The following is a 230,686-nucleotide window of genomic DNA, read 5'->3' as shown; positions in this document are numbered from 1 at the left end:
AATTAAAAAATTCAAACAGAAATTTTAAAGAAAGAGGGGATTGATTAGCTTATGAAAAGGCTTGCGAAATGGCGTCTACTTTCATTATTTGCAATTCTGACGCTCGTGCTTTCTGCTTGCAGTGGTCAACCATATTTATCAGCACTACAGCCTGCGGGTGAAGTAGCAAAAAAACAATATGATTTAATGGTGTTCAGCACAATTATTATGATTGCTGTAATGGCAGTAGTAGCGGTAATTTTCATTATTGTATTAGTGAAATTCCGTCGTAAAGATGACAAAATTCCTAATCAAGTTGAGGGAAACCACGCTATGGAAATTATTTGGACTGTTATTCCGATCTTATTAGTCCTTGTCCTAGCTGTTCCGACTGTGTCAGCGGTTTTCAATTTTGCTGATGTTGATGCAATGGAGAAGAAGAATGAAGATGGAACTTCTGATGCACTTGTTGTCAATGTACGTGCGAATTTATACTGGTGGGAATTTGAATACCCAAATGAAAAAATAGTAACAGGTCAAGAACTGATTGTTCCGACTGATGAAAAGGTTTATTTTAATTTAATTGCTTCAGATGTAAAACATTCATTTTGGATTCCAGCAGCTGGCGGAAAAATGGATAACAACACTGAAAACGTAAATAAATTCTGGTTAGAGTTTGATAGTGAAAAAGCTGATCCTGACAAACTATTCCAAGGACGATGTGCAGAGCTTTGCGGTCCATCACATGCTTTGATGGATTTTAAAGTGAAAGCCCTTCCGCGTGCAGAGTTTGATCAGTGGGTAACTAATATGCAAAATATTAAGGAGCCACAGGAAGCAACAACTGATTTAGCACAGCAAGGTCAAGAAATCTTTAATCAAAGCTGTATTGGCTGTCACGCTGTTACGCCTTCAAATGGTACACCTGCTGATGCTCGTATGGCACCGAACTTAACTAACTTTGGTGATCGTAATATTATCGCAGGATATTTAGAGCATAATGAAGAAAACTTAAAAAATTGGTTGTCTGATCCAGAAACATATAAACCAGGAAATAAAATGACTGGTACTTATGGTGAATTAACACCTGAACAACTAGATGCGCTTACTGCGTACTTAATGGGGTTAAAGGTTCAAGGTGAATAGTGATATGTTTATAAAGGAGGTAAAATTGTGAGTACCAATGCTCAGAAAAGGGGATTTGGGGCAACGTTATGGGACTATTTAACAACAGTAGACCATAAAAAAATTGCACACCTCTATCTAATAGCTGGCGGATTATTCTTCTTAATCGGTGGACTTGAAGCATTATTTATCCGAATTCAGCTTTTAAAACCTAATAATGATTTTGTAAGTGCAGGTTTATTTAATGAACTATTAACAATGCACGGAACAACAATGATTTTCTTGGCTGCGATGCCGCTCGTTTTTGCATTTATGAATGCGGTTATGCCATTGCAAATTGGGGCACGTGATGTAGCTTTTCCATTTCTAAATTCATTAGGATTTTGGCTTTTCCTTTTTGGCGGATTATTTCTAAATCTTTCATGGTTTTTAGACGCAGCGCCAAACGCTGGGTGGACGTCTTATGCATCGCTTTCGATCGCTCAGACAGGTCATGGAATTGATTTCTATGCTCTCGGCTTACAGATCGCAGGGCTAGGAACCTTAATTGGTGGGATAAACTTCCTTGTTACGATCATTAATATGCGTGCACCTGGTATGACTTATATGCGTATGCCGATGTTTACATGGACAACATTTGTAGTATCTGCACTAATTTTATTTGCATTTCCTCCATTAACTGTTGGTTTATTCTTGATGACATTTGACCGTATGTTTGGTGCGAACTTCTTTGATGCAGCAATGGGCGGAAATACAATTATTTGGGAACACTTTTTCTGGATTTTCGGTCACCCTGAGGTTTACATTTTGATTTTACCAGCATTCGGTATATTCTCAGAGATATTTGCAATTTTCTCAAGGAAGCGCCTTTTTGGTTATTCATCAATGGTATTTGCGACCGTGCTTATTGGTTTCTTAGGATTCATGGTCTGGGCTCACCATATGTTTACAACAGGGTTAGGACCAATTGCTAATGCGATCTTTGCTGTTGCAACTATGGCAATTGCTGTACCTACAGGTATTAAAATATTCAACTGGTTATTTACGATGTGGGGCGGAAGTATTCGCTTTACGACACCAATGCTTTGGGCAGTTGCCTTTATCCCTTCCTTCTTAATGGGGGGAGTAACAGGTGTAATGCTTGGGTCAGCTGCACAGGATTATCAGTACCATGATACGTATTTCGTAGTCGCTCACTTCCACTATGTAATTGTTGGTGGGGTTGTGTTTGCTCTATTCGCTGGAGCTCATTTATACTGGCCAAAAATGTTTGGAACAATGTTAAATGAAGTTTTAGGGAAAATTACATTTGTTTTATTCTTTGTTGGCTTCCATATGACGTTCTTTATTCAGCATTTCTTAGGACTATGGGGGATGCCGCGTCGTGTTTTCACTTACCTTCCAGGTCAAGGATTTGAAACATCGAACGTAGTAAGTTCAATCGGTGCCTTTTTAATGGCAGCAGGTGTAATTGTTTTATTGATTAACGTTATTATTACAAGTGTGAAAAATGAAAAGGTTGGAAATGATCCATGGGGTGACGGACGAACATTGGAGTGGGCTTTATCATCACCGCCTCCATATTATAACTTCAAGCAGCTTCCGCTAGTACGTGGACTTGATGCATACTGGATCGAAAAAATGGAAGGCAAAAAAGGAATGACACCAGCTGAACCGCTTGGAGATATTCATATGCCAAATAACTCCTTTATTCCATTCTTAATTTCTTTAGGTCTTTTCATTGCAGCATTTGGTGCAATGTATCATGGGGATGAAGGAAATACTTGGGGAATTCCAGTATTAATTTTCGGGCTTCTATTTACATTAGGTTCAATGTTTGTACGCTCGATTAAAGATGATCATGGTTATCATATTCCAAAAGAAGAATTAATTGATGACAATGATAAGGGGGTTAAGGCATAATGCATGTAGAAGAAAAAATGACTGTTGAAACTTGGCCTGCTGCGCCTGAAAAACAAACCCTCGAGGCAAAAAATAAATTCTTAGGTTTTTGGTTATTCTTAGGGGGAGAGACGGTACTTTTCGCCTCTCTCTTTGCGACATATCTTGCATTGAAAGATTCAGTCCCTAGAAGCGACATGCCATTAGCAAAGGATCTATTCGAAATTCCATTAGTTTTTGCAATGACAATGATCCTTTTAACAAGCTCTTTGACAAGTGTGTATGCAATGTACCATATGAAAAATTTCAGCTTTAAGAAAATGCAAGTTTGGCTAGGAATCACTGTTGTTCTTGGATTAGCATTCTTAGGTCTTGAAATTTATGAATTCAACCATTATGTGCATGAATTCGGTCATACTTTTACTAGCAGTGCTTTTGGTTCAGCCTTCTATACACTTGTAGGCTTCCATGGTGCCCACGTCGCATTTGGATTGCTATGGATTACTACTTTAATCATCCGCAATAGCAAACGTGGATTAAATCTGTATAATGCACCGAAGTATTACGTTGCAAGCCTTTATTGGCACTTTATCGACGTTGTTTGGGTATTTATTTTTACAGTAGTATATTTAATGGGAATGGTGGGATAACTGATGGCAAATCAACAATTAAACTCAGGCAATCCTCGTGTAGACATTGAATATCGCCGTAAAAAGAATGCGGAAGAAATGAAACATCAAGTAATTACGTTCGCCTTAATGATTTTCTTAACGCTGATTGCATTTGTTGCAGTAGCTTATGAAGGATTTACTGGATGGTTTATTGTTCCGTTTATCTTACTACTTGCTGGTGTTCAAGTGATCTTTCAATTATTTTATTTCATGCATATGAGCCATGAGGGGCACGAAGCGCCAAAACTATTTATGTATTCTGGAGTTTTCATCGCGTTTGTGACAATTCTTTGTTATACAACAATAATTTGGTGGTAAATTTACAAGGGGAATCGGCTATTTAGCCGATTCTTTTTATATAAATCGAATATTAGCAATAGTGAAAATGCTTCATTCTTGGAGTTTTTCATGAATGGGAGTATACTATTGGTGTACGTTTTTATTAAAGAGGTGATAACGAAGTGTCGATATCAATATTTGGTTTTCGGGCATTATGGAGTCCAATCTTTTTTGGTGTACTAGTGCTAGTTTTAATTGGTTATTTCCTTATTACTTTGAAATTTAGGAATAAATTTTCGCAAAGTGATCCATTAACAAAGGGACAGGCGATTAATTTCTCACTGGCGATTATTCTTATATATATCATAAAAGGTTCACCTATTGATTTAATGGGCCATCTTATGTTTTATGCGCATATGACTCAAATGGCTATTCTTTGTTTGGTTATTCCGCAGCTAGTCATTCTAGGAATTCCTCCATGGATATGGCGTACGCTTCAAAATAATAAATCTTTCAAAAAAATATTTTATATTTTTTCTAATCCAGTCATAGCCTTGATTTTGTTTAATGGAATCTTTTCAATCTATCATATTCCATTAGTTTTTGATTTTATCAAAACAAATATGTGGCTTCACGCAGGCTATACATCCATATTATTTATTTTGGGTATCTTCTTTTGGTGGCCACTCATAAATCGCTTAGACAATCAGCATACATTAAGCGGCTTAAAAAAGGTAGGGTATATATTTGCTGGCGGGGCATTATTATTACCTGCATGCGGGTTAATTATTTTTGCTGATGTACCGCTTTATGCAACATTTTCTGATCCAAACGCATGGGCAAAAGCATTGGAACTTTGTGTGCCTGGCACTACACTTGCAGGATTAACTTTGAGCGGACCAGAAGTATTCAGTTCAATGTCCTTAATTTATGACCAGCAGCTTGGCGGGATTATTATGAAGATTATCCAAGAGATTGTATATGGCTTTGTCCTGGCAAGAGTTTTCTTTAGCTGGTATAAAAAAGAGCAGGAAGAAACAGAAGTTGAAAAACAGCATAGATTAAATCCACAGCCAATTGAGTAAATAGAACCCCATCCTACTTAGATGGGGTTTTGTAATACGGGATTTTTTTGTTTGTTCTATATAAAAAATCACATTTTATTAAATAAAGTATGAACATTTTTGGAACTTTTAAGAATAGGTGCTTTTGTTAATTGAGAGTTGCTGTATACTTATATACAGCTATTAGTAAAATGTTATTAATTTCATTGAGAGGGAGACATATGAATTATTCATTGCCAATTTTACCTACTATAAGTACCACATTTATTGTTCTTAGCGCAATTTTTGTTGCGATTGGCTGGGGGCAAATACGTAATCGGAAGATTGACGCTCATAAAAGGTCGATGACTCTTGCGGGAATATGCGCAACTATTTTCTTTATTATTTATATGAGCAGAACCGTTTTTATCGGGAATACAGCCTTTGGCGGACCTGATGATATCAAAATTTATTATACGATTTTCTTGATCTTTCATGTAACGTTAGCTACAACAGGTGCTGTATTTGGGCTAATATCGCTGATAAGCGGGTTTAAAAATAAATTAACCCTTCATCGAAAGCTAGGTCCAATCACAAGTATTATTTGGTTTTTTACGGCTATTACCGGTGTAGTCGTGTATCTTCTATTGTATGTGTTTTACCATGGCGGTGAAACAACCTCTACAATTAAAGCGATCTTAGGCTCATAAATAAACAGAAAAGACGCATCTAATATGCGTCTTTTCCTTTTATTGTGCAAACTTTTCGATTTCAGCATTTAAATCATTAAGTATTTTTTCGCATTGGCTAACAAGTGTCTTCGGATAATTTTCATCTGCACCATATTCAACACCATGTGGATAATAGTGTTTTCCTAAAGCTGGTGTCTTTAATTGAATGACTGCTTTATCTGCGCCTACATCGCCTTCAACAGCAACACCGAATACGCGTAAATAATACACGCCTTCTTTTAAATCAAATTTGCGGTCGTATGTAACTCTTTCATAATCCCATTGACCAGCACGAACAAGTCCATAGGTTAACATTAAATCATCTAATCGGTTTAAGTCTGCTTTCTTTTTTTCAAGACCCGTATTTTCAAACTGCATGTTTGTCCCTCCTAAAAACAATCCCTTAATAGCTGTTTGCAGCATATTAGGTGAAATTTAACAAGTTTTATCCCAAATCTAATAATAGTTCAAAAAGAGAGAAGATGCAACGGATTCATAAAATAATCAGTTTAATCATGGATTGAATTCAAGAAATTGTAACGAATTTCATAAAACATCGAGCATTTTCATTTCATTTGGAAAAGATAAGAAAGGATCAGTGAAAGGGGTTAATAGATGAGAATGAAATTACAGTTTACACTGCCTTTTATCTTCTATTTTTCATTTAATACGGCTGCAAATGCCCAATCAAACTATGTTGTGATGGAGGGAGACACGCTTTGGAATATTGCCATACATCATCAAATAAGCCTAGAAAGGATCATACATAGTAATCTGCAGCTTCAAAACCCAAATTTAATTTATCCAGGACAGGTTATCGTCATTCCGAGTGTTGAGTGGAATGATAGACATGAAAAAAATCTAAGTAAGGAAGAGGCAAAACTGGCTGATTTACTGAACGCTAAGAGAATACAATTTGGCATGAAGCCGTTAATCATTGATGATTCCTTAACAAGGGCAGCAAGGATTAAATCAGCTGATATGATTGAACATAGGTATATCTCCCATCATTCCCCTACTTATGGGAGTCCCGCTAGTATGTTAAATAAGTTAAATATTCCTTATCAAATCGTAAAGGAAAGTATTGGAGCAGGCTATCAATCTGCCGAGCTTGTCCTCTCTACTTGGTTACATTCAAGTGTAAACAGAGAGAGCATATTAAATGATCGCGCAACGAAAATAGGGATTGGCTATGCAGAGGGGGGACTTTATAATCATTATTGGACGATTTTGATTACAGGAAATTAAAAGGCTGCGCTCCGCTATTTGCTGAAAGAAAGGAACACCTAAGAGGGTGTTCTTTATTCATTTTCTATATATTAATTAGTTGATATCGGAATTTTCAGTTTGTTTATCTAAATTGAATAGGAATAATGATATACTTAGTAGTAGAAAAGAATATATAATAATAATAATAATAAATGATAGAAAGGAGGAAATCCTTCTGCGTAATCTTGTTCGGATTCTCGTGCTAATTTCAGGTTTATTAGCCGTTGTATTTTTATTTAATACGAATATTAGTCCAAAAGAAGAAATATTGGTAAATGAAGAAGAGCAGCATCCTAAAGTTGACCAAACCTTGGATGAGGTTATCGCTCAGCAAGATTCTTCTAATTTAGAAATTCCTCAAGAAAGCCTGATTAATGTGCTTGGAAAATCAAGCAAGGAATTGATTCGTATTCTTGGAGAGCCCGAAAGAAAAGATCCAACTTTTTATGGATATGATTGGTGGATATATAAAATGGATTTGCATACATATGTGCAAGTTGGTGTTGAGAAAGAAAAGGTTGTAACCATTTATGCAACTGGTTCTGATGTACAAATCCCTCCTTTCAAGATTGGGCAGTCTATCTCTGATATTTATCACTTAACAACAATAGAGGCAAACATTGGTCTGGATTATGGAGATAGTTCCTACATGTTTGAATTATCTGAGGATGACATGAATACTCGTCCACTAATCAAGCTAGGGAATGCTTTTTTACAGCTTTATATTGATAAATTTACTGGAACTTTATCAAGTATTCGAATGCTTAATGCAAAGACATTAATTGAGCAAAGACCATATGAAATGGTCTATCGAGGGGAACTTCTTGAAGTGAATCCACCAGTAAATGTGATCGAAGAGAAAGTTGAAAAAGGCAATGAAAGACAAATTTTTGACATTACGAATATGATTCGTGAACGGCATGATTTAGAACCATTAGAATGGGATGAGGAAACGGCTGAGGTGGCTTTTGCACATAGTAAGGATATGTTTGAAACGAATGATTTTTCTCATACATCTAAGAAATATGGAGAATTATCCGATCGGCTTGATGCTGCAAATATCTTTTATCAAACTGCCGGAGAAAATATCGCTGCAAATTATTTAGACGCACCAGCTGTTGCTGAAGGCTGGCTAAATAGTAAGGGGCATCGGGAAAGTTTACTAAATGAAAAGTTTACACATTTAGGTGTTGGCGTATATAAGAAACATTACACACAAAATTTTATTGAAAAATGGTCTGAATAGCAATTATTTATTATATCATCTTAAAAAAGAGCTTGATTTCAAGCTCTTTTTACAATCCTGCCCACTTGAAAATAATCTTCCTTCCAATTGCCAAATACTTGTACGTAATCTCCCTTTTCTACATTAGGTACTGTAAATCCCTTTTCGATTGGAATAATTTTTTTTACTGCCCACCTTTTATTTTCCATTTGAATGGATAGCTCTAAAATGTATACAAACCGATAATAGGAAAAACGTTGCTTTGACCCAGTTACTTCCATGATTTTGCCATAAATAATTGCTTCTTCAGGGACGTTTTTTAGATCCGTCCAGTCTTGAATACTCTTACGCATTTCTTTTTTAGCAATCCAGTAAAAATAAAGGCAAATAACAGGAATAACAATGGCTGTAACCACTTTTTCACCACCACTCGAAAGATGTCTTTATTTTTTCTTGATAATAAAAAAGCTTCCAGTTGCTTGTGCGATTTTTTTACCATCTGATCGGTGAACATCTGCGGACATAACCATATTCTTTGTCCCTTTATGGTCAATGTATGCCTTGCATTGCAGATAATCCCCCTTTCCAACAGCTAAATAATGGATATTTAATTGAGTTGTAACTGCACCATACCCTTCAGGGAGGATTGAATTAGCCAATGTGCCCATTGCTGAATCAATAATAGTAGCTGTAATGCCCCCATGAACAATCCCTAAAGTATTATTTAATAGGGGGGAGAGTGGAACGGTTAAATGGCATTCTTTATCATCCATTGTTCGCTCCATATGAAGCAAACCGCCAATGTAAGAGCTATTTATATTTTTTTGTTTTTTAGTGAAGCCGCGTAATATGTTATTAAGAGTCTCAAGTTCTTCTGCAGTTGCTTCTTCCATACTATGTTCTAATAGTTCCCTAAGTTGTTCTTTCATTTTGAATTCACCTTTCAGCAATATTTCCGCAATTTTATATTATCATTAATAGATTCATTTTACATTTATCTTTTCACCAATTGTTTAGTTATTCATAAAATATTGTAGGTAATTGTATCAGTTAGAGGTGAATCGGAATGGCGAATAAAAAACTTCATCCTTCTGTCGAACAATTTAAAATGTTTGTAAAAGCAAATCCGAAAATTATGGAAGAAGTCAAGACAGGCAAAAAAACATTGCAGGAATTATATGAAGACTGGTATTTATTAGGGGAAGAAGACTCTAGATGGGATTCATTGCTGACAGGGACAAAGAGTGAAACTGCTCCTGAGGAAAATGGGAAGAAAACAGATTGGCTTGGCACGATCATGGGGACAATCAAAAAAGTGGATCCAAATGAAATGCAAGGCTATGTTAACAATCTTAGTAAAGCATTGGCAGCAGTACAGGGCGTTATTTCTCAATTTCAAGGTGGAGGCACTGTGAATACGAAAGTGACTGAAACAAAACTGAGCAATCCGTTTGTTTTTAAAAAGGATTAGTAAAGGGGAATGAAGATGAGGCAGGAAATTGCAAATTATGTAAGTAAAAATAAACAGCTGCAAAATTTTATGAGAGAACAGCCAATCTGGTACAGAAAACTTTCGAGGAACCCTCAAGAAATTCAAGCACTAGAGGTAGCAGCATTAAATTATTATAAAAATACAATTCCACATAAAGTTGAGAAGTTTTCAAATGGTGTACAAATGGCGTCAATGATGATGGGGATGTTTCAAGCGATGAATTCACAATCATAAAAGAAGTTCTCTTAGGGAGAGAACTTCTTTATTTTGTTTGTGCGCCATTGGATATAGAGTAAAAAGTATTCTCCAGGCACACAATAAATACATAAGAAAACTTTAATTATTTATTCATTAGCGTATGAAATGAAGGAGTGAGAACCAATGAAAATGTTTATTAATGTATATATGGCTTGCTTGCTTGTGATAGTCTCAGGCTGCAAGAAAGATATTCCTGAACCAGAAACAAATAATATTGTAAAACCTATCAGTTTTTATACAGACACTCTTGATATCTCCGTATTTAAAACTTCATTAAGCAGCAGCGAACCATTTTTCGTAAATCATAAAGTTGAAGGAAGGAACGTGTTAATCGAGTGTATCGTTCAAGGGATTACCTTTAGGGAAACGGCGGGGAAAAAGACAGGTAAAATTATTTTATATGTGGATGGGAAAAAGAAGGAAGAGGTTTATTCAGCTGCATTTATTGTAAAAGGCTTATCCTCCGGAACTCACCGACTTAAATTAGAGGTTGTTACAAAGAGAGAATCATCCGTAATAATGAAAAAAGAATTCGATGTTACCATTCGATAGCTTTTACGTTTCCTCTGTTTCATGATAAAATATGAAGCGGAGGTGAGCTTTATTTTGCTTGCTACAATAGAAGGAATAGAGATTTTAGATCAGGCTGAACAATTAGCTGCTATGATTATTGAGTCAGAGGAAGCGGAATACTACCGTCAATGTTTATATAGATTAAAGAATAATAAAGATACACAGGCCAAAATAAGAAGATTCGTAAAGATGAAGGAGCATTATGACGACGTTCAGCGCTTTGGGAAATATCATCCTGACTATAAAACGGTAATGAAATCCGTTAGGGAATTAAAAAGAGAAATGGATATGGATGAAAATGTCGCTGAATTTAGAAAGGCAGAGAATGATCTCCAAGCGATATTAGATGAAGTGAGTGTATTAATTGGTCACTCTGTCTCTAATCAAATTAAAGTTCCTACAGGGAACCCTTTTTTCGACAGCTCATCTAGCTGTGGAGGAGGATGTGGATCTGGAGGAAGCTGTGGCTGTTCATAATTGAAGGATGGCATGGAGTAAATCCATGCTATTTTTTTGTTTTCATAATTTTCTGATGAGTAATTAGCGCATATCATTGAAATGAACTGTTTTTTTATGCTAGACTGTTTAAAAAAGAATTACTCTGAAGGGGAAGAAATTATGCTCGGTCAACGGCAAGGAATTATCGTCTGGCTATATACATTAAAGCAGGCGAAAATGTTAAGAAGGTTCGGGAACGTTCATTACGTATCAAAACGGTTAAAATATGTAGTATTGTATTGTGATATGGATGAAACGGAAGGATTAATTGCCAAAATTAGTTCGTATTCATTTGTGAAAAAAGTCGAACCATCTTATAAGCCATTTCTAAGAATGGAATTTGAAAATTCAAAGCCTGATAAGGCAAAAGAATATGATTATAAAATGGGAATATAAAAAGTTGAGGGCTATGCTCTCAACTTTTTATATTTTACTCCCTTATTGTAGGGGGGGGATATAATGATTTAATCGGAGGATTCCAATCACATATTGATAAAATAGTTCCTTTTCAGCGAAACTTGTGGATGGTTTGATGTCAAGCTGGATTATTTCTTTTTGCAGTTCCTTTGCAGTCTCCGCAAAGAGATCAAAGCGTTTATTTGGTGTAATTTTAGGATTAGGAATTCCCTCTCTGCAAATGTAAAGTGGCTGAAAGCTGCCGGGGTCTGTTGGCTTTAAGACAACAACAATGGATGTAACCTCTCTATTGTTAATAGCAGTATGGAAAGCCATCATATGACAAAGCCGAGAGGGATTGGCTTTTGCAATTTCAATTAATTCATATATATCAGAATAGCCCTCGCCAATTTCAATAAAACGTTGTATCAAGTCAAATTGCCTCCTCAAATGCGAAAAAGTACTTTTCCCCTACTGTATCACTTTCTATGTAAAAATTGAAGTTTTATTAAATATCACAGTATAGAGAATAAGTTTGTGTGTTAAATGCGACAGAATGAAACAAATTTTGCTAATTTGTTTTAAATTTTGTGTGACTGATGTCGAAGGATTTGATATTGTAAATGTAAAGGATATAAAGGTAAGGGGAATACCAATGTGGAGAACAGCTAGTTTATTATTTGTGGCTTTAATAACAGCTATTGGAGCTATGCTGTCCATGCAATGGAAAGCATACTCAAAGCAAGAAAGCCAAATAGATCCTGCTGAAACAGTAACACAAGAGCTTACTGTTCAATCTAGTGAGAAAGACTTGCTTATATCACAGCGTATATCAGGTCTTACAAAAGAAAAAGAATATAAAGTCATTATACCAAATGAACTTTTTCAGTGGACATGTGTAAAAGACAATGGAGATTTATGTGACTCTAAGGATGAAAATCCACAGACATTTTTACCTGATCAGAATTCTCTCGTATTTCAATATACGATACCCATTCAAAAAGAAGATGCATCCTTTTTCCTCAATGAGTGGACAACAAAAATTTCAGAGGTTAAGGTAAGAACGACAGATATAGAGATCATTGATACATTTAGAAGAAAAGGCACCTGGATTGCAGGAGCACCCTTAATGGGATTAAAGGAAATGGATTTAATTGATTATTACTTATTTACTGGTATGGGGGATGCTCCATCCTTGTTTTGGCAGCCAAAAGCTCTTTATAAAAGCCAAGATAGTCATCAAATTGCTTTTTATAAGGACAAGTTGGGAAAGAACAATGAATTTCAATTTGAAGATCTAAAGAACCTGACAGGTTTTCCATATTTATCTGTTGTTTTTACTAATCAATCGGGGGAGAAAACTGGCAGAGGATTGATGATTACTTCACCAATTATTAAAAAAGAAGATTTAAAGCGCAAGCTAGTTGGTCAATACTACGAAACAAAATTGAAAGGAATACCCAATAAAGAGAAATGGCTGTTGGATGTCTTAACTTCTTATACAGCAAAGCTGGAGCCTGAAACGGAGAAGGGAAAGTTCATCCTTAAGGAATTAAATATGAAGTTATCTAAGGAAGAGATGAAGCATTTATTCAATCAAGTAAACAATGAATCAGCTGAAATCACTGCTGCAAAGCTGGATGGATTTATCTATGAAATGAAAGGGCATCACACACGATTTTTTACATTAAATAATAGTAAATCTGTTCCATTTATTCCTTTTTACTATTATGATCCAAGAAGTATTATTATTAATGAAAAAGAAAAAAGTGATGTTGAGGCTATTATTAAAGGAAATTTGATTCTATATCCATTTATAGATACTTTAAAAGGATTGGGCTTTGAGGTAACGATGCTTCCAGATCATGAGACAATATTAGTATTTAAGGACAATAACAGCTATCGTTTCTACTTAAATCGAAATATATTTATTTACAATGAAGAAGATTATGGATTATTAGAAAATCCATTAACGAATTTAAATGGAGAATATTATATTAGTAAGCAATGGCTTCAGCAATTATTTAAAGTTTCCATTGATGAAGGTGCAGAAGACATTAGGATATCCATATAAAAAAGAAAACCCTGCAGAAATTTCTGCAGGGTCCTTCTATATCCTATTCTAGGATAGAAGGCAAAGGGAGAGGAGAAACCGGAGGAAGAACTTATGGGGAAACGTAAGTCTTCTCCGCGGTTGGCAACAACATCCTCGTATAGATGCTGTTAATCACATTATTTCCATAATGGAAACGTATATACACGAGAAACAGATATTTTTCATATCGGACAAATGTTTTCTATTCAAATCATTTGTGATAGGATAGGAAGGAAAAATTGATTAATGAAAATGTGTGTGGTGATAAGATGCGAGTAATCTCTGGGACCCGTAAAGGGAAAATTTTAAAAGCTGTACCTGGCAGTTCAACTAGGCCAACAACAGATAAAGTGAAAGAAGCAATTTTCAATATCATTGGTCCATACTTTGATGGTGGAGTAGGACTTGATTTATTTGCGGGAAGCGGCGGACTAGGGATCGAAGCTTTAAGCAGAGGTGCAGAGAGGGTTATTTTTGTGGATCGGGATGGGAAGGCAATTCAGACTATTCACGAAAATGTGAAAACATGCGAGCTAGAAGACTTCGTTGAAATCTTTCGCAATGATGCTGAAAGGGCACTAAAGGCTGTAATAAAAAGGGAGCTTGCCTTCCAATTTATTTTTTTGGATCCACCTTACAAAAAACAGCAGCTTTTAAAGCTTCTTGAGTGGATCGAAAGGGAGCAGCTGCTTGTTCCAAACGGTACAATCATATGTGAGCATGGTTCAGATATCCAGCTCCCTGAAACAGTTGGGAAATTAGGAGTTCGCAAACATGAGAAATATGGAATCATTGCGATTACTATTTATGAATTTACTAAATGACAAGCTGAGTTTCAGGCTATTTTATAAAAATGAGGGGGATTTTTATGGGGGCTATCGCTGTTTGCCCTGGAAGCTTTGATCCGATTACATATGGACATTTGGATATTATTAAAAGAGGAGCTAAGGTTTTTGATCAGCTGTATGTAGTGGTGTTAAATAACTCTGCTAAGCACCCGCTTTTCTCTGTTAACGAAAGAATTGAATTAATCAAAGAAGTTACCAAAGATATTCCGAATGTCAAAGTTGATTCCTTTCAAGGGCTGCTTGTTGATTATGCAAAAAGTGTAAATGCGAGCGCGATTATTCGAGGACTTCGAGCCGTTTCAGATTTTGAATATGAAATGCAGATTACATCGATGAACCGGGTGTTAAATGATGAAATCGAGACATTCTTTATTATGACGAATAATCAGTATTCTTTTCTAAGCTCCAGTATTGTAAAGGAAGTAGCAAAATATAACGGGAAAATATCAGAGCTAGTTCCGTATTCAGTCGAAATGGCTTTAAAAGAAAAGTTTGAAGGAAAATGACTAACGAGCACTTCATGTGCTCGTTAGTCATTATAAAAGCTTTATGAATGGTTCTTTAATCTTTTTGCCAGAAGTAGAACATAAATAGCTAATGCACAAATGGTAATGATGGGGCCTGTTTCAACAATAAATACATACCATCTTTGTATAAAAGAGCCTTCCTCAAAGATTCCAACTGGGATCGCATTTGAAGGCTGTTCTGTATTGTAGAATCGTTCAAATACGGGCTTCCATAGGATGGCAGCATAAAATGCTGCAAAAAAGCCGTGGAAAATTCGTGCGATAAAAAATGGTTTGAAGTCAATATCTGTCTGTGCAAGTATACTTGCAACCTGAGCTTGAACACTAAAGCCGCTAAAGGCTAAGATAAAGCTTGTGATAACAGCTTGCTGCATGAATGTGGCCTGCTGAACCTGACTGGTCATTTGGCTTCCGAGAGTAATTTCAAATATTCCCGAAATATATGGAATGCTTAATTCAATTGGCAAATGAAGTGCAGTTAATATATACTCTAAAGCTTTAGCTAGAAGACCAGTTATACCGACGTGGAAAAGGAGTTTATTTAAGACTGAAAAGAGGATGATAAATCCTCCAATCATAAGTAATGTTTTTATTGAAGACATGACTGCATCTCCAAGAAGCTTGCCGATCGGCCGGTTATCATTAATTCTTGTTCGATGAAGAGCTGAAAAAGCTGCTCTCAAGGATGGCTTTCTTTTTTTCTCTTTTTGTGTTTCTTCCTTTTTCCTGCCGTAAAATCTCATAAGCAGACCAACAGAGAAATTTCCAAGGTAATGAGCTATTGCGAGGATGATACCAAGCTGTGCGTTATGGAAAAAACCAACAGATACTGCGCCAAATATAAACAGAGGATTTGAGCAGTTTGTAAAAGAAACTAGACGTTCAGCCTCAATTTTTGTCAATTGGCCTTCTTGTCTGAGTCTTGCTGTTAATTTTGCACCTGCAGGATAGCCGCTTGCCATACCCATCGCCCAAGCAAAGCCGCCAACACCAGGAACTCTAAATAATGGTCTCATAAGCGGTTCCAGCAGAACGCCAATAAATTTCACAACCCCAAACCCGATAAGCATTTCGGATACGATGAAAAATGGCAAAAGCGAGGGAAATACAATTTCCCACCACATATTTAGACCCCTTATGGAAGCATCAACAGACTCTTGAGGAAATGAGATGAGCGAAATCGCCATCAATGTAACAGTTAATGCAAGGATGATTGTTTTTAGCTTAGAACGAAACACGGGCAGATCCTCCCTCAAAAGGTGAACTTACAATGAAAATAGATTTTGAAATAAAATGCTACTATAATATAAAAAAATAGTAATTTGCCTGTCATACTTGTCCTCATATAAATCAATATACTCATAGAATGAAAAAAAAGACCATAAGATTGAACATGGTCGTTGATTTGTATATATAAAGGGGGGATTCTTTTGCATCGGCCAAAGATTGGCCTGGCTTTAGGGTCAGGTGGAGCGAGGGGATTTGCCCATTTAGGGGCAATTAAAGTATTAAAGGAAGAAGGGATCCCCATTGATTTAATTGCCGGCAGCAGCATGGGTGCCATGGTTGGCTGTTTTTATGGTGCAGGACTAGACATCGATCGTTTATATAAATTATCGAAAGCTTTTAAAAGAAAATATTATTTGGACTTTACAATCCCACGAATGGGTTTTATTGCAGGAACAAAGGTTAAAGAACTGATTCGGATTTTTACGCACGGAAAAATGCTTGAACAGCTGGATATTCCTGTTCAAGTGGTGGCGACAGACTTAATGACAGGTGAAAAGGTTATATTTAATAAAGGTCCAATAGCTGATGCGGTACGAGCAAGTATCTCTATTCCCGGAATTTTCGTACCTGAGAAATTAAATGGACGTCTATTAGTAGATGGAGCAGTTGTTGATAGGGTACCTGTTTCGGTTGTGAAGGAAATGGGTGCTGATATTGTTATAGCAATAGATGTTTCTCAAGTGAAAACAAATACTGAAATCACTTCAATATATGATGTCATTATGCAAAGCCTTGATATTATGCAGATGGAATTAGTTAATTATAGAGCAGTAGATTCCGATATAATGATCCGACCGAGTGTTGAAATGTATAGTTCAAGAGCTTTCACAAATATTGATGAAATTATCTTAATTGGGGAACAAGAAACAAGGAAGCAAATAAATTCAATAAAAAAAATCATTAAAGAATGGAAGGAGCATAGAGACGTAAATGAGAAATAAATACTTTATACGTTCCTTCATTATCGCAGCAATCATTATCCTAATCACTTCATTTTATTATCTCCCCTTCTACGTTTCAAAGCCGGGAATGGCAAAGGAGCTTGAACCGATCATTGAAGTAGAGAATGGGTTTGATGAACAAGGAAGTTTTATGTTAACTACTGTGAGGATGGGAAGAGCCAATATTTATTCTTACGCGATTGCAAAACTTAGTAAATATCAGGAAATTTTCCCGATAAAGGCTATTCGAAATGAAAATGAGACAGATAAGGAATATAATGTCCGTCAGCTTCATTTAATGGCGACCTCTAAATTAGCAGCTATTGAAACTGCGTATAAAAAAGCTGGTATTCCAATTGAATATGACTATAATGGTGTATTTGTCCTAAATGTGATGCCAGGAATGCCTGCGGAAGGAAAATTAGAAGCAGGTGATCGGATTTTTAAGGTTGACGGGAATGAATTTGAGTCTTCAGAGCAATTTATACAGTATGTTTCAGGAAAAAGTGCTGGAGATGAAGTAACCTTTGCGATTGACCGGAATGAGGAAATTAATGAGGTGAAAATCCCTTTAAAGCTATTGAAAGAAACAGGGAAGGCAGGAGTTGGAATCACTCTTGTTGATGATAAGGAAATTGTTGTAACGCCAAATGTGACAATTAATAGCGAGGATATCGGCGGACCTTCAGCTGGTTTTATGTTTTCATTGGAAATCTATAATCAATTAACAGAAGAAGATTTAACAAGAGGATATCCTATAGCTGGTACTGGTACAATCGATTTAAATGGAAATGTTGGTCCGATTGGCGGAATTGAGCAAAAAATTATTGCTGCAGATAAAGCAGGTGCAGAGATCTTTTTTGCTCCGAATGAAAAAGGTGCTTCCGATTCGAACTATAGAGCAGCAGTAAAAACAGCCAAAGATATAAAAACAAAAATGAAAATTATTCCTATTGATACATTTGATGAAGCAATAACATATCTCATGAATCTTAAAGCAAAATAGCAGGCAATATGCCGCTATTTTGCAACAATAATTGGAGGCTGCTTGAATTCCTTTTCAAGCAGTTTTTTTTGGCTGGATCCAGGAGCACCCATGGCATAAATTCTTGACGCTTTAATATCCAGTAAAAGCTGATTGTTCTTTGCTGCTGAGACTTTGGAGATCATTGGCAGAGAAAAGTCAGTTTTATATTTATTTAAATATTCTCTCCCTGCGGCTGTCATTCCTAATAGCCTTAGATAGGATGCCTTGTCCTCTTTCATAAACATATCTTGTTTTGTAGTATTCGTAAGGATATGGACGCATGTTCGCTGAAGTCTTGTCCACGTATACCGTTTTGTTTTAAGTTTTTCCATAAATTGCTGGAAGCTTTCAGATTCTAGTGAAGAGGAAAGGATTCGATTTTCTAAGCCTTCTTCTACTTCATAAATATTTTTAAGCTGTTCAGGAGTCATTTGGATAAGCCGAAACTTTAAATAGGGCCAGTATAGCTCCCAGTCATGGAAAAGTCCATATTGCTCCTTATATTCCAAAAGGCTAGTATAAGTAGTTTCAGGTACATACTGGCGGACTGACTCAAGCTGTCCATCCATTGAGAAAAGAGCTTTTCTGATGCTTGTTGCACTTGCAATTGTTTCAGATGCAAAATGCGGATCATGGTAATTTGCATTTTTTCTTGTGACAGTGAAAATCTTTATGGATGCATGCAATGTATTCGCTGCTTTTATGTATTGGTAGCCTAAAATATTATTCGGCTTTGATAAATCAATTAGATCATTATCTGGAGAAAGAGTATGATAGGCTAATGATGTCGCTTTCGGGTAACTGTACCCTTTTTCTAAAAAGGTTTTAATTTGCTGCTGGTATATCTCATTATGATTTTGTAAAAATGCAACTGTTTTATTAAAACTATTCATACTGCCTGATTCGCTGCCAAAACATAGGGAATGGCACCCTGCAGCTTCAAGAATAGAAACAGCACCGCTTGCAAATGTATCTGCTTGCTGCGTTGCAAATACATAAGGTAGTTCAAAGACAATATCAACACCTGCCCTCAGCGCCATTTCAGTCCTTTTCCATTTTGACACAATTGCAGGCTCTCCCCGCTGAAGAAAGTTTCCGCTCATTACAGCGATAACAACATCAGCATTTGCGTATTTTCTTGCCTCTTCGATATGAAACGCATGTCCATTATGAAAAGGATTATATTCCACAATTACACCAACAGCATTCATATTCATTTCTCCTTTTCATTCGTTTAAAATTGGGAAGTCATGAGAAAACTAAGCAAATAAGCTAAAAATAGGTTATAATAAGCTGATAATGCTCACATTATACTGTAAAGAAAAAATATTGACAAATAATTATATGAAAGCTATAATTACCTTTGTTGCCTTGGGGTGATTCGTATGAAATGGACTTTAAGTCAGTTACAAAAACATCGAAGCAAGGATTTTCCGTTAGATGAAATAGTCAATGTGGGTGAGATCAAAACGATTGATCCAACGATCAGAGATGCTTCACCAATGCATATAACCGGTCGAGCAGATATTGACTCTGCTAAGGTGACTTTTCATTTGAAAATTAACGGTCACTTAATACTTCCTTGTTCTCGTACTTTAGTTGACGTAAAATTCCCAATTAATGTGGAAACAACAGAAACTTTCCTCTTAAAAGGTTTGGATTATGAAACTGAAGAGGAGGTTCATCAAGTAAAGGGTGAAGTGATTGATCTTATGCCGGTCATTCAGGAGATCCTATTACTCGAGGTTCCCATGCAAGTGTTCTGCACAGATAGCAGTGAAGAAGGGGCTCCGCAATCCGGTAAGGATTGGGAGGTTATTCAAGAGCGAGACAAAGAGGCACGAATTGATCCTCGTCTTGCGGGACTTGCTCAATTTTTTGATCAAAATGATCCTTCTTCTGACTCATAAGAGTGGAAGAAAACAAGTAACTATTTGAAGAATCCAGCATGATCTGGCCTTCATAACTTTTTAAGGAGGTGGGAAGAATGGCTGTACCTTTTAGAAGAACTTCTAAAACTGCAAAGAGAAAGCGTCGTACCCATTTTAAATTACAGGTACCTGGTATGGTATCATGCCCAAACTGTGGTGAAATGAAACTTGCTCACCGCGTATGTAAAGCTTGCGGAACATACAAAGGAAAAGAAGTTGTTAATAACTAATTTTTCGACTGACATAAAAAGCACAAGAACATCATGTTCTTGTGCTTTTGTCATTTTTAATACAATAAATATAAATACATTTTAAAGGAGATTAGTATGAAACCATATTTGTTAGAAGTACATAAAGATGGCTTGTTAGTTTTTACTATTAACAGACCAGAGAAAAGGAACGCAATAAGCTATGAAGTGATGGATGGGTTAGAAGAAGCGCTGGCAGCAGCTGAAGAAGATCGAATTAAGGCACTAGTTATTACTGGTGCGGGTGATAGAGCATTTTGTTCGGGGGGAGATTTATCATCCTTTCACCAATTGAAAACGGAACAAGAGGCATTTGAGATGTTAAACAGAATGTCAGAGCTTCTTATTAAATTGTTTTTCTTGGCAAAACCAACTGTCGCCCTGTTAAATGGCGTCGCGGTTGGAGGGGGCTGTGAGCTAGCTTCGGCTTGTGATTATCGGATTGCGAGGAAGGATGTTAAGGCAGGTTTTATTCAAGGTACACTCGCAATCACTACGGGCTGGGGCGGCGGTACCTTTCTGTCTGAAAAGCTGTCTTCTGCAAATGCGATGAAAATGCTGATGGAGGCTCGTTTGTATAGTAGTGTCGAATTACAAGAAATGGGCTTTTTCCAATCGATTTATACAGGTGACCCGCTAGAAAGCTGCAGAGCTTATTTAAATAAAATGCTAGTACTAGAAGGGGCTGTTTTAAAATCTTATAAAAAGCTGTTTATAAGGAAATGGACAGAAGCAGGTGTCGAGGAGAGAGTAAAGCAGGAAGTAAGAAACTGTGCAGTGCTATGGCAAGGGGAAGCACATCATAAGCAAGTGGAGAAATTTTTAAAAAAGTAAAAAACTACGATAATTGTGGAGTTTCAAACAGGATATCAGTCTATCTTTTCTAGCATAAGCATATTATTAATAAAAAACACTAGGAGGGTGAACTGATGTCATCGACTCGTCAAGATGCGTGGACTCATGATGAAGATTTGCTGCTTGCAGAGATTGTGCTTCGCCATATTAGAGAAGGAGGAACACAGCTGCAAGCATTTGATAAAGTAGGCAAAGAACTAACAAGAACAGCTGCAGCATGCGGTTTCCGATGGAATTCATATGTTAGAAAACAATATAAATCTGGTATTGAGCTTGCTAAAAGACAAAGAAAGGAAAGAAAGCAGAATAATCCGCCAGTAGAGGATATAAAGCAAGATACAGACTATATTTTGGAAGATGAAGTTGTTGCCCATCAAGAAGAGAAAAAGTTGTGGGAATTTGAAGAATTGGTCACTTACTTAAAAAGTTTATATGAAAAGGCTGAACAGTCAAGCTTGCAGGATGAAAATATTAAAACGTATGAAGAGCGGATTCAAAACCTTGAAAAGCAATTGTATTACCTAGCATCTGAAAATGAAAAATTACTTAAAGATTTAAATTCTATTCAAGCAGACTACAAAGCATTAATAAATATAATGGAAAGAGCAAGAAAGCTTGTTGAATTAAAGGATGAGGATCATGAGCAAAAAGTGTAGATGATTAAAGAAAAATTGAGTGTAAATGAAAAAAGCGGACATATATTGTCCGCTTTAACCTTGATGGTGGCCTCTTTCTAATGTGATTGCTCCTTAACTCCCTCTGGATACCAGACAAGAGGATTTTCTCCAAGATCTCTTTCCATTTCATAAGCAACAGAAGAGAATCCCATCTTATCCCAAAAATCTTTAGATTTAACTCTTGGATTCGTTTTAATAGGGAGACCGTAACTTTTTGCGTATTCTACAAGTGCTTTGCCATACCCTTTCTTTTGATAATCGGCAATTACCTCGAGCTTCCAAAGCTCTAAATAATCTTGAGCAGGGTCAAAGTAGCGATCAAATTTTTTCTCTACTTGATATAGGCTCATCCTAGCAACTAATTTGTCTCCAAAATAGATCCCATAGAATGGGGAAACACTATCATCTTCAATAATATTAGCCTCAAGGTCTTCGAGCATTGAAAGCTCCTGTAAACCGTATTCTCTAAATTTTTTAAACTCCTCAAGTGTTTTGTAATTTACTTTTAACTTTTCAACCTTATACATCATCTCTAACCTCTCCTTCATTGCTGCAATAGATGAATAAATTAATTATTTCTATTTAAGTTAAAATTTCAATGAAAATATATCTTCCTATAATTCTTATTATATAACAAAAAAACGAAAAATTCTGCACTTAAATAGTTAGCAATTTAAAGCATAATAAAAAAATTAGGAAGCGTTTTCAAATTTAGCAGGAAAAAGAGAAAAGATTGTAGAAATATATTGTATTGTAGAAAGATTTAGAAAATATCCGAGAATCTTTCTATGCTTTAACTAATTATCTCTTTTTAATTACAGCAGCAATGAAAGAAGGGGGATCTTGGGTGAAGAAAATTCTAATTGCTAACAGGGGAGAAATTGCCTTACGGATTATGAATACTTGTCATCGTATGGGCATTGAAACTGTTGCGGTTTATTCAGATGCTGATTCAGACATGCCATTTGTTAAAGCGGCAACGTATGCATTCAATATTGGTGAACCTGCTGTTAATAAATCGTATTTGCGTTCTGAGGTTATCCTTGAGATTGCAAAGAATGAAGGGGTAGACGGAATTCATCCTGGTTATGGCTTCCTCTCGGAAAATGCAGATTTTGCAAGAGCTGTCCATGAAGCCGGAATTATTTTTATTGGTCCAGATCCAGATACGATCGAGTTAATGGGAGATAAAATTGTTTCGAGAAAAACAATGATGGATGCAGGGATTCCGGTCGTACCAGGAAGTGAGGAAGGGACTTCTACACTTGAAGAAGCGATTAGGCTTGCAGAATCAATGGGTTACCCTGTTATGCTGAAGGCTAGTGGCGGCGGCGGGGGTATTGGAATGGTACGCTGTGAAAATGAGCAAGCGCTCGCTAAGTCGTTTGGGTCAACAAAGGCCCGCGCAAAAGCATATTTTGGCTCTGAGGAAGTATTTGTTGAAAAGTATATAAATAATGCTAGACATGTAGAAGTTCAAGTTTTTGGCGATGATTTTGGAAATATTGTTCATTTATATGAAAGAGATTGTTCGATTCAAAGAAGGCATCAAAAGGTTGTCGAGGAATCGCCATCTCCATCTTTATCAGATTCAGCAAAGCAGGAAATGTATGATACAGCTATTAGGGCAGCTGCAGCAGTAAATTATAAAAATGCAGGCACCATTGAGTTTATTGTAGATGAACAAGAAAATTTCTATTTTCTTGAAATGAACACAAGATTGCAGGTAGAGCATCCTGTAACGGAGCAGATTACTGGTCTTGATTTAGTAAAGTGGCAAATCCTTGTAGCAAGAGGAGAAAAGCTCCCTCAATCACAAAACGATATACAGCAAAAAGGGCATGCGATTGAATTTCGCTTGTATGCAGAAGATCCAAAAAGCTTCCTCCCATCACCAGGTAAATTGGAAGAATTTAACTGGAAGGAATTTCCTGGTGTACGAGTAGATGCGGGTTATTCATCAAACTCAACCGTTTCTCCCTTTTATGATCCAATGATTGCTAAATGTATAATTTATGGAAATACAAGAAAAGAATCAATTGAGAAGGCGGAGCTGTTTTTCAGTGATTTAATCATTAAGGGGATTAAAACAAATGCTCCTTTGTTTAAGGAAATTTTAAAAGATAGTGATTTTATCAGTGGCAATTATTCCACAAGCTTTTTAACAAATAAAACTTTAATCATCGAATAGGAGGAATAGATTGTGAAAGAAATTACATCATCTATGGCAGGAACAGTTTTAAATATTATGGTTGGAAGCGGGGACGAGATAACGGCTGGTCAAGATGTATTAATGATCGAATCCATGAAAATGGAAATTCCTATCGAAAGCCAGGCAGATGGGAAAGTATCCGAAGTGAAAGTAAATATTGGAGATTTTGTAAATGAAGGAGATGTGCTGCTCGTTCTGGAGTAAATCTGATGATTATTCGCTTATAGAAAAGGAGGAGGATTAGAATGACAACTGCAAATACATTAGCTGAAAAACTTAAGGAAAAAAGCAGAGAAATTGAAGCGGGTGGACTTTCGAAATACCATGAAAAGTTGCAAGAACAAAATAAATTATTTGTAAGGAAACGGCTTGAACTCCTTTTTGATAATGGATTTTATGAAGAGGACGGAAAATTTGCGAATTGTGCAGAAAAGGATTTGCCTGCAGATGGAGTCGTTACGGCAATAGGCAAGATACATGGGCAAACTGTTTGCGTCATGGCGAATGATTCTACGGTAAAAGCTGGCTCGTGGGGGGCAAGAACGGTAGAGAAAATCATCCGTATTCAAGAAACGGCTGAAAAATTAAAGGTTCCTCTCCTTTATTTAGTAGATTCTGCAGGTGCAAGAATAACAGACCAGCTTGAGATGTTTCCGAATCGGCGCGGGGCAGGACGTATCTTCTATAATCAGGTGAAACTTTCAGGAATGATTCCGCAAATTTGCTTATTATTCGGTCCTTCTGCTGCAGGGGGAGCCTATATTCCTGCTTTTTGTGACATTGTGATAATGGTTGATAAGAATGCATCTATGTACCTTGGTTCACCAAGGATGGCGGAAAAGGTTATCGGTGAAAAAGTTACCCTTGAAGAAATGGGTGGAGCAAGAATGCATTGCTCAGTAAGCGGTTGTGGTGATATTCTTGCATTAAATGAAGAAGAAGCGATTCAACTTGCAAAAACATACCTTACATATTTTCCTGCGAATTTTAAAGAGAAGCCTAAAAAGCATGATAATGTTCAACCGAAACAAGGTCGTGATTTAGAAGAAATTATTCCTAAGAATCAAAATGCTCCATTTGATATGTATGAATGTATTGATTCTTTAATTGATGAAGGCAGTTTTTTTGAAATCAAAAAGCTTTTTGCTGCTGAATTAATAACGGGGCTTGCACGTATAGGCGGTCGAACGGTAGGGATTATTGCTAATCAGCCGCGTGTAAAAGGCGGAGTTCTCTTTGTTGACTCTGCTGATAAAGCGGCAAAATTTATACAGCTATGTGATGCTTTCCATATCCCATTGCTATTTCTTGCTGATGTACCAGGTTTTATGATTGGTACAAAAGTAGAAAAGGCTGGAATTATCCGTCATGGTGCAAAACTAATCGCCGCAATGAGTTCTGCAACTGTTCCGAAAATATCAGTTATCGTTAGAAAAGCATATGGAGCAGGATTATATGCCATGGCAGGACCTGCGTTTGAACCAGATTGCTGTATTGCTTTGCCTACAGCTCAAATAGCTGTAATGGGACCAGAAGCGGCAGTAAACGCCGTTTATTCAAATAAGATTGAGAAAATAGAGGATCCGAAAGAAAAAATAGCCTATATTCAGGAAAAACAGCGAGAATATAGTGAGCATATTGATATATATAAATTAGCTTCAGAATTAATTGTTGACGATATTGTCTCACCATTTGATTTAAGAAATGTACTTATACAAAGATTTGATTTATATGAAACGAAGGAATTAAATTTTAGTGTGCGTAAACATCCTGTGTATCCAGTGTAATCCTTCATGGCTCCTTCCTTTTTACGTGAGAAGGAGTCTTTTTATTGTTTTAGCCGTTTCTTTAACTTTCTTCCCCATCAGTTTTTATTTTTCTGTTAAAATATGACTAAATACTTAAAAAATAAGAGGTAATTATGAAAATAGGTATCATTGGTGGAGGTTCTATTGGCCTGTTGGTTGCTCATTATTTAATGAAGCAGCATGAAGTTCATGTATATGTACGCTCAAAAAAGCAAATGGACAAATTGTTAAAGGAAGGACTTATTTTTGAAAAAGAAAAAAAGTTAATCAATGAAGCGGTCAATGTTTCGTTATTTTCTGGCTGGAATGATGTTGAAGAGCTAACCATTGTAACTGTAAAGCAGTACCAGCTATTAGATGTTATAGAAAAAATGAAATCCTCGATTACCTCAGAAAACGGTACAATTTTGTTTCTCCAAAATGGGATGGGTCATTTAAAGCTGCTGAATGAGCTAAATGATAAAACGATTGCTGTTGGTACGGTCGAGCATGGTGCAAATAAAATAAAGGAAAATCACATCATACATACGGGAGATGGATTAATTAATATAGCATTATATCAAGGGATGAACGAATCTGAATTAGCAGAATTACTGAGAGTACCCATTCGGAATTTTCCATTTGATTTACAAAAGGATTATAACGAAATGCTTGTTCAAAAGCTGATAGTCAATGCAATTATTAATCCATTAACAGCAGTATTAAATGTAAATAACGGAATGCTCCTTAAGAATCCTCATTATCATTACCTATTCAAGGAATTTTTTAAAGAAGTGAGCACTATTTTGAATATTAAAGACAAGGAGAAAACCTTTCGGCATTTAGAGGGCATCGCCAGGAAAACTGCTGCAAATCGCTCATCCATGCTAAAGGATCTGGATGAACAACGCCAAACAGAAATTGATGCAATTCTTGGATTTGTTCTAGAAGAAGCAAGGGGAAAGCTATTGAATGCTCCGTTTTCAGAAAACTTCTATCATCTGATTAAAGGAAAGGAGTATGAAAGGGGGAAGAATTAAAGATGGGTTCTATTTTTTCATCAATTATTGCTACTTTTGTGACAATCCCGCTATTAGGCTACTTACTAGTCTTTATCATTTGTAAGCAAATAACGAAGAGGCATCGCTGGTCAGTACGTATTGCATTAGATATCACTACATTATTATTTATTTTTTCGGTCCATTATTTAATTTTAACGATCTGGGAACATAATTATTTTTGGCTGATTATTTTGTTTATGCTGATCATAGCCATTATATTTGTCTTTATTTTTTGGAAAGTCAAGAAGGAAATAGATTTCTTGCGTGTTTTCCGAGGTTATTGGCGTTTTAATTTTCTTTTGTTTTTTATGGCATATGTTGTCCTAACCGTCATTGGACTTGTTCAAAGTGTGAATACATTTGTTTCTGTACAATAATCAATTCTTTTTATAACTGCTTGATTACACAGATTTTATCATTTGGGCAAAACAAACTTTTTTCTTTTCATTACGGACAATGATATACTCTTATGGTAATAATGAGATAGAGAAAACCTCTTTTGATTCAAAAGGGAATGGAAAACTATTGATAAGAAAGGAAGTTCTGAAATGGAGATTCTAAATCTCTCATTACCGGCTACGAACCGGTTTGCAACTGAATATCTGGAACAGACGCCAGAAATTCAGCGCTATTTTCATTATCGATTTAATGATCGTTTAGAATATGAAAAAAGATTAACCGAAATACAGCAGCGTTCGTATATGAGGAATGAGCTAGCAGCACATATAGAAGGATACATGGATAAATTTCCTGCATCAGAGAAGGTCATGGAATCAATTAAAAAATTAAAAGAAAAAAATAGCACGGTCATAATAGGTGGTCAGCAGGCAGGGATATTAACTGGCCCATTGTATACGATACATAAGATTATTTCGATCATTGCTCTTGCTAAGCAGAAAGAAAGGGAGCTAAACGTTCCAGTCGTGCCGCTTTTCTGGATAGCAGGAGAGGATCATGATTATCAAGAGGTTAACCATATATTTATTGAAAGAAACAACAAAATAGAAAAAAAGATTTACCCAGAAAAGGTAATTGATAAAAGGATGGTTTCAACGATTGAATTAAATCATGATCTTTGTTATCAATGGGTTGAAGGAATCGTTCAGTCATTTGGGGAAACAGCGCATACAAAGGAATTGCTTCAAGTTTTTGAAAAGGCTATTCATGAATCGAAAACCTTTGTAGACTTCTTTGCATGGATTGTTATGCATCTTTTTAAAGATTCCGGGCTGTTAATCATTGACTCAGGTGATGAGAAAATTCGTAAACTTGAAAAGGAATTTTTTATCAAACAAATTAATAATAGTAGGGAAATCACTAAAAAAGTGAAGGAGCAGCAAGAAGTGCTGAAATCGAGTGGATATGAACACACGATTGACATAAGCGATCAAGCAGCGAATCTTTTTTATTATGATCAAGAAAATAACGAAAGAATTTTGCTTGATTATAATTTTGAAAATAACCTATTTATCGGCAAGGATGGTCAAATTCAATTCACTATTGAGCAGATGCTGGAATTAGCTGGTGAGTTTCCTGAGAACTTAAGCAATAACGTTGTTACGAGACCATTAATGCAAGAGTGGCTTTTTCCGACACTTTCCTTTATTGCTGGACCTGGTGAAATTGCCTACTGGGCTGAGCTTAAACAAGCATTCGAATGGTTTGGTTTAAAGATGCCGCCAATTGTACCGCGTCTAAATATCACACTTTTGGATCGCTCCATTGAAACAGATATGGTTGAACTTGGATTGGATTTGCGAGAAATTTTAATGATTGGTGCGGAAAAGCAAAAAAGAGATTTTCTTCAAACTTTAAAGGATGAAAATCTTGATTCGCTATTTGAAAGTATGAAACAAGGTTTTCTGAGTAATTATGAAAAGCTTGAGACATACATAGCCAAGGGAAATAAAGGGATGCTACCATTGCTAAAAAAGAACGAAGGAAAAGTAATTGATCAAATCGTGTTCTTAGAAAATAAATTGGAGCAGTACGCCCATAGGAAATATGAAGTCGTTATTAATAAATACGATAGGGTAGAAAACGCCCTTTGGCCTTCAGGATCTCCGCAGGAACGAACACTAAACGGTTTTTTCTTTATTAACCAGCATGGACCAGCACTTATTAATGACCTTCTAGATTGCACCTTTACTTTTGACGGGACGCATAAAGTTATTCGTATTTAACGGAAAATTGTTCTTTTAATTTAAAAATAAATATAATAAATATCAACAAAAAAAGACTGCATCTATTAATTGATGCAGTCTTTTTTTGTTGAAGAGACGAAGAGAGACGAAATACATGCATTCTTTTGTTAGGAAAAGACGAACGAAAATATAGTGCATAACTAAGATTTATAAAGGGGATTTCAACTTTACAGTAGAATATAAAAAATATGTGGAGGAAAGTGGGGGAATGTGGTACATTTGAGTAAGAAAGTGGGGTTAGTGGGTATGTTCATGGGTGAATATCATCATAACGTTGATAGCAAAGGCCGTTTAATCGTACCTGCCAAATTCCGTGACAATCTAGGAGAAACCTTTATTCTTACACGAGGCCTGGATCAATGCTTATTTGGCTACCCAAAGGATGAATGGACATTGTTAGAGGAGAAGCTTAAAGGCTTGCCGCTAACGAAAAAGGATGCCCGAGCCTTCACTCGTTTTTTCTTTTCAGGTGCTACTGAATGTGAAATAGATAAACAAGGAAGAATAAATATTGCTTCCCCGCTCCAGCAATATGCAAAAATTGAAAAAGAATGTGTTGTTTTAGGTGTATCGAATCGTATTGAAATATGGAGCAAGGGAATTTGGGAAGATTATTTCTCCGATTCAGAGGAATCTTTTTCCGAGATTGCAGAGAATATGATTGGGTTTGATATTTAATGGCCGAAAAGCCTCCAGAAAGGTGGACAACTATGTTTGAACATACAACAGTGTTATTAGAGGAAACGGTCGATGGTCTGAACATTCATCCTGACGGAATCTATGTGGATTGTACGCTAGGAGGAGCTGGGCATAGTGAATTGATTCTGTCCAAGCTCTCAGATAAAGGGAAGCTTTATGCTTTTGATCAGGATGATACAGCAATCGCACATGCAAAAGAAAAGCTAGCTAAATATGGTGATCGAATAACAATTATTAAAAGTAACTTTCAGTACCTTCAAGAGGAATTAGAACATTTAGGAGTTAAGAAGGTTGATGGAATTTTATATGATTTAGGTGTCTCTTCTCCACAATTAGATACCCCTGAGCGAGGTTTCAGTTATCATCACGATGCCCCTCTAGATATGAGAATGGATACGGAAGCAAGGTTTTCTGCCTATGATGTTGTCAATCATTGGAGTTATTCAGATTTAGTGAAAATCTTTTTTAAATATGGAGAAGAAAAATTCTCGAAGCAAATTGCCAGGAAAATTGAGGCGGCAAGGGAAGCATCACCAATTGAAACAACAGGTGCACTTGTTGAACTAATTAAAGAAGCCATTCCAGCCCCTGCTAGAAGAAAGGGAGGACATCCTGCAAAGCGTATTTTTCAGGCGATTAGAATTGCTGTTAATGATGAATTAGGTGTTTTCGAAAAGTCATTAGAGCAAGCAATTGACATACTAAAGCCTAGTGGGAGAATTAGCGTGATTACCTTCCATTCACTAGAGGATAGAATTTGTAAAGCTGCGTTTAAAAAAGCGAGCGAGACACCTAATCTGCCACCAGGACTGCCAGTCATTCCGGATGAGTATAAGCCCATCCTAAAATTAATAACAAGAAAACCTACTCTTCCATCTGAAGAGGAGCTTACTAATAATAATCGTGCAAGATCTGCAAAGCTGCGTATCGCTGAAAAGCTATGAGGCTTGAGAAAAACAGAATGAAACAGGAGGGAATTTATGGGTAACCTAGCGCGAAAACTCCAACAAGAGCAGCATCATGAGCAGCAAAAACAAATGGTAAGAGCACCAAAAAAAGTAAAGGTAAGAAGTCCATGGCTTTCTCCTGGAGAAAAGATTTTGGGAATTATTTTTACAGGGATTGTTTGTTTTGGCGCTATCCATATTGTTTCTAATCAAGCAGCTATTTATGGAGTGAACAAAGATATCCAAGACACGAAAATGATGATTCAAGAACAGCAAAAAGTAAATGGTGATCTTCAAATGCAGGTAGGGGAGCTGAGTACGTACGAACGTATTTGGGCAAAAGCAAAAGAATTAGGTCTTAAATTAAATGAAAATAATGTTAAGGTTGTGCAAGATTAATGATAAAAAAACAGCCGAATATTAATTTTGGAGCAGCGATATTATTTGTAATATTTGGTCTGCTCTTTTTTGTCTTACTGTATCGCTTTATTTCAATTCAGGTAACTGGAGAGGCCGGAGGAGAAACACTTGCAGTAAAAGCTCAGCAAAAGTATGAAAAGGTAAGAACAATTGAAGCGAAGCGTGGAACAATCTATGATCGCAACGGAGAAGTCATTGCAACCGATACAAACTCATACAAATTAATAGCCATATTAGATGAGAGTATGACAACGAATAAGAAAAATCCACAGCATGTAGTCAATCCAGATAAAACAGCCAGAAAGCTTGCAAAAGTAATTGATATGGAAGAGTCGGAGATTTATAGACTTTTAACGAAATTAAATAAAGATGGTGAGCAGCCTTTCCAAGTAGAGTTTGGGAAAGCAGGGAGAGACTTATCTAATCAAAAGAAACGAGAAATTGAAGAGTTAAAACTGCCTGGCATCACTTTTATTAAGGATACGAAACGATTCTATCCAAATGGTGTTTTTGCGTCCCATTTAGTAGGTTATGTGGAGAAGAAGGAAACAGAAGATAATAAAACAGAAACAGTGGGCATGTTAGGGCTTGAACAAAGTTTGAACGACGTTCTTACTGGGAAAAACGGAAAAGTAAACTATGAGAGTGATATTTGGGGATATTTATTAGCGGACAGCACGGAAAAGATAACACCTGCTGTTAATGGAAAGGATATTTATTTAACACTTGATAAGAAAATCCAGACCTTTCTTGAGGATTCAATGAGTAAGGTTGATGAAAAATACAAGCCTGAAAAGATGATAGCCATTGTTGCTGATCCGAAAACCGGCGAAATTCTTGCAATGTCTCAAAGACCATCTTTTCATCCGAAGACAAAGGAAGGAATTTCAGAGACATGGCATAACGAGGCAGTTGAGAATTCCTTTGAACCAGGTTCAACAATGAAAATTTTCACATTAGCAGCGGCGGTTGAAGAAGGCGTCTTTAATAAGAATGAATTATATAAATCAGGCCAATATGCTGTTGATCCAAAATCAAGACCTGTTGGTGACCATAATAAAGGACAAGGCTGGGGCGTCATTTCCTATTATGAAGGTGTGCTTCGTTCCTCAAACGTTGCCTTTGCGAAAATAGTGAAAGAAAAGCTAGGTTATGAGACTTTCCGAGAATATCTCTCAAAATTTAAATTGGATCAGCCTACCGGCATTGAATTGCCTAATGAGGCAGCAGGGAAAATTCAATATGATTGGCCTCGGGATAAGGCGACAACAGGCTTCGGGCAAGCATCAGCAATTACTCCGATTCAGCAGGTCCAAGCAGCAACAGCTGTTGCAAATGATGGAACGATGATGAAGCCTCATGTCATTAGTAAAATTGTTGATCCAAGTAAAAAGGATTTGATAGAAAAAACGGAACCAGAGGTAACCGGAAATCCAATTTCAGCTAAAACAGCAAAAGAAGTAAGAGATATTTTGGAGGATGTTGTTTCTACTCCCAAAGGGACTGGATATAAATTATTTAATATTGATGGCTATGAAGTTTCAGGAAAGACAGGAACTGCACAAATACCGAAACCAGGTGGAGGCTATTTAACAGGGCGTCAAAACCTGTTTTTCTCCTTTCTTGGAATGGCTCCGACCGATGACCCGAAATTAATCGTATATGTAGCTGTCCAGCAGCCGCAAATCGATCTTCATACGAGCGGTGCACAACCGGTTGCAGATATATTTAAGCCGGTTATGAAGAGCAGTCTTCAGTACTTAAATATCGAGCCTGAGGAACAGGAAAAAGCTCAATATGAAAAAATTCCAAGTGTAATTGGGGCATCTGCTGAGGAAGCCAAAAATATATTAAGCAAGAAGGGTGTAAACCCAATCGTTATGGGCAAGGGCAAGAAGATAATTGGGCAGCTCCCTGGAAAAGGCACAAAACTGATGACAGGAGAAAATGTTGTACTGCTCACTGATAATGAAGGAACGATTCCTGATATGACAGGCTGGTCGTTAAGAGATGTCATGAAGGTTGCGAAATTGGGCAATTTGGAGTTGAATTCTGTTGGCAATGGCTATGTTGTGAAGCAAAATCTAAAACCAGGATCAACATTTAAAGAGGAAGATTATTTAATTGTTGAATTGGAGCTTCCAAGTAAGAAATATATGAAAGCAGAAAAAGAAGAAGAACCCGGTGATGAATCAGAATCACAAGAACAAAATATTGAAGTTCAAGATTAAATATTCTATTCAAAAAGGTACAAGCATATATTGGAACGAGCCATAATCTAAGGAGGTTCGTTCTTTCATGCGTGTTTCCAATGTAACAGTAAGAAAACGGTTGATGATTGCTTTAGTAGTTGGGATTCTTGTATTTTTTATAATTGATTTGCGACTTGGTTATGTTCAGTTTTTTCTGAGTACAACTTTAACAGATGGAGCAAAGGAATTATGGAGCAGGGATATTCCCTTTGAGCCTGAAAGAGGGGAAATTGTTGATCGGAATGGGGTTGCGCTTGCTACAAATGTGAGTGCACCAACAATCTATGTTGTTCCAAGACAAGTAAAGGATCCTGAAAATACGGCAGAAAAATTAGCCTCTATACTAAATGCTTCTAAGAAAAAAATTTATTCTGAAGTGACCAAAAAGGCGAAAGATGTAAGAATTACAGGCGGAAGGAAAATCTCTCATGAAAAGGCAAAGGAAATCAGAGCATTAAATTTAGAAGGAGTCTATATTGGCGAGGATTCTAAACGCCATTATCCTTTTGGGGATTATCTATCACATGTGCTTGGTTTTGCGGGTATTGACAATCAAGGACTGATGGGACTGGAACTTTATTATGATAAGGAATTAAAGGGTAAGAAAGGCTCTGTCCAGTTTTATGCAAATGCAAAAGGAGAGCGAATGAATGATATGGCGGATGATTATCAGCCGCCAGTTGATGGATTAGATTTAAGGCTGACAATTGATTCGAAAGTCCAGACCATTATGGAACGAGAATTAGATATAGCGGAAGCGACTTATAATCCAGATGGAATTATTGCTATCGCAATGAATCCAAATAATGGAGAAATTTTAGGGATGGCTAGCAGACCAGGTTTTGACCCTGCTAATTTCCGAAATGTTTCTCCGGATATATTTAATCGGAATTTGCCTATTTGGAGTACGTATGAACCGGGATCGACATTTAAAATTATTACGCTAGCAGCTGCTTTGGAGGAAGGAAAGGTTGACTTAGATAAAGACCATTTTCATGATCCTGGATATGTAAAAGTCGGTGGGGCACGCTTAAGATGCTGGAAAAAAGGCGGACATGGGAGCCAGTCATTCCTTGAGGTTGTCCAAAATTCCTGTAACCCAGGCTTCGTTGAACTTGGGGAACGCCTGGGGAAAGAAAAACTGTTCAAATATATTAAGGATTTTGGCTTTGGAGAAAAAACAGGGATTGACCTTCAAGGAGAAGGAACAGGAATTCTTTTTAATCTTGATCGTGTAGGACCTGTAGAACAAGCAACGACTGCCTTCGGACAGGGGGTTTCAGTCACTCCGATTCAACAGGTAGCTGCCGTATCTGCCGCAATTAATGGTGGGACCTTGTATACACCCTATATAGCAAAAGAACTGATTGATCCTAAAACGGGTGAAATTGTTATGAGGAAAACACCTACCGCTAAACGAACAGTCATATCCAAAGATACTTCAGATAAAATTAGATATGCATTAGAAAGTGTTGTTGCTCAAGGAACAGGCGGAAATGCCTTTATTGAAGGCTATCGAGTGGGCGGCAAGACAGGGACTGCACAAAAAGCGAAAGATGGAAAATACTTAGAAAATAATCATATTGTTTCATTTATTGGATTTGCTCCAGCAGACAATCCAGAGCTTGTTGTATATGTAGCTGTCGACAATCCGAAAGGAACCGTTCAATTTGGGGGATTAGTTGCAGCACCAATCGTTGGAAATATCATGGAAGATAGTTTAAGAGCGATGGGTGTAAAACCAAGAAAAGATCAAATTGAAAAAAAATATAAGTGGCCAGATGTTCCGATGATTGAAGTTCCGGACTTAGTTGGAATAACTAAACAAGAGTTAGGTGAGTTATTTATCAATTTGAAAATCGATGCAAGCGGATCAGGAAATAAAGTAGTGAAACAAACACCAGAAGCAGGTATAAAATTAAAAGAAGGCTCAACTATTCGACTTTATTTTGATGAGGAATAAATCTTAAAAAAGAGGGGCGGCGCTATAGCCGCCTATATTTACACGCCCTTTTCCAGTTATAAACAAATAGCTAAATAGAAAGTTTTCATGTAAAATGAAAATCGCGATGATTGTGGGGTTGATTGAAATGAAATTAAACACGCTCATTTCTTATTTACAGCCATATAAGACATACAGCGGAGATAACCCAGACATCTCTTCAATAGAAAACGACAGTCGGAACATCCAGAACGGCAGCCTGTTTATTTGCATCAAAGGATTTAATGTTGACGGACATGATTATGCTGAATTAGCTGTTCAAAACGGGGCAGCTGCAATCATAGCTGAAAAGAAAATGAATCTATCTGTTCCTGTTATTGTCGTCCCGGATTCAAAGCGGGCAATGTCTGTGTTAGCTGATGCATTTTTTGGACAGCCAAGCAGGAAACTCCATTTAATTGGCATAACGGGTACGAATGGGAAAACAACCATTAGCCACTTAATTGAAAAGATCATTTCAGATTCAGGTGAAAAAACAGGGCTAATTGGAACCATGTATACAAAAATTGCCGGAAAAAAATATGAAGTGAAAAATACGACACCTGATAGTCTAACCTTGCAGAAAATTTTCAGCCAAATGGTCGACGAGGGGATAAGCACTACGGTGATGGAGGTTTCTTCACACGCCCTTGATGAAGGGCGGATTCATGGGTGTGATTTTAATATTGCTGTTTTTTCAAACTTGACTCAAGACCACTTAGATTATCATAAAACAATGGAAGCCTATAAAAATGCAAAAGGACTGCTATTTTCACAGCTTGGAAGTGGTTTTTCTCAAAATCCTCCAAAATTTGCAGTTTTAAATAATGATGATGAAGCTTCAAAATCGTATATAAGAGCAACAGCAGCACATATTTTAACATATGGAATTGATAACAAGGCCGATCTTCAGGCGAAAAATATTCAAATAACTTCTTCTGGAACGTCCTTTGAATTAATCAGTCCGTTCGGGATACATAATGTATCGATGCAATTGATCGGTAAATTCAGTGTTTACAATGTGCTAGCAAGCATTGGGGCAGGTATCGCAACAGGGATACCTATTGAGCAAATCATTCAATCAATCAAAGAAGTACAAGGAGTTTCGGGACGTTTTGAAACAGTAGATGCAGGGCAGAACTTTTCTGTTATCGTGGATTATTCTCATACGCCAGACAGTTTAAAGAATGCTCTTACTACAGTAAAGCAGTTTGCGAAGAAAAGGGTATTCGTCATTGTTGGCTGTGGTGGGGATAGAGATCGATCGAAACGTCCGCTTATGGCTGAAATTGCTTGCCGCTTTAGCTCTGATCCAATCTTTACATCTGATAATCCAAGAAGTGAAGACCCGAAACAAATCTTAATAGATATGGAAGAGGGAGTTCAGGGATATCAATACAAGACAATTATAGATCGGAAAGAAGCCATACATTACGCTGTCAAAGCGGCAACCGCAGGGGATGTTATTCTAATTGCTGGGAAGGGACATGAAACGTATCAATTAATAGGTAATCAAATGATTCATTTTGATGATCGAGAAGTAGCAAAAGAGGCGATAGAGGGGCGATAAAATGTTTTTAACGTATGGTGATTTAGCGAAACTGTTTCCAAATAAATATGGGATACAGGACTATGAGCTGTATTTTCATACGGTCGCGTCAAATTCAGATGTATCGCAGCCTAAGGGAATATTTATTCCTTTTGAAGAAGGTTCAGGGAAATTGAGCAAGGCAATTGAAAATGGAGCAATTGCTGCATTGTGGGATGAGAAGGAAAGTATTCCCTCGTATACTCCTAATCATTTTCCAATTTTTATTACAAATGACTTATTGAAAGGCTTAATGGACATGATGGAACTATATATTGAAAATATAAGTAATACAAATCAAATACAAAAAGAAGTGACGAATTTTCTTTTTTTAGATGAAGTGCGTCTTAAAGAAACCGAATCAACATATGATATTGTTATAATGGCAGAAAAAATACGTACGGTAAAGGAACGGCTCCAGATCGGAAAGGAGGGAGCGAAATGATGGAGAAGGTTATTATTTTCACAATTATAATGGGCTTTTTAATATCAGCATTGCTTTCTCCGCTTTTTATTCCTTTCTTACGGAGGTTAAAGTTCGGGCAAAGTATTCGAGAGGAAGGTCCCCAGTCTCATCTTAAGAAATCAGGAACGCCTACGATGGGGGGAATTATGATCCTTCTCTCCATTACCATTACAACATTGGTAATGACTAGTAAATTCTCTGAGCCAACAATGAAAATTTATTTACTTCTGCTTGTAACTTTAGGATTTGGCTTACTAGGATTTTTGGATGATTTTATCAAAGTAGTTATGAAGAGAAACTTAGGATTGACTTCCTTGCAAAAATTACTCGGGCAAATTGTCATTTCCGTTATTTTTTACCTTGTTTTAAGACAAAATGAGTTTTCAACGGCGATTCATATCCCGTTAACAGATTACTCCTTTGATTTAGGATGGTTTTATGTATTCTTTATTATTTTCTGGCTTGTTGGGTTTTCAAATGCAGTTAATCTTACCGATGGTTTAGATGGGCTTCTTTCAGGGACTGCAGCAATCGCTTTTGGAGCGTTTGCTGTTTTGGCATGGAATCTGTCCCAGTTTGAAATATCGATCTTTTCTGTGGCAGTTTCTGGAGCTGTCCTAGGCTTTCTAGTATTTAATGCTCACCCGGCAAAGGTTTTTATGGGAGATACTGGCTCGCTTGCATTAGGGGGAGCGATTGCTGCGGTAGCGATTTTAACAAAATTGGAGATTATTTTAATTATTATCGGCGGCGTTTTTGTTATCGAAACGCTTTCCGTCATTCTTCAAGTCATTTCTTTTAAAACAACGGGAAGAAGAATTTTTCGCATGAGTCCATTGCATCATCACTATGAGCTAGTAGGCTGGTCAGAGTGGCGTGTAGTTGTAACATTTTGGACTGTTGGTTTATTGTGTGCGATTCTTGGAATTTATATCGAGGTGTGGATGTAATTGAAACAGGTTAATCACTATCTTCATAGAAAAGTACTAGTCCTTGGACTAGCAAAAAGCGGGGTTGCAGCAGCCTCTCTATTACATAAACTTGGTGCATTTGTAACTGTAAACGATTTTAAACCCTTGTCAGAAAATGTTGAGGCTCAAGGGCTTCTTGAACAGGGCATTACGGTCATATGTGGAGGACACCCAGTAGAATTGCTTGATGAAGGCTTTCAGCTTGTCGTCAAAAATCCAGGTATTCCTTATCATAATCCAATGATTCAAAGGGCGATTGAGATCGGAATTCCTGTCATTACAGAGGTGGAGTTAGCCTATCAAATTTCAGAGGCACCCTTTGTGGCAATCACTGGAACGAACGGGAAGACAACGACAACTACCCTTGTTTTTGACATGCTGAAGGAAGGGGGAAAGCTCCCCCTTATTGCAGGGAATATTGGCACTGTTGCTTCTTCTGTTGCTCAGGAAGCAACGTCTGAAAACACAATAGTTATTGAGCTTTCTTCTTTTCAGCTAATGGGCATTGAAACATTTAATCCGAGGATTGCGATATTAACTAATCTTTACGATGCACATCTCGATTATCATGGGACAAGAAAAGAATACGTACAGGCGAAAGCAAATATTACTAAAAATCAGACTTCGGCTGAATTTTTTATCGTCAATTCTGAGCAAGAAGAAACGATGGCTGTTGCAAAAGAGTCAAATGCCAGCATTATTCCTTTTTCTTCAAAAAGAGTATTGGAGAAAGGGGCGTATATTAGGGAAGGCTGGATTTATTTTAATGATGAACAAGTGCTTGAATTAAAAGATATTCTTTTACCTGGGGCACATAATTTAGAGAATATATTATCTGCAATTGCGGCTGCAAAGCTTTCAGGTGTTGACAATGAAGCGATATTTAAAGTATTAAAATCGTTCTCTGGCGTTAAGCATCGCCTGCAATTTATTACTGAATTTAAGGAAAGAAAGTTTTACAATGACTCAAAGGCAACAAATATGCTAGCAACACAAAATGCAATTGCTGCCTTTAAAGAGCCGATTATTCTGCTTGCTGGCGGATTGGATCGCGGAAATGAATTTGATGAGCTAATTCCATTTTTAAAGAATGTAAAGTCAGTGGTGACCTTCGGACAAACAGCAGAAAAAATCGAGCGGGCAGCGGAAAGTGCAGGAATAAAAACAATTAAGCGTGTCGATAATGTGGAAAAAGCCGTACCCGTAGCCTACCAGTTTTCTGAACCAGGGGATGTGATTCTTCTATCGCCTGCTTGTGCAAGCTGGGATCAATATAAAACTTTTGAGGTCAGGGGAGACATTTTTATACAAGCGGTGCATATGCTTAAGTGAGGGCTTGGACACGATTTATTAGAAATACAGCATGGTGAGTCATCTTATTCGCTTGTATGCGAGTTGAAGCTTTCGTTACAAAGCCCTAAAACTTGCATTCGAGGTGTTTTAGTTGCCAACAAAAAGAACGACTCCCGATCTAATATTAATTATTGTTACACTAACATTGCTTGCTGTAGGGCTGACAATGGTATACAGTGCGAGTGCTGTATGGGCAGAGTATAAATTTAACGATTCGTTTTTTTTCGCAAAAAGACAGATGCTCTTTGCAGCGGTCGGGATTGCGGCCATGTTTTTTATTATGAACATTGATTACTGGACATGGAGAACATGGGCAAAGGTTATAATTGTAATCTGCTTTGTTCTATTAGTTATCGTACTGATACCGGGAATTGGAAATGAACGAAATGGATCAAGGAGCTGGATTGGTGTAGGTGCCTTTTCTATTCAGCCCTCTGAATTTATGAAGCTTGCGATGATTTCGTTTTTAGCTAAATTTTTATCTGAAAAGCAGAAATTGATTACCTCATTTAAAAAAGGATTAGTTCCTTCATTAGGATTAGTATTTTTAGCTTTTGGGCTCATTATGCTTCAGCCTGATTTAGGGACAGGAACGGTTATGGTTGGCACTTGCATCGTGATGATTTTCATTGCTGGTGCAAGAATTCGCCATTTCATCATTCTTGGTCTTATTGGATTATCTGGATTTGTAGGACTTGTCCTTTCTGCTCCATATCGGATGAAGCGGATTACTTCATTCTTAGATCCATGGGAAGATCCGTTAGGAAGCGGTTTTCAAATTATTCAATCCTTATATGCTATTGGTCCAGGGGGATTATTCGGACTAGGGCTTGGACAAAGTAGGCAAAAATTCTTTTATCTTCCTGAACCGCAAACTGATTTTATTTTCGCTATTTTATCGGAGGAGCTTGGTTTTATCGGAGGTTCTTTCGTTATCTTATTGTTTGCTTTGCTTCTATGGAGAGGAATCCGGATTGCGCTAGGAGCGCCGGATTTATATGGAAGTTTCCTAGCTGTAGGAATTGTTGCTATGGTTGCCATTCAGGTTATGATTAATATTGGGGTTGTTATCGGTTTAATGCCAGTTACTGGTATCACTCTTCCGTTTTTAAGTTATGGGGGATCCTCTTTAACCCTAATGCTGATGGCTATCGGCGTATTATTGAATATTAGCCGATACTCAAGATTTTAAGACCTGACCCTGTATGAGCAGGGTTTCTTTTTATTTTTTATAAGAATGACATAAAGCAGGATGATATACCTAAAATTTATTACATTTACATATCAAAACGTTTTCTGTTTTTAATCGCAGGTTTTTATATAGTAGAATAGTGGAAAGTAGAGGATCTGTTTTATTAATTTATTTTACTCGACTTTTGAGGTGAAAAGATGAAGATTGTTGTTAGCGGTGGTGGCACGGGTGGACACATTTACCCGGCTCTAGCCCTTATTCGTGAAATTCAAAAAGAAGAAAAAAACGTAGAGTTTTTATATATTGGTACTGAAAAAGGATTAGAGAGTACGATTGTTCCAAGAGAAAATATTCCTTTCCAATCCATACATATAACAGGGTTTAAGAGAAAACTTTCATTTGAAAATATCAAAACCGTGCTCCGTTTTATAAAGGGTGTGCATGAGAGTAAAAGGATGCTGAAGAAATTTAAGGCAGATGTAGTGATTGGAACAGGGGGCTATGTGTGTGGTCCTGTTGTATATGCTGCGGCTAAGTTAGGCATACCAACAATTATACATGAACAAAACAGCGTCCCTGGTTTAACGAATAAATTTCTTAGCAAATATGTTGACCGCGTGGCTGTTTGTTTTGATGAAGCTAAGCAGTATTTTCCTAAAGAAAAAGTAGTCTTAACAGGAAATCCTCGAGCATCTGAGGTTCTAGGACAGGATGGAATCAGGGGAAGACTTTCAGTTGGTTTAAAAACCAATGTCCCACTCGTATTAATCGTTGGCGGAAGCAGGGGGGCAAAACCAATAAATGAGGCAGTCTTAAAATCTCTAACTGAGCTTGGCGAAAAGCCTTATCAGATATTATATGTGACCGGGGAAGTTCATTATGAAGAAGTGAAGAAGGAAGTTGACTTAATAGGAAATCCAAAAAATGTAATGATTAAACCGTTTGTACATAATATGCCTGAGGTTCTTGCTGGAACTGATTTAACTGTTGCAAGATCAGGGGCAACAACACTTGCTGAATTAACCTCATTGGGAATTCCAAGTATTTTAATTCCCAGCCCGTATGTAACGAATAATCATCAGGAGAAAAACGCTAGAGCATTGAGTGATCATGGGGCAGCAGTCCTTCTATTAGAACAAGAGCTAACAAGCAAAAAGCTTATCGAAGGCATGGATCAAATTTTAATGGATGATAAAAAATTACAAGAAATGAAAAGTTCAGCCAAAAACCTTGGCATACCTGATGCAGCAAAGAGACTCTACGATTTAATGGAAGAACTTGTGAAGAAATAAAGTAAATACCTGCACATATGAAGGCAGTAGCCCTTATTGTGCAGGTGCATAAAATAGTATCAATATTGACTTTTGGAAGGGCAGGGGAGATATTTGTGCATGAGTTAATTACAAAGCTCCATGAATTAAACATTGGCATTGTGAAGGAAAATGAACCTTTAGCCAACCATACAACAATGAAGATAGGAGGTCCGGCTGATTTATTTATCGAACCTTCTTCAATTGATAATATGATAAAAACGATGGAATTAATTAACGAATATAAAATGAAATGGACAGCGATTGGCAGAGGATCGAATCTGCTTGTTTCGGATTTAGGCATAGAGGGAGCAGTGATTAAACTAGGTCGAGGAATGTCCAGTCTTGCGGTAAATGGAACAGAAGTGAAAGCTGGCGGGGGCTATTCTCTAGTTAGTCTATCAACACAGCTAAGCAGGCAAGGATTGAGCGGACTAGAATTTGCAAGTGGAATCCCCGGTTCAGTAGGAGGGGCTGTCTTTATGAATGCAGGGGCACATGGCTCTGATATTTCAAACATCCTAACAAAGGCGCTTATACTTTTTGAAGACGGAAAGGTTGAGTGGTTATCAAATAAAGATATGATGTTTTCCTATCGAACCTCGATCCTTCAAAATAAACGGCCTGGTGTAGTTCTTGAAGCGGTTTTCCAGCTGAAATCAGGAGATAAAGAAATTATTTTCTCAGAAATGCAAAAAAACAAGGAATATCGTAAATTAACACAGCCATGGAATTTCCCATGTGCTGGCAGTATATTTAGAAATCCTCTTCCAAATCATGCTGGGAAGCTTGTCCAAGATGCTGGATTAAAGGGGTATACAATCGGTGGAGCAAAAATTTCTGATATGCATGGAAATTTTATTGTGAATACTGGCAATGCAACTGCTCAGGATGTTTTGTCATTAATTAGTTATATAAAGGAAAAAATCTATGATTTATATCAGATTGAGATGCATACGGAAGTGGAAATAATCGGTCGAAAGTAACGGGAAATAATCCTTACTTATTCCATTTCTTGTGATATAATTATACTCTAAAGATCCTAGAAGGATTTGGGTAAGAGCGGCATGTCTGGACGTGCCGTTATTTTCTCAATTATTGCATCCTAAAGGCTTGTGCTCGCTTTTAGGATGCAATAATTGGACAAGCAATTTTGTTATGTCTTGAGGTGAAATAGAATGGAAAATGGGAAAATTGTCTCTCTTGAAGATCGGATTCCAAAACTAAAACAACAAAGGAGGAAAAAAGCAAATAGAAGGCTTATATTCTTACTGCTTTTATTTTTCTCACTGATTGTTTTTATCGTATATTTCCAATCACCATTAAGCCATGTACATAAAATTGAAGTTTTAGGAAATTCTTTTTATAGTGACCATGAGCTGCTTAAAACAGCTGATCTTTCAAATAATACAAATATTTGGAAGGTTAAGGAAGAAACGATTGAGGAGAAACTAAAGAAGCTGCCTGAGATAAAATCAGCAGCGGTGAAAGTTCAATTGCCGAGTTCGGTTTCAATTACTATAAAGGAATATAAACGGATTGCTTACATAAAAAAAGACAAGCATTATGTACCAGTAAATGAAAATGGGAAAATATTGAAGAATACTGGCGAGAACGAGGAAATTCCAGCCAATGCACCGATACTTATCGGTTTTTCGGAAGGAAATGTTCTTAATGAGATGATTGAAGAACTAGGAACATTGCCAGATGAAGTATTCAATTCAATTTCAGAGATTCATCATTCCCCGAAAGAAACGGATACTTATCATGTCACACTTTTTATGAATGATGGATTTGAGGTAAGTGCAACGATTCGGAGCTTTTCAGAAAAAATGACACATTATCCTTCCATTGTAAGCCAATTAGATCCTGCACAAGAAGGAGTTATTGACATGGAGGTCGGCTCTTATTTTAAAGCTTATGAACAAGAGGGAGCTGATGAAAATGACGATAAAGAAGAAACTGAAAGTGAAGGGTAATCATGTAATATTTTCTTTAGTTTTTCTTGTTCTCGGCTACATTATAGCCTTTTCATACCATGTGACGAAAAGTGAAGGAGAGAATATAGCCATTACTGGAAAACAGTGGGATAGAGATTTAGAGCTTCGTAATCAACTGGTTGATTTGGAGAAAAAAAATCTTACATTACAAAAGGAACTGCACGAAAAACAAGAGAGGGTTCGAGAAATAGAAAATGAATTATCTCAAGAAGCCCAAGTTTATTTCAATCTTGCGGAAGATGCAGAAAAATTAAGAATGTATCTTGGGAAAATTGGAGTAAAGGGTCAAGGTGTAGAAGTGACTCTTTCGGATGGCGCATATAACCCTGATGAAGAGAATATTAACAATTATATTGTACATGAACAGCATGTCTTTAAGGTTATTAATGAACTTTATATTTCTGGAGCTTCAGCTATTGCCATTAATGGGCAAAGGCTTTCTCATAATTCTTATATTATTTGCAATGGTCCTGTAATTGAAATTGACGGTTACCAGCATCCGGCCCCTTTCGTTATTACGGCTATTGGTGATGCCGAAGTTTTATCTTCTGCATTGAATTTAACAGGAGGGGTTAAAGATTCCTTAGTTAATGAAAATATTCAATTTACATTAGAAGAAAAGGCAGAGGTTGTAATGGAGCCATTATTACAGGCTACTTAATTGAAAGGGAACAAATCATATTTACCAGGCTGAAGATTCACTTTAACTCCATTTTTTAGTTAACGTCCACTTTTTAAATAAAGTTTGGAAAGCAAGGTGAAAAACGTGGACAAAAAGAAAAAAAATTTCAGTTTTACTCTCATTGCTATCGTGATAGGTTTTATGATTGCTATTCAGTTTAGAACAGTAAAGGAACCGGAAGTCCGCGATACTCGTGATACATGGCAGCTTCGTGATGACATCTTAAAAGAGAATGAGCTGCAGCTTAAACTTATCCGTGAAGTTCAATCACATGAAGAAAAAATTGCCCAGTATGAAACGGAGCTAAAACATGGCAAGGAGCAAGTCTTAAGGGAAACGCTAGATGAGTTAAAAGAAGAGGCAGGACTTACAGAAGTAACAGGTTATGGCATTATATTATCAATTGAGCCTGTCATGGAAGATATTCTTATTGGCAAAACTGTATCAAATGTATCGCCCGATTTATTAAAAAGACTAGTAAATGAACTGAATATGTATGAAGCATCACATATTGCGATAGACAACCAGCGTATCATCAATACGACAGTTATCCGCGATATAAATAACGAAACTAAAATTGATGGCCATTCAATTAAGAAACTGCCATTTGATATTATGGTTATTGCTGAGGATGCAAAAGGAGCTGAGAAATTATACAACAGGATGCAAGTATCTAAATCAGCTGACGAATTCTTTGTTGACAATTTACGGGTTAAGGTTATTAAACCAGAAGGGAAAATAACTATACCCGCTTATCAAAATTCAATTAGAATTAGGGATATGAAGCCTGAGGATCCTGAAAAAGGAGGCAATTCATAATGTGGCTTCCTGTGCTAGGCCTAATTATTGGTGTGGTTCTTGGACTGTTAACTGAGATAAAAGTTCCTGAGGAATACGCAAATTATTTATCGATTGCTGTCCTTGCGGGTCTCGACACTCTCTTCGGAGGAATAAGGGCTCAATTGCAAAATATCTATGATGAAAAGGTTTTTGTCTCAGGTTTCTTTTTTAATATTATACTTGCTGCAAGTTTGGCTTTTCTAGGTGTCCATCTTGGTGTAGACTTATATTTAGCTGCAGTATTTGCTTTTGGTGTGAGACTATTCCAAAATATTGCGGTTATTAGAAGGATATTATTAACGAAATGGACAGTAAACAGGGAAAAAACAGAAAAAAGTTAAATTTTAAAAAGGGAAATAGGATAGTTTTGACGAATAATTTGATTAATTAAATAAATAAAGTGAAAATGGAGCAAATAAAGTACTTTTATACTTATAATTGAACAGATTTTTGCTCCGACCTTTCCTTTTTATTGTACATTTTTTTCTAAAAGATGATGCAGAGCCCACAGTACAAAGGAATTTGTACAATTATTAATAAAATAAATTAATAATGAATCTAATTAGATTATTGAAATGCAAAAAGGAGGTGCCAGAGAATGAACAACAATGAAATATATGTAAGTCTTGACATCGGTACATCCAGTGTAAAGGTTATCATTGGAGAAATGGTCAATGACTCTTTAAATATTATTGGTGTCGGCAGTGTGAAGTCCGAAGGTTTAAGAAAAGGATCCATTGTTGATATAGATGAAACCGTTCATTCGATAAGGAAAGCAATTGAACAGGCTGAGAGAATGATAGGAATGGAAATTACTAGTGTAATAGTTGGAATTACCGGGAATCATGTCATGCTCCAGCCCTCACATGGTGTAGTTGCAGTATCAAGTGAGAATAGGGAAATAACTGATGAGGATGTTGCAAGAGTTATAGATGCAGCACAAGTCGTTTCCATCCCGCCAGAAAGAGATATTATCGATGTCATTCCAAGACAGTTTATTGTCGATGGATTAGATGAAATCAGCGATCCACGCGGGATGATAGGTGTCCGTCTAGAAATGGAAGGAACGATCATTACCGGATCAAAGACAATCTTACATAATACATTACGCTGTGTTGAACGCGCTGGTCTTGAGATCATTGATATTACACTTCAGCCTCTGGCTGCTGGGGCATATGCTTTATCCAAGGATGAAAAAAATCTTGGGGTTGCCCTCGTTGATATTGGTGGCGGTTCAACAACGATTGCACTATTTGAGCAAGGTATTCTCAGAGCTACAAGTGTCTTACCTGTCGGCGGGGATCACATTACGAAAGATTTATCGATTGGTCTGCGCACGTCTACAGAGGACGCAGAAAAAATTAAAACGAAATATGGATATGCTTTTTATGATCATGCATCAGAAGATGAAGTATTTAGCGTGCCTATTATCGGCAGTGATCAGCATCAGCAATTTAACCAGCTGGAAATCTCCGATATTATTGAAGCAAGAATGGAAGAAATCTTTGATCTCATTCAAAATGAAATAAGACGTTTAGGGACCCATGACTTGCCTGGCGGATATGTTTTGTCAGGCGGGGTAGCAAACACTCAAGGAATACTTGAATTAGCACAGGATGTATTTCAAAACAGGGTTCGTATTGCGATACCTGATTATATTGGTGTGAGAGAACCGCAATATACAACGGCGGTAGGACTAATAAAATTTGCGTATAAAAATGCAAAGCTGCAAGGCAGAAAAATGGGGGGAGCAGCTCCTGTCAATACTCAAGAAATGAAAGAAAAACGCGTACAAAAACAACCGCAACCGAAAGCGAAGCCGGAAAAACAACCGGAAGAAAAAATTACATCTAGAGTGAAGAAGTTCCTTGGATACTTTTTTGAGTAAAAATGGTGTTCTTTAGGAACATCGACGAATTAGGAGGATTTGTCATGTTGGAATTTGATACTAATTTAGATTCATTAGCAACGATAAAAGTCATCGGCGTTGGCGGCGGCGGTAACAACGCGGTTAACCGTATGATTGAACATGGTGTACAAGGGGTAGAATTTATAGCTGTTAATACGGATGCTCAAGCATTAAATCTATCAAAAGCAGAAATAAAAATGCAAATTGGCGGTAAGCTTACCCGCGGTCTTGGTGCCGGTGCTAACCCTGAAGTTGGAAAAAAGGCTGCTGAAGAAAGCAAAGAGCAAATTGAGGAAGCATTAAAAGGAGCAGACATGGTTTTCGTTACTGCTGGAATGGGTGGCGGAACCGGAACTGGTGCAGCTCCAGTTATTGCCCAAATTGCCCGTGATTTAGGTGCGCTGACAGTAGGTGTCGTTACCCGTCCATTCACATTTGAAGGACGAAAGCGTTCTACACAGGCAGCAGGTGGAATTGCTTCTATGAAGGAAGCGGTAGACACACTTATTGTTATACCTAATGATCGATTATTAGAAATTGTTGATAAAAGTACGCCAATGCTTGAGGCATTCCGTGAAGCAGATAATGTCCTGCGTCAAGGGGTACAAGGTATTTCTGATTTAATTGCTACACCAGGATTGATCAATCTGGATTTTGCCGATGTTAAAACTATTATGTCTAACCAGGGATCAGCTTTAATGGGTATTGGGATTGCTGCAGGTGAAAATCGTGCAGCTGAAGCAGCGAAGAAGGCTATTTCCTCTCCATTACTTGAAAAATCAATTGATGGGGCTCAAGGGGTTCTAATGAACATTACTGGAGGTACGAACTTAAGCCTATATGAAGTTCAAGAAGCAGCGGATATTGTGGCTACAGCTTCTGATCAGGATGTTAACATGATCTTTGGGTCTGTTATTAATGAGGATTTAAATGATGAGATTGTTGTAACAGTTATCGCAACAGGATTTAATGAGGACGTAGTACAAGTTAAACAGCCGACAAGACCTTCATTTGGACAACAGCAGAAGCCAAACTCATTGGGAACGGTGAAACGTGAGCAAAAGAGAGAAGAAATTTCACATGAACCAGTGAGAAGTACTCCTTCTCAACAAACTGAAGAAACATTGGATATCCCAACTTTCTTACGAAACAGAAATAGAAGACGCTAATTTTAATAAATTGAAAAAAGACATGCTCCCAATTAGGAGCATGTCTTTTTTATTTTGCGTGTGCAGGTTCTTTTAATTCCATAGCAGGACCAAAGAATTCATAGCGAATATTTTCTCTTTTAAATCCGGCTTCAATTAATGCTTCGAACATGGCTTGCATAAATATAACTGGTCCACACATATACACAATTGAGTCTTTATCTTTTACAATGTTTTTCAGCCAATCTGCTGTAATAAAACCTTCTTTGTCAAATCTTTTATCTTCCTTGTCAAGATCAGTAGGTTTTTCGTAACAGAAAAAACTTGTAATGGCTTCATTATTTTGGGAGATTTGCTTGACCTCATCTGAAAATGCATGGACATTTCCATTGATTGCCGCATGAACAAACACTGATTGTTTATTCTTATCAGCAAGATGATTGAGCATACTAAGCATTGGAGTAATTCCTACACCGCCGCTTAGCAGCAATACGGATTTGCCATTGTTTTCTTCAAATACAAAATCACCAGCAGGTGCACTGATTTCAACAATGTCCCCTGCCTGAACCTCGTTATGCAAGTAGGTAGAGACGACACCCGCCGGTTTATCATTGATTTCATCCTCTCGCTTAACAGAGATACGGTAATACTCTTTATTTGGTGAGGTAGATAAGCTATATTGACGAATATGTGCAAACTGCTGTCCAGGAATGTTTGTAAGTTTCAGGCTAATATATTGCCCTGGTAAATAATCAGTAACTTCTCCTCCATCAGCAGGTTTGAAATAAAATGATTTAATGCAATCGCTCTCTTGAACAATTTTTTCTACTTTAAAGTTCTTGAAGTCCTTCCATCCGCCTGTCTGATTTTCAGCTGCCTCGTACATGCCTTGCTCTACGGTAATAAACGCATCTGCAATGACTGCATATGCCTTAGCCCATGCATCAATAATTTCTTCTGTTGCCGCATCTTGAAGTACTTCCTTAATTGCTAATAACAAATGCTCCCCAACAATCGGATAATGCTCTGGCTTGATGCCTAATGAACGGTGCTTATGAGCAATTTGAGTGACTACTGGGATAATAGCATCGAGCTGATCGATATACTTTGCTGCTGCATAAACTGTGCTGGCAAGAGCCTTTTGCTGACGTCCTTGTTTTTGATTTGCGTGATTAAAGATATTTAATAATTCTGGATGATTTTTGAACATTAATTCATAGAAAGTTTTTGTAATTGCTTCTCCGTGCTGTTCTAAAACGGGTACAGTGCTTTTAATAATATCAATTGTTTTTTGGTCTAACATGCTGCAAAACTCCCTTATTTCTATTTTCCCTGTAATTATAGTGAATTCAAAAAGTGATTACTGTGATTTACATCACACATTTAAGTGAAGAATTCGTTTTTAACGAATGAAAAAGATAAATAATGACAAAATCCGAAGAGAATAGTGAAAATTTCTATCGTTTTCATTACAGAAAGTGACACACTCCATCTAGTGGAGTACGTTATACTTTTTTTAACAGATTAATAGGGTGAAAAATAGAAGACGAATCCATTCTTGCGTAATCCAATTAGTGAAAATAGATAAAGGGAGGAAGAAGATTGGAGGTTTATTTAGATATTATTTGGGCATTGAATTTTTTATTTGATAGCCTCCTCCTTTATTTGACAGCAATTATATTAAAAAGAGATATCCGGCTATGGAGGATTTTTGCTGGGGGATTGATCGGTTCAGTAATTATTCTATTATCAATCACTCCATTACATTCCTATGCTGGTCATCCGCTTACAAAATTGTTTTTTTCGATTGTCATGGTTTTGACCTCATTCGGATTTAAAAGAATTCGCTTTTTTCTAAGAGGTTTAATGACATTTTATTTAATGACCTTTTTAATTGGCGGCTCTTTAATAGGTGTCCATTATTTTGTGAAATTTGATTTAAAGCTTTCGTCCACTGTGTTATTAGCAAGTGTAAAGGGCTTTGGTGATCCAATTAGCTGGCTTTTTGTTCTTTTAGGTTTTCCGGTTGCCTGGCATTTTTCTAAACGCAATATGGAAGCCATTGAAATAACAAAAATTCAATATGATTCATTGATCAAGGTGATTATTCAGATAAATGATGTATCTTATCAATTCAAGGGATTAATTGACAGTGGAAATCAGCTCTATGATCCGATTTCTAAAATGCCAGTTATGTTTATATCTATTAAAGACAGATTAGCGGATTTTCCTGGCTATCTAGTTGAAATGGCGGAAAACCCTGAAAAATTCATTCTTGGAACCGAGGATATAGTACCAGATTGGGAGAATAGAATGCGAATTATCCCATATAGTGTACTTGGACAAGAGCATCAGTTAATCATTGCGATTAAGCCGGATAAGATTCTTATTGAAAAAGATGGAGAGCTCTATCATGTGGACAGGGGATTCGTTTCTTTTTCTGTACAGCAGCTTTCTCCTGATGATGCATTTCAGTGTATCGTTCACCCCAAAATGTTAACAAGCACTAGAAGAGCAGACGCAAAACATGCATAATTCATTTCATCTATCAACAACTTTCTATACAGAGGAGGACATTCCATGAAAAGGTTAAAGCTTCGCATCTCATACTATTGGTATAAATTTTTAATGAAACTCGGTCTGAAAACAGATGAAGTATTTTACATCGGCGGAAGTGAAGCATTGCCTCCTCCTTTAAGCAAAGAAGAAGAGGAAGTATTGTTAGAAAAGCTCCCAAATGGAGATAAGGCAGCAAGGTCTATCCTTATTGAAAGAAATTTACGTTTAGTTGTCTATATTGCGAGGAAATTTGAAAATACGGGAATAAATATAGAAGATTTAATAAGTATCGGGACGATTGGATTAATTAAGGCAGTAAATACCTTCAATCCTGAGAAAAAAATCAAGCTAGCTACATATGCTTCAAGATGTATTGAAAATGAAATTCTTATGTACCTAAGAAGAAATAACAAAATTCGCTCTGAAGTTTCGTTTGATGAGCCGTTAAATATTGATTGGGATGGAAATGAGCTTCTTCTATCAGATGTACTAGGGACAGATGAAGATATTATTACGAAGGATTTGGAGGCAAATGTCGATAAGAAACTGCTTTCTAAAGCATTGCACCAGTTATCTGATCGTGAAAAGCAAATAATGGAGCTGCGTTTTGGTCTTGGAACTGGGGAAGAAAAAACTCAGAAGGATGTGGCGGATATGCTGGGAATATCCCAGTCTTATATTTCCCGATTGGAAAAAAGAATTATAAAAAGGTTGAAGAAGGAATTTAATAAAATGGTATAAGTCATTTTATTTTAAGAAATAAAAAATATTTTTTTAAAATAAAAACGACTGAAAAACTGCTAGTTTTATGAAGTTTTATTCTTTTTGACTATGAATAGTGAAACGAGGCAAGTGCATATTTTTCCTTCTCAAGGAAATACTGTTTTTTGTACAGCAGCTCCTGTGAGGAGGGAAAAGGATTGACTCGAAATAAAGTAGAAATTTGCGGTGTTGATACTTCGAAGCTTCCAGTATTGAAAAACGAAGAAATGAGAGAGCTCTTCAAGCAAATGCATAAGGGGGATATATCCGCGCGGGAAAAACTCGTCAACGGTAATTTACGTCTCGTACTGAGTGTCATTCAGCGTTTTAACAACAGAGGCGAATTTGTTGATGACCTATTCCAGGTCGGCTGTATCGGTCTAATGAAATCTATTGATAATTTTGATTTAGGTCAAAACGTGAAGTTTTCCACCTATGCTGTTCCGATGATAATTGGGGAGATAAGAAGATATTTGCGTGACAATAATCCCATACGCGTCTCTCGTTCTTTAAGAGATATTGCTTATAAGGCACTACAAGTGAGAGAACGATTAATGAGCAAAACATCCAAGGAGCCGACAGCTGCTGAAATTGCGAAAGAGCTTGATGTCCCACATGAGGAAATTGTCTTTGCATTAGATGCAATTCAAGATCCTGTCTCATTATTTGAGCCAATTTATAATGATGGCGGAGACCCGATCTATGTTATGGATCAATTAAGTGATGAAAAAAATAAAGATATCCAATGGATTGAGGAGATCGCTCTAAAGGAAGGGATGAGGAGGCTGAATGATCGAGAAAAAATGATACTTAGAAAGCGATTTTTCCAAGGGAAAACCCAAATGGAGGTTGCTGAGGAAATCGGCATTTCACAAGCACAAGTGTCTAGACTTGAAAAAGCTGCAATTAAACAAATGAATAAAAATATCCAAAGCTAAAGCTGCCAAATTGGCGGCTTTTTTTGTCGGGGCTGACGAGTCGCCTCCGCTTTTCGATTTTCCTTAATAAAAACATGTTTGATAACAATAATTTTACATATGTAATCATATATTTTATATAGAATGAAATACTGGGGGCGTGAGAAATGATTAAAATCTCTGAATTCCAATTAAAAGATGTAGTAAATGTATCAAACGGAAAGAAATTAGGAAATATTGGGGATATTGATATAAATATTCAGACAGGAACTATAAATGCTGTGATCATTGGGGGAGCAGGGAAAGTATTAGGTTTTTTTGGACGTGACGAAGATATTGTCATTCCTTGGAAAAATATATTGAAAATTGGGGAAGATGTCATTTTAGTGAGGCATAAAGATAGTAATATGTTGAATATTGCTGAGGAAGATGCATAAATATGTCTTTTAAAACTGTGAAGTCAATGATTGTTATGGTAAACTAAAGAAAATATGAACAGCAAAAAGTTTCCGATTAATTACTGACAAAATCGTTTTTCTGCGGAAGATGTGCTGGGCTAGAAAATTGAAGCTGAGGGATATAGAATGGAACCATTTGTCTTGAAAGATACTCGATATTTTCTTATAAAAGAATGGATGGATAAATTCCCAAATTTAGTTGCAGGATTCACATCAAAGAATGGCGGCATTAGTAAATCATATTTCTCTACTTTGAATCTTGGCTTACATGTAAATGATACTATCACTAGTGTGAAAGAAAATCGTCAATGTGTGGCGGATGCACTTCATTTCCCAGTTGAAAACTGGATTGGAGCAGAACAAACCCATAAGGTAAACATAGAAATAGTTTCGAAGAAAGATGCGGGTATTGGCTCCCTGAGTTATGAAGAATCCTTCAAGGATACAGACGGTTTTTTTACCTACGATAAAAACATCTTGTTAACACTTTGTTATGCAGATTGTGTCCCATTATTTTTCATACATGAAGAATCAGGGGCAATTGGTTTGGCACATGCAGGATGGAAGGGAACAGTTAACGGGATTGCAGAGGAAATGGTGAAATTATACAAGGGGAGAGGCATGGAAGAAAAAGAAATTCATGTCATTATTGGTCCTTCTATATGCAGAACTTGTTATATTGTAGATGAACCTGTGATCACTCTAGTTAAGAAGAAACTAGGGGATAATATGAATCATCTATTCCATCAAAGACAAGAAAATCAATTTGAATTAGACTTAAAGGAAGTAAATAAAGCGATTCTCTTACATGCAGGTGTATTAGAGGAAAACATTCAAGTATCAGATTTTTGTACCAGCTGCCATGAGGAACATTTTTTCTCCCATCGCAGAGACAAGGGAAGTACGGGGAGAATGATGAGCTTTATCGGCTGGAAGGAGGATTTACACGTTTGAAGGTAGAAGAAAATCTGCAGATAATTCAAGAAAACATCGAGATGGCTTGTAGCAGGTCAAACAGACATCCAAATAATGTTACAATTATTGCAGTCACTAAGTATGCAACAATTGAAAGAGCTGAGGAAGCGGTTGAAGCGGGTGTTATCCATTTAGGAGAGAACCGGGATGAGGGTCTCTTGGCTAAATGGGATACATTGAAGGACAAGCCAACTTGGCATTATATTGGAACATTGCAAACACGCAAAGTAAAAAATATCATTGATAAAGTTGATTATATTCACTCTCTTGACCGAATGTCACTTGCAGAAGAAATAAATAAGAGAGCAAACAAAGTAACGAATTGTTTTGTTCAAGTAAATGTTTCAGGAGAGGAGTCAAAGCAGGGGCTTTCCCCGGATGAAGTAAGTGAGTTTGTATTAAGCTTAAGCAAGTATGATAAAATACGAATTTGTGGTTTGATGACAATGGCGCCATTTACAGAGGATGAGCATTTGCTGCGTACCTGTTTCCGAAAACTTAATAAGCTGCAGAAGGAAATAAAAAACTTAGAACTTATGTATGCGCCTTGCACAGAGCTCTCAATGGGAATGTCTAATGACTATGTGATTGCCATTGAAGAAGGGGCTACTATGGTAAGAATAGGAACCGCTTTAGTAGGCGAAGAAGGAGTAGGAGGTTGATCAAAAATGAGTATAAAATCAAAATTTAAAACATTTTTCTTCTTAGATGATGAATATGACTATAAGGATGAGGAAATCGTCGAAGAAGAATTGGAGCCTATTAAACAATCTCAAAAAGCTCAGCCAGCACAAAAAAATAATATTGTCAGCCTGCAAAGTGTGCAAAAGTCATCTAAAATGGTCCTCGTTGAACCACGAGTTTATGCAGAAGCACAGGATATTGCTGACCATTTGAAGAATAGACGTGCTGTCGTCGTTAATCTACAAAGAATTGAGAAGGATCAAGCAAAAAGAATCGTTGACTTCCTAAGCGGGACAGTATATGCAATTGGTGGAGATATTCAAAAAATCGGTACAGATATTTTCCTATGTACACCTGATAATATTGAAATCTCTGGGAATATTTCGCAAATGATGCAAGAGCAAGATTTCGAAAATACGAGGTGGTAGCACTAAATGGGACTTTTATTCAGCATTATTGCAACAATCATTAACTACTATTCGTGGGCATTAATAATTTATATTCTTTTGTCATGGTTTCCAGGTGCAAGAGAATCTGCAATTGGTCAATTTTTAGCAAGGATTTGTGAGCCTTATTTAGAACCTTTTAGGAAAATTATACCGCCACTCGGCATGATCGACATTTCACCAATCGTTGCGATTTTAGTTCTTAAATTTGCAATGAGCGGGTTAGGGCAATTATTTGTATGGATAAGCTAACTATGCAAGAGGGCTTTTATTCGGCCCTTTTTATTTTTGGCTTTTAAAGGGGTTTATGATTGAATGACAATTTACCAGCATTTCCGTCCAGAAGAAAAAGAATTTATCGATCAAGTTCTTAACTGGACGGATTCAGTAGATGCTGCCTACGCACCGAAATTAACCGATTTTCTTGATCCGAGGGAGCAGGAAATCGTTCGGTCAATTATTGGCAATCAAACGGAAGTGAAATTTGAATTATTTGGCGGTACACAATCTGCGGAACGAAAGCGTGCAATCATTTACCCAGATTATTTTCAACTGGAAGAAAATGATTTTCAAATTAGTTTATTTGAAGTAGTTTACCCTAGTAAATTTATTTCACTTGAACATCCGCAGGTGCTTGGCAGCTTGATGTCTTTAGGCTTAAAAAGAGGCAAATTCGGTGATATTCTTGTTCATGACGGGAGAATTCAGTTTTTTGTTTCTAAAGACGTGGAGGACTATATTTCCATGCAATTAGAATCGGTTGGGAAAACATCTGTCAGTTTGCGTGCACAACCGTTTGAAAATGCCCTGCAGCCAGAAGAGAATTGGCATGAAATTTCTGTCACATCTACTTCACTGAGACTAGATACTGTAATTTCTGCTATTTATAATATATCGAGGCAAAAGTCACAAGGTTTTATCCAGCAAGGTCTGGTAAAATTAAATTGGACCTTAATTGAAAACCCTGCTTTCGAATGCAAAGAATATGATATGATATCTGTCAGGGGCTTTGGACGAGCTAAAGTCATCTCCATTGAAGGAAAAACAAAAAAAGATAAATGGAAAATTACCGCTGGGAAGGCAAAGTAATTCTATAACTAGCAAATTTGAATACATTAAAGTATAGCTTGTTTTGTCATTTCCTTTTATAAAAATTATTTTCAATTTGCAGGAATATGCTGCAAGTTGTCGAATAATAGCTTTATACATAATTGAAGGATTTTGGGAGGTGGCCATGATGCCATTAACACCGTTGGATATTCATAATAAGGAATTTAGCAAAGGATTCCGAGGCTATGATGAAGACGAAGTGAACGAATTTCTTGACCAAGTGATAAAAGATTATGAAATTGTCATTCGGGAGAAAAAGGAATTAGAAGAAAGGCTTAACGATCTCAACGAACGAATTGGCCATTTTACAACGATTGAAGAAACTTTAAACAAATCAATTGTCGTGGCGCAGGAAGCAGCTGAAGAAGTGAGGAGAAATGCGCAAAAAGAAGCAAAGCTCATCATTAAGGAAGCTGAGAAAAATGCTGATCGCATTGTAAATGAATCTTTATCGAAGGCAAGAAAAATTGCTCTAGAAATTGAAGAGCTGAAAAAGCAGTCAAAGGTATTTAGGACTCGCTTTAAAATGCTTATTGAAGCACAATTAGATCTTTTGAATAATGATGATTGGGATCATCTTCTTGAATATGAGCTCGATGCAACGGAATTAAAATCTGCACAAGAAGAGGATTCATTAGCTTGACGAAATTCGAATAAATGCATATAATTTTTAAAACAAAGTAAATTAGAACTATGAACTGTGAGAGGGACAGTACAATATTTAAATGCTTTAATCAGTGCATGAATTTTGCCTGTTAGCGATCCGGGGATGGTGAAAGCCCGGCAGAAGCAAAATATTGGAAAATCACCCTTGAGTTCCTTGCTGAACGTTCCTTGAATTATTAAGCAAAGGCGATTCATTCGCGTTAAGAATGCTTGAGCGGATAGGAAATAAATGCATTTCTATCTACAAGGGTGGTACCGCGGGAGTTAAAACCTTCTCGTCCCTTTTTGGGATGAGAGGGTTTTTTTATATTCTCTTGACAGTAAGTTTTATTGTGCTAAGAAGTGGAAATCATGGAGTTAATGAGCAAAACTGGAGGAATGGACATGGATTACAAAGACACATTATTAATGCCAAAAACTGAATTTCCGATGAGAGGGAATTTACCAAAGCGCGAGCCGGAAATTCAAGCGAAATGGGAAGAGATGGATATTTATAAGAAAGTACAAGATCGAACGAAAGGCCGTCCGATGTTTGTTCTGCATGATGGACCTCCATATGCGAATGGTGATATCCATATGGGGCATGCGTTAAACAAGATCCTTAAAGATATCATTGTTCGTCATAAATCAATGACAGGCTACAATGCACCTTATGTTCCAGGATGGGATACGCATGGCTTGCCAATCGAGCAAGCTCTTACAAATAAAGGCGTGAAACGCAAGGAAATGACGGTTGCTGAATTCCGTAAGCTTTGTGAAGAATATGCTTATGGACAAATTGACAGCCAGCGTACACAATTTAAACGTTTAGGTGTAAGGGGAGATTGGGAAAATCCTTATATCACGTTAAAACCAGAGTATGAAGCACAGCAAATTAAAGTTTTCGGAGATATGGCAAAGAAAGGCTATATCTATAAAGGGAAAAAGCCTGTTTACTGGTCTCCTTCATCTGAATCCGCTTTAGCTGAGGCAGAAATTGAATACAAAGATAAACGGTCTCCTTCTATCTATGTTGGATTTAAAGTGGCAGACGGCAAGAATGTACTTGATGCAGATACGCAAATTGTCATCTGGACGACAACACCTTGGACGATTCCAGCAAACTTAGGAATTTCTGTACACCCTGAACTTACGTATGCTGTCGTTGAAGAAAAAGGGAGCAAGTATCTAGTTGCTGAGGATTTATTAGCTGCAGTAACAAAAGAGATTGAATGGGAAAACCCGCAAGTAGTTAAGACTGTGAAAGGTTCTGAACTTGAACATATTCTTGCCAAGCATCCGCTTTACGATCGAGATTCACTTGTTATGCTTGGTGAACATGTGACAACAGATGCAGGAACTGGGTGTGTTCACACAGCACCGGGACATGGGGAAGATGACTTCTATGTTGGACAAAAATATGGGCTAGATGTATTATGCCCAGTGGATGATCGAGGAGTTATGACGAATGAAGCAACAGGCTTCGAAGGTTTATTCTATGATGAAGCAAATAAGCCGATTACTGAAAAGCTTGAGGCTGTTGGTGCATTGCTAAAGCTTACTTTCATCACACACTCATACCCGCATGACTGGAGAACAAAGAAACCAGTAATCTTCCGTGCAACAGCTCAATGGTTTGCTTCTATTAAAGATTTCCGCAATGAGCTTATGGATGCAGTAAAAGAAACGAAATGGGTACCTGCTTGGGGAGAAACGAGATTATTCAATATGGTTCGTGACCGCGGCGATTGGTGTATTTCCCGTCAGCGAGCATGGGGTGTACCTATTCCAGTATTTTATGCAGAAAACGGAGAAGCTATTATTACTGATGAGACGATTGATTATGTTTCCAATCTTTTCCGCGAACATGGTTCAAATATTTGGTTTGAGCGTGATGCAAAGGACTTGCTTCCTGAAGGATTCACACATGCTGGCAGTCCGAATGGCAAGTTTGAAAAAGAGACAGATATAATGGATGTTTGGTTCGATTCAGGTTCTTCCCACCAAGCTGTTCTTCTAGAGCGAGATGATCTTCAAAGACCGGCTGACTTATATCTTGAAGGCTCGGACCAATATCGCGGATGGTTTAACTCTTCTCTATCAACAGCTGTTGCAGTAACAGGAAAAGCTCCATATAAAGGTGTTTTAAGCCATGGTTTTGCTCTTGACGGAGAAGGAAGAAAAATGAGTAAATCCATTGGAAACGTTGTTGTTCCTGCTAAAGTTATGAACCAGCTTGGAGCAGATATTTTAAGACTATGGGTTGCTTCTGTTGATTACCAAGCAGATGTGCGTGTATCTGACCCAATCTTAAAACAAGTAGCTGAAGTGTATCGGAAAATCCGCAATACATTCCGTTTCTTGCTAGGAAATCTAGATGATTTTGATCCAGCTGTAAATAAAGTTGCTTATGAAAATCTGCGTGAAGTGGATCAGTTTATGCTAGTAAAGCTGAATAAATTAATTAAAACTGTTCGTAATGCTTATGAAAATTATGAGTTTGCAGGTATTTACCATGCAATTAACAATTTCTGTACACTTGATTTGAGTGCTTTCTACCTTGATTTTGCAAAAGATATTTTATATATTGAGGGAACGGATCATAAAGATCGCAGAGCAATCCAAACAGTTCTTTATGAATGCTTACTTGCATTAACGAAATTGGCTGCTCCAATTCTTTCTCATACGGCTGATGAGGTTTGGAGCTTTATTCCATCAGTTAATGAAGAAAGTGTACAATTAACGGATATGCCAGAGTACGAAGAGCTTCCAAAGGCAAAAGCTTTAGAGGAAAAATGGACTTCATTCATGAAGCTTCGTGATGACATTTTAAAGGCTTTAGAAGAAGCCCGTAATGAAAAGGTAATCGGCAAGTCACTGACTGCAAAAATTACGTTGTACGTTAATGAGCAAGTAAAAGAATTGCTTGAGTCGATTGATGAGAATTTGGAGCAGTTATTTATTGTTTCCGCTTTTGAAATTGCTGGAAAATTAGAGGAAGCTCCTGAAAATGCTGTTAAATTTGAAAATACAGCGATTGTTGTTACAAAAGCTGAAGGTGAAACATGTGAGCGCTGCTGGATTGTTACACCAGAGGTAGGAAAGGTTGAAGAATTCAACACTTTATGTCCGCGTTGTGCAGATGTCGTACAAAATCACTATAGCCATCTTGTATAAAAAGTATGAGTCCCTGTTTTTCGCAGGGACTCATTTTTTTATAAATAATACCATCTCCGTTAATTGTTGTTCCCGTTGTAAAAACTTTGCCTGTGTCTAATAAAGACTCTCAAGAGATACTAAGGTAAAATAATTGAACGGAGGAACAGACATGGATGCAAAAGTTGAGAAGCTCTATTCCGAACTCCGTAATACAAGACAGGAATTATTGGAAAAATTAATGGATGATCGCAGTTCAAAACTGATAAGACCTTTCATCTTGGATGAATTATATGATGTGGAAAGTACACTAGAAAGAATTGAAAAAGGAGTATATGGCAAATGTGAAATATCTGGTGAATTACTGCCAGATGATATTCTAGCTGAGGTTCCTACCTTAAAATCACTCGATGATTGTAATCGGCTGGAAAATTATTATCGGAAATCTTTGTATGAATAAGAATAAGCGCTTACTGTCGTTTTTATGCAGAGTGTGCTAAAATGCAAAGGTAAAGATAAGAGATATGGGGGTTGCCTTTGTGTTTTATTACATAATTGCCTTATTTGTTATTGCACTTGATCAATTAACGAAGTATTTAATTGTCAAAAACATGGAGCTTGGAGAAAGTATAAAAGTTATTGAAGACTTCCTTTATATTACTTCCCACAGAAATCGAGGGGCTGCTTGGGGAATTCTTGAAGGACAAATGTGGTTTTTTTATATTATCACGGTCATCGTTATCATTGGAATTGTCTATTACATTCAAAAAGCTGCTAAAGGAAAAATGTTATTTGGGGTATCGTTAGGATTTATGCTAGGGGGAGCGATTGGGAATTTCATAGATCGTGTTTTCCGAAACGAAGTTGTTGATTTTATAAATACCTATATATTTGGGTATGACTTCCCTGTCTTTAATATTGCAGATTCTGCATTAGTTATTGGCGTAGCGATGCTAATGATCCAAATGCTTTTAGAAGAGAGAGCGTTAAAAAAGGAGAAAACACATGGAGAAAATGGAACACACCATTCTTGAAGAGCAAGCAGGAGAGAGAATTGATAAGGTTCTTTCAGCATTAAACAAAGAATGGTCACGAACACAAGCTCAAAGCTGGATTAAAGAGGGGCATGTCCTTGTAAATGGTCAGCAAATAAAAACAAACTATAAATGTTCATTAAATGATCGAATTGAGATCACGATTCCAGAACCTGAGGAATTAGATGTTGTTCCTGAAGAAATGGATTTAGATATATACTACGAGGACCAGGATGTATTGGTAGTGAATAAGCCGAAGGGAATGGTCGTCCATCCTGCTCCTGGTCACTTAACAGGTACATTAGTAAATGGTTTAATGGCTCATTGTAAGGATCTTTCAGGAATTAATGGGGTTATGAGACCTGGAATTGTTCACCGTATCGATAAGGATACATCCGGTTTGTTAATGGTGGCAAAGAATGATCTTGCTCACGAAAGTCTCGTTAATCAATTAGTCGAAAAGACAGTGACTAGGAAATATCGTGCGATCGTCCATGGAGTGATTCCTCATGATTATGGAACAATTGAGGCGCCAATAGCACGTGATCAAAAGGATAGGCAAAGTATGGCTGTAACAGATAATGGCAAACATGCAGTCACCCATTTTCATGTACTTGATCGGTTTAAAGATTTCACATTTGTAGAATGTCAATTAGAAACTGGAAGGACTCACCAAATTCGGGTACATATGAAATATATTGGATACCCGCTCGCAGGCGATCCGAAATACGGTCCAAGAAAGACATTAGATATTGGCGGTCAGGCATTGCATGCTGGAATTTTAGGGTTTGTTCATCCTAGGACAGGTGAATATATAGAGTTCGAAGCCCCGCTTCCTCCTGACTTTCAGCATCTAGTAGACAAGCTGAAAAATAATCGTTGACAACTTCCGATGATTGCAATAAACTAAACCTAGTTAAATAAGAGTCCTTTAATACAGTCCCGTGAGGCTGAGAAGGAAACGGATAAGTGCTAGGGTTTTACCCTAATTCTATGTAATCGTTACCCTCTCGCCAAATCGGTGAGAGGGTTTTTTATATAAAAAAGAAAAGGCGGGGTTATAATAATGTCGCAAAAAGCAATAGTTCTTGATGAACAGGCAATTCGCAGAGCTTTGACAAGGATTGCCCACGAAATCATTGAAAAAAATAAAGGTATTGAAGGCTGTGTTCTTGTCGGTATTCGGACAAGAGGAATTTATTTAGCAAGAAGATTAGCCGAAAGAATCCAGCAAATAGAAGGGGCAAATATACCAGTAGGAGAGATCGACATTACCTTATATCGTGATGATTTATCAAAGGTGACAGTAGATGAAGAACCTTTAGTAAAGGGTTCAGAAATTCCAATTGATATAACTAATCAAAAGGTGATTCTAGTTGATGACGTCCTTTATACGGGAAGAACGGTTAGAGCAGCACTAGATGCACTTGTTGACATTGGCAGACCATCCTCTGTACAGCTGGCAGTTTTAGTTGATCGAGGACATAGAGAATTGCCGATCAGAGCTGACTATGTTGGTAAAAATATCCCTACCTCAAGTTCAGAAAAGATTGTCGTTGAATTAAACGAAGTCGACGAACATGAGCATGTAAGTATTTTTGAAAACTAGTTGGCAAACCCTTTAAATAATAGCTCAGTGAGGCTAAAAAGGAATTGAGGAGAAGAAAACATGAATAAGCCAGTATTAGACATCAATGATTTTCCAAGTAAAACGCAGCTCATTACACTAAGCTTTCAGCATATGTTTGCTATGTTCGGATCAACGATTTTAGTTCCGCAATTAGTAGGTTTAAGCCCGGCAATCGCTCTTTTAACGAGTGGGATTGCAACAATTATCTTTTTATTCATTACACAATTTAAAGTGCCTGCGTACTTAGGCTCATCATTTGCGTTCATTACCCCGATCTTAATTGCTACCAATTTTGGGGAAAACCCTGGAAACGCAATGATCGGTGCGATGGCAGTCGGCATTACCTACTCGCTTGTCTCCCTAGTTATTTGGAAGGCTGGCTATAAATGGCTAATGAGGCTTTTACCTCCAATTGTTGTTGGACCAGTGATTATGGTTATCGGGTTAGGTTTGTCGGGAACAGCTGTTGATATGGCAATGAATGTGAACAAAGAATATAGTTTTGTACACTTTACAGCTGCACTTGTCACACTATTTGCAGCAATTGTATTCACAGTTTATTTCAAAAATATTTTAAGTGCGATGCCGATTTTACTAGGCTTGATTATTGGTTATATCTATTCAGCTATCATTGGTATTATCGATTATACTCCAGTAAAAGAAGCAAAATGGTTCGCGATGCCGGACTTCTTATTTCCAGGTGTTCATTATGAATTTAACATTACCTCTACTGTATTACTCGCCATGGTGCCGATCGTACTTGTCACCATCTCAGAACATATTGGCCATCAATTAGTACTTGGAAAAGTAGTGAATCGCAATTACATTAAGGATCCGGGACTGCACCGCTCGATTTTTGCAGATGGGTTAGGCACATTTGTCAGTGCGTTTCTCGGTGGACCGCCAAAAACAACCTATGGTGAAAACATTGGTGTACTTGCCATTACACGCGTCTACTCTGTATATGTCATTTTTGGAGCGGCTGTACTAGCGATTTTGTTCGCTTTCTTTGGCAAAGCAATGGCATTGATCCAAACCATTCCCACGGCAGTGCTAGGCGGAATTTCGATTTTATTATTCGGAATCATCGCTTCCAGCGGCTTGCGGATGCTTGTTGAAAATAATATTGATTTTGGCAAAAACAGAAATCTTGTGATCTCATCAGTTATTCTGGTAATTGGAATCGGCGGTGCTGCATTAAGATTCTCAGAAACATTTGCAATTGAGGGGATGGCTCTTGCTGCCATCGTTGGGGTTATCCTAAACCTCATTTTACCTGGCAGAGAAATCGTCCAGGATGAGGACGAAATAAATTAATAAGTTACCTTTTAAAGAAGTCCAGAGAGGCTTATAAGGGTGTAAAGTATATGGGTATGGCTAAAGAGCATGCATGTCTCTTTAACTATATCTATGCTTCGAAGTATTTGCACCCTGAATTTGTTCAGGGTGTTTTTTGTTGGAAAAAATAGGAGGGATAAGCTTGAAACACCTACTTCAGACATCAGATCTAACGATTAATGATATTTCTCGAATCCTTTCAGACGCACAATATTTTTTAGATGGCGGCAACTGGTCACCTAAAAAGAATGTATTTATTTCAAACTTATTTTTCGAAAATAGTACTAGGACAAAATGCAGCTTCGAAGTAGCTGAGAGAAGACTAGGTCTAGATATTATCCCTTTTGAAGTGAACACTTCAAGTGTTTCAAAGGGCGAAACATTATATGACACGGTAAAAACATTAGAGGCAATTGGGGTAAATACGGTTGTGATTCGCCATGGTCAAGATCGGTATTTTGATGAACTTGTCGGAAAATCGGATGTTTCGATCATAAATGCTGGGGATGGATGCGGTCATCATCCGACACAGTCACTTCTTGACTTATTAACGATTAAGCAGGAATTTGATAGCTTTAAGGGGCTTAAGGTTGCCATTATTGGGGATATCAGACATAGCCGTGTTGCAAGGTCGAATGCAGATACGTTAGTTCGTTTAGGTGCAAAGGTTGTTTTTTCTGGACCAATGGAATGGTTTGATGAAGACCTTCTTGAAAATGGTTCATATGAAGGCATTGATTCGGCAGTAGAAACATCTGATGTTGTTATGCTGCTGCGAATCCAGCATGAGCGCCATGGGGAAAAGGGAAAGAAAGCTGCGGATGATTACCATCAAGCCTTTGGACTGACAGTAGAAAGAGAAAGAAGAATGAAGCCAGGAAGCATTATCATGCATCCGGCTCCAGTGAATCGAAATGTGGAAATTGCGGATAGCTTAGTAGAATGTGAACGTTCGAGAATCTTTAAACAAATGAAAAATGGTGTATACATCAGAATGGCAGTATTAAAGAGGTCTATCGAACAAATGGAGGGGAGCGGTCAAAATGAACACATTAATCAAAAATGGTCAGTTGCTAACTAATGAAGGGGAACTAAAAGCTGCAGATATTTTCATAGAGGCTGGGAAAATCATCGAAATAGGAGAAGGGCTTACAAGAGAAGCGGAAGAAATCATCGATGCGAAAGGATTGCTGGTTTCCCCGGGTTTTCTTGATCTTCACATCCATTTGCGTGAGCCTGGCGGTGAAAAAAAAGAGACGATTGCAACAGGAACAGCAGCTGCAGCAAGGGGAGGATTTACAACTGTTGCGGCGATGCCAAATACAAGACCTGTTCCAGATACGAAGGAACAATTGGATTGGCTGAATAAACGCATTGAAGAAACGGCTACAGTGAAGGTGCTTCCATATGCATCGATCACCATCCGTGAGTTAGGAGAGGAATTAACTAATTTTCAAGCATTGAAAGCTGCGGGTGCCTTTGCCTTCACAGATGATGGAGTAGGGGTCCAATCTGCTGCAATGATGCTGCAGGCGATGAAGAAAGCAGCTGCAATTGATATGGCGATCGTTGCTCACTGTGAAGAAAATACATTGATTAATAAAGGTTCTGTTCATGAAGGGACTTTTTCAGAAAAAAATGGATTAAATGGAATTCCATCTGTTTGTGAATCTGTTCATATTGCAAGGGATGTACTTTTAGCAGAAGCAGCCAATTGCCATTACCATGTCTGTCATATTAGCACGAAGGAATCGGTGAGAGTTGTTAGAGATGCAAAGCGTGCTGGAATCAATGTAACGGCAGAGGTAACACCGCATCACCTACTTTTATGTGAGGAAGATATCCCAGGAATTGATCCGAATTATAAGATGAATCCTCCACTTAGAGGAGCAGCAGATAGAGAGGCATTAATTGAAGGAATACTTGATGGAACCATTGATTTTATTGCAACAGATCATGCACCGCATACAGCTGAGGAGAAGGCAGAAGGAATGCAGCTCGCACCATTTGGAATCGTTGGATTAGAAACAGCTTTCCCGCTTCTTTATACACATTTTGTAGAAAAGGGAATATTTACAATAAAACAGCTAATTGACTTTCTCACAGTTAAGCCTGCGAAAAGCTTTAACCTTGCATCAGGAAAGCTTGAGATTGGAGCAGAAGCAGATATTGTTTTATTAGACTTGAGCCACTCAGAAAAAATAAACCCAGAGCAATTTTTATCAAAAGGAAAGAATACACCGTTCGCAGGCTGGGAATGTAAAGGCTGGCCTGTGCTGACGATGGTAAATGGAAAAATTGTATGGAGCAAAGGGAGTGTAACAGCATGAAAAAACAGCTAATTTTGGAAGATGGGACTATATTTATCGGAGATGGTTTTGGCGGAGAGGCAAATACAATTGGGGAAGTTGTTTTCAATACAGGAATGACGGGCTATCAGGAAATTATTTCTGACCCTTCCTATTGCGGTCAAATTGTGACCCTTACATATCCTTTAGTTGGAAACTATGGAATAAATCGAGATGATTTTGAATCAATTTCTCCAGCCATTCAAGGTTTCATCGTCAAGGAAGCCGCAGACTTTCCTTCCAACTGGAGAAATGAAAAAACACTTGCCGATTATTTTCAGATAAAAAATATTCCAGGGATTGCTGGGATAGATACGAGAAAATTAACAAGAATTATCAGACAGCATGGAACTTTAAAGGGAGCCATTTGCGGCATTGAGGAAGATGTGACGTCCGTATTAGAAAAGCTTCGGGCAACCAAACTTCGCAATGACCAAGTGAAGCAAGTCTCAACAAAAACACCATATCCTAGCCCTGGTCGCGGAAGAAGAGTGGTTCTTGTCGATTTTGGCATGAAGCACGGAATTTTACGAGAGCTAAATAAACGTGACTGTGACGTGATCGTTGTTCCTTATAATACGACAGCTGAAGAAATTCTCAACTTAAGTCCAGATGGAGTTATGCTCTCAAATGGACCAGGGGATCCGAAAGATGTGCCAGAAGCAATTACAATGATTAATGGTTTATTAGGCCAAGTGCCTCTGTTTGGCATCTGTCTTGGACATCAGCTGTTTGCACTTGCTTGCGGTGCAAATACAGAGAAAATGAAATTTGGCCATCGCGGATCAAATCATCCGGTAAAGGAATTAGTAACAGGAAAAGTTGCGATTACTTCACAAAACCATGGCTACACGGTTGAAGAACACTCCATCATGAATACCAGATTAGAGGTTACACATATTGCTCTAAATGATGGAACAATTGAAGGATTAAAGCATAAAGATTATCCAGCATTTACTGTCCAATATCATCCAGAAGCATCGCCAGGTCCTGAAGATGCCAACGGTCTATTTGAACAATTTTTAACAATGATTGAAATTGAGAAACAGGAAGGTGCGAACAAATGCCAAAGCGTACAGATATAAAAAGCATATTAGTTATTGGATCAGGTCCCATCGTCATCGGTCAGGCAGCAGAATTTGATTATGCTGGAACGCAAGCCTGTATCGCCCTAAAAGAAGAAGGATATAGAGTCATCCTCGTCAATTCAAACCCGGCGACAATCATGACAGATACAGAAATTGCAGATGCTGTATATATCGAGCCGCTTACATTGGAATTCGTGAGCCGAATCATTCGCAAGGAACGCCCAGATGCACTTGTTCCAACTTTAGGGGGGCAAACAGGGCTAAATCTTGCAGTAGAACTGGCAAAATCAGGTGTCCTTGAAGAATGCGGAGTAGAAATTTTAGGAACAAAGCTATCAGCAATTGAACAGGCAGAAGATCGAGACCTTTTCAGAAATCTGATGAATGAGCTTGGTGAGCCAGTGCCTGAAAGTGAAATTATCCATTCGCTGGAAGAAGCATATGAATTTGTGAATAAAATCGGCTACCCTGTCATCGTTCGGCCAGCATTCACACTTGGAGGAACAGGCGGAGGAATCTGTCATGATGAGGAGGAGCTCATCGAGATTGTTACGAGCGGTTTGAAAAATAGTCCAGTGACACAGTGCTTATTAGAAAAAAGTATTGCAGGATATAAAGAAATTGAATATGAAGTTATGAGAGACTCAGGTGATCATGCAATTGTCGTTTGTAACATGGAAAACATTGATCCCGTCGGAGTGCATACTGGAGATTCGATTGTCGTTGCACCAAGCCAAACACTAAGTGACCGTGAGTATCAATTATTAAGAAATGTCTCATTAAAAATTATTCGCGCGTTAGGAATTGAAGGAGGATGCAATGTCCAGCTTGCCCTTGATCCATATAGCTTCAATTACTATATTATTGAAGTGAATCCAAGGGTTAGCCGTTCATCTGCATTGGCATCGAAAGCAACTGGCTACCCAATCGCTAAGCTTGCGGCAAAAATTGCGGTCGGATTAACATTGGATGAAATGATGAACCCAGTTACTGGTAAAACATATGCAAGCTTCGAGCCAGCTCTTGATTACATTGTCACGAAAATTCCTCGCTGGCCGTTTGATAAATTTGAATCAGCGAACCGTTCGTTAGGAACACAAATGAAGGCAACAGGCGAAGTTATGGCAATTGGCCGCACATTTGAGGAATCATTATTAAAAGCTGTGCGTTCGCTAGAAGCGGATGTGTTTCATCTAACGCTTAAAGAGGCAGATACGATTGACAATGAATTAATCGAAAAAAGAATCCGTAAGGCTGGGGATGAACGACTATTCTATATCGGTGAAGCACTTAGAAGAGGCGTTACAATTCAAACGATTCATGAATGGAGCGAGATCGACCTTTTCTTCCTTCATAAAATGGAAAAAATCATATCTTTTGAAAAAGAGCTTGCTGCTAATCATTTTCATAAGGAAATAGGAAAGAAAGCAAAAGAAATGGGCTTTGCTGACTATACCATAGCTAAGGCTTGGGATTCGACTGAGTTAGACGTCTATAATTGGAGAACCGAAAATAGTATAATGCCTGTTTATAAAATGGTAGATACTTGTGCAGCTGAATTCGAATCGGAAACACCGTATTACTATGGCACTTATGAGGATGAAAATGAATCAGTTGTAACAGCACGAAAGAGCGTTGTCGTTCTTGGTTCAGGTCCGATCCGCATCGGGCAAGGGGTTGAGTTCGACTATGCAACGGTTCACTCTGTATGGGCAATTAAAGAGGCAGGTTATGAAGCAATTATCATTAATAACAACCCAGAAACAGTTTCAACAGACTTCAGTATTTCTGATAAGCTCTACTTCGAGCCGCTGACGATTGAAGATGTCATGCATATTATCGACTTAGAAAAGCCTGAAGGTGTTGTCGTACAGTTTGGCGGGCAAACAGCTATTAATCTCGCTGCTAGTCTAGTAGAAAGAGGTGTAAAAATTCTTGGGACTTCCCTTGAAGATCTTGATCGTGCAGAGGATCGAGATAAGTTTGAACAAGCTTTATCAGAACTTCACATACCCCAGCCAAAAGGAAAAACTGCCCTGTCTGTTGAAGAAGCTATCAAAATCGCGAGTAGAATTGGCTACCCTGTTCTAGTCCGCCCATCCTATGTTCTTGGCGGACGTGCTATGGAAATTGTTTATAAAGAAGAAGAGCTTCTCCACTACATGAAAAATGCGGTGAAGATCAATCCAGACCATCCGGTACTAATTGACCGGTATCTCACAGGGAAAGAAATTGAAGTAGATGCAATCTCAGATGGAGAAACAGTCGTGATCCCTGGAATTATGGAACATATCGAGCGAGCAGGCGTTCACTCTGGTGACTCGATTGCAGTCTATCCTCCACAGAGTATATCTGCTGAAGTAAAGGCTAAGCTTGTTGATTATACAGAAAAGCTTGCAAAAGGACTTGGGATCATCGGATTATTAAACATCCAGTACATTGTCGCAAATGAAGAAGTGTTTGTAATTGAAGTCAATCCAAGATCGAGCCGTACTGTACCTTTTTTAAGTAAAATTACTAATGTACCGATGGCAAACATTGCTACAAAAGTCATTCTCGGGCTATCGTTAAAGGAGCAAGGATATCAGACAGGTCTTGTGTCAGAAAAAACAGGGGTATATGTAAAAGTACCTGTCTTCTCTTTTGCAAAATTAAGAAGAGTGGATATTACACTCGGACCAGAAATGAAATCAACAGGAGAAGTAATGGGGAAGGATTCTACACTTGAAAAGGCATTGTATAAGGGATTAGTTGCCTCGGGAATGAAGATTCATCCGTTCGGTTCGGTTCTGATGACCGTTGCAGATAAGGACAAGGAAGAATCACTTCAGCTTGCAAAAAGATTTGCTTCTATTGGTTATCGCTTGATGGCAACGAGTGGAACAGCCAATTTGCTGCACTCTGCGGGTATACCAGTTGAAGTCGTAGATAAAATTGGATCAGAAGGCCCTAACTTACTGGATGTTATTCGAAATGGCAAAGCTCAAATCGTTATTAACACGTTAACAAAAGGAAAACAGCCTGAAAGAGACGGTTTCCGTATTCGTCGTGAAGCAGTAGAAAATGGCATTCCATGTTTAACTTCACTTGATACAGCGGACGCGATTTTAAAGGTAATCGAATCAATGAATTTTTCAGCAGATGCAATGGAAAAGCCAGCTGAAATCCGGGAGGCGGTCTTCGCGTGATTAAAAAAGAATTATGCCAAATCGTCTCTCAAGTTGAAATAGCAGAAAATATATTTAAGCTCACCCTCCAAGGTGAGCTTGTCCGTGAAATGAATGAGCCTGGACAATTTGTGCATTTGAAGGTGTCAAACCAAGTTGACCCACTTTTAAGACGACCGATTAGTATTTCCGATATTAATAAGGATGAGAACCAATTTACAATGATTTATCGTGCAGAAGGTAAAGGTACAGCTTTATTGTCAGAGAAACAGCCGGGAGATGTCATTGATGTACTTGGTCCTTTAGGGCATGGGTTTCCAGTTGAAGAGGCGATGTCTGGTGAGACAGCTCTGCTCGTTGGCGGTGGCATCGGTGTTCCTCCTTTATACGAGCTGTCAAAGCAGCTTGTGAAGCAAGGGGTTAAAGTCATTCATGTACTTGGATTTCAATCAGCAAATGTTGTTTTTTATGATGATGATTTTACTAGGCTTGGGGAGACTTATGTAGCAACTGTCGATGGCAGCTATGGCATGAAAGGCTTTGTCACTACCATCATCCAAGATCGGAAGCTCACATTTGATGTGCTCTATTCATGCGGTCCGACACCGATGCTTAAGGCACTTGAACAAAATTATCCGGATAAGAAAGTATACCTTTCTTTAGAAGAACGGATGGGCTGCGGGATCGGTGCTTGCTTCGCTTGTGTATGCCACACTGGCGATGATCCAACAGGCTGCACCTATAAAAAAGTTTGCAGTGATGGACCTGTATTTAAAGCTGGGGAGGTGCTTCTATGAATTCATTACAAATAAGCTTGCCCGGACTAGATTTGAAAAATCCGATCATGCCAGCATCTGGCTGCTTCGGTTTTGGCCGTGAATTCAGCCAGCTTTTTGATCTCAGTCTTCTTGGTGCGATTATGATTAAAGCAACAACTTATGAACCTCGTTTTGGGAATCCGACTCCTCGAGTAGCTGAAACGTCAGCGGGCATGCTAAATGCAATTGGGCTGCAAAATCCTGGACTCGAAAAAGTAATGAATGAAGAGCTGCCTTGGCTTGATCAATTCGATGTTCCGATTATTGCCAACGTCGCAGGCTCACAAGAGGAAGATTATATTGCTGTAGCGAAAGAAATTGCCAAAGCTCCGAATGTTCACGCCTTAGAATTAAATATTTCCTGCCCGAATGTCAAAACAGGAGGGATCGCCTTCGGAACCATTCCAGAAGTGGCAAAGGATTTAACGAAAAAAGTTAAGGATGTATCAGAGGTTCCTGTTTATGTGAAGCTTTCACCGAATGTGACGAATATAGTCGAAATGGCAAAAGCGGTGGAAGACGGCGGAGCAGACGGATTAACAATGATTAATACACTTGTTGGCATGAGAATTGATTTAAAAACAGGAAAACCTATTCTGGCAAACAAAACAGGCGGACTGTCAGGACCTGCAATTAAGCCTGTTGCGATCCGAATGATTCATGAGGTGAGTCAGCACGTGTCCTTGCCGATTATTGGCATGGGAGGTGTTCAATCAGCTGAAGATATAATTGAATATTATTACGCAGGGGCAAGTGCAGTTGCTGTAGGAACAGCTAACTTTGTTGACCCATTCGTCTGCCCGACAATCATTGAAGAATTACCGGAACTAGTGAAAAGCCTTGGCTTTGACCATATTTCTGAATGTACAGGAAGGAGCTGGAAAAATGGATAAATCACTTATTATCGCACTTGATTTTGCAGGTAAACAGGAGGTCAATCAGTTTATAAATCACTTTAATAATGAAAAGCTGTTTTTGAAGGTTGGTATGGAGCTTTTCTTTCAAGAAGGTCCTGGTATTATTTATGACTTAAAAGAAAAAGGGCATGATATTTTCCTGGATTTAAAGCTCCATGATATTCCGAATACGGTGAAAGGTGCAATGAAGGGGCTGGCACGTCTTGGCTGTGATCTTGTCAATGTCCATGCAGCAGGCGGTAAAGAGATGATGCGTGCAGCACTTGAAGGATTGGAGTCTGGAACACCAGCTGGACAAAATAGACCCGCGTGTATTGCAGTTACACAATTAACAAGTACTTCAGAAGATCAAATGCGAGAGGAACAGCTTGTACAAGCTCCATTGGAGGAATCAGTCCTTCATTATGCTGCTTTAACGAAAAAAGCAGGTCTTGATGGAGTGGTGTGTTCGACATTTGAAGCCAAGTCTATTCGTCAATTGCTTGGCCATACCTTCCTGACAGTAGTTCCAGGCATTCGATTGCAGTCAGATGATGTTCAGGATCAAAAGCGTGTAGCTACTCCTGCTTATGCAAAATCCGAAGGTGCTTCAGCAATTGTTGTCGGACGCCCAATCACAAAGTCAGCTAACCCGCTGGAAAAATACATTGAATTCAAACAATCATGGGAGGGTGTTCATCAATGAAACAACAAATTGCCGAACGTTTACTAGAAATTAAAGCTGTAGCGCTACAGCCCAATGTCCCCTTTACATGGTCATCTGGTCTAAAATCTCCCATTTACTGTGATAATCGATTAACACTCTCTTACCCTTCCGTTCGTAAGGAAATTGCAAATGGGTTGAAGAAAACAATCTTAGCAAAGTTCCCAGAAGCCGAAATAATCGCAGGTACTGCTACCGCAGGAATCCCGCATGCTGCATGGGTCAGCGACTTATTGGAACTGCCCATGTGCTACGTGCGTTCCAAGCCAAAAGGACACGGACAAGGAAATCAAATAGAGGGAAAAACAGAGCCAGGGCAAAAGGTTGTTGTCGTAGAAGATTTAATTTCGACAGGCGGAAGTGTTATAACAGCAGTTGAAGCATTGCGCCAAGCAGGTTGTGAAGTCCTGGGTGTTGTTGCTATCTTTACTTATCAATTAGAAAAAGGGAAAGAATTGCTAGAGAAGGCGGATATTACTGCACACACATTGACTGATTTTGAAACACTTTCTGAAATTGCTAGAGAAAAAGGCTATATTCAGGATGGAGATATGGCGAAGCTTACTGAATGGCGGAAAGACCCAGCTGAGTGGGGAAAAGTGAGTCAATAATTATAGGACATAGGGAAGGATTCTGTCCCTATGTTATTTTGTTTCGATAAGGCAACCTATCATAGAGAATGAAAAAAATCTTGGATATACATAATTATTTAAAATGGGACGAGGTTCCTGTTCCCTCGTCCCACATTATCTATCCCTTTCTTAATGAAAGAACCATTTCCTCATCTGGCGTCACATATACAGTCTGCTGGTTCTCATAAATCACAAATCCTGGTTTGGCCCCGCTAGGCTTCTTTACATGCCGAACCTGTGTGAAGTCTACTGGAACTGAACTAGAATTGCGTGCCTTACTATAATAAGCTGCTAAATTTGCTGCTTCTAATATAGTTTTTTCTGCAGGTACCTTGCTGCGAATCACCACATGCGAACCAGGGATATCCTTCGTGTGTAGCCAAATTTCGTCTCTTGCCGCCAGTTTATTTGTTAAGTAATCATTTTGTTTATTATTTTTTCCGACAAAGATTTCTGTTCCGTCAGTGGATATGTAGCGGTCAAGAATCGGCTTTGCATGTTGATTTTTCTTGTTTTTCTTTTTTTGTCTGTCTCTAATATAACCGCCTTCGATTAATTCCTCTCGTATTTCTTCGATATCCTTCGGTGACGCTGTTTCTACTTGCTGGAGCAAGGCTTCGAAATAAATAAACTCATGCTTAGTCATTTCTATTTGTTCTTTAACAATTGTAATCGCATTTTTAGCCTTCTGATATTTTGTGAAATATTTCTGTGCATTTTCAGAAGGGTTTTTTTGTGGATCGAGTGGAATGGTCACCATTGTTCCATTTTCGTCATAATAATTGCTGACCTCTGCTGTTTTCATTCCTTTTTTTATCGCGTAAATATTAGCTGTGATCAGTTCTCCATAAAGCTGGTGCTGATCAGCATTTTCTGCTTCTTTCAATGTTATTAGCAGTTTTTTTATTTTCTTTTCATTTTTATCTTTTTCATTGTGAATGAAGCGCTCCAAGTCATTTGCATGCTGCTTCACACGATCCCGTTCTGCTTTGCCAAAATAAAAACGATCAAGCATTTCACTTAGTGAATTGAATTCCTTTGACTCTCCTTGTAGATGCTCCAACGGAAAAAGATAGAAACTATCCTTTTGACCACCACTAGTGATTGCAGGGGAGAGTTCGTGATTCTTCATTAAATGAATATAGTGCAAAAATGTTTTTGGAACAGTTGTCCTGTTAGCTAGTCCAGCATGGAAGAGCACCTCTTTTGCTAGCAATGGCGATATTCCCGCAAATGCGGAAACAAGCTGTTTATCGAGCTTCCCGCTATTAAAATCGATTTGCCGTAAGACATCTTCCTCACTAGCCTCAAATGGATTTATCTTATCCTGCTGTGGCGGCAAAACATATTCTTGCCCTGGCAAAATCGCTCGATGACTATTAACGGCAAATGACACATGCTTAATGCTGTCCAAAATAATGTTTCTAGTTTTATCGACTAAGGTAATATTGCTGTGTCTGCCCATTATTTCAACAATCAGCTGCTTGTAGGACGTATCACCCATTTCATTTCTTCCTTTTACTTCGAAAATAATGATTCTATCTAAGCCAATCTGACGTATTTCCTCTAGGAAAAATCCTTCCAGATGCTTTCTTAGCAGCATGCAAAACATTGGGGGCTCAGAAGGGTTATCATGAGCTTCGTTCGTAAGCTGTACTCTAGCATAACTAGGGTGAGCTGAGAGCAGGAGCTTATGATTTTTTCCGTTTGCTCTCACTACTAATATAATTTCATTTTTATAAGGCTGATGAATTTTATTAATTCTTCCCCCTTTTAACTCATGGGTCAGCTCTTCCGTCATAGCCCTTGTAAATAAACCGTCGAATGACATAGGTAACATCCTTTTCTATAGAAGCTTTCTTTGTATAGACTCCAAGTACCATTGGCACTCTTCGCTTTATATATTATATATTAGCATTTTTTCGGACAAGGCTGAATAAGCTTTCTTTAGATGATAAGTATGGCTTGGAGGAGGAAGTGATGTCTGAATGAAATTCCATGAAATGAATGAAACCGAGGTTGAGCAGGCACTTAATACGGATTCGACATCGGGCTTAACTGAAGATGATGTGAAAAAACGCAGAAATCAATTTGGCAAGAATGAATTGGAAGAGGGGGAAAAGCAATCAGCCTTGCTCTTGTTCTTTAGTCAATTTAAGGATTTCATGGTCCTAGTTTTACTTGTGGCAACACTTATTTCTGGATTGCTTGGCGAATACATTGATGCGGTTGCGATCATTGCCATAGTCATCATCAATGGTTTGCTTGGTTTTTTTCAAGAAAGAAAGGCTGAACGATCGCTGCAAGCTTTAAAGGAGCTGTCTGCGCCTCAAGTAAGTGTATTAAGAGATGGTGAATGGATAAAGATTCCTTCAAAAGATGTAGTAGTTGGAGATCTGCTCAAATTTTCGAGCGGTGATCGAGTAGGAGCAGATGTTAGAATTATCGAATCGAATAGTTTAGAAGTTGAGGAATCAGCATTGACTGGTGAATCATTGCCAGTGGCAAAAACAACGGTTGCGATTAAAAAAGAAAATATTGGAATAGGCGATATGGAAAATATGGCTTTTATGAGTACATTAGTTACACGCGGCAGCGGGATGGGAATCGTTGTTGCAACAGGGATGAAAACAGCTATGGGACAAATTGCCGATTTGTTGCAAAATGCGGAAACGATGACAACTCCGTTACAGAGAAGGCTGGAACAGCTCGGGAAAATTCTTATCACTGTTGCATTAATTCTAACTGTGCTTGTCGTTGTAGCTGGTGTCATCCAAGGGCATGATCTTTATACGATGTTTCTTGCAGGTGTATCGCTAGCTGTTGCTGCTATTCCGGAAGGATTACCTGCAATCGTAACAGTAGCCCTTTCGCTTGGTGTCCAGCGAATGATCAAGAAAAAAGCAATTGTTCGAAAGCTGCCTGCAGTAGAAACGCTTGGCTGTGCTTCTGTTATTTGCTCTGATAAAACTGGAACGATGACTCAAAATAAGATGACGGTTACCCATTTATGGAGCGGGGGGAAACAATGGCTTGTAGATGGAGTAGGCTATGAGCCTCAAGGACATTTTTATCGAAATGACAATCAGGTGGAACCAAAGGAAGATAAAGCACTTCAGCAAATGCTTATGTTTGGAATGCTCTGCAATCATGCGGAAATAAAAAGAAAAGAGAATGAGTTCGTCATTGATGGGGATCCAACGGAAGGTGCATTGCTTGTTGCAGCCATGAAGGCTGGATATAACCGTGATACATTGCTAAGCCAGTTTCAAGTCATAAAGGAATTTCCTTTTGATTCTGAAAGAAAAATGATGAGCATTGTTGTGAAAGATCAGCATGGCAAGCAATTTATTGTCACAAAGGGTGCACCGGATGTATTAGCTGGAGTGTGTGAATCGATTCTTTGGGATGGAAAACGTAAATTCCTAAATCGAGAAGTGGCTGGCTATATTCAACAGGCAATTGAGGATTTAGCTTCACAGGCATTAAGGACCATTGCGATCGGGGTTAAAGAAGTATCTTCGAATACAATTATACTCGACGAAAAAGAAGCGGAGAAAGGATTAACCTTTATCGGTCTTCAAGGGATGATTGACCCCCCAAGACCAGAGGTAAAGGATGCGGTAAAAGAGTGTAAAGAAGCTGGTATTAAAACGGTGATGATTACTGGCGATCATGTGATTACAGCGAAGGCGATTGCTAAACAGCTCGGTATTTTAACGAATAAATCAAAGGTACTTGATGGGAAAGCTCTTTCTGAATTGAACGTAGATGAGCTTGAAGAGGTTGTAGATGATGTAGCTGTTTTCGCGCGCGTCTCACCAGAGCATAAGTTAAAAATAGTGAAAGCTTTGCAAAATAAAGGCCATATTGTTGCGATGACAGGGGATGGAGTAAATGATGCCCCAGCAATAAAAGCAGCTGATATTGGTGTCGCTATGGGGATTACAGGTACAGATGTTGCGAAGGAAGCATCGGCACTTGTCCTCCTGGATGATAATTTTGCAACAATCAAGGCGGCAATTAAAGAAGGCAGAAATATTTATGAAAATATTCGAAAGTTCATTCGATATTTGCTTGCTTCCAATGTAGGCGAAATTCTTGTTATGTTATTTGCGATGATATTGGGACTTCCGCTCCCGTTAGTGCCTATTCAAATTCTATGGGTGAACCTTGTGACAGATGGACTTCCTGCAATGGCATTAGGTCTTGATCAGCCTGAGGATGATGTGATGAAACGAAAACCAAGAAATCCAAGAGAAGGTGTTTTTGCGCGAGGGCTTGGATGGAAGGTTGTTTCGAGAGGGTTTTTAATTGGAATAGCAACATTGCTTGCCTTCATATTTGCGTACCATGCAAATCCAGATGACTTAGCCTATGCTCAAACCATTGCGTTTGCGACACTAGTGCTCGCTCAGTTGATCCATGTGTTTGACTGCAGGAGCGAAAAATCAGTGTTCGCGAGGAATCCATTTGGAAATAAGTATTTAGTATGGGCGGTTATTTCTTCCTTGCTGTTGCTGTTTGTCGTTATTTATTACCCGCCTTTACAGCCAATTTTCCATACAGTTCCAATCGAAATGAAAGATTGGCTGATGATTACAGGACTGGCAGCGGTCCCAACATTTTTGCTTGCAGGGTCATTTTTACTGACAAAAAGAAAATAAATTATGTTATACTTAATAAAGTAGTAGAGATTTCTCTACTACTTTTTTCTGTGTTATTGGATCATCTTTTATAAAATGTTGCTGGAGCTATTTATTTTGCATACAATTTCCTTCATTTATGATAAAATACGAACTAATTGCTTGTAGTGATTACATAAAGTGAAACTTCCGTCATTGGGGGACTTTATCCTCCAAGGATGCATAGTTGAACTAATCGGGCATTTACGGGCAGCTGGTCCCCTACTTAGGCTTCTTCATTGCTTTTATTTCCTTATAGTGGGGTCTTACTGCCCGTTAATCTGCGATAAAAATGGCAATCCTTTCAGACAGGATGTGTTACATATGGTCGTTAGCATGACAGGTTTTGGCAGAAGCAAAAAGAGTTCCAGTCAATTTTCCGCAATAGTAGAAATAAAGGCGGTAAACCACCGATTTTCTGAGTACCAAATTAGGATGCCACGACAGCTTTTTCATATAGAAGACAAAATAAAGAAAAAGCTTGGTGAGTGTATTCATCGTGGCAGAATTGAAGTATATGTAACAGTTGAAGGTGATCGGCTAGCAACTCGTCAAGTACAGGTTGATTGGGCTTTATTAGATGAGTATTACCAGTATATAACAAAAATTAAAGATCGATTTGCCCTTGATCAGGGACCTGCAGTTCATGATCTTATTAGGGATGAACTCATTTCAATTGAAGAAAAAGATGCAGGGAATGAGGAAATTGAAAAAGTTGTACTGGATGCTATTGAAGAAGCAAGTCAACATTTACTGCAAATGCGGAAATTGGAAGGTGCTGAACTAGAAAAGGACTTGAAGCTACATCTACATGAAATTGCTGAACGGATAAATCACTTAAAAGATCTTGCACCAAAGGTTGTTCAGCAATATCAAGATCGTTTAACAAAGCGAATGAGCTTATTTTTAGAAGGTCAGCTTGAAGAAGCAAGAATATTAACAGAAGTTGCTCTATTTGCAGATAAAGCAGATATTAGCGAGGAGCTGACAAGGCTGTTAAGCCATATGAATCAATTCGAAACGACCCTTCGAGTAAATGAGCGCGTAGGCAGAAAGTTAGATTTCTTAATTCAAGAAATGAATAGGGAAGTCAATACGATTGGATCGAAGGCCAATGATGCGGCAATTGCTTCAGAGGTCGTTGAGCTGAAGAGCTGTCTCGAAAAAATGAAAGAGCAAGTGCAGAATATTGAATAGGGTTTGTTTAGAAAAGGTATTACGGGGTCAAAATATATAACTGATGCTTGGAGGACGAAAATGTCGATTAAATTAATAAACATCGGTTTTGGCAATATAGTATCAGCCAACCGAATAATCTCAATAGTCAGCCCGGAATCAGCACCAATCAAAAGAATTATACAAGATGCCCGTGACCGTGGGTCATTAATTGATGCAACATACGGCAGAAGAACAAGAGCGGTTATTGTGATGGATAGTGACCATGTCATCCTTTCAGCTGTTCAGCCTGAAACTGTTGCTCATCGTCTAAATGACCGTGATGAAATTATCGATGAAGGGTAGGATGAATGAATGCAGGAAAAGGGTTTATTAATTGTTTTATCCGGCCCTTCTGGCGTCGGCAAGGGAACGGTAAGGAAAGAAATCTTTTCGCAGCCGGATACATCTTTTGAATATTCGATTTCAATGACAACAAGATCTCCTAGAGAAGGGGAAGTTGATGGAGTAGATTATTTCTTCAAGACACGCGAGGAATTTGAAGCGCTGATAAAGCAGGATAAACTGCTTGAGTATGCCGAATTTGTCGGCAACTATTACGGAACTCCAGTTGACTATGTAAGAGAGACTCTGGATCAAGGGAAAGATGTTTTTCTAGAAATCGAGGTCCAAGGAGCGCGCCAAGTACGTGAAAAATTCCCTGATGGGTTGTTTATTTTTCTTGTACCGCCTAGTCTATCTGAGCTTAAAAACCGAATTGTTACTAGAGGTACAGAAACAGAAGATGTGATTAACAATCGTATGACTGTTGCGAAAGAAGAAATTGAAATGATGAATTTATACGACTATGTCGTAGAGAATGATCAAATTGAACGGGCTTGTGATAGAATTAAAGCTATTGTTGTCGCTGAACACTGTCGCAGAGAACGAGTAGAACCAAGATATATTAAAATGCTGGAGGTAGATTAAATGCTTTATCCTTCTATTGATTCATTAATGACAAAAATTGATTCCAAATATTCACTAGTATCTGTTGCTGCAAAGCGAGCTAGAAAAATGCAAGAAAATGCCAAGCCTCAGCTTGATAAATATGTTTCACACAAAAACGTTGGCAAGGCTCTAGAGGAAATAAATGCAGATCAGCTTCATTATCGTCTTTCAGCTAAACTAAAGGACGAATCTTACGAATAAAGACGAAAATAACAACCTCCTTTCAGGTTGTTATTTTTATTTCGCTATTCTAGGAATTTATTATGTTGTAGGTAGCTTTGTGACAAGTTGTCTAGGTCTAGCTCCATCGCCTATCGCCTATCAAACTTAAGGTCCCCTCCCTACGATAAGTCGCTGTCCTTCCAGTTTGTACAGCGATGATCATTGCGCATCAGCTTTTTTTCTACGACATAAAACGTGAAAAAATGCAATTCTTCTTGCATAATAATAGAGAGAAAAGAAATAGATGGGGGTTTTAAAATGCTGCACGGAAGAAAAATACTATTATGTGTTACAGGCGGAATTGCTGTATATAAGGCATCTGCTTTAACAAGCAAGCTTACCCAGGCAGGTGCAGATGTGAAGGTAATCTTAAGTGAATCTGCCTGTAAATTTGTTGCCCCGTTAACATTCCAAGCGTTATCAAGAAATGATGTTTATACAGATACATTTGATGAAAAGGACTCTAAGGTCATTGCTCATATTGACCTTGCAGATTGGGCAGATCTAATTTTAGTAGCACCAGCAACAGCAAATGTTATTGGAAAGCTAGCAAATGGCATCGCTGATAATATGATTACAACAACATTGCTTGCTGCAACAAAACCGGTCTGGATTGCCCCAGCTATGAATGTACATATGTATAGTCATCCAGCGGTTCAGAATAATATTGAAACTTTATATCGCTTTGGGCATCGATTTATTGAGCCTGGAGAAGGGTATCTTGCCTGTGGATATGTTGGGAAAGGGCGTCTAGAGGAACCAGAGAAAATCGTTGAGAATATCGAGCGCTTTTTCCATCCTAGTGTTGCAAAGCTATCTGGAAGAAAGATTGTCATTACAGCTGGCCCTACTCGAGAAAAAATTGATCCTGTCAGATATATTACAAATCATTCCTCAGGAAAAATGGGCTATGCCATTGCAGAAGAGGCGGTACGGACAGGTGCAAAAGTTGTCCTAATTTCTGGACCTGTCAACATAGCGGCACCTGCTGGAGTGGAACTAATTCAAGTTGAAAGTGCAGAGGACATGTACCAGGCAGTGATGAAGGAATATAATGATGCAGACATTGTCATAAAAACAGCAGCTGTAGCTGATTATCGTCCAAAAACGAGCTATGATCATAAGGTTAAGAAAAAGGACGGAGACGAGAACCTAGAGCTTGAAAGAACAACGGACATTCTTTTTGAACTAGGGAGAAACAAGAAAGATCAAATTCTCATTGGCTTTGCTGCAGAAACAGACCATGTCGCGGAATACGCACAGAAGAAGCTATTGAAGAAAAATGCTGATATGATTGTGGCCAATAATGTGAAGACTGCAGGTGCCGGATTCGGTACGGATACGAACATTGTAACGTTGTTTAAACGGGATGGGAGTGCAACAGAGCTTCCTCTCTTATCGAAAAATGAAGTAGCAGTAACGATCCTGAATGAAGCTTCACAATTAATAGGGAATGAAATGAGATGACCATTGCGAGTGTAATTGTAGATGTCCCTGCTAAACAAACGGACAGGCCATTTGATTATGTTATTCCTGATCATTTACTAGAAGTCATCAGGCCCGGAATGAGAGTCATCGTGCCCTTTGGACCTAGAAAAATACAAGGTTTTGTCATTGGATTAAAGCCGGAGTCAGACTTTGGGAAACTAAAAGAATTAATTGAACCGATGGATTTAACACCCATCTTAAATCAAGAACTTCTTACACTTGGAGAATGGCTGACGCATGAAACGCTTTGCTATAAGATATCTGCTTATCAAGTGATGCTTCCTGCCGCATTAAAAGCAAAATATGAAAAAAAACTTAAATTGACAGCAGAAAAAAAGAAGTTAACAGCTGAGATTAGTGCTCTGTTTGGCCAGGATGAGATAATTCCGTGGGAGGAAGCAGTAAAACTGGGCTGTTTAAACCTTTTGCAAAAGGAAGTTGCAAAAGGGACGGTTGAAATTATTTATGAAGTAAAAGAGCGTGTGAGAAAGAAAAAGTTAAAACATATTATGTCTAAGCTAACAAAGAAGCAATTAGCGGCAGAAATGGAAAACTTACCTGTACAGGCAGCAAAGCAGAAGGAAGTCCTTAATTTTTTTCTTCAGACAGAAGCTCCAATCGAGTTGCGCAAGCTCTTATCTGAACTTGGCATTTCTGCTTCTGCAATTAAGGGATTAGTTCAAAAGGGAATTCTTGAAGAAAAAGAGATGGAAGTGTATCGTGATCCATTTGAAGAAAAAGTTTTTTCGCATACAGAACCACTCCCCCTTACTGGTGATCAAGAAAAAGCTATTACACCTATTCTTGCATCCATAAACGATCATATGCATCAAACCTTTCTGTTATATGGGGTGACAGGAAGCGGAAAGACGGAGATTTACCTTCAATCAATCCAAAAAGTACTGAAGGAAGGGAAAGAGGCGATCGTTCTTGTCCCGGAAATTTCATTAACCCCACAAATGGTCAAACGCTTTAAAGGAAGATTCGGGAATGAAGTGGCCGTCCTTCATAGCGGGCTTTCGGCTGGTGAAAAGTATGATGAGTGGCGAAAGATTCAGAAGAAGGAAGTAAAGGTTGTTGTTGGTGCAAGATCTGCCATATTTGCTCCATTCGAAAATTTAGGCATTATTATCATTGATGAGGAACATGAGACTAGCTACAAACAGGAAGATAATCCTAGGTATCATGCGCGAAATGTTGCCATTAAACGAGGGGCTATCCATGAATGCCCAGTTGTGCTAGGGAGTGCTACTCCTTCCCTTGAATCGTTTGCAAGGGCACAAAAGGGTGTATATACACTGCTCTCCATGCCAAATCGGATGAATAATCAAACGTTGCCTCGTGTTGAAATCATTGATATGCGGGAAGAATTACGTGAGGGTAACCGCTCTATGTTTTCACGGCTTCTTTTAGAAAAAATCGAGGACAGGCTAGAGAAAAAAGAGCAAATTGTCCTTTTTCTTAATAAAAGAGGTCATTCATCATTCGTCATGTGCAGAGACTGCGGGTATGTTGTCAATTGTCCGAATTGTGATATCTCCCTTACGTATCACAGGACCAATCAGCGAATGAAATGCCATTATTGCGGATATGAAGCAAATGTACCAAATGCTTGCCCGGAATGTAAAAGTGAGCATATTCGGTACTTCGGTACGGGCACACAAAAAGTAGAAGAAGAGCTAGTTAAAATTTTGCCTCATGCGAAAGTGATTCGAATGGATGTGGACACAACGAGCCGTAAAGGTTCACACGAAAAGCTCCTTGATCAGTTTCAGGAAGGTCATGCAGATATTCTTCTAGGTACGCAAATGATTGCAAAGGGACTTGATTTTCCAAATATCACATTAGTCGGTGTTCTGTCTGCGGATACGATGCTTCATTTACCTGACTTCCGCTCGTCTGAGAAAACCTTCCAGCTATTAACGCAAGTAAGCGGACGAGCGGGCAGGCATGAGAAAGAAGGAGAAGTTGTTATTCAAACTTATACACCTGAGCATTATAGTGTGGAGCTTGCGGGAGAACAGGACTTTGACCGTTTTTATGAAAAAGAAATGATGATGCGGAAAATCCATAAGTACCCTCCTTATTATTATATTTCCCTCATCACAGTCAGCCATGAAGAATTAATGAAAACAGTATCGATAACAGAAAAAATTACCGCATATATTCGATCCAGACTTTCCAATGAAGCAATTTGTCTAGGGCCTGTTGCTTCACCGATTCCTAGAATCAATAATAGATATCGATATCAATGTTTGATAAAATACAAACGGGAACCGGAGCTAAATCTAGCATTAAAGAAAATACTTGATCAATATCAACAAGAAATCTCATTAGGAGGTTTGCAAATTTCAGTGGATGTAAATCCATATATTCTAATGTAGAACCTGACCGTACGGTTATGAATAAGAAGAAAATTGTTGAAAATAGTTGGATAGAGATCATACAGGAGGAAGTAAATTGGCAGTCAGAAAAATAGTAGAATTCCCTGCAGAGATACTGGAGGTTCAGTGCAAGCCTGTAATGCAATTTGATAAAAAACTGGCAAAAATTTTAAATGATATGTACGATACTATGATTGAATTTGACGGGGTTGGGCTTGCTGCTCCCCAAATCGGTCTTGATATGCAGGCTGCAATCGTAGATATTGATGATGAAAATGGAACGATAGAAATGATGAATCCAGAAATTCTTGAAGTGAACGGAGAACAAACAGGACCGGAAGGATGTTTAAGCTTTCCTAATTTATTTGGGGAAGTCACGAGGCCATATTATGTAAAAATAAAAGCACAGGATCGAAAAGGAAAGTTCTATACTTTTGAGGCTGAAGACTTTTTAGCACGAGCAATTTTGCATGAAATTGATCATCTGCACGGTGTATTATTTACTTCAAAGGTAACGAGATATCTGGATGAAGAAGAGTTAGAAGGGTTGGAAGTAGAATGACAAAGATTGTATTTATGGGAACACCAGATTTTTCTGTTCCTGTCCTGCAGCAAATTATTAATGATGGTTATGATGTGATTGGGGTTGTGACACAGCCAGATCGTCCAGTAGGGAGAAAAAGAGTGTTGACACCTCCACCAGTAAAAGTTGAAGCAGAAAAACATGGAATCCCAGTTTTTCAGCCGGAAAAAATCCGCCAGCCTGAAGAACTTGAAAAAATATTGGCATTGGAGCCGGATTTAATCGTAACGGCTGCATTTGGTCAAATTCTGCCAAAGGGGCTGCTAGAAGCACCGAAATATGGCTGCATCAATGTTCACGCTTCCTTGCTGCCTGAGCTTAGAGGAGGTGCGCCGATCCATTATTCAATTATTCAAGGAAAAGACAAAACAGGAATTACGATCATGTATATGGCGGAAAAGCTGGATGCAGGAGATATTTTAACACAAGTGGAAGTGCCGATTGCTGAAACGGATACGATCGGCTCATTGCATGATAAATTAAGTGCTGCCGGATCACAGCTATTATCTGAAACAATGCCAAAATTATTAAAAGGTGAATTGACATCCGTTCCTCAAAATGATGAGGAGGCTACCTTTGCACCAAATATTAAAAGAGATCAAGAAAAGATTGATTGGTCAAAAACAGGGGAAGACATTTATAACCACATTCGCGGGTTAAATCCTTGGCCTGTTGCCTATACATTCTTTAATGGTGCAGTTATTAAAATTTGGTGGGCAGAGAAGACAAATAATGAAGGAAATAAAGCTCCAGGAACAATAATTGGCTTAGAAGAACAGTCTATTATCGTTTCTACCGGAAATGGTACAGCCATAAAAATTCTTGAGCTGCAGCCATCAGGCAAGAAAAAAATGTCTGCTGAGCAATTTTTGCGAGGGGCTGGTTCGCATATTCAGGTTGGCGACTGCTTTGGGGAAGAATGATGAGGAAAGAACGGAAGAAAAATGTCAGAGAAACTGCACTAGATCTGCTGGAATCCATTGAGAAAAATCAGGCATACAGCAATCTGCTTCTAAATTCTGCCATTAAGAAAAATGAAATAAATCAAAAGGACATCGGCTTGCTTACTGAGTTAACGTATGGAACATTGCAGCGGAGAATGAGCTTAGACTTCTATTTACAGCCTTTTTTAAAGGGTAATAAAAAAGTTGAAAGCTGGGTTAAGCAACTATTGCGCCTTACTTTATATCAGATGGTATATTTAGATAAAATTCCAGATCGTGCAGCTATTTTTGAAGCAGTTGAGATTGCTAAGCAAAAGGGCCACAAAGGGATATCTGGAATGGTCAATGGCGTCCTAAGAAATATCCAGAGACAAGGTCTCCCATCTATTGAAACATTGGAGAATCCAATTGAAAGACTGTCTATCGAAACAAGTCATCCGTTATGGCTTGTAAAAAGGTGGGTCGACCAACTTGGAATGGAACAGGCTAAACGAATGTGTGAGATCAATTTAACGGCTCCATTGCAGACGGCAAGAGTGAATTTAACAAAGATCACGAGAGAGGATTGCATCCATAAGCTTGATGAGGAAGGGTTCGAAGTAGAAGCAAGTCCTGTGATACCAGAGGCAATTAAGTGCTACCGAGGAAATCTGGCAAACTCGAATGCTTTTAAAGAAGGGCTTATAACGATTCAAGACGAAAGCTCCATGCTTGCGGCTCATACATTAGGTGCAGCGGAAAATGAAAGAGTCTTAGATGCCTGTGCTGCACCTGGAGGGAAATCCACTCATATTGCAGAGAAAATGCAAAATACCGGACATGTTATTTCACTTGATCTCCATGAACATAAAGTAAAGCTTATTAACGAAAATGCAAATCGTTTAGAGCTTTCTAATATTGAAACAATGGCACTTGACAGCAGAAAGGTTCAAGAACATTTTGAAAAGGAAACCTTTGATCGAATATTGCTTGATGCGCCATGCTCTGGACTTGGTGTCATGAGAAGAAAGCCTGATATGAAGTATACGAAAAAAGAAAAAGATTTAATGCAGCTATCATCGATACAATTAAACTTATTAAAAGCTGTTTCCCCTTTGTTGAAAAAAGGTGGTATTCTAGTTTATAGTACTTGTACAGTTGATAAGGAAGAGAATCAGCTAGTAGTTGAGTCATTTTTAAAGGATAACGTGGACTTTGAAGGAGACCTTTCAATAAAGGACCGAATGCCTGCAGCGATTCGCCCATTAGTCAAAGGATTTGAACTTCAAATTTTGCCACAGGATATTGGTTCGGATGGCTTTTATATAGCCTGTTTAAGAAAGAAGGTGTAAGAATGGAACAAGTAACAGCTAAGAAACAATCAACGATAGATCAAAAACCCTCCATTTATTCTTTACAACTGCAGGAGCTAAAAGACTGGCTCAAAGAGAATAATGAAAAAGCATTTCGTGCAGAGCAAATATTTGATTGGCTTTATACAAAAAGAGTCGCTTCATTTGAAGAGATGACAAATTTATCAAAGCAGTTAAGAGATAGGCTCGAATCTGCGTTTACCTTAACAACATTAAAAACGATTATTCAGCAGCAATCATCGGATGGAACAATCAAATTTCTATTTGAGCTTCATGATGGCTATTCAATTGAAACGGTATTAATGAGGCATGATTATGGAAACTCCGTATGTGTGACAACACAAGTGGGCTGCAGAATTGGCTGTACGTTCTGTGCATCTACATTAGGTGGATTAAAACGTAATTTAGAAGCAGGAGAAATAGTTGCTCAGGTCGTAAAAGTACAGCAAGCGCTTGATGAGACGGATGAGCGGGTTAGTTCCGTAGTAATCATGGGAATTGGCGAGCCATTTGATAATTTTGACCATATGCTTTCGTTTTTGAAAATCATCAATCATGACAAGGGCTTAAATATTGGTGCACGTCATATTACTGTTTCTACAAGCGGTATTATCCCGAAAATCTATAAATTTGCAGATGAAAATATGCAGATTAATTTCGCCATATCGTTGCATGCACCAAATACAGAGCTTCGCAGTCGTCTAATGCCTATTAACCGAGCTTATAAATTGCCTGACTTAATGGAAGCTATTCGCTATTATATTAATAAGACAGGCAGACGCGTCAGCTTTGAATATGGGTTATTTGGCGGTGTAAATGATCAGGTTGAACATGCGGAAGAATTGGCAAGACTGATTAAAGGGTTAAAATGTCATGTGAATTTAATCCCTGTCAACTATGTTCCAGAAAGAGATTATGTAAGAACACCAAAAGAACAAATAATTAAGTTTGAAAAAACGTTAAAAAATCATGGCGTGAATGTAACTGTTCGTAGAGAACAGGGTCATGATATTGATGCAGCATGTGGACAACTTCGTGCAAAGGAGCGAAAAGAGGAGACGAGGTGACAAGATGAAAGCTGTTTATATGACCGACCGAGGCAGAATTCGCCAGCATAATGAAGATAACGGTGGAGTTTTTACTAATAAAAGCGGTCAGCGCCTTGCCATTGTTGCAGATGGCATGGGCGGTCATCGTGCTGGTGATGTAGCAAGTGAAATGGCACTGACAAATTTACAGAATGTATGGAGAGAAACAGAAGAAATCCAAACCGCTGATGAGGCGGAAACTTGGCTGAAATCGAATATTGAAAAAGGGAATACGCTTATATATGAGCATTCAAAAAAGGTTTCTGAATGTGAAGGCATGGGGACCACTATGGTAGCAGCCATTTGTACTGACCGTTTTACAAGTGTTGCAAATATAGGTGATAGCAGATGTTATATTTTAAATGAAACGGGTTTTCAGCAATTAACGGATGACCATTCGCTTGTGAATGAGTTGGTTCGAACAGGACAAATTTCCAAAGAGGATGCAGAACATCATCCGATGAAAAATGTCGTTTTAAGAGCATTGGGGACAGAGGAATCTGTAAGCATCGATATTAAAACAATCATTTTTGAAGAAGGGGATTTGCTCTTACTATGCTCTGATGGTCTATCAAATAAAGTGACTGAAGCTGAAATGGTCGACATTATTGAGAGTAAGACTGACTTGCATGAGATAGCTTCTACTCTTATCGAATTGGCGAATAATAATGGCGGTGAGGATAATATAACCTTAGTGATTGTTGAGTTTTTGGATAGTAGTGAACCTGGTGATGGCTTATGATGATTGGAAAAAGAATTAGCGGAAGATATAAAATTCTCGAAATCATTGGCGGAGGCGGCATGGCTAACGTTTATTTAGCCCATGACATGATTTTGGACCGCGATGTAGCGGTGAAGATGCTGCGTCTCGATTTTGCAAATGATGAGGAGTTTATTCGCCGTTTTCATCGTGAAGCACAATCAGCAACAAGTCTAGCACATCCGAATATTGTTAGTATTTACGATGTTGGGGAAGAAGATTCCATTTACTATATCGTAATGGAATATGTGGATGGACAAACCTTAAAACAATACATACAGCAGAACAGTCCGATTCAGGTAGAGAAAGTGCTTGATATTATGAAGCAATTAACATCAGCTATTTCTCATGCTCATCAAAATCATATTATCCATCGGGACATTAAGCCTCATAATATATTAATTGACCGGCTTGGAAACGTTAAAATTACAGATTTTGGAATAGCTATGGCTTTAAGTGCAACGAGCATTACGCAAACAAACTCTGTTTTGGGATCTGTTCATTATTTATCACCAGAACAAGCAAGAGGCGGCATGGCTAATCGAAAATCAGATATATATTCGCTAGGGATCGTGATGTTTGAATTACTTACAGGCAGATTGCCATTTTCCGGCGAATCCGCAGTATCTATTGCACTTAAACATTTGCAATCTGAAACACCATCCTTACGCAGATGGAATCCATCCATTCCGCAAAGTGTCGAAAATATCGTTTTTAAAGCAACTGCAAAGGACCCATTTCATCGGTATGATAGCGTAGAGGAGATGGAAGAAGATATAAGAACGGCGCTTGAGCCAGAACGAATGCATGAGGAAAAATTTATTGTTCCAATCGATAATGATGCGACAAAGGCTATTCCGATCATAACTGATAGCCAATCCTTTTCGAATATGGATGAAACGGTCATTCGAGATAAGGACATGAACGGGAATCATACAACACAGGATGCAACTCCCAAGAAAGTAAAGAAAGAAAAGAAAAAACGTAAAAAGTGGTCCACCATATTAGTTTCTACATTTTTTACTTTAATAATCCTTGGCATTTTTGTTGTATTTGTTCTTCCTGATTTATTGGCACCAGATGAAATATCTGTTCCTGAAATTTCTGGAGAAAAAGCAGAAGATGCCATAAAGAAGCTTGAAAAAGCTGGGTTTGTTGTAGGTGAGACAATTCCGATTAATGATAACGAAATAGAAGAAGGGTTAATCATTAAAACAGATCCGAAGGCTGGAACAGTTCTGAAAGAAGGAGCAATTGTTGATCTTTATGAAAGTCTTGGGAAGGAAAAATTTGAATTAGACGATTATAAGGGTCAATCGTATGATGATGTATATCGATTATTGAAAAAGAGTAATTTCAAAGATATCAGGAAAGAAGAAGTGAATGACGAAAGTGAAGCTGCTGGAACCATCTTAGAGCAAAACATGCCAGAAGGAGATTTTGTTGTTCCAGAGGAAACTGAATTGGTATTTACTGTTAGTAAAGGGCCACAGCCAATTACTTTAGAGGATTTAAGAGAGTATAATAAAAAAGGTCTTGAAGCATATGAAAAATCTTCAGGGTTAATCATTGAGATCTCAAAAGAAGACTACTCAGAAACAGTTCCAGAAGGACTTGTAATCGACCAAGTACCTAAAGCTGGTTCACAAGTTTCAAAGGGAAGCAAAGTAAAAGTAGTTATTTCTAAAGGAAAGAAAGAAATTCCTCCTAAAACCGTATTTATTGAAGTAACTGTTCCGTATGAGCCTGTATTAGAAGGCCAGCCACAAGAAGTACAAATATATATTAATGATATGAATCGAAGCATTTCAGATCCTTTTATTACAGAATACATTACGGAAACCAGAAAATTTAGATTAGAGCTTGAGATTCAACACGGGCAGAAAGCTTTATATCAAGTTAGAAGAGATAATTCGATTATTGATCAACAAGAAGTGCCATTTCCAGAATAAACAATGAAAAATGTCCAGCTAAGGAGTGTTGCTATGCCTGAGGGCAAAATCATAAAGGCATTAAGCGGTTTTTATTATGTATTAAATGGAAACGATACCGTACAATGCCGTGGTAGAGGGGTTTTTAGAAAGAATAAAATAACCCCGCTTGTCGGAGATGAAGTAGTTTTCCAAGCTGAAAATGATAAAGAGGGATATATTTTAGAAGTGAAAGAGAGAAAGAATGAACTGGTACGGCCGCCAATTGCCAATGTAGATCAGGCGATACTCGTTTTTTCTGCTGTTGAGCCTGACTTTAGCACAGCCCTGCTAGATCGTTTTCTTGTATTAGTTGAGTTTAATCGCATTAAGCCGATTATTTGTGTAACGAAAATGGATTTAACGAACGAGGTGCAAAACAAGGAAATCCATCAATATGCGGATGACTACCGAAAGGCTGGTTATGATGTCCTTCTAACTTCATCTGAAACGGATGAAGGGATTAAGGAATTATACCCGTATTTGGAGGGGGAAATTTCAGTTTTTGCTGGACAGTCAGGTGTTGGCAAATCATCTCTCCTTAATGCACTTAATCCAGATTTAGATTTAAGAACGGATGATATTTCTTCCCACCTTGGGAGAGGAAAGCATACGACAAGACATGTAGAATTAATTAAAGTTGGACAAGGCTTAGTTGCAGATACACCTGGGTTCAGCTCCCTCGAATTTATGGATATAGAGATCCCAGATCTTAACTTTTGTTTTCCTGATATTGAAAAGTTGAGTGAGGAATGTAAATATAGGGGATGTCATCACATGGCAGAACCAAAGTGTGCAGTTAAAGCAGCTATTGAAATTGGGGAACTCCCAGCCTATAGATATGAGCACTATACGACATTTTTGCAAGAAATTAAAGATAGAAAGCCGAGGTACTAACTATGGTTAAGATTGCCCCTTCTATTTTATCTGCTGATTTTTCAAAGCTGGGGGAGGAAATTAAAGACGTTGAAAGAGGAGGAGCGGATTACATTCATGTCGATGTAATGGACGGGCATTTTGTTCCGAATATAACGATTGGTCCTTTAATTGTTGAAGCGATTCGTCCCGTGACAAAGCTCCCTCTTGACGTGCATTTAATGATTGAGAATCCAGACCAATATATTGAGTCTTTCGCGAAAGCTGGAGCAGATTATATTACTGTTCATGTTGAAGCTTGTCGTCATTTGCATCGCACAATCCATTTCATCAAGTCTTTAGGTGTGAAAGCAGGTGTGGTCTTAAATCCTGCAACACCTGTTCAAATGATTGAAGATATTATTGAAGACGTTGATATGGTACTGTTAATGACAGTAAATCCGGGTTTTGGCGGTCAAAAGTTTATTCCATCTGTCCTTCAGAAAATTGCTGCTGTCAAGAAGATGGCAGATGATAGAGGTCTAAAAATAGAAATAGAAGTAGATGGCGGGGTAAATGAAGAGACGGCAAAGCTTTGTGTCGAAGCAGGTGCGAATGTACTTGTAGCTGGATCAGCTGTTTATAATCAAAAGGATCGTGCGAAGGCAATTGCAGCAATTAGAGGCAGTACAATACACAATTAATTCGAAGTCAGCTGTCACAAGCTGACTTCTTTTTAGCTTGTAAGAATAGAGGGAGTCGAAAGAAATGAACATCAATATTTTGGCTGGCGGACCAATTGAACTTCTGCCAAATTTAAAAAGGGATCAAACAGATGAAGATATTTGGGTAGGTGTCGATAGAGGGGTCTTTACACTCTTATCTAATGGAATAAAACCGGCAGTTGCCTTTGGCGATTTTGACTCAGTGACAATTGAGGAAATGACTTTGATCGAACAGAGTGTTAATGAATTAAACCGTTTCATGCCAGAAAAGGATGAAACAGATATGGAATTGGCGTTGGAGTGGGCGATTGAGCAAAAACCAGACTTAATTCGCGTTTTTGGGGCAACGGGAGGAAGGATAGACCATTTTATTGCAAACATTCAATTGCTAATGAAACCATTGCAGCTGGATCATAAAATGCAGGTGGAAATACATGATAAAAAAAATATTGTATATCTTCGTTTGCCTGGAGAGTATTCGATTAAGAAAATTCCAGGCTTTAAATATATTTCCTTCTTGCCAATTACAATGGAGGTTAGCGGCATTACGCTAGAAGGCTTTAAATATCCCCTAGTAGACAGGCGTCTCCCTTTAGGTTCTACATTATGTATAAGTAATGAACTTCTTTGCGATTGTGGTCATTTTTCATTTTCTAAAGGCATATTAATGGTTGTAAGAAGTAATGATTAGGTCTGAAATTGATTAGTACTTATCTATTTATTTTGAATATGATGAATGGTGAAGCTGGAAGTGTGAGATCGTGAGGAGGGACATGAGTAATGAGATTTTATACAATTAAATTGCCAAAGTTTTTAGGCGGTATTGTCCGCGCGATGTTAGGAACCTTCAAGAAAAATTGAACCAAATAAGAGGCAAAGAGCACCTGTAAAAGGGTGCTTTATTTTTTGTAAATGAAAATTGTCTAGCGCAAGCGTCCTAGCGCCTATCAAACTTCAGGTCCCCTCCCTACGATAAGTCAAGTACGAATACGCTATCGCTCTTCGTGTTTCCTATATCGAAAGAACCGGCCCTTCTGCGTTTGTACGGCGATGACCAAGGCGCTTTAAGCTTTTCTATAGAAAAAGGACATCCAACAAGGATGTCCCGGCACGTAATTAAACGCGTTCTACTTTACCAGATCTAAGCGCTCTTGCAGAAACCCAAACACGTTTCGGTTTTCCGTCTACAAGGATACGTACTTTTTGAAGGTTAGCACCCCATGTACGCTTGTTAGCATTCATAGCATGAGAACGTGCATTACCTGTAGTTGTTTTTCTACCAGTTACAACACATTTACGTGGCATATTCATTTCCCTCCTTAACACATAAGCTAAAAGCTTTTTTAAGAATCATTTGCCATGTTAGATGACCAAAGTGATTTAATGTTAAAAAAAGCAAAACTTATTTTTAGACATTAAAAGATACTTTAATAATTTATCATACAACCCCTATTATTGCAATAGTTGACTTTCAAGAAAAAAACCTTGACATACACTATGCTTGGATAAGCTATAATAAAAAGGTAGACTGCGGCTTTCAAAATAAATGTACTTATAGTAAAATATTTTAAGGTGTGTGGATAAGCTACTTCAAAAGCTATAGCTTTAGGAGCGAAAATAGGGGTAGAACAATATTAAAGGGGGAAAGAAACATGTCAATCGAACTTAAAACGAAATTCGGCCAAATTGATATCTCAAATGACGTAATTGCTACGCTTGCAGGTGGAGCGGCTGTTGACTGCTATGGTATAGTAGGTATGGCCTCTAAGCAACAAATAAGAGATGGCTTAACAGAAATTTTGCGTAAAGAGAATTTTACCCGCGGTGTAATTGTTCGCCAAGAAAACGATGAAGTACATATCGACATGTATATTATTGTTAGTTACGGAACAAAAATTTCCGAGATTGCTCATAATGTGCAATCGAAAGTAAAATACACGCTTAATCAAACAGTTGGCCTTGCCATAGAGTCGGTCAATATTTACGTACAGGGTGTTCGTGTAACGAACCTGTAGTGAGGAGGAAAGATTTGTGTCAATTAAAGTTTTAGACGGAAAACGATTTGCTGAAATGGTTATTCAAGGTGCGAACCATTTATCCACTCATGCAAAATTGGTAGATGCACTGAACGTTTTCCCGGTTCCTGATGGTGATACAGGGACAAATATGAATTTATCAATGACTTCAGGTGCTAAAGAAGTAAAAAATAATGTTCAGCCGCATATTGGAAAAGTAGGGTCGGCGCTTTCAAAAGGTCTGCTGATGGGAGCACGTGGGAATTCAGGTGTCATCTTGTCTCAGTTATTTCGCGGATTTTCAAAAGCAATTGAACAAAAAGCTGAAATAAATAGCAAGGAATTTGCTGATGCGCTCCAAAATGGGGTCGATACTGCCTATAAAGCAGTAATGAAGCCTGTTGAAGGGACTATTTTAACCGTTGCGAAGGATGCTGCCAAGAAGGCAGTCCAAGCAGCAAAAAATGAAGAAAATCTCATCGCTGTTATGGATGAGGTAGTGAAAGAGGCAAAGGCTTCATTAAACCGTACACCTGATTTACTGCCTGTTCTTAAGGAAGTAGGAGTGGTTGACAGTGGAGGTCAAGGACTCGTATTCGTATATGAAGGCTTCCTCGCTGAGTTAAAAGGAGAAGAATTGCCTGATGCACCTGCCTCTCTGCCAAAAATGGATGAGCTAGTAAATGCTGAACACCACAAAAATGTCCATAGCTTTATGAATACAGAGGATATTGAGTTTGGTTACTGTACGGAGTTTATGGTGAAATTTGAGAGTGAAAAGCTTAAAAAAAATCCATTCACCGAAGAAAAATTCCGTCAGGATTTAAGTAAATATGGTGATTCTTTATTAGTAATTGCGGATGAAGAACTTGTTAAAGTACATATTCACTCTGAACAGCCAGGAGACTGCTTAACTTACGGGCAGCGTTACGGCAGCCTGATTAATATGAAAATTGAAAACATGCGCCAGCAGCATTCCAATTTAGTTGAGGAAGTGAAGACCCCGCTCGTTTCTGGAAATGAATCGAAAAAGGCAAAACAAGAATATGGGATTGTAACGGTTTCAATGGGAAGCGGAATTGCAGATTTGTTCCGCAGTATTGGTGCACATGCTGTCATTGAGGGCGGTCAAACAATGAACCCTAGTACGGAGGACATTGTTAAAGCTATTAATGAAGTAAATGCTAAGAAAGTGATCATTCTTCCTAATAATAAAAATATTATTATGGCAGCCCAGCAGGCAGCTGAGGTTTCTGATCAAGAAGTGATTGTTATTCCTTCAAAAACAGTTCCGCAGGGCATGTCTGCATTGCTCGCATTTAATCCGGGTGCAAATTTATCACAAAATGAACAAGTGATGAAAGAGGCATTACAGCATGTGAAAACTGGACAAGTTACCTTTGCTGTTAGAGATACGAGCATTGATGGCCTTGAAATTGAAAAGAATGACTTCATGGGAATTAATGAAGGAAAAATTGTCGTAAAGAATAAAGACAAAGTTCAATTAGCAAAAGACTTATTAATGAATATGATTGATGACGATTCAGAAATCTTAACCATTTTAAAAGGGGAAGATGCGACTGATGAAGACATTCAAGCACTAGTTAGCTTCGTAGAAAATGAATATGAAGACGTAGAAATTGAAGTGCATGATGGTAAGCAGCCGCTATATGCATTCATTTTTGCGATCGAATAAGTGATGTGAAAAGAAGGGGAATCCCCTTCTTTTTTGTCATGAAAAAAATGAAAGGGAGGGTATGGCGGATATGGTCTTTTCCGCTAAAGTATCGTGAATGAAATCTTAAATCAGTCCATAACAGCCATTAAAGGAATCGGTGGAGAAACGGAAGAAATTCTAGGTGAACTGAAGATAAGAACCATTAATGATTTGCTTGAATATTTCCCATATCGGTATGAAGATTATCGCCTTCGTGATTTAGCTGATGTAAAGCATGATGAAAGAGTTACAATTGAAGGGAAAGTACATAGTGAGCCTTCTCTTGTCTACTATGGACGAAAGCGTTCAAGATTAACTGTAAGGGTACTTGTCGGAAGATACCTCGTGCAGGTCGTACTTTTTAACCAGCCCTATGTGAAAAATAAGATTGCGATTAATGCTATTGTATCGGTAACGGGAAAATGGGATCAGCATAGACAAACGATAACAGCAAGCGAGATACATATTGGTTCACAGTCGAAATCTAAGGATTTTGAACCGGTGTATACAGTAAAGGGAAAACTGACGGTTAAAGGAATAAGGCGATTTATTAATTTAGCCTTTAATCAATTTGGCGAGTATATTGAAGAAACATTGCCTGAGGAATATATACGAAACTACAAACTTTTAAATAGGAAAACTGCCATAAGGATCATGCATTTTCCGACTGACCAGCAAGAGCTAAAGCATGCAAGACGCCGGATCGTCTATGAAGAGTTTTTCTATTTTCAGCTAAAAATGCAGGCTTTAAGGAAATTTGAAAGAGACCAAACAAAAGGGATTGGACAAAACTATAATTTAGAATTGCTTCAATCATTCCTTAACTCTCTGCCTTTCTCGCTAACAGATGCACAGAAACGGGTAGTAAATGAAATCCTTACAGATATGAAATCTCCATTCAGGATGAATCGGCTTTTACAGGGGGATGTTGGTTCAGGGAAAACAGCTGTTGCAGCGATAGCTCTATATGCAAGTACAACGGCTGGGTTTCAAGGGGCATTGATGGTTCCAACGGAAATTTTAGCGGAACAGCATATGGAATCTCTGAGTGCGATGCTTGAACCTTTCCAGCTGCGATGTGAGTTATTAACCAGCTCTGTAAAAGGAAAACGCAGAAAAGAAATATTACAATTATTAAAGTCAGGAGAAATCGATATTTTAATCGGAACCCATGCGTTAATTCAGGATGAGGTCGAATTTCATAAACTTGGCCTTGTGATAACGGATGAGCAGCACCGATTTGGGGTGGAGCAGCGCAGAGTCCTAAGGGAAAAGGGCGAAAACCCTGATGTCCTATTTATGACTGCTACGCCTATTCCGCGAACACTTTCAATCACAGTTTTCGGTGAAATGGATGTGTCGATTATTGACGAGATGCCTGCAGGAAGAAAGACGATTGAAACGTACTGGGCAAAGCCCGATATGCTTGATCGTGTACTTGCCTTCGTGGAAAAGGAGCTTCGTGCCGGTCATCAAGCGTATGTCATTTGCCCTTTAATCGAGGAATCAGATAAATTAGATGTTCAGAATGCGATTGATGTCCACAGTAACTTAACACATTATTTTAATGGCCGGTATGCAATCGGACTCATGCATGGGAGATTAACTCCAGATGAAAAAGAAGGAGTTATGAAAGCGTTTAGTCAAAATGAAAAACAAGTGCTTGTATCTACAACAGTAGTTGAGGTAGGAGTGAACGTCCCTAATGCAACGATGATGGTCATTTATGATGCGGAAAGATTTGGACTTGCTCAGCTTCACCAGCTTAGGGGAAGAGTGGGACGCGGCAGTGAACAGTCCTACTGTATTTTACTTGCCGACCCTAAATCAGAAGTTGGTAAAGAACGGATGAAAATAATGACGGATACAAATGATGGATTTCTCCTTAGTGAAAAAGATCTTGAGCTAAGAGGCCCAGGAGATTTCTTTGGAAAAAAACAAAGTGGTCTTCCTGAATTTAAAGTAGCAGATATGGTCCACGATTATCGCGCTTTAGAGACTGCGAGAAATGATGCTGCTCTACTAGTACAGTCAGAAGAGTTTTGGCAGTCCTCTGAATATATGTATTTAAGAAATTATTTGAAGGAATCAGGAGTTTTAGAAGGAGAAAAGCTTGATTAAAGCAATTCATAATTATATACTACTATTAGTACCTAGTCTTAATATCGCGGACGGTGTGTTAAATGAAAAGAAATAAAAAGGAACGGCAAGCATTATTAAGTACAACAATAAAGGAAAATCCTTTTGTAACGGATGAAGAACTTGCGGAAAAGTTTACGGTTAGTGTTCAAACCATTCGTTTGGACCGTCTTGAGCTATCGATCCCTGAATTGCGCGAACGTATAAAAAATGTCGCTGAAAAAAGATTTGATGATGAAGTGCGGGCACTGCCGATAGAGGAAATTATCGGAGAAATTATTGACATAGAGCTGGATAAAACAGCGATATCCATATTGGATATTAAAGAAGAGCATGTTTTTAGAAGAAACCAGATTGCCAGAGGGCATCATTTATTTGCCCAGGCAAATTCGCTTGCAGTTGCGTTAATCAATGATGAACTAGCTTTAACTGCCAAAGCAAATATCCAATTTACCCGCTCAGTAAAACAAAATGAAAGGGTAATTGCGAAGGCAAGGGTAGTCAACATAGATACAGAAAAGGGCAGAACGATTGTAGAAGTGACTAGCTTTGTTAATAATGAACTTGTCTTTATGGGTGAATTTGAAATGTTTCGTTCAGAAACAGGACGAAGATCTTAGATTTCTCTTCAAATTAATAACAAAGGAAGTTATAGATATATGAAAATAGCAATTGATGCAATGGGTGGCGATCATGCCCCAAAAGAAATTGTTCTTGGAGCAATGAAAGCGATAAGTGAATATAAAGATATTCACATTACCTTAGTTGGAGACGAAATAAAAATAAAACAATATTTAACGTCCAATGAACGAATTGAAATATTACATACCGATGAAGTCATTTTGCCTACGGACGAGCCTGTTAGAGCTGTTCGGCGAAAGAAGACAGCTTCTATGGTCCTTGCCGCACAGCAGGTAGCAGATGGAAAAGCAGATGCTTGTATATCTGCTGGGAATACAGGAGCTTTAATGGCTGCAGGTCTTTTTGTTGTAGGCCGAATTGAAGGCATTGAACGCCCTGCCTTATCACCAACATTACCAACAATCGGCGGAGAAGGATTCCTGCTTCTTGATGTAGGTGCCAATGTGGATGCAAAACCAGAACATCTGCTGCAATACGCCATTATGGGCTCTATTTACGCTGAAAAGGTACGCGGAATATCTAAACCGAGAATAGGCCTTTTGAACATAGGAACAGAAGAGAAAAAAGGGAATGAACTAGCTAAGAATACCTTTGAACTTCTACAGCAAGCAAATATTCATTTTATTGGCAATGTAGAAGCACGAGATTTACTGGATGGAGTGGCAGATGTTGTAGTGACCGATGGCTTTACTGGCAATATGGTCCTTAAAACGATTGAAGGGACAGCACTTTCTGTTTTTAAAATGATGAAAACTGCACTTACTAGCAGCTTTAAAAGTAAAATGGCTGCAGCTGTTCTGAAACCAGATCTTGCTCAATTAAAATCAAAAATGGATTACTCAGAATATGGCGGTGCTGGATTGTTTGGCTTGAAGGCACCAGTTATTAAAGCGCATGGTTCATCCGATGCGAATGCATTATTTAGTGCCGTCAGACAAACAAGAAACATGGTTGAAAACGCAGTTTCACAAACGATAAAAGAAGCAGTGGAAAAGGAAGCATCAAAATAAACTTGAAAAAGGAGAATTGAAATGGGAAAAATAGCATTTCTATTTCCGGGGCAAGGTTCACAAACAGTAGGAATGGGCAAATCTTTAGCTGAATCGGATGCAACAGTTAAGTCTATATTTGATAAAGCAGATGAGAGACTGAAATTTCCGCTCTCTACCCTTATTTTTGAAGGTCCACAGGAAGAGCTGACGTTAACAACAAATGCACAGCCTGCCCTTTTAACAACTAGTATTGCGATCTTGGAGTATTTTAAACAATTTGGAATTCAACCAGATTTTGTTGCTGGACATAGTCTTGGTGAATATACTGCACTTGTTGCTTCTGGGGCATTTTCCTTTGAGGATGGCGTATACGCTGTACGAAAAAGAGGCGAATTTATGGAAGAAGCTGTCCCGAATGGAGAAGGATCAATGGCGGCAATTTTAGGTCTTGATCGAGATAAACTTGCTGCTGTTACAACAGAAATTACAAATCAGGGACACCCAGTCCAGTTAGCTAATTTAAATTGTCCTGGTCAGATTGTAATCTCTGGTTCCAAAAAAGGGGTTGAGCTTGCGTCAGTAAAAGCAAAGGAAGCAGGTGCCAAGAGGGCAATGCCTTTAGTTGTAAGTGGTCCATTTCATTCTACGCTTATGAAACCTGCTGCAGAAAAATTTAAAGGCATACTCAACGAAATTTCTGTAAATGATGCTGAAGTTCCTGTGATTGCAAACGTTACAGCTATGGAAATGTCTTCATCAGATGAAATTAAGAGCCGATTAATTGAACAATTATATTACCCTGTTTTATGGGAGGATTCTATTCAAAAAATGATTTCTTTAGGTGTAGATACATTTATCGAAATCGGACCAGGCAAAGTTCTTTCTGGTTTAGTAAAGAAAATTGATAAAACGGTACGAATTCATGCTGTTTCAGACAAAGATACTTGTCTTGAAGTTATTGAGTCTCTAAAGGAGGAAAGTCAATGAAGCTAGAGGGAAAAGCTGCTCTTGTAACAGGTGCTTCTCGCGGTATTGGAAGAGAGATTGCATTAGGTCTTGCTAAGCAAGGTGCAGACGTTGTGGTTAATTATTCAGGGAGCGAAGAGAGAGCAAATCAAGTAGTTGCTGAGATTAAGGAACTTGGAAGAAATGCTGTCGCAATTCAATGTGATGTTTCAAATAGCGAGTCTGTTGCCCATATGGTGAAAGAAACGATTGACATCTTTGGAAAGCTTGATATTCTCGTAAACAATGCTGGAATTACAAAAGACAACCTTCTTATGAGAATGAAAGAGGAAGAATGGGATGATGTAATTAATATCAATCTTAAAGGGGTCTTCCTTTGTACAAAGGCAGTTACAAGACAAATGATGAAACAGCGCAGCGGACGAATTATTAATATTTCGTCTATTGTAGGTGTGAGCGGAAACCCAGGACAAGCTAACTATGTTGCAGCTAAATCTGGCGTTATCGGTCTTACGAAGTCAACGGCAAAGGAGCTTTCATCACGCGGAATCACTGTTAATGCGATTGCACCTGGATTTATTACGACTGATATGACGGACAAGCTAACTGAAGACGTAAAGGATCAAATGTTAAAACAAATTCCTTTAGCGCGTTTCGGTGAGCCTTCAGATATTGCGAATGTTGCTGTGTTTTTAGCATCTGAGGACAGCCGATATATGACAGGACAAACTCTTCATGTAGATGGCGGAATGGTGATGTAAGTGCTGCACATCTGATGATATGCAAGGTGTTAAACATTTGCTTAATAAAATTGATTATGGAGCATTTATTATTTGTGAAAAATACTCTATAATGTCTTGAGGGGAGGTGAATAAGTATGGCAGATGTATTAGAACGCGTAACGAAGATTATCGTAGACCGTCTTGGTGTTGAAGAATCAGAGGTTAAGCTTGAGGCTTCATTTAAAGATGATCTTGGCGCTGATTCCCTTGATGTAGTAGAATTAGTAATGGAATTAGAAGATGAGTTTGATATGGAAATCTCTGATGATGACGCTGAAAAGATTGCAACAGTTGGTGATGCTGTTAACTACATACAAGCGAAACAATAATCTAAGGGATACGATTAAACTTTTCAGTGAGGGTACAAATTACCCTCACTGCACTAAAAATTCGTATTTCCTGTCCATTATTACCTGGGTTATATTTTTAGGTAATTGTGGACAGTAAATACGGTATTCTTAAAGCTCCGTTCGTAAAACGGGGCTTTATTCTGTGAAAACGGGAATAGCTATTGATAGATGACAATTTTATAACTAACAAGGGTGAACAATATGCACAATAATGGGAAAGACAAAGAAAAACGTATGATTCGTTCAATTGATAAGCAATTTAAAGAATTTCAGAATAAGCTGGGAATTCAGTTTCAAAACGAAAAACTGCTAAAGCAAGCATTCACCCATTCATCGTATGTAAATGAACATCGACGTAAACCGCATGAAGATAATGAAAGACTAGAATTTTTAGGAGATGCGGTTCTTGAATTAACTGTCTCTCATTTTCTATTTCTTAAATATCCGATGATGAGTGAAGGAGAATTAACGAAATTAAGGGCTGCCGTCGTATGTGAGCCTTCATTAGTGGCATTTGCACATGATCTGTCATTTGGGAAATTGATTCTTTTAGGAAAAGGTGAAGAGATGACTGGGGGGAGGGAAAGACCTGCCCTGCTTGCAGATGTATTTGAAGCATTTATTGGTGCTCTATATTTAGATCAAGGGCTGCAAACTGTCATTCGTTTTCTGGAGAAGATTGTTTTTCCGAAAATCGACTCGGGCGCATTTGCGCATGTAATGGATTTTAAGAGTCAGCTTCAAGAGCTCATTCAACGGGATGGAGCTGGTTTAATTGAATATAAAATATTACAAGAAAAAGGACCTGCACATAATCGGGAATTTGTTTCGAGAGTATCAATGAACGGCAAAGAATTAGGGATCGGAACAGGACGGTCGAAGAAAGAAGCAGAGCAGCATGCTGCCCAGATGGCACTTGAGGTGTTAAAAAGTCACACGTAAAGACAAAAGAACTAGGGAAGCAATGCCCTGGGGTGAGGGGGAGCAGCAATTGTTTTTAAAACGGTTAGATGTTGTTGGATTTAAATCGTTTGCTGAAAGAATCATGGTTGATTTTGTTCCTGGGGTCACAGCGGTAGTTGGACCTAATGGCAGCGGGAAGAGCAATATTACCGATGCAATCCGCTGGGTGCTGGGGGAACAATCAGCAAAATCATTACGCGGCGCAAAAATGGAAGATATAATTTTTTCTGGGAGCGATTCCCGAAAAGCATTAAACTTTGCAGAGGTTACGCTCACTTTAGATAACGAGGATCAGCGTTTACCGATTGATTATAATGAAGTGAGTGTGACAAGAAGGGTATATCGCTCTGGTGAAAGTGAATTTTTAATAAATAAGCAGTCATGCCGGTTAAAAGATATTATTGATTTATTTATGGACTCAGGTTTAGGAAGAGAAGCTTTTTCCATCATTAGTCAGGGAAGAGTGGAAGAAATTCTGAACAGTAAGGCTGAAGAACGCAGAACCATTTTTGAAGAGGCTGCTGGAGTTCTTAAATATAAGACGAGAAAGAAAAAAGCAGAGGGAAAGCTTTCTGAAACGCAAGAAAATTTAAACCGTGTGAATGACATAGTATATGAATTAGAAACTCAAGTAGAACCATTAAAAATCCAGGCATCCATTGCGAAGGATTATTTAGAGCATAAGGATGAACTTGAGAAAATTGAAGTGGCACTAACTGTTTTCGAAATCGAGGATTTACATTCGAAATGGGAGAAACTTTCACAGGAATTAGAATTTCATAAGCAAAATGAGATAAAGCATTCAGCAGCACTTCATAGTAAAGAAGCAAAAATTGAGGAATTAAGAGATCATGCACAAGCGATTGATGAATCAATTAATGATTTGCAGAATGTCCTGCTCCATGCGAGTGAAGAGCTTGAAAAGCTTGAAGGTAGAAAAGAAGTTTTAAAAGAGCGAAAGAAAAATGCTTCTCAGAATAAAGAACAGCTTCATAGAAGTTTAGAAGAGTTAACAGAAAAAGATTTGGAATTGACAAGAGAAAAAGAAAAACAATCACAACTATTAATAGAAATTGAACAAGCAGCTAATGTACTGCAAAAGGATTTAAAGAAAAAACAAGAACAGCTTAAGCTATTTAGCGAGAATACAGAGGAAAAGATTGAAACACTTAAAAGTGACTACATTGAAGTTCTAAGTAAACAAGCGGCAGCTAAAAATGAACTGCAAAACATTGAACAGCAGGAGAGCCAACTGGGCTATCGAACTTCTAGGCTTGAAAAAGACAATGAAGGGTTTATCCAAACGCGCAAAACAATTATTGAAAAGAAAGAAACCGTTCAATCTCTCCTTCAAAGCGTTCAAAATGAGTTGGACGAGCAGGTAAAGAAATTTAGAGATGAGCAAAGAAGACTGGAAACAGCAAAAAATAATTACCAAAAACAAGAAACAACACTTTATCAAGCTTATCAATATTTGCAGAAGGCAAAATCCAGACAAGAAATGCTTACGGAAATGGAAGATGACTATTCAGGCTTCTTTCAAGGTGTAAAAGAGGTTTTGAAGGCACGAGGAAATAAGCTAAACGGGATAGAGGGTGCTGTTGCTGAATTAATTCAAGTGCCTAAGGATTATGAGATAGCCATTGAAACAGCCTTAGGCGGAGCAACGCAGCACATCGTTGTTGAATCTGAAAAGGACGGCAGGGATGCAATCCAATACTTGAAGAAAAATTCTTATGGCAGAGCAACCTTCCTTCCTCTTAATGTTATTAAAGGAAAATTCATAAATTCTGGTCAGCTTCAGTCTATTCAGCATCATCCTTCATTCGTTGGTGTTGCTGCAAAATTAATTGAAGCGGATGAAAAGTACAAAGAAACAATTAATAATTTGCTTGGGAATGTAGTAATTACAAAAGATTTACAAGGTGCAAATGAATTGGCTAAGATTCTGCAGTATCGGGTCCGTCTCGTTACTCTTGATGGAGATGTAGTTAATCCTGGCGGTTCAATGACTGGGGGCGCACTAAAGCAAAAAACCTCCTCCCTTTTAAGCAGAAAAAGTGAGCTTGAGGAATTAAAGACAAGAATTAATGACATGGAAACGAAAACACTTAGCATGGAAGCGCAAGTGAAAATGCTAAAGTCAGATATTCAAAAGCTTGAAGAAAGTCTTGAAATGCATAGAAAAGCTGGGGAAGACCTTCGGCTGAAGGAGCAAGCTGTAAAGGGTGATCTGCGGGAAGTAGAATTTGAAGAAAAAAGCTTAAATGAAAGATTATCTCTATATGATCTTGATAAGGCACAGTTTTCAGAAGACGAGGCAAGATTGATAACGCGAAAGTCGGAGTTAAATTCAGTGCTGTCGGAAATAGAAAATCAGATTCAATCCTATGACATAGAAATTAATAGGCTAACTGATCAGAAAAACCTGCAGCAAACCTCAAAGGAAACACTTCATTCTGAGATCAATGAATTAAAAGTAAAATTTGCTTCAAAAAATGAGCAGCTGAACCATGTGAAGGATAGGTTTGATTCACTTTCTTCAGAATTGTCTACAAACAAAGAGAAGCTTCAGATGATAAAAGAGGATTTAGAATTACTATCTTCAGAAATGACAAACAGCTTCTCGGGTGAACAGCAGCTTGAAGATGCAGCCCAAAGAAAGCTTCAGGATAAAACTGAAACAATTGCATTAATCTCATCAAGAAGAGAAGAACGTTTAAAGCTGCAATCAGCACTTGAGGATTTAGAGCTTGAAACAAAAGAACTGAAGAGACAGCATAAAGGAATGACTGAGGCATTAAAGGATGAAGAGGTAAAGCTGAACAGACTTGATGTTGAATTGGAAAATAGATTAAACCATTTGCGCGAAGAATATTTATTATCTTTCGATGCTGCAAAGGAAGAATATCCATTGACGATTTCAGCAGAAGAAGCAAGGAAAAAAGTAAAGCTGATTAAATTGGCAATTGAAGAGCTTGGTACTGTGAATCTCGGTGCAATTGAAGAGTATGACCGTGTGTCTGAACGATATGAATTTCTTCTTGAACAGAAAAATGATCTTCAGGAAGCAAAAGATACACTATTCCAAGTAATTGATGAAATGGATACAGAAATGAAAAAACGTTTTCAAGAAACTTTTGAGGGAATACGCGATCATTTTGAATCCGTTTTCCGCTCATTATTTGGCGGAGGACGAGCAGATCTTAAATTAACAAATCCTGAAGATTTATTAAATACGGGTGTAGAGATAGTCGCACAGCCACCCGGAAAAAAACTGCAAAACCTCGGACTTTTATCGGGTGGGGAACGAGCATTAACTGCTATTGCCCTTTTATTCTCCATTTTGAAGGTCCGTCCTGTCCCATTCTGTATATTAGATGAGGTGGAAGCAGCTCTTGATGAAGCGAATGTATCCCGTTTTAGCCAATATTTAAAAAGATTCAGCACGGAAACACAGTTTATTGTCATTACCCATCGGAAAGGAACGATGGAAGAGGCGGATGTATTATATGGAGTCACGATGCAGGAATCAGGTGTTTCTAAATTAGTATCCGTTCGTTTGGAAGAAACGAAGGAATTAGTTACCCAATAAAAGGAAGTGAAAACATGAGTTTTTTTAAAAAGTTAAAGGAAAAAATTACGAAGCAAACAGATAGTGTAACAGAAAAGTTTAAAGATGGGTTAGCAAAAACTCGAGATAACTTTTCCGGAAAAGTGAATGACCTTGTTGCTAGATATCGAAAGGTAGATGAAGATTTCTTTGAAGAGCTTGAAGAAATTTTGATCCAAGCTGATGTCGGCTTCGATACAGTTATGGAGCTTGTTGAAGAATTAAAAATGGAAGTAAAGCGCAAAAATATTCAAGATCCGCAAGAGGTTCAAAGTGTAATATCAGAAAAGCTTGTTGAAATATACGAAGCAGGCGGAGATGGTTCTGCTGAATTAAACATGCAAGACGACTCCTTAACTGTTATTCTATTTGTTGGTGTGAATGGTGTAGGAAAAACAACAACAATCGGAAAACTAGCACATAAATTCAAAAATGAAGGAAAAAAGGTTTTGCTGGCTGCTGGTGATACCTTCCGTGCCGGTGCGATTGAACAGCTAGAGGTATGGGGAGAAAGAGTAGGTGTAGAGGTCATTAAACAAGGTGCTGGCTCTGATCCTGCAGCTGTTATGTTTGATGCTGTACAAGCAGCTAAATCCCGTAAAGCCGATATCCTTATTTGTGATACAGCTGGAAGACTGCAAAACAAAGTAAATCTGATGAAAGAACTTGAAAAAGTAAAGCGCGTGATTGAACGAGAAATTCCAGGAGCGCCGCATGAAGTATTATTGGTTCTTGATGCAACAACAGGTCAAAATGCAATGATCCAAGCTAAAACATTTAAGGAAGCAACTGATGTGAGCGGAATTGTATTAACGAAGCTAGATGGAACAGCAAAGGGAGGAATTGTTCTTGCAATAAGAAATGAGCTGAACATTCCAGTGAAATTTGTTGGTCTTGGTGAAAAAATGGATGATCTTCAAGAGTTTAATGCAGAACAGTATGTATATGGTTTGTTTGCAGACTTAGTTGAAGAGGAAGCATAAAAAATAATATTTGAATGTATGTAAAGCATCTGGAGAAAGTGGTCCAGATGCTTTTTTTATTATTATGTAGGGGTATTCTGAAAATTTTCGTCTATTATATGGATCCAATTAGCGGAGAACGGTAAAAAGGATGAAAAGCGAGAACTTTTCTCTATTTTTATCGTCAATTAAATATGGAATTTTATTACTGGAGGAGATTTTGATGCATAGAAGCCGAAAAGTTGCCATTATGTTACTAATCAGTATTTTCTTGTCTTTTAATTTATTTGACCAAACAGCCAAGGCTGAGGATTCTCAAATGAAAGTAACGATTGATGAAGGCTTAAATGGGAAAGTGAAAATTGGGAAGGGTTTCCCGCTTTTGATAAGTGTAGAAAATTCAGGAGAAGCATTTAGTGGAGACTTAATCATCCAGTTTAATCCTTCATGGAATATGGGAGGATCTATTGCGTTACATGTTGATATTTCAAAGAATAGTACAAAGACATATCAAATTTCTTTACCGGGATTAACTGATGATCAGCCTTCAAACTATCAAAATCAATCAACTGTTCACCTATTTAAAGGGGATTGGCGGAAAGGGGAAAATATCAAATTTAAAGGGGACAATCGACTAAAGCCAAAATTTATTGATCCGAGTGAGACAGTTATTGGTGTACTGAGTGAAAACTATGATCGTTTGAAGGAGTTAAGAATCCTTCCCTCAACACAAGCTGAAATGATTCAGCTAAAAAAGGAAGAATTGCCTGAGCAAGGTTTAGGATTAGAGCTGATTGATTATTTGGTCATTGATGAGTATGCAATTTCCCAATTGGAACAATCACAGCAGGAAGCAATAAAAGAATGGGTTGAATCAGGCGGAATTCTAATTGCTGGCGGAGCGCCGAATGGTCTCCAATCATATGGGCAGTTATATTCGCTTCTTCCGATGGAAATGGACAAAGAATTAATTGTTCCATCTAATGATATATTTGGTTCAAAAGATGATAAGAAGTCTTTTGAAAGCTTGACCACTTTTACCGGTGCAATAGCGGATGGGGCAGAGGTTCTTCAAAAAAGCGGAGGTGTCCCAGTAACTGTAAAGAAACCATATGGGAATGGGGTCATTTTACAAACCGGTTTTTCTTTGGGGGATGAACCGCTTTCTTCATGGAAAGGCTATGCCGCGTGGTTTGATAGATATCTTCATAATGGTTATAAAGTGAATGCAGCACCTTCAAATTATGGACCGAATATATATGATTCCTTGTATTGGGAGTTCGCGGAGACGAACGAATATTTTAATGCAAATAAATTCTCTATTGGTCAGTTAATCGGATTACTAGTTGGCTATATTGTAATTATTGTACCCGTTCTTTATTTTATATTACGGAAGATAGACAAAAGGGAACATTCTTGGTGGATCATTCCATCTCTCGCCTTTGTTATGGCTGCGATTGTATTTGGTTTGGGGGCAAAAGATCGAATAGCCAGGCCGCAGCTGAATCAAATGGGTGTTTACAAGGTATCTGATCATCAATTAACAGGGCTGCAGGCATCGAGTTTACTCTCTAACAAAAGCGGCGAATACACTTTATCGATCCCAATTGGAGAATTTAATGCTATTTCTAGTTCAAACAATACTTCAAATTATGATCCGCTCAGCGGTGCCATACATGTAAATGAACGAAAAACAACCGATATTGTATTTTCGGATGTTGGCTATTGGTCTTCGAAAACAATCTACGGAAATGCACGTAAAAAAATGGAGGGCGGTTTCCATGCAGATATTACCGTACAGAACAAACGCCTCACCGGTACAATCGAGAATACCTTCGACTACGACTTTGATGAAATATTTATATGGTCAGGTTCGGAAAAAATTAAGCTTGGTGCCATTCGGAAAGGTGAAACAATCAAGGTAGATAAAGAGGTAAAACAATCCTTGTTAACAAAACCATACGTGTCCGGTCATGGGAATATGCATCCTAATCAAAATCCTGACCTAAATAAAATGAAGAAAGATAGATTAACTTATGTTGCATCTTCATTTTTATTAAATGAGCGTGGGTCAGAAAATAATCCTGTTGTTGCCGGCTTTACGAATGATGCAATTATCAATGTAAAAATGAAAGGGAAAAAAACTAAAACGGACAATATCAATCTTATTATGGATTCATTTCGTCCTAAGAATGAGTTTGCCGGTTCGTTTACTCTGAAAAATGAAATGCTAAGTACTAAATTCAATGTGATTACTGGACAAATATTTGATATGGGTCCAAATGGTTCAGGCAGAGAGATAGGGATTGAAGATGGAGAATATGAATATATGATCCAGCTACCTCAGCAGTTAGTAAATAAACCGATCAAAGTAGAAGAACTAGCTTTTAAGTTTAATAATCAATTCATCAAATATTCGCTGCTGAACAACGTAACCGGAGAGTGGCTGCCCATTGATCAAACAAATCTAAAGCTAAATCAAGGGAAGGAAGTAGGGCAATATCTTTCAGAAGAAGGACAAATCATTCTAAAGCTGGTAAAAAACTCAAATGGTGAACCATATGTTCAATTGCCAGCGATTACTATAAAAGGGGAAGTGTCACAGTGATTGAAATTATTGACCTGACAAAAAGATACGGAAATTTTACTGCACTGGATTCTCTTCATTTACAAATAGAGAAAGGAACTGTTTTTGGCTTTGTCGGGCAAAACGGTGCTGGTAAATCAACAACGTTTTCAATATTAGCCACACTGCTTGCACCGACATCAGGAACTGCTTTTATTAATGGGTACAATATTTTAAACGAACCGAAAATGGTTAGAAGGCAGCTTGGTTATATGCCTGACTTCTTTGGCGTATACGATCAGCTGAAGGCGAATGAATATTTACATTTTTATGGAGCGAGCTATGGAATACCTTTCTCTGAGAGACAAAACCTAATACCGCAGTTATTAGATCTTGTAAATTTAACCCATAAACAAGATTCCTATGTTGATTTACTCTCAAGAGGTATGAAGCAGCGCCTTTGCTTAGCAAGAAGTTTAATTCATGACCCAGAAGTGTTAATTCTTGATGAGCCTGCCTCAGGGCTTGACCCGCGTGCACGTGTTGAAATGCGGGAAATATTAAAAGAGTTAAAACATATGGGTAAAACGATTCTCATTTCCTCGCATATTTTGCCTGAGCTTGCAGAAATGTGTGATTGCTTAGGCATTATTGATCAGGGAAGGCTTGTTGCAGAAGGATCAGTTTCAGATATTCAAGATAAACTGAAAGGTGAAAGGGTAATTATTGTAAAAATAATAGGGGAAATAGAGAAGGCGGCTCAATTTTTTGAAGATGATCCGAATGTTTCCAAATTAAGCATCGGAGAAGCAGAAAACACAATGCAATTTACTTATAAAGGTACTGATTATGAGCAAACTGAATTGCTTAAGAGAGCGATCAATCATAAAATTGCGATTTCAAGCTTTTCAGAAGTTGAAACAGATCTTGAGGATGTCTTTATGGAAATTACAAGGGGGGTTGAACTTTCATGAAAAACTTCGTAATAAACCCGGTGCTAAATAAAGAATTCAAGCTGCGGTTTCGATCGTTTAAAAGTTTTTTAGGGATTCTCTTTTATTTGCTCACACTCGGCATTATTATTGTCGGTTTTGTATTTATTGAATCCTTGTCAAATACTCAAGGTTTTTTTAAGCCAGACCAGAGCCGAATGATGTTTATGATGTTATCATTTCTGCAGCTCGCTCTAATCCTTTTTATAACCCCAGGGCTGACAGCTGGGGTAATCAGCAGTGAGAGGGAGAGACAAACATTAAATATAATGCTGACTACAACACAAAGTTCTGCAAGTATTGTTCTTAGCAAGCTTCTCTCTTCCGTTTCTTATTTGCTGCTATTAATTGTTGCCAGCTTGCCTTTATATAGTTTTGTATTTTTATTCGGCGGGATTTCTCCAGGGCAAGTATTGACGACGTTGGGCTTTTATATTTTTACAATGATTGCTTATGGAAGCCTGGGTGTTCTTTTTTCTACGCTCATTAGAAAAACAATTGTTTCGATGGTAACAACCTATGGAGTGACATTATTTTTAGTAGGCGGAACTGCTTTTCTGATGATTATTTTCATGCAGTTTTCACAAGGATATGGAATGTCAGGAACACCTTCACCAAATCCACTCGCTTATTTTGCTGCCATGATAAATCCAGTCATAATCCTTTTAGGCACTTTTGAACCAGAATTAATTAGAGAAATATCGAATAATTCGGGTATAGAGTTTCCGCTTTGGATAGCTTACGTAATATCTTATTCGGTGATCTTTATAGGGGCGATCCTGCTTAGTATTAAAAAACTTCGTCCAAATATGAAAAAGGGTTGAAATAAATGGACAATCGTACGCAGTATGAAAAGCTGATAAAGCCTGTTCAAAGACAGCTATTTTTGCAGATGGTTTTAAAGGAGGCACAGCTCTTGTTACTTCTGGCAGGAGCTGGGACATTTCTGCTTTTATTCATTGCTCGTTTAATAGTATTGCCGTTTTTCTATTTCTATTGGCTTGCCTTAGTTTTAATAACAGTAATCTTATTTATTTTCCGGAGCTGGAGAAACCGCCCGAGTCTTTATGATTCGGCTTTTATCTATAATCAATTTGTACCAGATGACCGTGTGCTTTCAGCTTATCACTTTATGAAAGATGAGCGCATTATTGCTGCCCTTTTAGTTGGCGATGCGATCCAATATATGAAAAATGTCCAGGAAGCCGTCCTAAAAAGGAAGAAGCAGTATTTTCTGCCGAAATGGCTGCTTCTTTTTCTAGTATTCACTTGCGGATCAGTCCTGCTTTTCCTGACACCTAATAACAAAATGGAAATGGCAAAGCAGTATGAAAAAGAAATAAAACTTGTCGAAATTGCTGAGAAACAGCTAGATGAACAAATAAAAAATGAAAAAGAACCTGCAGTAAAAAAGACATTGGAGGAAATGAAGGATAAGCTGGCAGACAAGAAAACAGCTGAAGAGGCCTTGAAAGAACTTGCAAAACAAACAAAGAACATTGAGCTGAAGGCAATAAAGGAAAAGGAAGAACAAAAAGCTTTTGAAAACTGGAAAACTGAATTAAAAAATAACGGGTTAACAAACCTTGAAAGGCTGATTAATCAAAAAAATTTAGCTTCAATTGAAAAAGAGCTTGCGAAATTAAATGAAAAGTGGAATGAACTTTCTAAGGAACAGAAAAAGACATTGTCTCAACTCTCACAAAACGAGGACCAGCTGACGGAAGAGCAGCTATTACGGCTTATGGAACAAATTGATCGTGCACTTGAATCGGAGGAATTACTTAAAGCGCTATCTGCAGCTGGAGAAGCCTTAAAAAATACAGGAATGGCACTGCAAAACCAAATGAAGGCAAATGGCAAGCCGCCTAGTCAGCTTGCATTTGCTCCTCCAGGGCAAACGGCTGCCCAGGGAACAAATCCGGCTGGGCAGTCTGGCGCTAGCAGCGGAACTGCACAGAATCCTGGTCAGGGTAAACAAGGCTCATCTGGAGGGAATGGTGCAGAAGGAAATGGCAACGGATCAGGAAATGGCTCAGGGAACGGTTCGGGATCAAGTTCTGGTGGATCAGGCTCAGGGACCGGATTAGGTTCAGGTGCAGGTACTGGTCAAGGCTCAAGAGAAATGCTTACCATTCCAGATCAATTGGCAGGCATGGAAAATGTGGAAATCGATCATGGAACCATGGGAGAAGGTCAGTCTGGACAGCAATCAGATGGAACAGGTCCCATTTTGAAAGGAACCATAAGGCCTTATAGCGAGGTATATGGAGAATATGAAAAAGCATCCAGACAAAGTACAGATCGCTATAAGCTGCCAGCTGATTTAGAGGAAATCGTCAAAAATTACTTTACGAATATCGATCCAAACAAGGAGTGACGTGAATGTCAGCGACAACGGAAAAGGAACTGCAATTTACGAATGCAGCTGAAATGATAACGAAGGTAAAGGAAGAAATCCAATTATTTATTGTTGGACAGGATGAAGTGATAGATCAAGTTTTATGGAGCATTATAGCTGGTGGGCATGTGCTCCTGGAAGGCTTGCCGGGTCTTGGAAAAACAATGCTCATTAAAACAATCGCTGAATGCTTGGATTTAGGATTTTCAAGAATTCAATTTACACCTGATATTATGCCTTCTGATATTACAGGGACGATGCTCCTGCAGCCAGATGAGTCAGGAAAACAAAACTTTGTTTTTCATGAAGGTCCATTATTTTCCAATATCATTCTAGCAGATGAAATTAATCGTGCCACCCCGAAAACTCAAAGCGCACTGCTTGAAGCAATGGGTGAAAAAACAGTGACCATTATGGGTGAAACGAAACAAATGGAAAAGCCGTTTTTTGTTCTTGCCACCCAAAACCCAATTGATATGGAAGGGACCTACCCGCTGCCAGAAGCCCAAACAGATCGCTTTATTTGCAAGGTTCATGTGCAATATCCTTCGAAGGAAGAATTACGGGAAATTGTACGGAGGACAACAGGCATAGAGACACACAATTTAAATAATATCGCGTCGCTTGAAGAGGTAATAACCTTGCAAATGCTTGCAAAGGAAATTTTAGTTTCTGATGAGATCATCGATTATGCAATAAATATTATTTCGTCTACACATCCACATTCAGAGGAGGCAGATGAAGTGGTAAAGCAATATATACAATATGGAAGCGGCCCTAGGGGACTGCAAAGCTTAATCAGCATGGCAAAAGCAAGAGCACTCTGTTTTGGAAGATATCATGTATCGATAGGAGATATTAAACAAGTGGCAAAACCTGTTTTAAGACATCGTATGATCTTGAATTTTGAAGGGGAGGCAAATGGTGTTCAAGCAGACAACATTATTGATCATCTTATAAATAATCTTGTCCAAGGAGCAAGGAGTTAATGGATAAGCTGCAAGCATTGATTAGCAAATTGCAAAAAAAGCGCTTAAAAGTGAAAACAAGAAAAAGAGGCATGCATAAAGGCTCAAGACAATCACATAAATTCGGTTCCTCTATGGAATTCTCTGACTTTCGGATGTATCAGCCTGGAGATGATGTAAGGCAAATTGACTGGAATGTCTATGGACGTACAGGGAAACATTATATAAAGAGATTTTTGGATGAGCAGGAGCTTTCGATTGCTATTTATCTTGATCAGTCTTCATCAATGAGAAAAATAGATGAAAAGTGGGAGCTAGCCAAACAAGTAGCTGCTGCACTTAGCTATATTGTTTTGAATAATGAAGATCGCCTGTTTTTTTCTCCTGTCTCTTCAGCAGTCGTTGAGCCAGTCAGAAGAAAAGGATCAGTCTATGCCAAAAAGACTTTTTTAGAAATTATGCAGCTTGAAGAAGCCAGAATGACTGGAGATTTTTTTAAGAATTTAGCGATGACCATTTCTAAAAAGCAACAGCTTTCAATCATCATAACAGATGGGCTTGAGCCATTGGAGGGAATAGAAGACTTACTGAAAAAAATGGCCTCATTCAAACAGGAGATTTGGTTTATTCAAGTGTTGAGTATGGAAGAATATACACCTCCATATGAGGGGGATATGAGATTAATAGATAGCGAGACAGAATCTGCAGTAAATGTAAGCATGAATAAAGCAATTGTAGCATCATATATAAAACGATTGAAGGAGCATAATCAGCAGCTTGAAACAATGACTACTAAATATGGCGGTCAATACGTGCTAGTGACTGATCAATCTGATGCGCAATCTGTCTTATTTCGTGATTTTTCTGGGAATGGCTTAATCATTTGAGGTGAAGTGATGCAATTTTTAAATCCCATATATTTCACATTGAGTATTTTTATAGCGGCAGTTATTTTGTTTTACTTTTTCCGAAAGCAATATGTTGAAAAACCGATATCGTCAAATTTTTTATGGAAACAAGTATTAAATGAATGGCAGGCATCTCCATGGTTAAAAAAGCTTCAGCAAAATCTTTTATTCTGGCTGCAGTTACTTGCCTTGCTGTTTCTCCTATTTTCCCTTGTTAGACCATTTTGGCTTGAGGAAGCTGAGCTGGGGGAGCATTTGATATTAATTGCTGATCCTTCAGCATCGATGTCTGCAAAATATAAGGGGAACACACGTTTTGAAGAGGGGAAAAAAGAGATGCTCGATCTCGTTGACAGTCTTGGGGGACAGGAAGTGACATTAATAAAAGCTGGTGAAAAGCCAGAAATCCTTTTAAGTCAAGAAACGGATCATGCTGTTATTCGACAACAGGTAAGTAGCCTAGAAATGTCCTATGATCATGAACAAATAGAAAAAGCGATACATTTGGCAGCCTCTCTCTCTTCTGGGAAGGATACATCTGTTCATATTTTTTCAGATGAAGTGACAGAAAAACAAGTTGAACATATTTTGGAGGATCAATATGTAGAAGTACATAATGTTGGTGATCACATTGAAAACCTTTCTCTTGCATCATTTGGGGTATCACCTGTTAATGATCAAGCAACAGGCATAGCTGTGATTGAAAATCAATCAGATAAGGAAAAAGACGTTCATTTTATCGTGAAGAGTGAAGAAGACGTTCTCTTTAAGCAGAATATCTCTATTCAGGGCAATGCTCAATCTGTGGTTCAGATCCCAAAATTAAAGGAGAAGCCCTATTATGAAGGAGTGATCACGAACGAAGATGGCTATACATTAGATAATATTTCTGCTTCTATTCAAACAGAGATGAACCCAAAGGTATATACGGTTGGCAATGTAAATTCGTTTGCAATTAAAGGATTTCAAACAATAGGGGCAGATTTGCTGCAAACAAATGCAGAAATCATGAATGATCTTGCTGTGAGCGGAATTTTTGTATCGGAAGGAAGCCGATTGTTAGAGCTGCCAAAACAGCCGGTCCTGTTTTTTAATAAACAGGGGGAAAAAGTGAAACTGACGAAAGAGATAACGACAGAAGAAGATTCTTTGCTGCAGTATGTGGATTTCGAAAAAGTGTATATCGAGTCTGCCATGACAGCACCAGAGGGCGACTGGTCAACGATTGTTAGCAGTGGAGATGTTCCATTAATTCAAAAAGGGAAAGTAAATGGACAGCCAATCGTTATTATAAATTTTTCATTGGCTGATTCAGACTGGCCTCTCCAGCCTGGATTTCCTATATTTTTATATAATACTTTTCAATGGCTTTCACAGCAAACAACTTTTTTGGGCTATTTTGGACCAGGGGAAGAAAAGTGGCTTAATACAAGTGAAGATGGTCAGAGCTGGGAAATCTTCAATGATGAAGACGAAAATTTGTATTCCCTCAATCTTAAAAAAGAAAGCTTTCGAGCACCTATTTATCCAGGTACGTATCAAGCTGTATCTGGGGAATATGTATACTACTTTTCTGTTCTTCTTGATGATAGAGAAAAGCATGCAAACACAGAGCCTTCTTTCGTAATAAATGAAAATAAGCTCCAAGCAGACGGGCAGCACGAAAGAGCAAATGATCAGCTATGGTTTTGGCTAGCTCTCATTGCTTTTGTTTTAATTGTTTTAGAATGGGAGGTATATCGCCGTGGGTATAGAGTTTAAATTTCCTATTCTATTTATATTTCTATTTCCAGTTGTTTATATTCTTTTTCTCTATTTAAAAAACGAAAGAAAAGAGAGAAAAATGGAAGCGAGATGGATTGCAGGTATTCGATTGATAGTGTTTACAATGCTTATTCTCGCCTTGACTGTTCCCCAAGTCGTAATGCCTATAAATGGGGAGACTGTTATTTTTCTGATTGACCGTTCTGCAAGTGTGAAAACGACCGAAAATGAAGCGATAGAATGGATAGAAAACAGCGTGAACATAAAACAGAAAAAAGATGCCTTCGGGGTTGCGGTATTCGGAGAAAATGTCTCATTAGAGCAACAAGTGCGTAATCAAAAGACCGCTATTAATGAAATTAACAGTAAGATAATGGAAACGGAGACAAATTTAGAAGCCGGAATCCAATTTGCCGCATCTTTAATTCCAAGAGATACAAGCGGAAGAATAGTCCTTCTTACAGATGGAAATGAAACAACAGGTGACAGCAGTGAAGCTGCGAAACTATTAAAAAATAGAAAAATCGAGCTTGATTACGTACTTTTAAAAAATCAGGTAAATGAAGATATATCGTTGACTGAACTGAATGTTCCTCCTTCACTATATAAAGGGGAGAAAGCACCTGTTTCATTTACGATCAACAGCAATGCGAATAAGAAGGCAATCATTCGGCTTTCGGCCAATAATCATGAAATTCTAAAGGAAACGGTTGATGTGAAAGAAGGAAAAAATGTTTATACCTTTTCACATCATGCAGATACATCAGGCTTGTCCGTTTATAAAGGTGAGGTTTCTGCGGAAAATGATAGCTTTATTGAAAATAACATTCTTCATGCTATCACAAATGTAAAAGGAACTCCGAAAGTCCTTATCGTTCAAGGGATGAATGGGGGGAACCTTGAATCAATCCTTAGTGGTTCTGGGGTTGAAACGGAAACCATTCCTCCTGAAAAGCTACCAACTGAACTGTCTAGTTTTATCCAATATCAATCGATTGTGTTTAATAATATTCCAGCTACTTTAATCTCTGAGAAGCAAATGAATCTTATTGAAAAAGCAGTAAAGGAATTTGGAACAGGATTTGTCATGGCTGGCGGAGAAGAGAGCTTTGGACTTGGAGGATATTTTAAGACACCGATTGAAAAGCTTCTGCCCGTTGATATGGATATTAAAGGGAAAAAAGAGATGCCTTCTCTTGGATTAGTCATTGTGATGGACCGATCTGGAAGTATGTCCGGAAATAAGCTTGCGCTTGCAAAAGAAGCAGCAGCAAGGTCTGTTGAATTGCTGCGAGAGGAAGATACGCTAGGATTTATCGCTTTTGATGACCGGCCATGGGTAATTGTTGAAACTAATGCTTTGAAAGATAAAAAGAAAGCCGCGGATAAAATTCGCTCTGTAACACCTGGGGGAGGGACAGAAATTTATTCCTCACTTGAAATGGCCTATGAAGAGTTGGAGGAACGAAGCCTGCAGCGAAAGCATATTATCTTATTGACTGATGGTCAATCATCGTCAGGCGGGGATTATGAATCACTGATTGAAGAAGGAAAAGAAAAAAATATTACCTTATCGACGGTAGCCCTTGGGCAGGATGCGGATAGAGGTCTGCTGGAAGACTTGGCGTCCATGGGTACAGGTCGTTTTTATGATGTCACAGATTCATCGGTTATCCCAAGTATTCTTTCACGCGAAACAGTAATGGCAACAAGGACGTATATAGAAGATCATCCATTCTTCCCAAAGATCCAAGGCAATCCCGATTTGTCCCCTTTATTCAAGCAAGGGGTTCCAAAGATGAATGCGTATATTGCAACAACACCCAAGTCACGAGCACAAGTTCCAATTAGCAGTGAAAAAGATGATCCAGTGCTTGCTGAATGGCAGTATGGGATGGGACATACAATTGCTTTTACTTCTGACTTTTCTGGAAAATGGTCTGGGGATTGGGCTCATTGGGAAAACTGGGCATCATTTATTAATCAAATGGTAACGAAAACTTTGCCCCAATATGAAAGTGAACCATATCGAATTTCTATTGATAAGAAAAATGGAAATCCGATAATAGACCTGGAATCAGTAAATAACCAAACACTCCCAATTGAAGCTGCGATTGTTTCGGAAGATGGAGAAGAAATAGATTCAAATACAAAGCTAGTCGCACCAGGTAAATATGAGTTAGCTATACCAAACCGCACTGGAATGTTTTTTCTTAGTGTGAAGCAAACCGATCAAAACGGGGCTGTTCATACGTATCAAACTGGCTTTACACTTCCATATTCAGATGAATATTTATTAAATGGACCTAATGAAAAGCTGCTCAAAGAATTATCGAACCTCACTGGTGGAAAAGAGCTAATTTCTGAAAAGGATACATTCAGGCCGCTTAATCAGCAAAGTCATCAAAAACAGCCCATTAGCCAATGGCTCATTTTAACTGCATTTCTGCTATTTTTTATCGAAATAGCCGTCCGTCGTTTTGGGTTAGTTCGTATTATCAGCCACTCTGTAAATAATAAAATACCAAAATTAAAAGAAAAGGAAGGCAGTGTTCAATTAAAAAGTAAATCGCATAATAGAAAGCAAATTACAGCGAACAGAGCTGAGGACAACCAGGAAAAACAGGATAGGCAATCCGAGGAGAAGCAGTTAGCTGCAAGCAAAAGAAAAAAACGGAAAAAGCCAGAGGAGATTGTTACACCTGAAGAACGTGCAGAACGAATGAATAGACTGCTGGAAGCGAAAAAGCGGAAGAACTAGTCGCCTCCGCTTTTCTATTGACATGTAATGTTCTTCTAGGTAAACTAACTATTGTAAAGGCTTTTCACTTAACAAGGGGGAGTAGGGATGTTAGAAAAGACAACGAGAATGAATTATCTTTACGATTTTTATCAATCGTTGTTGACTCCTAAGCAGCGAAGCTATATGTCCCTTTATTACCTGGATGATTTTTCACTTGGAGAGATTGCAGAGGAATACGATGTTAGTAGACAAGCGGTTTACGACAATATTAAACGAACTGAAGCAATGCTTGAAGAGTATGAAGAGAAGCTGTTATTATTTCAGAAATTTCAAGAGCGAAGTAAGCTGCTTGTCAAAATAAAGGAAATGATCGAGAAAGACAATCCTGAAAACAAAGCAATAATCAATGCAGTAGCTGAGCTTGAGAAATTAGATTAGGAGGCGGCAAGATGGCATTTGAAGGATTAGCCGACCGACTGCAGAATACAATCCAGAAGATCCGCGGCAAAGGGAAGATTAATGAAGCGGATGTAAAAGACATGATGCGTGAAGTTCGTCTTGCCCTATTAGAGGCGGATGTTAACTTTAAGGTCGTCAAAGAGTTTGTTAAAAAGGTAAGTGAACGAGCTGTTGGTCAGGAAGTTCTAAAGAGCTTAACGCCTGGACAGCAGGTTATTAAGGTTGTTAAGGAAGAGCTTACTGAGTTAATGGGTGGAGAACAAAGCAAAATTGCCGTCTCTAACCGACCGCCAACCGTGATTATGATGGTTGGTTTACAAGGTGCAGGTAAAACAACAACAACTGGTAAGCTAGCTAATTTACTCCGCAAGAAATACAACCGTAATCCTATGCTTGTTGCAGCAGATATTTATCGTCCAGCTGCGATTAAACAGCTTGAAACACTTGGGAAGCAATTAAATATGCCTGTATTTTCACTCGGTGACCAAGTAAGTCCAGTTGAAATAGCAAAGCAGGCAATTGCAAACGCGAAAGAAGATCATAATGATTATGTTCTTATCGACACAGCTGGCCGTTTGCATGTGGATGAAGCTTTAATGGATGAGCTTAAAGAAATTAAAGAGCTCTCTAAACCGGATGAGATCTTCCTAGTCGTTGATGCGATGACTGGACAAGATGCTGTTAATGTGGCCAAAAGCTTCAATGAACAGCTGGGACTAACAGGTGTTGTGCTGACAAAGCTAGATGGAGATACTCGCGGAGGAGCAGCTTTATCAATCCGTGCAGTTACTGAAACACCAATTAAATTTGTTGGTCTAGGAGAAAAATTAGACGCTCTCGAGCCTTTTCATCCGGAACGTATGGCTTCACGGATACTAGGAATGGGTGATGTTCTTACCCTTATTGAGAAAGCCCAGGCAAATGTAGATGAAGAAAAAGCCAAGGAAATGCAGCAAAAATTTCGAAATGCATCATTTACATTCGATGATTTCCTGGAACAATTAGGTCAGGTTCGCAGTATGGGACCGCTGGACGAACTTCTGAAAATGATGCCAGGCGCTAACAAAATAAAAGGCTTAAATAATCTTCAAGTGGATGAAAAACAGATCAACCATGTAGAAGCAATCATTCAATCGATGACAAAGGATGAAAAGATTCATCCTGAAACGATTAATGCAAGCCGTCGCAAACGAATAGCTAAGGGAAGCGGTACAACCGTACCTGAAGTGAATCGTTTGCTTAAGCAGTTTGAAGATATGAAAAAGATGATGAAACAAATGACAGGCGGCTCACCAAAAGGAAAGAAAAAAGGTGGATTTAAGCTGCCATTCAATCCTTTTTAGGTGAAAGATGAAAAAAATTTTAACTGTAAAGAAAAAAACCTTTACAAACTATTTAGGAATCTGATAATATACTATCTTGTGTGAAACTATTCGGAGGTGCTTATTAAAATGGCAGTAAAAATTCGTTTAAAACGTATGGGAGCAAAAAAATCTCCTTTTTATCGTATCGTAGTAGCTGATTCTCGTTCACCACGTGATGGACGTTTCATTGAAACAGTAGGAACTTACAATCCAGTTGCAGAGCCTGCAATCGTTGATATTAATGAAGAGTTAGCTCTTAAATGGCTTCAAACTGGTGCGAAGCCATCAGATACAGTTCGAAACCTTTTCTCTAAACAAGGCATTATGGAAAAATTCCATAACGCAAAAAACGGTAAGTAATTCATAAACAAATGAAAGAACTTATCGAAACGATTGTGAAGCCCCTTGTTGATTTTCCGGAAGATGTTCAAGTAAATGTTCTTGAAGAAGAAAATCGCGTGACCTATCAGCTTTCTGTCAACAAGACTGACATGGGGAAAGTAATTGGGAAGCAGGGGCGCGTTGCGAAAGCAATACGAACTGTTGTTTATGCAGCAGGATCATCACAACAGAAGAAAATCTTCTTAGAGATTAGTGAATAAGAAAAGCGAAAGCGGCTTGGTCAGCCCCGACAAGCATAGGACGAGCTGGCGAGAAGGTTGTACTTTAACCTTCTTGGCAGATTGGCTTATGACCTCGAGGGGCTAGGCGCTGCAGCTGGACAATAAGAAAAGCGAAAGCGGCTTGGTCAGCCCCGACAAGCATAAGACGAGCTGGTGAGAAGGTTGTACTTTAACCTTCTTGGCAGATTGGCTTATGACCTCGAGGGGCTAGGCGCTGCAGCTGGACAATAAGAAAAGTGGAAAAAGGAGGGTTTCTAACCCTCCTTTTTTTCAAATTATGAATTAAAGCTATTATGTAGAACAAATGTAAGCTAGACACGATTACAGCCCTTAGGAGGCGTTGTCTGTTGAAAATACTTCAAACTGTCGCAGTAAGGCAAGTTCTTACGGAGAAAAGTAAATTGGTCCTGCTAGAGGGCTATGAGAAAAATAAACAGCAGCTAACAAAAGAGCGTGAACAGCTTCAATTTGAATTCAAAAAACTAGAAAAAACGAAAAGGTTTCAACCAAGCAATATAAAAGTCCATTTCGAGAGAGAGATCGAAAAGCGCCAAGAGAAAATAAAACTGCTCGATTTTCAAATTGAACAATTACATATACTACCACTAGGCAGCGAGTTGAAAGAAAAAGAAGTAAATGCCATTATCGATATTGAAGTGGGAGATCGCTGGGAAACGGTGCAAAAAGAAAAGACGATCATAATAAAAGATGGCATCATTGATGAAATACGTTAGAGGTGAAATATGGGATGGAAAAATGGTTTAATGTCGGTAAGATCGTAAACACCCATGGAATAAAAGGAGAGGCAAGGGTTATTTCAAAAACAGATTTTGCTGACGAACGATACAAACCTGGGAACAAATTAACTTTATTTATGCCTGACTCGAATGCCCCCATCGAACTAAAAATCAAATCACACCGTACACATAAGTCATTTGATTTGCTTACTTTTGAAGGGTATGAAAATATAAATGATATCGAAAAGATGAAGGGCGGCATTTTAAAAATATCTGAAGACCAGCTCGGTCAGCTTGAAGAGGATGAATTTTATTATCATGAAATCATTGGATGCGCTGTTACTACCTTAGAAGGGGAGGAAATTGGAAAAATCCGTGAGATCCTTTCACCAGGGGCAAATGATGTATGGGTGATCAAAGGTAAAGGCGGGAAAGATATTTTGATTCCCTATATAGAAGATGTAGTGAAACAAGTAGATGTAAAGGGAAAAAGTGTGGTCATTGATCCGATTGAAGGGCTGCTTTCATGATGAAAATAGATGTTTTGACTCTTTTTCCAGAAATGTTTGAGGGAGTTTTCGGCCACTCAATCTTAAAAAGAGCGGCAGAAAATAATGCGGTGGAATACAATGTTGTGAATTTTAGAGCGTATGCTGATAATAAGCATCAAACGGTTGATGATTACCCGTATGGGGGAGGAGCTGGAATGGTATTAAAGCCTCAGCCTATTTTTGATGCAGTTGCTGATTTACGTGAAAAAAGCGCTTCAGTCCCTCGAGTGATTCTCCTTTGTCCGCAAGGGGAGAAATATACTCAAAAAAAAGCAGAAGAACTAGCCAATTTAGATCACCTTATTTTTGTTTGCGGCCATTATGAGGGCTACGATGAAAGGATTCGGGAGCATGTGGTGACTGATGAAATTTCCATTGGTGATTTTGTTCTCACAGGAGGAGAGCTCGGTGCAATGGTTGTCATCGATAGTGTTGTTCGTCTCCTTCCTGGTGTGCTGGGAAAAGAAGAATCTCATTTAAGTGACTCGTTTAGTACGGGTTTATTAGAACACCCTCATTATACACGTCCAGCAGACTTCAGAGGAATGAAGGTACCTGACGTTCTTATTTCTGGCAACCATCGCCTTATTGATGAATGGCGGTCGAAAGAATCATTAAGAAGGACAATACTTAGAAGACCGGATTTACTCGAGTATGTGGAATTAACCGATATTCAGAAAAAATGGCTGGAAGAAATCAAAAAAGAGAGTAAATAGCATTGAAGTTGTTTTCTATGTGTGTTACAATACTTTTTGTGACTTAGGCTGGAAGAAAAGCGAAGTGGATTAGACCCAAGTGGGGATAGATGCTGCCTCTACACGACTTCAGTTTTTGTCTTATAAAGATGTTCCGCTGCAATTGAAAGAAATGATGTGCAAGAGCATCTGCTGGAAGGAGTTGAAAACGATGCATAAATTAATCGAAGAGATCACAAAAGAACAACTTCGTACGGACCTTCCTGCTTTCCGTCCTGGTGATACTGTACGTGTACACGTAAGTATTGTTGAGGGAACACGTGAGCGTATTCAGGTGTATGAAGGAGTTGTGATTAAGCGTCGTGGTGGTGGAATCAGCGAAACTTTCACAGTTCGTAAGATTTCTTACGGTGTAGGCGTTGAGCGTACATTCCCTGTACACACACCAAAGATTGCGAAGCTTGAAGTTATCCGCCGCGGTAAAGTACGCCGTGCGAAACTTTATTACCTACGTAACCTACGTGGTAAAAAAGCTCGTATTAAAGAAATTCGATAATAAGAAGAGCAGAAAGGAGCTTGTTCATCAAGCTCCTTTTTCTTAGCAAATAAATTTACATAATTGATAAATAATAAATATTATAAGGCTCCTATCCTGATTTTTTAGTGAGATTTTTGTAATATATAATAGAGGTATTAACGATCCCATTTAAAGCGAATTGTTTTTAAATGGATATTTTTTACAAGAGATTGGTGGGGAATTCATGGCTAAGAAGAAAAATGAACTGTGGGAATGGACAAAGGCACTTGTTATTGCGGTATTGTTAGCGGCAGTTATCCGATATTTTTTATTTGCACCAATAGTAGTCGATGGACTGTCGATGATGCCAACATTGCATGATCAGGATCGGATGATTGTTAACAAGTTCAGTTATAAAATTGGCAAGCCTGAGCGATTCGATATCATTGTTTTTCATGCACCTGAAAATAAAGATTACATAAAGAGAGTCATTGGTCTACCAGGTGATCGAATCGAATATAAAGATGACACGCTTTATGTGAATGGAAAAGCTTATGAAGAACCATATCTTGATGAGTACAAGAAACAAGTGATTGATGGTCCATTAACTGAGCCATTTACTCTTGAAGAAAAAATAGGATCGGAAACGGTTCCTGAAGGTCATCTTTTTGTTATGGGTGATAATCGCAGATACAGTAAGGATAGCCGTCATATAGGGGCAGTTCCAATGGAAAAAGTACTCGGGAATACAGGGATTATTTATTGGCCAATAGAAGATATTCGTATTGTAAAATAAACGATGAGAAGCAACTAGTTCAAGACTGTTTGCTTCTCATCAGCCTCTCATCTCTCTCCTCAAAAAGTACCATTATTCAAAGTTTAAAACTTCAAATTTAATAAATGGAGGTGGCAGCCTTGACCATTCAATGGTTTCCAGGTCACATGGCGAAAGCCCGCAGGCAGGTAACAGAAAAACTAAAACTAGTAGACATCATCTTTGAACTTGTCGATGCTAGAATCCCATATTCCTCTCGAAATCCAATGATCGATGAAATCATTCAGCATAAACCAAGATTAGTTCTTCTAAATAAAGCGGACATGGCAGATAAAGAAGCGACAAAGAAATGGATTAAATATTTTCAAGCGAAAGGGATAAAAGCTCTAGCAATAAACTCTCAAGCAGGACAAGGGATGAAGGAAATTGTTGCTGCATCTGAAGAGATATTGCAAGAGAAATTTGATCGCATGAGAGCAAAGGGTGTGAGACCTAGAGCGATACGTGCTATGATTGTGGGAATTCCGAATGCTGGAAAATCTACGCTAATTAACAGACTTGCTAAGAAAAATATTGCTAAAACAGGAAACACTCCTGGAGTAACGAAAGCGCAGCAGTGGATTAAGGTAGGGAAGGAATTAGAATTGCTTGATACACCGGGGATTTTATGGCCGAAGTTTGAAGATCAAGAGGTTGGTCTAAAACTGGCGCTGACTGGAGCAATAAAGGATACAATTTTAAACTTACAGGACATTGCCGTATATGCCCTGCGTTTTCTTGAAAAAAATTATCCTGACCGATTGAAAGAGAGATTTCAAATAGAAGGTATTCCTGAAGATATTGTTGATTTGTTTGATGAAATTGGAAAGGTCAGGGGATGCCTCATGGGACGAGGCGAGATTGATTATGACAAGGTAACAGAATTAGTCATTAGAGAATTTCGGACAGAGAAATTAGGAGCAATTACTTTGGAACGCCCAGAGGACTTATTAGAAATATCCAGTGAGCAATAATTGTAATGTAGCACTTAAGGCCTTCTCCTTTTAGAAGGCCTTCATTTTTTTGATGAATTGCCGATACATAGGATATAGAAATCGAAGGGAAAAAATTATGGGGAAAATTAGCATTCGTGAAATTGAAGAAAAATTAATAGCAAAGAATGGCTTAGATGATTCATTTATTGAATTACTAGCCAATGATGAACGGAAGGGTGTTCAGCAGTTATTAAAAAAGTGGCATCGACAGATGGAAGAAGAAAAAAAATCGCATGAAAAACATGTGCTAATGACGAAGTATGAAAAGAAATACAGAAATCTTGGGCATCAGCATATTGCAGGGGTCGATGAAGTAGGAAGAGGTCCGCTCGCAGGACCTGTTGTAACAGCTGCCGTTATTCTTCCAGCTGATTTTTATTTACCTGGTCTTGATGACTCAAAAAAACTTTCAGAGCAAAAGCGTGAAGAATATTTTGAAATCATTCAATCCCGAGCAACGGCTATTAGTGTTGGAATGATTGATGTCGATGAGATTGATCGCATAAATATATATGAAGCAACGAAGAAGGCAATGACAGCAGCAATTGTCCATTTAAATGTTCAGCCTGATTTTCTTCTAATAGATGCAGTAAAACTCAACACACCCTATCCATCCGAAGCAATTATTAAAGGTGATGCAAAAAGTATATCCATTGCAGCTGCATCAATCATTGCTAAGGTCACTCGCGACCGGTTAATGATTAATATAGGCAAGGAATATCCTGAATATGGGTTTGGTAAACATATGGGCTACGGTACGAAAGAACATCTTGCTGCCATTCGGAAATTTGGCATTACCCCCTATCATCGAAAAAGCTTTTCTCCAATAAAGGAGTATGTGGGAAAATAAAAAGAAGGATTGGAAATAGGAAGAAGGTGACAGCGTGCGAACTTCGAATATCGTTCAGGATATAATCATGCAAGAAAAAATAACGGCTAATAAAAACCTTACCTTTCGGCCAGGGCAGATAATTAGCGGCAAGGTTTTAAAACTCTTTCCGAATCAGATGGCTGAAGTGCAGGTTGGCTCTCAAAAGATTATTGCTCAATTAGAAGTAGGTCTCTCAGTTAATGACCGCCATTTTTTTCAGGTTCAATCCGTTGAAGGACAGGTACAGCTTAAAGTATTGGAATCACCTGGTTTAAATGGGAAGCAGCCGGGGATAGAGAATCTATTAAAGCAGTTGAATCTTCCAGTTACAAAAGAAAATATCTCCTTGCTCCAATTCTTCTTAAAAGAACAGCTTCCTATTACAAAGGATACAATACATATGGCAGCTGATTGGCTGCAAAGCAGCGACTCTTTTCAGGAAGGATTAGAGGGCATTAGATTATTGCTGGCAAAGCAGCTCCCTTTTACAAAGGATGTTTATCAATCTCTGACTTCTATTCTGAAAAATGAACCAATGACCTTGTTAATGGAGAATCTATTAACTCAATTAAAGGGTGAAATGCCAACTGAATCTGTTATTAAGCTATCAGCATTATTAACAGAAATGACGATGACGGAAAAAGAAAAGATGAGCAATATTGCACTAATGAAGCTTGTAAAAGAGTGGCTTAGTTCAGCGGATTCGCAAAAATCTAAAACAGCCTTTCATTTCTTGCAAAATACTGGATTCATCTCTCCGAATGCGAGCGAAGAAAGTATGGTTCAGCAGGCTCTTGAAAAATGGGCAAAAGCAGAAACAGAGCAAACGAAGAGCAATCCGGCATCGAATATTATTGCTGAACTAGCCAAGAACATGCGTATAGGCAGCAGGGAGGAACTTATTTTATCATTAACAAAGCTTCAAAATTTACTAAAAAATGATGTGAACGAAGGAATGGCATCGAGAGCACTTAGTGAGATCCAGAAAGTCCTGTCGGATATAAGGAGCTCAAATTTTGCTCCACCTTTAAATGAAATGGATACGAAGGCGATTGCAAAAAACATTTTTCTAGTGCTAGCACAAGAAACGGACAGGATGGAAGCATCGAATCGTCCCACAGGATGGAAGCAGATTCTTTCCATTTTAAACCAATCGCCTTCGTCATTTTCAAAGCTGGATAACATGCTTTACATGGATCAGGATAAATTGCCTAAAAGTCTATCGAATGAAGAACAAACACTCATAAATCAAATGAAAAATGAGGTAAAAATAGCAGGCATGCAGTGGGATAATTCTCACGCAGTAAAGGATCAAATCAAACATTTAATCCATTCAATCGGTCTTTCTTATGAACATGAACTATTAAGTGTGCTGAAAAGCCCAGAAGGGGATGCTGTCAGCAAAGCAGAAACGCTTAAACCGCTTCTAATGCGGTTATTGTCCGAGGAAGTCTCACCAGCAATAAAAGATGCAGCAGAGAAGCTTTTATTCAAAATAACAGGGTTTCAGGTGCTCTCACAAGAGGTAGGACCGCTTCAGCAATATGTATTTCAAGTTCCAATGTCTTTTTGGGAGATGAAATCTGACTTAACGATGCAATGGAGTGGGAGGAAAATGGAAAATGGCAAGATTGATCCGAATTTTTGCCGTGTACTTTTCTATCTTAATCTGAATCAATTAAAAGAAACAGTCGTTGATTTACAGGTGCAGAACAGGGTAATGAATATTTCAATAATTAATGAGCGGGCTGATTTGCGACTGCTCTCCGCTCCTTTCATCACTCATTTAAAGGAAAATTTAGCAAAAATCAATTACCATCTATCATCTATAGTTTTTGAAAAACCAAAAGATGAGAATGTGAAAAAATTGAAGACGAACATTTCTGTACCTTCTCAAATGAGTCATGTAAATGGGGTTGATTTTCGAATATGAAGCAGGAAAAGCATTTGCGGAAAGAGGCAGTGGCATTATCATATAATAAATTTGGACATGATATCCCCCGAGTGATTGCAAAGGGGAAGGGCTTGGTTGCTGAAAACATCCTTGGACAAGCAAAGGAACATCACATTCCAATTCAAGAGGATCCTTCCTTAGTGGAACTTCTTAGCAAGCTAGAAATAAATGAGCAAATTCCAGAGGAGCTTTATCAAGCTGTAGCCGAGATCTTTGCCTTTATTTATCGTACTGACCAAGCTGCAAAAAAATAGCTAGATGATTATATATATGATCTATAATAATGTTCATTCTGTGGGATTCGTTTTAAACGATATCCCTTCCTTTTTATATATTAAAAAAATAATTTCTCTGCTTTAACAAGTGAATATTGTAATAAAGAGAGGATTATTTGGTTTCTAAATTTTAGAAATTTTAAAAGAAATATAATATTTCCCTAATAAAGGTGGACAAGGTTTGTGTAGTTTTATAAAATGAAAGCGCAGTCTATTTTTTGTAAAGAGTTTATAGGAGGATGGGAAATGAATATCCATGAGTACCAAGGTAAAGAAATCCTCAGAAAATACGGGGTAGCAGTACCAAACGGAAAAGTTGCATTCACGGTTGAAGAAGCTGTTGAAGCGGCTAAAGAATTAGGCACAGAGGTTTGTGTAGTAAAAGCACAAATTCATGCTGGCGGCCGCGGGAAGGCTGGCGGTGTTAAAGTTGCGAAAAATTTAGATGAAGTTCGTACATATGCTAATGAAATTCTTGGCAAAACACTTGTTACGCACCAAACAGGTCCAGAAGGTAAAGAAGTTAAGCGCCTGCTAATAGAAGAGGGCTGCGATATTAAAAAAGAATACTATATTGGTTTAGTACTAGACCGTGCAACTTCACGAGTTGTGCTTATGGCTTCTGAAGAAGGCGGAACAGAAATTGAAGAAGTAGCAGAAAAGACACCTGAGAAAATTTTCAAAGAAGAAATTGACCCAGTTGTTGGATTAAGCGCGTATCAAGCACGCCGAATCGCATTCAATATCAATATTCCGAAAGAGCTAGTTGGACAGGCTGTTAAGTTCATGATGAGCTTATATACGGCTTACATTGAAAAGGATTGCTCAATTGCTGAAATTAATCCTTTAGTTGTCACTGGTGACGGAAAAGTCATGGCATTGGATGCAAAATTAAACTTTGATTCAAATGCATTATACCGACAAAAAGATGTTCTTGAATATCGTGATCTTGAAGAAGAAGATGCGAAAGAAATCGAAGCGTCTAAATATGACCTAAGCTATATTTCATTAGATGGTAATATTGGCTGTATGGTTAACGGTGCAGGCTTAGCGATGTCAACAATGGATATCATTAAGCATTATGGCGGTGATCCGGCTAACTTCCTTGATGTTGGGGGCGGTGCGACTGCAGAAAAGGTTACAGAAGCATTCAAAATTATTCTTTCTGATCCAAATGTAAAAGGTATTTTCGTAAATATCTTTGGCGGAATCATGAAATGCGACGTTATCGCAACAGGTGTTGTTGAAGCTGCTAAGCAAGTAGGCTTACAAGTACCATTAGTCGTACGTTTAGAAGGTACGAATGTAGACTTAGGGAAGAAAATTCTAGCAGAATCTGATATTGAGATTGTTGCGGCAGAGTCTATGGCTGACGGCGCACAAAAAATTGTTTCCTTAGTTGGCTAAGCGATTTGCGATAAGAAAGGGGAATTGACGTGAGCGTTTTTATTAATAAAGATACAAAGGTTATTGTACAAGGGATTACGGGTTCAACAGCCCTTTTTCATACAAAACAAATGCTTGAATACGGTACAAAAATTGTCGGAGGAACATCACCAGGAAAAGGCGGTTCTGAAGTAGAGGGAGTGCCTGTATTCAATACAGTACAAGAAGCAGTAAAAGCTACTGGCGCAACCGCTTCTGTTATTTACGTTCCAGCTCCATTTGCTGCTGACGCGATTTTGGAAGCTGTGGATGCAGAATTGGATTTAGCCATCTGTATTACGGAGCATATTCCTGTACTAGATATGGTTAAAGTGAAACGATATATGGAAGGCAAGAAAACTCGCTTAGTAGGACCAAACTGTCCAGGTGTGATTACTCCTGATGAATGTAAGATTGGCATTATGCCAGGCTACATTCATACAAAAGGACATGTAGGTGTAGTTTCTCGATCTGGAACATTAACTTACGAAGCGGTTCATCAATTAACTGAAGCTGGATTAGGACAAACTACAGCTGTTGGTATTGGTGGCGATCCGGTTAACGGAACAAACTTTATCGATGTTTTAAAAGCATTCAATGAAGATCCGGAAACATATGCTGTGATCATGATTGGTGAAATTGGCGGAACAGCTGAAGAAGAAGCAGCTGAGTGGGTCAAAGCCAATATGACGAAGCCTGTAGTTGGCTTTATTGGCGGACGCACTGCACCTCCTGGAAAGCGTATGGGGCATGCTGGTGCAATCATTTCAGGCGGAAAAGGTACTGCTGATGAGAAAATCCGTGTGATGAACGAATGCGGCATTGAAGTGGCAGATACGCCATCTGTAATGGGTGAAACACTAATTAAGGTTCTTAAAGAAAAGGGCCTTTATGACAAATGTAAAACACATTAATTATCGAATTATTACTTAAAGTGTTTAGTCCCCCTTTAAAAGGGGGACTATTTATGCATCTTTCTCCTTGATATTCCCCTCAAATTCAATCCATTCAATTATATAGGAGGACCCAATGGACAATTTTACAAAAAGGCTAGTTCATTTGCATCATTGCAGAGGTATAGGCTGGAAAACGATTTATCATATTTTAAAAATTGATCCACAGCTCAAATCTCTCTATCACCATTCATTCAGTGATTTAATCCTTCAAAAATCCGCCACCTTAACAACTCTTAATGACCTTCATTCTGATCTTATCCATGAACAAATTCAGCAGTATTCACAAAATGACATTCGAATAATTACTATTTATGATGATGAATATCCATTATTATTAAAAGAAACTTATCAGCCTCCATGGGTTATTTATGCAAAAGGGGATATAAGTTTATTAAAAAAAGACAATCTGTTAGCTGTTGTTGGTTCAAGAGAGTACACTGAGTACGGTGAAAATGCAATAAATTACTTATTGCCAAAATTAATAGAGAAAGGAATTGTCATTGTCAGTGGTCTAGCAATGGGAATTGATGCGATTGCTCATCATACAGCTATTCGAAATGATGGGCGTACGATCGGTGTAATTGCTGGAGGTTTATTTAATATTTATCCAAAAACAAATAAAGACCTAGCTGAAGAAATGATGAAAAATCAGTTAATTATATCAGAATACCCCCCACATACTAAACCAGACAAATGGCAATTTCCGATGAGAAATCGAATTATAAGTGGAATAAGCAGGGGAACACTTGTTGTTCAGGCTAAAAGGAAGAGTGGGTCATTGATTACTGCCAACTTTGCTGTACAGGAGGGGAGAGAGGTGTTCGCCTTGCCTGGGAGTATATTTAGTGCGTTTTCGGCTGGCACAAATGAGCTCATTCAGCTCGGAGCGAAATTGATCAATGTGCCGGAAGATATTTTAGACGAATTCATATATTAATCTTTATGTATTATTTTTAATAAATTGCTGTATAATTTCTAAAAAACCTATTCTTTAGATTTATACTTAGATATGTGTTAAAGTATAAAAGCGCTTTCGAAACATTACGATTATGTTTGACAAATATGTAATATATGTACAATAATAATGGAGAATTTCATGCTGTTAATTAAATGATTATACATTTCTATACAAAATTGGTTACAGCTAAGTTTAAATGGGTAAATTTGCTATTATCATTTGTGAATATATAGAAACAAATGTTGATCTGAAATTTCATAAAATTAGAGAGAATACAAAGAGAATTTTGAATGTTAAATTTATTAAAAATCCCTCTTAAGGAGGACTATTGATGTCAGAGTTTCTTGTAATCGTTGAGTCGCCAGCGAAGGCGAAAACGATTGAGCGTTACCTAGGAAAAAAATATAAAGTAAAAGCTTCTATGGGGCATATTAGAGACCTACCTAAAAGCCAAATGGGTGTCGATGTTGAAAAACAATTTGAGCCAAAGTATATAACTATTCGAGGGAAAGGCCCAATCTTAAAAGAATTAAAGACTGCTGCAAAAAAAGCTAAGAAAATCTATCTTGCAGCCGACCCGGATCGTGAAGGAGAGGCTATTGCTTGGCATTTAGCCCACAGCTTGAATATGGATGTTACCTCTGATTGCCGTGTAGTATTTAATGAAATCACGAAGGATGCCATTAAAGAATCCTTTAAGCATCCCCGTCCAATAAATATGGATCTTGTTGATGCACAGCAGGCAAGAAGGCTGCTTGACCGCCTAGTTGGCTATAATATTAGTCCGTTATTATGGAAGAAGGTAAAGAAAGGTTTAAGTGCTGGGAGAGTTCAATCAGTTGCCGTTCGATTAATCATTGACAGGGAGAAGGAAATTAAAGCGTTTGTTCCTGAAGAATATTGGTCCATTGATGGTGACTTTTTAAAAGGCAAAGAAAACTTTGAAGCTAGCTTTTATGGGATTGGGAATGAAAAGCTTGACCTGCATTCAAAGGAAGAAGTAGATCGCGTCCTAAGCAAGATGAAGGGGAACGAATTCCAAGTTTCATCTGTTACAAAAAAAGAACGAAAACGAAACCCGGCTGCACCGTTTACTACCTCATCCTTGCAGCAGGAAGCAGCACGGAAATTAAACTTTCGTGCAAAGAAAACGATGATGCTTGCGCAGCAGCTCTATGAAGGCATTGACCTTGGCAAGGAAGGAACAGTCGGTTTAATCACTTATATGCGAACGGATTCCACCCGTATTTCTGAAATCGCCCAGACTGAGGCATCCCAATATATTGAACAGTCATACGGAAAAGAGTTCTTGCCAACGGAAAAGAAGAAGGAAAAGAAAAAATCGAATACTCAGGATGCACATGAGGCAATTCGTCCAACTAGTATTTTGAAAGAACCGAATAGCTTAAAAGAATATTTATCAAGAGATCAGCTTCGGCTTTACCGGCTTATTTGGGAACGTTTCACTGCAAGTCAAATGTCAGCTGCGATTATGGATACAATGAGCGTTGATTTGAAAAATGAAGAGGTTCTTTTCAGAGCGACAGGTTCAAAAGTTAAGTTTCCTGGATTTATGAAGGTATATATAGAAGGTACAGATGATACGTCTGAAGAAAAGGATAAAATGCTCCCTGATCTCCAAGAAGGGGATACTATTTTAAAGAAAGATATTGAACCGAAGCAGCATTTTACTCAGCCGCCGCCAAGGTATACGGAGGCAAGGCTTGTAAAGACGTTAGAAGAGCTTGGAATTGGGCGTCCGTCTACATTTGCGCCAACGTTGGATACAATCCAAAAGCGCGGCTATGTTGCTTTGGATAATAAAAGGTTCGTACCTACAGAACTTGGAGAAATTGTATTAGAATTAATTCTAGAGTTTTTTCCTGATATACTTGATGTAGAGTTTACAGCAAAAATGGAAAAAGATCTTGACCATATCGAAGAAGGAAAAGTCAATTGGGTGCAGATTATCGATGACTTTTACGGAGATTTTGAAAAGCATTTAAAAATAGCAGAAAAAGAAATGCAAGAAGTAGAAATTAAGGATGAACCAGCTGGGGAAGATTGTGAGCAGTGTGGAAATCCAATGGTATTTAAAATGGGCCGGTACGGGAAATTTATGGCCTGCAGTAATTTTCCGGATTGCAGAAATACGAAAGCCATTGTTAAAGAGGTTGGTGTAAAGTGCCCAAGCTGTAAAGAAGGAAATATAATAGAAAGAAAAAGTAAAAAACGCAGGATTTTTTATGGGTGTGATCGATTCCCTGAATGTGATTTTATTTCTTGGGACAAACCGTTGCCGCGCAGCTGTCCGAAATGTGAGAATCTTCTTGTTGAGAAGAAGCTTAAAAAGGGTGTCCAGGTGCAATGCGTCGAATGTGACTACAAGGAAGAGAAGCAAGGTTAAGGGTGGGCCAAATGGCTCACTCTTTTCTATTGTGATGTCTTTAGTTGAACAAAATAGTTTGTTGACGTACATTTAAAACTTTATTATTTTACTAACGTAGTATATAATGCAAGATGGTTTGAAATTTGGGAAAGTTAAGATTGGAGTTTCATTTACATAGTTGGAGGTTCATATCAAATGAAGGAAACAGTTAATGTCATAGGTGCTGGTTTGGCTGGGAGTGAGGCTGCTTGGCAAATTGCCAACCGTGGAATCCAAGTCCGCCTGTATGAAATGAGGCCAGTAAGACAAACACCGGCTCACCATACAGATAAATTTGCCGAGCTTGTATGCAGCAATTCATTGAGAGCAAATACGCTAACAAATGCAGTTGGGGTTTTAAAAGAAGAAATGAGAAAGTTAAACTCTGTTATTATCTCATCTGCTGATGCATGTTCCGTGCCGGCTGGAGGTGCCTTAGCTGTAGATAGGCACGAGTTTGCGGCATTAGTGACAGATAAGGTTAGGAATCATCCAAATGTAACTGTCATTACAGAGGAGGCAACAGAAATTCCTGAAGGACCAACTGTTATTGCAACAGGTCCGCTTACGAGTGAAGCACTTTCTTCAAAACTTAAGGAATTATCCGGAGAAGAATATTTATATTTCTATGATGCGGCTGCGCCTATCATTGAAAAGGAATCTATAAATATGGATAAGGTTTATTTAAAGTCACGCTATGATAAAGGAGAAGCTGCTTACTTAAACTGTCCAATGACGGAAGAAGAATTCAATACATTCTACGAAGCGTTAATCTCTGCTGAAACGGTACCTTTAAAAGAATTTGAAAAAGAAATCTTCTTTGAAGGATGTATGCCAATTGAAGTAATGGCTGGCAGAGGAAAGAAAACGATGCTGTTTGGACCGATGAAGCCAGTTGGTTTAGAAGATCCGAAAACTGGGAAAAGACCGTTTGCAGTAGTACAGCTTCGCCAGGATGATGCGGCAGGAACGTTATTTAATATTGTAGGATTCCAAACACATTTGAAATGGGGTCCGCAAAAAGAAGTGATTCAATTAATTCCTGGGCTAGAAAATGCAGAAATCGTGCGTTTTGGGGTAATGCACCGAAATACATTTATAAATTCGCCGAAAGTGCTCCGTCCTACCTATCAATTTATCAATCGAAATGATTTATTTTTTGCTGGGCAAATGACGGGTGTTGAAGGGTATGTTGAGTCAGCAGCAAGCGGCATGGTTGCAGGAATCAATGCCGCACGTCTAGTGAAAGGTGAAGAGCTTCTAGAATTTCCGCATGAAACAACTATAGGAAGTATGGCAAGATATATTACCTCTGCGAATGAAAAGAGCTTTCAGCCGATGAATGCAAACTTTGGATTGCTTCCAGAACTCCCTGTTAAAATAAAAGGGAAAAAAGAAAGAAATGAACAGCATGCTGCTCGAGCATTGGAAACAATTCAGAACTTTGCGAAAAATAAGGAGATTTAATTGCAAGGGCTTCTAAAATATGATACGCTTTAGAAGCCCTTGTGAGGTGTTAGAATGGATCCAAATGTGAACAATTCGTTAACTTTGTTTATTGAATATTTACAAATTGAGAAAAATTATTCACAATATACTATTGAACATTATCACCATGACATCAGTGAATTCTTTATGTTCATGACTGAACAATCAATAGGTGGTCTTGAGGATGTTAAGTATTTAGATGTTCGTATTTACTTAACAAAGTTATATGATGAGAAACTTGCCAGAAGGACCGTTGCAAGGAAGATTTCTTGCCTTCGCAGCTTTTTTAAGTTTTTGGTTAGAGAAAGACGCGTACAAGATAACCCATTCGCACTTGCATTTATTCCAAAGGCAGAAAAAAAGCTTCCGGAATTTTTTTATGAAGAGGAAATGGAAGCATTATTTCATGCTTGTGAAACCGAAACCCCTTCAGGTCAGCGAAATAAAGCGTTACTCGAATTGCTATATGCAACTGGTATGCGTGTTAGTGAATGCAGTCAGATTCGCATGAAGGATCTGGATATGTATCTTTCAACAGTGCTAGTACATGGAAAAGGGAATAAACAACGTTATATTCCGTTTGGAAGCTTTGCCCATGATGCACTCCAGGATTACATAGACAATGGCCGTAAAAGCCTGCTTTCAAAAAGAGATACTCCAAATGATTATTTATTTCTAAATTTTCGAGGAGGTCAGTTAACATCTCGAGGAATAAGAATGATCCTTGATAAACTGATTGAACAATCTACCTTAACAGGTAAAATACATCCACATATGCTTAGACATACGTTCGCTACTCATTTACTTGCGAACGGAGCTGATATGAGAACGGTTCAGGAATTACTAGGTCATGCTTTTTTATCATCCACTCAGGTGTATACACATGTTTCGAATGAATACTTAAGAAAAACATATAATACTCATCATCCTAGAGCTTAAACAATCGATCATTTGTTTAGGTAAGGTAGTGGCTAGTAAGAGGACAATGGATTTTAAGTAAAAGGAGGATTAATCATGTCTCAATTTCACGCGACAACAATTTTCGCTGTACAGCACAATGGGAATTGCGCAATGGCTGGAGATGGCCAGGTAACTTTTGGGAATGCAGTTGTGATGAAACACACTGCGAGAAAAGTTCGAAAGCTGTTTAATGGAAAGGTAATTGCTGGATTTGCCGGCTCTGTTGCTGATGCATTTACATTATTTGAAATGTTTGAAGGGAAACTTGAGGAATATAATGGGAATTTGCAGCGTGCGGCAGTTGAACTTGCAAAACAATGGAGAAGTGACAAAGTTTTACGAAAGTTAGAAGCAATGCTTATTGTAATGAACGCTGAAAACCTGCTTCTTATTTCAGGAACAGGGGAAGTTATTGAGCCGGATGATGGCGTGTTAGCAATCGGTTCAGGAGGGAATTATGCACTAGCTGCTGGAAGATCATTAAAGCGTTATGCTGGAGATCATTTGTCGGCTAAAGAAATTGCAAGAGCATCCCTTGAAATGGCAGCTGAAATATGCGTATATACAAATACCAATATCATTGTGGAAGAACTTTAAGGGAAGGTGTGTGCGATCAATGGTTAAAGGAACAAACTTAACGCCCCGCCAAATTGTTGAAAAGCTTGATCAATTTATTATTGGCCAAAAGGATGCAAAGAAGGCTGTTGCTGTCGCATTAAGGAACAGATACCGCCGCGGTTTGCTCGATGATCAAATGCGTGATGAAATCAGTCCCAAAAATATTTTAATGATCGGTCCTACAGGTGTCGGTAAAACTGAAATTGCCCGCAGGATGGCAAAGTTAGTTGGGGCTCCATTCGTTAAGGTTGAAGCGACCAAATTTACTGAAGTAGGCTACGTAGGCAGAGATGTTGAATCAATGGTGAGAGATTTAGTTGAAACATCCGTCCGTCTTGTCAAAGAGGAAAAAATGGCAAGTGTAAAGGAACGTGCAGAAGATAGTGCAAATCGAATTATCGTTGAACTACTTGTACCTTCCAGTAAAAAATCAGTTAATTACAAGAACCCGCTTGAAATGTTATTTGGCGGTGGAAACACTCAATCTGAGCAAGATAATCACACAACAGATGATTTGGATCTTCAAGGGAAACGCAAAGTTGTGAAAGAAAAGCTAGCTTTAGGGGAACTTGAAAATGAGGTTATTACGGTAGAGCTAGAGGAGCAGCAGCCTTCTATGTTTGATATGCTTCAAGGTTCCGGAATGGAACAAATGGGAATGAGCATGCAGGATGCACTTGGCAGCATGATGCCAAAACGCCGTAAAAAGAGAAAGCTGACTGTAAGCGAGGCAAGAAAAGTTCTAACTAATGAAGAAGCACAAAAACTCATTGACATGGATGAAGTAACACAAGAGGCTGTTTTCCGTGCAGAACAATCAGGTATTATCTTTATCGATGAAATTGACAAGATCGCCAGCAAAAATAGTGGTGGATCGACTGCTGATGTTTCTCGTGAGGGTGTGCAGCGAGATATATTACCTGTTGTTGAGGGATCAACGGTTGTGACGAAATATGGATCCGTGAAAACAGATCATGTCCTGTTTATGGCAGCAGGTGCCTTCCATATGGCAAAACCATCAGATTTAATCCCAGAATTACAAGGCCGTTTTCCAATTCGGGTGGAGCTGACAAAGCTGACGGTTGATGATTTCTTCAATATACTAGTTGAGCCTGATAATGCATTAATTAAACAATATGAAGCTTTATTGGAAACGGAAGGTATACAAATTGAATTTTCTGACGATGCTATTCGTAGGATCGCTGAATTTGCCTTTGAAGTGAATCAAAACACAGATAATATTGGGGCAAGACGACTCCATACAATTATGGAAAAGCTGCTTGAAGATTTATCTTTTGAAGCACCAGAAATTACACTAGAAAAAATTACAATTACTCCGCAATACGTGGAGGAGAAATTAGGAGCTATCTCAAGAAACAAAGATTTAAGCCAATTCATTTTGTAGGTTTTGTTTTAAATTGTTTGTGAAAGGGTAGACAAATAAATAAAAATAGGAATTGTGTTTAGCATTTAGGAGGAAGAAAGAATGGATTTATTAACAAGAACAAGAAAAATTAATGCAATGTTACAAAGAGCAGCGGGTAAACCAGTAAACTTTAAAGAAATGGCTGAAATTTTAAGCGATGTAATTGAAGCAAATATTTATGTTGTGAGCAGAAGAGGAAAACTTTTAGGCTATGCTGCTAACCAGCAAATTGAAAATGAACGAATGAAAAAAATGCTTGAGGATCGTCAATTTCCTGAAGAATATACAAATAGCCTTTTCAACATTCAGGAAACATCTTCAAACCTTGATGTAAACAGTGAATATACTGCATTCCCTATCGAAAATAAGGAACTTTTCAGCAATGGTTTAACAACAATTGTTCCAATTATTGGCGGAGGAGATCGTCTTGGTACGCTTATTCTAGCAAGATTGAAGGAACAGTTCCACGATGATGATTTAATCCTAGCTGAGTATGGTGCAACAGTAGTAGGAATGGAAATTCTTCGTGAAAAAGCAGAAGAGATCGAGGAAGAAGCTCGCAGTAAAGCGGTTGTACAAATGGCTATTAGTTCACTATCTTACAGTGAGCTAGAAGCAATTGAACATATTTTTGAAGAATTAAACGGCAAAGAAGGCTTGCTTGTTGCTTCAAAGATCGCTGATCGTGTAGGAATTACGAGATCTGTTATAGTAAATGCCCTTAGAAAATTAGAAAGTGCCGGTGTTATTGAATCACGTTCCTTAGGTATGAAGGGAACTTACATTAAGGTTCTTAATGACAAGTTTTTATTTGAACTTGAAAAATTAAAATCTAACTAATTTTATTAATATACATTGAAAAACGCCAACTTTCGACAAGTTGGCGTTTTTTTATTACAAGACCATTACAATACGCAAACCAAATATAGTAAATAATGCTCGATACAAAAGAACCAATAAAAAGGAAAAAGAATCGTGTAAACATATGTAAAATCCGTTTGTACAGAATAATATGTTCGAAAAATCGCAATTATTTACAATGATTTCCTGTACAAGAAATCGTTCTAGCAATTTATAATAAAAATGGGTCGAATGTCCTGTTAAAAGTATTCTATTGTGCATGGACATATTATTTCATTTTCTTTACAATGTACTATAGGTCGACAAAATATGCGGATAATCATCAAAAAATACATTATTAATTAATATACTTACAATCAATTGAATAAAAATGAGGTGCATATATGAAGTTGTTTTCTAATACAATAACAACCCTTGAAAACGGGTTAAACTATTCTTCTCTTAAACAAAAAGTAATCTCGCAAAATATCGCAAATGAAGCTACTCCTGGATATAAAGCGAAGGATGTTAGTTTTAAAGAAACACTTCAGACGGCTGTTAATCAAGGAGTGTCAGCTTACCGTACAGATAGCAGACATTATGAATTTAATATTAGTGAACCGTCTAGTAAGGGTATTGTAACGAAGAAGAATGTTTCATTTAATGAAAATGGGAACAGTGTAGATGTAGATAATGAAATGGCTGATTTAGCTACAAACCAAATTTATTACAATGCATTGATTGAAAGAATCAGCGGAAAGTTCTCTAGCTTACAAAATGTCATCAGAGGAGGTAAATAAAGATGTCGATTTTTCATAGCATGAATAATACTGCCTCAGCACTTTCTGCACAACGCTTACGTATGGATGTCATCTCCTCTAATATGGCCAATGTTGATTCAACTAGAGCGAATTATGTAAATGGAGAATGGCAGCCATATAAACGGAAGTCCGTTGTCCTTCAGCCAAAAGAAGGTCAATTTTCGAACTTTTTAAACGTAGCCATGAATAAGCATTCGGATGGTTCTGTTGGCAATGGTGTGAAAGTAACAAAGATAGTCGAAGATGAAACACCATTCAAGCTTGTTTATAATCCAGAACATCCTGATGCGAATGATGAAGGGTATGTTGAACTTCCAAACGTTGATCCTTTACGGGAAATGGTAGATTTAATTAGTGCTACAAGATCATATGAAGCGAACGTAACCGTATTTAATGCATCTAAAGGCATGATGATGAAGGCACTTGAAATCGGCAAGTAAAGGGGAAAAGATAAATGATTAATATCGGATCAGTCACATCTGCAGCTCACGTGTTGAAACCTCAAACTGAAAATAAAATTCATGCTAGTACACCATACGAAGCACAAAAGAGCTTTTCGTCCGTTTTAAAGGAATCTATTGATAAAGTAAATGAACTGCAGGTCCAATCTGACAAAACAACGGAAAAGCTTGCTAATGGCGAAAATATTGATTTGCACCAAGTGATGATTGCTTCTCAAAAGGCAAGTGTAGCCATGCAAGCCACATTAGAGATTCGCAATAAAGTGATTGAAGCATACCAAGAAACAATGAGAATGCAAGTTTAATTGAGTAACTCTAGTTCTTTGTTGAGTTGTTGGGACTTAATGGAGAAATGAGCAATGATAGGTTTCTTGAATATGCGTAAAACTAATAATTTGCGGTTATTAGAAAGCCTAATATGAGACAGAATAACCGGGGGATTAAGATGAAAGAATCGTTTCGAAAATATTTTGATAAAGTGAAAGAATATTTTAGCAGCCGAACCAAAAAGCAAAAAATAATGCTTTTTGGTTCCACTCTTTTATTAATTGTATTAATCGCATTAATATCCTTTTTTTCTACAAGAACAACGTTAGTTCCACTTTATAGCAATCTGTCTCCATCTGAAACAGGCACAATTAAAGAAAATCTGGACGGCAGGGGGATACAATCTGAAATCACAGATGGCGGGTCTACGATAAAAGTACCAGAAGAAGTAGTGGATACACTTAAAGTAGAATTAGCGGCCGAAGGAATTCCGAAATCAGGAAGCATTGATTACTCGTTTTTTAGCCAAAATGCTGGAATTGGTATGACAGAAAATGAATTTAACGTATTAAAACTTGATGCGATGCAATCAGAATTATCCAATCTTATGAAGGGGATTGACGGCGTCCAGGATGCGAAAGTAATGATTAATTTACCTGAGAAAGGTATTTTTGTCAGTGACCCTTCTGAAGCAGCCTCTGCATCTATCGTTTTAAACACTAAGCCTGGCTATCAATTTGAAGAATCTCAAATTCAGGCATTATATCATTTAGTATCCAAAAGCATTCCTAATTTACCCACTGATAATATCGTCATAACAAATCAGAATTTTGAGTATTTTGATCTGAAAAATACAGAAAATTCCACACCGGGTTCCCAATTTGCTTCACAGCATGAAATTAAGAAGCAAATCGAGAAGGATGTTCAGCGCCAAGTACAAAATATGCTTGGAACGTTAATGGGTCCTGGAAATGTTGTTGTATCTGTTTCAACAGATATTGATTTTACACAAGAAAATCGAGAAGAGAATCTTGTTACTCCTGTTAATGAAGAGGATATGGAAGGCATTGCAATCAGTGCACATAAAATTACCGAAACCTTTACCGGAAATGGAGATGCTGCAGGCGGCATTCCACAGGGGGAGGACCCAGGTGATGCCCTTGGTTCTAGTTATCTTGAAGGCAATGGTGCAAATGGGGATTACGAGAGAATTGAAGAAACAATTAATAATGAAGTAAATAAAATCCGCAAGGAAATTGTTGAAAGTCCATATAAAGTTAGAGATTTAGGAATTCAGGTGATGGTAAATCCTCCTGAGGATGGAGAGCTTCCACAGGAAAGAATAGATGATATTACGAAAATTCTTGGAACAATTGTACGGACAACTATTGATAAGCAAGCAAATAATGGAGAACTTACAGATGAGGAGATCAATGAAAAAGTTGTTGTATCTGTTCAGCCTTTCAATGGAAAAGTTGAGTTCCCAGATGAATCAAAACCGCTGCTTCCATTATGGGCATACATTGTAGGCGGAATTCTATTAGTTATTATTGCACTGCTTATTTTCCTATTTATTAGAGCGAAAAAGAAACGTGTCCAAGAGGAAGAAGAAATGGCTATTCAGGAAGAACTGCTGCATGTTCCAGACGTAAATGAAGAACATGAAACTGAAAGCACAATGAGAAAGAAACAGTTAGAGAAAATGGCTAAGGAAAAACCAGAGGACTTTGCAAAACTGTTGCGTACATGGATTGCTGAAGATTAGGGGGAATGAATTGTGGCAAAAAGAGATGAGAAAGAATTAACTGGCAAGCAAAAAGCAGCCATCCTTTTAATTTCCCTTGGTCCTGAGGTAGCCTCTTCTGTTTATAAACATTTAAGTGAAGAAGAGATTGAAAAACTAACTTTAGAGATTTCTGGTGTTCGAAAGGTTGATTCACAGGCTAAGGAAGAAATTCTTGAGGAGTTCCATAATATTGCATTAGCACAGGATTATATTTCTCAAGGCGGGATTGGCTATGCAAAAACAGTCCTAGAAAAAGCGCTAGGAAATGAACAGGCAGCCATTATTATTAATCGATTGACCTCATCCTTACAGGTTAGGCCATTTGATTTTGCGAGGAAAGCGGATCCAGCTCAAATATTAAACTTTATTCAGAATGAGCATCCTCAAACAATCGCACTAATCTTATCTTATTTAGATGCGGCACAGGCAGGGCAAATTTTATCAGAGCTTCCACAGGAAATGCAGGCAGATATCGCCCGCAGGATTGCTGTGATGGATAGTACTTCTCCAGAAATTATTAATGAAGTAGAACAAATATTAGAAAGAAAGCTTTCTGCAACGGTTACGCAGGATTACACACAAACTGGTGGGATTGAAGCAGTTGTGGATGTTCTTAATGGTGTTGATCGTTCGACGGAGCGTACAATTTTGGATGCATTAGAAATACAAGATCCAGAACTGGCAGAGGAAATTAAAAAGAGAATGTTTGTATTTGAAGATATTGTAACGCTTGATAACCGTGCAATCCAAAGAGTTATTCGTGATTGTGAGAGCGAAGACTTAATGCTTTCACTTAAAGTTTCTAGTGATGAAGTGAAGGATATTCTATTTAAAAATATGTCTACTCGAATGGCTGATACCTTTAAAGAAGAAATGGAGTTTATGGGTCCTGTCAGACTTAGAGATGTTGAAGAGGCACAATCAAGAATTGTTGCGATTATCCGTCGTCTAGAGGAAGCCGGAGAAATTGTTGTTGCCCGTGGCGGAGGAGATGATATTATTGTCTAGGCTCATCAAAGGTAATGGATGGGCTCCTTCCGTACAGAATGAAAAGAAGGTTATTTCGATTAAGGTTTTGGAGCCATTGAATCTGAAAGAGGAACCAGAATTTACACCGATCGATACAGAAAAACAGATACGAATGATGCTAAATGAAGCAGAAAAGCAGGCAGAATCTATTATTGTCAACGCTCAGTTTGAAGCAGATTCCCTTCGTGAACAATTAGAGGAAGAGAGACAAGCCTTTGAAATGGAAAAGGCAGAAATAGCTGAACTAGCACGCAATTCTGGTTTTACCCAAGGCATAGAGGAAGGGCGCCAGTCAGGCTACGATGAGTTTCACGAAGTAATCCAATCGGCACAGGCAGTAGTGGATTCAGCTAAAAGGGATTACCGAATGCACGTGGATTCGTCAGAGAGAACCATCCTGGAGCTTGGATTAAAAGTTGCTAGTAAAATTCTTGGGAAGACATTGCAGGAAAATGAAGAGGAATTTTTATCTATTGTTAGACGAGCATTGAAAGAAGCGAGAGATAATAAAGAAGTTCAGCTTCATGTTCACCCAGTTCACTATGATTTTCTATTGGCAAATAAAGAAGAGATTATGGCATTGTTTCCAAAAGATATTGATTTCTATATCTATCCAGACGATGATTTATTCGAAACAAGCTGTTTAATAGAGTCTGAAAATGGAAGAATTGACGCAAGCATTGATAGTCAGCTAGAAGAAATAAAGCAAAAGCTTATCGATTTGCTAGAGGGTGAATAAGAAATGGAGCTTGCTGATTTAATTGAAGAAATTGACCAATTGGATACATTTAAACGATATGGGCGAGTGAAGCGAGTTATCGGATTGATGATTGAATCTCAAGGTCCGGAAAGCTCCATTGGAGATGTTTGTTATATCCATGTTGGACATAAAAGGAAAAGAATCATAAAGGCTGAAGTAGTAGGGTTCAAGGATGAAGATGTCATTTTAATGCCTTATACAACCATCAATGATATTTCTCCTGGCAGCTTAGTAGAGGCTACTTCAAAGCCCTTAGAAATAAAAATTGGTGCAGGGTTAATTGGTTCAGTTCTTGATTCAGTTGGGCAGCCACTAGATGGTTCAGCGCTGCCGAAAGGACTTTCGTCTGTTCCAACAGACCAGGATCCGCCAAATCCACTTCAAAGACCGCCTATTTCTTCACCAATTGAAGTAGGTGTTCGTATGATTGATAGTCTGCTAACAATTGGAATTGGTCAGCGCGTGGGGATATTTGCTGGAAGCGGTGTTGGGAAAAGTACGTTGCTCGGAATGATCGCTCGGAATACGACGGCAGATTTGAATGTTATCGCACTAATTGGAGAACGTGGAAGAGAAGTACGGGAATTTATAGAAAAAGATCTTGGGCCAGAAGGTTTGAGCCGATCAATAGTTATTGTTGCCACATCAGATCAGCCTGCATTAATGCGAATAAAAGGGGCATTTACTGCTACAGCAATTGCCGAATATTTTCGAGATAAAGGCTTGAATGTCATGATGATGATGGACTCGGTGACAAGGGTGGCAATGGCACAAAGGGAAGTTGGTCTGGCGATTGGTGAACCGCCAACAACAAAGGGATATACACCTTCTGTATTTGCCATTCTCCCGAAGCTCTTGGAGAGAACTGGAACAAATGAAAAGGGTTCGATTACTGCCATTTATACTGTTTTAGTTGATGGCGATGATATGAATGAGCCTATTGCGGATACAGTTCGCGGGATTTTAGACGGTCACTTTGTTCTAGATCGTACTTTAGCAAATAAAGGACAGTATCCGGCTGTTAATGTGCTTAAAAGTGTCAGCAGGGTCATGAATAATATCGTAGATTCAAATCATGTGAAATCTGCGGAAAAGCTGCGGGAAGTACTAAGCACGTATATAAATTCTGAGGATTTAATTAATATTGGTGCATACAAAAAAGGCTCCTCAATGGATATTGATGAAGCAATCAGACTCTATCCGACAATTATTTCGTTCTTGAAACAGGCGACACATGAAAAGATCTCATTTCAGGAAAGTATACAGCAGTTATATAGTCTAGTAGGGAAAGGAGAGTAACTTTCGTGCAGTATCAGTATAAATTCGCAAAAATTCTTTCTATTAAAGAAAGAGAAAAAGATGAAGCCTTTAATGTGTATAGTCAGGCAGTCAAAAAATTCGAAGAGGCTGCAGAAAAGTTATATGGACTTCTAAAGAAAAAAGAAGATCTTGAAAGCTTCCAATCCGAAAGACTTGTGAATGGAATACCTGTTCAGGAAATGAGACACCATCAGCATTTTATATTTAATCTTGAAAAAACAATTATTCATTATCAGCAAATTGTTATGAATGCAAGAAACCATATGAATTTTTATCAAGAAAAGCTGATGGAAAAGAATATCGAAGTAAAGAAATATGAAAAGATTAAAGAAAAAGATTTTATGAATTTTACTGAAAATATGAAGCAGCTGGAAGGAAAACAAATGGATGATATCTCGATCCAGCAATATATGAGCCGGGGAAGTTAGGTGAAAGCGTGGACAAAGTTACAGAAGAATTAGAATCGAAAAAAACTTCAAAATTTCAAACCTTCATATATGTTGTCTTAATTCCGCTGTTAGCTGCTATAACGGTTGCCCTAATTGCAATGACTTATCTTGGTTACAATGTTTTTGAACTAACAAAGGAATACGGACAAAAAATTCCATTTATTTCATCAGCTATTTCAGATGATGCTTCCGAATCAGCGAAGGATATTGAAACAAAAATGATTGAGCTTGAAGCGGAAATTAAAGACCGTGAAGCGAAGATTATAAAGCTAGAAACGGATTTAGAGAGCAAGGATCAGGAAATTTCCCGTGTTGAACTTGAAAAGGAACGACTCCAGGAAGAAATAGATGAGCTGACTGCAATAAAAGAAGAAAATAAACGGGCCTTCAAAGATATTGTCAAAACATACGAGACGATTTCGGCAAAAAAGGCAGCTCCTATCCTTTCACAAATGAGTGAGACGGAAGCGTTAGAAATATTAACAAATCTAAAGTCGGATACACTTGCAGAAATTATGGAGAAAATGGAACCTGAGGAAGCTGCAAGATACACGAAGCTTTTGACAGCAGACATCGCAGAAAGTGAGTAGGTAATCTATTATTGAAGGGGGGTGAAAAAGTGGAAATAGCAAGCTTAGGAACAATCAATTCCCTCATACAGACGTCAGGAGCGAACGTAACTTCGGAAAAAAGTACGAAAAGTTTTTCAGCAGTAATTGCAAATATGATGGCTGGAGCTTCACATTCTTCAGAAAGACTAACAGTGACTGAGGAAGTTAATGAACTTACGGGTGAAGAGCTTGCTGGACTCGTTCAGTATTTGCAAATAAATGACATTCTTGATCTTGATAATGGCAGTGAATTATTAGGGGAAACTATGCTTCAAAATGATGTTGATGTCGTTTCTCTTATTGAAGGGCAATTAAATTTGTCTGCTGAAGAGCTTTTTCAGGTTCTAACGAAGCTTTATTATCAATTAACTAGTGGAGAGAATAGTTTAAAGTCTGAGAATCCTGAAGAAAATATAACTGAAGCAATACTATCCCTATTTCAAACCATCACATCGCTACCAATTAAAAATGTTAATCTTGTACCTGATAAAGAATTTGGCCAAGCAATGAAATTTATAAAGCTGTTTGATTTATTGGCCTCCCAACAAGATTCATTCGGTAATGATATGAGATTAAAAGATTTAATAAAAAGTATCCAAGATAAGCTTGAATTAAAATTAACAGCTCAAGCTAGCAGAGAAGAATATTTACAAAAAACGTTCGGTAATCTTGTACAAGAATTAAACAGCAAAAATGCTTCCTCTGAAGGTAATGTTGAGAGCATGATGAAAGTCTTAAATAAAGCGGATTCGATTCATCATGGATTTCTTTCATTTCAACAACTTTCAAAACCAGAACAATTGATGCTGACGACAAGTACACAAAGACCTGTTTCAGCCGAACAGTTAATCGAACAGTTTGAATCGATTCTTTCGAAAAGTAAATTTATCAATAATGGTGGGACACAAAAGCTTTTTATTAAATTAAATCCGGAACACTTAGGTTCCCTTCGAATTGAATTGATTCAAAAGGATTCGATGATCATTGCCAAAATCCTAACATCTACCTCTGTTGCAAAGGATATGATGGAATCACAGCTTAATGGTTTAAAGCAGGTGTTTAGTTCACAAAACATCCAAATTGAAAGAGTGGAAATCTCTCAACAGTTTACTGGACAGGAACGTACGTTTCACCGTGAGCAGCAGCAAGGACAGGAAAGGCAGCAGCCAAGAGAAGAACACAAGGAACAACAGGCAAACGATGAATTTACCCACACATTTGAAGAGGCACTTCTTAATACTGAAGCATAGGTGTGATATTAAATGACAAATACGATTGATCCATCATTATACCTTTCAAATTACCAAAAAGAACAACGTAAAACGGGTTCTGACATTCTAGGAAAAGATGATTTTTTAAAAATATTAATGGTTCAGCTTCAAAATCAAGATCCTACAAGTCCTTTGCAGGATAAAGACTTTATTGCACAAATGGCCACCTTCTCTACACTAGAGCAGATTACAAATATGGGAAAAACAATGGAAAATTTCGTGAAGGTTCAAGAACAGAGTCAAATCATTGCCTATAACCAATTTGTTGGTAAAGAAGTAACATGGCATAAGTTGACCGAATCCAAGGAATTAGGCAAGGAGCCAATTATTGAAGAAGGAACGGGTCGAGTAGCTTCGGTGCAATTTAAGGACAATACAGTTCATTTCATCCTTGATGATGGAACAAAGCTAGAACCAGCTAATATTTCACAAATCAATGAAACATCAAAAGAAAATGCGATAGTTCAAGCAAGTATGATGATTGGAAAGACAGTAACTTTCTTAGATGAAAACAAAGTGGAAAAGTCTGCAATCGTTGAATCAGTTTCATTCAAAGATGGAAAAACGATGTTTGAATTGGATGCTGGTGAAACGATAACAGCTTCACAAATAACAAAAATAGAATAACACTGGGAAGTGATTGGATGGATAAGATGATGTTTCATCCGATTCAATCAAAGGCCGTTATTAACCCTAAAGCAACATCGGTCAATCGAGAACTTAAATCAAGAGGTTCCTTTTCTGTTCATTTACAGAATGCATTACAGGCAAATAGTAAATTAACTGTCAGTAAACATGCAAAAGAGCGGTTGCTTCAAAGAGGGATCCATATTAATGAAGCACGTTGGAATCAGATTGAAGAAATGGTTCATGAAGCAAAAAACAGGGGTGTAAAAGAATCGCTTGTATTGCTAAAAGATGCTGCATTAATTGTCAGCGCGAAAAACAATACGGTGATCACGGCAATGGATCGGGAGGAAGCCCGAACTCAAATATTTACGAATATAAATGGCACGATACTTTTAGAACAATAAAATGAAGGCTGGACCTGCAAAGGAAGCCAAGGCTTGCCGAATGATTGAAGCAGGCCAAATGAGAGGAGTAACTTATAAATGCTACGTTCAATGTACTCAGGAATAAGCGGAATGAAAAACTTCCAAACAAAGCTAGACGTAATTGGGAATAATATTGCTAACGTTAATACTTTTGGCTTTAAAAAAGGTCGTGTAACTTTTCAGGACATGATGAACCAACAAATATCTGGTGCAACCGCACCTGGGCAAGGCCGAGGAGGAGTAAATCCAAAACAAGTAGGCTTAGGTTCAACGATAGCAACGATTGACACGATCCATACTCAAGGTTCTTTGCAGACAACAGCAAGAAGTTTGGACCTTGCATTATCTGGAGATGGCTTCTTTATGGTAGGTGCTATTAGTGATCTATCAAAAGTTGGCATTGACCAGCTTGGAGCAGCAGGTAATAACAAAATAAATGGACCGATCAATAATTCGATTGCCTTAAATTATACGCGTGCTGGTAATTTCTATATGGATGAAGATGGTTATATTGTAAATGCGAATGGTCTTTATGCGATTGGACAAACAGGTGAGAAAAGCATTCCGACTAATCAAAATATTAAAGATGCTGATACAGCTTTGGGTGCTGCAGGGAAATTTGAAGATGATATGAAAAAGTTTATAGATAATACTAAAAAGTTTTATAATGCTATTGACAATCTTTTACAGGCTCGACAAGCATATGATGCTGCATTAGCATCTAGTAATAATAATACTGCCGATCCAGAGGTAGTTACAGCTGATAAAATTTTGGATGCTGCAATAACTGAACTAGGAAAAATCACGTATGATGTCACTACAATAAATAGTTCTATTACTACGCTTAATAAAGCTATTGAAGCTTTTAATACGGCTTCTCAAGATACATCCACAAAGACTTTACCAGAAGGTATATTAGCGGCGGTTAATGCTCCCACAAAAACAAATACAGCTGGTGAAATAAAAGATACTTTAAGTAAAATTCAAAGTGCATTGAATTATATGGGTAAAGCTCAATCTACTCATAAAAGCTTTGTAACTGCTGCTGAAATGTTCAAGGAACCTAGCTGGACAGATTCTCTAAGTGATTCAGCTGGAATTATCCAATTACCAAAGACAGCAAAAAGTTTTAGTATTGGTGCAGATGGAACAGTAACATTTGTGGATCAGAGAGGCGACCTTAGAGTTGCTGGTAAACTAATGGTAGCAAAATTCGAAAATAGTGGCGGTTTGCAAAAAGTTGGCGATAATTTATTTCAGGAGACAACAAACTCAGGTTCATTAGACAAAGATGGAAATGGAATCACTTTGGATGAATTATATAGCCCAGGTGAAAAAGGTGCAGCAGTAGTTGCTTCTGGTTCACTTGAAATGTCTAACGTTGACTTGTCCGAAGAATTCACTGAAATGATTACTGCACAACGCGGGTTCCAAGCAAATACACGGATCATCACAACATCTGATGAAATCCTGCAAGAGTTAGTTAACTTAAAACGATAGGCTAAGGGAGGGACAGGGTCAATAGTCAAATGGCTATCTGGCCCTGAACATAACATTGATTAACGTAACGCGTTTAAATGGGAAGGCATTTGTATTAAATGCTGTTTTTATCGAAGTAGTCGAGACTTTTCCTGATACGACGATCACGCTGACAAATGGGCGGAAATATGTTGTGAAGGAATCAGAGGATATAGTTATGCAGCGGGTAAAAGAATTCTATCAATCTGTAAGCCTTCTAGGGCATCAGCATATGGGGGAAGATGAAGATGAAGAATAATAAGCTTGTAATGATTATGATAATTATGCTTGTTGCCATTACCCTAGTTGGTGCTGTTGCAGTTATTGTTGTCAAGCAGCTTAATAATGAGAGTTCAGGATCAAAAGAACCTTCGATTGATGAAGTTTTGGAAGCGTCTGTTGATGTTCCACAGCTAACAACCAACTTAGCAAGCAATGATTTTATTCGTATTTCTTTCAAGATTCAAACGGATAACAAAAAAGCAAAAGAAGAATTAGAGAAAAGAGATTTTCAAGTAAAGGATATTATTATCCAAGAGCTTTCTGAAATGACTGCTGAAAATATCCAAGGCAAAGAAGGTCAGACTAAGCTGAAAGAGGCATTAAAAGAAAAAATAAACGGCCTCATGCAAAAGGGCAAGGTAGAAGAGGTCTATATCACCGAATCTCTCCTCCAATAGCAAATAGTACCGATATAAGTGAATGCTTTTTTCTGATATGATGTTGCATGACGTTACGAATTAAACAAAATGATAAACGGCACAGCATTAGTGAAATGAGCCATAGTTTTTTACTGGAGGTGAGGGACCATGTCTGGGGAAGTTTTATCACAAAACGAAATAGATGCCCTGTTGTCTGCATTATCTACGGGTGAGATGGATGCAGACGAATTGAAGAAAGAACAAACAGAGAAAAAAGTAAAAGTATATGATTTTAAACGAGCGCTAAGATTTTCTAAAGATCAAATTAGAAGTTTAACAAGGATTCATGATAATTTTGCCCGGCTTTTGACGACTTTCTTTTCTGCTCAATTAAGAACGTATGTGCAAATTACCGTTGCATCTGCCGATCAAATTCCATATGAAGAGTTTATTCGCTCCATTCCAAAAATGACCATTTTAAATGTTTTTGAAGTGCCGCCTTTGGATGGCAGAATTCTTATGGAGGTCAATCCAAACATTGCCTATGCATTGATGGATCGTATGATGGGCGGAAAAGGGACAAGCGTAAATAATGTTGAAAATTTAACTGAAATTGAAACGAAAATTATGTCCAATACGTTTGAACGTGCCTTTGAAAATTATTTAGAAGCTTGGAGCACAATCGTTGAAATGGAACCTCAGCTAACGGATTTTGAGGTGAATCCTCAATTTTTATCAATGGTTTCACCGAATGAGACGGTTGTTGTCATTTCTTTAAATACAACAATTGGTGAAACAAGCGGAATGATGAATATTTGTATCCCGCATGTTGTATTAGAGCCAATTATTCCAAGACTATCTGCACATTATTATATGCAGACAGACAAAAAGGATCGTGTGCCTGAAGAAATAGAGAGATTAGAAAAACATGTTCAAAGTGCAGAAGTTTTAGTTGTTAGTGAACTTGGAAAATCAGAAATTAGTATTCAGGACTTTTTAATGCTTGATATTGGAGATGTTATCGAGCTGAACAAGCAAATTGAACAACCGCTCATTGTTAAAGTAGGGAATATTCCGAAATTTATTGGACAACCAGGAAAAGTAAATAAAAAACTAGCCATTCAAGTATTAGATATAGTGAAAGGGGGAGACAACGATGATGAGCGGTGATATGCTTTCACAAGACGAAATCGATGCTCTATTACGTGGTGGAGATGATGAGGACACTGAAGAAATAATGGATGACTCCTTTGTTGTTGAAGATTATCTTTCAAGTATGGAGGAAGATGCTCTAGGAGAAATCGGAAACATTTCATTTGGTAGCTCTGCTACAGCTTTATCCACCTTGCTTAATCAAAAAGTGGATATAACAACACCGACAGTATCTGTCATCACACAAAAAAAATTACCAGAGGAATTCCCACATCCATATGTTGCGATCCAAGTTAGTTATACAGAAGGATTTCATGGAAGTAATTTATTAGTTATTAAACAAGAGGATGCTGCCATTATCGCTGATTTAATGCTAGGCGGGGATGGACAAAACCCTTCTGAATTAATGGGTGAAATTCAGTTAAGTGCTGTACAGGAAGCAATGAACCAAATGATGGGATCAGCAGCAACATCAATGTCTACGATTTTTAGCAAGAAGGTAGATATTTCTCCTCCAATGATTGATATGTTAGATGTACAAGAAGGGGAAGGAACCGATAAAATACCTGATGATGATATTTTGGTGAAAATATCTTTCCGATTAAAAATTGGAAACTTAATTGATTCAAATATCATGCAGCTGTTACCGCTGCATTTTGCAAAAGGCTTAGTTAAAGAATTGCTGAATCCAAGTGGTAGTGATTCGGCTGACAGTGTTGTGGATGAAATGAACCCGCCAGCATCAATGCAGCAAGAACAGCCAGTTATTTCTTTTGATAAACAGCCTGCTGGACAGGAATACGGCTTAAATGAGCCACAAAACATGCAAAGTGAACCTGTTTATCCTCAGGGAGGCTACCAACAGCAGCCTATGCCTGGTTATCAGCAAGTACAGTATGGCTATAAGCAGCCATATCAGCAACCTGGTCATCAAAGTGGACCACAGCATTTTGGCTCGGCTTTTCCAGAAGGTCCAAAAGCGAATGTACATCCAGCTGTCTTTTCAAATTTTGAACCTGTTCATCTTCAAGAGTCTGAATCAAAGAATTTAAATATGCTTCTCGACATTCCACTGCAGGTAACTGTTGAACTTGGCAGAACAAAACGATCTGTGAAGGAAATTCTTGAGCTTTCAGCGGGATCCATTATTGAACTTGATAAACTTGCGGGTGAGCCGGTAGATATTCTTGTAAATAACCGTCTAATTGCTCAAGGTGAGGTAGTTGTTATTGATGAAAACTTTGGAGTAAGGGTTACGGATATTATTAGTCAAAGTGATCGATTAAAAAAACTTAGATAATGCATGGGGGTTATGAGAAATGGCACAAAAGATTTTAATTGTTGATGATGCAGCATTTATGAGAATGATGATAAAGGATATTCTTATAAAAAATGGGTATGAAGTAGTTGGGGAAGCTGCTGATGGTGTACAGGCTGTGGAGAAATATAAAGAATTTCAACCAGATTTAGTAACAATGGATATTACGATGCCTGAAATGGACGGAATTACAGCGTTAAAAGAAATTAAGAAAATTAATCCAAATGCAAAAGTCCTTATGTGCTCTGCAATGGGTCAGCAAGCCATGGTAATTGATGCAATTCAGGCTGGAGCAAAGGATTTTATCGTAAAACCTTTCCAAGCTGATCGTGTTATTGAAGCAATCTCGAAAACATTAGGATAATAATCTATTGATTAGAGGGTGCAATAAATTGCAATATATGAAACGAACTATTCTTTTGCTGCTTATGATAGGAATTGCTCTGCTGGGCTTGGAAGCACCAGCCTATGCAGAGCAATTGAACAATAGTGTAAAAGACTGCATAGAGCATCCTGATGCTTGTGGAGACAAACAATCTCCCCAAAAACAGGAGGAGCAAGGAATTGCTGAGCCTGCAAAAGTCGGTATTAATGCGTGGGATATTATTAAAATGATCCTTGCCACTGCTTTTGTTGTTGGTTTACTTTACTTCTTACTTAAGTTTCTTAATAAAAGAAGTAGAATGTATAAAAGCAGCAGGCTCATAGAAAACTTGGGTGGCACAGCACTTGGCGGCAATCGATCTGTGCAGATTATTAAGGTGGGCAATCGTATCTTAGTCGTAGGTGTTGGCGAAAACATACAGCTGTTAAAGGAACTTACAGACTCAGAGGAATGCAGTCAGATTATCTCAGAATACAATGATAAAATGGAACAGCTTGTACAACCAAGCGATATTGTGACAAAGGTACTTCAAAGAAGAAAAATGCATCAATCATATGATAACAAAGGGAACCATTTTCAATCATTGCTTAAACAGCAGCTAGATAAAATAACAACAGATAGGCAGAAATTATTTGATGAAATGGAGAAGAAAGGATCAGACGAGCGATGAATGAATTTATGGAGTTTTTTAATAATAGTTCGCCTGAAAATGTATCGACCTCCGTTAAATTGGTTTTAATGCTGACTGTTCTGTCATTAGCACCGAGTATTCTCATATTAATGACTTGTTTTACAAGAATTGTCATTGTTCTCTCCTTTGTCAGAACGGCGCTTGCTACACAGCAAATGCCTCCAAACCAAGTAATAATCGGATTATCTTTATTCTTAACTTTTTTTATTATGGCTCCAACTATGCAACAGGTGAATGAAGAAGCCTTAACACCGCTTTTTAATGAAGAAATTAATCTTGAACAAGCTTATGAGAAAGCTTCTGTTCCTTTTAAAGAATTCATGAGTGCCCATACAAGACAAAAGGATTTAGCGTTATTTTTGGAGTATTCCAAGGCAGATCCTCCGAAATCAGTCGAAGATATTCCATTAACTTCACTAGTACCAGCTTTTGCTATTAGTGAAATAAAAACAGCTTTCCAAATTGGATTTATGATATTTATTCCATTTCTAGTTATCGACATGGTTGTGGCAAGTATCCTTATGTCAATGGGAATGATGATGCTCCCGCCAGTAATGATATCATTGCCATTTAAAATTTTGTTATTTGTCCTTGTTGATGGATGGTATCTCGTCGTAAAATCTCTTTTACAAAGCTTTTAAGCAGGTGAATGTATAAAATGACTCCTGAAACAGTTATTTCAATTGCAGAACGCGGCATTATGACTGTACTACTAATTAGTGGACCGTTACTGCTGCTTGCACTTGTTGTCGGGTTAATTGTCAGTATTTTTCAGGCAACAACGCAAATTCAAGAGCAAACATTAGCATTCATCCCTAAAATTGTCGCTGTGCTAGCGGGACTTGTATTTTTTGGACCGTGGATGTTAAGTCATATGCTTTCTTATGCAGGTGAAATTTTTTCAAACTTAACGAGGTTTGTGGGTTGATGATATGGTAGATTTAATCCCCGCTTTTCCGGCTTTTTTACTAGTATTTGTGAGGGTAACATCTTTTTTTCTGATGATGCCCCTTTTTTCTTACCGTTCCATTCCGGCAGCTGCCAAAATCGGGTTAGGCTTTTTTATGGCACTAATTATGGTAGTTACACTTGATGCACCAACGCTGGAAATTGATCATAATTATTTTTTATTAATTATCAAAGAAGCACTTGTTGGTTTATTCATTGGATTTATCGCTTATTTAATATTATCTGCTATCCAAATTGCCGGGGGTTTTATTGATTTCCAAATGGGGTTTGCCATTGCGAATGTGATCGATCCGCAAACGGGTGCGCAAAGTCCTCTAATGGGTCAATATTTATATACAATAAGCTTGTTTTTTTTACTGACAGTAAACGGTCATCATCTTATGCTTGATGGTATCTTTTACAGTTATGAGTTTATTCCATTAGATCAGCCATGGATTCCTTTCGGGAATGAAAACATGGTTGAATATGTAATTAAAGCCTTTAATTCGATGTTTATCATTGCTTTTCAAATGTCAATACCTGTTGTCGGAAGTCTATTCTTAGTTGATATTGCTTTAGGTATTGTAGCGAGAACGGTTCCGCAGCTTAATGTTTTTGTAGTTGGGCTTCCTTTGAAAATTGGAGTGAGTTTCCTCGTACTTATTGCTGTAATGAGTGTGATGCTGTTTGCTGTTTCACACTTATTTGAAACGATGTTAAATACGATGCGCGGTCTCATGGACATTATTGGGGGAGCATAGCAGATGAAACTATTGTTAAAACTAGATTTGCAATTTTTTTCAGGCGAAAAAACAGAAAAAGCAACCCCAAAGAAGAGGCAGGATTCTCGTAAAAAAGGACAAGTTGCCAAAAGCCAAGATGTAAATACGGCGATAAGTTTGCTTGCTGTTTTTCTCTTTTTCTTATTTGCTGGCTCCTATATGAAAGATATCGTTTTGTATGTGATGAAGCATAGCTTTCAGGATATCATGCTTACAGAGTTAACAGAAGCAAATGTTCAGTCGGTTTTTCTTGCGATTTTGAAAGAACTTGTTTTCCTATTAGGACCGATTATGTTTGTTGCTTTAATTGCAGGTGTAGCGTCAAATTATATGCAAGTTGGAATTTTATTCTCGACGGAAGTTATTCAGCCGAAGCTTGAAAAGCTTGATCCAATCAAAGGCTTTAAACGTATTTTTGCACTTAGAGCACTTGTTGAGCTTTTAAAATCCATGCTAAAAATAGGCTTTGTCGGTTTTGTTACCTTTATAGTTTTATGGAGCAGTATTGATGAAATTTTAATTTTGTCGCAAAAATCTGTAGGCGCAGCATTGGAGACGATAGGAAACTTGACAATAAAGATGGGATTATTTGCATCTGGTGCGTTATTATTTCTATCTCTATTAGATTACCTTTATCAAAAGTATGATTTTGAAAAGAATATCAGAATGTCAAAGCAGGATATAAAGGATGAGTATAAAAATATTGAAGGGGATCCCCTCATTAAATCTAAAATAAAGCAAAGGCAGCGGGAAATGGCGATGAGACGGATGATGCAGGAAGTTCCCAATGCGGATGTTGTCATTACAAATCCAACGCATTATGCAGTTGCTTTAAAATACGATGAAACAAAATCGGATGCACCATATGTTGTCGCAAAAGGGGTAGATTTTGTTGCCCAAAAAATTAAACTAATTGCGAAAGAAAAAGATATTATTACAGTTGAAAATAGGCCTCTTGCGAGAGCTTTATATAGCCAGGCAGAAATTGGCGATTCGATTCCTGAAGAGTTTTTCAAAGCAGTTGCTGAAATTCTTGCCTATGTATATAGAACAAAGAAGAAGATTTAAGTATATTATAGTTTAATAGTGTCTAGCTCCAGTGCCTACCCCCTCGAGGTCACAAGCCAATCCTCCCAGAAAGGTAAAGAACACCTTTCCGTGAGGCTCGTCTTGTGCTTGTCGGGGGTGATCAGGGCACTTACGCTTTTCTAATAGGAGAGGAAATATATGTCAGCAAGAGACTTATCGGTTTTGGTAAGTGTAATCTTAATAGTAGCCATGTTAATTATCCCGTTTCCAACTTGGCTGCTAAGTATACTCATTCTAATTAATATTACTTTGGCTCTTCTAGTTTTACTAACGACAATGAATATGCGAGAGCCGCTTGAATTTTCGATTTTTCCGTCATTATTGCTATTATTGACATTATTTAGACTTGGCTTGAATGTTTCTACAACACGTTCAATTCTTTCAACAGGTGATGCTGGAGGAGTCGTTCACACATTTGGCACCTTCGTCGTTGGGGGAAATATTATTGTTGGACTTGTTGTGTTTTTAATTCTCATTATTATTCAGTTTATCGTAATTACAAAAGGGGCAGAACGTGTTTCAGAGGTTGCTGCAAGATTCACGCTTGATGCGATGCCAGGAAAGCAAATGAGTATTGACGCTGATTTAAATGCTGGTATGATATCAGAGCAGCAAGCACGTGAGCGCCGTGAGAAAGTAAGTAGAGAAGCTGATTTCTACGGTTCGATGGATGGTGCGAGTAAATTTGTTAAAGGGGACGCGATTGCAGGGATCATTATCGTCCTCATCAATTTAATTTTCGGAATCGTCATCGGGATGATGCAGCTTGGATTGTCATTTGCTGATGCAGCTACAAAGTTTTCGCTTATGACTGTAGGGGATGGTCTTGTCAGCCAAATCCCAGCACTTCTGATCTCTACTGCAACTGGTATTGTTGTAACAAGAGCAGCATCTGATGGAAATCTCGGTTCAGATATTACTGCTCAATTATTTGCTTTTCCAAAGATGCTTTATGTTACTGGAGGGACAATCTTCTTACTCGGATTGTTTACGCCAATCAGTGATTATTTAACGATTCCGATTGCAGCTCTGCTTGTATTTGGCGGATATATGATTTCTCGAACACCAGAACCTGATAAAGAACAGCTGCAGGAATTAGAGGAAGAGATCGAAACTGGAGAAATGAAAAGTCCAGAAAGTGTTGTTAGTTTATTAAATGTGGACCCGATCGAATTTGAATTCGGCTATGGGCTTATTCCGCTTGCCGATACAAATCAGGGCGGTGATCTTCTTGATCGAATTGTTATGATTCGAAGACAGCTTGCAATCGAGCTTGGACTTGTTATCCCGGTTGTTAGAATAAGGGATAATATTCAGCTCCAGCCGAACGAATATCGATTGAAAATTAAAGGGAATGAAATGGCTCGGGGAGAGCTATTGCTTGATCATTACTTAGCAATGAGCCCTGGTATTGAAGATGATTCTATCGAGGGAATTGATACGGTGGAACCGTCATTTGGACTCCCGGCAAAGTGGATAACAGAAGATATGAAGGAACAGGCCGAAATTTTTGGCTATACGGTAGTTGACCCGCCATCTGTTGTGTCTACTCATATTACAGAGGTTATCAAAGGAAATGCACATGAGCTGCTTGGACGACAAGAAACAAAACAGCTGATAGACCATTTAAATGAAAGCTATCCAATTTTAGTAGAGGAGGTCACACCAAACCCTCTATCTGTTGGAGAGGTCCAAAAGGTGCTTGCAAAGCTGTTAAAAGAAAATGTTTCTGTTCGAAATCTGCCGATTATTTTTGAAACACTAGCTGATTTTGGAAAAGTGACAAGTGATACCGATGTGCTTACGGAGTATGTTCGTCAAGCATTGGCGAGGCAAATAACGAATCAATTCTCCCATGCAGGTGATTCGTTAAAAGTAGTAACACTTTCAGGAAAAGTGGAGAAGCTAATTGCAGACGGAATTCAGCAGACTGAGCATGGTAATTATTTATCCATTGATCCGACCGTATCACAGGGAATACTTGAATCAATCGCATCACAAGTGGAACAATTATCACTCATCGAACAAACACCAATTGTCTTATGTTCGCCTGCTGTCAGAATGTATGTAAGACAATTAACAGAGCGTTATTTTCCGCAAATACCAATTTTATCTTATAACGAGCTTGAGGCAAACGTAGAGGTACAAAGTGTTGGGGTGGTGAATGTAGATTGAAAGTAAAAAAATATGTGGCTGCTAATATGTCAGAAGCGATGAAGCAAATCCGATCTGAACTAGGAAATGACGCAGTTATATTAAATTCGAAAATTGCTCACACAGGAGGAATTTTTGGTTTATTTAAAAAGCGTACAATCGAGGTAATTGCAGCGGTAGATCCGAAACCAAAATATCAGCAAACGCCAATGGTAAAGCAAAAACAAATGAATCCTCCTAAAATAGAGCAAAATAACGAAACACGGAAGCAGGTTCTGCAGAATATTGGTTCTGCAGAACAAAAACCCTCTGGAGAAATAGTCAAAGAATTAAATGAGCTGAAAACATTATTAAAGAGTCTTCCCGCGGGTTCATTTAATGCTGCACCATCTTATCCAGTTCCCCTTCAACTGGTAGACAAGCTGTTAAAGGAACAAGAAATTGATCCATCCATTCAGGAATCAATTCTAAGTTCATTGCTTGAGAAATGGTATGTAGAAGGTACAAATGCATCAATCGAACAAGTATATTCTTGGCTGGGAAAAGAAATGATTAAACGTATTTCGACTATTCCATTTGGCGGGATTTCTTTTTTTAAGAAATACATCAATGTTGTTGGACCTACTGGTGTTGGAAAAACAACAACACTTGCGAAGATTGCGGCTGAATGCGTCATCACACATAAGAAAAAAGTTGCTTTTATTACGACTGACACATATAGAATTGCAGCGATTGATCAGCTTAAAACATATGCAAAAATATTAAATGTCCCATTAGAGGTTTGTTATACAATTGATGATTTTAAAAAGGCGGTACAAACCTTTAATGATTTTGATCTTGTACTTATAGATACAGCAGGCAGGAATTTCAGAAACAAGCAATATGTGGAAGATTTAAAACAGGTGATTGATTTTGATCATGACATTGAAACATATTTGGTTCTTTCGTTAACGTCAAAGCAAAGAGATATGGAAGATATATTTACCCAATTTTCGAGTATAGAAATTGATAAGTTTATTTTTACAAAAGCAGATGAAACATCAACCTATGGAGCTATGTACAACATGATTAATAAATACAACAAGGGTGTAGCATATATGACAAACGGTCAAAATGTTCCAGATGATATGATAGCTGTAAGTCCAAATAATATTGCGAAATCGATTATCGGGGTCGAATAGGATGAAAGATCAAGCTGAAGAATTAAGAATAAAACTTAAGTTGGCAGAAGAGAATTCAGCTCCAAAAACAATCGCTGTTGTTAGTGGTAAGGGTGGAGTTGGGAAATCCAATCTTTCATTAAGTTTTTCCATTTCACTAGCCTTAAAAGGGAATAAAGTATTATTGTTTGATATGGATATGGGAATGGGGAATCTTGACATATTAATGGGGAATACATCTGAAATTTCCATTGTTGATTTTTTAGAAGGCTCTATCTCCTTGAAAGATGCAGTTATGGATGGTCCTAAGGGGCTTAAATATATTGCAGGCGGATCTGGGCTTTCTCATTTAGTCGGACTTGATGCTGGATTAGTTGATAAATTTGTTAAAGAACTAACCGTCATTTTCAAAGAATATGACTATGTCATTTTTGACATGGGTGCCGGGATTACGGATGGGACTTTGAAATTTATTCTGTCTGTTCAAGAAATCGTTGTAATTACAACTCCGGAACCAACAGCAATGACAGATGCTTATGCTATGATGAAACATATACATTTAATGGATTCTGCTATTCCTTTCTATGTAGTCATAAATCGGGCGCAGTCTGACAAGGAAGGGTTGCAGACATTTTCCCGTCTTTCAAAGGTAGTAAAAAGTTTTCTTGATCGAGAGATTATTTGTCTTGGCTCAGTACCAGATGACCATGTTATTCAGCAAGCGGTAAGACAGCAAATCCCATTTATTCTTTACAATGAAAAGGCGCAAGCTTCAAAAGCTTTAAAGGGAATATCGGATAAATATATTCGAAGACAATTTTCACAGGAGCCGATTTCAAAAAATTCACTTCATTTTGTATCAAAACTAAAGCAATTTCTCTTTGAAAGGTAGGGGATTAGCATGTCTAAGATTAATGTGCTAGTAGTAGATGATTCAGCCTTTATGAGAAAACTAATCTCTGACTTTTTATCTGAGGATCCGCGAATTCAAGTAGTTGGGTCAGCAAGAAATGGGAAAGATGGCATTGAAAAGCTAAAAGAATTAAAACCAGATGTTATCACAATGGATGTGGAAATGCCTGTTTTAAATGGGATTGAGGCATTAAAAATAATTATGAAAGAATGTCCTGTTCCGGTCATCATGCTATCAAGTACAACGAAAGAGGGAGCGGAAAATACGATAGCGGCAATTCAATCGGGTGCGATTGATTTTATTGCCAAGCCTTCAGGTGCTATATCCCTTGATTTACATAAAATTAAGGAAGAACTAGTTCGAAAGGTACTGTCAGCAAGTAAAGTAAATCATAAGCAACTGATAAAAATATCATCAGACAAATATTTATCTACTACTAAGGCTGAAAGTTATAGTAAAATAGAACCAAAGGAAGAGCCTCATGTAAATAAACCTGTAGTAAAAGGGCTAGGCTCTTTGCAGAAAATAATATGTATAGGCACTTCTACTGGCGGTCCAAGGGCTCTTCAAAATGTTTTAACGAGATTACCTGCCAGTCTTGATTCTGCTGTTCTTATTGTCCAGCACATGCCAGCCGGGTTTACAAATTCCTTAGCGACGAGATTGGATTCGTTATGTGCGATTTCTGTTAAGGAAGCAAACGATGGGGATGTTGTACAGAAGGGGACTGCATATATAGCACCAGGCGGTTATCATATGAGAACGAAACAAGTAGGGGCAAATTTGGTCATAAGCCTAGATCAATCAGAAGCAAGAAATGGGCATAGACCTGCCGTTGATGTATTGTTTGAATCCATAAGCGAGATTAATCAATATATGAAGGTTGCAGTGATCATGACTGGCATGGGAACAGATGGCTCAAAAGGGTTAGTCGCTTTAAAGGAAAATGGTTCAGTGAAAGCAATTGCTGAGTCTGAGGCTTCCTCGATCGTTTTTGGGATGCCAAAAGCTGCAATAGCCACTAATTTAATTGACGAAATTCAAGACGTAGAGAATATAGCACAAACTATTTTGAAATATGTTTAATGCTTAAGGGGTGTGGGCCACATGGATATGAATCAATATTTAGAAGTATTTATCGAAGAAAGTAAAGAACATTTGCAGGCATGTAATGAACAGCTTCTTGAATTGGAAAAAAATCCTGAGGATATTACGATTGTAAATGAAATTTTCCGTTCTGCCCATACATTAAAAGGGATGTCCGCAACAATGGGATATGAGGATTTAGCAAAACTTACCCATCAAATGGAGAATGTCCTTGATGCTATTCGCAATCATAAGATCAAATTCAATCCTGAAATACTGGATGTTGTTTTTCTGGCAGTGGATGACCTTGAAGCAATGGTGCAATCAATTGCAGATGGTGGAGATGGAAAAAGAGATGTTTCTGATGTTGTAGGGAAATTATTGCTTATTGAAAAAGGAGAAAGTCCTGTACAAGCTGAGGCAGAATTAGAAATTGCTGTATCAGTGGCAGAACCTGTACATGCGGCAAAAAGCCAATATGATGAGTTTGAATACACTGTACTTCAGCAGTCAAAGGAACAAGGATTTGATACATTTGAAATTACTGTTGCTTTAAGAGAAGATTGCTTATTAAAAGCAGCAAGAGTATTTATGATTTTTGAAATCTTAGAAAAGATTGGTGAAGTTATTAAATCCAATCCTTCCGTTGATCAGCTTGAAGAAGAACAGTTTGATCATGAATTTACGGTAACAATCGTTTCGAAGGAAATGAAGGACGATATACAAAAGAAATTAATGAAGGTTTCTGAGGTTGAAAAAGCAGATGTATTTTCAATCTCTTTAGATGATCTTCGCCATTATGAGGAAGAAGTGGAATCTGTTAAATCGACGGATAATGAAATACCGGCAAATGAAATGGTTAAAAGCGTAGATACAGCAAATAAGCAAGAGGATAAGAAGACAGCTTCATCTTCTAAACATGCAAGCAGTAAAACCATTCGAGTAAATATTGAAAGACTGGATATTTTAATGAATTTGTTCGAAGAATTGGTCATTGATAGAGGTCGATTAGAACAAATTTCAAGAGATTTAAATAATCAAGAATTGCATGAAACGGTTGAACGTATGTCAAGAGTAACGGGTGATTTACAGAATATTATCCTTAATATGCGCATGGTTCCAGTTGAAACGGTCTTTAATCGCTTCCCTCGGATGGTTCGACAATTGGCACGGGATTTAAATAAGAAAATCAATCTAGAAATCATCGGTGCAGAAACTGAGCTGGACCGTACAGTTATTGATGAAATTGGTGATCCGCTTGTGCATTTAATTAGAAATGCTCTTGACCATGGTGTGGAAACGCCTGAGGTGAGAAAAACAAATGGGAAACCTGAAGAAGGAACTGTTGTACTTAAAGCTTACCACAGCGGAAATCATGTATTTATAGAGATCGAGGATGATGGAGCAGGGATTAGCAGAGATAAAGTTCTAGCTAAAGCGTTAAGTAAAGGGATTGTAACTGAACAAGCTGCAGCAACTATGACAGATAATCAAGTTTATGAATTGATTTTAGCATCAGGATTTTCCACTGCTGAAAAAATATCAGATGTTTCTGGCCGTGGTGTGGGATTAGATGTTGTGAAAAGTACGATTGAATCTTTAGGCGGAACAATTTCAATTGAATCGCGTCTTGGGCAAGGGTCAATATTCTCAATCCAGCTGCCACTGACTCTATCAATAATTTCAGTCATGTTAACAGAAATTCAAAATGAAAAGTTTGCTATTCCGCTATCGTCCATTATAGAAACAGCGATTGTGAATAAAGCAGAGATACTAAATGCACATAATCAGAGAGTAATTGATTTTAGAGGGAAGGTCGTACCGCTTCTGTTCTTAAAAGATATTTTTGAAGTACCTGTTGTTACAGAAGATGATGAGTTTTACTCAGTTGTAATTGTTCGAAAAGGTGATAAAATGGCTGGTCTAGTTGTTGATTCGTTTATTGGACAGCAGGAAGTTGTTTTAAAATCTTTAGGAAATTATTTAACAAATGTATTTGCCATTTCAGGTGCTACGATTCTAGGGAATGGTCAAGTTGCCTTGATTGTTGATTGCAATGCATTAATTAAATAACCTTAATGCTGATTTTTCAGGTGATTTGCAGAGAGTTTTTTGACAGTCTAGTTATGGGGTGAATACGAATGGCTGATACTTTAGCGGCTGATATAAAATTAATCGTTTTCCAATTAAAAGATAAGGAATATGCGATTCCAGTTAATCATGTTCAAGGAATTGAAAAGGTTGAACATATAACTAGGGTTCCACGTACGGAGAAATTTATTAAAGGTGTTATTAATCTTCGTGGGGTGATTACTCCAATCATCGATCTTCGAAGCAGATTTGGAATTGAAGAAGAGAATTTTACTGATAGTACTCGTGTAATTATTGTATCTGTTAATGATTTAGAGGTTGGATTTATTGTAGATTTGGCTAACGATGTTATCGATATTCCTGTTGCTTCGATTGAGCCACCGCCCGAAGTGGTTGGGGTAAAAGAAGTTGAATATATTAATGGTGTTGCGAAAATTGGTAAGAGATTGCTGATTCTTATTGATTTGGAAATGATATTGGATACTGAATCATTTAGCTCCTCTAGAAACGAAGGATAACCAAATGGGGTTTATTGAAAAAATCTCATCCATCCACCTTGATATATTAANATGATGAGTTTGAATACACTGTACTTCAGCAGTCAAAGGAACAAGGATTTGATACATTTGAAATTACTGTTGCTTTAAGAGAAGATTGCTTATTAAAAGCAGCAAGAGTATTTATGATTTTTGAAATCTTAGAAAAGATTGGTGAAGTTATTAAATCCAATCCTTCCGTTGATCAGCTTGAAGAAGAACAGTTTGATCATGAATTTACGGTAACAATCGTTTCGAAGGAAATGAAGGACGATATACAAAAGAAATTAATGAAGGTTTCTGAGGTTGAAAAAGCAGATGTATTTTCAATCTCTTTAGATGATCTTCGCCATTATGAGGAAGAAGTGGAATCTGTTAAATCGACGGATAATGAAATACCGGCAAATGAAATGGTTAAAAGCGTAGATACAGCAAATAAGCAAGAGGATAAGAAGACAGCTTCATCTTCTAAACATGCAAGCAGTAAAACCATTCGAGTAAATATTGAAAGACTGGATATTTTAATGAATTTGTTCGAAGAATTGGTCATTGATAGAGGTCGATTAGAACAAATTTCAAGAGATTTAAATAATCAAGAATTGCATGAAACGGTTGAACGTATGTCAAGAGTAACGGGTGATTTACAGAATATTATCCTTAATATGCGCATGGTTCCAGTTGAAACGGTCTTTAATCGCTTCCCTCGGATGGTTCGACAATTGGCACGGGATTTAAATAAGAAAATCAATCTAGAAATCATCGGTGCAGAAACTGAGCTGGACCGTACAGTTATTGATGAAATTGGTGATCCGCTTGTGCATTTAATTAGAAATGCTCTTGACCATGGTGTGGAAACGCCTGAGGTGAGAAAAACAAATGGGAAACCTGAAGAAGGAACTGTTGTACTTAAAGCTTACCACAGCGGAAATCATGTATTTATAGAGATCGAGGATGATGGAGCAGGGATTAGCAGAGATAAAGTTCTAGCTAAAGCGTTAAGTAAAGGGATTGTAACTGAACAAGCTGCAGCAACTATGACAGATAATCAAGTTTATGAATTGATTTTAGCATCAGGATTTTCCACTGCTGAAAAAATATCAGATGTTTCTGGCCGTGGTGTGGGATTAGATGTTGTGAAAAGTACGATTGAATCTTTAGGCGGAACAATTTCAATTGAATCGCGTCTTGGGCAAGGGTCAATATTCTCAATCCAGCTGCCACTGACTCTATCAATAATTTCAGTCATGTTAACAGAAATTCAAAATGAAAAGTTTGCTATTCCGCTATCGTCCATTATAGAAACAGCGATTGTGAATAAAGCAGAGATACTAAATGCACATAATCAGAGAGTAATTGATTTTAGAGGGAAGGTCGTACCGCTTCTGTTCTTAAAAGATATTTTTGAAGTACCTGTTGTTACAGAAGATGATGAGTTTTACTCAGTTGTAATTGTTCGAAAAGGTGATAAAATGGCTGGTCTAGTTGTTGATTCGTTTATTGGACAGCAGGAAGTTGTTTTAAAATCTTTAGGAAATTATTTAACAAATGTATTTGCCATTTCAGGTGCTACGATTCTAGGGAATGGTCAAGTTGCCTTGATTGTTGATTGCAATGCATTAATTAAATAACCTTAATGCTGATTTTTCAGGTGATTTGCAGAGAGTTTTTTGACAGTCTAGTTATGGGGTGAATACGAATGGCTGATACTTTAGCGGCTGATATAAAATTAATCGTTTTCCAATTAAAAGATAAGGAATATGCGATTCCAGTTAATCATGTTCAAGGAATTGAAAAGGTTGAACATATAACTAGGGTTCCACGTACGGAGAAATTTATTAAAGGTGTTATTAATCTTCGTGGGGTGATTACTCCAATCATCGATCTTCGAAGCAGATTTGGAATTGAAGAAGAGAATTTTACTGATAGTACTCGTGTAATTATTGTATCTGTTAATGATTTAGAGGTTGGATTTATTGTAGATTTGGCTAACGATGTTATCGATATTCCTGTTGCTTCGATTGAGCCACCGCCCGAAGTGGTTGGGGTAAAAGAAGTTGAATATATTAATGGTGTTGCGAAAATTGGTAAGAGATTGCTGATTCTTATTGATTTGGAAATGATATTGGATACTGAATCATTTAGCTCCTCTAGAAACGAAGGATAACCAAATGGGGTTTATTGAAAAAATCTCATCCATCCACCTTGATATATTAAAGGAAATTGGAAATATTGGTGCAGGTCATGCAGCGACAGCTTTATCAAAATTATTAAATAAAAAAATTGATATGAAAGTTCCTAACGTACAAATTGTTTCATTTGATGAGATGATGAATATGGCGGGCGGAGCTGAAAATGTTGTCGCTGGTGTTTTTTTAAGAATTGAGGGGGAAGCTCCGGGGAGTATGTTTTTTGTATTGCCGGTTGAACAGGCGACTAGCTTCATTAGGGAAATGATCGGAGATGAAAGTTTTTCCCTTGAATCTCCTCCATATAGTGAAATAGGTTTATCAGCTTTACAGGAATTAGGGAATATTCTTTCAGGTTCCTATTTAACATCTCTATCAGATTTTACGAATCTATCCTTATACCCTTCTGTTCCAGCATTAAGTATTGATATGGTTGGAGCGATAATAAGCTACGGCCTGATAGAATTATCTCATGTAAGTGACTATGCAATTGTCATAGATACAGCCCTGAATGAAGATGAGGATGAAAGCGCAGAATATGTGAAGGGACATTTTTTCCTCTTGCCTGATCCAGATTCTTTTCAAATAATATTTAAATCTTTAGGAGTTCCGCATAATGATTGAAAGTAAAACCATTATAAAAGTCGGAATTGCTGATATGAATATAGTTAAAACACCAGATATCATTCGCACATCGGGTTTAGGCTCCTGTGTAGGGGTTGTTATTTATGATCAAACAAGAGAAATTGCTGGACTTGCCCATGTGATGCTTCCAGACTCTTCTCTTGCTAAGTCAGGTGTCTTAAATATCGCTAAGTATGCTGATACAGCTGTAAAGGATCTTGTTTCAAAATTAATTTGTCACGGGGCACGAGCAAATTTTTTAAAGGCGAAAATTGCTGGTGGAGCACAAATGTTTCAATTTTCAGGCGGTAGTGATATGATGCGTATCGGTCCTAGGAATGTGGAAGCTGTCAAGTTAGAGCTAGCATCATTAAATATTAAAATTGTTGCTGAGGATGTAGGCGGAAATAGCGGAAGAACCATCGAGTTTAATCCGCAAAACTGCATCTTACATATCCGAACAGTGAATAAAGGCATTCAGGAATTATAAGGACAAGAAACGAATTCAGCTTCTTTCTGAATGAAAGGGCTGTTTTCCTTTTTTGTACTTTATTAAGAGAATCATTGTCTATTTTGTTCATAATTTTTTTGATATACTATTAGGTAGTAACGAAAAATGTAAACGTTTGAGGAGGATGACCATATGGCACATCAAATGACGGAAGAACAAACATATTGGCAAAGTTGGGTCACTTCTCGTGATGCTCAAGCGGGAAATTTTCTCGTTCAAAAATATATACCTCTTGTGAGTTACCATGTCCAGCGTATTTCCGTAAACCTGCCGAGAAATATTTCAAGGGATGATTTGAGAAGTCTTGGCTTAATGGGTTTATATGATGCTTTGGAGAAGTTTGAACCAGATCGTGATTTGAAGTTCGATACGTATGCTTCTTTTAGAATTCGCGGTGCAATTTTAGATGGTCTACGAAAAGAGGATTGGCTGCCTCGAAATACAAGAGAAAAAGCAAAAAAAATTGAAGCAGCAATTGAAAAGCTAGAACAGCGGTTAGCACGGAAGGCAACCATCCAAGAAATTGCCTTAGAGGTGAATATGATGGAGGAAGAGGTCCATTCAGTCATGAATGAACACTTTTTTGCGAATATTCTTTCGATTGATGAAAAGCCAAATGATCAAGACGATAAAGATGTCCACTCTTTTATCATTAAAGATGAAGGCACAAAAACGCCTGAAGAGAAAATAATAAAAGATGAAATGATTGCTGAAATGGTACAATTAATTTCCCAATTAAATGATAAAGAACAGCTAGTAATTAGTTTGTTTTATAAAGAGGAGCTGACCCTCACCGAGATTGGACAAGTCATGAATCTTTCTACATCCAGAATTTCTCAAATTCATTCCAAGGCGATTTTTAAATTACGGCATGCATTGGAAAAAGTATTCTAAATTCTAAGGGGAAAGTGGTGATAACGAATGGAAAAGCATTTCCGTGTTTTGATTGAAAAGAATCGGTTATCAGCAAAAATTGAATTAATTGAAAAATCTGAAGGGGATCTGTTGCTAACATACGAAGAACTTATTCACTTCCTAAATAAAGAAAAAATTGTTTTTGGCATAAAAGAGGATGCGGTTAGAGAGATTAGCATTCGGCCATTATCGATTTCTTATCCTATCATTATAGCTGAGGGAATCCCTCCTAAAGAGGGAATGGATGCTTATTTGCTGGATGAAGTCCAAAGTGAAAAATGTGAGAAAAGAGAAAAATTTAATTTCCGCAATGTTATTAATATTCCATCAGTTAAGGCAGGCCAAACGCTTGCGACGGTTATCCCCCCAACACCTGGGTCAACTGGAACGGATGTAACAGGCCGGATCATACCTGCAAAAAATGGAAAACCGCTTATAATACGACCTGGAAAAAATGTCATATTGAATGGTTCAAAATTCTACTCAACTTCTGATGGACAAATAAGCGTTACAAATAAAATGATTTCGGTTAATCCTGTATTTGAAGTGAATGGGGATCTAGACCTGAAAACAGGTAATATAGATTTTATAGGGAATGTTGTTATTAAAGGAAACGTTCCTAGCGGATATGAGGTGAAGGCTGGGGGAGATGTTAAAATATTTGGTTTAGTGGAAGCTGCTACTATTTTTGCAGAAGGAAATATCGTTATTTCCGGTGGTGTTTCAGGCAGTCATAAAGGATGTTTAATTGCCAATGGCAATATTCAAGCAGCTTATCTGAACCAAGCAAATGTGCAGGCAGAACAAGATGTTTTTGTGGAAAATTCCATATTGCATAGCGATGTCCAAGCTGGGGGTTCATTATTCTGCAGAAAAGCACTTGTTATAGGAGGCATTTTATCTGTAGGAAAGGACCTTCATGTAAAGGAAGTTGGAAATAAGTTATTTACGAAAACAGAAGTTCGTGCAGGTGCTGATTATAAGTTAGCTGAAAAAGAAAATGATCTTGTTAAAGAAAAGAATGAATTAAATGAGAATCTCAAAAAATTAGTAAATATTGAACAAAAATTGTTGCAAATTGGTAAAGTAAAAGGTTTTCTTTCAGAAGAACAAAAGGCGATCATTTTTAAACAAAGAGTAACTAAAGAACATATTGTCCAACAATTAAAAGATTTGGATGAAGAAATTGACAGGCTAGAAATAGAAATGAACGAGAAATACGATTCATCTGTATACATATACGAAAATATTTTCCCTAATACTACATTGCACTTTGGAAAATATGCCATACAAATTCAGAAAAAATATTCAAATTGCCGTTATTATTTTTCAAATGGTGAAATCGTTTCTGAATCATGTATATCGAATAGCTTACTATTACAAAGTACATAACAAGGGTGAATATGTATGAGCTTAAAATCTGTAGAAATGCAAATCGCCTTGCCTAGAACAATTGAAGCAAGTAAAATTCAAGAGCAGCTGCAGCAGCGCGGACAAAATATGAATGAAATAGCCGCTCAACAAACTTTAAAGGAAGAGGAGAAAAAAAGAAAAACTGTCGTAAAGCAAGAGCAGAAGGGAAATGTTCAACTTTCGCAAAAGAAAAAGGATCAACATCATGATTTAAGCCATCAACAAGAAAATGAAGATCAGAATGAAGAAAAGCAAGGGAAGAAAAAAGAATATCACCCTTATAAAGGGACTGTAATTGATTTTAGTGGATAGAGGGATTATATGACCACTTTTTTATTAATCTTTAGTTTATTTTTAAATGTTATAGCTATTTTTTCTATTATCATTTTATTTCTTCGCCAAAATCGCCTATTTCAAGTTGAGAGAAAGCAAGAGAATATGATTTCTGAAATGGAAGAAGTTATATCTGCTTATTTGCTGCAAATGAAAGAAGAAAACGAAGCATTTATTCATCGGGTAAAGAATATAGAGATTCGATCAGCACCAATAAATGAAATCGATTCCAAAAAAAATAGTACGATCAAAAAGGCGAAAGAAAAAGACACTGACGCAGTTCAAGTGAATGAATCTAAAGAAAACCTTCTTCAGAGCCGAATTGGAAAGGCATCTGCTTATAAAGCGGCAAATGTGTATAAACAAAATGCAAAAGCGGTTTTTAATAGTGGAAATTCTAAGAATCATGAATCAATAGATGATCATTTAGTCAAATTGCCCTCACTTGAGAATAGCAATGATGTAATTGTAGAAAATGAGAATTCAGCAAATAACTCAACAAGCCATTTAAACGAGGATTCGTTTTTAAAGCAAGTGCTTGCCCTGAAAGACCAAGGTTTTACAGAAGAAAAAATTGCACAGAAGCTAAATAAAGGGAAAACAGAGATTGAGCTGCTGTTAAAATTCCAAAGCAATCAATAGAAAAAACTTGAATGTATATTATTATTATGATATATTAACAAATGGTGTTAATACACACGCTTATTGATTTAATCGGATGGTGCTGGCAAAGTCAGTTCCCGATTAAAAATGATCTAAGCGGAGGAAAACAAACCATTAGGAGGAAATACACATGTCAGTAATTTCAATGAAGCAATTGCTTGAAGCTGGTGTACATTTTGGACACCAAACTCGCCGTTGGAACCCTAAGATGAAAAAATATATTTTCACAGAGCGTAACGGCATTTATATCATCGACCTTCAAAAAACAGTTAAAAAGGTTGAAGAAGCTTACAACTTCGTAAAGGAACTTGCTGGAAACGGCGGTACAATCCTTTTCGTAGGAACTAAGAAACAAGCTCAAGACTCAGTTAAAGAAGAAGCAATCCGTTCAGGTCAGTACTATGTTAACCAACGCTGGTTAGGTGGTACATTAACAAACTTTGAAACAATTCAAAAGCGTATTTCACGTCTTAAAGATATCGAAAGAATGTCTGAAGACGGCACTTTCGAAGTACTTCCTAAAAAAGAAGTTGTTCAATTGAAAAAAGAGCAAGAGCGCTTAGAAAAGTTCTTAGGCGGAATCAAAGATATGAAGGGTCTTCCGGACGCTTTATTTATCATCGATCCTCGTAAAGAACGCATTGCTGTTGCAGAAGCACATAAATTAAACATTCCGATCGTTGGTATCGTTGATACAAACTGTGATCCAGATGAAATCGATGTTGTTATCCCTGCAAACGATGATGCTATTCGTGCTGTTAAACTTTTAACAGGAAAAATGGCTGATGCGATTCTTGAAGCTAAACAAGGTGAAGAAGTTACAACTGCTTAATCTTAAAGCGGAAGCGCCTTGATCATCGCCGTAAAAACTGGAAGGACCGCGACTGAGATATAGGAAACACGAAGAGCGATAGCGATTCGATGTTGACTTATCGTAGGGAGTGGACCTGAAGTTTGATAGGCGATAGGCGCTGGAGCTAGATATCTATCTAACTCCAAAGACGCTAACAAATTTAGGCTACAATAAAAAGGTGATAAGAGGGAGCCCCTTTATCACCTTTTTTTAAAGAATAAGCTAAAGATAGCTTTTGGGTAACGTAAATTTGGTAATGATATAACTACATAACTAATTCTAAGGAGGATTTCATAATGGCAATTACTGCACAAATGGTTAAAGAACTACGTGAAAAAACAGGCGCGGGTATGATGGATTGTAAAAAAGCGCTTCAAGAAACAGACGGTGATATGGAAAAAGCAATCGATTTCCTTCGTGAAAAAGGAATTGCTAAAGCTGCTAAAAAAGGTGACCGTATTGCTGCAGAAGGTTTAACTTCTGTAAAAGTAGATGGAAACGCTGCAGTTATTCTTGAAGTAAACTCTGAAACAGATTTCGTTTCTAAAAACGAAGGATTCCAAACATTAGTTAAGGAATTAGCAGATCACTTACTAGCAAACAAGCCTGCATCTGTTGAAGAAGCTGCTGCTCAAACAATGGCAAACGGAGCTACTGTTGAAGCTCACATTAATGCTGCTATTGCAAAAATTGGTGAAAAGCTAAGCTTGCGCCGTTTTGAAGTGAAAACAAAAACTGATAACGATGCATTTGGTGCTTACTTACACATGGGTGGACGTATCGGTGTATTAACAGTACTTGAAGGAACAACTGATGAGGAAGCTGCGAAAGACGTATCTATGCATATCGCTGCTCTTAACCCTAAGTATGTTTCTCGTGACGAAGTATCTCAAGAAGAAGTTGAGCGTGAGCGTGAAGTATTAACACAGCAAGCTCTTAACGAAGGAAAGCCTGAAAATATCGTTGCGAAAATGGTTGAAGGCCGTTTAAGCAAGTATTTTGAAGAAGTATGTGTTAACGATCAAGCATTCGTTAAGAATTCTGATCAAAAGGTTGGGAAATTCGTTGAATCTAAAGGCGGAAAAATCCGTGAGTTTGTACGCTTTGAAGTAGGAGAAGGTATTGAAAAGCGTGAAGATAACTTTGCTGAAGAAGTTATGAGTCAAGTTAAAAAATAATTTCTGCTCATACATTTATAAGAATAATTCACAACTAGAAATTGTCATCTCAGGGAACACATTGTGTTCCCTGTTTTTCAAGACTAAATACATTCAATAAATGTTTAGCTACAGTACTACATGTGCTTAGCATTCCTATATTACATATGGAGGTTCTTATGAGCAGCCCAAAATATAAACGAGTTGTTTTAAAGTTAAGCGGAGAAGCTTTAGCAGGAGAGCAAGGATTTGGAATCAATCCTGCAGTAATCAAGTCAGTAGCATCACAGGTCAAAGATTTAGCCCAATTAGGTGTTGAAGTAGCTGTCGTTGTAGGCGGAGGCAATATCTGGCGCGGGAAAATTGGAGAAGAAATGGGTATGGATAGAGCAAATGCAGATTATATGGGGATGCTTGCAACAGTCATGAACTCATTAGCTCTTCAAGATAGCCTGGAACAATTAGGCGTAGAGACAAGAGTTCAAACATCTATTGAAATGAGACAAGTGGCAGAACCATATATTCGCAGAAAGGCGATTCGCCATCTAGAGAAAAAACGCGTCGTCATTTTTGCTGCTGGAACAGGAAATCCTTATTTTTCAACAGATACAACAGCTGCACTTAGAGCTGCTGAGATTGAAGCAGAAGTCATTTTAATGGCAAAAAATAATGTCGACGGTGTATATTCAGCAGACCCGCGCATCGATAAAAATGCGAAGAAATATGATCAGCTCTCTTATCTTGATGTGATTAAAGAAGGTTTAGCTGTCATGGATTCAACAGCATCTTCTTTATGTATGGATAATGATATTCCATTAATTGTGTTTTCAATCATGGAGCAGGGTAATATTAATCGTGCAGTAATGGGTGAACCAATTGGAACTATTGTAAGGGGGAAAAAATAATGCCAAAACAAGTTATTGCCAATGCAAAGGAAAGAATGACGAAAGCAATTCAAGCATATACTCGTGAGCTTGCAAGTATTCGTGCAGGCAGAGCCAATGCATCATTGCTTGATAGAATAACGGTTGATTATTATGGTGCACCTACACCAGTTAATCAATTAGCAGGTATTTCAGTTCCTGAGGCACGCCTGCTTGTAATTCAGCCATACGATAAATCAATTCTTGGCGACATTGAAAAAGCTATTTTAAAATCAGATATCGGTTTAACTCCTTCAAATGATGGAAATATTATACGACTTACTATCCCTCAGCTAACAGAAGAACGAAGAAAAGATCTCGTAAAACTTGTGAAAAAAGAATCAGAAGAGGCAAAGATTGCTATTCGTAATGTTCGCCGTGATGCAAATGATGATTTAAAGAAACTCGAGAAGAACGGTGAAATCACGGAAGATGATTTACGCGGTTACTCTGATGACATCCAAAAGCTAACAGATGAGCAAATCAGCAAAATTGATTCGATCACGAAAGATAAGGAAAAAGAAATTCTAGAAGTTTAAAATTTTGATCGTGAATAGAAATTGTGACCCTCTATTTATAGGGGGTTTTTTTACTCTTACCTTGAAATATGAGGATCGTTAATTAAATCTTGATATAGATGAGATGAATTATTCTTATTTATTACAAATGTACATATTCTTTTTATAGAGATATCTTTCTTTATTTTTGGTATGATATTATCATGCAGAAATAGGGTTGATTTTTTTATCGGAGGGTAAGATTAACCTACCTTAAAGGAGCAGTCTTATGTTAAATAAAATAAAACGATGGAAGAATCAAAGCAGCTCTTCCGAACTCCGAGAAAGAATGTTGAAAATACAAGAGCACCAAATTCCTTCCCATATAGCAATTATTATGGATGGCAATGGCAGATGGGCAAAAAAGAGAGCTTTGCCAAGAATAGCTGGACACCATGAAGGAATGAAGGTAGTTCGGAAAATTACGAGAGTAGCTAATCATGTTGGCGTAAAAGCGTTGACTCTTTATGCATTCTCTACAGAAAATTGGAAACGGCCAAAACTAGAAGTGGATTATCTTATGAAGCTGCCTGAGGAGTTTCTAGGTTCGTTTCTTCCAGAGCTGGTTGAAGAAAATGTGAAAGTAGTCATGATGGGTGACAAAGAAATGCTGCCTGCTCATACAAGAAATGCAATAGAGAAAGCAATGGAAGATACGAAGGACAATACTGGTTTAATATTAAATTTTGCTCTAAACTATGGAAGCCGATCTGAAATAATTGAAGGAATTAAGGAAGTCTTAAAAGATTGCAAAAATGGTATAATAGATGAGAATGAGTTAAATGAGGATATTTTTTCTTCTTATTTAATGACAAACGGACTAAATGATCCGGATCTTTTAATTCGTACGAGTGGTGAAATCCGCCTAAGCAACTTTATGCTCTGGCAGCTAGCTTATACGGAGTTTTGGTTTACTGATGTGCTTTGGCCTGATTTTGCAGAGGACCATTTTATCGAAGCGATTGAGGTTTTCCAAAATAGACAAAGGCGTTTTGGAGGAGTTTAACAAAGGTGTTGAAAATTAAATGAAGCAAAGAATTATATCAGCGATTGTATTTGGTGCAATTTTCCTCCCAGTTGTAATTATTGGAGGAATGCCAGTTGTCATATTAGCCTACTTATTGGCATCAATTGCACTCTATGAACTACTAAAAATGCGCAAACTAAGTATTATCTCTGTTCCAGGGATCATATCCTTATTGTTATTATGGATATTTCTTCTTCCAAATCAATTTCAGACTCTGCTGAATTTCATCCATTTTACAAAAATTGAGTTTGCTTTGCTTGCTGTATTGCTATTCTTAACTTATACAGTAGTAACGAAAAATAAATTTACTTTTGATGATGTAGCATTTTCAATATTATCTACATTATACGTTGGGATTGGTTTTTATTATTTTATTGAAACTAGGGAAGAAGGTTTAATTTTTATTTTCTTCTCGTTGTTTATCATTTGGGCAACAGATTCAGGAGCCTATTTTATTGGCCGAGCTATTGGGAAGAAGAAGCTATGGCCTGAGATCAGCCCGAACAAAACAATAGAGGGATCTGTCGGAGGAGTTTTCTGTGCGCTAATTGTAGCCGTCCTATTTCTCCTATTCACAGATATTCCGGCTTCATTATTTCAATTGCTAATCATCACTGTCGTATTATCTGTTTTTGGACAAATTGGTGATCTAGTTGAATCAGCATTAAAGCGGCATTATGATGTGAAGGATTCTGGAAAAATTATGCCAGGTCATGGCGGGATATTAGATCGCTTTGACAGTTTATTATTTGTATGGCCGCTCATCCATTTTATTTATTTATTTTAGAAAAGCGGAAGCGCTTTGATCATCGCCATACAAATGGGAGGGCCGGTTCTTTCGATAAAGGAGACACTATGAGAGGAACGAAATGATGTCGACTTATCGGAGGGTGGGGACCTGAAGTTTGATAGGTGATAGGGCGCTTGCGCAAGACATTCGCAAACTTCAAAGATGTACTTACTCTAAAAAATGATGTGTCTTTCTTTTTCCAACAGGAGATGAATTAAATTGAAGTATATTAGTTTAATGGGGGCAACCGGATCAATCGGTACCCAAACTTTGGACGTTATTAAAGAACATCCATCTGAATTTAAGCTTGCTGCTATTTCAGCGGGAAGAAATATTGAGCTGACGAGAAAAATTATTAAGGAATTCAAGCCGGAGCTTGTTTCGGTTGCGGAAGAATCATTAGTAAACAACCTAAAAGCGGAATTTCCAGGAACCCACTTTACCTATGGAAAAGATGGACTTATTGAAGTGGCTGTTTATCATAAAGCTGATGTTCTTGTTAATGCAGTTTCTGGGAGTGTTGGACTAACTCCGACTCTAGAAGCTATTAAGGAGAAAAAAACAATTGCCATAGCAAACAAGGAGACACTTGTCACAGCTGGTCATCTTGTTATGGAAGAAGCTAAGCGCAATAATGTCTCCTTGCTTCCAGTAGATAGTGAGCATTCTGCCATTTTTCAAGCATTACAAGGAGAGAAAGAAAAAAACATAGAAAAATTAATCATAACAGCATCTGGTGGAAGCTTCAGAGATCGCACGAGAGAAGAATTACGAAATGTTACGCTGGAGGATGCATTAAATCATCCTAACTGGTCTATGGGGGCGAAAATTACTATTGATTCAGCCACAATGATGAATAAAGGATTAGAAGTAATTGAAGCACACTGGTTATTTTCAATACCCTATAACAAAATTGATGTATTATTGCATAAGGAAAGTATCATACATTCAATGGTAGAGTTCCATGATAGCAGCATTATTGCTCAGCTTGGAACACCGGATATGAGAGTTCCTATTCAGTATGCACTTACATATCCTGATAGATTGATCCTTCCAACTGCTAAACGTCTTAATTTAGCAGAGATTGGTAAGCTGCATTTTAGCAAAATGGATTTGGACCGTTTCCGCTGCTTACATTTTAGCTTTGAAGCTGGCAGGGCGGGCGGAACCATGCCTGCTGTACTAAATGCTGCTAATGAAGCAGCAGTTGCCGCATTTCTAGATGGAAAAATATCTTTCCTGCAAATTGAAGATCTTATTGAAAAAGCTTTGAGCAAGCATAATAACATCTCAAACCCTGGACTCATTGAAATTCAGGAAGTAGACGCAGAAACAAGAAAATATGTAAACTCACTTTTATAAAGATAAGTTTCAGCATCTAAGAGGGAAAACTACCTCTTTTGCTGTTGAAGCTAGATTGCTCTCTAACTCAGAAAAGATAAATTTCTTATCTTTTAAAAAGGTGGTTATAAATTGAGTACAGTTATAGCTTTTATTGTTATATTTGGGGCCCTAGTATTTTTTCATGAATTAGGCCATTTTATCTTTGCAAAACGGGCTGGAATTCTATGCAGGGAATTTGCCATCGGCTTCGGTCCTAAAATCTTTTCTCATAAAAAAGGGGAAACAATTTATACGCTTAGGCTGCTTCCTATTGGCGGGTTTGTTCGAATGGCTGGGGAAGATCCTGAAATGGTCGAGATTAAACCGGGCTACCGGATTGGATTGCTGTTTAATGAGAAAGAAGAAGCGGAGAAAGTTATTTTAACAAACAAAGAAAAATATCCGGATGCAAGAGTTGTCGAGGTAGAACATGCGGATATTGAGCATAAGCTAGTAATAAAGGGTTATGTTGAAGGGGACGAAGAGGAGAGACTGCAATCTTTTCCAATAAGTCCAAAAGCCGTATTAGTAGAAAATGGAACAGAAACACTGATTGCTCCGTACGATAGACAATTTGCCTCAAAAACACTTTGGCAAAGAACAATGGCAATTTTTGCCGGACCGATGATGAATTTTATCCTTGCCTTCGTCGTATTTGTTTTGATTGGGATTCTGCAGGGGATCCCAACGAATGATCCCGTTCTTGGTAAGCTGACAGAGGATGGCGCTGCAATGGAAGCAGGTCTGAAAGAGGGAGATTATATTCAAAGTGTTGATGGTGCAGAAATATCTGGATGGTCAGATGTTGTTGAAATCATACGCAAACATCCAAACAAAGAATTACAATTCTCTCTTGAACGAGATGGAAAAGAACTTCAATTGCCTGTAACACCAAAAGTTCAAGAAGCCGATGGAGAAAAAATTGGCATCATAGGTGTATTCCAGCCTATGGAGAAATCACCTTTTAAAGCAATTTCACATGGCGCGAAAGAAACGTACCTTTGGACAAAAGAAATTTTTGTTATGCTAGGAAAGCTAGTGACTGGACAGTTTTCTATTGATGCCCTTTCAGGCCCTGTAGGTATTTATGTTTCTACTGATACAGTGGCGAAATCAGGTATATTCTATTTAATGAAATGGGCAGCAATTTTGAGTATTAACCTTGGAATCATGAACTTATTGCCAATTCCAGCATTAGACGGTGGAAGACTTATGTTCTTTGCTGTTGAAGCGGTAAGAGGAAAGCCAATTGATCGTCACAAAGAGGGAATGGTCCATTTTATTGGTTTCGCTCTTTTAATGCTGTTAATGCTTGTTGTAACATGGAATGATATTCAAAGATTTTTCTTATAATATTATTCCTTTAGGGTCTTACTCCATTAGGATTTGACCCTATATTTATTATTAATTCATAATAGAGGTGCTATTAAATGAAACAAAGTATGACGCTTATTCCTACCTTAAGAGAAGTGCCAGCCGATGCAGAGATAAAGAGCCATCAATTATTATTAAGAGCGGGCTATATCCGCCAAAATGCTAGTGGGATCTATAGTTATTTGCCGCTAGCTCAAAAGGTATTGAAAAAAATTGAAACGATTGTCCGAGAGGAAATGGATCAAGCAGGTGCGGTCGAGTTATTGATGCCAGCTATGCAGGCTGCAGAGCTATGGCAGGAATCAGGAAGATGGTATACATATGGTCCAGAACTTATGAGACTTAAGGATCGTCATGAGCGTGATTTTGCTCTAGGAGCTACTCATGAGGAAGTCATCACTAGCCTTGTTCGTGATGAAATTAAGTCATATAAAAAATTGCCGCTTGCTTTATATCAAATTCAAACAAAGTTCAGGGATGAAAAACGTCCTCGTTTTGGTATTCTGCGTGGTAGAGAATTCATCATGAAGGATGCATACTCTTTTCATACATCTCATGCCAGTCTTGATGAGATGTATGAGAAGCTGTATCAAGCGTATACAAATATTTTCACTCGCTGCGGACTAAATTTTCGTGCGGTTATTGCTGATTCTGGTGCAATGGGCGGGAAAGATACTCATGAGTTTATGGTATTATCTGAAATTGGTGAAGATACGATTGCCTATTCTGACACATCAAATTATGCTGCAAATATTGAAATGGCACCGGTCATTAATACGTATGAGAAAAGCGATGAGCCACAAAAAGAATTACAAAAGGTGAAGACTGAAGGTCAAAAAACGATTGAAGAAGTTTCTGCATTTCTTCATGTTAAGAAGGATCAATGTATTAAATCATTGCTTTTTAAAGTGGATGACAAACATGTATTAGTATTAGTTCGTGGGGATCACGAAGTAAACGATATTAAGCTGAAAAACTTGTTAGAAGCATCTGAGGTTGAGCTTGCGGATGCAGTGGAAGCAAATAAAATTCTTGGCTGTTCAGTTGGCTCTCTTGGACCAGTTGGCGCAAATTCAGTTGAAATTATTGCTGACCATGCCATTGCGGGGTTAGTGAATGCTGTTTGTGGGGCAAATGAAGAAGATGTCCATTATATGAATGTTAACCTAGAACGTGATTTTAAGGTTGCTCAATATGCTGATCTTCGTTTTATTCAAGAAGGAGATCTCTCACCAGATGGAGAGGGAACCATTCTTTTTGCAAAGGGAATTGAAGTCGGACATATCTTTAAACTAGGAACTCGTTACAGTGAAGCCATGGGTGCTACCTATTTGGATGAAAACGGAAGAAACCAGCCGATGATTATGGGCTGCTATGGAATTGGAGTATCTCGTGTGATGGCAGCAATTGTTGAACAGTATAATGATGAGAATGGGCTATTATGGCCTGCGGATATTTCTCCATTTGATATCCATTTGATTCCTATAAATACAAAAGATGAATCCCAAGTAGCTCTTGCAGAGGAACTGTATGGGCAATTAAAAAAGAACAAACTAGATGTATTAATGGATGATCGCCAAGAACGTCCTGGTGTAAAATTTGCTGATTCCGACTTAATTGGTTTGCCAATTCGTATTACGATTGGAAAAAAAGCTGGAGAAGGAATAGTAGAAGTGAAAGTTCGAAAATCAGGTGAGATGCAAGAAGTTCATAAAGATCAGCTAGTGGAAACAATTATGCAGCTAATAGAAATACATTAATTTTTTATTGGATTCTCTTTATGGGAATCCAAATTTTTTTTAGCGAAATATTCCTCGCTTTCAAAGGTTATAACCCCTGAAAGGTTATGTTATAATTATCAAAGTCTAAAGAAGTCTTATGGAAAAATGATAGATAGAAATATATATAGATGGGAGAGAGAAAGATGGAGAATGCCCTAGGCAATAAAGAGCGTTTCCAACTCTTGCTCCAACAGCTGAATTTAACTGATGATTTGATTGTACAGCAATTTCAACAGGCTGAAATTAACAAAGTAGTGATAGAAAAAAAGGCGAAAAAGTGGCATTTTTATTTTGGCTTTGAAACCATTCTTCCGTTTCAATATTTTAGCCTTTTTTCAACACAGCTGGAAAAGACCTTTTCACACATAGCTAATGTTTCTTTTACGATTCTAGTGAAAAATCAGCAATTTAATGAACAATTAGTTTTAGAATACTGGCAATATTGTATTCAAGAAATGGAGGGAATGGCTCCTCCTTTAATTAAACTATTAAATGAACAAATTCCGGCAATACATGGAAATAAAATCGTCATCAATGTGAGAAATGAAGCGGAAGGTTTATCCATTAAACGAAAATATGCAAGTCTAATTAGTCAAGTGTTTGAGGCGGTTGGATTTCCTCCATTAGTCATTGATACGGATATTTCAGCTGAAACTGCAAATGAAGAGTACCAAAGGTTTATTGAAGCGAAGGAAAAAGAGGATCAAGAGCGAGGATTGCAAGCGTTAATCGATATGCAAAAGAAAGAAGCGGAAGCTGATTCTGGGGATGCTGCAGTTCTTCAAGGACCGCTTATGATTGGTTTAACAATTAAAGATGATGCAGATTACAGAAAGCTCATTGATATCGTTGATGAAGAAAGACGTGTAGCGGTTGAAGGATATGTTTTTTCAGCAGAAACGCGAGAGCTTCGCAGTGGAAGAACGCTCCTAACCTTTAAAATTACGGATTATACAAGCTCCATTCTTGTTAAAATGTTTTCCCGCGACAAGGAAGATGCAGCTTTATACCAGCATGTTCAAAAAGGAATGTGGCTAAAGGTCCGCGGCAGTGTTCAAAATGACACCTTTGTCCGCGACCTCGTTATGATCGGGAATGATATTAACGAAATCAAGCCAATCCAAAGAAAAGACACGGCTCCAGAAAATGAAAAACGTGTGGAGTTGCATCTGCATACGCCAATGAGTCAGATGGATGCAGTATCATCTGTCAGTGCACTAGTTGGACAAGCGAAAAAATGGGGACATAAGGCAGTTGCAATCACAGACCATGCTGTAGTTCAATCATTTCCAGAGGCATTTGGTGCTGGAAAGAAAAATGATATTAAGATCTTATATGGGGTTGAAGTGAATCTAGTGGATGATGGGGTTCCAATCGCATATAACAGCTCACATCGGCAATTAAGTGAGGATACGTATGTTGTTTTCGACGTAGAAACTACTGGCTTATCAGCAGTGTATGATACGATCATTGAACTTGCAGCCGTAAAAATCCGCGATGGGGAAATAATTGACCGTTTTGAATCGTTTGCGAATCCACACCATCGGCTTTCTGCAACAACCATCAATTTAACTGGAATTACAGATGACCTTGTTGAAAATGCACCAGAGATAGAGGATGTCCTGAAAGATTTCCATGAATGGACGGGTGACGCGATATTAGTAGCCCATAATGCATCTTTCGATATGGGTTTTCTAAATGTCGGCTATAAGAAAATCAATCTAGGCAAAGCTGCAAATCCAGTCATTGATACACTTGAGCTTGCACGCTTTCTTTATTCAGATATGAAGAACCATCGATTGAACACACTTGCAAAGAAATTTGATATTGAATTAACACAGCATCACCGAGCAATCTATGATGCTGAAGCAACCGGTTACCTCCTTTTGAAAATGCTGAAGGATGCAACTGAAAAGGGAATCGAGTATCACGATCAATTTAATGATAATATGGGTCAGGGTAATGCATATCAACGTGCAAGACCTTATCATTGTACATTGCTTGCACAAACAGAGGCAGGCTTGAAAAATCTTTTTAAGCTTGTGTCTATTTCTCACCTGAATTATTTCTATCGAGTGCCAAGAATACCTAGGTCCCAGCTTGAAAAATATCGTGAAGGACTTCTAATAGGGTCTGGTTGTGATAAAGGTGAAGTGTTCGAGGGGATGATGCAGAAATCACCTGAAGAGGTAGAAGAGACTGCGCAATTCTATGATTATATTGAGGTACATCCCAAGGAAGTATATGCACATCTTTTGGAGCTAGAATTAGTTCGAGATGAAAAAGCGCTGGAGGATATTATTGGGAAGGTTGTCCAGCTTGGTGACAAGTTAGGACTTCCGGTCGTAGCGACTGGAAATGTTCATTATTTAAATCCCAATGATAAAATCTACAGGAAAATTCTTATTAATTCACAGGGTGGAGCGAATCCATTAAATCGTCATAAGCTCCCGGATGTCCATTTTCGAACCACGAATGAAATGCTCGATGCTTTCAAGTTTTTAGGAAAGGAGAAAGCACGAGAAATTGTTGTTGAAAATACGAATAAAATTGCGGATATGATCGATGAAATAAAACCGATTAAAGATGATCTGTATACACCTAAAATTGAGGGTGCAGACGATGAAATGCGCAACATGAGCTATGAAATGGCTAGAAGCATTTATGGGGAAAATTTACCTGAAATTGTCGAAGCGCGTTTGGAAAAGGAATTGAAAAGTATTATTGGTCATGGGTTTGCTGTTATCTATTTGATCTCGCATAAGCTAGTTAAAAAATCGTTAGATGATGGCTATCTTGTTGGTTCACGTGGCTCTGTAGGCTCCTCTTTAGTTGCAACGATGACAGAAATCACAGAGGTTAACCCACTTCCTCCACACTATGTTTGCCCAGACTGCAAGCATTCAGAATTTTTTAATGATGGTTCTGTCGGTTCTGGCTATGACTTGCCTGACAAGGACTGTCCAGAATGCGGGGCAACATATAGAAAGGATGGACACGACATTCCTTTCGAAACATTCCTTGGATTTAAAGGGGATAAGGTTCCTGATATTGATTTAAATTTCTCAGGTGAATATCAGCCGCGTGCACACAACTATACAAAGGTCCTTTTCGGTGAAGAATACGTTTACCGTGCGGGGACGATCGGTACTGTAGCGGATAAAACAGCCTTTGGCTATGTCAAAGCTTATCAGCAAGATAACAATCTTCAATTAAGAGGAGCGGAAATTGATCGTCTTGCTTCAGGATGCACTGGGGTAAAGAGAACGACTGGTCAGCATCCAGGAGGAATTATCGTTGTTCCTGATTATATGGATATTTATGATTTCTCGCCGATTCAATTTCCGGCAGATGATAAAAATTCAGAATGGAAAACGACCCATTTCGATTTTCATTCCATTCATGACAATTTATTAAAGCTTGATATACTCGGACACGACGATCCAACAGTCATTCGGATGCTTCAGGATTTAAGCGGAATTGATCCGAAAACGATCCCAACGGATGATCCTGAAGTAATGAAAATATTTAGCGGAACGGAGTCTTTAGGCGTAACAGCAGAGCAAATCATGTGTAAAACAGGAACGCTTGGCATTCCGGAATTTGGAACAAGATTCGTACGGCAAATGTTAGAGGATACGAAACCTACTACTTTCTCTGAGCTGGTTCAAATCTCTGGTCTGTCACACGGTACGGATGTTTGGCTGGGAAACGCACAGGAGCTTATTCATAATAGAATATGTACACTGAGTGAAGTAATTGGCTGTCGTGATGACATAATGGTGTATTTAATCTATCAAGGATTGGAGCCAGCATTCGCTTTTAAAATTATGGAATCCGTACGTAAAGGTAAAGGTTTAAGCGATGAAATGGAAGAAGAAATGAGAAAGAATAAAGTACCGGAATGGTATATTGATTCCTGCAAAAAAATCAAATACATGTTCCCTAAAGCGCATGCGGCTGCATATGTGTTAATGGCCGTTCGGATTGCTTATTTTAAAGTTCATCATCCGCTTCTATATTATGCAGCTTATTTTACTGTTCGTGCAGAGGACTTTGATGTCGATGCGATGGCAAAAGGATCACAGGCGATACGATCATTAATTGACGATATTAATGCGAAGGGCTTGGATGCTTCTAATAAGGAGAAAAACTTATTAACTGTGATGGAGCTTGCCCTTGAAATGAGCGAGCGAGGATTTAAATTTAAGAAGGTTGATCTCTATCGCTCAAGTGCAAATGAATTTATTATTGATGACGGAGCGCTGATTCCTCCATTTAATGCGATTCCAGGTCTCGGAACAAATGCAGCTATTAATATTGTAAAGGCAAGGGAGGAAGGAGAATTCCTTTCGAAGGAAGATCTTCAGCAGCGAGGCAAGTTATCCAAGACGATCATTGAGTATTTGGATAACCACGGCTGCCTGGAATCATTGCCAGAGCAAAACCAGCTTTCTTTATTTTAAGGAGAATAAAGCAATAGATATCGTTTCAAAACCTTGAATTGACAGCAATTCCATTTGCATAAAAAAATTGGTTATGGTATAGTTTTAATGGAAATACTATTTATAACTCTCGTAAAAGAAGAGTGGGGCAACCCACTCTTTCGTGTTGTGTACGCTTTTTTCGGTCAAGACAGGTGGATACTCTAATAACGGGAAAAACAACGCGAGGTTAAGATTGTTGATAAAGGAGGGATATTATGAGCAAAGTGACTGAAAAGGTTGAAGAATTAGTCACCCCTATTTTAGATGAGCTTAAATTAGAATTAGTTGATATTGAATATGTAAAAGAAGGAAGAGATTGGTTCCTTCGCATATTTATTGATAAGGAAACGGGTGTCGATATAGAAGAATGCGGACTTGTCAGTGAACAATTAAGCGTCAAGCTTGATGAGGTTGACCCCATTCCTTATAACTATTTCTTAGAGGTATCATCACCGGGAGCTGAACGCCCTCTTAAAAACGAAAAGGATTTTGAAAAAGCAATCGGCAAAAATGTTTTTATTAAGACGTATGAGCCCATAGATGGGGAAAAAACATTTGAAGGAATATTAACACAGTTTGATGGCCAAATCGTATCAGTTGAAATTAAAATTAAAACGAGAAAAAAAATTGTGGATATTCCATATGGAAAAGTGGCCAATGCTCGTTTAGCAGTGGTTTTTTCATAATTTATAATTATTTCTAGAAGAAAAATAATGTCTAGCGCTTACGCTTTTCTAATAAGGGGGATATATGTTTCATGAGCAGTGAATTGTTGGATGCTCTGACCTTGCTTGAGAAAGAAAAAGGAATTTCACGAGAAGTGATTATTGAGGCAATTGAGGCTGCACTTGTTTCTGCCTACAGAAGAAATTTTAATCAAGCTCAGAATGTTCGGATCGATTTAAATCTTGGTAGTGGATTGATGAGGGTTTTTGCACGTAAAGAAGTGGTTGATGAGGTATTTGATCCTAGACTTGAAATTTCCATTGAAGACGCACGTAAATTGAATCCTAATTACCAAATTGAAGATATCGTAGAGTTAGAAGTTACACCGAAGGATTTTGGCCGAATTGCGGCTCAAACAGCAAAACAGGTTGTTACACAGCGTGTGAGAGAGGCAGAAAGAGGAATCATCTATTCTGAATTCATTGACCGCGAAGAAGATATTATGACAGGAATCGTTCAACGGCAGGATTCTAAATTCATTTATGTCAGCCTTGGGAAAATCGAAGCGATTCTTCCTGCTAATGAACAAATGCCTAATGAGCATTATAAACCTCATGATCGTATAAAAGTTTTTATTACGAAAGTTGAGAAGACAACAAAGGGTCCGCAAATATTTGTTTCAAGAACACATCCAGGGCTTTTAAAAAGACTTTTTGAAATTGAAGTGCCTGAAATTTATGATGGAACAGTTGAAATAAAATCTGTTGCACGTGAAGCAGGCGATCGTTCAAAGATATCAGTTCATTCTGATAATGAAGAAGTTGATCCAGTGGGTTCATGTGTTGGACCAAAAGGAACAAGGGTTCAGGCAGTTGTTAATGAGCTTAAAGGGGAAAAAATTGACATAGTCAAATGGTCACAGGATCCAGTTGTTTTCGTAGCTAATGCGTTAAGTCCTTCAAAAGTATTAGATGTGATTGTGAATGAGGAAGATAAAGCAACAACCGTTATCGTCCCAGATTATCAGCTTTCACTTGCAATTGGGAAACGCGGTCAAAATGCACGCTTAGCAGCAAAATTGACTGGCTGGAAAATTGATATTAAATCAGAGACAGAAGCGAGAGAATCTGGTATTTATCCAAGAGAAGAAACGTTATTAAATTATGATGATAGTGATTTTGAGGATGAAAATTTTGATCTTTCGGATGACATGGAATAATAGAGGTGAATGAGCGTGAACAATCGTAAAAAAGTTCCTATGCGTAAATGTGTCGCAACCGGTGAAATGAGACCGAAAAAAGAACTCGTTCGCATCGTTCGCTCAAAAGAAGGAGAAGTATCGGTTGATCTTACCGGAAAAAAATCCGGACGTGGTGCTTATCTTTCAAAGGAGAAAGAAGCAGTGATGCTTGCAAAAAAGAAAAATATATTAGCCAATCATTTAGAAGTTAAAATAGAAGATTCTATTTATGAAGAACTTCTTGAGCTAATTGAGAAGGAGAAACGACAATCCAAATGAGCGTAAATCAATGGATGTCATTGCTTGGCTTAGCAAATCGGGCACGAAAAGTTACTTCGGGCGAAGAACTTACTATCAAAGAAATTAGAAACGGTAAAGCGAAGCTCATATTGCTATCAGCAGACGCTTCTATTAACACAGCAAAAAAAGTGACAGATAAGTGTAAATCCTATCATGTACCATACAAGCTTGTCCCGAACAGGGAGATGCTTGGTCAAGCGATCGGAAAAGAAGCCCGTGTTGTCGTTGCGGTATTAGATGTTGGATTTGCCAAAAAGCTGAAGTCGTTGCTCGATTAATTCCAGCGGGGGTGAAAGTATGAGTAAAATGCGCGTTTACGAATATGCAAAAAAACAAAATGTTTCAAGTAAAGATGTCATAACGAAATTGAAAGATATGAATATTGAGGTTTCTAATCATATGACAACAATTGAAGCGGCTGCTGTTCAAAAATTGGACGGAATCTATGGCAAGAAAGAAGAGAAGCAACCTCAAATGCAGAATAAACAAACGAACACTCAAAAACAAGATCAAACAAAGACAAAAAATAGTTCTCCTTCAGATAATGGGAATCAACAGGCTACAAACAGAAACTCTTCCTCAAAGCCAGTTCATAAAACTGCTGAAGGAAGAAGCCAAGGTCAAGGCAACCTATCAAATAAGCCTTTCAATAAAAACAATAATAGCCAAAAAGGCAACAATAAAAATAAAAACAAAAATAATAAGGGCAAACAGCAGCAGACACCTGTTGCACCTGCTCCTAAGAAAGTTAAAGAATTACCAGCAAAAATTACATTTACTGAATCTTTGACTGTTGCTGAGCTGGCAAAAAAGCTGTATCGTGAGCCATCAGAAATAATTAAAAAATTATTCATGCTCGGTGTTATGGCAACAATCAATCAGGATCTAGACAAAGATGCGATTGAATTAATTGCAAGTGAATACGGCGTTGAGGTTGAAGAGGAAGTAATCATTGATACAACCGATTTAGAAGTGTATTTCACTAATGATAATGATGAGGATTTAGTAGAACGCCCTGCTGTTGTTACAATCATGGGGCACGTAGACCATGGGAAAACAACAACATTGGACTCCATCCGTAATACAAAGGTAACAGCTGGAGAAGCTGGAGGAATTACACAGCATATCGGTGCGTATCAAGTTGAAGAAAATGGAAAGAAAATCACATTTTTGGATACACCAGGACATGCTGCATTCACAACGATGCGTGCTCGCGGTGCTCAAGTAACTGATATTACGATACTTGTAGTTGCAGCGGATGACGGAGTTATGCCTCAGACAATTGAAGCGATAAACCACGCCAAAGCTGCAGAAGTACCAATCATTGTGGCCGTTAATAAGATGGATAAAGAAGCAGCAAATCCCGATCGTGTGATGCAGGAATTGACTGAATATGGATTAGTTCCTGAAGCTTGGGGCGGAGATACTATTTTTGTACCAATTGCTGCCTTAAAAGGAGAAGGGATTGACAATCTTCTTGAAATGATTCTTCTTGTAAGTGAAGTAGAAGAGTACAAAGCAAACCCAAATCGCAATGCAGTCGGCACGGTGATTGAAGCACAATTAGACAAAGGCCGTGGCTCAGTTGCTACACTTCTTGTTCAAAATGGAACATTAAAAGTAGGAGATCCAATCGTTGTTGGGAACACTTTTGGCCGTGTTCGTGCAATGGTGAATGATTTAGGACGCCGTGTGAAGACAGCTGGTCCTTCAACTCCTGTTGAAATTACAGGATTAAATGATGTCCCACAAGCTGGTGACCGCTTTGTCGTATTAGATGACGAAAAGACAGCTCGCCAAGTTGGTGAGGCGCGTGCACAGCAAGCGTTACAAGCACAAAGAAGCGAAAAAACTCGGGTAAGCTTAGATAATCTTTTTGAACATATGAAGCAAGGTGAAATGAAGGAGCTAAATATTGTTGTTAAAGCTGACGTACAAGGTTCAGCTGAAGCTCTTACAACCGCTTTACAAAAAATTGATGTTGAAGGTGTAAATGTTCGTATTCTTCATACGGGTGCCGGTGCAATTAATGAGTCTGATATTACTCTTGCAGCTGCATTTAATGCAATCGTCATTGGTTTTAATGTACGTCCTGATATTAATGCGAAGCGTGCTGCCGATGCAGAAGGTGTGGAAATCCGTTTACACCGCATTATCTATAAGGTCATTGAGGAAATTGAATTGGCAATGAAAGGATTGCTTGATCCAGAATTTGAAGAAAAAATTATTGGTCAGGCAGAAGTACGCCAAACTTTCAAGGTTTCCAAGGTTGGCACAATTGCAGGTTCTTATGTTACAGACGGGAAAATTACCCGAGATAGCGGCATCCGTTTAATCAGGGACGGCATTGTTGTCTTTGAAGGAGAAATTGATGCATTAAAGCGATTTAAAGATGACGCTAAAGAAGTAAACCAAGGCTATGAATGTGGTATTACAATTAAAAACTTTAATGATGTAAAAGAAGGAGACGTCATTGAAGCGTACATTATGCAGGAGATTGAGCGTAAATGATTATTGGGCTTAGCAGCCTGTGTATGTATTATATATGATGCACATTCTTTAAAAGAAAAACGAGCAGTTTTGCTTCGTATTCTTACCCGGTTAAAGCAGAAATTTAATATCTCTGCAGCAGAGGTGGATTTCCAGGATGTATGGCAAAGGACAAAGATAGCCATCGTTGCTGTCTCCTCCTCTAAGGTAACAACGGAACATGAATTGCAGAACGCTCTTGCGTTCATTGATTTTTTTCCTGAAATCGAGCGAACAATAACTGATATTGAGTGGCTTTAAGAAGAGGTGAATATAAATGAGCCTTCGAGCAAATAAAGTTGGAGAACAAATGAAAAAGGAATTAGGCGAAATTATTGGCCGGAAAATTAAAGACCCTCGGGTAGGGTTTGTGACAGTAACAGATGTACAAGTTACTGGTGATCTCCAACAAGCAACTGTATTTATTTCAGTTCTCGGTGATGATGAGCAAAAAGAAAATACGCTAAAAGGTCTAGCGAAAGCAAAGGGTTTTATTCGTTCAGAAATTGGGCAGCGTATCCGCTTGCGAAAGACACCTGAAATTTTCTTTGAATTTGATGAGTCTATTGATTATGGCAATCGAATTGATACATTGCTTCATCAAATCCATGATGAAGAGCGTTCGAAAGAGAATGAGGATTGAAAGTGAACAATTACTTTTAATGGATAGACATTCGTCTATCCATTTTTTTGAATAAAGGATGTATAACTTTAGAGTTAGAGAATTGTCTAGCTACAGCGCCTATCGCCTATCAAACTTCGGGTCTTCTCCTTACGATAAGTCAACATCGGTTCGCTCACGCTCACCGTGTTTCCTTTATCGCTGTCGTTGTCCCCTCCAGTTTGTACGGCGGTGACCAAGGCGCTTCCGCTTTTATAGAAATGGAGGTAGCAGTTTGGAAGGAATATTGCCTTTACTTAAACCAAAAGGGTTGACCTCACATGATTGTGTATTTAAATTGCGCAAAATCTTAAAGATGAAACGAATTGGTCATACAGGAACACTTGACCCAGATGTGACAGGTGTTCTTCCCATTTGTTTAGGAAGAGCGACAAAAGTGGCTGAATACATAACGGATGCAGGGAAGTCATATGAGGGAGAGGTTACGATTGGCTATTCAACTACGACTGAGGATGTCTCAGGTGATATCGTAGAAAAAAGAAAGGTGGAAGAGTCTTTTTCGCGGGATGAAATTTTAGCCGTTCTGGAAAGATTGACTGGAGAAATTACGCAAACACCTCCCATGTACTCGGCTGTTAAAGTAAACGGAAAGAGGCTTTATGAATATGCAAGACAAGGAATAGAAGTCGAGCGGCCATCAAGAAATGTTATGATCTATTCCATAGAACTCCTGGATGATCGAACAACTTTTAGCGGGGATCCGATACGCTTTCGCTTTCGTGTTTCTTGCAGCAAAGGAACATATATCCGTACATTAGCAGTGATGATTGGCAATGAACTTGGTTTTCCTGCACATATGTCCGAGCTTGTTCGGATTCAATCCGCATCTTTTAATATTTCTGATTGTTTATCATTAGAAGAAATTGAAAAGGAAGTGGAATCTGGTACTCTTTCCCAAAAAATTTATCCGTTAGAAACAGCTCTTTCTCATTTGCCGAAATATAGGATAAATGATACAGTAGCAAAGAAAGTAAAAAATGGGGCTGTCTTAAATACCCCTGAGCAATTAAACGACATAAAGGGCCCGATTGTACTTGAAACAGAAGATGGCATGGCATTAGCAATATACGAACATCATCCAAATAAGCAAGGTTTGATAAAGCCTGCTAAAGTGTTGAGAAATGAATCACAAGAATAAGGCTCTAAAAGAAAAAAGGTGAACGATCAATGGAAGTTATATCTATCGAACATCCGCTTCAACTAGAAAAAATTGATTTTCCTGAATTAGTCATGGCACTTGGATATTTTGATGGTGTCCACTTAGGTCATCAAGAAGTGATAGAACAGGCAAAGATAATGGCGGTAGAAAAAGGAATGAAGAGTGCGGTTATGACCTTTGATCCCCATCCGTCCGTTGTTCTAGGGAAAAGCGTCAAGCATATTGAATATATTACCCCCCTTAAAGACAAAACGCAGTTTATTTTAGAATTAGGAATTGATTACTTATTTATTGTTCAATTTTCTAAGGATTTTGCTCATTTACTGCCACAGGAGTTTGTTGATCAATATATAATTGGTCTCAATGTTCAGCATGTAGTTGCCGGGTTTGACTATTCTTATGGCCGAATGGGAAAGGGGACAATGGAAACATTGCCATTTCATTCACGTGATCAGTTTAGCTATACAGTTGTTCCTAAACTGACAAATAATAATGAAAAGGTTAGTTCCACATTAATCCGTTCCTTGCTTCGTGAAGGAAAAATGGAAGAGCTGCCGCTGCTGCTGGGCAGATATTATCAAACAACAGGCACAGTTATTCATGGAGACAAGCGTGGGCGTACAATTGGTTTTCCAACAGCAAATATTCAATTAGCAGGGGATTATATCATTCCTCCGCTCGGTGTTTATTGTGTTCGTTTCTTTGTTAGTGGCAAGTGGTATGAAGGGGTATGCAATGTTGGTCATAAACCGACATTTAAGAGCCAGACAGCTATTCTGCCATCAATTGAAGTTCATATATTTGACTTCGACAAGGAAATATACGGGCAAGAGGCTACAATTGAATGGCATTTGCATTTAAGAAAAGAGCAAAAATTCTCAGGTGTAGATGAACTAGTGGCACAAATTGAGAAAGATAAACAAAATACTCTGCATTACTTTGAAAAAATCAAGGTTTAGCCTTGCTTTTTGTCATAAAAAGTTGTATTCTTATAAACGTATTAAATGAACCTTTGCTTGGCATGTCGAGTCACCGACGCTTGCTCAGTAAATGGGGATTGATAAATTAGGAGGTGAAACGGATGGCAATCACTAAAGAACGTAAAAATGAACTAATCAATGAGTTTAAAACTCATGAGAGCGATACAGGTTCTCCAGAAGTTCAAATCGCTGTCCTTACAGAAGAAATTAACACATTGAATGAGCATTTACGTACTCATAAGAAAGATCACCACTCACGTCGCGGTCTTTTGAAAATGGTAGGTAAACGTCGTAACCTTTTAACTTACCTACGTAACAAAGATGTTCAACGTTACCGTGAGTTAATCAATAAACTAGGCTTACGTCGATAAAAAGAAAAGCGGAGAGTGCACGCTTATCGGCGACAAGCATAAGACAAGCCTGCGGAAAGGTTGTATTTACCTTCTTGACGGATTGGCTTATGACATTGTGCCGATGGCACTCGTAGCTAGACAGTGTAGAAAAGCGGGATTTATCCCGCTTTTTTATTAGCTTTAAAAAGAACACATGTTTACATACATAAACGAGCATTTTAACTAGTGAAAAAAGTGTACATACTATGAATGCGTATGATTTCATACTTAACATGTTTATTATCATTTTATAAAAGTAAAGGTGTTTAACCTTAAAGTATACAATAGAGAGGGGTTACGAAAATGGGGCAAGATAAGCATACCTATTCCATAGATTGGGCTGGACGCAATTTAACCGTAGAAATCGGCCAATTAGCGAAGCAGGCAAATGGAGCGGTGCTAGTCCGCTATGGAGATACAGCTGTCCTAAGTACAGCTACGGCATCAAAAGAACCAAAAAATTTAGATTTCTTTCCTTTAACAGTGAATTACGAGGAACGTCTTTATGCAGTTGGTAAAATACCAGGAGGCTTCATTAAAAGAGAAGGCCGTCCGAGTGAAAAAGCTATTTTAGCAAGCCGCTTAATCGATAGACCAATCCGCCCGTTATTTGCAGATGGCTTCCGTAATGATGTCCAAGTTGTGAGCATGGTTATGAGTGTTGATCAGGATTGCTCTTCAGAAATGGCAGCTATGTTCGGCTCTTCCTTAGCATTATGTGTTTCAGATATTCCTTTCGAGGGTCCAATTGCAGGTGTAACGGTAGGTCGAATAGATGGGAAGTTCATTATCAATCCATCTGTTGAACAAGCTGAAAAAAGTGATATCCATTTAGTCGTTGCAGGTACAAAAGATGCCATTAACATGGTTGAAGCTGGAGCGATGGAAGTACCTGAGGAAATCATGCTTGAAGCAATTATGTTTGGTCATGAAGAGATTAAACGATTAATTGCTTTCCAAGAAGAGATTGCTGCAGAAATTGGCAAAGAAAAAATGGAAATTGTTTTATATCAGGTTGATTCGGAATTAGAAGCTGAAGTACGCGATATTTGTGAAAAGGATATGATTGTTGCTATCCAAGTGCAGGAAAAACATGCACGCGAAGCAGCCATTAAAGTTGTAAAAGATGGAATCCTTGCAAAATATGAGGAACAAGAAGCAGATGAAGACAAGCTAAAACAAGTAAAGCAAATTCTTGATAAAATTGTAAAAGGCGAAGTACGCCGTTTGATTACAGAAGATAAAGTTCGTCCTGATGGCCGTGGCCTAGATGTGATTCGTCCATTGTCTTCAGAAGTTGGATTGCTGCCTCGTACTCATGGTTCAGGTCTATTCACACGCGGACAAACACAGGCACTCAGCATTTGTACATTAGGAGCGCTTGGTGATGTGCAAATTCTTGATGGTCTTGGGATTGAAGAAGAGAAGCGTTTCATGCACCACTATAATTTCCCTAACTTTAGCGTAGGGGAAACAGGTCCAATCAGAGGTCCAGGCCGCCGTGAAATTGGTCATGGTGCTCTAGGGGAGCGCGCATTAGAGCCTGTTATTCCATCGGAAAAGGACTTTCCATATACGGTGCGCCTTGTTTCAGAAGTTTTAGAATCAAATGGCTCTACTTCTCAAGCAAGTATATGTGCAAGCACATTAGCGATGATGGATGCTGGTGTTCCTATTAAAGCACCTGTAGCTGGAATTGCAATGGGTCTTATAAAGTCTGGTGAACATTATTCCATTTTAACGGATATTCAAGGAATGGAAGATCATTTAGGTGATATGGACTTTAAAGTTGCTGGAACTGCTAAAGGGGTAACAGCATTGCAAATGGATATTAAGATTGAAGGACTTTCTCGTGAAATATTAGAGGAAGCACTGCAGCAGGCCAAAAAGGGGCGTATGCAGATCTTAGATTCCATGCTTGCTACGCTAGAACAGCCGCGTGTAGAGCTTTCTAAGTATGCACCAAAAATCCTGACAATGGCAATCAATCCAGACAAGATTCGTGATGTTATTGGACCAAGCGGCAAGCAAATTAATAAGATCATTGAAGAAACTGGTGTAAAAATTGACATTGAGCAAGACGGAACGGTTTTCATATCTTCAACTAATGAAGAAATGAATCAAAAAGCGAAGAAAATCATTGAGGATATTGTTCGTGAAGTGGAAGTTGGACAAATGTATTTAGGTAAAGTAAAACGAATTGAAAAGTTCGGTGCCTTTGTTGAAATTTTCAATGGAAAAGATGGTCTTGTACATATTTCTGAGCTTGCTGAGGAGCGCGTAGGGAAAGTTGAAGACGTCGTATCCATAGGTGACGAATTACTTGTCAAAGTCACAGAAATTGATAAACAGGGACGTGTGAATTTATCGCGCAAAGCAGTTCTTCGAGAACAGCGTGAGCAAGCGGAAAAGGCAGAAAAGTAATGGAAGATTTTAAGAGCCAGGAGGTCACTCCTGGCTTTTGGTATGTCTCCCAATAATCATATTCTTGTTTTAAAAATAAGCAAATATTGCATACTAGTTAGTGAGGACTTAGGCGTTCTACCTTGTCCCTTCAAAACATACTGTTAAGTGAAGGAGGCTGTAAGGATGAGAAAGGTGGCTCATTTTGCATTTATTTGTTTATTTGCTCTATTGCTCGTGAATAATCCATTTACAACACAATATGTTTTTGGTCTAAAGTCAGAATCTGAAAGCGTGATTAAGCAGAAGGATTCATTATATACTGAAATTACAAGTAAATCAGCTGACTATTACATTCCTCCACAGAATGCGGTCATTGACCGAGTTTGGAAAGCAATTCCTGGATTGAATGGAGTGGAAGTGGATGTAGAAGCATCTTACAAAAAAATGAAGCCTAAAGGAAAATATGATAAGGATAAAATCGTATTAAAGCAAATTAAACCGAAAATAAATTTAAGTGATTTGCCGCCAAGCCCGATATATAAGGGACATTCAGATAAAGAAATGGTCAGTTTTATCATTAATGTGGCATGGGGAAATGAATATTTACCTGATATTCTTGCGACCCTTAAAAAGCATCATGTATCAGCGAGTTTTTTTTTAGAAGGCAGATGGGTACAGAATAATCCAGATTTAGCAAAAATGATAAATGCAGCGGGTCATGAAGTTGGCAATCACTCTTATACCCATCCGGAAATGGCAAAGACCTCTGCTGAAAAGACAAGGGAAGAAATCATAAAAACAAATGAGGTAATTGAAGCAATCACTGAAAAACCTGTCCAATGGTTTGCACCTCCTAGCGGAAGCTATAGAGAGGAAACAGTTCAAATAGCTGCACAAGAAAAACTTGGAACAGTTATGTGGACAGTTGATACGGTTGACTGGAAAAAGCCTTCTCCAGAACAATTAATTCAGCGCGTAATGAGCAAAGTGCATAACGGTGCTCTAATACTAATGCATCCGACTGATTCAACAGCAAAGTCTCTCGATCGTTTAATTACACAAATTAAACAAAAAAAATTGCAGATAGGGACGGTATCTGATCTTTTAAATACGGAACGGACAACGGAAAAAAAGATCAGTAATTGATTTATCTAGGACCAACTATTTTTTCTGGCTTTATGAAAATGGGAAAAGACAAATAGTTTGGAAATTTTTACGAAGATAGTATAAACTAGAGGGATGCAGCAGAGTACTGGAACAGGAGGAATTTTTTTGATAAAGAAGTATACATGCAAAAATGGAGTAAGAGTTGTATTAGAAAATATACCAACGGTTCGTTCCGTTGCCATCGGAGTTTGGATCGGAACGGGTTCAAGAGATGAAAATCCAGAGAATAATGGGATATCTCACTTCCTTGAACATATGTTTTTCAAAGGAACGAAAACGCGGACAGCTAGAGAGATTGCTGAGTCCTTTGATAGTATTGGCGGACAAGTAAATGCTTTTACATCAAAAGAATATACATGCTACTATGCAAAAGTATTAGATACACATGCAAAGTTTGCACTTGAAGTGTTAGCAGATATGTTTTTTAACTCTACCTTTGTTGAAGAAGAATTAGACAAAGAAAAGAAAGTAGTATATGAAGAAATAAAAATGTATGAGGATACGCCTGATGATATTGTACATGACTTGCTTAGTAAAGCTATTTATGAAAATCATCCGCTAGGCTATCCGATTCTTGGAACAGAAGAAACTTTAGCCACTTTTAATGGCGATACATTAAAGCAGTACGTACATAATATGTATACACCAGATAATGTTGTTATTTCTATAGCTGGGAATATTTCAGAGTCATTTATCCGTGAGGTTGAACAATTTTTTGGGTCATATGAAGGTGGAAATCGGGAAAAAACAGAACTAAAGCCGGCTTTTCACTCAAATAAAATAGCAAGAAAGAAAGATACAGAACAAGCACATTTATGTATTGGATTTAACGGTCTGCAGGTTGGTCATGATGATATGTATGATCTGATTATTTTAAATAATATACTTGGCGGCAGCATGAGCAGCCGATTATTTCAGGATGTAAGGGAACAAAAAGGGCTTGCTTACTCTGTATTCTCCTATCATTCTGCTTTCCAGGACAGCGGTATTGTCACTCTTTATGGGGGAACAGGGGCAGCGCAGCTGGATGTTCTCTTTGAAACAATGCAAGAAACTTTAAGCAAGCTGAAACAAGAAGGCATAACAGAAAAAGAATTAAATAATAGCAAAGAGCAATTAAAGGGCAGTTTAATGTTAAGCTTAGAGAGTACGAACAGCCGAATGAGCAGAAACGGAAAAAATGAGCTTCTATTAGGACGTCATCGATCATTAGATGAAATCATTGAACAGATTGATGCAGTTTCGAAGCAAGGTGTAGATAATATGGCAAATGACATATTTACCGATAATTATTCAATTGCATTGATCAGTCCGGACGGAGAAATGCCCAAGAATATTTAATTGAAAGAACAGCCTGTTGCTTGCAGCAGGCTGTTTTATATAGTCTATTTTTTTAATCCAAGCGATAAGTTAGTAAGGAGGAAATGAAATGGAGGGCTGAGGAATGAGATTAAGTGAATTAAGCGGAAAAGAAATTGTAGACGTGAAAAAAGCAGAAAGATTAGGAGTTCTTGGCCAAACAGATTTAGAAATAAATGAGAAAAATGGACAAATACAAGCATTGGTCATTCCCTCATTGAAATGGTTTGGTCTTAAAAGACAGGGGGAAGAAATACGGGTTCCGTGGAGCCATGTAAAAAAGATCGGCAATGACATGATTATTCTCGATATATCTGAGGAAGAGGAATAAATACTGAAATTGATGCAGACTAGCGCATAGCTAGTCTGTTTTTTTATACTTAATTGAAAATCACTTCTCAAAACTTTCTCAAGCGGAAGGAACAGGTTTTTCTTTCGTGGAAAACTCACCGATTTTCATTTCGATACATAAGATGTTGAAGTAGTTCTAATATAAAATTCCTGTACGAATCTTTAGAAGAAGGTGAGGGTTTCATGCTGACAGGGATACAGATAGCAGTAATCGGCGGTGATGCAAGGCAACTTGAAATCATTCGCAAACTTACAGATCTTGATGCAAAGCTTTCATTGATTGGCTTCGAGCAATTGGATCATGCTTTTACTGGAGCAGTCAAGGAAAAAATAGATGAAGTGGAGTTTTCAAATAAGGATGTCATAATATTACCAGTACCTGGAACAAGTTCAGATGGCCAAATTGAAACAATTTTTTCAAATGAAAAAGTTTATTTACGAAAAGAAATGCTAAATGAAACACCTGAACATTGTACTGTTTATTCAGGAATCAGCAACTCTTATTTAGATGGTATTACGAAACAGGCAAATCGGCGTCTTGTTCAATTATTTGAACGGGATGATGTCGCAATTTATAATTCCATTCCGACTGTTGAAGGAACGATTATGATGGCAATCCAGCATACGGATACTACAATTCACGGCTCCACCATTGCAGTATTAGGGCTAGGAAGAGTAGGAATGAGTGTTGCAAGAACATTCCAAGCGCTAGGAGCGAAAGTTAAGGTAGGGGCAAGAAAAAGTGAACATATTGCAAGGATTACAGAAATGGGACTCACTCCATTTTATTTAAGTGATTTGGAAAATGAAGTAAAGGACGCCGATATTTGTATAAATACAATCCCATATATGATTGTTACTGCGTCTGTTATTTCTAAAATGCCTGTTCATACATTGATTATCGACCTTGCCTCTAAGCCAGGAGGAACAGATTTCAGATATGCAGAGAAAAGAGGGGTAAAAGCATTGCTTGCACCAGGTCTTCCAGGAATTGTTGCTCCAAAAACAGCTGGAAAAATCTTAGCGAATGTCCTGTCCCAATTAATAAAAGAAGATGTAAAAAAGTGAAAGGGGTATCGAAACAAATGAGTTTAAAAGGTAGTCGGATCGGTTTTGGACTGACAGGTTCACATTGTACGTATGATGCAGTATTTCCAGAAATCGAAAGGCTTGTAAACGCGGGAGCCGAGGTTCTGCCTGTTGTCACTTTTACAGTTCAAAATACAGAAACAAGGTTTGGAAAAGGCGAGGATTGGATTCAGCGAATAGAGGAACTGACAGGAAATAAAGTAATTGATTCCATCGTTAAAGCAGAGCCACTTGGTCCGAAAATTCCATTAGATTGCATGGTCATTGCACCATTAACAGGAAGTTCAATGAGTAAATTTGCTAATGCTATGACAGACTCCCCAGTTTTAATGGCCGCTAAGGCAACGTTAAGAAACCAAAAGCCGGTTGTATTAGGGATTTCAACAAATGATGCGCTTGGACTGAACGGTGTCAATTTAATGCGATTGATGGCAACGAAAAATATATATTTTATTCCGTATGGCCAAGATGACCCAGTAAAAAAGCCGAATTCGATGGTAGCGAGGATGTCGCAATTATCAGATACAGTCGAGATGGCTATGGAAGGAAAACAGCTGCAGCCAGTCATTGTTGAGAGGTTTAAAGACTAAAAATAAACCCCTGCTTTTTTCTAGCAAAAAGTTTATTACATTAAAGAATGAATATGTTAGAATGAATGATATTATAAGAAAATTCTTTCATATAAAGCCGGTATATCTTTTTGCTAGAAAAATAGATTTGAAAAGGAAGGGGATATGAAATGGAAAAGAAAAAAGGATTTCATGTAGCAATATTAGGAGCAACAGGAGCTGTAGGGCAGCAAATGTTAAAAACGCTAGAGCAAAAAAACTTCCCTATATCTAAACTTACTTTGCTCTCTTCTCCACGATCAGCGGGAAAGAAGATTCAATTTAATGGGGTGGAGCATACCATTAAAGAAGTGAATCCAGAAAGCTTTTCCGGTGTGGATATAGCATTGTTTAGTGCAGGAGGCAGTGTTTCAAAAGAGTATGCGGAGCATGCTGTTAGGCATGGAGCTGTTGTTATAGATAACACGAGTGCCTTTCGAATGGAGGAAAATGTTCCATTGGTCGTTCCAGAGGTGAATGAACAAGCTTTATCTATACACCAAGGAATTATTGCGAACCCTAACTGTTCAACCATTCAAATGGTTGTTGCGCTAGAACCTATTAGGAAAAAATATGGGCTGAATAAAGTTATTGTTTCAACATATCAGGCTGTTTCTGGTTCAGGAGCAGCTGCTGTTGAAGAGCTATACAGCCAGACAAAAGCAATTATTCATAACGAATCGCATGAACCTGCAATTCTTCCTGTTAAGGGAGATAAGAAGCATTACCAAATTGCCTTTAATGCGATTCCGCAAATTGATAAATTTATGGAAAATGGATTCACATTTGAAGAAATGAAAATGGTGAATGAAACGAAGAAAATTATGAGTCTTCCTGATCTTCATGTTGCGGCTACATGTGTAAGGCTGCCTGTTGCAACAGGTCATTCGGAATCAGTATATTTTGAAGTGGAAGAAGAAGGTGTAAGCGTTCAAGAAGTTAAAGATCTACTGGCAGCTGCACCTGGAATTGTTCTGCAAGATGATCCAGAAAATCAAATCTATCCAATGCCTGCAGATTGTGTAGGAAAAAGTGATGTCTTCATTGGAAGAATTCGCAAGGATTTAGATGAATCAAAAGGTTTCCATATGTGGGTTGTTTCTGATAATCTACTAAAAGGAGCTGCATGGAATTCAGTCCAAATAGCGGAGAGTTTAATAAATCTAGGTATAGTGAAATAATTACATGAAATGCAACTTTGGAGTTTAAGAATTGTCTAGCGCAGGCGTCCTATTACCTATCAAACCTCCCTACGATATGCTGACATCAATTTGCTATCGCTCATTGTGTCCCTTTTATCGTACAATCTGGCCGTTTCCGTTTGTAAGGTGATAACCAAGGCGCTTCCGCTTTTCTTTTGAATAAGCCTAAGCTTTGTTTTCTTTGTACAATTGACCTCTATATATTCTAATTCGTTGCACTTGCTAAGTTAGGCGTTTTTTGCATTTAACTTTAAATGAAGAGATATCCAGAGGTGTAACAATGAAAATAATTGTGCAAAAATATGGGGGCACATCTGTCCGTGATAGTAACAGTCGAGAACATGCATTAAAACATATTAAGAAGGCAATATCTGATGGATATAAACTGGTTGTTGTCGTCTCAGCAATGGGGAGAAAAGGGGATCCTTATGCAACGGATACATTGCTCTCACTTATAGAAACAAAAAAAATGATGATTAATAAAAGAGAAAATGACCTCTTATTGTCTTGCGGTGAAATTATATCGAGTGTTGTCTTTACGAATATGCTTTTAGAGCATGGCATTCAGGCGACAGCCTTAACAGGTGCCCAGGCAGGATTTCGAACAAATAATGATCATACAAATGCAAAAATCATTGATATGAGATGTGAGAGGCTGCTTAAAGAATTAGAAGTGAACGATTGTATTGTTGTTGCAGGATTTCAAGGAGCTTCAAAAAATGGAGATGTCACAACAATAGGCAGAGGTGGAAGCGATACGTCAGCAGCCGCATTAGGTGTAGCATTGAATGCGGAATGGATTGAGATCTTTACAGATGTGGACGGTATAATGACAGCGGACCCGCGCATCGCTGAAAATGCCCGTCCACTATCTGTTGTTACTTATACAGAAGTGTGTAATATGGCTTATCAAGGTGCAAAAGTCATACATCCAAGAGCTGTAGAAATAGCTATGCAAGCAAAAATTCCTATACGCATCCGTTCCAATTATTCAGATGGTCTAGGGACATTAGTCACTGCAATAAACAAGGAAGGCAGGGGCACTGACATAAAGGAACGATTAGTAACTGGCATCGCTCATCTATCACACGTCACACAAATTAAAGTTATTGCTAAGAAGAACCAGTACAATTTACAAGCCGAAGTTTTTCAAGCGATGGCAAATGAAGAAATAAGTGTGGATTTTATCAATATTTATCCAAATGGGGTTACCTATACTGTAACGGAAGAAATGTCAGAAAAAGCGATAAGCATACTAAGAAGCCTAGGACACAATCCCATTGTGGAATTCGATTGTGCAAAGGTTTCTGTAGTCGGTGCAGGTATGCAAGGTGTTCCAGGTGTTGCCGCTAAAATTGTAACAGCTCTATCTGAACAAGGCATTCGTATCTTGCAATCTGCTGATAGTCATACAACGATATGGGTACTTGTCAAACAGCTAGATTTAGGAAAAGCTGTCAATGCCCTGCATGATGCTTTCCAATTAGAGAAAGAAAATGTTCTGCATAATAAATAAAGATAAAGATTTTTAAGTTTTAAAAGGGAGTGTAGCAATGATTCAATTTGGCCGAGTTTCAACAGCAATGGTTACACCTTTCGATAGGAAAGGTCATATCGATTTTTCGAAAACAACTCAGCTTATCAATCATCTCATTGAGAATGGTACAGAATCACTTGTTGTAGCAGGTACAACAGGGGAGTCACCAACTCTATCAAAGGAAGAAAAAATTGCATTATTTCAGCATGTAGTAAAAGTGGTTGATAAAAGGATTCCTGTTGTTGCAGGGACTGGTAGCAATAATACGTATGCATCCATCGAATTAACAAAAAAGGCAGAGCAAATTGGGGTAGAGGGCATTATGGCTGTAGCCCCATATTATAATAAGCCGAATCAAGAAGGACTTTATCAGCATTTTAAGAGCATTGCTGAAAATACAAAGCTGCCTGTCATGGTTTACAATATACCTGGCAGAGCTGCGGTTAATATTCTTCCGGATACGATTATCCGACTTTCTAAAATTCAAAATATCGTTGCTGTTAAGGAAGCTAGCGGAGATTTGAATGCAATGGCTAAAATTATTGCCGGTACGGATGAAGAATTTCTTCTCTACAGCGGAGATGATGCATTGACAATCCCTGTCTTAGCAATTGGCGGAGATGGCATTGTTTCTGTTGCATCACATGTGATTGGAAATGAAATGCAGGCGATGATCCAGGCATTTTTGAATGGAGATAATCAAAAGGCAGCTTCCATTCATAGAGAGCTTCTGCCAATTATGGAAGGTCTTTTTGCTGCTCCTAGCCCTGCCCCTGTAAAAACAGCCCTCCAGCTCAAAGGACTTAGTGTCGGATCTGTTCGGCTGCCATTAGTTCCTCTATCAGAGCAAGAAAGAAGTGCTTTAGTTTCATTATTTATGAAAAATGAATAAAGAATCAATACAAAACCAATCAGAGATCATTTTCTGATTGGTTTTTTAAATATTTTATTTATTTCCTCCTTCAAGTATAATATTGGTAACTGATCTATGGTCGGACAAACATATTGTAGGAGGAAGTTTACATTGAACAATCAACAGAAGCAAAGCATCAAGGTAATGGCATTAGGAGGAGTAGGGGAATTCGGAAAAAATATGTACCTTGTGGAAGTGGATGAGGACATATTTGTTTTGGATGCTGGATTGATGATTCCTGAAAATGAAATGCTCGGAATTGATATTGTTATCCCTGATATCACTTATCTGATACAAAATCAAGAACGGGTACAAGGAATATTTCTGACACATGGACACGAAGATCATATTGGTGCCCTCTCCTATATTCTAAGTGAGATTGATGTTCCTGTGTATGGGACAAGACTTACACTTGAACTTGCAAAACAAAAAGTAAAGGAACAGGAATTTAAAGGAAATCTGAATTTTATCGAGGTACGTACAGATACAAAAATTAAGTTTAACTCTGCAAAGGTCTCATTCTATCATACGACCCACAGCATACCAGATAGTGTTGGTATTTGCATCCATACATTGGAAGGAAATATTGTCTATACAGGAGATTTTAAATTTGACCAGGCAGCAGCAAATGGGTATAAAACAGAAATTGGAAAAATGGCACAAATTGGTGATGAAGGTGTTCTCTGTCTCCTATCTGATAGTACAGAGGCAGAAAAGCCTGGATATACTTTATCAGAATCAAAAGTGGTTAAACAAGTAACGGATGCATTTCATCGCGCAGAAGGAAGAATTATTGCTGCTTCATTTGCTTCAGATATAATAAGAATTCAGCACATATTTGATGCTGCTTTAGATAGTCGAAGAAAAGTAGCGATCGTGGGCAGATTCACGCAAACGGCAGTTGATATTGCGATCCAGCAAGAATATTTACATATAACTGAAGACACGATGATTCCACTAACAGAAATATCTGCTTATGCTGATAATGAACTTGTTATATTAACGACTGGTTCGCAAGGTGAACCAATTGAAGTGCTTCAGAAAATGGCAAAGCAAATTCATAAGCAAGTGAATATAAAAAAAGGAGATACTGTGCTCCTTGCAGGTTCGCCAATAAGAGGAAGCGAGGTATTCATTGCTAAGACGATTGATATGCTGTATCGTGCAGGTGCAAGTGTGATTTCTGGAAAGGGAACTTTCAATACGTCAAGTCATGGAAGCCAAGAAGAATTAAAGTTTATGATTAACTTAATGAATCCGAAATTTTTCATCCCTGTTCATGGAGAATACCGGATGTTAAAGGCACATGCAAATATAGCGAAGGAATGTGGCTTAACAGATGAACAAATATTTATACCTGAAAAAGGCGAAGTGGCAGAACTGGCAGATGGGAACATTCGTCCTGCAGGCCGTATCCCTGCAGGAAATGTACTCATCGATGGCAGCGGGATTGGAGATGTTGGGAATATTGTCCTGAGAGATCGTAAACTCCTTTCACAAGATGGAATTTTACTAGTGGTTGTTACCTTAAATAAAAAAGAGAAAAAATTATCAGCGGGACCGGAGATCATTTCTAGAGGGTTTGTTTATGTAAGGGAGTCAGAAGAGCTGCTAGTGGAAGCGGCAAAAAGAGTTCGTGACATCGTAGAGAGAAGCATTTCAAAAGATTCGTTCGATTGGACAGGCATTAAACAAGATATGAGAGAAGAATTGAACCAATTTTTATTCGAGAAAACAAAACGACGACCAATGATACTCCCAATTATTATGGAAGTATAGTCAAAACATGAAGGCACAGCTATTCGCTGTGCTTTCTTTCGTATATTGATTTCCCGCATTAAATCCTCACCAACGACCATACTAAACCTATATGGATTGAAATTTACAGTCTTATATGGCTTGAAGGGAGAAGAAATGATGGGAAATGATAAAAAACAAAATGATTCTATTCATGATCAGCAGGATCAAACAAAGGAAGAACAACCGCCAAGTCTCATTGATAAAATACAGCAGCTAGGTCAAACCAATGTCCCTCAGCTTTCGCAAGATTCAAAAATCCATTGTTTAACGATTGTTGGACAAATTGAAGGCCATCTCCAGCTGCCGCCTCAAAATAAAACGACGAAATACGAGCATCTTATCCCGCAAATTGTGGCAATCGAGCAAAATCCGAAAATTGAAGGATTGCTTGTCATATTGAATACAGTAGGTGGAGATGTGGAAGCAGGCTTGGCTATTTCAGAAATGCTCGCTTCATTATCAAAACCAACTGTCTCGATTGTACTGGGAGGGGGGCATTCGATTGGCGTGCCAATTGCCGTTTCCTGTGATTATTCCTTTATTGCTGAAACAGCGACAATGACGATACATCCGATCCGTTTAACAGGCCTTGTGATCGGAGTCCCGCAAACATTTGAATACTTGGATAAAATGCAAGATCGGGTAATTAATTTTGTTACGAAGCATTCGAATATTTCTGAGGAATGTTTTAAGGATTTAATGTTTGCGAAAGGCAACCTAACAAGGGATATTGGAACAAATGTTGTTGGTTCGGATGCAGTTAAATATGGGCTAATTGATGATATGGGCGGGATTGGTCCTGCTCTGAAAAAATTAGAAGAATTGATAGAGAATAATAAACAAGGGAATGAAGGGATTGTCCAATGATTTTATATACTTCAATGCCCGGGGAGCTTGTTTTTCCAACCGATGCTGCCGAATTTGGCAAGCAAAAAATGGTTACCCATAATGGAATTCCGCTCCTTGTAGAAATGGAAGGCGGTCAGGATTGTACAGTGATCAGGATTATGAGCAGTGACCCTAATCATTTTATGGATGAAAAATATACACCAGGCACGAAAATAACATTAGCTTAACAGTGTATAGATGCAATATGATATAATTAAGGGAAACTTCAGAGCAGCCATCGATTGGCTGCTTTCTTTCATACATTAGTTCATTACTGAAAGTTGGATGGCAAATGATATTTTTGTATAAACTGGGGAAAAGAAGAAATTGAATTAGGTGATCAAATGGCAAAAAAAAAGCGAAGAAGAACAAGGAAAAAAGAAAATTTAAAGAAAACAATCCAGTATGAGCTCCTAGCTTTAGGACTAATTGCATTATCTGCTATTGCAATGGCAAAGCTTGGGGCGGTAGGAAAAGCAACAGTCATGTTTTTCCGTTTCTTTATGGGTGAATGGTATATAGTAAGTCTATTATGTTTAGTTGTTTTTGCAGGCTATCTCATGTGGAAAAGATCACTCCCATATTTATTACATACGAAGTTAATCGGCATTTACTTAATTCTATCCTCCCTCCTTTTATTAAGCCATGTTAAGCTATTTCAACTGTTATCGAATGGCGGGAAATTCGAGGACCCGAGTGTCATTGCGAATACATGGGAATTGTTCTGGATGGAAGTAAATGGGGAGACAAGTACAACAGATTTAGGTGGAGGTATGATTGGTGCAACTCTTTTTGCCCTCTTCTATTTTCTGTTTGATGAAGCGGGATCTAAAATAATTGCCTTTGTCCTTATTATTATCGGCTGTATTCTTTTAACGGGAAAAACACTAGGGGATGCACTCAACAAACTAGGATCATCTATTTTGAATATTGCGAAACGACAATGGGAAGCTTTTATTAACGATATGAAAGAGTTAAAAGGATCGCAAAAGGAAAAAAAAATAGCTAGACAAGCCCAATTAAAAGAGGCAAAAGACAAAGCGAAGGAACGGGAAGCAGAACCAATAATAATGATTAATAATGGAAAAGAATCTTATGAAGACTCTAACCCTGAACCTATTATCTCAAGTTTTACCCAAAAGGCAGAGTATAGTAAAAAAGAAGATTCTATACCGAAAAAGGAGAAAGAACCATCCACTTCTGAGACAGAAATTGATTCATCGCCACAAATCACTTTTACAGAGGTTGAAAATAAAGATTATGAATTGCCGCCAATGAGATTATTAAAGCTCCCGCGGCAGACTGACCAAAGCGGGGAATATGAATTAATCCATGCAAATGCGGCCAAGCTCGAAAGGACTTTCCAAAGCTTTGGAGTTAAGGCACGGGTTACACAAGTTCATTTGGGACCAGCTGTTACAAAGTATGAGGTACATCCAGATGTTGGGGTGAAGGTGAGCAAAATTGTCAGCTTAAATGATGATTTAGCGCTAGCGCTGGCTGCAAAGGATATTCGGATAGAGGCGCCAATCCCAGGGAAGTCAGCTATTGGCATTGAAGTTCCAAATTCGGAAGTAGCCATGGTGTCATTAAGAGAAGTCATTGAATCAAGACAAAATGATAAGCCGAATTCGAAACTGTTAATTGGACTTGGACGTGATATTACAGGTGAATCTGTATTAGCAGAATTAAATAAAATGCCCCATTTACTAGTAGCAGGTGCTACAGGAAGCGGAAAAAGTGTATGTATTAATGGCATTATTACGAGTATCTTAATGAGAGCAAAACCGCATGAAGTGAAAATGATGATGATTGACCCGAAAATGGTCGAGTTAAATGTTTATAACGGTGTTCCGCATTTGCTTGCTCCAGTGGTAACCGATGCAAAAAAGGCTTCTCAAGCATTAAAAAAAGTTGTCAGCGAGATGGAGAGACGCTACGAGTTATTCTCCCATTCTGGCACAAGAAATATTGAAGGATATAATGAATATGTAAAGAAACATAATGCTGAAGAAGAAGGTCAGCAGCCGCTCTTGCCATATATTGTAGTGATAGTAGATGAACTTGCTGATTTAATGATGGTTGCTTCTTCAGATGTTGAGGATGCAATTACAAGGCTAGCACAAATGGCTCGTGCGGCTGGAATCCATTTAATCATAGCAACACAGCGGCCATCTGTTGATGTCATCACAGGAGTTATTAAAGCGAATATTCCTTCCCGAATTGCGTTTGCCGTTTCGTCTGCAACTGATTCACGTACAATTCTTGACATGGGAGGTGCCGAAAAGCTGCTTGGCAGAGGAGATATGCTTTTCCTGCCAGTCGGCGCATCCAAGCCTGTTCGAGTTCAAGGCGCATTTTTATCTGATGAAGAAGTTGAGGAAGTTGTAAGTTTTGTTATTGAACAGCAAAAGGCTCAATATCAGGAGGAAATGATTCCAGATGATATACCAGAAACAACTACAGAAGTCGATGATGATCTATATGATGTAGCAGTTGAGCTAATTCTTGAAATGCAAACAGCCTCAGTTTCTATGCTGCAGCGGCGCTTTCGAATTGGCTATTCACGGGCAGCAAGACTAATTGATGAAATGGAAGCTAGGGGGATTGTTGGTCCATATGAAGGCAGTAAGCCAAGAACAGTTCTCCTTGGCAAGCCTTCTGACGAAGCAAGTTCATAAATAAGATACGCAAAAGCAATGTAGCTGGTCAATAGTTAAAAAGGATCCATCAATAGATGGATCCTTTTTTATGCTATACTAATAAACACAATTAATAAATGGGGTAATTTCAATGAAACCAGCTATAAAAAAAGGTGGGGATCTAGTCATTTAATAAATATGTTCAATATAGTGAAAAATACGAAGTAATCCCGATGACACCGTTTTCAAAAACATTAGCATTTTTCGTTCAATTAAGTGAAAATGGGAGTGAAAATATATTCACCTTTTTAAGTCATTTTTGAAAATACTATTTCATTATTGGGTAAAAAGTGTTATAGTATTTTCGATTAGTAGGAATGATTGAACATCAGAGGTCTGATGTCCTTTACGAAAATTGGTTGGAGGAACACTGAATGTCTATTAAGTCAGATAACCGGCATTTATATTTACAAGTGATTGACCATTTGAAGCAAGATATTGAGAACGGAATTTATAAGGAAAGAGAGAAACTTCCTTCTGAATTCGATCTTGCTAAGCAGCTTGGGGTAAGCCGAGCAACACTCCGCGAAGCTCTTCGTATTCTCGAAGAAGAAAACGTTATCATTCGACGTCATGGAGTTGGTACATTTGTAAATGCAAAGCCATTGTTTACTTCGGGTATTGAACAGCTAAGCAGCGTTACTGACATGATTTTGCAAGCAGGGATGAAGCCCGGAACCATTTTCTTAAGTTCATCAACAATAGGACCAACAGAAGAGGATATTCGCCGTTTCTCATGTGCGATGGATGCAGATATTGTGGTAATTGAAAGGGTTAGAACCGCAAACGGTGAACCAGTTGTGTATTGTATTGATAAGGTACCTGCAAAAATACTAACTGGCACGTTTTCTCATGAGCAGGAATCCATTTTCAATATGCTTGAAAATGGAACGAGCCGGAAGATTACATATGCGGTTGCTTCAATTGAACCGATAGGCTACCACGAAAAAGTATCGCCAATCCTTGAATGTGATCCCGAAACTGCATTGCTTGTACTTAAACAAATGCATTTCGATGAAATGGACGAACCGATTCTGTATTCAGTCAATTACTTTAGAGCCGATAAATTTAGCTTCCAAGTCCTTAGAAAAAGAATTTAAAAGGTAAGGTATTTAAGGCTTATATAAGTCGCTGCTCTAATAGATTCTACTATCGGGTAAAAAAACAATAGGGGGTACAAACCTTGAAAAAACGCAAATTTGGTCTAGTTTTGTCACTTGCACTAGCTGCTGGAACAATTTTAGGTGCTTGTGGAAATGGTGACAAAAAGGACGAAGGTACAGCTAAGGACGGCGGAGACAAAGAAAGCAAGTTCTCAGTTGCAATGGTAACAGATGTTGGCGGTGTTGATGATAAGTCATTTAACCAATCCGCTTGGGAAGGTCTTAAAGCATTCGGTTCTGAAAATGGACTTGAAAAAGGAAAAGGCGGTTATGACTACCTTCAGTCTAAATCAGATGCAGACTATGCTACGAACTTGAATAAGCTTGCTCGTGAAGATTTCTCTTTAATTTTCGGAATTGGTTTTAAATTAAAAGCTGATATTGAAACAATTGCGAAGCAGCAAAAAGACGTTCACTTTGGAATCATTGATGATGAAGTTCAACTGCCAAACGTTGTAAGCGTATTATTTAAAGAGCAGGAAGCAGCATTCCTTGCAGGAGTTGCTGCTGCAAAAACTACTAAGACCAATCATATTGGTTTTATCGGCGGAATGGAAAGCCCAGTTATTGAGCGTTTCGAAGTTGGTTTCTTAGCGGGTATCCAAGCTGTAAATCCAGACATTAAAGTGGATGTTCATTATACTGGAGCCTTCGATAAAGCTGACTTAGGTAAAGCAACTGCTGCACAAATGTATTCTTCAGGTGCTGATGTAATTTTCCACGCTGCTGGCGGTACTGGTAACGGATTATTTACAGAAGCAAAAGATCTAAAGAAAAAAGATCCAACAAGAGAAATTTGGGCAATTGGTGTTGACTCTGACCAATCTGGTGAAGGTGTAGTTGAAATCGACGGCAAAAAACATAATGTGATCATCACATCTGCAATGAAGGGCGTTTCACATGCAGTACAAGATATTTCTAAAAAGTCAATGGAAGGAAACTTCCCTGGCGGAGAAAAAATTGTATATGGTCTAGCTGAAGATGGAGTTAGCTTAGCTCCAATTAATGAAGAAGTAACAACTAAAGCAGATATTGAAGCTGCTGTAAAAGAATGGACAGACAAAATCAAGAATGGTGATATTACTGTTCCTGGTAAAAAAGATGAACTAGCTAATTTCAAAGCAGAATAATTTTTATTACTAGTAAAAATGGAATAAGCGGGTTGCATGACTGACCCCTTATTCCTTTTTTAAGCAATTATATAAAGACTTTCAATTTTGGTAATTTAAATGAAGAGTTGATGTGATTCAACTTTTCACTTAGATTCACCAACTAAAGTCTAGTAAAGATGTACACTTTATAGAAATATTTTCTATAGTTTATTTTTTCAGTTTTAAAAGTCTGACCTCTTACTACTAAAAATTTCCTTATTATAAAAGGAGTGAAGAAATGGAATACGTAATTGAAATGCTAGGTATCCGCAAGGAGTTTCCTGGGATTGTAGCAAATGATAACATAACACTGCAGTTGGAAAAGGGTGAAATCCACGCTTTGCTTGGTGAAAACGGAGCAGGGAAGTCTACACTAATGAACGTCCTCTTCGGCTTATATCAGCCGGAAAAGGGTGAAATTCGTGTGAAAGGCAAGTCTGTTAAAATTACAAATCCGAATATTGCCAATGATTTAGGAATTGGAATGGTGCATCAGCACTTTATGCTTGTTGATCCTTTTACCGTTACAGAAAATATCATCCTTGGCAGTGAAATTACAAAGGGCGGAAAAATCGATATTAAAACAGCGGAAAAAAAGGTTAGTGAAATTTCTGAGAAATACGGTTTAGCTGTTGATCCGCGCGCGAAAATTCAGGATATATCTGTTGGTATGCAGCAGCGTGTGGAGATTTTGAAAACGCTATACCGCGGTGCAGAAATCTTAATTTTTGATGAACCAACAGCCGTTCTCACTCCGCAAGAAATTCATGAGCTGATTCAAATTATGAAAACCTTGATTAAAGAAGGAAAATCGATCATATTAATCACACACAAGTTGAAAGAAATAATGGAAGTATGTGATCGAGTAACAGTTATTCGAAAAGGTGTAGGGATCGGGACGGTTAATGTTAGTGAAACGAATCCTAATGATTTAGCTAGCCTAATGGTTGGCCGTGAAGTGACGTTTAAAACAGAGAAAATAGAAGCAAGCCCGAAACAGGAAGTGCTTCAAATAAAAGAATTAAGAGTAAAGGATGCCCGCGGCCTGCCAGCAATTAATGGCTTAGATCTCACAATCAGGGCTGGAGAGATTGTAGGTATTGCGGGGGTAGATGGCAACGGACAAACTGAATTGCTTGAAGCAATCACAGGGCTTAGAAAGTCTGAAAACGGCTCAATCCTGTTAAATGGGAAGGAAATTCGCAATTTATCACCAAGAAAAGTAACTGAATCTGGTGTAGGGCATATTCCGCAAGACCGTCACAAACATGGACTTGTACTTGATTTTCCAATTGGCGAGAATATGGTTTTGCAAACGTATTACCAAAAGCCATATTCAAAAGGGGGAATACTGAACTATAAAGAAATCTACAAAAAAGCTAAAGGCTTAATAGCTGAGTTTGATGTCCGTACTCCAAGTGAATTTACACCCGCACGGGCTTTATCGGGCGGTAATCAGCAAAAGGCCATTATCGGCCGTGAAGTTGATCGAAATCCAGACCTGCTTATTGCAGCACAGCCTACTCGCGGTCTTGATGTCGGGGCGATTGAATTTATTCATAAGCGACTGATTGAACAGCGTGATAATGGAAAAGCGGTTCTATTACTATCATTTGAACTTGATGAAGTAATGAATGTAAGTGATCGCATTGCCGTAATCTATGAAGGACAAATCGTTGCGATTGTTGATCCGAAGGAAACGACAGAACAAGAATTAGGGTTATTAATGGCCGGTTCTAAACGGAAGGAAGCAGGTGAAAAAGCAGATGTCTAGTCGCATGAAAACTATTATTGTGCCGATTCTTGCCGTCCTATTAGGGATAATTGTCGGTACGATTATCATGTTAATAACAGGCTATGATGCTGGTGCAGCATTTATTGCTCTTTGGGATGGAGCGTTTGGTGATATTTATTATACTGGAGAGACGATTCGTCAGGTGACTCCATATATTCTTGCAGGACTTGCAGTTGGATTTGCCTTTAAAACAGGACTTTTCAATATTGGTGTTGAGGGTCAATTAATTGTTGGATGGCTTGCGGCAGTATGGGTTGGAGTCGCGTTTGAATTACCTAAAGTTATCCACCTTCCATTAGCTGTGTTAGCAGCTGCCGCAGCTGGTGCACTATGGGCATTTATACCTGGTCTTTTAAAAGCGAAGTTTCGCGTTCATGAAGTAATTGTTACGATTATGATGAACTATATTGCATTACATGTGGCAAACTATATTATCCGCATGGTACTTTCAGAAAAGAGTGACCGGACAGCAGATGTTTTCCCGTCAGCTTCTCTTCGCTCCCCATTTCTTGAAGGTCTGACAGACTATTCCCGTCTGCATTGGGGAATTATTGTTGCACTTATATGTGTATTTATTATGTGGTTTATTTTAGAAAAAACTTCTAGAGGCTATGAATTAAAAGCAGTTGGCTTTAACCAGCATGCATCAGAATATGCAGGCATGAGTGTAAAATCAAACATTATTCTATCAATGGTTATTTCTGGAGCTTTCGCTGGTCTTGCTGGTGCAATGGAAGGTTTAGGAACATTTGGCTATGCATCTATCAGAGGCGGCTTCACAGGTGTTGGCTTTGATGGAATTGCTGTAGCATTGCTTGGCGGAAATACACCAATCGGCATCATATTAGCTGCAGTTCTTTTTGGTTCCTTAAAAGTAGGGGCGCTGAACATGCCGCTTGAAGCAGGTGTACCAAATGAGCTTGTCGATATCATTATTGCATTAATCGTTTTCTTTGTAGCTGCAAGTTATATGATCCGCATCTTTATTGATCGTATCGGCAAAAAGGGGGCGAAGTAAGTGAGCTTAATGGATATACTATCAATTGTTATCCCTTCAACTATGCTATGGGCTGCGCCGCTTATTTTTACAGCACTTGGCGGTACCTTTTCTGAGCGTTCCGGTGTTGTTAACATCGGTCTTGAAGGTTTAATGGTTATTGGCGCATTCACCGCAATTGTCTTTAATTTAACATTTGCTGATGTGTTTGGAGATATGACTCCTTGGGTTTCCCTATTGGCAGCAATGGTTGTAGGCGGTCTTTTCGCTGTTATTCATGCAGTTGCCTCTATTACATTTAGAGCAGACCAAACGGTTTCTGGGGTTGCGATTAACTTATTGGCAGTAGGGGTATCATTGTTTCTTGTGAAATTTATGTATGATAAAGGTCAAACAGATATCATTCAAAAAGGTTTCAGTAAAGTAGATATTCCAATCCTGAGTGATATACCGATTTTAGGAAGAATATTTTTCTCAAACACATACTATACTTCCTATGTTGCAATTATTATTGCTTTTATAGCATGGTATGTTATTTTCAAAACACCATTTGGCTTAAGACTGCGTTCTGTCGGTGAACACCCGATGGCAGCTGATACAATGGGAATCAATGTAACAAAAATTCGATATATTGCTGTTATTTTGTCCGGTGCGCTTGGCGGAATCGGCGGCGGAATTTATGCACAATCGATTACATCTGATTTTAGCCATGCAACGATTAGCGGGCAAGGATTCATGGCACTTGCTGCAATGATCTTCGGTAAATGGCATCCGCTTGGTGCGATGGGCGCAGCATTATTCTTTGGTTTCGCCCAAAGCTTAAGTATTATTGGCTCAAGCTTGCCGTTCCTCGAGAACATTCCAAATGTGTATTTATTAATTGCTCCATATGTCCTGACAATCCTTGCGTTAACAGGATTTATCGGCCGTGCAGACGCACCAAAAGCATCTGGAGTACCATATATTAAAGGAAACAGATAAATAATTGAAAGGCCTTACTCATATAAGGAGAGTAAGGTCTTTTCTATGTATTTAATAATTGTTCAGCTGCAGCGCCTACTCCGACGTAAAGGACGTACTACTCCGACGTAAAGGACGTACTACTGTTCCGTGATGCTCGTTTAGTGCTATGCCTGAGGCTAACCAAGGGGCTTTCGCTTTTCTAATAACTTGAATTTTAGAAATAGGGCAAGTTATAGTTAGAATATGATTTAATTTAAAGGAGTTTGCAGAAAATAAATCTTGGACGAGATACATAATACGATTAGGAGGACGTCAGATGAATATTATTTCAGAAACGGTGAAATCAATGGCTGGCTTTAAAGTTCATATAGTAAAGACCGAAAAGTATAAAACTAATACGATCGTTTGGAAAATGAAAGCACCGTTAAATAAAGAAGAAGTTACCTTACGGGCACTTTTGCCTTATGTGCTGCAAAGCAGCAGTGAGGAATTTCCATCAACAGGAAAGCTGCGATCTTATTTAGATGAACTATATGGAGCTAGTTTATATGTGGATTTAGCTAAAAAAGGCGAGTTCCATATCATTAGTTTTTCATTGGAAGTTGCTAATGAAAAATTTTTATCCGATCCGACGCCCCTTTTGAAAAAAGCAATTGAGTTTTTAGCAGGTTTATTAATGAAACCAAATAGCATAGACGGTGCTTTTCATAAAGAAACAGTCGATAATGAAAAACGAACGTTGAAACAAAGAATTCAATCTGTATATGACGATAAAATGCGTTATTCAAATTATCGATTAGTTCAAGAAATGTGTAAAGAGGAGCCATATTCACTTCATGTTCATGGGGAAATGGATGCGGTGGATTCAATTACCGCTGAAAGTTTATATGAATATTATCAAAGTGCTATCAAGCGGGATGAGCTTGATCTATATATTGTTGGAGATGTAACCGAGGAAGAAGTATTTGGTGTAGCTGGCGAGCGATTGCAATTAACAGATCGTACGTCTCAACTCATTGATTCGACTAAATATACAGCGAAAAATGATGTACATGAAGTAATCGAAGAACAGGATGTAAAACAAGGAAAATTAAACATTGGGTATCGGACAAATATCAAATATGGGGATGAGGATTATTATGCACTTCAAGTGTTTAATGGAATTTTCGGAGGATTTTCTCATTCCAAGCTATTTATTAATGTTAGAGAAAAAGCCAGCCTTGCTTATTATGTAACAAGCAGACTTGAAAGTCATAAAGGATTAATGATGGTCATGTCAGGAATTGATAATAAAAATTATGATCAGGCCATCCGTATTATCAATGAACAAATGGATGCGATGAAAAAAGGAGAGTTCTCAGAAGAGGAAATCGTGCAAACGAAAGCAGTGATTAAAAATCAGCTGCTTGAAACGGTTGATACCTCAAGAGGAATGGTTGAAATTCTTTATCATAATGTAGTTTCAAAGAAAGAAATCTCCCTCGATGAATGGATGGAGAAAATGGATCTTGTGACAAAGGAAGATATTATTGCTGTTGCAAATAAGATAAAATTAGATACAGTTTATTTTTTGACAGGAAAGGGGGATACGAAATAATGGAAAAAATTACGTTTGATCAGCTGCAGGAAGAATTATATTATGAAAAACTAAATAATGGACTTGATGTGTATATTCTTCCAAAACAAGGTTTCAATAAAACATATGCAACATTCACTACGAAGTATGGGTCGATAGATAATCATTTCCTTCCTCCGGGGAAAGAAGATTTTGTTAAGGTGCCAGATGGAATCGCTCACTTTTTAGAACATAAGCTTTTTGAAAAAGAAGATGGCGATGTTTTCCAGCAATTTAGCAAACAGGGAGCATCTGCAAATGCATTTACATCTTTTACTAGAACCGCTTATTTATTCTCTAGTACATCAAATGTGGAAAAGAATCTTGAAACATTAATTGATTTTGTTCAAGCCCCATATTTCACAGAAAAAACGGTTGAAAAGGAAAAAGGAATTATCGGACAGGAAATCACAATGTATGATGACAATCCAGATTGGCGCCTGTATTTTGGTTTAATTCAAAATATGTATAAGAATCACCCAGTGAAAATTGATATTGCCGGAACGATTGAGTCGATTTCTCATATAACAAAAGATATGCTTTATGAATGCTATGAAACGTTTTACCATCCAAGCAATATGCTTTTATTTATTGTTGGTCCTGTTGATCAGGAACAAATTATGAAGATGGTAAAGGATAATCAAGCGCGAAAAGAATACAATGAGCTGCCAGCAATTAAACGTCAATTCGAAGAGGAGCCTCTTGCAGTTGCTGAGAAAAAACAGGTACTTGAGATGAATGTGCAGACACCAAAATGTTTAGTAGGGATAAAAGCACGAAATGTAAAGCAATCAGGAAAAGAAATGTTGAAGAAGGAATTGAGCTTAAATGTAATGCTTGATATATTATTTGGCAAAAGTTCAGAGCATTATAGCTCCCTATATAATGAAGGGTTAATTGACGAAACATTTTCCTTTGATTACACGGAAGAGAATGGATTTGGTTTTGCAATGATTGGAGGGGATACGAGCAATCCGGACCAACTTGCTGATGCCATTAAAAAAATTCTTTTTGAAGCTAAGGGAACGATAACAGATGAAAGTATAGAACGGACGAAAAAGAAAAAAATCGGCGCATTCTTACGAGCGGTCAATTCACCTGAATATATTGCCAATCAATTTACTAGATATGCGTTTAATGACATGGATTTATTTGATGTGGTGCCAACACTTGAAAGCATTACATTGACAGAGATTGAGCATGCTGCAGATGATCTTATTTCGGAAGAACAATTTACGGTTTGTCAAGTGGTTCCTAAAAAGTAAATAAGTAGATAAAAAGGAAGAAGCGCTAATCTAATGGCGCTTTCTTCTGTTCGTGGAAATGGGTGTAATTAAAATGAAAAAGTTCGCATTAATAACGGGAGCTAGCGGAGGAATTGGTGGAGCAATTGCTATGAAATTAGCTGAACAAGGTTATTCTTTATATTTGCACTACAATGAAAATAAGAAGTCAGTCCAACAGCTTTTAGAGCAACTGCAGTTTTTTGGCGGAGAATATATTCCAATACAAGCTGATCTTTCGACAAATAAAGGGTATAAAAAGGTTGTGAAAAATATTTTTTCCCTTGATGCTGTCATTCATAATAGCGGCAATAGCCATTATGGTCTCCTTAATGAATTGGAAGAAGAACAGGCGGATACATTAATTAATATTCATGTGAGAACACCGCTTTTACTTACAAAAGAACTATTGCCTAAATTTCTTTCAAAGGGGGGAGGCAATATTGTTGTCATATCCTCCATTTGGGGGCAGACGGGTGCAGCATGTGAAGTTGCCTATTCTACTGTTAAGGGTGCGCAAATCTCGTTTGTAAAAGCGTTGAGCAAGGAAGTAGCGTTTAATGGGATTCGAGTGAATGCGGTAGCTCCTGGGGCTGTTCAGACTGCCATGCTTGATGGCTTTTCTTTTGATGAGCTTGAGGAAATAAAGAATGACATACCTATGGGAAGGCTTGCTTCTCCAGAAAACATTGCAGATTCTGTCTCATTTCTGCTTTCCGATCAAGCTTCCTATATAACTGGACAAGTTCTTGCTGTAAATGGAGGATGGCATACATAAATTGTTCAATGAAAAGTCAATAAATAACATGCATATTTTGTCTTTCCGATATCCAAAATAACAATGTACAATGGTGTACAACATTGTTTATGAAGGAGGATAATATCATGTCTGTACTTGATAATTGGCAGCAGTGGAAAGATTTCCTTGGTGATCGTCTTGATCAGGGACAGCAGCAAGGGATGAATAAAGACACGGTTAATAACCTTGCCTATCAAATTGGCGACTACTTAGCAAAGCAAGTGGAGCCAAAAAATGAACAAGAAAAAATCCTCGCTGATCTTTGGTCAGTTGCAAGTAAGGATGAACAGCAAGCGATTGCGAGTATGATGGTAAAGCTTGTAGAAGATAATGGCACACAAAAATAATCGTTTAAAAAAGAGAGGCATGCTCCTCTCTTTTTTAATTTTTTGAAAAATGATCAATGGCAATTTTTGCATAGGTTTATCCTTTCATCTTTTAATGAAATCATTTATGATATAGAAGGTAAGAAAAATCGATTGGCAACGGATAAAGGAGGTCTTTTATGAATAAAACAGAATGGTATTTAGAATATGAAATAACAAAGAACCGTCCGGGGTTGCTTGGTGATATTTCTTCCCTTCTCGGAATGCTTTCGATTAATATTGTAACGATTAATGGTGTGGAACAGGGTCGAAGAGGCCTGTTAATTTTAGCGGAAAACTATGAACAAATTGTTCGGTTAGAGTCAATTTTACATACGATGGATACAATAAAACTAATAAAACTGCGTGTTCCGAAATTAAGGGACCGGTTAGCCGTCCGTCATGGGAGATACATACAACAGGATGCTGATGATAAGAAAACTTTTAGGTTTGTAAGGGACGAGCTTGGATTATTAGTTGATTTTATGGCAGAATTATTTAAGCAAGAAGGGCACAAGCTAATAGGAATACGTGGTATGCCGCGAGTTGGAAAAACAGAATCAATTGTTGCTTCAAGTGTTTGCGCAAATAAGCGATGGTTATTTGTTTCTTCAACTCTTTTAAAACAAACGATTCGCAATCAGCTTATTCATGATGAATACAATGAAAACAATCTATTTATTATCGATGGGATTGTTTCATCGAGAAGAGCGAATGAGAAGCATTGGCAGCTAGTCCGTGAAATTATGAGTCTCCCCGCAATAAAAGTGGTTGAGCATCCAGATATTTTTGTGGAAAATACTCAATATTCAATCGATGACTTCGATTATATTATTGAGCTTCGTCATGATCCAGAAGAAGAAATAAAATATGACATCGTTAATAAAAGCAAGATGTTTTCTGATTCTGAATTTGGCGGATTTGATTTTTAAGTGAGTTGGAAGGTGTTGTAAATTGACAGAACTCGGAAATCGACTGAAAGAAGCTCGATTGGCAAAGGACATGAGTCTTGATGATCTGCAAGCAGTAACTAAGATTCAAAAGCGATATTTAATTGGTATTGAAGAAGGAAATTACAGTATGATGCCTGGGAAATTTTATGTAAGGGCGTTTATTAAACAGTATGCTGAAGCAGTTGGAATTGAACCGGAAGAACTCTTTGAACAATTTAAAAGTGATATCCCTTCTACGATCAATGAAGATATTCCAGAAAAGCTTTCACGAGTCCAAACAAGGCAAAATGTATCTACAGGAAGGTCAAAAGTTTTTGATATGCTTCCAAAAATTTTAATTACTATTTTTGTTATCGGGGCTCTGGCTGTCGCGTATACTTTTTTTCAAAAGTCGAATGATGGGGGAAATTCGAAAGAACCCGTTGATAGCGGCGGAAAGGAACCTGTTCGTATAGAGGAATCAGATGATTTTGCTAAAGATACTGAAAAAGATACGGAACAGGATTCCAATGAAGATTCAACAAAGCCGGAAGATCAGACGACTGAAGACGATACCGTTGAGGAGGAGACTGAAGCTCCAAAACAAGAGGTCACTGCTGTCGAATCTAGCGGCAAAAAAACTGTATATGAATTGAAAAATACTGACCGGTTTGAATTAAAGGTAGTTTCTACTGGAGAAACATGGGTCAATATTTTAAATGGGAAAGGAACATCCTTTTTTTCTGGGACGCTGAAAAAGGGCGAAAATGAAAGTCAGGTAATAGATTTTTCTAAGGAAATTGAAGCTGTTTTAGTCATTGGTAAATCAACTGAAACAGAAATCTATGTAAATGATGAAAAAGTTGAGTATGCTATTCCTCCGACTCAATCGGTTACGCAGAATATAACCATTCGCTACTTGCCGACCAACGAATAGTCATCGTCTGATGACTATTTTTCGCGTTATTACTATATTGGAGGTACAATCATGAATTTGCCTAATAAAATTACTATATCTCGAATTTTTTTAATCCCGTTATTTTTAATTGTTATGCTTGTTCCATTTTCATGGGGAGAGCTTTCATTACTAGGAGCTACGCTTCCTGTTACTCATTTAGTAGGTGCGCTTATTTTTATAGTTGCATCAGCAACCGATTGGGTGGATGGACATTTTGCAAGGAAGTATAATCTAGTCACGAACTTAGGGAAGTTTCTTGACCCGCTTGCTGACAAACTGCTGGTTTCTGCGGCCTTAATTGTTTTAGTTGAGCTTGGCTACGCTCCTTCTTGGATTGTTATCATTATTATTAGCCGAGAATTTGCTGTTACTGGTTTACGGCTTATACTTGCTGGCGGAGGAGAAGTTGTTGCAGCTAATCAATTAGGGAAAATTAAAACATGGACGCAAATTGTCGCTATATCTGCTTTATTGCTGCATAATATTATTTTTGAAATGATTTCGATTCCTTTTGACGACATTGCTCTTTGGATAGCGCTAGTCTTTACGATCTGGTCTGGCTGGGACTATTTTGCCAAGAATAAAGGAGCCTTTATCAATTCTAAATAATCATTTTCTTCTATCATCCTATATAAACAAGGTGGCGTTTACATGAATGCAGAAATAATTGCAGTCGGTTCCGAACTATTGCTTGGGCAAATTGTTAATACAAATGCGCGTTTTTTGTCTAGGCAGCTTGCCGATTTGGGAATTAATGTTTATTATCATACATGTGTTGGTGATAACCCAGATCGCCTTAAAGCAGTGATTAAAATTGCAGAAGAACGTTCAGATCTTCTTATTTTCACAGGAGGATTGGGACCTACAAAAGATGATTTAACGAAGGAAACGATCGCAAAGCATGTTAATAAAAGGCTGATTATGAATAATGAGGCTCTCCAGTCGATTGAACTTTTTTTTGAACGAACGAACCGAACAATGACAGAAAATAATAAAAAACAGGCAATTGTTTTGGAAGATTCACATATCTTGCCGAATGATCATGGGATGGCTCCAGGTATGCTACTTGACGGAAAAAAACATATCTATATGCTTCTTCCTGGACCGCCGAAAGAAATGGAGCCAATGTTTTTGAAATATGGCTACCCAGCATTAAGATCCTTACTTCAAGAGGAAGATGTGATTCTTTCGCGTGTATTAAGATTTTTCGGGATTGGAGAAGCGATGCTCGAAACAGAAATAGAAGATTTAATTGATGCCCAGACGAATCCAACGATTGCACCGCTCGCATCTGATGGAGAAGTAACCCTTCGTTTAACAGCAAAACATAAACAAATGGATACGGCTTTAAGACTTTTGGATGTGACTGAAAATGAAATCCTTTCCCGAGTCAGTGAATATTTCTATGGATATGATGAAACATCCTTAATGCATGAGTTAATTAAACGAATTAAGGAAAAGAGGCTGACAATTGCATGCGCCGAGAGTTTAACAGGAGGAATGTTCCAGCAGGAGTTTACAACGGTCCCTGGCGCTGGTGAGCTTCTTAAAGGCGGAGTTGTTTGTTATACAAGTGAAGTAAAAGAAAATGTGCTAAACGTACAGAAACAAACTATTGCTGAAAATGGGGTTGTGAGCGAGCAATGTGCTCGTGAGTTAGCTAAAAACGTTGCTTCCTTAATGAATGCAGATATTGGCATTAGTTTTACAGGTGTTGCGGGTCCGGATGAATTAGAAGGAAAGCCGGTCGGAACTGTATACATCGGTATTTCGATAAAAGATCAGCCCGTTCAAGTTGAAAAGCTAAACTTGGGCGGAACAAGAGAGGGCATCCGTGTAAGAAGTGTTAAATACGCATGTCATTTTTTAATAAAAAAATTAAATGGAAATCAGAATGCCAACTAATGCATTCTGATTTTTTTATTATAAAATTGCATTACGTATTTTTTAATAGGGAAATTCTATGAAATTATCATTTCTCTCCTGCAATTCTATTATTATAAGTATAAAACAGGCAATGAAAAAAGAAGAATAGATGTTCGCGTTTTTGCTCGACAAAAGGCAAGAAAACGGTTATAGTAGAGTTAGGTTTTGAACGAGAGCAAAACTTAAACTTTTTGAATGTTGAAGAGGAGGAAGTATGAATGAGTGATCGTCAAGCTGCACTGGAGATGGCGTTAAAACAAATAGAAAAGCAATTTGGTAAAGGTTCAATTATGAAGCTTGGAGAGCAAACAGACCGGAAAATTTCCACAATTCCAAGCGGATCACTTGCCCTAGATATAGCACTTGGAGTAGGCGGATATCCAAGAGGACGTATTATTGAAACATACGGACCAGAAAGCTCAGGTAAAACAACTGTTGCACTTCACGCAATTGCGGAGGTGCAGGCAGCTGGAGGACAGGCTGCATTTATCGATGCTGAACACGCACTCGATCCAGTATATGCACAGAAGCTGGGAGTAAATATTGATGAATTATTGCTTTCACAGCCAGATACAGGAGAGCAGGCATTAGAAATTGCTGAAGCGCTTGTGAGAAGCGGTGCAGTCGATATTCTAGTCATTGACTCTGTTGCAGCCCTCGTGCCTAAAGCAGAAATTGAAGGAGAAATGGGAGACTCGCATGTTGGATTACAAGCACGCCTAATGTCCCAAGCCCTTCGTAAACTATCAGGTGCAATCAACAAATCAAAAACAATTGCTATTTTCATAAACCAAATTCGTGAAAAGGTTGGAGTTATGTTCGGAAATCCCGAGACAACTCCAGGCGGACGTGCGTTGAAGTTCTATTCAACGATCCGTCTTGAAGTGCGCCGTGCTGAAGCGATAAAGCAGGGTCAAGATATTGTTGGTAACAAAACAAAAATTAAAGTTGTTAAAAATAAAGTTGCACCTCCATTCCGTGTAGCGGAGGTTGACATTATGTATGGTGAAGGGATTTCAAGAGAAGGCGAGATTATTGATATAGGCTCTGAACTGGACATTGTTCAAAAAAGTGGTTCATGGTATTCCTTCAATGATGAGCGCGTTGGTCAAGGACGGGAAAATGCTAAGCTGTTCTTGAAAGAAAATCCTGAAGTCCGCAAGCAAATTCAAACGCAAATCCGTGATCATTATGGTCTTGATGGAGATCATGTTGTAAGCGGTGATGATGAACAAGAGGAATTTCAACTAATTGATTAATAGTGTGGCGAAAAAAGCAAAGCTGTGAGCTTTGCTTTTTTTACATAATGAAGGTAAATAACATGTGTGTCTATCAGAGTAAGCCTTGACAATGAAATACCACAGCTTTACAATTAAAAATGTATATTTTACATTTTATGATGATATGAAAACGTTGAAAAGCCTTAGTGCTGTATGTTGTTTTTCAATGTACATGCCAACACTTTAAAGACGTAACACAAAAAGTTCATAGCAAGAGGAGGTGAAATGATGGAACTTTTAACAGCAATCATCATCTCCAGTTTGCTTGGCCTATTCGTTGGTGCGGTTGTTAGCTATTTTGTTTGTAAGTCCATTGCTCAGGCAAAAGTTGCAGGAGCTAAAGATGCTGCAGAGCAGATTTTAGAAGAGTCAAAGCGAGAAGCGGATGCAATAAAGAAAGAAGCTCTGATTGAAGCAAAGGATGAGATTCATAAGCTTCGAACAGAGGCAGAGCGTGAGATTCGTGATCGAAGAAATGAATTGCAAAAACAAGAAAATCGTTTACTGCAAAAGGAAGAAAATCTAGATCGCAAAGATGAAACGTTAGATAAACGTGAAACACTTTTAGAGAAGAGGGACGATTCTCTTAACAAAAGACAACAGCATATTGAAGAGATGGAAAGCAAAGTGGACGAGATGGTACGTGCACAAAAAGCTGAGCTGGAACGCATCTCGGGCTTAACTCGTGAAGAGGCGAAGTCCATCATTTTGGAGCGTGTCGAGCAGGAAGTGGCTCATGATGTCGCGATAATGATAAAAGAGGGCGAAATTCGTGCGAAAGAAGAAGCAGATAAGAAGGCAAAGGATATCTTGTCACTGGCAATCCAACGTTGTGCTGCCGATCATGTGGCTGAAACAACAGTATCTGTAGTGAACCTTCCGAATGATGAGATGAAGGGTCGAATTATTGGACGTGAGGGCCGAAACATTCGAACGCTTGAAACCTTAACAGGTATTGATCTCATTATTGATGATACACCAGAGGCTGTCATATTATCTGGTTTTGATCCAATTCGCCGTGAAACTGCTCGTTTAGCTTTAGATAAACTTGTACAGGATGGCCGAATTCATCCTGCACGGATTGAAGAAATGGTTGATAAAGCACGCCGTGAAGTGGATGAGCATATCCGCGAAATAGGAGAACAGACAACTTTTGAAGTTGGTGTTCATGGTCTCCATCCAGATCTAATTAAAATTCTTGGACGCCTTAAATTCCGGACAAGCTATGGTCAAAATGTACTTAAGCACTCAATGGAAGTTGCACAGCTGTCAGGATTACTAGCAGCGGAACTTGGTCAAGATGAAGTATTAGCCCGCCGTGCAGGCTTGCTGCATGATATCGGTAAGGCGATTGACCATGAGGTGGAAGGCAGTCATGTTGAAATTGGGGTAGAGCTAGCTACGAAGTATAAAGAACACCCAATTGTAATTAACAGCATCGCTTCCCATCATGGAGATACTGAACCTACATCAATTATTGCTGTTCTTGTTGCTGCAGCAGATGCATTATCAGCAGCACGCCCTGGAGCGAGAAGAGAGACACTTGAAAATTACATTCGCCGTCTTGAGAAGCTTGAAGAGATTTCTGAATCTTATGATGGTGTTGAAAAGTCTTTTGCTATTCAAGCAGGACGTGAAATTCGAATTTTAGTAAAACCTGAGCAAATCGACGATCTAGAGGCACATCGACTAGCAAGAGATATTCGTAAAAAGATTGAAGAAGAGCTTGATTATCCAGGACATATTAAAGTAACGGTTATTCGTGAAACAAGGGCCGTGGAATATGCGAAGTAAGGCGATGCGTAATGCATCGCTTTATTTTTTTTTGAGATGAGTGGAATGCTAGAGAGTGTGATAAAATGAATAGAAGAAATACATATAAAGAAAGGGCAGTACAATGAATATTATGTTTGTAGGGGATGTTGTCGGTTCACAAGGCCGTGAGATGATTACCGAATATGTCCCAAAGCTTAAAGAGAAATACCGGCCGCAAATTACGATAATTAATGGTGAAAATGCGGCTGGCGGTAAAGGGATAACGGAAAAGATCTATCGTGGATTTTTAGAAGCAGGGGCACAGGCAGTGACTCTAGGAAACCACACATGGGATAATAAGGAAATTTTTGAATTTATTGATCAGGCTAAATACTTAGTAAGACCAGCCAACTTTCCTGAGGAGAATCCAGGAAAGGGAATTGTTTATCTTAAATTTAATACAGAGGAAATTGCGGTTATTAGTCTGCAAGGAAGAACGTTCATGCCTTCTATCG

Annotated in this window: 223 protein-coding genes, 2 pseudogenes and 1 other annotated feature (1 of these 226 running past the window's edge); of the genes and pseudogenes, 215 read left to right on the top strand and 10 right to left on the bottom strand. The window is 38.0% G+C overall.

Annotated elements, in window-relative coordinates:
• The first annotated feature begins 51 nt into the window (after positions 1 to 51).
• From coxB to C1726_RS01755, 6 genes are all read left to right on the top strand, one after another.
• On the top strand, positions 52 to 1,125 hold the full coding sequence (coxB, locus tag C1726_RS01780) for a cytochrome c oxidase subunit II (RefSeq protein ID WP_102271584.1): 1,074 nt from the start codon (positions 52 to 54) through the stop codon (positions 1,123 to 1,125).
• Positions 1,126 to 1,152: 27 nt separating this feature from the next.
• A complete protein-coding gene (gene ctaD / locus C1726_RS01775) occupies positions 1,153 to 3,027 on the top strand; it encodes a cytochrome c oxidase subunit I (protein WP_102271583.1) in 1,875 nt (624 codons plus the stop codon).
• Positions 3,027 to 3,656, top strand: a complete 630-nt coding sequence (locus C1726_RS01770; protein ID WP_056684004.1) for a cytochrome (ubi)quinol oxidase subunit III — start codon at positions 3,027 to 3,029, stop codon at positions 3,654 to 3,656. The genes ctaD and C1726_RS01770 overlap by 1 nt, the downstream gene beginning before the upstream one ends.
• A 3-nt stretch (positions 3,657 to 3,659) precedes the next feature.
• Complete coding sequence (gene ctaF / locus C1726_RS01765) at positions 3,660 to 3,995, top strand: cytochrome c oxidase subunit IVB (RefSeq protein WP_102271582.1); 336 nt, start codon at positions 3,660 to 3,662, stop codon at positions 3,993 to 3,995.
• 143 nt (positions 3,996 to 4,138) lie between these two features.
• On the top strand, positions 4,139 to 5,041 hold the full coding sequence (gene ctaG / locus C1726_RS01760) for a cytochrome c oxidase assembly factor CtaG (RefSeq protein ID WP_102271581.1): 903 nt from the start codon (positions 4,139 to 4,141) through the stop codon (positions 5,039 to 5,041).
• Between the two features lie 200 nt (positions 5,042 to 5,241).
• The gene (locus C1726_RS01755) at positions 5,242 to 5,709 is read left to right on the top strand and encodes a DUF420 domain-containing protein (RefSeq protein ID WP_102271580.1); all 468 of its coding nucleotides are present in this window, start codon (positions 5,242 to 5,244) and stop codon (positions 5,707 to 5,709) included.
• Positions 5,710 to 5,748: 39 nt separating this feature from the next.
• On the opposite strand, the gene C1726_RS01750 is transcribed toward C1726_RS01755, so the two are convergent.
• Complete coding sequence (locus C1726_RS01750) at positions 5,749 to 6,108, bottom strand: YugN family protein (protein ID WP_102271579.1); 360 nt, start codon at positions 6,106 to 6,108, stop codon at positions 5,749 to 5,751.
• Between the two features lie 237 nt (positions 6,109 to 6,345).
• Here C1726_RS01750 and C1726_RS01745 point away from each other — a divergent pair, with 237 nt between their 5' ends.
• Entirely contained in the window at positions 6,346 to 6,978 is a 633-nt protein-coding gene (locus tag C1726_RS01745) for a LysM peptidoglycan-binding domain-containing protein (RefSeq protein ID WP_102271578.1), read from the top strand.
• 112 nt (positions 6,979 to 7,090) lie between these two features.
• Positions 7,091 to 8,245 carry a CAP domain-containing protein gene (locus tag C1726_RS01740; RefSeq protein ID WP_235822680.1) on the top strand — a complete coding sequence of 385 codons (1,155 nt, stop codon included), beginning with the start codon at positions 7,091 to 7,093 and terminating at the stop codon, positions 8,243 to 8,245.
• A 38-nt stretch (positions 8,246 to 8,283) separates the two neighbouring features.
• Here C1726_RS01740 and C1726_RS01735 read toward each other — a convergent pair whose 3' ends face one another.
• Positions 8,284 to 8,640 carry a hypothetical protein gene (locus C1726_RS01735; RefSeq protein WP_102271577.1) on the bottom strand — a complete coding sequence of 119 codons (357 nt, stop codon included), beginning with the start codon at positions 8,638 to 8,640 and terminating at the stop codon, positions 8,284 to 8,286.
• Between the two features lie 27 nt (positions 8,641 to 8,667).
• On the bottom strand, positions 8,668 to 9,153 hold the full coding sequence (locus tag C1726_RS01730; protein ID WP_102271576.1) for a PaaI family thioesterase: 486 nt from the start codon (positions 9,151 to 9,153) through the stop codon (positions 8,668 to 8,670).
• 137 nt (positions 9,154 to 9,290) lie between these two features.
• Here C1726_RS01730 and C1726_RS01725 point away from each other — a divergent pair, with 137 nt between their 5' ends.
• The 5 genes from C1726_RS01725 (at position 9,291) to C1726_RS01705 (ending at position 11,441) form a co-directional block, all read left to right on the top strand.
• Entirely contained in the window at positions 9,291 to 9,695 is a 405-nt protein-coding gene (locus C1726_RS01725) for a YlbD family protein (RefSeq protein ID WP_102271575.1), read from the top strand.
• Between the two features lie 15 nt (positions 9,696 to 9,710).
• Positions 9,711 to 9,950, top strand: coding sequence for a YlbE-like family protein (locus C1726_RS01720; protein ID WP_102271574.1), 240 nt, complete (start codon positions 9,711 to 9,713; stop codon positions 9,948 to 9,950).
• A gap of 147 nt (positions 9,951 to 10,097) precedes the next feature.
• Positions 10,098 to 10,526, top strand: a complete 429-nt coding sequence (locus C1726_RS01715) for a hypothetical protein (protein WP_102271573.1) — start codon at positions 10,098 to 10,100, stop codon at positions 10,524 to 10,526.
• 54 nt (positions 10,527 to 10,580) lie between these two features.
• On the top strand, positions 10,581 to 11,024 hold the full coding sequence (locus C1726_RS01710) for a YlbF family regulator (protein ID WP_102271572.1): 444 nt from the start codon (positions 10,581 to 10,583) through the stop codon (positions 11,022 to 11,024).
• Between the two features lie 141 nt (positions 11,025 to 11,165).
• Positions 11,166 to 11,441, top strand: coding sequence for a YlbG family protein (locus C1726_RS01705; RefSeq protein WP_057768164.1), 276 nt, complete (start codon positions 11,166 to 11,168; stop codon positions 11,439 to 11,441).
• A gap of 42 nt (positions 11,442 to 11,483) precedes the next feature.
• Here C1726_RS01705 and C1726_RS01700 read toward each other — a convergent pair whose 3' ends face one another.
• Complete coding sequence (locus tag C1726_RS01700) at positions 11,484 to 11,873, bottom strand: DUF7147 family protein (protein WP_102271571.1); 390 nt, start codon at positions 11,871 to 11,873, stop codon at positions 11,484 to 11,486.
• A gap of 223 nt (positions 11,874 to 12,096) precedes the next feature.
• Between C1726_RS01700 and C1726_RS01695 the strand changes: the two genes are divergently transcribed.
• The 3 genes from C1726_RS01695 (at position 12,097) to coaD (ending at position 14,890) form a co-directional block, all read left to right on the top strand.
• Positions 12,097 to 13,515, top strand: coding sequence for a stalk domain-containing protein (locus C1726_RS01695; protein WP_102271570.1), 1,419 nt, complete (start codon positions 12,097 to 12,099; stop codon positions 13,513 to 13,515).
• 290 nt (positions 13,516 to 13,805) lie between these two features.
• Complete coding sequence (gene rsmD, locus C1726_RS01690; protein ID WP_102272332.1) at positions 13,806 to 14,360, top strand: 16S rRNA (guanine(966)-N(2))-methyltransferase RsmD; 555 nt, start codon at positions 13,806 to 13,808, stop codon at positions 14,358 to 14,360.
• A gap of 44 nt (positions 14,361 to 14,404) precedes the next feature.
• Positions 14,405 to 14,890: a pantetheine-phosphate adenylyltransferase gene (coaD, locus tag C1726_RS01685; protein WP_102271569.1), complete on the top strand. Its 486-nt coding sequence runs from the start codon at positions 14,405 to 14,407 to the stop codon at positions 14,888 to 14,890.
• A 41-nt stretch (positions 14,891 to 14,931) separates the two neighbouring features.
• On the opposite strand, the gene ylbJ is transcribed toward coaD, so the two are convergent.
• Positions 14,932 to 16,149, bottom strand: a complete 1,218-nt coding sequence (ylbJ, locus tag C1726_RS01680; RefSeq protein WP_102271568.1) for a sporulation integral membrane protein YlbJ — start codon at positions 16,147 to 16,149, stop codon at positions 14,932 to 14,934.
• Positions 16,150 to 16,341: 192 nt separating this feature from the next.
• Here ylbJ and C1726_RS01675 point away from each other — a divergent pair, with 192 nt between their 5' ends.
• Both C1726_RS01675 and C1726_RS01670 read left to right on the top strand, forming a co-directional pair.
• Positions 16,342 to 17,142: a patatin-like phospholipase family protein gene (locus C1726_RS01675; protein ID WP_102271567.1), complete on the top strand. Its 801-nt coding sequence runs from the start codon at positions 16,342 to 16,344 to the stop codon at positions 17,140 to 17,142.
• Positions 17,132 to 18,148: a SepM family pheromone-processing serine protease gene (locus tag C1726_RS01670; RefSeq protein ID WP_102271566.1), complete on the top strand. Its 1,017-nt coding sequence runs from the start codon at positions 17,132 to 17,134 to the stop codon at positions 18,146 to 18,148. The genes C1726_RS01675 and C1726_RS01670 overlap by 11 nt, the downstream gene beginning before the upstream one ends.
• 14 nt (positions 18,149 to 18,162) lie before the next feature.
• Here C1726_RS01670 and C1726_RS01665 read toward each other — a convergent pair whose 3' ends face one another.
• Positions 18,163 to 19,380: a nucleotidyltransferase gene (locus tag C1726_RS01665; RefSeq protein WP_102271565.1), complete on the bottom strand. Its 1,218-nt coding sequence runs from the start codon at positions 19,378 to 19,380 to the stop codon at positions 18,163 to 18,165.
• 174 nt (positions 19,381 to 19,554) lie between these two features.
• Between C1726_RS01665 and C1726_RS01660 the strand changes: the two genes are divergently transcribed.
• The 4 genes from C1726_RS01660 (at position 19,555) to C1726_RS01645 (ending at position 21,859) form a co-directional block, all read left to right on the top strand.
• Positions 19,555 to 20,079: a YceD family protein gene (locus C1726_RS01660; RefSeq protein WP_102271564.1), complete on the top strand. Its 525-nt coding sequence runs from the start codon at positions 19,555 to 19,557 to the stop codon at positions 20,077 to 20,079.
• Positions 20,080 to 20,156: 77 nt separating this feature from the next.
• Positions 20,157 to 20,330 carry a 50S ribosomal protein L32 gene (rpmF, locus tag C1726_RS01655; protein ID WP_053475556.1) on the top strand — a complete coding sequence of 58 codons (174 nt, stop codon included), beginning with the start codon at positions 20,157 to 20,159 and terminating at the stop codon, positions 20,328 to 20,330.
• Positions 20,331 to 20,426: 96 nt separating this feature from the next.
• Complete coding sequence (locus C1726_RS01650; protein WP_102271563.1) at positions 20,427 to 21,182, top strand: enoyl-CoA hydratase/isomerase family protein; 756 nt, start codon at positions 20,427 to 20,429, stop codon at positions 21,180 to 21,182.
• A gap of 95 nt (positions 21,183 to 21,277) precedes the next feature.
• Complete coding sequence (locus C1726_RS01645) at positions 21,278 to 21,859, top strand: RsfA family transcriptional regulator (RefSeq protein WP_102271562.1); 582 nt, start codon at positions 21,278 to 21,280, stop codon at positions 21,857 to 21,859.
• A 77-nt stretch (positions 21,860 to 21,936) separates the two neighbouring features.
• On the opposite strand, the gene C1726_RS01640 is transcribed toward C1726_RS01645, so the two are convergent.
• A complete protein-coding gene (locus tag C1726_RS01640) occupies positions 21,937 to 22,410 on the bottom strand; it encodes an N-acetyltransferase (RefSeq protein ID WP_102271561.1) in 474 nt (157 codons plus the stop codon).
• A 317-nt stretch (positions 22,411 to 22,727) separates the two neighbouring features.
• Here C1726_RS01640 and C1726_RS01635 point away from each other — a divergent pair, with 317 nt between their 5' ends.
• The 24 genes from C1726_RS01635 (at position 22,728) to ftsZ (ending at position 48,923) form a co-directional block, all read left to right on the top strand.
• Positions 22,728 to 24,071, top strand: coding sequence for an acetyl-CoA carboxylase biotin carboxylase subunit (locus tag C1726_RS01635; protein WP_102271560.1), 1,344 nt, complete (start codon positions 22,728 to 22,730; stop codon positions 24,069 to 24,071).
• 12 nt (positions 24,072 to 24,083) lie between these two features.
• Entirely contained in the window at positions 24,084 to 24,296 is a 213-nt protein-coding gene (locus tag C1726_RS01630; RefSeq protein WP_102271559.1) for an acetyl-CoA carboxylase biotin carboxyl carrier protein subunit, read from the top strand.
• A 41-nt stretch (positions 24,297 to 24,337) separates the two neighbouring features.
• Complete coding sequence (locus C1726_RS01625; protein WP_102271558.1) at positions 24,338 to 25,879, top strand: acyl-CoA carboxylase subunit beta; 1,542 nt, start codon at positions 24,338 to 24,340, stop codon at positions 25,877 to 25,879.
• Between the two features lie 134 nt (positions 25,880 to 26,013).
• Positions 26,014 to 26,919 carry a 2-dehydropantoate 2-reductase gene (locus C1726_RS01620; protein WP_102271557.1) on the top strand — a complete coding sequence of 302 codons (906 nt, stop codon included), beginning with the start codon at positions 26,014 to 26,016 and terminating at the stop codon, positions 26,917 to 26,919.
• 2 nt (positions 26,920 to 26,921) lie between these two features.
• Positions 26,922 to 27,317 carry a DUF3397 domain-containing protein gene (locus C1726_RS01615; protein WP_102271556.1) on the top strand — a complete coding sequence of 132 codons (396 nt, stop codon included), beginning with the start codon at positions 26,922 to 26,924 and terminating at the stop codon, positions 27,315 to 27,317.
• A gap of 171 nt (positions 27,318 to 27,488) precedes the next feature.
• Positions 27,489 to 29,123: a bacillithiol biosynthesis cysteine-adding enzyme BshC gene (bshC, locus tag C1726_RS01610; protein ID WP_102271555.1), complete on the top strand. Its 1,635-nt coding sequence runs from the start codon at positions 27,489 to 27,491 to the stop codon at positions 29,121 to 29,123.
• A 267-nt stretch (positions 29,124 to 29,390) separates the two neighbouring features.
• The gene (gene mraZ / locus C1726_RS01605) at positions 29,391 to 29,822 is read left to right on the top strand and encodes a division/cell wall cluster transcriptional repressor MraZ (protein ID WP_102271554.1); all 432 of its coding nucleotides are present in this window, start codon (positions 29,391 to 29,393) and stop codon (positions 29,820 to 29,822) included.
• Between the two features lie 32 nt (positions 29,823 to 29,854).
• Positions 29,855 to 30,787, top strand: coding sequence for a 16S rRNA (cytosine(1402)-N(4))-methyltransferase RsmH (rsmH, locus tag C1726_RS01600; protein WP_102271553.1), 933 nt, complete (start codon positions 29,855 to 29,857; stop codon positions 30,785 to 30,787).
• Between the two features lie 36 nt (positions 30,788 to 30,823).
• Positions 30,824 to 31,189 (top strand): cell division protein FtsL, encoded by a 366-nt coding sequence (gene ftsL, locus C1726_RS01595; protein ID WP_102271552.1) that lies wholly within the window; start codon positions 30,824 to 30,826, stop codon positions 31,187 to 31,189.
• On the top strand, positions 31,189 to 33,441 hold the full coding sequence (locus tag C1726_RS01590) for a penicillin-binding protein (RefSeq protein ID WP_102271551.1): 2,253 nt from the start codon (positions 31,189 to 31,191) through the stop codon (positions 33,439 to 33,441). The genes ftsL and C1726_RS01590 overlap by 1 nt, the downstream gene beginning before the upstream one ends.
• Before the next feature lie 67 nt (positions 33,442 to 33,508).
• Positions 33,509 to 35,425 (top strand): stage V sporulation protein D, encoded by a 1,917-nt coding sequence (locus C1726_RS01585; RefSeq protein ID WP_102271550.1) that lies wholly within the window; start codon positions 33,509 to 33,511, stop codon positions 35,423 to 35,425.
• Between the two features lie 127 nt (positions 35,426 to 35,552).
• On the top strand, positions 35,553 to 37,013 hold the full coding sequence (locus C1726_RS01580) for a UDP-N-acetylmuramoyl-L-alanyl-D-glutamate--2,6-diaminopimelate ligase (protein WP_102271549.1): 1,461 nt from the start codon (positions 35,553 to 35,555) through the stop codon (positions 37,011 to 37,013).
• Between the two features lies 1 nt (position 37,014).
• On the top strand, positions 37,015 to 37,476 hold the full coding sequence (locus C1726_RS01575) for a hypothetical protein (protein ID WP_102271548.1): 462 nt from the start codon (positions 37,015 to 37,017) through the stop codon (positions 37,474 to 37,476).
• Positions 37,473 to 38,447: a phospho-N-acetylmuramoyl-pentapeptide-transferase gene (gene mraY / locus C1726_RS01570; RefSeq protein ID WP_057766634.1), complete on the top strand. Its 975-nt coding sequence runs from the start codon at positions 37,473 to 37,475 to the stop codon at positions 38,445 to 38,447. Before C1726_RS01575 ends, mraY begins: the two co-directional genes overlap by 4 nt.
• Positions 38,448 to 39,800: a UDP-N-acetylmuramoyl-L-alanine--D-glutamate ligase gene (gene murD / locus C1726_RS01565; RefSeq protein ID WP_102271547.1), complete on the top strand. Its 1,353-nt coding sequence runs from the start codon at positions 38,448 to 38,450 to the stop codon at positions 39,798 to 39,800.
• A 112-nt stretch (positions 39,801 to 39,912) separates the two neighbouring features.
• Positions 39,913 to 41,013, top strand: a complete 1,101-nt coding sequence (spoVE, locus tag C1726_RS01560; protein ID WP_102271546.1) for a stage V sporulation protein E — start codon at positions 39,913 to 39,915, stop codon at positions 41,011 to 41,013.
• A 197-nt stretch (positions 41,014 to 41,210) separates the two neighbouring features.
• Positions 41,211 to 42,305 (top strand): undecaprenyldiphospho-muramoylpentapeptide beta-N-acetylglucosaminyltransferase, encoded by a 1,095-nt coding sequence (gene murG / locus C1726_RS01555; protein WP_102271545.1) that lies wholly within the window; start codon positions 41,211 to 41,213, stop codon positions 42,303 to 42,305.
• A 95-nt stretch (positions 42,306 to 42,400) separates the two neighbouring features.
• Complete coding sequence (gene murB, locus C1726_RS01550) at positions 42,401 to 43,309, top strand: UDP-N-acetylmuramate dehydrogenase (RefSeq protein ID WP_102272331.1); 909 nt, start codon at positions 42,401 to 42,403, stop codon at positions 43,307 to 43,309.
• Positions 43,310 to 43,501: 192 nt separating this feature from the next.
• Positions 43,502 to 44,302: a cell division protein FtsQ/DivIB gene (locus C1726_RS01545; protein WP_102271544.1), complete on the top strand. Its 801-nt coding sequence runs from the start codon at positions 43,502 to 43,504 to the stop codon at positions 44,300 to 44,302.
• Positions 44,268 to 44,984, top strand: coding sequence for a DUF881 domain-containing protein (locus C1726_RS01540; RefSeq protein ID WP_180968063.1), 717 nt, complete (start codon positions 44,268 to 44,270; stop codon positions 44,982 to 44,984). The genes C1726_RS01545 and C1726_RS01540 overlap by 35 nt, the downstream gene beginning before the upstream one ends.
• 105 nt (positions 44,985 to 45,089) lie before the next feature.
• Positions 45,090 to 45,824 carry a DUF881 domain-containing protein gene (locus C1726_RS01535; RefSeq protein ID WP_102271542.1) on the top strand — a complete coding sequence of 245 codons (735 nt, stop codon included), beginning with the start codon at positions 45,090 to 45,092 and terminating at the stop codon, positions 45,822 to 45,824.
• A complete protein-coding gene (locus C1726_RS01530) occupies positions 45,824 to 46,186 on the top strand; it encodes a small basic family protein (protein ID WP_102271541.1) in 363 nt (120 codons plus the stop codon). Before C1726_RS01535 ends, C1726_RS01530 begins: the two co-directional genes overlap by 1 nt.
• A 257-nt stretch (positions 46,187 to 46,443) precedes the next feature.
• Positions 46,444 to 47,733 (top strand): cell division protein FtsA, encoded by a 1,290-nt coding sequence (ftsA, locus tag C1726_RS01525; protein WP_102271540.1) that lies wholly within the window; start codon positions 46,444 to 46,446, stop codon positions 47,731 to 47,733.
• A gap of 44 nt (positions 47,734 to 47,777) precedes the next feature.
• Positions 47,778 to 48,923, top strand: a complete 1,146-nt coding sequence (gene ftsZ / locus C1726_RS01520; protein ID WP_102271539.1) for a cell division protein FtsZ — start codon at positions 47,778 to 47,780, stop codon at positions 48,921 to 48,923.
• Between the two features lie 49 nt (positions 48,924 to 48,972).
• On the opposite strand, the gene hmpA is transcribed toward ftsZ, so the two are convergent.
• Positions 48,973 to 50,205 (bottom strand): NO-inducible flavohemoprotein, encoded by a 1,233-nt coding sequence (hmpA, locus tag C1726_RS01515; protein ID WP_102271538.1) that lies wholly within the window; start codon positions 50,203 to 50,205, stop codon positions 48,973 to 48,975.
• A gap of 299 nt (positions 50,206 to 50,504) precedes the next feature.
• On the opposite strand from hmpA, the gene spoIIGA reads away from it, so the two are divergent.
• The 24 genes from spoIIGA (at position 50,505) to pyrE (ending at position 74,268) form a co-directional block, all read left to right on the top strand.
• Positions 50,505 to 51,437, top strand: a complete 933-nt coding sequence (spoIIGA, locus tag C1726_RS01510) for a sigma-E processing peptidase SpoIIGA (protein WP_102271537.1) — start codon at positions 50,505 to 50,507, stop codon at positions 51,435 to 51,437.
• Between the two features lie 45 nt (positions 51,438 to 51,482).
• Positions 51,483 to 52,202, top strand: coding sequence for an RNA polymerase sporulation sigma factor SigE (gene sigE / locus C1726_RS01505; protein ID WP_057766608.1), 720 nt, complete (start codon positions 51,483 to 51,485; stop codon positions 52,200 to 52,202).
• 179 nt (positions 52,203 to 52,381) lie between these two features.
• Complete coding sequence (gene sigG / locus C1726_RS01500; RefSeq protein WP_053475586.1) at positions 52,382 to 53,161, top strand: RNA polymerase sporulation sigma factor SigG; 780 nt, start codon at positions 52,382 to 52,384, stop codon at positions 53,159 to 53,161.
• A gap of 146 nt (positions 53,162 to 53,307) precedes the next feature.
• Positions 53,308 to 53,577, top strand: a complete 270-nt coding sequence (locus tag C1726_RS01495) for a YlmC/YmxH family sporulation protein (RefSeq protein ID WP_102271536.1) — start codon at positions 53,308 to 53,310, stop codon at positions 53,575 to 53,577.
• Positions 53,578 to 53,724: 147 nt separating this feature from the next.
• Complete coding sequence (pgeF, locus tag C1726_RS01490) at positions 53,725 to 54,552, top strand: peptidoglycan editing factor PgeF (RefSeq protein ID WP_102271535.1); 828 nt, start codon at positions 53,725 to 53,727, stop codon at positions 54,550 to 54,552.
• The gene (locus C1726_RS01485; RefSeq protein WP_102271534.1) at positions 54,549 to 55,235 is read left to right on the top strand and encodes a YggS family pyridoxal phosphate-dependent enzyme; all 687 of its coding nucleotides are present in this window, start codon (positions 54,549 to 54,551) and stop codon (positions 55,233 to 55,235) included. Before pgeF ends, C1726_RS01485 begins: the two co-directional genes overlap by 4 nt.
• Positions 55,236 to 55,241: 6 nt before the next feature.
• Positions 55,242 to 55,685 (top strand): cell division protein SepF, encoded by a 444-nt coding sequence (locus C1726_RS01480; protein WP_102271533.1) that lies wholly within the window; start codon positions 55,242 to 55,244, stop codon positions 55,683 to 55,685.
• Positions 55,686 to 55,691: 6 nt separating this feature from the next.
• Positions 55,692 to 55,955, top strand: a complete 264-nt coding sequence (locus C1726_RS01475; RefSeq protein ID WP_102271532.1) for a YggT family protein — start codon at positions 55,692 to 55,694, stop codon at positions 55,953 to 55,955.
• Between the two features lie 63 nt (positions 55,956 to 56,018).
• On the top strand, positions 56,019 to 56,792 hold the full coding sequence (locus C1726_RS01470) for a YlmH family RNA-binding protein (RefSeq protein WP_102271531.1): 774 nt from the start codon (positions 56,019 to 56,021) through the stop codon (positions 56,790 to 56,792).
• Positions 56,793 to 56,940: 148 nt separating this feature from the next.
• The gene (locus C1726_RS01465; protein ID WP_053475593.1) at positions 56,941 to 57,456 is read left to right on the top strand and encodes a DivIVA domain-containing protein; all 516 of its coding nucleotides are present in this window, start codon (positions 56,941 to 56,943) and stop codon (positions 57,454 to 57,456) included.
• Between the two features lie 48 nt (positions 57,457 to 57,504).
• Positions 57,505 to 57,765 (top strand) — a binding site (T-box leader).
• 98 nt (positions 57,766 to 57,863) lie between these two features.
• Positions 57,864 to 60,635, top strand: a complete 2,772-nt coding sequence (gene ileS, locus C1726_RS01460; protein WP_102271530.1) for an isoleucine--tRNA ligase — start codon at positions 57,864 to 57,866, stop codon at positions 60,633 to 60,635.
• 151 nt (positions 60,636 to 60,786) lie between these two features.
• On the top strand, positions 60,787 to 61,074 hold the full coding sequence (locus tag C1726_RS01455; protein ID WP_102271529.1) for a hypothetical protein: 288 nt from the start codon (positions 60,787 to 60,789) through the stop codon (positions 61,072 to 61,074).
• A 79-nt stretch (positions 61,075 to 61,153) separates the two neighbouring features.
• Positions 61,154 to 61,648 (top strand): signal peptidase II, encoded by a 495-nt coding sequence (lspA, locus tag C1726_RS01450; RefSeq protein WP_102271528.1) that lies wholly within the window; start codon positions 61,154 to 61,156, stop codon positions 61,646 to 61,648.
• Positions 61,620 to 62,531, top strand: a complete 912-nt coding sequence (locus C1726_RS01445) for an RluA family pseudouridine synthase (protein WP_102271527.1) — start codon at positions 61,620 to 61,622, stop codon at positions 62,529 to 62,531. The genes lspA and C1726_RS01445 overlap by 29 nt, the downstream gene beginning before the upstream one ends.
• Before the next feature lie 183 nt (positions 62,532 to 62,714).
• On the top strand, positions 62,715 to 63,257 hold the full coding sequence (gene pyrR / locus C1726_RS01440) for a bifunctional pyr operon transcriptional regulator/uracil phosphoribosyltransferase PyrR (protein ID WP_102271526.1): 543 nt from the start codon (positions 62,715 to 62,717) through the stop codon (positions 63,255 to 63,257).
• A 60-nt stretch (positions 63,258 to 63,317) separates the two neighbouring features.
• Positions 63,318 to 64,595, top strand: coding sequence for a solute carrier family 23 protein (locus tag C1726_RS01435; protein ID WP_102271525.1), 1,278 nt, complete (start codon positions 63,318 to 63,320; stop codon positions 64,593 to 64,595).
• A 163-nt stretch (positions 64,596 to 64,758) separates the two neighbouring features.
• Positions 64,759 to 65,697 carry an aspartate carbamoyltransferase catalytic subunit gene (locus C1726_RS01430; RefSeq protein WP_102271524.1) on the top strand — a complete coding sequence of 313 codons (939 nt, stop codon included), beginning with the start codon at positions 64,759 to 64,761 and terminating at the stop codon, positions 65,695 to 65,697.
• Complete coding sequence (locus C1726_RS01425) at positions 65,660 to 66,946, top strand: dihydroorotase (protein WP_102271523.1); 1,287 nt, start codon at positions 65,660 to 65,662, stop codon at positions 66,944 to 66,946. The genes C1726_RS01430 and C1726_RS01425 overlap by 38 nt, the downstream gene beginning before the upstream one ends.
• Entirely contained in the window at positions 66,943 to 68,049 is a 1,107-nt protein-coding gene (locus C1726_RS01420) for a carbamoyl phosphate synthase small subunit (protein ID WP_102271522.1), read from the top strand. The genes C1726_RS01425 and C1726_RS01420 overlap by 4 nt, the downstream gene beginning before the upstream one ends.
• Complete coding sequence (gene carB, locus C1726_RS01415) at positions 68,028 to 71,240, top strand: carbamoyl-phosphate synthase large subunit (protein ID WP_102271521.1); 3,213 nt, start codon at positions 68,028 to 68,030, stop codon at positions 71,238 to 71,240. Before C1726_RS01420 ends, carB begins: the two co-directional genes overlap by 22 nt.
• Positions 71,237 to 72,016: a dihydroorotate dehydrogenase electron transfer subunit gene (locus tag C1726_RS01410; protein ID WP_102271520.1), complete on the top strand. Its 780-nt coding sequence runs from the start codon at positions 71,237 to 71,239 to the stop codon at positions 72,014 to 72,016. Before carB ends, C1726_RS01410 begins: the two co-directional genes overlap by 4 nt.
• Complete coding sequence (locus C1726_RS01405; RefSeq protein ID WP_102271519.1) at positions 72,013 to 72,930, top strand: dihydroorotate dehydrogenase; 918 nt, start codon at positions 72,013 to 72,015, stop codon at positions 72,928 to 72,930. The genes C1726_RS01410 and C1726_RS01405 overlap by 4 nt, the downstream gene beginning before the upstream one ends.
• Positions 72,923 to 73,639: an orotidine-5'-phosphate decarboxylase gene (gene pyrF, locus C1726_RS01400; protein WP_102271518.1), complete on the top strand. Its 717-nt coding sequence runs from the start codon at positions 72,923 to 72,925 to the stop codon at positions 73,637 to 73,639. Before C1726_RS01405 ends, pyrF begins: the two co-directional genes overlap by 8 nt.
• Positions 73,636 to 74,268, top strand: coding sequence for an orotate phosphoribosyltransferase (pyrE, locus tag C1726_RS01395; protein ID WP_102271517.1), 633 nt, complete (start codon positions 73,636 to 73,638; stop codon positions 74,266 to 74,268). Before pyrF ends, pyrE begins: the two co-directional genes overlap by 4 nt.
• Positions 74,269 to 74,407: 139 nt before the next feature.
• Here the strand turns inward: pyrE and C1726_RS01390 are convergent, their stop codons facing one another.
• A complete protein-coding gene (locus C1726_RS01390) occupies positions 74,408 to 76,120 on the bottom strand; it encodes an Rqc2 family fibronectin-binding protein (RefSeq protein ID WP_102271516.1) in 1,713 nt (570 codons plus the stop codon).
• A 157-nt stretch (positions 76,121 to 76,277) separates the two neighbouring features.
• Here C1726_RS01390 and C1726_RS01385 point away from each other — a divergent pair, with 157 nt between their 5' ends.
• The 17 genes from C1726_RS01385 (at position 76,278) to spoVM (ending at position 94,372) form a co-directional block, all read left to right on the top strand.
• Positions 76,278 to 78,956 carry a calcium-translocating P-type ATPase, SERCA-type gene (locus C1726_RS01385; protein ID WP_102271515.1) on the top strand — a complete coding sequence of 893 codons (2,679 nt, stop codon included), beginning with the start codon at positions 76,278 to 76,280 and terminating at the stop codon, positions 78,954 to 78,956.
• Between the two features lie 342 nt (positions 78,957 to 79,298).
• Positions 79,299 to 80,171 carry a YicC/YloC family endoribonuclease gene (locus tag C1726_RS01380; RefSeq protein ID WP_102271514.1) on the top strand — a complete coding sequence of 291 codons (873 nt, stop codon included), beginning with the start codon at positions 79,299 to 79,301 and terminating at the stop codon, positions 80,169 to 80,171.
• Positions 80,172 to 80,231: 60 nt separating this feature from the next.
• A complete protein-coding gene (gene remA / locus C1726_RS01375; protein ID WP_003350261.1) occupies positions 80,232 to 80,495 on the top strand; it encodes an extracellular matrix/biofilm regulator RemA in 264 nt (87 codons plus the stop codon).
• Between the two features lie 9 nt (positions 80,496 to 80,504).
• Positions 80,505 to 81,119, top strand: coding sequence for a guanylate kinase (gene gmk / locus C1726_RS01370; protein WP_102271513.1), 615 nt, complete (start codon positions 80,505 to 80,507; stop codon positions 81,117 to 81,119).
• A complete protein-coding gene (rpoZ, locus tag C1726_RS01365) occupies positions 81,120 to 81,341 on the top strand; it encodes a DNA-directed RNA polymerase subunit omega (protein WP_053475612.1) in 222 nt (73 codons plus the stop codon).
• A gap of 279 nt (positions 81,342 to 81,620) precedes the next feature.
• The gene (gene coaBC / locus C1726_RS01360) at positions 81,621 to 82,829 is read left to right on the top strand and encodes a bifunctional phosphopantothenoylcysteine decarboxylase/phosphopantothenate--cysteine ligase CoaBC (RefSeq protein ID WP_102271512.1); all 1,209 of its coding nucleotides are present in this window, start codon (positions 81,621 to 81,623) and stop codon (positions 82,827 to 82,829) included.
• On the top strand, positions 82,826 to 85,234 hold the full coding sequence (gene priA, locus C1726_RS01355) for a primosomal protein N' (RefSeq protein ID WP_102271511.1): 2,409 nt from the start codon (positions 82,826 to 82,828) through the stop codon (positions 85,232 to 85,234). Before coaBC ends, priA begins: the two co-directional genes overlap by 4 nt.
• Before the next feature lie 76 nt (positions 85,235 to 85,310).
• Positions 85,311 to 85,796 (top strand): peptide deformylase, encoded by a 486-nt coding sequence (gene def / locus C1726_RS01350; RefSeq protein WP_102271510.1) that lies wholly within the window; start codon positions 85,311 to 85,313, stop codon positions 85,794 to 85,796.
• On the top strand, positions 85,793 to 86,740 hold the full coding sequence (fmt, locus tag C1726_RS01345) for a methionyl-tRNA formyltransferase (protein WP_102271509.1): 948 nt from the start codon (positions 85,793 to 85,795) through the stop codon (positions 86,738 to 86,740). The genes def and fmt overlap by 4 nt, the downstream gene beginning before the upstream one ends.
• A complete protein-coding gene (gene rsmB, locus C1726_RS01340; protein WP_102271508.1) occupies positions 86,740 to 88,092 on the top strand; it encodes a 16S rRNA (cytosine(967)-C(5))-methyltransferase RsmB in 1,353 nt (450 codons plus the stop codon). The genes fmt and rsmB overlap by 1 nt, the downstream gene beginning before the upstream one ends.
• A 2-nt stretch (positions 88,093 to 88,094) precedes the next feature.
• Positions 88,095 to 89,180: a 23S rRNA (adenine(2503)-C(2))-methyltransferase RlmN gene (gene rlmN / locus C1726_RS01335; protein ID WP_102271507.1), complete on the top strand. Its 1,086-nt coding sequence runs from the start codon at positions 88,095 to 88,097 to the stop codon at positions 89,178 to 89,180.
• A 4-nt stretch (positions 89,181 to 89,184) separates the two neighbouring features.
• Positions 89,185 to 89,943: a Stp1/IreP family PP2C-type Ser/Thr phosphatase gene (locus tag C1726_RS01330; RefSeq protein ID WP_102271506.1), complete on the top strand. Its 759-nt coding sequence runs from the start codon at positions 89,185 to 89,187 to the stop codon at positions 89,941 to 89,943.
• The gene (gene pknB / locus C1726_RS01325; RefSeq protein ID WP_102271505.1) at positions 89,940 to 91,913 is read left to right on the top strand and encodes a Stk1 family PASTA domain-containing Ser/Thr kinase; all 1,974 of its coding nucleotides are present in this window, start codon (positions 89,940 to 89,942) and stop codon (positions 91,911 to 91,913) included. Before C1726_RS01330 ends, pknB begins: the two co-directional genes overlap by 4 nt.
• Positions 91,914 to 91,946: 33 nt before the next feature.
• Complete coding sequence (gene rsgA / locus C1726_RS01320; RefSeq protein WP_102271504.1) at positions 91,947 to 92,828, top strand: ribosome small subunit-dependent GTPase A; 882 nt, start codon at positions 91,947 to 91,949, stop codon at positions 92,826 to 92,828.
• 2 nt (positions 92,829 to 92,830) lie between these two features.
• On the top strand, positions 92,831 to 93,490 hold the full coding sequence (gene rpe / locus C1726_RS01315; RefSeq protein ID WP_102271503.1) for a ribulose-phosphate 3-epimerase: 660 nt from the start codon (positions 92,831 to 92,833) through the stop codon (positions 93,488 to 93,490).
• Positions 93,491 to 93,554: 64 nt separating this feature from the next.
• Positions 93,555 to 94,202 (top strand): thiamine diphosphokinase, encoded by a 648-nt coding sequence (locus C1726_RS01310; RefSeq protein ID WP_102271502.1) that lies wholly within the window; start codon positions 93,555 to 93,557, stop codon positions 94,200 to 94,202.
• An 89-nt stretch (positions 94,203 to 94,291) separates the two neighbouring features.
• Positions 94,292 to 94,372, top strand: a complete 81-nt coding sequence (spoVM, locus tag C1726_RS01305; protein WP_053475624.1) for a stage V sporulation protein SpoVM — start codon at positions 94,292 to 94,294, stop codon at positions 94,370 to 94,372.
• A 255-nt stretch (positions 94,373 to 94,627) separates the two neighbouring features.
• Here spoVM and rpmB read toward each other — a convergent pair whose 3' ends face one another.
• Positions 94,628 to 94,816, bottom strand: coding sequence for a 50S ribosomal protein L28 (gene rpmB, locus C1726_RS01300; protein WP_053475625.1), 189 nt, complete (start codon positions 94,814 to 94,816; stop codon positions 94,628 to 94,630).
• Between the two features lie 347 nt (positions 94,817 to 95,163).
• Between rpmB and C1726_RS01295 the strand changes: the two genes are divergently transcribed.
• The 128 genes and pseudogenes from C1726_RS01295 to C1726_RS00665 all read left to right on the top strand — a co-directional run.
• Complete coding sequence (locus C1726_RS01295) at positions 95,164 to 95,526, top strand: Asp23/Gls24 family envelope stress response protein (protein WP_102271501.1); 363 nt, start codon at positions 95,164 to 95,166, stop codon at positions 95,524 to 95,526.
• Between the two features lie 16 nt (positions 95,527 to 95,542).
• Positions 95,543 to 97,222, top strand: coding sequence for a DAK2 domain-containing protein (locus tag C1726_RS01290; protein WP_102271500.1), 1,680 nt, complete (start codon positions 95,543 to 95,545; stop codon positions 97,220 to 97,222).
• Between the two features lie 93 nt (positions 97,223 to 97,315).
• Positions 97,316 to 99,364 (top strand): ATP-dependent DNA helicase RecG, encoded by a 2,049-nt coding sequence (recG, locus tag C1726_RS01285; protein WP_102271499.1) that lies wholly within the window; start codon positions 97,316 to 97,318, stop codon positions 99,362 to 99,364.
• A gap of 62 nt (positions 99,365 to 99,426) precedes the next feature.
• Positions 99,427 to 100,002 (top strand): transcription factor FapR, encoded by a 576-nt coding sequence (gene fapR, locus C1726_RS01280; protein WP_102271498.1) that lies wholly within the window; start codon positions 99,427 to 99,429, stop codon positions 100,000 to 100,002.
• A 39-nt stretch (positions 100,003 to 100,041) separates the two neighbouring features.
• A complete protein-coding gene (gene plsX, locus C1726_RS01275; RefSeq protein ID WP_102271497.1) occupies positions 100,042 to 101,034 on the top strand; it encodes a phosphate acyltransferase PlsX in 993 nt (330 codons plus the stop codon).
• A 21-nt stretch (positions 101,035 to 101,055) separates the two neighbouring features.
• The gene (gene fabD, locus C1726_RS01270; protein ID WP_102271496.1) at positions 101,056 to 102,003 is read left to right on the top strand and encodes an ACP S-malonyltransferase; all 948 of its coding nucleotides are present in this window, start codon (positions 101,056 to 101,058) and stop codon (positions 102,001 to 102,003) included.
• Positions 102,000 to 102,743 (top strand): 3-oxoacyl-[acyl-carrier-protein] reductase, encoded by a 744-nt coding sequence (gene fabG / locus C1726_RS01265; protein WP_102271495.1) that lies wholly within the window; start codon positions 102,000 to 102,002, stop codon positions 102,741 to 102,743. The genes fabD and fabG overlap by 4 nt, the downstream gene beginning before the upstream one ends.
• A gap of 116 nt (positions 102,744 to 102,859) precedes the next feature.
• Entirely contained in the window at positions 102,860 to 103,093 is a 234-nt protein-coding gene (locus tag C1726_RS01260; protein WP_053475633.1) for an acyl carrier protein, read from the top strand.
• A 222-nt stretch (positions 103,094 to 103,315) separates the two neighbouring features.
• Positions 103,316 to 104,056 carry a ribonuclease III gene (gene rnc, locus C1726_RS01255; RefSeq protein WP_102271494.1) on the top strand — a complete coding sequence of 247 codons (741 nt, stop codon included), beginning with the start codon at positions 103,316 to 103,318 and terminating at the stop codon, positions 104,054 to 104,056.
• 49 nt (positions 104,057 to 104,105) lie between these two features.
• Positions 104,106 to 107,672, top strand: a complete 3,567-nt coding sequence (smc, locus tag C1726_RS01250; RefSeq protein ID WP_102271493.1) for a chromosome segregation protein SMC — start codon at positions 104,106 to 104,108, stop codon at positions 107,670 to 107,672.
• Between the two features lie 14 nt (positions 107,673 to 107,686).
• Positions 107,687 to 108,673 carry a signal recognition particle-docking protein FtsY gene (gene ftsY, locus C1726_RS01245; protein ID WP_102271492.1) on the top strand — a complete coding sequence of 329 codons (987 nt, stop codon included), beginning with the start codon at positions 107,687 to 107,689 and terminating at the stop codon, positions 108,671 to 108,673.
• A 202-nt stretch (positions 108,674 to 108,875) separates the two neighbouring features.
• Positions 108,876 to 111,260, top strand: coding sequence for a hypothetical protein (locus C1726_RS01240; protein ID WP_102271491.1), 2,385 nt, complete (start codon positions 108,876 to 108,878; stop codon positions 111,258 to 111,260).
• Positions 111,257 to 112,192 carry an ABC transporter ATP-binding protein gene (locus tag C1726_RS01235; RefSeq protein WP_102271490.1) on the top strand — a complete coding sequence of 312 codons (936 nt, stop codon included), beginning with the start codon at positions 111,257 to 111,259 and terminating at the stop codon, positions 112,190 to 112,192. Before C1726_RS01240 ends, C1726_RS01235 begins: the two co-directional genes overlap by 4 nt.
• On the top strand, positions 112,189 to 113,034 hold the full coding sequence (locus C1726_RS01230; RefSeq protein WP_102271489.1) for an ABC transporter permease: 846 nt from the start codon (positions 112,189 to 112,191) through the stop codon (positions 113,032 to 113,034). The genes C1726_RS01235 and C1726_RS01230 overlap by 4 nt, the downstream gene beginning before the upstream one ends.
• Before the next feature lie 5 nt (positions 113,035 to 113,039).
• Positions 113,040 to 114,590: a hypothetical protein gene (locus C1726_RS01225; protein ID WP_102271488.1), complete on the top strand. Its 1,551-nt coding sequence runs from the start codon at positions 113,040 to 113,042 to the stop codon at positions 114,588 to 114,590.
• 5 nt (positions 114,591 to 114,595) lie between these two features.
• The gene (locus tag C1726_RS01220; RefSeq protein WP_102271487.1) at positions 114,596 to 115,600 is read left to right on the top strand and encodes an AAA family ATPase; all 1,005 of its coding nucleotides are present in this window, start codon (positions 114,596 to 114,598) and stop codon (positions 115,598 to 115,600) included.
• Positions 115,600 to 116,466 carry a DUF58 domain-containing protein gene (locus C1726_RS01215; RefSeq protein ID WP_102271486.1) on the top strand — a complete coding sequence of 289 codons (867 nt, stop codon included), beginning with the start codon at positions 115,600 to 115,602 and terminating at the stop codon, positions 116,464 to 116,466. Before C1726_RS01220 ends, C1726_RS01215 begins: the two co-directional genes overlap by 1 nt.
• A 9-nt stretch (positions 116,467 to 116,475) precedes the next feature.
• Positions 116,476 to 118,248, top strand: a complete 1,773-nt coding sequence (locus tag C1726_RS01210; RefSeq protein WP_102271485.1) for a vWA domain-containing protein — start codon at positions 116,476 to 116,478, stop codon at positions 118,246 to 118,248.
• Positions 118,232 to 121,012 (top strand): VWA domain-containing protein, encoded by a 2,781-nt coding sequence (locus tag C1726_RS01205; protein WP_102271484.1) that lies wholly within the window; start codon positions 118,232 to 118,234, stop codon positions 121,010 to 121,012. The genes C1726_RS01210 and C1726_RS01205 overlap by 17 nt, the downstream gene beginning before the upstream one ends.
• Positions 121,013 to 121,099: 87 nt before the next feature.
• The gene (locus C1726_RS01200) at positions 121,100 to 121,432 is read left to right on the top strand and encodes a putative DNA-binding protein (protein WP_102271483.1); all 333 of its coding nucleotides are present in this window, start codon (positions 121,100 to 121,102) and stop codon (positions 121,430 to 121,432) included.
• Positions 121,433 to 121,443: 11 nt separating this feature from the next.
• Positions 121,444 to 122,796, top strand: a complete 1,353-nt coding sequence (ffh, locus tag C1726_RS01195; RefSeq protein ID WP_102271482.1) for a signal recognition particle protein — start codon at positions 121,444 to 121,446, stop codon at positions 122,794 to 122,796.
• A gap of 108 nt (positions 122,797 to 122,904) precedes the next feature.
• Positions 122,905 to 123,177, top strand: a complete 273-nt coding sequence (gene rpsP / locus C1726_RS01190; RefSeq protein ID WP_066289128.1) for a 30S ribosomal protein S16 — start codon at positions 122,905 to 122,907, stop codon at positions 123,175 to 123,177.
• A gap of 11 nt (positions 123,178 to 123,188) precedes the next feature.
• Complete coding sequence (locus C1726_RS01185; RefSeq protein WP_102271481.1) at positions 123,189 to 123,419, top strand: KH domain-containing protein; 231 nt, start codon at positions 123,189 to 123,191, stop codon at positions 123,417 to 123,419.
• 368 nt (positions 123,420 to 123,787) lie between these two features.
• Positions 123,788 to 124,174, top strand: coding sequence for a YlqD family protein (locus tag C1726_RS01180; RefSeq protein ID WP_102271480.1), 387 nt, complete (start codon positions 123,788 to 123,790; stop codon positions 124,172 to 124,174).
• 14 nt (positions 124,175 to 124,188) lie between these two features.
• Positions 124,189 to 124,707, top strand: coding sequence for a ribosome maturation factor RimM (rimM, locus tag C1726_RS01175; RefSeq protein ID WP_102271479.1), 519 nt, complete (start codon positions 124,189 to 124,191; stop codon positions 124,705 to 124,707).
• On the top strand, positions 124,707 to 125,444 hold the full coding sequence (trmD, locus tag C1726_RS01170) for a tRNA (guanosine(37)-N1)-methyltransferase TrmD (RefSeq protein ID WP_180968113.1): 738 nt from the start codon (positions 124,707 to 124,709) through the stop codon (positions 125,442 to 125,444). The genes rimM and trmD overlap by 1 nt, the downstream gene beginning before the upstream one ends.
• Before the next feature lie 190 nt (positions 125,445 to 125,634).
• Positions 125,635 to 125,979: a 50S ribosomal protein L19 gene (rplS, locus tag C1726_RS01165; RefSeq protein WP_053475644.1), complete on the top strand. Its 345-nt coding sequence runs from the start codon at positions 125,635 to 125,637 to the stop codon at positions 125,977 to 125,979.
• Between the two features lie 205 nt (positions 125,980 to 126,184).
• Positions 126,185 to 126,736 carry a signal peptidase I gene (lepB, locus tag C1726_RS01160; RefSeq protein WP_102271477.1) on the top strand — a complete coding sequence of 184 codons (552 nt, stop codon included), beginning with the start codon at positions 126,185 to 126,187 and terminating at the stop codon, positions 126,734 to 126,736.
• Between the two features lie 119 nt (positions 126,737 to 126,855).
• The gene (gene ylqF / locus C1726_RS01155) at positions 126,856 to 127,728 is read left to right on the top strand and encodes a ribosome biogenesis GTPase YlqF (protein WP_102271476.1); all 873 of its coding nucleotides are present in this window, start codon (positions 126,856 to 126,858) and stop codon (positions 127,726 to 127,728) included.
• Positions 127,729 to 127,825: 97 nt separating this feature from the next.
• Positions 127,826 to 128,599 (top strand): ribonuclease HII, encoded by a 774-nt coding sequence (locus C1726_RS01150; protein WP_102271475.1) that lies wholly within the window; start codon positions 127,826 to 127,828, stop codon positions 128,597 to 128,599.
• Between the two features lie 34 nt (positions 128,600 to 128,633).
• On the top strand, positions 128,634 to 130,553 hold the full coding sequence (locus tag C1726_RS01145; protein ID WP_102271474.1) for a hypothetical protein: 1,920 nt from the start codon (positions 128,634 to 128,636) through the stop codon (positions 130,551 to 130,553).
• Positions 130,550 to 130,828 carry an EscU/YscU/HrcU family type III secretion system export apparatus switch protein gene (locus C1726_RS01140; protein WP_102271473.1) on the top strand — a complete coding sequence of 93 codons (279 nt, stop codon included), beginning with the start codon at positions 130,550 to 130,552 and terminating at the stop codon, positions 130,826 to 130,828. Before C1726_RS01145 ends, C1726_RS01140 begins: the two co-directional genes overlap by 4 nt.
• A gap of 267 nt (positions 130,829 to 131,095) precedes the next feature.
• Positions 131,096 to 132,256, top strand: a complete 1,161-nt coding sequence (gene sucC, locus C1726_RS01135) for an ADP-forming succinate--CoA ligase subunit beta (RefSeq protein WP_102271472.1) — start codon at positions 131,096 to 131,098, stop codon at positions 132,254 to 132,256.
• A gap of 29 nt (positions 132,257 to 132,285) precedes the next feature.
• Positions 132,286 to 133,188, top strand: a complete 903-nt coding sequence (sucD, locus tag C1726_RS01130) for a succinate--CoA ligase subunit alpha (protein ID WP_102271471.1) — start codon at positions 132,286 to 132,288, stop codon at positions 133,186 to 133,188.
• 115 nt (positions 133,189 to 133,303) lie between these two features.
• Positions 133,304 to 134,167: a DNA-processing protein DprA gene (gene dprA, locus C1726_RS01125; protein ID WP_102271470.1), complete on the top strand. Its 864-nt coding sequence runs from the start codon at positions 133,304 to 133,306 to the stop codon at positions 134,165 to 134,167.
• 352 nt (positions 134,168 to 134,519) lie between these two features.
• Positions 134,520 to 136,595 carry a type I DNA topoisomerase gene (gene topA, locus C1726_RS01120; protein WP_102271469.1) on the top strand — a complete coding sequence of 692 codons (2,076 nt, stop codon included), beginning with the start codon at positions 134,520 to 134,522 and terminating at the stop codon, positions 136,593 to 136,595.
• A gap of 177 nt (positions 136,596 to 136,772) precedes the next feature.
• Positions 136,773 to 138,083, top strand: a complete 1,311-nt coding sequence (trmFO, locus tag C1726_RS01115) for an FADH(2)-oxidizing methylenetetrahydrofolate--tRNA-(uracil(54)-C(5))-methyltransferase TrmFO (RefSeq protein WP_102271468.1) — start codon at positions 136,773 to 136,775, stop codon at positions 138,081 to 138,083.
• Positions 138,084 to 138,137: 54 nt separating this feature from the next.
• A complete protein-coding gene (gene xerC / locus C1726_RS01110; protein WP_102271467.1) occupies positions 138,138 to 139,043 on the top strand; it encodes a tyrosine recombinase XerC in 906 nt (301 codons plus the stop codon).
• 75 nt (positions 139,044 to 139,118) lie between these two features.
• Entirely contained in the window at positions 139,119 to 139,661 is a 543-nt protein-coding gene (gene hslV, locus C1726_RS01105; protein ID WP_057763200.1) for an ATP-dependent protease subunit HslV, read from the top strand.
• 19 nt (positions 139,662 to 139,680) lie between these two features.
• Positions 139,681 to 141,087, top strand: a complete 1,407-nt coding sequence (gene hslU, locus C1726_RS01100; RefSeq protein ID WP_102271466.1) for an HslU--HslV peptidase ATPase subunit — start codon at positions 139,681 to 139,683, stop codon at positions 141,085 to 141,087.
• A gap of 81 nt (positions 141,088 to 141,168) precedes the next feature.
• The gene (codY, locus tag C1726_RS01095) at positions 141,169 to 141,948 is read left to right on the top strand and encodes a GTP-sensing pleiotropic transcriptional regulator CodY (protein ID WP_057763202.1); all 780 of its coding nucleotides are present in this window, start codon (positions 141,169 to 141,171) and stop codon (positions 141,946 to 141,948) included.
• A gap of 404 nt (positions 141,949 to 142,352) precedes the next feature.
• Complete coding sequence (gene flgB, locus C1726_RS01090; RefSeq protein ID WP_102271465.1) at positions 142,353 to 142,748, top strand: flagellar basal body rod protein FlgB; 396 nt, start codon at positions 142,353 to 142,355, stop codon at positions 142,746 to 142,748.
• Positions 142,749 to 142,750: 2 nt separating this feature from the next.
• Positions 142,751 to 143,209 (top strand): flagellar basal body rod protein FlgC, encoded by a 459-nt coding sequence (flgC, locus tag C1726_RS01085; protein ID WP_102271464.1) that lies wholly within the window; start codon positions 142,751 to 142,753, stop codon positions 143,207 to 143,209.
• Positions 143,210 to 143,223: 14 nt separating this feature from the next.
• Complete coding sequence (fliE, locus tag C1726_RS01080; RefSeq protein ID WP_102271463.1) at positions 143,224 to 143,535, top strand: flagellar hook-basal body complex protein FliE; 312 nt, start codon at positions 143,224 to 143,226, stop codon at positions 143,533 to 143,535.
• Positions 143,536 to 143,675: 140 nt separating this feature from the next.
• Positions 143,676 to 145,262: a flagellar basal-body MS-ring/collar protein FliF gene (gene fliF / locus C1726_RS01075; RefSeq protein WP_102271462.1), complete on the top strand. Its 1,587-nt coding sequence runs from the start codon at positions 143,676 to 143,678 to the stop codon at positions 145,260 to 145,262.
• Between the two features lie 12 nt (positions 145,263 to 145,274).
• A complete protein-coding gene (gene fliG, locus C1726_RS01070) occupies positions 145,275 to 146,291 on the top strand; it encodes a flagellar motor switch protein FliG (protein ID WP_102271461.1) in 1,017 nt (338 codons plus the stop codon).
• Complete coding sequence (gene fliH / locus C1726_RS01065) at positions 146,275 to 147,051, top strand: flagellar assembly protein FliH (RefSeq protein ID WP_102271460.1); 777 nt, start codon at positions 146,275 to 146,277, stop codon at positions 147,049 to 147,051. The genes fliG and fliH overlap by 17 nt, the downstream gene beginning before the upstream one ends.
• Positions 147,052 to 147,054: 3 nt before the next feature.
• Positions 147,055 to 148,371 carry a flagellar protein export ATPase FliI gene (fliI, locus tag C1726_RS01060; protein WP_102271459.1) on the top strand — a complete coding sequence of 439 codons (1,317 nt, stop codon included), beginning with the start codon at positions 147,055 to 147,057 and terminating at the stop codon, positions 148,369 to 148,371.
• A 5-nt stretch (positions 148,372 to 148,376) separates the two neighbouring features.
• Positions 148,377 to 148,820 carry a flagellar export protein FliJ gene (gene fliJ / locus C1726_RS01055; protein ID WP_102271458.1) on the top strand — a complete coding sequence of 148 codons (444 nt, stop codon included), beginning with the start codon at positions 148,377 to 148,379 and terminating at the stop codon, positions 148,818 to 148,820.
• 8 nt (positions 148,821 to 148,828) lie between these two features.
• On the top strand, positions 148,829 to 149,431 hold the full coding sequence (locus tag C1726_RS01050) for a MotE family protein (RefSeq protein WP_102271457.1): 603 nt from the start codon (positions 148,829 to 148,831) through the stop codon (positions 149,429 to 149,431).
• A gap of 29 nt (positions 149,432 to 149,460) precedes the next feature.
• Entirely contained in the window at positions 149,461 to 150,702 is a 1,242-nt protein-coding gene (locus C1726_RS01045) for a flagellar hook-length control protein FliK (RefSeq protein WP_102271456.1), read from the top strand.
• A gap of 12 nt (positions 150,703 to 150,714) precedes the next feature.
• On the top strand, positions 150,715 to 151,350 hold the full coding sequence (flgD, locus tag C1726_RS01040; RefSeq protein ID WP_102271455.1) for a flagellar hook assembly protein FlgD: 636 nt from the start codon (positions 150,715 to 150,717) through the stop codon (positions 151,348 to 151,350).
• A gap of 17 nt (positions 151,351 to 151,367) precedes the next feature.
• Positions 151,368 to 151,757: a TIGR02530 family flagellar biosynthesis protein gene (locus C1726_RS01035; protein WP_102271454.1), complete on the top strand. Its 390-nt coding sequence runs from the start codon at positions 151,368 to 151,370 to the stop codon at positions 151,755 to 151,757.
• Between the two features lie 78 nt (positions 151,758 to 151,835).
• The gene (locus C1726_RS01030) at positions 151,836 to 153,278 is read left to right on the top strand and encodes a flagellar hook-basal body complex protein (protein ID WP_102271453.1); all 1,443 of its coding nucleotides are present in this window, start codon (positions 151,836 to 151,838) and stop codon (positions 153,276 to 153,278) included.
• Positions 153,279 to 153,333: 55 nt separating this feature from the next.
• Entirely contained in the window at positions 153,334 to 153,555 is a 222-nt protein-coding gene (locus tag C1726_RS01025) for a flagellar FlbD family protein (RefSeq protein WP_102271452.1), read from the top strand.
• Positions 153,545 to 153,976 carry a flagellar basal body-associated protein FliL gene (fliL, locus tag C1726_RS01020; protein WP_102271451.1) on the top strand — a complete coding sequence of 144 codons (432 nt, stop codon included), beginning with the start codon at positions 153,545 to 153,547 and terminating at the stop codon, positions 153,974 to 153,976. Before C1726_RS01025 ends, fliL begins: the two co-directional genes overlap by 11 nt.
• Before the next feature lie 129 nt (positions 153,977 to 154,105).
• The gene (fliM, locus tag C1726_RS01015; protein WP_102271450.1) at positions 154,106 to 155,107 is read left to right on the top strand and encodes a flagellar motor switch protein FliM; all 1,002 of its coding nucleotides are present in this window, start codon (positions 154,106 to 154,108) and stop codon (positions 155,105 to 155,107) included.
• Positions 155,094 to 156,389, top strand: a complete 1,296-nt coding sequence (gene fliY / locus C1726_RS01010; protein ID WP_102271449.1) for a flagellar motor switch phosphatase FliY — start codon at positions 155,094 to 155,096, stop codon at positions 156,387 to 156,389. Before fliM ends, fliY begins: the two co-directional genes overlap by 14 nt.
• A gap of 19 nt (positions 156,390 to 156,408) precedes the next feature.
• Entirely contained in the window at positions 156,409 to 156,771 is a 363-nt protein-coding gene (locus tag C1726_RS01005) for a response regulator (RefSeq protein ID WP_102271448.1), read from the top strand.
• 37 nt (positions 156,772 to 156,808) lie between these two features.
• A complete protein-coding gene (locus C1726_RS01000) occupies positions 156,809 to 157,462 on the top strand; it encodes a flagellar biosynthetic protein FliO (protein WP_102272330.1) in 654 nt (217 codons plus the stop codon).
• Complete coding sequence (gene fliP / locus C1726_RS00995; RefSeq protein ID WP_102271447.1) at positions 157,459 to 158,124, top strand: flagellar type III secretion system pore protein FliP; 666 nt, start codon at positions 157,459 to 157,461, stop codon at positions 158,122 to 158,124. The genes C1726_RS01000 and fliP overlap by 4 nt, the downstream gene beginning before the upstream one ends.
• Before the next feature lie 17 nt (positions 158,125 to 158,141).
• On the top strand, positions 158,142 to 158,411 hold the full coding sequence (fliQ, locus tag C1726_RS00990; RefSeq protein ID WP_102271446.1) for a flagellar biosynthesis protein FliQ: 270 nt from the start codon (positions 158,142 to 158,144) through the stop codon (positions 158,409 to 158,411).
• A 4-nt stretch (positions 158,412 to 158,415) separates the two neighbouring features.
• Positions 158,416 to 159,192: a flagellar biosynthetic protein FliR gene (gene fliR, locus C1726_RS00985; RefSeq protein WP_102272329.1), complete on the top strand. Its 777-nt coding sequence runs from the start codon at positions 158,416 to 158,418 to the stop codon at positions 159,190 to 159,192.
• A gap of 3 nt (positions 159,193 to 159,195) precedes the next feature.
• Positions 159,196 to 160,281 (top strand): flagellar biosynthesis protein FlhB, encoded by a 1,086-nt coding sequence (gene flhB, locus C1726_RS00980; protein WP_102271445.1) that lies wholly within the window; start codon positions 159,196 to 159,198, stop codon positions 160,279 to 160,281.
• Positions 160,282 to 160,440: 159 nt separating this feature from the next.
• Positions 160,441 to 162,477 carry a flagellar biosynthesis protein FlhA gene (gene flhA / locus C1726_RS00975; protein WP_102271444.1) on the top strand — a complete coding sequence of 679 codons (2,037 nt, stop codon included), beginning with the start codon at positions 160,441 to 160,443 and terminating at the stop codon, positions 162,475 to 162,477.
• Positions 162,474 to 163,637: a flagellar biosynthesis protein FlhF gene (flhF, locus tag C1726_RS00970; RefSeq protein ID WP_102271443.1), complete on the top strand. Its 1,164-nt coding sequence runs from the start codon at positions 162,474 to 162,476 to the stop codon at positions 163,635 to 163,637. The genes flhA and flhF overlap by 4 nt, the downstream gene beginning before the upstream one ends.
• A 1-nt stretch (position 163,638) precedes the next feature.
• Positions 163,639 to 164,508, top strand: coding sequence for a MinD/ParA family protein (locus C1726_RS00965; RefSeq protein ID WP_102271442.1), 870 nt, complete (start codon positions 163,639 to 163,641; stop codon positions 164,506 to 164,508).
• Between the two features lie 9 nt (positions 164,509 to 164,517).
• Complete coding sequence (locus C1726_RS00960; RefSeq protein ID WP_102271441.1) at positions 164,518 to 165,615, top strand: protein-glutamate methylesterase/protein-glutamine glutaminase; 1,098 nt, start codon at positions 164,518 to 164,520, stop codon at positions 165,613 to 165,615.
• A 21-nt stretch (positions 165,616 to 165,636) separates the two neighbouring features.
• On the top strand, positions 165,637 to 167,688 hold the full coding sequence (locus tag C1726_RS00955) for a chemotaxis protein CheA (RefSeq protein ID WP_102271440.1): 2,052 nt from the start codon (positions 165,637 to 165,639) through the stop codon (positions 167,686 to 167,688).
• Positions 167,689 to 167,756: 68 nt separating this feature from the next.
• Positions 167,757 to 168,224: a chemotaxis protein CheW gene (locus C1726_RS00950; RefSeq protein WP_102271438.1), complete on the top strand. Its 468-nt coding sequence runs from the start codon at positions 167,757 to 167,759 to the stop codon at positions 168,222 to 168,224.
• A gap of 53 nt (positions 168,225 to 168,277) precedes the next feature.
• A pseudogene (locus C1726_RS26915) lies at positions 168,278 to 168,560 on the top strand (chemotaxis protein CheA); the annotation flags it as partial.
• Between the two features lie 158 nt (positions 168,561 to 168,718).
• Positions 168,719 to 169,870, top strand: a pseudogene (locus tag C1726_RS00945) (chemotaxis protein CheA); the annotation flags it as partial.
• Positions 169,871 to 169,938: 68 nt separating this feature from the next.
• Positions 169,939 to 170,406 (top strand): chemotaxis protein CheW, encoded by a 468-nt coding sequence (locus tag C1726_RS00940; RefSeq protein WP_102271438.1) that lies wholly within the window; start codon positions 169,939 to 169,941, stop codon positions 170,404 to 170,406.
• A 4-nt stretch (positions 170,407 to 170,410) separates the two neighbouring features.
• A complete protein-coding gene (locus C1726_RS00935) occupies positions 170,411 to 171,052 on the top strand; it encodes a chemotaxis protein CheC (RefSeq protein ID WP_102271437.1) in 642 nt (213 codons plus the stop codon).
• Complete coding sequence (locus C1726_RS00930; protein WP_102271436.1) at positions 171,045 to 171,542, top strand: chemotaxis protein CheD; 498 nt, start codon at positions 171,045 to 171,047, stop codon at positions 171,540 to 171,542. Before C1726_RS00935 ends, C1726_RS00930 begins: the two co-directional genes overlap by 8 nt.
• 153 nt (positions 171,543 to 171,695) lie before the next feature.
• Complete coding sequence (locus C1726_RS00925) at positions 171,696 to 172,457, top strand: FliA/WhiG family RNA polymerase sigma factor (RefSeq protein ID WP_102271435.1); 762 nt, start codon at positions 171,696 to 171,698, stop codon at positions 172,455 to 172,457.
• A 27-nt stretch (positions 172,458 to 172,484) separates the two neighbouring features.
• Positions 172,485 to 173,870: a DUF342 domain-containing protein gene (locus C1726_RS00920; RefSeq protein ID WP_102271434.1), complete on the top strand. Its 1,386-nt coding sequence runs from the start codon at positions 172,485 to 172,487 to the stop codon at positions 173,868 to 173,870.
• A 15-nt stretch (positions 173,871 to 173,885) separates the two neighbouring features.
• On the top strand, positions 173,886 to 174,203 hold the full coding sequence (locus tag C1726_RS00915) for a hypothetical protein (protein WP_102271433.1): 318 nt from the start codon (positions 173,886 to 173,888) through the stop codon (positions 174,201 to 174,203).
• Between the two features lie 9 nt (positions 174,204 to 174,212).
• Complete coding sequence (locus C1726_RS00910) at positions 174,213 to 174,866, top strand: hypothetical protein (protein ID WP_102271432.1); 654 nt, start codon at positions 174,213 to 174,215, stop codon at positions 174,864 to 174,866.
• Positions 174,867 to 175,017: 151 nt separating this feature from the next.
• Positions 175,018 to 175,719 carry a 30S ribosomal protein S2 gene (rpsB, locus tag C1726_RS00905; RefSeq protein WP_053475690.1) on the top strand — a complete coding sequence of 234 codons (702 nt, stop codon included), beginning with the start codon at positions 175,018 to 175,020 and terminating at the stop codon, positions 175,717 to 175,719.
• A 317-nt stretch (positions 175,720 to 176,036) separates the two neighbouring features.
• Positions 176,037 to 176,918 (top strand): translation elongation factor Ts, encoded by an 882-nt coding sequence (gene tsf / locus C1726_RS00900; RefSeq protein WP_102271431.1) that lies wholly within the window; start codon positions 176,037 to 176,039, stop codon positions 176,916 to 176,918.
• Between the two features lie 158 nt (positions 176,919 to 177,076).
• Positions 177,077 to 177,802, top strand: a complete 726-nt coding sequence (pyrH, locus tag C1726_RS00895) for a UMP kinase (protein ID WP_102271430.1) — start codon at positions 177,077 to 177,079, stop codon at positions 177,800 to 177,802.
• A complete protein-coding gene (frr, locus tag C1726_RS00890; protein WP_102271429.1) occupies positions 177,802 to 178,359 on the top strand; it encodes a ribosome recycling factor in 558 nt (185 codons plus the stop codon). Before pyrH ends, frr begins: the two co-directional genes overlap by 1 nt.
• A gap of 247 nt (positions 178,360 to 178,606) precedes the next feature.
• Entirely contained in the window at positions 178,607 to 179,383 is a 777-nt protein-coding gene (locus C1726_RS00885; protein WP_102271428.1) for an isoprenyl transferase, read from the top strand.
• Positions 179,384 to 179,402: 19 nt separating this feature from the next.
• Positions 179,403 to 180,191 (top strand): phosphatidate cytidylyltransferase, encoded by a 789-nt coding sequence (locus C1726_RS00880; RefSeq protein WP_102271427.1) that lies wholly within the window; start codon positions 179,403 to 179,405, stop codon positions 180,189 to 180,191.
• Positions 180,192 to 180,413: 222 nt separating this feature from the next.
• Positions 180,414 to 181,556, top strand: coding sequence for a 1-deoxy-D-xylulose-5-phosphate reductoisomerase (locus tag C1726_RS00875; protein ID WP_102271426.1), 1,143 nt, complete (start codon positions 180,414 to 180,416; stop codon positions 181,554 to 181,556).
• Between the two features lie 111 nt (positions 181,557 to 181,667).
• Positions 181,668 to 182,930 (top strand): RIP metalloprotease RseP, encoded by a 1,263-nt coding sequence (gene rseP, locus C1726_RS00870; protein WP_102271425.1) that lies wholly within the window; start codon positions 181,668 to 181,670, stop codon positions 182,928 to 182,930.
• A 77-nt stretch (positions 182,931 to 183,007) separates the two neighbouring features.
• The gene (locus C1726_RS00865) at positions 183,008 to 184,711 is read left to right on the top strand and encodes a proline--tRNA ligase (RefSeq protein WP_102271424.1); all 1,704 of its coding nucleotides are present in this window, start codon (positions 183,008 to 183,010) and stop codon (positions 184,709 to 184,711) included.
• Positions 184,712 to 184,875: 164 nt separating this feature from the next.
• The gene (locus C1726_RS00860; protein WP_102271423.1) at positions 184,876 to 189,198 is read left to right on the top strand and encodes a PolC-type DNA polymerase III; all 4,323 of its coding nucleotides are present in this window, start codon (positions 184,876 to 184,878) and stop codon (positions 189,196 to 189,198) included.
• A 236-nt stretch (positions 189,199 to 189,434) separates the two neighbouring features.
• Positions 189,435 to 189,905 (top strand): ribosome maturation factor RimP, encoded by a 471-nt coding sequence (rimP, locus tag C1726_RS00855; protein ID WP_102271422.1) that lies wholly within the window; start codon positions 189,435 to 189,437, stop codon positions 189,903 to 189,905.
• 71 nt (positions 189,906 to 189,976) lie between these two features.
• Positions 189,977 to 191,104: a transcription termination factor NusA gene (gene nusA / locus C1726_RS00850; RefSeq protein ID WP_102271421.1), complete on the top strand. Its 1,128-nt coding sequence runs from the start codon at positions 189,977 to 189,979 to the stop codon at positions 191,102 to 191,104.
• A 15-nt stretch (positions 191,105 to 191,119) separates the two neighbouring features.
• Entirely contained in the window at positions 191,120 to 191,404 is a 285-nt protein-coding gene (gene rnpM / locus C1726_RS00845; RefSeq protein WP_102271420.1) for an RNase P modulator RnpM, read from the top strand.
• Positions 191,401 to 191,703 carry a YlxQ family RNA-binding protein gene (locus tag C1726_RS00840; protein ID WP_102271419.1) on the top strand — a complete coding sequence of 101 codons (303 nt, stop codon included), beginning with the start codon at positions 191,401 to 191,403 and terminating at the stop codon, positions 191,701 to 191,703. Before rnpM ends, C1726_RS00840 begins: the two co-directional genes overlap by 4 nt.
• Before the next feature lie 19 nt (positions 191,704 to 191,722).
• Complete coding sequence (gene infB, locus C1726_RS00835) at positions 191,723 to 193,936, top strand: translation initiation factor IF-2 (RefSeq protein WP_102271418.1); 2,214 nt, start codon at positions 191,723 to 191,725, stop codon at positions 193,934 to 193,936.
• 3 nt (positions 193,937 to 193,939) lie between these two features.
• The gene (locus C1726_RS00830; protein WP_102271417.1) at positions 193,940 to 194,215 is read left to right on the top strand and encodes a DUF503 domain-containing protein; all 276 of its coding nucleotides are present in this window, start codon (positions 193,940 to 193,942) and stop codon (positions 194,213 to 194,215) included.
• Positions 194,216 to 194,231: 16 nt separating this feature from the next.
• A complete protein-coding gene (gene rbfA / locus C1726_RS00825) occupies positions 194,232 to 194,597 on the top strand; it encodes a 30S ribosome-binding factor RbfA (protein WP_053475706.1) in 366 nt (121 codons plus the stop codon).
• Positions 194,598 to 194,850: 253 nt separating this feature from the next.
• Positions 194,851 to 195,774, top strand: coding sequence for a tRNA pseudouridine(55) synthase TruB (truB, locus tag C1726_RS00820; protein WP_102271416.1), 924 nt, complete (start codon positions 194,851 to 194,853; stop codon positions 195,772 to 195,774).
• Positions 195,775 to 195,803: 29 nt separating this feature from the next.
• Positions 195,804 to 196,754, top strand: a complete 951-nt coding sequence (gene ribF, locus C1726_RS00815; RefSeq protein WP_102271415.1) for a bifunctional riboflavin kinase/FAD synthetase — start codon at positions 195,804 to 195,806, stop codon at positions 196,752 to 196,754.
• 122 nt (positions 196,755 to 196,876) lie between these two features.
• On the top strand, positions 196,877 to 197,146 hold the full coding sequence (gene rpsO, locus C1726_RS00810; protein WP_053475709.1) for a 30S ribosomal protein S15: 270 nt from the start codon (positions 196,877 to 196,879) through the stop codon (positions 197,144 to 197,146).
• A 324-nt stretch (positions 197,147 to 197,470) separates the two neighbouring features.
• Positions 197,471 to 199,591, top strand: coding sequence for a polyribonucleotide nucleotidyltransferase (gene pnp / locus C1726_RS00805; RefSeq protein ID WP_102271414.1), 2,121 nt, complete (start codon positions 197,471 to 197,473; stop codon positions 199,589 to 199,591).
• A 165-nt stretch (positions 199,592 to 199,756) separates the two neighbouring features.
• On the top strand, positions 199,757 to 200,719 hold the full coding sequence (locus tag C1726_RS00800) for a polysaccharide deacetylase family protein (protein ID WP_102271413.1): 963 nt from the start codon (positions 199,757 to 199,759) through the stop codon (positions 200,717 to 200,719).
• Between the two features lie 126 nt (positions 200,720 to 200,845).
• Complete coding sequence (locus C1726_RS00795) at positions 200,846 to 202,081, top strand: M16 family metallopeptidase (protein WP_102271412.1); 1,236 nt, start codon at positions 200,846 to 200,848, stop codon at positions 202,079 to 202,081.
• 103 nt (positions 202,082 to 202,184) lie between these two features.
• On the top strand, positions 202,185 to 202,430 hold the full coding sequence (locus C1726_RS00790; RefSeq protein WP_102271411.1) for a YlmC/YmxH family sporulation protein: 246 nt from the start codon (positions 202,185 to 202,187) through the stop codon (positions 202,428 to 202,430).
• A gap of 203 nt (positions 202,431 to 202,633) precedes the next feature.
• Positions 202,634 to 203,518, top strand: coding sequence for a dipicolinic acid synthetase subunit A (gene dpaA, locus C1726_RS00785; RefSeq protein ID WP_102271410.1), 885 nt, complete (start codon positions 202,634 to 202,636; stop codon positions 203,516 to 203,518).
• A 17-nt stretch (positions 203,519 to 203,535) separates the two neighbouring features.
• A complete protein-coding gene (gene dpaB, locus C1726_RS00780) occupies positions 203,536 to 204,129 on the top strand; it encodes a dipicolinate synthase subunit B (protein ID WP_102271409.1) in 594 nt (197 codons plus the stop codon).
• A gap of 149 nt (positions 204,130 to 204,278) precedes the next feature.
• Complete coding sequence (gene asd, locus C1726_RS00775) at positions 204,279 to 205,328, top strand: aspartate-semialdehyde dehydrogenase (protein WP_102271408.1); 1,050 nt, start codon at positions 204,279 to 204,281, stop codon at positions 205,326 to 205,328.
• 301 nt (positions 205,329 to 205,629) lie between these two features.
• Entirely contained in the window at positions 205,630 to 206,865 is a 1,236-nt protein-coding gene (dapG, locus tag C1726_RS00770) for an aspartate kinase (RefSeq protein WP_102271407.1), read from the top strand.
• A 37-nt stretch (positions 206,866 to 206,902) separates the two neighbouring features.
• Positions 206,903 to 207,778 carry a 4-hydroxy-tetrahydrodipicolinate synthase gene (gene dapA, locus C1726_RS00765; RefSeq protein ID WP_102271406.1) on the top strand — a complete coding sequence of 292 codons (876 nt, stop codon included), beginning with the start codon at positions 206,903 to 206,905 and terminating at the stop codon, positions 207,776 to 207,778.
• A 132-nt stretch (positions 207,779 to 207,910) separates the two neighbouring features.
• Positions 207,911 to 209,578 (top strand): ribonuclease J, encoded by a 1,668-nt coding sequence (locus C1726_RS00760; protein WP_102271405.1) that lies wholly within the window; start codon positions 207,911 to 207,913, stop codon positions 209,576 to 209,578.
• A gap of 138 nt (positions 209,579 to 209,716) precedes the next feature.
• Positions 209,717 to 210,466: a ClpP family protease gene (locus C1726_RS00755; RefSeq protein WP_102271404.1), complete on the top strand. Its 750-nt coding sequence runs from the start codon at positions 209,717 to 209,719 to the stop codon at positions 210,464 to 210,466.
• Positions 210,463 to 210,675: a YlzJ-like family protein gene (locus C1726_RS00750; protein ID WP_102271403.1), complete on the top strand. Its 213-nt coding sequence runs from the start codon at positions 210,463 to 210,465 to the stop codon at positions 210,673 to 210,675. Before C1726_RS00755 ends, C1726_RS00750 begins: the two co-directional genes overlap by 4 nt.
• A 156-nt stretch (positions 210,676 to 210,831) precedes the next feature.
• A complete protein-coding gene (locus C1726_RS00745) occupies positions 210,832 to 213,168 on the top strand; it encodes a DNA translocase FtsK (protein WP_102271402.1) in 2,337 nt (778 codons plus the stop codon).
• A 395-nt stretch (positions 213,169 to 213,563) separates the two neighbouring features.
• Positions 213,564 to 214,289, top strand: coding sequence for a GntR family transcriptional regulator (locus tag C1726_RS00740; RefSeq protein WP_102271401.1), 726 nt, complete (start codon positions 213,564 to 213,566; stop codon positions 214,287 to 214,289).
• A gap of 83 nt (positions 214,290 to 214,372) precedes the next feature.
• Positions 214,373 to 215,482, top strand: a complete 1,110-nt coding sequence (locus C1726_RS00735; protein WP_102271400.1) for a BMP family lipoprotein — start codon at positions 214,373 to 214,375, stop codon at positions 215,480 to 215,482.
• Between the two features lie 259 nt (positions 215,483 to 215,741).
• Positions 215,742 to 217,277, top strand: a complete 1,536-nt coding sequence (locus C1726_RS00730) for an ABC transporter ATP-binding protein (RefSeq protein ID WP_102271399.1) — start codon at positions 215,742 to 215,744, stop codon at positions 217,275 to 217,277.
• Positions 217,270 to 218,316: an ABC transporter permease gene (locus C1726_RS00725; protein ID WP_102271398.1), complete on the top strand. Its 1,047-nt coding sequence runs from the start codon at positions 217,270 to 217,272 to the stop codon at positions 218,314 to 218,316. Before C1726_RS00730 ends, C1726_RS00725 begins: the two co-directional genes overlap by 8 nt.
• On the top strand, positions 218,317 to 219,276 hold the full coding sequence (locus C1726_RS00720; RefSeq protein WP_102271397.1) for an ABC transporter permease: 960 nt from the start codon (positions 218,317 to 218,319) through the stop codon (positions 219,274 to 219,276).
• Positions 219,277 to 219,574: 298 nt separating this feature from the next.
• Positions 219,575 to 220,855, top strand: coding sequence for an EF-P 5-aminopentanol modification-associated protein YfmF (gene yfmF, locus C1726_RS00715; RefSeq protein WP_102271396.1), 1,281 nt, complete (start codon positions 219,575 to 219,577; stop codon positions 220,853 to 220,855).
• Complete coding sequence (gene yfmH, locus C1726_RS00710; RefSeq protein ID WP_102271395.1) at positions 220,855 to 222,138, top strand: EF-P 5-aminopentanol modification-associated protein YfmH; 1,284 nt, start codon at positions 220,855 to 220,857, stop codon at positions 222,136 to 222,138. The genes yfmF and yfmH overlap by 1 nt, the downstream gene beginning before the upstream one ends.
• Before the next feature lie 73 nt (positions 222,139 to 222,211).
• Positions 222,212 to 222,934: an elongation factor P 5-aminopentanone reductase gene (gene ymfI, locus C1726_RS00705; protein WP_102272328.1), complete on the top strand. Its 723-nt coding sequence runs from the start codon at positions 222,212 to 222,214 to the stop codon at positions 222,932 to 222,934.
• 107 nt (positions 222,935 to 223,041) lie between these two features.
• A complete protein-coding gene (locus tag C1726_RS00700) occupies positions 223,042 to 223,302 on the top strand; it encodes a DUF3243 domain-containing protein (RefSeq protein ID WP_102271394.1) in 261 nt (86 codons plus the stop codon).
• Between the two features lie 158 nt (positions 223,303 to 223,460).
• Positions 223,461 to 224,252 carry a DUF3388 domain-containing protein gene (locus C1726_RS00695; protein WP_102271393.1) on the top strand — a complete coding sequence of 264 codons (792 nt, stop codon included), beginning with the start codon at positions 223,461 to 223,463 and terminating at the stop codon, positions 224,250 to 224,252.
• A gap of 22 nt (positions 224,253 to 224,274) precedes the next feature.
• Complete coding sequence (locus C1726_RS00690; protein WP_102271392.1) at positions 224,275 to 225,189, top strand: helix-turn-helix domain-containing protein; 915 nt, start codon at positions 224,275 to 224,277, stop codon at positions 225,187 to 225,189.
• A 51-nt stretch (positions 225,190 to 225,240) separates the two neighbouring features.
• Positions 225,241 to 225,819 carry a CDP-diacylglycerol--glycerol-3-phosphate 3-phosphatidyltransferase gene (gene pgsA / locus C1726_RS00685; RefSeq protein WP_102271391.1) on the top strand — a complete coding sequence of 193 codons (579 nt, stop codon included), beginning with the start codon at positions 225,241 to 225,243 and terminating at the stop codon, positions 225,817 to 225,819.
• 42 nt (positions 225,820 to 225,861) lie between these two features.
• Positions 225,862 to 227,115, top strand: coding sequence for a competence/damage-inducible protein A (locus C1726_RS00680; protein ID WP_102271390.1), 1,254 nt, complete (start codon positions 225,862 to 225,864; stop codon positions 227,113 to 227,115).
• Between the two features lie 239 nt (positions 227,116 to 227,354).
• Positions 227,355 to 228,395 carry a recombinase RecA gene (recA, locus tag C1726_RS00675; RefSeq protein WP_102271389.1) on the top strand — a complete coding sequence of 347 codons (1,041 nt, stop codon included), beginning with the start codon at positions 227,355 to 227,357 and terminating at the stop codon, positions 228,393 to 228,395.
• Between the two features lie 249 nt (positions 228,396 to 228,644).
• Entirely contained in the window at positions 228,645 to 230,210 is a 1,566-nt protein-coding gene (gene rny / locus C1726_RS00670) for a ribonuclease Y (RefSeq protein ID WP_053475736.1), read from the top strand.
• A 103-nt stretch (positions 230,211 to 230,313) separates the two neighbouring features.
• Positions 230,314 to 230,686, top strand: the 5' portion of a protein-coding gene (locus C1726_RS00665; protein WP_102271388.1) for a TIGR00282 family metallophosphoesterase. Its footprint extends 425 nt past the window's final position; only the first 373 of its 798 coding nucleotides appear in the window; its start codon is at positions 230,314 to 230,316; the stop codon falls past the right edge of the window.

It is taken from the genome of Cytobacillus massiliigabonensis, from assembly GCF_900199725.1.
GTDB classification, from domain to species: domain Bacteria; phylum Bacillota; class Bacilli; order Bacillales; family Cytobacillaceae; genus Cytobacillus; species Cytobacillus massiliigabonensis.
This window is presented reverse-complemented; position numbering and strand designations above follow the sequence as displayed.

Excerpts from the sequence above, each read along its gene's own strand:
- C1726_RS01380 (WP_102271514.1), top strand. The coding sequence starts at position 79,299 with ATGGTCGTTAGCATGACAGGTTTTGGCAGAAGCAAAAAGAGTTCCAGT.
- lepB (WP_102271477.1), top strand. The coding sequence starts at position 126,185 with ATGGCTAAGAAGAAAAATGAACTGTGGGAATGGACAAAGGCACTTGTT.
- C1726_RS00925 (WP_102271435.1), top strand. The coding sequence starts at position 171,696 with ATGGCACATCAAATGACGGAAGAACAAACATATTGGCAAAGTTGGGTC.
- spoVM (WP_053475624.1), top strand. The coding sequence starts at position 94,292 with ATGAGATTTTATACAATTAAATTGCCAAAGTTTTTAGGCGGTATTGTC.
- rsgA (WP_102271504.1), top strand. The coding sequence starts at position 91,947 with ATGCCTGAGGGCAAAATCATAAAGGCATTAAGCGGTTTTTATTATGTA.
- hslV (WP_057763200.1), top strand. The coding sequence starts at position 139,119 with ATGTCTCAATTTCACGCGACAACAATTTTCGCTGTACAGCACAATGGG.
- rpoZ (WP_053475612.1), top strand. The coding sequence starts at position 81,120 with ATGCTTTATCCTTCTATTGATTCATTAATGACAAAAATTGATTCCAAA.
- ftsY (WP_102271492.1), top strand. The coding sequence starts at position 107,687 with ATGAGTTTTTTTAAAAAGTTAAAGGAAAAAATTACGAAGCAAACAGAT.
- ffh (WP_102271482.1), top strand. The coding sequence starts at position 121,444 with ATGGCATTTGAAGGATTAGCCGACCGACTGCAGAATACAATCCAGAAG.
- dpaA (WP_102271410.1), top strand. The coding sequence starts at position 202,634 with ATGCTGACAGGGATACAGATAGCAGTAATCGGCGGTGATGCAAGGCAA.
- fliI (WP_102271459.1), top strand. The coding sequence starts at position 147,055 with ATGGAGCTTGCTGATTTAATTGAAGAAATTGACCAATTGGATACATTT.
- C1726_RS01660 (WP_102271564.1), top strand. The coding sequence starts at position 19,555 with ATGAAATGGACTTTAAGTCAGTTACAAAAACATCGAAGCAAGGATTTT.
- C1726_RS01755 (WP_102271580.1), top strand. The coding sequence starts at position 5,242 with ATGAATTATTCATTGCCAATTTTACCTACTATAAGTACCACATTTATT.
- pyrE (WP_102271517.1), top strand. The coding sequence starts at position 73,636 with ATGAAACAACAAATTGCCGAACGTTTACTAGAAATTAAAGCTGTAGCG.
- rsmB (WP_102271508.1), top strand. The coding sequence starts at position 86,740 with ATGAGGAAAGAACGGAAGAAAAATGTCAGAGAAACTGCACTAGATCTG.
- C1726_RS01385 (WP_102271515.1), top strand. The coding sequence starts at position 76,278 with ATGAAATTCCATGAAATGAATGAAACCGAGGTTGAGCAGGCACTTAAT.
- pgeF (WP_102271535.1), top strand. The coding sequence starts at position 53,725 with ATGGAACCATTTGTCTTGAAAGATACTCGATATTTTCTTATAAAAGAA.
- asd (WP_102271408.1), top strand. The coding sequence starts at position 204,279 with ATGGAAAAGAAAAAAGGATTTCATGTAGCAATATTAGGAGCAACAGGA.
- flgB (WP_102271465.1), top strand. The coding sequence starts at position 142,353 with ATGAAGTTGTTTTCTAATACAATAACAACCCTTGAAAACGGGTTAAAC.
- C1726_RS01030 (WP_102271453.1), top strand. The coding sequence starts at position 151,836 with ATGCTACGTTCAATGTACTCAGGAATAAGCGGAATGAAAAACTTCCAA.
- dapA (WP_102271406.1), top strand. The coding sequence starts at position 206,903 with ATGATTCAATTTGGCCGAGTTTCAACAGCAATGGTTACACCTTTCGAT.
- murG (WP_102271545.1), top strand. The coding sequence starts at position 41,211 with ATGAAGATTGTTGTTAGCGGTGGTGGCACGGGTGGACACATTTACCCG.
- C1726_RS01480 (WP_102271533.1), top strand. The coding sequence starts at position 55,242 with ATGAGTATAAAATCAAAATTTAAAACATTTTTCTTCTTAGATGATGAA.
- fabD (WP_102271496.1), top strand. The coding sequence starts at position 101,056 with ATGGGAAAAATAGCATTTCTATTTCCGGGGCAAGGTTCACAAACAGTA.
- C1726_RS01435 (WP_102271525.1), top strand. The coding sequence starts at position 63,318 with ATGAATAAGCCAGTATTAGACATCAATGATTTTCCAAGTAAAACGCAG.
- C1726_RS01615 (WP_102271556.1), top strand. The coding sequence starts at position 26,922 with ATGGGTTCTATTTTTTCATCAATTATTGCTACTTTTGTGACAATCCCG.
- tsf (WP_102271431.1), top strand. The coding sequence starts at position 176,037 with ATGGCAATTACTGCACAAATGGTTAAAGAACTACGTGAAAAAACAGGC.
- frr (WP_102271429.1), top strand. The coding sequence starts at position 177,802 with ATGCCAAAACAAGTTATTGCCAATGCAAAGGAAAGAATGACGAAAGCA.
- C1726_RS01420 (WP_102271522.1), top strand. The coding sequence starts at position 66,943 with ATGAAAAAACAGCTAATTTTGGAAGATGGGACTATATTTATCGGAGAT.
- plsX (WP_102271497.1), top strand. The coding sequence starts at position 100,042 with ATGAAAATAGCAATTGATGCAATGGGTGGCGATCATGCCCCAAAAGAA.
- pyrH (WP_102271430.1), top strand. The coding sequence starts at position 177,077 with ATGAGCAGCCCAAAATATAAACGAGTTGTTTTAAAGTTAAGCGGAGAA.
- fliF (WP_102271462.1), top strand. The coding sequence starts at position 143,676 with ATGAAAGAATCGTTTCGAAAATATTTTGATAAAGTGAAAGAATATTTT.
- ftsZ (WP_102271539.1), top strand. The coding sequence starts at position 47,778 with ATGTTGGAATTTGATACTAATTTAGATTCATTAGCAACGATAAAAGTC.
- C1726_RS01445 (WP_102271527.1), top strand. The coding sequence starts at position 61,620 with ATGGAGAAAATGGAACACACCATTCTTGAAGAGCAAGCAGGAGAGAGA.
- fapR (WP_102271498.1), top strand. The coding sequence starts at position 99,427 with ATGAAAAGAAATAAAAAGGAACGGCAAGCATTATTAAGTACAACAATA.
- C1726_RS01580 (WP_102271549.1), top strand. The coding sequence starts at position 35,553 with ATGAAATTAAACACGCTCATTTCTTATTTACAGCCATATAAGACATAC.
- C1726_RS01770 (WP_056684004.1), top strand. The coding sequence starts at position 3,027 with ATGCATGTAGAAGAAAAAATGACTGTTGAAACTTGGCCTGCTGCGCCT.
- flhA (WP_102271444.1), top strand. The coding sequence starts at position 160,441 with ATGTCAGCAAGAGACTTATCGGTTTTGGTAAGTGTAATCTTAATAGTA.
- fliL (WP_102271451.1), top strand. The coding sequence starts at position 153,545 with ATGAAGAATAATAAGCTTGTAATGATTATGATAATTATGCTTGTTGCC.
- C1726_RS01475 (WP_102271532.1), top strand. The coding sequence starts at position 55,692 with ATGGGACTTTTATTCAGCATTATTGCAACAATCATTAACTACTATTCG.
- C1726_RS01330 (WP_102271506.1), top strand. The coding sequence starts at position 89,185 with ATGAAAGCTGTTTATATGACCGACCGAGGCAGAATTCGCCAGCATAAT.
- C1726_RS00865 (WP_102271424.1), top strand. The coding sequence starts at position 183,008 with ATGAAACAAAGTATGACGCTTATTCCTACCTTAAGAGAAGTGCCAGCC.
- C1726_RS00965 (WP_102271442.1), top strand. The coding sequence starts at position 163,639 with ATGAAAGATCAAGCTGAAGAATTAAGAATAAAACTTAAGTTGGCAGAA.
- C1726_RS00920 (WP_102271434.1), top strand. The coding sequence starts at position 172,485 with ATGGAAAAGCATTTCCGTGTTTTGATTGAAAAGAATCGGTTATCAGCA.
- C1726_RS01295 (WP_102271501.1), top strand. The coding sequence starts at position 95,164 with ATGTCAATCGAACTTAAAACGAAATTCGGCCAAATTGATATCTCAAAT.
- C1726_RS00860 (WP_102271423.1), top strand. The coding sequence starts at position 184,876 with ATGGAGAATGCCCTAGGCAATAAAGAGCGTTTCCAACTCTTGCTCCAA.
- C1726_RS01725 (WP_102271575.1), top strand. The coding sequence starts at position 9,291 with ATGGCGAATAAAAAACTTCATCCTTCTGTCGAACAATTTAAAATGTTT.
- xerC (WP_102271467.1), top strand. The coding sequence starts at position 138,138 with ATGGATCCAAATGTGAACAATTCGTTAACTTTGTTTATTGAATATTTA.
- fliH (WP_102271460.1), top strand. The coding sequence starts at position 146,275 with ATGATATTATTGTCTAGGCTCATCAAAGGTAATGGATGGGCTCCTTCC.
- C1726_RS01470 (WP_102271531.1), top strand. The coding sequence starts at position 56,019 with ATGACAATTTACCAGCATTTCCGTCCAGAAGAAAAAGAATTTATCGAT.
- C1726_RS01640 (WP_102271561.1), bottom strand. The coding sequence starts at position 22,410 with ATGATGTATAAGGTTGAAAAGTTAAAAGTAAATTACAAAACACTTGAG.
- C1726_RS01405 (WP_102271519.1), top strand. The coding sequence starts at position 72,013 with ATGAATTCATTACAAATAAGCTTGCCCGGACTAGATTTGAAAAATCCG.
- C1726_RS01625 (WP_102271558.1), top strand. The coding sequence starts at position 24,338 with ATGACAACTGCAAATACATTAGCTGAAAAACTTAAGGAAAAAAGCAGA.
- C1726_RS00750 (WP_102271403.1), top strand. The coding sequence starts at position 210,463 with ATGATTTTATATACTTCAATGCCCGGGGAGCTTGTTTTTCCAACCGAT.
- C1726_RS01455 (WP_102271529.1), top strand. The coding sequence starts at position 60,787 with ATGGATGCAAAAGTTGAGAAGCTCTATTCCGAACTCCGTAATACAAGA.
- C1726_RS01645 (WP_102271562.1), top strand. The coding sequence starts at position 21,278 with ATGTCATCGACTCGTCAAGATGCGTGGACTCATGATGAAGATTTGCTG.
- C1726_RS01000 (WP_102272330.1), top strand. The coding sequence starts at position 156,809 with ATGAAACGAACTATTCTTTTGCTGCTTATGATAGGAATTGCTCTGCTG.
- C1726_RS01215 (WP_102271486.1), top strand. The coding sequence starts at position 115,600 with ATGGATAAGCTGCAAGCATTGATTAGCAAATTGCAAAAAAAGCGCTTA.
- coaD (WP_102271569.1), top strand. The coding sequence starts at position 14,405 with ATGGGGGCTATCGCTGTTTGCCCTGGAAGCTTTGATCCGATTACATAT.
- C1726_RS01530 (WP_102271541.1), top strand. The coding sequence starts at position 45,824 with ATGTGGCTTCCTGTGCTAGGCCTAATTATTGGTGTGGTTCTTGGACTG.
- priA (WP_102271511.1), top strand. The coding sequence starts at position 82,826 with ATGACCATTGCGAGTGTAATTGTAGATGTCCCTGCTAAACAAACGGAC.
- trmD (WP_180968113.1), top strand. The coding sequence starts at position 124,707 with ATGAAAATAGATGTTTTGACTCTTTTTCCAGAAATGTTTGAGGGAGTT.
- C1726_RS01230 (WP_102271489.1), top strand. The coding sequence starts at position 112,189 with ATGAAAAACTTCGTAATAAACCCGGTGCTAAATAAAGAATTCAAGCTG.
- recA (WP_102271389.1), top strand. The coding sequence starts at position 227,355 with ATGAGTGATCGTCAAGCTGCACTGGAGATGGCGTTAAAACAAATAGAA.
- rsmH (WP_102271553.1), top strand. The coding sequence starts at position 29,855 with ATGTTTGAACATACAACAGTGTTATTAGAGGAAACGGTCGATGGTCTG.
- hslU (WP_102271466.1), top strand. The coding sequence starts at position 139,681 with ATGGTTAAAGGAACAAACTTAACGCCCCGCCAAATTGTTGAAAAGCTT.
- trmFO (WP_102271468.1), top strand. The coding sequence starts at position 136,773 with ATGAAGGAAACAGTTAATGTCATAGGTGCTGGTTTGGCTGGGAGTGAG.
- carB (WP_102271521.1), top strand. The coding sequence starts at position 68,028 with ATGCCAAAGCGTACAGATATAAAAAGCATATTAGTTATTGGATCAGGT.
- fliE (WP_102271463.1), top strand. The coding sequence starts at position 143,224 with ATGATTAATATCGGATCAGTCACATCTGCAGCTCACGTGTTGAAACCT.
- rpmF (WP_053475556.1), top strand. The coding sequence starts at position 20,157 with ATGGCTGTACCTTTTAGAAGAACTTCTAAAACTGCAAAGAGAAAGCGT.
- pnp (WP_102271414.1), top strand. The coding sequence starts at position 197,471 with ATGGGGCAAGATAAGCATACCTATTCCATAGATTGGGCTGGACGCAAT.
- C1726_RS01220 (WP_102271487.1), top strand. The coding sequence starts at position 114,596 with ATGTCAGCGACAACGGAAAAGGAACTGCAATTTACGAATGCAGCTGAA.
- fmt (WP_102271509.1), top strand. The coding sequence starts at position 85,793 with ATGACAAAGATTGTATTTATGGGAACACCAGATTTTTCTGTTCCTGTC.
- C1726_RS00955 (WP_102271440.1), top strand. The coding sequence starts at position 165,637 with ATGGATATGAATCAATATTTAGAAGTATTTATCGAAGAAAGTAAAGAA.
- C1726_RS01705 (WP_057768164.1), top strand. The coding sequence starts at position 11,166 with ATGCTCGGTCAACGGCAAGGAATTATCGTCTGGCTATATACATTAAAG.
- fliP (WP_102271447.1), top strand. The coding sequence starts at position 157,459 with ATGAATGAATTTATGGAGTTTTTTAATAATAGTTCGCCTGAAAATGTA.
- dpaB (WP_102271409.1), top strand. The coding sequence starts at position 203,536 with ATGAGTTTAAAAGGTAGTCGGATCGGTTTTGGACTGACAGGTTCACAT.
- C1726_RS01225 (WP_102271488.1), top strand. The coding sequence starts at position 113,040 with ATGGACAATCGTACGCAGTATGAAAAGCTGATAAAGCCTGTTCAAAGA.
- C1726_RS00745 (WP_102271402.1), top strand. The coding sequence starts at position 210,832 with ATGGCAAAAAAAAAGCGAAGAAGAACAAGGAAAAAAGAAAATTTAAAG.
- ftsL (WP_102271552.1), top strand. The coding sequence starts at position 30,824 with ATGGGTAACCTAGCGCGAAAACTCCAACAAGAGCAGCATCATGAGCAG.
- C1726_RS00740 (WP_102271401.1), top strand. The coding sequence starts at position 213,564 with ATGTCTATTAAGTCAGATAACCGGCATTTATATTTACAAGTGATTGAC.
- rplS (WP_053475644.1), top strand. The coding sequence starts at position 125,635 with ATGCATAAATTAATCGAAGAGATCACAAAAGAACAACTTCGTACGGAC.
- C1726_RS00915 (WP_102271433.1), top strand. The coding sequence starts at position 173,886 with ATGAGCTTAAAATCTGTAGAAATGCAAATCGCCTTGCCTAGAACAATT.
- sucC (WP_102271472.1), top strand. The coding sequence starts at position 131,096 with ATGAATATCCATGAGTACCAAGGTAAAGAAATCCTCAGAAAATACGGG.
- infB (WP_102271418.1), top strand. The coding sequence starts at position 191,723 with ATGAGTAAAATGCGCGTTTACGAATATGCAAAAAAACAAAATGTTTCA.
- C1726_RS01310 (WP_102271502.1), top strand. The coding sequence starts at position 93,555 with ATGAACATCAATATTTTGGCTGGCGGACCAATTGAACTTCTGCCAAAT.
- mraZ (WP_102271554.1), top strand. The coding sequence starts at position 29,391 with ATGTTCATGGGTGAATATCATCATAACGTTGATAGCAAAGGCCGTTTA.
- C1726_RS00840 (WP_102271419.1), top strand. The coding sequence starts at position 191,401 with ATGAGCGTAAATCAATGGATGTCATTGCTTGGCTTAGCAAATCGGGCA.
- yfmH (WP_102271395.1), top strand. The coding sequence starts at position 220,855 with ATGGAAAAAATTACGTTTGATCAGCTGCAGGAAGAATTATATTATGAA.
- C1726_RS00885 (WP_102271428.1), top strand. The coding sequence starts at position 178,607 with ATGTTAAATAAAATAAAACGATGGAAGAATCAAAGCAGCTCTTCCGAA.
- C1726_RS00695 (WP_102271393.1), top strand. The coding sequence starts at position 223,461 with ATGAATAAAACAGAATGGTATTTAGAATATGAAATAACAAAGAACCGT.
- hmpA (WP_102271538.1), bottom strand. The coding sequence starts at position 50,205 with ATGTTAGACCAAAAAACAATTGATATTATTAAAAGCACTGTACCCGTT.
- fliM (WP_102271450.1), top strand. The coding sequence starts at position 154,106 with ATGTCTGGGGAAGTTTTATCACAAAACGAAATAGATGCCCTGTTGTCT.
- C1726_RS01210 (WP_102271485.1), top strand. The coding sequence starts at position 116,476 with ATGCAATTTTTAAATCCCATATATTTCACATTGAGTATTTTTATAGCG.
- pyrF (WP_102271518.1), top strand. The coding sequence starts at position 72,923 with ATGGATAAATCACTTATTATCGCACTTGATTTTGCAGGTAAACAGGAG.
- rny (WP_053475736.1), top strand. The coding sequence starts at position 228,645 with ATGGAACTTTTAACAGCAATCATCATCTCCAGTTTGCTTGGCCTATTC.
- ftsA (WP_102271540.1), top strand. The coding sequence starts at position 46,444 with ATGAACAACAATGAAATATATGTAAGTCTTGACATCGGTACATCCAGT.
- C1726_RS00935 (WP_102271437.1), top strand. The coding sequence starts at position 170,411 with ATGGGGTTTATTGAAAAAATCTCATCCATCCACCTTGATATATTAAAG.
- C1726_RS01465 (WP_053475593.1), top strand. The coding sequence starts at position 56,941 with ATGCCATTAACACCGTTGGATATTCATAATAAGGAATTTAGCAAAGGA.
- C1726_RS01495 (WP_102271536.1), top strand. The coding sequence starts at position 53,308 with ATGATTAAAATCTCTGAATTCCAATTAAAAGATGTAGTAAATGTATCA.
- remA (WP_003350261.1), top strand. The coding sequence starts at position 80,232 with ATGTCGATTAAATTAATAAACATCGGTTTTGGCAATATAGTATCAGCC.
- C1726_RS01390 (WP_102271516.1), bottom strand. The coding sequence starts at position 76,120 with ATGTCATTCGACGGTTTATTTACAAGGGCTATGACGGAAGAGCTGACC.
- ctaF (WP_102271582.1), top strand. The coding sequence starts at position 3,660 with ATGGCAAATCAACAATTAAACTCAGGCAATCCTCGTGTAGACATTGAA.
- flgC (WP_102271464.1), top strand. The coding sequence starts at position 142,751 with ATGTCGATTTTTCATAGCATGAATAATACTGCCTCAGCACTTTCTGCA.
- rpsP (WP_066289128.1), top strand. The coding sequence starts at position 122,905 with ATGGCAGTAAAAATTCGTTTAAAACGTATGGGAGCAAAAAAATCTCCT.
- fliR (WP_102272329.1), top strand. The coding sequence starts at position 158,416 with ATGGTAGATTTAATCCCCGCTTTTCCGGCTTTTTTACTAGTATTTGTG.
- rimP (WP_102271422.1), top strand. The coding sequence starts at position 189,435 with ATGAGCAAAGTGACTGAAAAGGTTGAAGAATTAGTCACCCCTATTTTA.
- flhB (WP_102271445.1), top strand. The coding sequence starts at position 159,196 with ATGAAACTATTGTTAAAACTAGATTTGCAATTTTTTTCAGGCGAAAAA.
- yfmF (WP_102271396.1), top strand. The coding sequence starts at position 219,575 with ATGAATATTATTTCAGAAACGGTGAAATCAATGGCTGGCTTTAAAGTT.
- codY (WP_057763202.1), top strand. The coding sequence starts at position 141,169 with ATGGATTTATTAACAAGAACAAGAAAAATTAATGCAATGTTACAAAGA.
- C1726_RS01150 (WP_102271475.1), top strand. The coding sequence starts at position 127,826 with ATGGGGAAAATTAGCATTCGTGAAATTGAAGAAAAATTAATAGCAAAG.
- C1726_RS00800 (WP_102271413.1), top strand. The coding sequence starts at position 199,757 with ATGAGAAAGGTGGCTCATTTTGCATTTATTTGTTTATTTGCTCTATTG.
- rlmN (WP_102271507.1), top strand. The coding sequence starts at position 88,095 with ATGGAACAAGTAACAGCTAAGAAACAATCAACGATAGATCAAAAACCC.
- rnc (WP_102271494.1), top strand. The coding sequence starts at position 103,316 with ATGCACAATAATGGGAAAGACAAAGAAAAACGTATGATTCGTTCAATT.
- C1726_RS01650 (WP_102271563.1), top strand. The coding sequence starts at position 20,427 with ATGAAACCATATTTGTTAGAAGTACATAAAGATGGCTTGTTAGTTTTT.
- rbfA (WP_053475706.1), top strand. The coding sequence starts at position 194,232 with ATGAGCCTTCGAGCAAATAAAGTTGGAGAACAAATGAAAAAGGAATTA.
- rpsO (WP_053475709.1), top strand. The coding sequence starts at position 196,877 with ATGGCAATCACTAAAGAACGTAAAAATGAACTAATCAATGAGTTTAAA.
- C1726_RS01185 (WP_102271481.1), top strand. The coding sequence starts at position 123,189 with ATGAAAGAACTTATCGAAACGATTGTGAAGCCCCTTGTTGATTTTCCG.
- coxB (WP_102271584.1), top strand. The coding sequence starts at position 52 with ATGAAAAGGCTTGCGAAATGGCGTCTACTTTCATTATTTGCAATTCTG.
- C1726_RS00950 (WP_102271438.1), top strand. The coding sequence starts at position 167,757 with ATGGCTGATACTTTAGCGGCTGATATAAAATTAATCGTTTTCCAATTA.
- C1726_RS00910 (WP_102271432.1), top strand. The coding sequence starts at position 174,213 with ATGACCACTTTTTTATTAATCTTTAGTTTATTTTTAAATGTTATAGCT.
- rpe (WP_102271503.1), top strand. The coding sequence starts at position 92,831 with ATGGTTAAGATTGCCCCTTCTATTTTATCTGCTGATTTTTCAAAGCTG.
- C1726_RS01545 (WP_102271544.1), top strand. The coding sequence starts at position 43,502 with ATGGAAAATGGGAAAATTGTCTCTCTTGAAGATCGGATTCCAAAACTA.
- C1726_RS01590 (WP_102271551.1), top strand. The coding sequence starts at position 31,189 with ATGATAAAAAAACAGCCGAATATTAATTTTGGAGCAGCGATATTATTT.
- C1726_RS00790 (WP_102271411.1), top strand. The coding sequence starts at position 202,185 with ATGAGATTAAGTGAATTAAGCGGAAAAGAAATTGTAGACGTGAAAAAA.
- fliY (WP_102271449.1), top strand. The coding sequence starts at position 155,094 with ATGATGAGCGGTGATATGCTTTCACAAGACGAAATCGATGCTCTATTA.
- fabG (WP_102271495.1), top strand. The coding sequence starts at position 102,000 with ATGAAGCTAGAGGGAAAAGCTGCTCTTGTAACAGGTGCTTCTCGCGGT.
- ileS (WP_102271530.1), top strand. The coding sequence starts at position 57,864 with ATGGATTACAAAGACACATTATTAATGCCAAAAACTGAATTTCCGATG.
- C1726_RS00755 (WP_102271404.1), top strand. The coding sequence starts at position 209,717 with ATGGGAAATGATAAAAAACAAAATGATTCTATTCATGATCAGCAGGAT.
- dapG (WP_102271407.1), top strand. The coding sequence starts at position 205,630 with ATGAAAATAATTGTGCAAAAATATGGGGGCACATCTGTCCGTGATAGT.
- sigE (WP_057766608.1), top strand. The coding sequence starts at position 51,483 with ATGAAAAGGTTAAAGCTTCGCATCTCATACTATTGGTATAAATTTTTA.
- nusA (WP_102271421.1), top strand. The coding sequence starts at position 189,977 with ATGAGCAGTGAATTGTTGGATGCTCTGACCTTGCTTGAGAAAGAAAAA.
- pknB (WP_102271505.1), top strand. The coding sequence starts at position 89,940 with ATGATGATTGGAAAAAGAATTAGCGGAAGATATAAAATTCTCGAAATC.
- C1726_RS00930 (WP_102271436.1), top strand. The coding sequence starts at position 171,045 with ATGATTGAAAGTAAAACCATTATAAAAGTCGGAATTGCTGATATGAAT.
- C1726_RS01240 (WP_102271491.1), top strand. The coding sequence starts at position 108,876 with ATGCATAGAAGCCGAAAAGTTGCCATTATGTTACTAATCAGTATTTTC.
- topA (WP_102271469.1), top strand. The coding sequence starts at position 134,520 with ATGTCAGAGTTTCTTGTAATCGTTGAGTCGCCAGCGAAGGCGAAAACG.
- rpsB (WP_053475690.1), top strand. The coding sequence starts at position 175,018 with ATGTCAGTAATTTCAATGAAGCAATTGCTTGAAGCTGGTGTACATTTT.
- pgsA (WP_102271391.1), top strand. The coding sequence starts at position 225,241 with ATGAATTTGCCTAATAAAATTACTATATCTCGAATTTTTTTAATCCCG.
- fliQ (WP_102271446.1), top strand. The coding sequence starts at position 158,142 with ATGACTCCTGAAACAGTTATTTCAATTGCAGAACGCGGCATTATGACT.
- C1726_RS00730 (WP_102271399.1), top strand. The coding sequence starts at position 215,742 with ATGGAATACGTAATTGAAATGCTAGGTATCCGCAAGGAGTTTCCTGGG.
- C1726_RS01425 (WP_102271523.1), top strand. The coding sequence starts at position 65,660 with ATGAACACATTAATCAAAAATGGTCAGTTGCTAACTAATGAAGGGGAA.
- C1726_RS01715 (WP_102271573.1), top strand. The coding sequence starts at position 10,098 with ATGAAAATGTTTATTAATGTATATATGGCTTGCTTGCTTGTGATAGTC.
- C1726_RS01745 (WP_102271578.1), top strand. The coding sequence starts at position 6,346 with ATGAGAATGAAATTACAGTTTACACTGCCTTTTATCTTCTATTTTTCA.
- C1726_RS01575 (WP_102271548.1), top strand. The coding sequence starts at position 37,015 with ATGTTTTTAACGTATGGTGATTTAGCGAAACTGTTTCCAAATAAATAT.
- ribF (WP_102271415.1), top strand. The coding sequence starts at position 195,804 with ATGGAAGTTATATCTATCGAACATCCGCTTCAACTAGAAAAAATTGAT.
- C1726_RS01670 (WP_102271566.1), top strand. The coding sequence starts at position 17,132 with ATGAGAAATAAATACTTTATACGTTCCTTCATTATCGCAGCAATCATT.
- C1726_RS01005 (WP_102271448.1), top strand. The coding sequence starts at position 156,409 with ATGGCACAAAAGATTTTAATTGTTGATGATGCAGCATTTATGAGAATG.
- mraY (WP_057766634.1), top strand. The coding sequence starts at position 37,473 with ATGATGGAGAAGGTTATTATTTTCACAATTATAATGGGCTTTTTAATA.
- C1726_RS01035 (WP_102271454.1), top strand. The coding sequence starts at position 151,368 with ATGGATAAGATGATGTTTCATCCGATTCAATCAAAGGCCGTTATTAAC.
- C1726_RS00940 (WP_102271438.1), top strand. The coding sequence starts at position 169,939 with ATGGCTGATACTTTAGCGGCTGATATAAAATTAATCGTTTTCCAATTA.
- C1726_RS01665 (WP_102271565.1), bottom strand. The coding sequence starts at position 19,380 with ATGAATGCTGTTGGTGTAATTGTGGAATATAATCCTTTTCATAATGGA.
- C1726_RS01140 (WP_102271473.1), top strand. The coding sequence starts at position 130,550 with ATGAAGCAGGAAAAGCATTTGCGGAAAGAGGCAGTGGCATTATCATAT.
- C1726_RS00680 (WP_102271390.1), top strand. The coding sequence starts at position 225,862 with ATGAATGCAGAAATAATTGCAGTCGGTTCCGAACTATTGCTTGGGCAA.
- dprA (WP_102271470.1), top strand. The coding sequence starts at position 133,304 with ATGGACAATTTTACAAAAAGGCTAGTTCATTTGCATCATTGCAGAGGT.
- C1726_RS01695 (WP_102271570.1), top strand. The coding sequence starts at position 12,097 with ATGTGGAGAACAGCTAGTTTATTATTTGTGGCTTTAATAACAGCTATT.
- C1726_RS00725 (WP_102271398.1), top strand. The coding sequence starts at position 217,270 with ATGTCTAGTCGCATGAAAACTATTATTGTGCCGATTCTTGCCGTCCTA.
- pyrR (WP_102271526.1), top strand. The coding sequence starts at position 62,715 with ATGTCGCAAAAAGCAATAGTTCTTGATGAACAGGCAATTCGCAGAGCT.
- C1726_RS00880 (WP_102271427.1), top strand. The coding sequence starts at position 179,403 with ATGAAGCAAAGAATTATATCAGCGATTGTATTTGGTGCAATTTTCCTC.
- bshC (WP_102271555.1), top strand. The coding sequence starts at position 27,489 with ATGGAGATTCTAAATCTCTCATTACCGGCTACGAACCGGTTTGCAACT.
- C1726_RS01585 (WP_102271550.1), top strand. The coding sequence starts at position 33,509 with ATGCGTGTTTCCAATGTAACAGTAAGAAAACGGTTGATGATTGCTTTA.
- rsmD (WP_102272332.1), top strand. The coding sequence starts at position 13,806 with ATGCGAGTAATCTCTGGGACCCGTAAAGGGAAAATTTTAAAAGCTGTA.
- ymfI (WP_102272328.1), top strand. The coding sequence starts at position 222,212 with ATGAAAAAGTTCGCATTAATAACGGGAGCTAGCGGAGGAATTGGTGGA.
- rpmB (WP_053475625.1), bottom strand. The coding sequence starts at position 94,816 with ATGCCACGTAAATGTGTTGTAACTGGTAGAAAAACAACTACAGGTAAT.
- gmk (WP_102271513.1), top strand. The coding sequence starts at position 80,505 with ATGCAGGAAAAGGGTTTATTAATTGTTTTATCCGGCCCTTCTGGCGTC.
- C1726_RS00960 (WP_102271441.1), top strand. The coding sequence starts at position 164,518 with ATGTCTAAGATTAATGTGCTAGTAGTAGATGATTCAGCCTTTATGAGA.
- rimM (WP_102271479.1), top strand. The coding sequence starts at position 124,189 with ATGGAAAAATGGTTTAATGTCGGTAAGATCGTAAACACCCATGGAATA.
- C1726_RS01720 (WP_102271574.1), top strand. The coding sequence starts at position 9,711 with ATGAGGCAGGAAATTGCAAATTATGTAAGTAAAAATAAACAGCTGCAA.
- C1726_RS01620 (WP_102271557.1), top strand. The coding sequence starts at position 26,014 with ATGAAAATAGGTATCATTGGTGGAGGTTCTATTGGCCTGTTGGTTGCT.
- flgD (WP_102271455.1), top strand. The coding sequence starts at position 150,715 with ATGACAAATACGATTGATCCATCATTATACCTTTCAAATTACCAAAAA.
- C1726_RS01540 (WP_180968063.1), top strand. The coding sequence starts at position 44,268 with ATGACGATAAAGAAGAAACTGAAAGTGAAGGGTAATCATGTAATATTT.
- C1726_RS01260 (WP_053475633.1), top strand. The coding sequence starts at position 102,860 with ATGGCAGATGTATTAGAACGCGTAACGAAGATTATCGTAGACCGTCTT.
- C1726_RS00700 (WP_102271394.1), top strand. The coding sequence starts at position 223,042 with ATGTCTGTACTTGATAATTGGCAGCAGTGGAAAGATTTCCTTGGTGAT.
- coaBC (WP_102271512.1), top strand. The coding sequence starts at position 81,621 with ATGCTGCACGGAAGAAAAATACTATTATGTGTTACAGGCGGAATTGCT.
- C1726_RS01750 (WP_102271579.1), bottom strand. The coding sequence starts at position 6,108 with ATGCAGTTTGAAAATACGGGTCTTGAAAAAAAGAAAGCAGACTTAAAC.
- C1726_RS01730 (WP_102271576.1), bottom strand. The coding sequence starts at position 9,153 with ATGAAAGAACAACTTAGGGAACTATTAGAACATAGTATGGAAGAAGCA.
- C1726_RS01200 (WP_102271483.1), top strand. The coding sequence starts at position 121,100 with ATGTTAGAAAAGACAACGAGAATGAATTATCTTTACGATTTTTATCAA.